209 protein-coding genes (2 of these 209 running past the window's edge) are annotated in these 230686 nt (G+C 58.9%); 65 read left to right on the forward strand and 144 right to left on the reverse strand.

The features are described 5' to 3' along the window. From ACIGEK_RS16100 to ACIGEK_RS16120, 5 genes are all read left to right on the forward strand, one after another. Positions 1 to 550 carry the 3' portion of an N-acetylglutaminylglutamine amidotransferase gene (locus ACIGEK_RS16100; protein ID WP_397494298.1) on the forward strand. It extends 1220 nt beyond the left edge of the window, so 550 of the gene's 1770 nt are visible here — the last part of the coding sequence; its start codon lies off the left edge, out of view; its stop codon occupies positions 548 to 550. Between the two features lie 74 nt (positions 551 to 624). Further along, positions 625 to 2364 carry an N-acetylglutaminylglutamine synthetase gene (gene ngg / locus ACIGEK_RS16105; RefSeq protein ID WP_397494299.1) on the forward strand — a complete coding sequence of 580 codons (1740 nt, stop codon included), beginning with the start codon at positions 625 to 627 and terminating at the stop codon, positions 2362 to 2364. Positions 2365 to 2425: 61 nt separating this feature from the next. Next, positions 2426 to 3616 carry an osmoprotectant NAGGN system M42 family peptidase gene (locus ACIGEK_RS16110; protein WP_397494300.1) on the forward strand — a complete coding sequence of 397 codons (1191 nt, stop codon included), beginning with the start codon at positions 2426 to 2428 and terminating at the stop codon, positions 3614 to 3616. An 80-nt stretch (positions 3617 to 3696) separates the two neighbouring features. Further along, complete coding sequence (locus ACIGEK_RS16115) at positions 3697 to 6450, forward strand: 7TM diverse intracellular signaling domain-containing protein (protein WP_397494301.1); 2754 nt, start codon at positions 3697 to 3699, stop codon at positions 6448 to 6450. Positions 6451 to 6663: 213 nt separating this feature from the next. Then, positions 6664 to 6903 carry a YheU family protein gene (locus tag ACIGEK_RS16120; RefSeq protein WP_397494302.1) on the forward strand — a complete coding sequence of 80 codons (240 nt, stop codon included), beginning with the start codon at positions 6664 to 6666 and terminating at the stop codon, positions 6901 to 6903. A gap of 6 nt (positions 6904 to 6909) precedes the next feature. On the opposite strand, the gene ACIGEK_RS16125 is transcribed toward ACIGEK_RS16120, so the two are convergent. The 31 genes from ACIGEK_RS16125 to mtnA form a co-directional block, all read right to left on the reverse strand. Beyond that, a complete protein-coding gene (locus tag ACIGEK_RS16125) occupies positions 6910 to 7338 on the reverse strand; it encodes a hypothetical protein (protein WP_397494303.1) in 429 nt (142 codons plus the stop codon). Between the two features lie 110 nt (positions 7339 to 7448). Then, the gene (locus ACIGEK_RS16130; protein ID WP_397494304.1) at positions 7449 to 8615 is read right to left on the reverse strand and encodes a CynX/NimT family MFS transporter; all 1167 of its coding nucleotides are present in this window, start codon (positions 8613 to 8615) and stop codon (positions 7449 to 7451) included. A 129-nt stretch (positions 8616 to 8744) separates the two neighbouring features. Further along, positions 8745 to 9551: an SDR family oxidoreductase gene (locus ACIGEK_RS16135; RefSeq protein ID WP_397494305.1), complete on the reverse strand. Its 807-nt coding sequence runs from the start codon at positions 9549 to 9551 to the stop codon at positions 8745 to 8747. A gap of 105 nt (positions 9552 to 9656) precedes the next feature. Then, positions 9657 to 10028, reverse strand: coding sequence for a DUF2784 domain-containing protein (locus tag ACIGEK_RS16140; protein ID WP_397494306.1), 372 nt, complete (start codon positions 10026 to 10028; stop codon positions 9657 to 9659). Positions 10029 to 10143: 115 nt separating this feature from the next. Further along, positions 10144 to 10467, reverse strand: coding sequence for a ComEA family DNA-binding protein (locus ACIGEK_RS16145; RefSeq protein WP_397494307.1), 324 nt, complete (start codon positions 10465 to 10467; stop codon positions 10144 to 10146). Between the two features lie 162 nt (positions 10468 to 10629). Then, positions 10630 to 12570 carry a polysaccharide biosynthesis protein gene (locus tag ACIGEK_RS16150; protein ID WP_397494631.1) on the reverse strand — a complete coding sequence of 647 codons (1941 nt, stop codon included), beginning with the start codon at positions 12568 to 12570 and terminating at the stop codon, positions 10630 to 10632. Between the two features lie 100 nt (positions 12571 to 12670). Next, positions 12671 to 13846: a DegT/DnrJ/EryC1/StrS family aminotransferase gene (locus tag ACIGEK_RS16155; protein ID WP_397494308.1), complete on the reverse strand. Its 1176-nt coding sequence runs from the start codon at positions 13844 to 13846 to the stop codon at positions 12671 to 12673. Between the two features lie 64 nt (positions 13847 to 13910). Further along, entirely contained in the window at positions 13911 to 14528 is a 618-nt protein-coding gene (locus tag ACIGEK_RS16160; protein WP_397494309.1) for an acetyltransferase, read from the reverse strand. Continuing rightward, positions 14525 to 15121, reverse strand: a complete 597-nt coding sequence (locus tag ACIGEK_RS16165) for a sugar transferase (RefSeq protein ID WP_397494632.1) — start codon at positions 15119 to 15121, stop codon at positions 14525 to 14527. Before ACIGEK_RS16165 ends, ACIGEK_RS16160 begins: the two co-directional genes overlap by 4 nt. After that, positions 15121 to 16269 carry a glycosyltransferase family 4 protein gene (locus ACIGEK_RS16170; RefSeq protein ID WP_397494310.1) on the reverse strand — a complete coding sequence of 383 codons (1149 nt, stop codon included), beginning with the start codon at positions 16267 to 16269 and terminating at the stop codon, positions 15121 to 15123. The genes ACIGEK_RS16165 and ACIGEK_RS16170 overlap by 1 nt, the downstream gene beginning before the upstream one ends. Continuing rightward, a complete protein-coding gene (locus ACIGEK_RS16175; RefSeq protein WP_397494311.1) occupies positions 16259 to 17773 on the reverse strand; it encodes a hypothetical protein in 1515 nt (504 codons plus the stop codon). The genes ACIGEK_RS16170 and ACIGEK_RS16175 overlap by 11 nt, the downstream gene beginning before the upstream one ends. A gap of 7 nt (positions 17774 to 17780) precedes the next feature. Next, positions 17781 to 19244, reverse strand: a complete 1464-nt coding sequence (locus tag ACIGEK_RS16180) for an oligosaccharide flippase family protein (protein ID WP_397494312.1) — start codon at positions 19242 to 19244, stop codon at positions 17781 to 17783. Positions 19245 to 19305: 61 nt separating this feature from the next. Further along, complete coding sequence (locus tag ACIGEK_RS16185; RefSeq protein ID WP_397494313.1) at positions 19306 to 20100, reverse strand: methionyl-tRNA formyltransferase; 795 nt, start codon at positions 20098 to 20100, stop codon at positions 19306 to 19308. After that, the gene (locus ACIGEK_RS16190) at positions 20100 to 21089 is read right to left on the reverse strand and encodes a GNAT family N-acetyltransferase (protein WP_397494314.1); all 990 of its coding nucleotides are present in this window, start codon (positions 21087 to 21089) and stop codon (positions 20100 to 20102) included. Before ACIGEK_RS16190 ends, ACIGEK_RS16185 begins: the two co-directional genes overlap by 1 nt. Next, the gene (locus ACIGEK_RS16195; RefSeq protein ID WP_397494315.1) at positions 21086 to 21829 is read right to left on the reverse strand and encodes a hypothetical protein; all 744 of its coding nucleotides are present in this window, start codon (positions 21827 to 21829) and stop codon (positions 21086 to 21088) included. The genes ACIGEK_RS16190 and ACIGEK_RS16195 overlap by 4 nt, the downstream gene beginning before the upstream one ends. Next, the gene (locus ACIGEK_RS16200) at positions 21826 to 22731 is read right to left on the reverse strand and encodes a methionyl-tRNA formyltransferase (RefSeq protein WP_397494316.1); all 906 of its coding nucleotides are present in this window, start codon (positions 22729 to 22731) and stop codon (positions 21826 to 21828) included. The genes ACIGEK_RS16195 and ACIGEK_RS16200 overlap by 4 nt, the downstream gene beginning before the upstream one ends. Beyond that, positions 22728 to 23825, reverse strand: coding sequence for a DegT/DnrJ/EryC1/StrS family aminotransferase (locus ACIGEK_RS16205; RefSeq protein ID WP_397494317.1), 1098 nt, complete (start codon positions 23823 to 23825; stop codon positions 22728 to 22730). Before ACIGEK_RS16205 ends, ACIGEK_RS16200 begins: the two co-directional genes overlap by 4 nt. Further along, on the reverse strand, positions 23822 to 24799 hold the full coding sequence (locus ACIGEK_RS16210) for a dTDP-glucose 4,6-dehydratase (protein ID WP_397494318.1): 978 nt from the start codon (positions 24797 to 24799) through the stop codon (positions 23822 to 23824). The genes ACIGEK_RS16205 and ACIGEK_RS16210 overlap by 4 nt, the downstream gene beginning before the upstream one ends. Beyond that, positions 24796 to 25752: a Gfo/Idh/MocA family protein gene (locus tag ACIGEK_RS16215; RefSeq protein ID WP_397494319.1), complete on the reverse strand. Its 957-nt coding sequence runs from the start codon at positions 25750 to 25752 to the stop codon at positions 24796 to 24798. Before ACIGEK_RS16215 ends, ACIGEK_RS16210 begins: the two co-directional genes overlap by 4 nt. Positions 25753 to 25756: 4 nt before the next feature. After that, a complete protein-coding gene (locus ACIGEK_RS16220; protein ID WP_397494320.1) occupies positions 25757 to 26263 on the reverse strand; it encodes an acyltransferase in 507 nt (168 codons plus the stop codon). Further along, positions 26253 to 27389 carry a DegT/DnrJ/EryC1/StrS family aminotransferase gene (locus ACIGEK_RS16225; RefSeq protein ID WP_397494321.1) on the reverse strand — a complete coding sequence of 379 codons (1137 nt, stop codon included), beginning with the start codon at positions 27387 to 27389 and terminating at the stop codon, positions 26253 to 26255. Before ACIGEK_RS16225 ends, ACIGEK_RS16220 begins: the two co-directional genes overlap by 11 nt. A gap of 184 nt (positions 27390 to 27573) precedes the next feature. Next, positions 27574 to 30279, reverse strand: a complete 2706-nt coding sequence (locus tag ACIGEK_RS16230) for a lipid II flippase MurJ (protein WP_397494322.1) — start codon at positions 30277 to 30279, stop codon at positions 27574 to 27576. Positions 30280 to 31687: 1408 nt separating this feature from the next. Continuing rightward, a complete protein-coding gene (gene ihfB, locus ACIGEK_RS16235; protein ID WP_160085002.1) occupies positions 31688 to 31972 on the reverse strand; it encodes an integration host factor subunit beta in 285 nt (94 codons plus the stop codon). A gap of 154 nt (positions 31973 to 32126) precedes the next feature. After that, positions 32127 to 33812 (reverse strand): 30S ribosomal protein S1, encoded by a 1686-nt coding sequence (rpsA, locus tag ACIGEK_RS16240; RefSeq protein ID WP_160015557.1) that lies wholly within the window; start codon positions 33810 to 33812, stop codon positions 32127 to 32129. Between the two features lie 153 nt (positions 33813 to 33965). After that, positions 33966 to 34652: a (d)CMP kinase gene (gene cmk, locus ACIGEK_RS16245; RefSeq protein WP_397494323.1), complete on the reverse strand. Its 687-nt coding sequence runs from the start codon at positions 34650 to 34652 to the stop codon at positions 33966 to 33968. Further along, complete coding sequence (locus ACIGEK_RS16250; RefSeq protein WP_397494633.1) at positions 34649 to 36874, reverse strand: bifunctional prephenate dehydrogenase/3-phosphoshikimate 1-carboxyvinyltransferase; 2226 nt, start codon at positions 36872 to 36874, stop codon at positions 34649 to 34651. Before ACIGEK_RS16250 ends, cmk begins: the two co-directional genes overlap by 4 nt. Before the next feature lie 26 nt (positions 36875 to 36900). Further along, the gene (gene hisC / locus ACIGEK_RS16255) at positions 36901 to 38007 is read right to left on the reverse strand and encodes a histidinol-phosphate transaminase (RefSeq protein WP_397494324.1); all 1107 of its coding nucleotides are present in this window, start codon (positions 38005 to 38007) and stop codon (positions 36901 to 36903) included. A 91-nt stretch (positions 38008 to 38098) separates the two neighbouring features. After that, positions 38099 to 39193, reverse strand: coding sequence for a prephenate dehydratase (pheA, locus tag ACIGEK_RS16260; protein ID WP_397494325.1), 1095 nt, complete (start codon positions 39191 to 39193; stop codon positions 38099 to 38101). Continuing rightward, complete coding sequence (gene serC / locus ACIGEK_RS16265; protein WP_397494326.1) at positions 39193 to 40278, reverse strand: 3-phosphoserine/phosphohydroxythreonine transaminase; 1086 nt, start codon at positions 40276 to 40278, stop codon at positions 39193 to 39195. The genes pheA and serC overlap by 1 nt, the downstream gene beginning before the upstream one ends. 93 nt (positions 40279 to 40371) lie before the next feature. Further along, positions 40372 to 43140 (reverse strand): DNA gyrase subunit A, encoded by a 2769-nt coding sequence (gene gyrA / locus ACIGEK_RS16270; RefSeq protein WP_397494327.1) that lies wholly within the window; start codon positions 43138 to 43140, stop codon positions 40372 to 40374. A 244-nt stretch (positions 43141 to 43384) separates the two neighbouring features. Then, positions 43385 to 44461 (reverse strand): S-methyl-5-thioribose-1-phosphate isomerase, encoded by a 1077-nt coding sequence (gene mtnA, locus ACIGEK_RS16275; protein ID WP_397494328.1) that lies wholly within the window; start codon positions 44459 to 44461, stop codon positions 43385 to 43387. 148 nt (positions 44462 to 44609) lie between these two features. On the opposite strand from mtnA, the gene ACIGEK_RS16280 reads away from it, so the two are divergent. From ACIGEK_RS16280 to ACIGEK_RS16300, 5 genes are all read left to right on the forward strand, one after another. Further along, positions 44610 to 45929 (forward strand): TRZ/ATZ family hydrolase, encoded by a 1320-nt coding sequence (locus ACIGEK_RS16280; protein WP_397494329.1) that lies wholly within the window; start codon positions 44610 to 44612, stop codon positions 45927 to 45929. 139 nt (positions 45930 to 46068) lie between these two features. Continuing rightward, positions 46069 to 46767 (forward strand): bifunctional 2-polyprenyl-6-hydroxyphenol methylase/3-demethylubiquinol 3-O-methyltransferase UbiG, encoded by a 699-nt coding sequence (gene ubiG, locus ACIGEK_RS16285; protein ID WP_275961333.1) that lies wholly within the window; start codon positions 46069 to 46071, stop codon positions 46765 to 46767. Continuing rightward, on the forward strand, positions 46767 to 47438 hold the full coding sequence (mupP, locus tag ACIGEK_RS16290) for an N-acetylmuramic acid 6-phosphate phosphatase MupP (RefSeq protein ID WP_397494330.1): 672 nt from the start codon (positions 46767 to 46769) through the stop codon (positions 47436 to 47438). Before ubiG ends, mupP begins: the two co-directional genes overlap by 1 nt. A gap of 59 nt (positions 47439 to 47497) precedes the next feature. Continuing rightward, positions 47498 to 48238, forward strand: coding sequence for a YciK family oxidoreductase (locus ACIGEK_RS16295; RefSeq protein WP_397494331.1), 741 nt, complete (start codon positions 47498 to 47500; stop codon positions 48236 to 48238). 216 nt (positions 48239 to 48454) lie between these two features. Further along, a complete protein-coding gene (locus ACIGEK_RS16300; protein ID WP_397494332.1) occupies positions 48455 to 49381 on the forward strand; it encodes a GGDEF domain-containing protein in 927 nt (308 codons plus the stop codon). A 59-nt stretch (positions 49382 to 49440) separates the two neighbouring features. Here the strand turns inward: ACIGEK_RS16300 and rluB are convergent, their stop codons facing one another. The 7 genes from rluB to ACIGEK_RS16335 form a co-directional block, all read right to left on the reverse strand. Continuing rightward, the gene (gene rluB / locus ACIGEK_RS16305) at positions 49441 to 50640 is read right to left on the reverse strand and encodes a 23S rRNA pseudouridine(2605) synthase RluB (protein ID WP_397494333.1); all 1200 of its coding nucleotides are present in this window, start codon (positions 50638 to 50640) and stop codon (positions 49441 to 49443) included. A 121-nt stretch (positions 50641 to 50761) separates the two neighbouring features. Continuing rightward, the gene (locus tag ACIGEK_RS16310) at positions 50762 to 50962 is read right to left on the reverse strand and encodes a DUF1289 domain-containing protein (RefSeq protein ID WP_397494634.1); all 201 of its coding nucleotides are present in this window, start codon (positions 50960 to 50962) and stop codon (positions 50762 to 50764) included. 12 nt (positions 50963 to 50974) lie between these two features. After that, on the reverse strand, positions 50975 to 51766 hold the full coding sequence (gene scpB / locus ACIGEK_RS16315; RefSeq protein WP_397494334.1) for an SMC-Scp complex subunit ScpB: 792 nt from the start codon (positions 51764 to 51766) through the stop codon (positions 50975 to 50977). A gap of 2 nt (positions 51767 to 51768) precedes the next feature. After that, on the reverse strand, positions 51769 to 52467 hold the full coding sequence (locus ACIGEK_RS16320) for a segregation and condensation protein A (RefSeq protein WP_397494635.1): 699 nt from the start codon (positions 52465 to 52467) through the stop codon (positions 51769 to 51771). 161 nt (positions 52468 to 52628) lie between these two features. Next, complete coding sequence (locus tag ACIGEK_RS16325; RefSeq protein ID WP_397494335.1) at positions 52629 to 53843, reverse strand: tryptophan--tRNA ligase; 1215 nt, start codon at positions 53841 to 53843, stop codon at positions 52629 to 52631. Between the two features lie 44 nt (positions 53844 to 53887). Continuing rightward, positions 53888 to 54517 (reverse strand): L-threonylcarbamoyladenylate synthase, encoded by a 630-nt coding sequence (locus ACIGEK_RS16330; protein WP_397494336.1) that lies wholly within the window; start codon positions 54515 to 54517, stop codon positions 53888 to 53890. 13 nt (positions 54518 to 54530) lie between these two features. Next, positions 54531 to 55394, reverse strand: coding sequence for a PHP domain-containing protein (locus ACIGEK_RS16335; RefSeq protein ID WP_397494337.1), 864 nt, complete (start codon positions 55392 to 55394; stop codon positions 54531 to 54533). Positions 55395 to 55546: 152 nt separating this feature from the next. Between ACIGEK_RS16335 and ACIGEK_RS16340 the strand changes: the two genes are divergently transcribed. From ACIGEK_RS16340 to ACIGEK_RS16360, 5 genes are all read left to right on the forward strand, one after another. Then, positions 55547 to 55846 carry a YciI family protein gene (locus tag ACIGEK_RS16340; protein WP_397494338.1) on the forward strand — a complete coding sequence of 100 codons (300 nt, stop codon included), beginning with the start codon at positions 55547 to 55549 and terminating at the stop codon, positions 55844 to 55846. Positions 55847 to 55900: 54 nt separating this feature from the next. Then, complete coding sequence (locus ACIGEK_RS16345) at positions 55901 to 56302, forward strand: translation initiation factor 2 (RefSeq protein ID WP_397494339.1); 402 nt, start codon at positions 55901 to 55903, stop codon at positions 56300 to 56302. Positions 56303 to 56305: 3 nt separating this feature from the next. Then, entirely contained in the window at positions 56306 to 56983 is a 678-nt protein-coding gene (locus ACIGEK_RS16350; RefSeq protein WP_397494340.1) for a response regulator transcription factor, read from the forward strand. A 347-nt stretch (positions 56984 to 57330) separates the two neighbouring features. Further along, on the forward strand, positions 57331 to 57741 hold the full coding sequence (locus ACIGEK_RS16355) for an LTXXQ domain protein (RefSeq protein WP_397494341.1): 411 nt from the start codon (positions 57331 to 57333) through the stop codon (positions 57739 to 57741). An 89-nt stretch (positions 57742 to 57830) separates the two neighbouring features. Continuing rightward, the gene (locus ACIGEK_RS16360; RefSeq protein ID WP_397494342.1) at positions 57831 to 59174 is read left to right on the forward strand and encodes a sensor histidine kinase; all 1344 of its coding nucleotides are present in this window, start codon (positions 57831 to 57833) and stop codon (positions 59172 to 59174) included. Here ACIGEK_RS16360 and ACIGEK_RS16365 read toward each other — a convergent pair. Both ACIGEK_RS16365 and ACIGEK_RS16370 read right to left on the reverse strand, forming a co-directional pair. Then, positions 59140 to 59706, reverse strand: a complete 567-nt coding sequence (locus tag ACIGEK_RS16365; protein ID WP_397494343.1) for a nitroreductase family protein — start codon at positions 59704 to 59706, stop codon at positions 59140 to 59142. The genes ACIGEK_RS16360 and ACIGEK_RS16365 overlap by 35 nt on opposite strands. 68 nt (positions 59707 to 59774) lie before the next feature. Next, entirely contained in the window at positions 59775 to 60146 is a 372-nt protein-coding gene (locus tag ACIGEK_RS16370; RefSeq protein WP_397494344.1) for a YkgJ family cysteine cluster protein, read from the reverse strand. A gap of 152 nt (positions 60147 to 60298) precedes the next feature. Between ACIGEK_RS16370 and ACIGEK_RS16375 the strand changes: the two genes are divergently transcribed. Both ACIGEK_RS16375 and ACIGEK_RS16380 read left to right on the forward strand, forming a co-directional pair. Then, complete coding sequence (locus tag ACIGEK_RS16375; protein WP_397494345.1) at positions 60299 to 61753, forward strand: TrkH family potassium uptake protein; 1455 nt, start codon at positions 60299 to 60301, stop codon at positions 61751 to 61753. An 82-nt stretch (positions 61754 to 61835) separates the two neighbouring features. Further along, positions 61836 to 63290, forward strand: coding sequence for a TrkH family potassium uptake protein (locus tag ACIGEK_RS16380; RefSeq protein WP_397494346.1), 1455 nt, complete (start codon positions 61836 to 61838; stop codon positions 63288 to 63290). A gap of 8 nt (positions 63291 to 63298) precedes the next feature. Here ACIGEK_RS16380 and ACIGEK_RS16385 read toward each other — a convergent pair whose 3' ends face one another. Beyond that, a complete protein-coding gene (locus tag ACIGEK_RS16385) occupies positions 63299 to 64300 on the reverse strand; it encodes an AraC family transcriptional regulator (protein ID WP_397494347.1) in 1002 nt (333 codons plus the stop codon). A 157-nt stretch (positions 64301 to 64457) separates the two neighbouring features. On the opposite strand from ACIGEK_RS16385, the gene ACIGEK_RS16390 reads away from it, so the two are divergent. Together ACIGEK_RS16390 and ACIGEK_RS16395 are read left to right on the forward strand one after the other, a co-directional pair. Beyond that, positions 64458 to 64775, forward strand: a complete 318-nt coding sequence (locus ACIGEK_RS16390; protein ID WP_397494348.1) for an Mpo1-like protein — start codon at positions 64458 to 64460, stop codon at positions 64773 to 64775. A 171-nt stretch (positions 64776 to 64946) separates the two neighbouring features. Continuing rightward, positions 64947 to 66335: an adenylate/guanylate cyclase domain-containing protein gene (locus ACIGEK_RS16395; RefSeq protein WP_397494349.1), complete on the forward strand. Its 1389-nt coding sequence runs from the start codon at positions 64947 to 64949 to the stop codon at positions 66333 to 66335. Here ACIGEK_RS16395 and ACIGEK_RS16400 read toward each other — a convergent pair. Together ACIGEK_RS16400 and ACIGEK_RS16405 are read right to left on the reverse strand one after the other, a co-directional pair. Further along, positions 66328 to 67386: a glycosyltransferase family 4 protein gene (locus ACIGEK_RS16400; RefSeq protein WP_397494350.1), complete on the reverse strand. Its 1059-nt coding sequence runs from the start codon at positions 67384 to 67386 to the stop codon at positions 66328 to 66330. The genes ACIGEK_RS16395 and ACIGEK_RS16400 overlap by 8 nt on opposite strands. Beyond that, a complete protein-coding gene (locus tag ACIGEK_RS16405) occupies positions 67383 to 68201 on the reverse strand; it encodes a UDP-2,3-diacylglucosamine diphosphatase (protein ID WP_397494351.1) in 819 nt (272 codons plus the stop codon). Before ACIGEK_RS16405 ends, ACIGEK_RS16400 begins: the two co-directional genes overlap by 4 nt. 132 nt (positions 68202 to 68333) lie before the next feature. Between ACIGEK_RS16405 and ACIGEK_RS16410 the strand changes: the two genes are divergently transcribed. The 3 genes from ACIGEK_RS16410 (at position 68334) to ACIGEK_RS16420 (ending at position 70374) form a co-directional block, all read left to right on the forward strand. Beyond that, a complete protein-coding gene (locus tag ACIGEK_RS16410; RefSeq protein ID WP_397494352.1) occupies positions 68334 to 69083 on the forward strand; it encodes an AraC family transcriptional regulator in 750 nt (249 codons plus the stop codon). 107 nt (positions 69084 to 69190) lie between these two features. Continuing rightward, positions 69191 to 69526, forward strand: coding sequence for a tRNA-binding protein (locus ACIGEK_RS16415; protein ID WP_397494353.1), 336 nt, complete (start codon positions 69191 to 69193; stop codon positions 69524 to 69526). Next, positions 69523 to 70374: a DMT family transporter gene (locus ACIGEK_RS16420; RefSeq protein ID WP_397494354.1), complete on the forward strand. Its 852-nt coding sequence runs from the start codon at positions 69523 to 69525 to the stop codon at positions 70372 to 70374. The genes ACIGEK_RS16415 and ACIGEK_RS16420 overlap by 4 nt, the downstream gene beginning before the upstream one ends. Here ACIGEK_RS16420 and ACIGEK_RS16425 read toward each other — a convergent pair whose 3' ends face one another. The 7 genes from ACIGEK_RS16425 to recQ all read right to left on the reverse strand — a co-directional run bounded on the left by ACIGEK_RS16425 (position 70375) and on the right by recQ (position 79751). Continuing rightward, positions 70375 to 70662 (reverse strand): SelT/SelW/SelH family protein, encoded by a 288-nt coding sequence (locus tag ACIGEK_RS16425; RefSeq protein WP_397494355.1) that lies wholly within the window; start codon positions 70660 to 70662, stop codon positions 70375 to 70377. 116 nt (positions 70663 to 70778) lie between these two features. Next, complete coding sequence (locus ACIGEK_RS16430) at positions 70779 to 72833, reverse strand: FimV/HubP family polar landmark protein (protein WP_397494356.1); 2055 nt, start codon at positions 72831 to 72833, stop codon at positions 70779 to 70781. Positions 72834 to 73095: 262 nt separating this feature from the next. After that, on the reverse strand, positions 73096 to 74499 hold the full coding sequence (locus ACIGEK_RS16435; protein WP_397494357.1) for a DHA2 family efflux MFS transporter permease subunit: 1404 nt from the start codon (positions 74497 to 74499) through the stop codon (positions 73096 to 73098). After that, on the reverse strand, positions 74499 to 74933 hold the full coding sequence (locus ACIGEK_RS16440; protein ID WP_090248226.1) for a MarR family transcriptional regulator: 435 nt from the start codon (positions 74931 to 74933) through the stop codon (positions 74499 to 74501). Before ACIGEK_RS16440 ends, ACIGEK_RS16435 begins: the two co-directional genes overlap by 1 nt. A gap of 92 nt (positions 74934 to 75025) precedes the next feature. Continuing rightward, positions 75026 to 76042: a DUF2804 domain-containing protein gene (locus ACIGEK_RS16445; protein ID WP_397494358.1), complete on the reverse strand. Its 1017-nt coding sequence runs from the start codon at positions 76040 to 76042 to the stop codon at positions 75026 to 75028. A 320-nt stretch (positions 76043 to 76362) separates the two neighbouring features. Further along, the gene (locus tag ACIGEK_RS16450) at positions 76363 to 77526 is read right to left on the reverse strand and encodes a diguanylate cyclase domain-containing protein (protein ID WP_397494359.1); all 1164 of its coding nucleotides are present in this window, start codon (positions 77524 to 77526) and stop codon (positions 76363 to 76365) included. Between the two features lie 98 nt (positions 77527 to 77624). Further along, positions 77625 to 79751 (reverse strand): DNA helicase RecQ, encoded by a 2127-nt coding sequence (gene recQ / locus ACIGEK_RS16455; protein WP_397494360.1) that lies wholly within the window; start codon positions 79749 to 79751, stop codon positions 77625 to 77627. A gap of 166 nt (positions 79752 to 79917) precedes the next feature. On the opposite strand from recQ, the gene ACIGEK_RS16460 reads away from it, so the two are divergent. The 4 genes from ACIGEK_RS16460 (at position 79918) to lapD (ending at position 83656) form a co-directional block, all read left to right on the forward strand. Then, positions 79918 to 80505 (forward strand): UPF0149 family protein, encoded by a 588-nt coding sequence (locus tag ACIGEK_RS16460; RefSeq protein WP_397494361.1) that lies wholly within the window; start codon positions 79918 to 79920, stop codon positions 80503 to 80505. 9 nt (positions 80506 to 80514) lie between these two features. Continuing rightward, on the forward strand, positions 80515 to 80913 hold the full coding sequence (locus ACIGEK_RS16465; RefSeq protein WP_397494362.1) for a YbaN family protein: 399 nt from the start codon (positions 80515 to 80517) through the stop codon (positions 80911 to 80913). A gap of 91 nt (positions 80914 to 81004) precedes the next feature. After that, complete coding sequence (gene lapG / locus ACIGEK_RS16470) at positions 81005 to 81697, forward strand: cysteine protease LapG (protein WP_397494363.1); 693 nt, start codon at positions 81005 to 81007, stop codon at positions 81695 to 81697. A 9-nt stretch (positions 81698 to 81706) separates the two neighbouring features. Then, entirely contained in the window at positions 81707 to 83656 is a 1950-nt protein-coding gene (lapD, locus tag ACIGEK_RS16475; protein ID WP_397494364.1) for a cyclic di-GMP receptor LapD, read from the forward strand. 79 nt (positions 83657 to 83735) lie between these two features. Here lapD and ACIGEK_RS16480 read toward each other — a convergent pair whose 3' ends face one another. The 34 genes from ACIGEK_RS16480 to flgB form a co-directional block, all read right to left on the reverse strand. After that, positions 83736 to 85142: a sigma-54-dependent transcriptional regulator gene (locus tag ACIGEK_RS16480; protein ID WP_397494365.1), complete on the reverse strand. Its 1407-nt coding sequence runs from the start codon at positions 85140 to 85142 to the stop codon at positions 83736 to 83738. 6 nt (positions 85143 to 85148) lie between these two features. After that, complete coding sequence (locus ACIGEK_RS16485) at positions 85149 to 86357, reverse strand: sensor histidine kinase (protein WP_397494366.1); 1209 nt, start codon at positions 86355 to 86357, stop codon at positions 85149 to 85151. Between the two features lie 185 nt (positions 86358 to 86542). Further along, positions 86543 to 88015 (reverse strand): sigma-54 dependent transcriptional regulator, encoded by a 1473-nt coding sequence (locus ACIGEK_RS16490; RefSeq protein ID WP_397494367.1) that lies wholly within the window; start codon positions 88013 to 88015, stop codon positions 86543 to 86545. A 242-nt stretch (positions 88016 to 88257) separates the two neighbouring features. Next, positions 88258 to 88554, reverse strand: a complete 297-nt coding sequence (gene fliT / locus ACIGEK_RS16495) for a flagellar protein FliT (protein WP_397494368.1) — start codon at positions 88552 to 88554, stop codon at positions 88258 to 88260. Positions 88555 to 88581: 27 nt separating this feature from the next. Then, the gene (gene fliS / locus ACIGEK_RS16500; RefSeq protein WP_397494369.1) at positions 88582 to 88962 is read right to left on the reverse strand and encodes a flagellar export chaperone FliS; all 381 of its coding nucleotides are present in this window, start codon (positions 88960 to 88962) and stop codon (positions 88582 to 88584) included. Positions 88963 to 89034: 72 nt separating this feature from the next. After that, positions 89035 to 89427: a flagellar export chaperone FliS gene (gene fliS / locus ACIGEK_RS16505; protein WP_397494370.1), complete on the reverse strand. Its 393-nt coding sequence runs from the start codon at positions 89425 to 89427 to the stop codon at positions 89035 to 89037. Beyond that, the gene (gene fliD / locus ACIGEK_RS16510; RefSeq protein ID WP_397494371.1) at positions 89427 to 90887 is read right to left on the reverse strand and encodes a flagellar filament capping protein FliD; all 1461 of its coding nucleotides are present in this window, start codon (positions 90885 to 90887) and stop codon (positions 89427 to 89429) included. Before fliD ends, fliS (ACIGEK_RS16505) begins: the two co-directional genes overlap by 1 nt. A 76-nt stretch (positions 90888 to 90963) precedes the next feature. Further along, positions 90964 to 91356, reverse strand: a complete 393-nt coding sequence (locus tag ACIGEK_RS16515; RefSeq protein WP_397494372.1) for a flagellar protein FlaG — start codon at positions 91354 to 91356, stop codon at positions 90964 to 90966. Between the two features lie 72 nt (positions 91357 to 91428). Beyond that, positions 91429 to 92913: a flagellin gene (locus ACIGEK_RS16520; RefSeq protein WP_397494373.1), complete on the reverse strand. Its 1485-nt coding sequence runs from the start codon at positions 92911 to 92913 to the stop codon at positions 91429 to 91431. Positions 92914 to 93204: 291 nt separating this feature from the next. Further along, positions 93205 to 98253, reverse strand: coding sequence for a glycosyltransferase (locus tag ACIGEK_RS16525; RefSeq protein ID WP_397494374.1), 5049 nt, complete (start codon positions 98251 to 98253; stop codon positions 93205 to 93207). A 113-nt stretch (positions 98254 to 98366) separates the two neighbouring features. Then, positions 98367 to 99437, reverse strand: coding sequence for an NAD-dependent epimerase/dehydratase family protein (locus tag ACIGEK_RS16530; RefSeq protein WP_397494375.1), 1071 nt, complete (start codon positions 99435 to 99437; stop codon positions 98367 to 98369). 1 nt (position 99438) lies between these two features. Continuing rightward, on the reverse strand, positions 99439 to 100293 hold the full coding sequence (locus ACIGEK_RS16535) for a class I SAM-dependent methyltransferase (RefSeq protein WP_397494376.1): 855 nt from the start codon (positions 100291 to 100293) through the stop codon (positions 99439 to 99441). A gap of 8 nt (positions 100294 to 100301) precedes the next feature. After that, entirely contained in the window at positions 100302 to 101132 is an 831-nt protein-coding gene (locus ACIGEK_RS16540; protein WP_397494377.1) for an SDR family oxidoreductase, read from the reverse strand. Further along, positions 101125 to 102180: a Gfo/Idh/MocA family protein gene (locus ACIGEK_RS16545; protein WP_397494378.1), complete on the reverse strand. Its 1056-nt coding sequence runs from the start codon at positions 102178 to 102180 to the stop codon at positions 101125 to 101127. Before ACIGEK_RS16545 ends, ACIGEK_RS16540 begins: the two co-directional genes overlap by 8 nt. Continuing rightward, on the reverse strand, positions 102177 to 103058 hold the full coding sequence (locus ACIGEK_RS16550; protein WP_397494379.1) for a sugar phosphate isomerase/epimerase family protein: 882 nt from the start codon (positions 103056 to 103058) through the stop codon (positions 102177 to 102179). Before ACIGEK_RS16550 ends, ACIGEK_RS16545 begins: the two co-directional genes overlap by 4 nt. 2 nt (positions 103059 to 103060) lie before the next feature. After that, entirely contained in the window at positions 103061 to 104851 is a 1791-nt protein-coding gene (locus tag ACIGEK_RS16555) for a thiamine pyrophosphate-binding protein (RefSeq protein ID WP_397494380.1), read from the reverse strand. Between the two features lie 5 nt (positions 104852 to 104856). Next, positions 104857 to 106053 (reverse strand): FkbM family methyltransferase, encoded by a 1197-nt coding sequence (locus ACIGEK_RS16560; protein ID WP_397494381.1) that lies wholly within the window; start codon positions 106051 to 106053, stop codon positions 104857 to 104859. Further along, positions 106046 to 107959, reverse strand: a complete 1914-nt coding sequence (locus ACIGEK_RS16565; protein WP_397494382.1) for an N-acetylneuraminate synthase family protein — start codon at positions 107957 to 107959, stop codon at positions 106046 to 106048. The genes ACIGEK_RS16560 and ACIGEK_RS16565 overlap by 8 nt, the downstream gene beginning before the upstream one ends. Further along, entirely contained in the window at positions 107956 to 109320 is a 1365-nt protein-coding gene (locus ACIGEK_RS16570) for a CBS domain-containing protein (protein ID WP_160085054.1), read from the reverse strand. Before ACIGEK_RS16570 ends, ACIGEK_RS16565 begins: the two co-directional genes overlap by 4 nt. After that, complete coding sequence (locus ACIGEK_RS16575) at positions 109320 to 110012, reverse strand: sugar phosphate nucleotidyltransferase (RefSeq protein ID WP_397494383.1); 693 nt, start codon at positions 110010 to 110012, stop codon at positions 109320 to 109322. The genes ACIGEK_RS16570 and ACIGEK_RS16575 overlap by 1 nt, the downstream gene beginning before the upstream one ends. Next, entirely contained in the window at positions 110012 to 111337 is a 1326-nt protein-coding gene (gene rfbH / locus ACIGEK_RS16580; RefSeq protein ID WP_397494384.1) for a lipopolysaccharide biosynthesis protein RfbH, read from the reverse strand. The genes ACIGEK_RS16575 and rfbH overlap by 1 nt, the downstream gene beginning before the upstream one ends. Next, positions 111334 to 112398, reverse strand: a complete 1065-nt coding sequence (rfbG, locus tag ACIGEK_RS16585) for a CDP-glucose 4,6-dehydratase (RefSeq protein WP_397494385.1) — start codon at positions 112396 to 112398, stop codon at positions 111334 to 111336. The genes rfbH and rfbG overlap by 4 nt, the downstream gene beginning before the upstream one ends. After that, positions 112389 to 113159, reverse strand: a complete 771-nt coding sequence (rfbF, locus tag ACIGEK_RS16590; protein ID WP_397494386.1) for a glucose-1-phosphate cytidylyltransferase — start codon at positions 113157 to 113159, stop codon at positions 112389 to 112391. Before rfbF ends, rfbG begins: the two co-directional genes overlap by 10 nt. A gap of 342 nt (positions 113160 to 113501) precedes the next feature. Next, complete coding sequence (locus ACIGEK_RS16595) at positions 113502 to 115181, reverse strand: flagellar hook-associated protein 3 (RefSeq protein WP_397494387.1); 1680 nt, start codon at positions 115179 to 115181, stop codon at positions 113502 to 113504. 30 nt (positions 115182 to 115211) lie between these two features. Continuing rightward, entirely contained in the window at positions 115212 to 117251 is a 2040-nt protein-coding gene (flgK, locus tag ACIGEK_RS16600) for a flagellar hook-associated protein FlgK (RefSeq protein WP_397494388.1), read from the reverse strand. 6 nt (positions 117252 to 117257) lie between these two features. Then, positions 117258 to 118430, reverse strand: a complete 1173-nt coding sequence (flgJ, locus tag ACIGEK_RS16605) for a flagellar assembly peptidoglycan hydrolase FlgJ (RefSeq protein ID WP_397494389.1) — start codon at positions 118428 to 118430, stop codon at positions 117258 to 117260. 13 nt (positions 118431 to 118443) lie between these two features. After that, on the reverse strand, positions 118444 to 119547 hold the full coding sequence (locus ACIGEK_RS16610) for a flagellar basal body P-ring protein FlgI (RefSeq protein ID WP_397494390.1): 1104 nt from the start codon (positions 119545 to 119547) through the stop codon (positions 118444 to 118446). An 11-nt stretch (positions 119548 to 119558) separates the two neighbouring features. Next, the gene (gene flgH / locus ACIGEK_RS16615; RefSeq protein ID WP_397494391.1) at positions 119559 to 120278 is read right to left on the reverse strand and encodes a flagellar basal body L-ring protein FlgH; all 720 of its coding nucleotides are present in this window, start codon (positions 120276 to 120278) and stop codon (positions 119559 to 119561) included. A 120-nt stretch (positions 120279 to 120398) separates the two neighbouring features. Then, complete coding sequence (gene flgG, locus ACIGEK_RS16620) at positions 120399 to 121184, reverse strand: flagellar basal-body rod protein FlgG (protein ID WP_397494392.1); 786 nt, start codon at positions 121182 to 121184, stop codon at positions 120399 to 120401. Between the two features lie 46 nt (positions 121185 to 121230). Beyond that, a complete protein-coding gene (locus ACIGEK_RS16625; RefSeq protein ID WP_397494393.1) occupies positions 121231 to 121971 on the reverse strand; it encodes a flagellar basal body rod protein FlgF in 741 nt (246 codons plus the stop codon). A gap of 205 nt (positions 121972 to 122176) precedes the next feature. After that, the gene (gene flgE / locus ACIGEK_RS16630; protein ID WP_397494394.1) at positions 122177 to 123493 is read right to left on the reverse strand and encodes a flagellar hook protein FlgE; all 1317 of its coding nucleotides are present in this window, start codon (positions 123491 to 123493) and stop codon (positions 122177 to 122179) included. Between the two features lie 43 nt (positions 123494 to 123536). Beyond that, positions 123537 to 124205 (reverse strand): flagellar hook assembly protein FlgD, encoded by a 669-nt coding sequence (gene flgD / locus ACIGEK_RS16635; RefSeq protein ID WP_397494395.1) that lies wholly within the window; start codon positions 124203 to 124205, stop codon positions 123537 to 123539. Positions 124206 to 124230: 25 nt separating this feature from the next. Then, entirely contained in the window at positions 124231 to 124674 is a 444-nt protein-coding gene (gene flgC, locus ACIGEK_RS16640) for a flagellar basal body rod protein FlgC (RefSeq protein WP_311088761.1), read from the reverse strand. A 15-nt stretch (positions 124675 to 124689) separates the two neighbouring features. After that, positions 124690 to 125097, reverse strand: a complete 408-nt coding sequence (flgB, locus tag ACIGEK_RS16645; RefSeq protein ID WP_397494396.1) for a flagellar basal body rod protein FlgB — start codon at positions 125095 to 125097, stop codon at positions 124690 to 124692. A gap of 383 nt (positions 125098 to 125480) precedes the next feature. On the opposite strand from flgB, the gene ACIGEK_RS16650 reads away from it, so the two are divergent. Both ACIGEK_RS16650 and bfr read left to right on the forward strand, forming a co-directional pair. Continuing rightward, a complete protein-coding gene (locus tag ACIGEK_RS16650; protein WP_397494397.1) occupies positions 125481 to 125699 on the forward strand; it encodes a bacterioferritin-associated ferredoxin in 219 nt (72 codons plus the stop codon). 267 nt (positions 125700 to 125966) lie between these two features. Beyond that, positions 125967 to 126437 carry a bacterioferritin gene (gene bfr, locus ACIGEK_RS16655; RefSeq protein WP_397494398.1) on the forward strand — a complete coding sequence of 157 codons (471 nt, stop codon included), beginning with the start codon at positions 125967 to 125969 and terminating at the stop codon, positions 126435 to 126437. A 71-nt stretch (positions 126438 to 126508) separates the two neighbouring features. Here bfr and grxD read toward each other — a convergent pair whose 3' ends face one another. From grxD to ACIGEK_RS16670, 3 genes are all read right to left on the reverse strand, one after another. Beyond that, positions 126509 to 126835 carry a Grx4 family monothiol glutaredoxin gene (gene grxD, locus ACIGEK_RS16660; RefSeq protein WP_397494399.1) on the reverse strand — a complete coding sequence of 109 codons (327 nt, stop codon included), beginning with the start codon at positions 126833 to 126835 and terminating at the stop codon, positions 126509 to 126511. 122 nt (positions 126836 to 126957) lie between these two features. Continuing rightward, complete coding sequence (locus ACIGEK_RS16665) at positions 126958 to 129066, reverse strand: molybdopterin oxidoreductase family protein (RefSeq protein WP_397494400.1); 2109 nt, start codon at positions 129064 to 129066, stop codon at positions 126958 to 126960. 143 nt (positions 129067 to 129209) lie between these two features. After that, complete coding sequence (locus ACIGEK_RS16670; protein ID WP_397494636.1) at positions 129210 to 129641, reverse strand: hypothetical protein; 432 nt, start codon at positions 129639 to 129641, stop codon at positions 129210 to 129212. 334 nt (positions 129642 to 129975) lie between these two features. Between ACIGEK_RS16670 and argF the strand changes: the two genes are divergently transcribed. Both argF and ACIGEK_RS16680 read left to right on the forward strand, forming a co-directional pair. Beyond that, positions 129976 to 130896: an ornithine carbamoyltransferase gene (argF, locus tag ACIGEK_RS16675; RefSeq protein ID WP_397494401.1), complete on the forward strand. Its 921-nt coding sequence runs from the start codon at positions 129976 to 129978 to the stop codon at positions 130894 to 130896. Then, on the forward strand, positions 130893 to 131999 hold the full coding sequence (locus tag ACIGEK_RS16680) for an ABC transporter ATP-binding protein (RefSeq protein WP_397494402.1): 1107 nt from the start codon (positions 130893 to 130895) through the stop codon (positions 131997 to 131999). The genes argF and ACIGEK_RS16680 overlap by 4 nt, the downstream gene beginning before the upstream one ends. Before the next feature lies 1 nt (position 132000). Here ACIGEK_RS16680 and ACIGEK_RS16685 read toward each other — a convergent pair whose 3' ends face one another. From ACIGEK_RS16685 to ybaK, 4 genes are all read right to left on the reverse strand, one after another. Beyond that, on the reverse strand, positions 132001 to 132801 hold the full coding sequence (locus tag ACIGEK_RS16685) for a PhzF family phenazine biosynthesis protein (RefSeq protein WP_397494403.1): 801 nt from the start codon (positions 132799 to 132801) through the stop codon (positions 132001 to 132003). Positions 132802 to 132935: 134 nt separating this feature from the next. Next, positions 132936 to 133712, reverse strand: coding sequence for a substrate-binding periplasmic protein (locus tag ACIGEK_RS16690; protein WP_397494404.1), 777 nt, complete (start codon positions 133710 to 133712; stop codon positions 132936 to 132938). Positions 133713 to 133756: 44 nt separating this feature from the next. After that, on the reverse strand, positions 133757 to 135244 hold the full coding sequence (gene glpK / locus ACIGEK_RS16695; protein ID WP_397494405.1) for a glycerol kinase GlpK: 1488 nt from the start codon (positions 135242 to 135244) through the stop codon (positions 133757 to 133759). 39 nt (positions 135245 to 135283) lie between these two features. Next, positions 135284 to 135754, reverse strand: coding sequence for a Cys-tRNA(Pro) deacylase (gene ybaK, locus ACIGEK_RS16700; RefSeq protein ID WP_397494406.1), 471 nt, complete (start codon positions 135752 to 135754; stop codon positions 135284 to 135286). A gap of 96 nt (positions 135755 to 135850) precedes the next feature. Between ybaK and ACIGEK_RS16705 the strand changes: the two genes are divergently transcribed. Both ACIGEK_RS16705 and glpD read left to right on the forward strand, forming a co-directional pair. Further along, positions 135851 to 136609 (forward strand): DeoR family transcriptional regulator, encoded by a 759-nt coding sequence (locus tag ACIGEK_RS16705; protein ID WP_397494407.1) that lies wholly within the window; start codon positions 135851 to 135853, stop codon positions 136607 to 136609. A 166-nt stretch (positions 136610 to 136775) separates the two neighbouring features. Beyond that, on the forward strand, positions 136776 to 138317 hold the full coding sequence (glpD, locus tag ACIGEK_RS16710; protein WP_397494408.1) for a glycerol-3-phosphate dehydrogenase: 1542 nt from the start codon (positions 136776 to 136778) through the stop codon (positions 138315 to 138317). A 150-nt stretch (positions 138318 to 138467) separates the two neighbouring features. Here the strand turns inward: glpD and ccoM are convergent, their stop codons facing one another. The 4 genes from ccoM to ACIGEK_RS16730 form a co-directional block, all read right to left on the reverse strand. After that, positions 138468 to 138584, reverse strand: coding sequence for a cytochrome c oxidase subunit CcoM (gene ccoM, locus ACIGEK_RS16715; protein WP_275941110.1), 117 nt, complete (start codon positions 138582 to 138584; stop codon positions 138468 to 138470). 156 nt (positions 138585 to 138740) lie between these two features. Then, positions 138741 to 138902, reverse strand: coding sequence for a hypothetical protein (locus ACIGEK_RS16720; RefSeq protein ID WP_176414062.1), 162 nt, complete (start codon positions 138900 to 138902; stop codon positions 138741 to 138743). Continuing rightward, positions 138899 to 139501, reverse strand: a complete 603-nt coding sequence (locus tag ACIGEK_RS16725) for an alpha-ketoglutarate-dependent dioxygenase AlkB family protein (RefSeq protein WP_397494637.1) — start codon at positions 139499 to 139501, stop codon at positions 138899 to 138901. The genes ACIGEK_RS16720 and ACIGEK_RS16725 overlap by 4 nt, the downstream gene beginning before the upstream one ends. Positions 139502 to 139512: 11 nt before the next feature. After that, positions 139513 to 139812, reverse strand: coding sequence for an aspartate-semialdehyde dehydrogenase (locus tag ACIGEK_RS16730; RefSeq protein ID WP_397494409.1), 300 nt, complete (start codon positions 139810 to 139812; stop codon positions 139513 to 139515). Positions 139813 to 139985: 173 nt separating this feature from the next. Between ACIGEK_RS16730 and rapA the strand changes: the two genes are divergently transcribed. From rapA to ACIGEK_RS16750, 4 genes are all read left to right on the forward strand, one after another. Beyond that, positions 139986 to 142829, forward strand: coding sequence for an RNA polymerase-associated protein RapA (gene rapA, locus ACIGEK_RS16735; protein WP_397494410.1), 2844 nt, complete (start codon positions 139986 to 139988; stop codon positions 142827 to 142829). A 125-nt stretch (positions 142830 to 142954) separates the two neighbouring features. Continuing rightward, positions 142955 to 144802: a CHASE2 domain-containing protein gene (locus ACIGEK_RS16740; protein WP_397494411.1), complete on the forward strand. Its 1848-nt coding sequence runs from the start codon at positions 142955 to 142957 to the stop codon at positions 144800 to 144802. Continuing rightward, on the forward strand, positions 144795 to 145298 hold the full coding sequence (locus ACIGEK_RS16745; RefSeq protein WP_397494412.1) for an SH3 domain-containing protein: 504 nt from the start codon (positions 144795 to 144797) through the stop codon (positions 145296 to 145298). Before ACIGEK_RS16740 ends, ACIGEK_RS16745 begins: the two co-directional genes overlap by 8 nt. 20 nt (positions 145299 to 145318) lie before the next feature. Beyond that, positions 145319 to 146203: a M48 family metalloprotease gene (locus tag ACIGEK_RS16750; RefSeq protein WP_397494413.1), complete on the forward strand. Its 885-nt coding sequence runs from the start codon at positions 145319 to 145321 to the stop codon at positions 146201 to 146203. Positions 146204 to 146307: 104 nt separating this feature from the next. Here ACIGEK_RS16750 and ACIGEK_RS16755 read toward each other — a convergent pair whose 3' ends face one another. Continuing rightward, positions 146308 to 148266, reverse strand: coding sequence for an HD domain-containing phosphohydrolase (locus tag ACIGEK_RS16755; protein ID WP_397494414.1), 1959 nt, complete (start codon positions 148264 to 148266; stop codon positions 146308 to 146310). 98 nt (positions 148267 to 148364) lie between these two features. Further along, a complete protein-coding gene (locus ACIGEK_RS16760; protein WP_397494415.1) occupies positions 148365 to 149696 on the reverse strand; it encodes a spinster family MFS transporter in 1332 nt (443 codons plus the stop codon). A 310-nt stretch (positions 149697 to 150006) separates the two neighbouring features. Between ACIGEK_RS16760 and ACIGEK_RS16765 the strand changes: the two genes are divergently transcribed. Next, entirely contained in the window at positions 150007 to 152205 is a 2199-nt protein-coding gene (locus tag ACIGEK_RS16765) for a hypothetical protein (RefSeq protein WP_397494416.1), read from the forward strand. Between the two features lie 46 nt (positions 152206 to 152251). Here the strand turns inward: ACIGEK_RS16765 and ACIGEK_RS16770 are convergent, their stop codons facing one another. The 4 genes from ACIGEK_RS16770 to ACIGEK_RS16785 all read right to left on the reverse strand — a co-directional run bounded on the left by ACIGEK_RS16770 (position 152252) and on the right by ACIGEK_RS16785 (position 154784). Then, positions 152252 to 153034: a hydroxypyruvate isomerase family protein gene (locus tag ACIGEK_RS16770; protein WP_397494417.1), complete on the reverse strand. Its 783-nt coding sequence runs from the start codon at positions 153032 to 153034 to the stop codon at positions 152252 to 152254. Next, entirely contained in the window at positions 153031 to 153936 is a 906-nt protein-coding gene (locus tag ACIGEK_RS16775; RefSeq protein ID WP_397494418.1) for an NAD(P)-dependent oxidoreductase, read from the reverse strand. Before ACIGEK_RS16775 ends, ACIGEK_RS16770 begins: the two co-directional genes overlap by 4 nt. 86 nt (positions 153937 to 154022) lie before the next feature. Continuing rightward, positions 154023 to 154391 (reverse strand): DUF5064 family protein, encoded by a 369-nt coding sequence (locus ACIGEK_RS16780; protein ID WP_397494419.1) that lies wholly within the window; start codon positions 154389 to 154391, stop codon positions 154023 to 154025. A 75-nt stretch (positions 154392 to 154466) separates the two neighbouring features. After that, the gene (locus ACIGEK_RS16785; RefSeq protein WP_397494420.1) at positions 154467 to 154784 is read right to left on the reverse strand and encodes a DUF2288 domain-containing protein; all 318 of its coding nucleotides are present in this window, start codon (positions 154782 to 154784) and stop codon (positions 154467 to 154469) included. Positions 154785 to 155093: 309 nt separating this feature from the next. Here ACIGEK_RS16785 and ACIGEK_RS16790 point away from each other — a divergent pair, with 309 nt between their 5' ends. From ACIGEK_RS16790 to ACIGEK_RS16840, 11 genes are all read left to right on the forward strand, one after another. Beyond that, entirely contained in the window at positions 155094 to 156215 is a 1122-nt protein-coding gene (locus ACIGEK_RS16790; protein ID WP_397494421.1) for a branched-chain amino acid ABC transporter substrate-binding protein, read from the forward strand. Positions 156216 to 156332: 117 nt separating this feature from the next. Next, the gene (gene livH / locus ACIGEK_RS16795) at positions 156333 to 157256 is read left to right on the forward strand and encodes a high-affinity branched-chain amino acid ABC transporter permease LivH (RefSeq protein WP_397494422.1); all 924 of its coding nucleotides are present in this window, start codon (positions 156333 to 156335) and stop codon (positions 157254 to 157256) included. Beyond that, a complete protein-coding gene (locus ACIGEK_RS16800; RefSeq protein WP_397494423.1) occupies positions 157253 to 158521 on the forward strand; it encodes a high-affinity branched-chain amino acid ABC transporter permease LivM in 1269 nt (422 codons plus the stop codon). The genes livH and ACIGEK_RS16800 overlap by 4 nt, the downstream gene beginning before the upstream one ends. Continuing rightward, entirely contained in the window at positions 158518 to 159285 is a 768-nt protein-coding gene (livG, locus tag ACIGEK_RS16805; RefSeq protein WP_397494424.1) for a high-affinity branched-chain amino acid ABC transporter ATP-binding protein LivG, read from the forward strand. The genes ACIGEK_RS16800 and livG overlap by 4 nt, the downstream gene beginning before the upstream one ends. Continuing rightward, positions 159285 to 159986 (forward strand): ABC transporter ATP-binding protein, encoded by a 702-nt coding sequence (locus tag ACIGEK_RS16810; RefSeq protein WP_397494425.1) that lies wholly within the window; start codon positions 159285 to 159287, stop codon positions 159984 to 159986. The genes livG and ACIGEK_RS16810 overlap by 1 nt, the downstream gene beginning before the upstream one ends. A 208-nt stretch (positions 159987 to 160194) precedes the next feature. Next, positions 160195 to 160905, forward strand: a complete 711-nt coding sequence (locus ACIGEK_RS16815; RefSeq protein WP_397494426.1) for an rRNA pseudouridine synthase — start codon at positions 160195 to 160197, stop codon at positions 160903 to 160905. 51 nt (positions 160906 to 160956) lie between these two features. Next, positions 160957 to 161418 carry a DUF1456 family protein gene (locus ACIGEK_RS16820; RefSeq protein ID WP_397494427.1) on the forward strand — a complete coding sequence of 154 codons (462 nt, stop codon included), beginning with the start codon at positions 160957 to 160959 and terminating at the stop codon, positions 161416 to 161418. Between the two features lie 120 nt (positions 161419 to 161538). After that, entirely contained in the window at positions 161539 to 162309 is a 771-nt protein-coding gene (locus tag ACIGEK_RS16825; protein WP_397494428.1) for an SDR family oxidoreductase, read from the forward strand. Positions 162310 to 162348: 39 nt separating this feature from the next. Then, on the forward strand, positions 162349 to 163044 hold the full coding sequence (gene tsaA / locus ACIGEK_RS16830; protein WP_397494429.1) for a tRNA (N6-threonylcarbamoyladenosine(37)-N6)-methyltransferase TrmO: 696 nt from the start codon (positions 162349 to 162351) through the stop codon (positions 163042 to 163044). 93 nt (positions 163045 to 163137) lie between these two features. Further along, a complete protein-coding gene (locus tag ACIGEK_RS16835) occupies positions 163138 to 163551 on the forward strand; it encodes a VOC family protein (RefSeq protein WP_397494430.1) in 414 nt (137 codons plus the stop codon). Positions 163552 to 163745: 194 nt separating this feature from the next. Next, positions 163746 to 165077 carry a diguanylate cyclase domain-containing protein gene (locus tag ACIGEK_RS16840; protein WP_397494431.1) on the forward strand — a complete coding sequence of 444 codons (1332 nt, stop codon included), beginning with the start codon at positions 163746 to 163748 and terminating at the stop codon, positions 165075 to 165077. Between the two features lie 49 nt (positions 165078 to 165126). Here ACIGEK_RS16840 and fpr read toward each other — a convergent pair whose 3' ends face one another. Next, positions 165127 to 165906, reverse strand: coding sequence for a ferredoxin-NADP reductase (gene fpr / locus ACIGEK_RS16845; RefSeq protein ID WP_397494432.1), 780 nt, complete (start codon positions 165904 to 165906; stop codon positions 165127 to 165129). Between the two features lie 124 nt (positions 165907 to 166030). On the opposite strand from fpr, the gene ACIGEK_RS16850 reads away from it, so the two are divergent. Beyond that, entirely contained in the window at positions 166031 to 166957 is a 927-nt protein-coding gene (locus ACIGEK_RS16850; RefSeq protein WP_275961221.1) for a LysR family transcriptional regulator, read from the forward strand. An 11-nt stretch (positions 166958 to 166968) separates the two neighbouring features. Here the strand turns inward: ACIGEK_RS16850 and ACIGEK_RS16855 are convergent, their stop codons facing one another. Then, complete coding sequence (locus ACIGEK_RS16855) at positions 166969 to 167340, reverse strand: diacylglycerol kinase (protein WP_397494433.1); 372 nt, start codon at positions 167338 to 167340, stop codon at positions 166969 to 166971. 53 nt (positions 167341 to 167393) lie between these two features. Beyond that, positions 167394 to 168044 (reverse strand): response regulator transcription factor ErdR, encoded by a 651-nt coding sequence (gene erdR / locus ACIGEK_RS16860; protein WP_397494434.1) that lies wholly within the window; start codon positions 168042 to 168044, stop codon positions 167394 to 167396. Between the two features lie 199 nt (positions 168045 to 168243). On the opposite strand from erdR, the gene ACIGEK_RS16865 reads away from it, so the two are divergent. Beyond that, entirely contained in the window at positions 168244 to 169146 is a 903-nt protein-coding gene (locus tag ACIGEK_RS16865; RefSeq protein ID WP_397494435.1) for a DMT family transporter, read from the forward strand. A gap of 157 nt (positions 169147 to 169303) precedes the next feature. Here ACIGEK_RS16865 and ACIGEK_RS16870 read toward each other — a convergent pair whose 3' ends face one another. Continuing rightward, positions 169304 to 170014 carry a tRNA-uridine aminocarboxypropyltransferase gene (locus ACIGEK_RS16870; RefSeq protein WP_397494436.1) on the reverse strand — a complete coding sequence of 237 codons (711 nt, stop codon included), beginning with the start codon at positions 170012 to 170014 and terminating at the stop codon, positions 169304 to 169306. 218 nt (positions 170015 to 170232) lie between these two features. On the opposite strand from ACIGEK_RS16870, the gene ACIGEK_RS16875 reads away from it, so the two are divergent. Next, a complete protein-coding gene (locus ACIGEK_RS16875) occupies positions 170233 to 170631 on the forward strand; it encodes a quorum-sensing-regulated virulence factor family protein (RefSeq protein WP_269380511.1) in 399 nt (132 codons plus the stop codon). Between the two features lie 3 nt (positions 170632 to 170634). Here ACIGEK_RS16875 and ACIGEK_RS16880 read toward each other — a convergent pair whose 3' ends face one another. Both ACIGEK_RS16880 and ACIGEK_RS16885 read right to left on the reverse strand, forming a co-directional pair. Then, complete coding sequence (locus ACIGEK_RS16880; RefSeq protein ID WP_397494437.1) at positions 170635 to 170832, reverse strand: hypothetical protein; 198 nt, start codon at positions 170830 to 170832, stop codon at positions 170635 to 170637. A 36-nt stretch (positions 170833 to 170868) separates the two neighbouring features. After that, entirely contained in the window at positions 170869 to 173271 is a 2403-nt protein-coding gene (locus tag ACIGEK_RS16885; RefSeq protein WP_397494438.1) for a xylulose 5-phosphate 3-epimerase, read from the reverse strand. Between the two features lie 129 nt (positions 173272 to 173400). Between ACIGEK_RS16885 and ACIGEK_RS16890 the strand changes: the two genes are divergently transcribed. Further along, positions 173401 to 174804: an MBL fold metallo-hydrolase RNA specificity domain-containing protein gene (locus ACIGEK_RS16890; RefSeq protein ID WP_397494439.1), complete on the forward strand. Its 1404-nt coding sequence runs from the start codon at positions 173401 to 173403 to the stop codon at positions 174802 to 174804. A 132-nt stretch (positions 174805 to 174936) separates the two neighbouring features. Then, positions 174937 to 176016, forward strand: coding sequence for an LOG family protein (locus ACIGEK_RS16895; protein ID WP_397494440.1), 1080 nt, complete (start codon positions 174937 to 174939; stop codon positions 176014 to 176016). 196 nt (positions 176017 to 176212) lie between these two features. Here the strand turns inward: ACIGEK_RS16895 and recX are convergent, their stop codons facing one another. The 3 genes from recX to ACIGEK_RS16910 form a co-directional block, all read right to left on the reverse strand. Continuing rightward, entirely contained in the window at positions 176213 to 176677 is a 465-nt protein-coding gene (gene recX, locus ACIGEK_RS16900; RefSeq protein WP_397494441.1) for a recombination regulator RecX, read from the reverse strand. An 11-nt stretch (positions 176678 to 176688) separates the two neighbouring features. Continuing rightward, complete coding sequence (gene recA / locus ACIGEK_RS16905) at positions 176689 to 177732, reverse strand: recombinase RecA (protein ID WP_397494442.1); 1044 nt, start codon at positions 177730 to 177732, stop codon at positions 176689 to 176691. 90 nt (positions 177733 to 177822) lie between these two features. Then, entirely contained in the window at positions 177823 to 178335 is a 513-nt protein-coding gene (locus ACIGEK_RS16910) for a CinA family protein (protein ID WP_397494443.1), read from the reverse strand. A gap of 78 nt (positions 178336 to 178413) precedes the next feature. Here ACIGEK_RS16910 and mutS point away from each other — a divergent pair, with 78 nt between their 5' ends. Next, a complete protein-coding gene (gene mutS / locus ACIGEK_RS16915; protein ID WP_397494444.1) occupies positions 178414 to 180987 on the forward strand; it encodes a DNA mismatch repair protein MutS in 2574 nt (857 codons plus the stop codon). Between the two features lie 136 nt (positions 180988 to 181123). Continuing rightward, entirely contained in the window at positions 181124 to 181447 is a 324-nt protein-coding gene (fdxA, locus tag ACIGEK_RS16920) for a ferredoxin FdxA (RefSeq protein ID WP_090248347.1), read from the forward strand. A 562-nt stretch (positions 181448 to 182009) separates the two neighbouring features. On the opposite strand, the gene rpoS is transcribed toward fdxA, so the two are convergent. The 9 genes from rpoS to ACIGEK_RS16965 all read right to left on the reverse strand — a co-directional run bounded on the left by rpoS (position 182010) and on the right by ACIGEK_RS16965 (position 190043). Then, a complete protein-coding gene (gene rpoS / locus ACIGEK_RS16925) occupies positions 182010 to 183020 on the reverse strand; it encodes an RNA polymerase sigma factor RpoS (protein ID WP_090248349.1) in 1011 nt (336 codons plus the stop codon). A gap of 104 nt (positions 183021 to 183124) precedes the next feature. After that, the gene (locus ACIGEK_RS16930) at positions 183125 to 183982 is read right to left on the reverse strand and encodes a peptidoglycan DD-metalloendopeptidase family protein (RefSeq protein WP_397494445.1); all 858 of its coding nucleotides are present in this window, start codon (positions 183980 to 183982) and stop codon (positions 183125 to 183127) included. Between the two features lie 56 nt (positions 183983 to 184038). After that, on the reverse strand, positions 184039 to 184977 hold the full coding sequence (locus tag ACIGEK_RS16935; RefSeq protein ID WP_397494446.1) for a DUF368 domain-containing protein: 939 nt from the start codon (positions 184975 to 184977) through the stop codon (positions 184039 to 184041). Between the two features lie 24 nt (positions 184978 to 185001). Beyond that, positions 185002 to 185637: a protein-L-isoaspartate(D-aspartate) O-methyltransferase gene (locus ACIGEK_RS16940; RefSeq protein WP_397494638.1), complete on the reverse strand. Its 636-nt coding sequence runs from the start codon at positions 185635 to 185637 to the stop codon at positions 185002 to 185004. A gap of 41 nt (positions 185638 to 185678) precedes the next feature. Beyond that, the gene (gene surE / locus ACIGEK_RS16945; RefSeq protein ID WP_090383334.1) at positions 185679 to 186428 is read right to left on the reverse strand and encodes a 5'/3'-nucleotidase SurE; all 750 of its coding nucleotides are present in this window, start codon (positions 186426 to 186428) and stop codon (positions 185679 to 185681) included. Further along, the gene (truD, locus tag ACIGEK_RS16950) at positions 186416 to 187474 is read right to left on the reverse strand and encodes a tRNA pseudouridine(13) synthase TruD (RefSeq protein WP_397494447.1); all 1059 of its coding nucleotides are present in this window, start codon (positions 187472 to 187474) and stop codon (positions 186416 to 186418) included. Before truD ends, surE begins: the two co-directional genes overlap by 13 nt. Continuing rightward, positions 187471 to 187944: a 2-C-methyl-D-erythritol 2,4-cyclodiphosphate synthase gene (gene ispF / locus ACIGEK_RS16955; RefSeq protein WP_397494448.1), complete on the reverse strand. Its 474-nt coding sequence runs from the start codon at positions 187942 to 187944 to the stop codon at positions 187471 to 187473. The genes truD and ispF overlap by 4 nt, the downstream gene beginning before the upstream one ends. A 100-nt stretch (positions 187945 to 188044) precedes the next feature. Beyond that, the gene (fghA, locus tag ACIGEK_RS16960) at positions 188045 to 188890 is read right to left on the reverse strand and encodes an S-formylglutathione hydrolase (protein WP_397494449.1); all 846 of its coding nucleotides are present in this window, start codon (positions 188888 to 188890) and stop codon (positions 188045 to 188047) included. Positions 188891 to 188930: 40 nt separating this feature from the next. Further along, positions 188931 to 190043, reverse strand: a complete 1113-nt coding sequence (locus ACIGEK_RS16965; RefSeq protein WP_397494450.1) for an S-(hydroxymethyl)glutathione dehydrogenase/class III alcohol dehydrogenase — start codon at positions 190041 to 190043, stop codon at positions 188931 to 188933. 125 nt (positions 190044 to 190168) lie between these two features. On the opposite strand from ACIGEK_RS16965, the gene ACIGEK_RS16970 reads away from it, so the two are divergent. Continuing rightward, a complete protein-coding gene (locus ACIGEK_RS16970; RefSeq protein WP_397494451.1) occupies positions 190169 to 191056 on the forward strand; it encodes a LysR substrate-binding domain-containing protein in 888 nt (295 codons plus the stop codon). On the opposite strand, the gene ispD is transcribed toward ACIGEK_RS16970, so the two are convergent. The 23 genes from ispD to rpsB all read right to left on the reverse strand — a co-directional run bounded on the left by ispD (position 191053) and on the right by rpsB (position 216784). Then, complete coding sequence (gene ispD / locus ACIGEK_RS16975) at positions 191053 to 191763, reverse strand: 2-C-methyl-D-erythritol 4-phosphate cytidylyltransferase (protein ID WP_397494452.1); 711 nt, start codon at positions 191761 to 191763, stop codon at positions 191053 to 191055. The genes ACIGEK_RS16970 and ispD overlap by 4 nt on opposite strands. Then, a complete protein-coding gene (gene ftsB, locus ACIGEK_RS16980) occupies positions 191760 to 192041 on the reverse strand; it encodes a cell division protein FtsB (RefSeq protein WP_090248365.1) in 282 nt (93 codons plus the stop codon). Before ftsB ends, ispD begins: the two co-directional genes overlap by 4 nt. A gap of 65 nt (positions 192042 to 192106) precedes the next feature. Further along, entirely contained in the window at positions 192107 to 193396 is a 1290-nt protein-coding gene (gene eno / locus ACIGEK_RS16985; protein WP_397494453.1) for a phosphopyruvate hydratase, read from the reverse strand. 145 nt (positions 193397 to 193541) lie between these two features. After that, positions 193542 to 194387, reverse strand: a complete 846-nt coding sequence (kdsA, locus tag ACIGEK_RS16990; RefSeq protein WP_397494454.1) for a 3-deoxy-8-phosphooctulonate synthase — start codon at positions 194385 to 194387, stop codon at positions 193542 to 193544. A gap of 4 nt (positions 194388 to 194391) precedes the next feature. Then, entirely contained in the window at positions 194392 to 196023 is a 1632-nt protein-coding gene (locus ACIGEK_RS16995) for a CTP synthase (protein WP_397494455.1), read from the reverse strand. 168 nt (positions 196024 to 196191) lie between these two features. Next, positions 196192 to 197508 carry a tRNA lysidine(34) synthetase TilS gene (gene tilS, locus ACIGEK_RS17000; RefSeq protein ID WP_397494456.1) on the reverse strand — a complete coding sequence of 439 codons (1317 nt, stop codon included), beginning with the start codon at positions 197506 to 197508 and terminating at the stop codon, positions 196192 to 196194. Between the two features lie 60 nt (positions 197509 to 197568). Next, positions 197569 to 198519, reverse strand: a complete 951-nt coding sequence (locus ACIGEK_RS17005; protein ID WP_397494457.1) for an acetyl-CoA carboxylase carboxyltransferase subunit alpha — start codon at positions 198517 to 198519, stop codon at positions 197569 to 197571. Between the two features lie 168 nt (positions 198520 to 198687). Further along, positions 198688 to 202209: a DNA polymerase III subunit alpha gene (gene dnaE / locus ACIGEK_RS17010; protein ID WP_397494458.1), complete on the reverse strand. Its 3522-nt coding sequence runs from the start codon at positions 202207 to 202209 to the stop codon at positions 198688 to 198690. Positions 202210 to 202320: 111 nt separating this feature from the next. After that, entirely contained in the window at positions 202321 to 202917 is a 597-nt protein-coding gene (gene rnhB, locus ACIGEK_RS17015) for a ribonuclease HII (protein WP_397494459.1), read from the reverse strand. Beyond that, complete coding sequence (gene lpxB / locus ACIGEK_RS17020; protein ID WP_397494460.1) at positions 202917 to 204050, reverse strand: lipid-A-disaccharide synthase; 1134 nt, start codon at positions 204048 to 204050, stop codon at positions 202917 to 202919. The genes rnhB and lpxB overlap by 1 nt, the downstream gene beginning before the upstream one ends. 3 nt (positions 204051 to 204053) lie before the next feature. After that, positions 204054 to 204830 (reverse strand): acyl-ACP--UDP-N-acetylglucosamine O-acyltransferase, encoded by a 777-nt coding sequence (lpxA, locus tag ACIGEK_RS17025; RefSeq protein WP_397494461.1) that lies wholly within the window; start codon positions 204828 to 204830, stop codon positions 204054 to 204056. Beyond that, positions 204827 to 205267, reverse strand: coding sequence for a 3-hydroxyacyl-ACP dehydratase FabZ (fabZ, locus tag ACIGEK_RS17030; RefSeq protein WP_397494462.1), 441 nt, complete (start codon positions 205265 to 205267; stop codon positions 204827 to 204829). The genes lpxA and fabZ overlap by 4 nt, the downstream gene beginning before the upstream one ends. A 48-nt stretch (positions 205268 to 205315) precedes the next feature. Then, on the reverse strand, positions 205316 to 206377 hold the full coding sequence (gene lpxD, locus ACIGEK_RS17035; RefSeq protein ID WP_397494639.1) for a UDP-3-O-(3-hydroxymyristoyl)glucosamine N-acyltransferase: 1062 nt from the start codon (positions 206375 to 206377) through the stop codon (positions 205316 to 205318). Then, a complete protein-coding gene (locus ACIGEK_RS17040; RefSeq protein WP_090248384.1) occupies positions 206377 to 206880 on the reverse strand; it encodes an OmpH family outer membrane protein in 504 nt (167 codons plus the stop codon). The genes lpxD and ACIGEK_RS17040 overlap by 1 nt, the downstream gene beginning before the upstream one ends. Positions 206881 to 206923: 43 nt before the next feature. Further along, entirely contained in the window at positions 206924 to 209272 is a 2349-nt protein-coding gene (gene bamA / locus ACIGEK_RS17045; RefSeq protein WP_397494463.1) for an outer membrane protein assembly factor BamA, read from the reverse strand. Between the two features lie 89 nt (positions 209273 to 209361). Then, positions 209362 to 210714 (reverse strand): sigma E protease regulator RseP, encoded by a 1353-nt coding sequence (rseP, locus tag ACIGEK_RS17050; protein WP_397494464.1) that lies wholly within the window; start codon positions 210712 to 210714, stop codon positions 209362 to 209364. A 21-nt stretch (positions 210715 to 210735) separates the two neighbouring features. Next, on the reverse strand, positions 210736 to 211920 hold the full coding sequence (gene ispC / locus ACIGEK_RS17055) for a 1-deoxy-D-xylulose-5-phosphate reductoisomerase (RefSeq protein WP_397494465.1): 1185 nt from the start codon (positions 211918 to 211920) through the stop codon (positions 210736 to 210738). Further along, complete coding sequence (locus ACIGEK_RS17060; RefSeq protein WP_397494466.1) at positions 211917 to 212732, reverse strand: phosphatidate cytidylyltransferase; 816 nt, start codon at positions 212730 to 212732, stop codon at positions 211917 to 211919. Before ACIGEK_RS17060 ends, ispC begins: the two co-directional genes overlap by 4 nt. After that, positions 212732 to 213487, reverse strand: coding sequence for a polyprenyl diphosphate synthase (gene uppS, locus ACIGEK_RS17065; protein WP_397494467.1), 756 nt, complete (start codon positions 213485 to 213487; stop codon positions 212732 to 212734). The genes ACIGEK_RS17060 and uppS overlap by 1 nt, the downstream gene beginning before the upstream one ends. Positions 213488 to 213503: 16 nt before the next feature. Beyond that, the gene (frr, locus tag ACIGEK_RS17070; protein ID WP_090248391.1) at positions 213504 to 214061 is read right to left on the reverse strand and encodes a ribosome recycling factor; all 558 of its coding nucleotides are present in this window, start codon (positions 214059 to 214061) and stop codon (positions 213504 to 213506) included. Beyond that, complete coding sequence (pyrH, locus tag ACIGEK_RS17075; protein WP_304865977.1) at positions 214051 to 214800, reverse strand: UMP kinase; 750 nt, start codon at positions 214798 to 214800, stop codon at positions 214051 to 214053. Before pyrH ends, frr begins: the two co-directional genes overlap by 11 nt. 190 nt (positions 214801 to 214990) lie before the next feature. Further along, positions 214991 to 215857 carry a translation elongation factor Ts gene (gene tsf, locus ACIGEK_RS17080; protein ID WP_397494468.1) on the reverse strand — a complete coding sequence of 289 codons (867 nt, stop codon included), beginning with the start codon at positions 215855 to 215857 and terminating at the stop codon, positions 214991 to 214993. A gap of 183 nt (positions 215858 to 216040) precedes the next feature. Then, positions 216041 to 216784: a 30S ribosomal protein S2 gene (rpsB, locus tag ACIGEK_RS17085; RefSeq protein WP_397494469.1), complete on the reverse strand. Its 744-nt coding sequence runs from the start codon at positions 216782 to 216784 to the stop codon at positions 216041 to 216043. 286 nt (positions 216785 to 217070) lie between these two features. Here rpsB and map point away from each other — a divergent pair, with 286 nt between their 5' ends. The 7 genes from map to ACIGEK_RS17120 all read left to right on the forward strand — a co-directional run bounded on the left by map (position 217071) and on the right by ACIGEK_RS17120 (position 225067). After that, complete coding sequence (gene map / locus ACIGEK_RS17090; RefSeq protein WP_397494470.1) at positions 217071 to 217853, forward strand: type I methionyl aminopeptidase; 783 nt, start codon at positions 217071 to 217073, stop codon at positions 217851 to 217853. A 42-nt stretch (positions 217854 to 217895) separates the two neighbouring features. Next, positions 217896 to 220598, forward strand: coding sequence for a [protein-PII] uridylyltransferase (locus ACIGEK_RS17095; RefSeq protein ID WP_397494471.1), 2703 nt, complete (start codon positions 217896 to 217898; stop codon positions 220596 to 220598). Between the two features lie 68 nt (positions 220599 to 220666). Next, positions 220667 to 221863, forward strand: a complete 1197-nt coding sequence (dapC, locus tag ACIGEK_RS17100; RefSeq protein WP_397494472.1) for a succinyldiaminopimelate transaminase — start codon at positions 220667 to 220669, stop codon at positions 221861 to 221863. After that, positions 221863 to 222210, forward strand: coding sequence for an ArsC family reductase (locus tag ACIGEK_RS17105; protein ID WP_289239274.1), 348 nt, complete (start codon positions 221863 to 221865; stop codon positions 222208 to 222210). Before dapC ends, ACIGEK_RS17105 begins: the two co-directional genes overlap by 1 nt. 39 nt (positions 222211 to 222249) lie before the next feature. Then, on the forward strand, positions 222250 to 223284 hold the full coding sequence (gene dapD / locus ACIGEK_RS17110; RefSeq protein WP_397494473.1) for a 2,3,4,5-tetrahydropyridine-2,6-dicarboxylate N-succinyltransferase: 1035 nt from the start codon (positions 222250 to 222252) through the stop codon (positions 223282 to 223284). Between the two features lie 167 nt (positions 223285 to 223451). Then, a complete protein-coding gene (locus ACIGEK_RS17115) occupies positions 223452 to 224657 on the forward strand; it encodes an aminotransferase class V-fold PLP-dependent enzyme (RefSeq protein ID WP_397494474.1) in 1206 nt (401 codons plus the stop codon). Further along, the gene (locus tag ACIGEK_RS17120) at positions 224654 to 225067 is read left to right on the forward strand and encodes a SufE family protein (protein WP_397494475.1); all 414 of its coding nucleotides are present in this window, start codon (positions 224654 to 224656) and stop codon (positions 225065 to 225067) included. Before ACIGEK_RS17115 ends, ACIGEK_RS17120 begins: the two co-directional genes overlap by 4 nt. Here ACIGEK_RS17120 and ACIGEK_RS17125 read toward each other — a convergent pair. Then, on the reverse strand, positions 225064 to 225867 hold the full coding sequence (locus ACIGEK_RS17125; protein ID WP_397494476.1) for a substrate-binding periplasmic protein: 804 nt from the start codon (positions 225865 to 225867) through the stop codon (positions 225064 to 225066). The genes ACIGEK_RS17120 and ACIGEK_RS17125 overlap by 4 nt on opposite strands. Before the next feature lie 91 nt (positions 225868 to 225958). Beyond that, positions 225959 to 226774: a tRNA cyclic N6-threonylcarbamoyladenosine(37) synthase TcdA gene (tcdA, locus tag ACIGEK_RS17130; RefSeq protein ID WP_397494477.1), complete on the reverse strand. Its 816-nt coding sequence runs from the start codon at positions 226772 to 226774 to the stop codon at positions 225959 to 225961. A 249-nt stretch (positions 226775 to 227023) separates the two neighbouring features. Between tcdA and ACIGEK_RS17135 the strand changes: the two genes are divergently transcribed. After that, the gene (locus ACIGEK_RS17135; protein WP_397494478.1) at positions 227024 to 229618 is read left to right on the forward strand and encodes a glycosyltransferase; all 2595 of its coding nucleotides are present in this window, start codon (positions 227024 to 227026) and stop codon (positions 229616 to 229618) included. 93 nt (positions 229619 to 229711) lie between these two features. Then, positions 229712 to 230686 carry the 5' portion of a succinyl-diaminopimelate desuccinylase gene (gene dapE, locus ACIGEK_RS17140; RefSeq protein WP_397494479.1) on the forward strand. It continues 180 nt past the right edge of the window, so 975 of the gene's 1155 nt are visible here — the first part of the coding sequence; the start codon lies at positions 229712 to 229714; the stop codon falls past the right edge of the window.

Raw genomic sequence — 230686 nt, forward strand, 5'->3', positions numbered from 1 at the left:
GTACGCTGCCTGTGTGCAGCCTGAGTGGTTGACCGGCGACATGGCCGGCGACTTTGTCCGTGAACATTTCGCTCAGCCCGGCGCCGTGGCCGCAGTGGACAAGGCGCTGCGCCTGGACAGCACGGTGATGCTGGTCGATGACCCGGTCAAACGGGTCGACAACATGACCATGGCCTGGGGCCTTGAGGCGCGCACGCCGTTCCTCGACTACCGCCTGGCCGAGCTCTCGGCGCGCATCCCGGGGCGCTTCAAACTGCCGGATGGCGGCAAGCATGTGCTCAAAGAAGCCGCACGCCAGGTGATCCCCAGCGCCGTGATAGACCGGCCCAAGGGTTACTTCCCGGTGCCTGGCCTCAAGCACCTGGAGGGCGCAACCCTGGGCTGGGTGCGTGACCTGCTGCTCGACCCCAGCCAGGATCGTGGCCTGTTCAACCCGGCCATGCTTGATCGCCTGCTGAGTGACCCGCACGGTCAGCTGACCCCCTTGCGCGGCTCGAAGCTGTGGCAATTGGCAGCGCTGAATCTCTGGTTGAACGAACACAGCCTGTAGAGCGCCGCGGTGGTTGGGCACAGACGCAGCCACCGCAGCATCCGCAACCTGCTCACGGCAAAGGAAAACCGCCAATGCGTGCCACTGCCTTTAATCAACGCCTACTGCGCGGCCAAGCGCCCTCCTATGAGCGCTTGCAAGCGCGCCTGGCCGAGGACCACAACGCCCCGCCCAGCCAACCGCAAGCCGTGCATTGCGGCTGGGGCCGCCTGTTGCTCGGCCACACCTACCCGGACCCTGCCGCCTTGGCCAGCGACCTGCTAACCGAGCAGGCCGGCGAGCGTGATATCGCCCTGTATGTCGCCGCACCGCATCAGGTGTTGGCGCAAGCGCCGCAGCAGCTGTTCCTCGACCCCTCCGACACCCTGCGCCTGTGGTTTACCGACTACCGCCCGGCGCGCCGTGGCTTTCGCGGTTACCGGGTGCGCCGCGCGCAGAATGCCGAGGACTGGCAGGCAATCAACACCCTGTATCAACTGCGCGGCATGTTGCCGATCGACCCTGAAAAACTCACCCCACGCCACCTGGGCGGACCGGTGTATTGGCTGGCCGAGGATGAAGACAGCGGCGCAGTGATTGGCAGCGTTATGGGCCTCAATCACCACAAGGCCTATCAAGACCCAGATCACGGCAGCAGCCTGTGGTGCCTGGCGGTCGACCCACGCTGCAGCCGGCCTGGCGTCGGCGAAGTACTGGTGCGCCACCTGGTTGAACACTTTATGAGCCGCGGCCTGAGCCACCTCGACCTGTCCGTGCTGCATGACAACGGCCAGGCCAAAGGGCTTTACGCCAAGCTGGGCTTTCGTGAACTGCAGACGTTCAGCATCAAGCGCAAAAACGGCATCAATGAAGCGCTGTTCATCGGTCCCGGCCCGCATACACCGATGAACCCTTATGCGCGAATCATCGTCGATGAAGCGCTGCGCCGCGGTATCGAAGTGCAGGTCGACGATGCCGACGCTGGCCTGTTCACCTTGAACCATGGCGGACGGCGCATCCGCTGCCGGGAATCACTGAGCGACTTGACCAGCGCCGTGAGCATGACCCTCTGCCAGGATAAGCGCCTGACCCACCGCGCCTTGGCCCGCGCCGGCTTGCACCTGCCAGCCCAGCGCCTGGCCGGTAGCGCAGAGGACAACGCCGCATTTCTTGCCGAGCACGGCAGCCTGGTGGTCAAACCGGTGGATGGCGAACAAGGCCAGGGCGTGGCGGTGGACCTGCGCACCCCGCTGGATGTGCAGGATGCCATTGAGCGCGCCAGCGCCTTCGACAGCCGCGTCTTGCTGGAAAGTTTTCACCCAGGCTTCGACCTGCGCATTCTGGTGATTGGCTTTGCCGTAGTCGCCGCTGCCATTCGCCGCCCAGCGGAAGTGATCGGCGATGGCCAGCACAGCATCGGCGAGCTGATCGACGCACAGAGCCGTCGCCGGCAGGCTGCCACCGAGGGCGAGAGCCGCATCCCCAAAGACGCCGAAACCCTGCGCACCTTGCATGCCGCAGGCGTCGACTACGACAGCGTGCTACCAGCCGGGCAGCGCCTGGCCGTGCGCAAGACCGCCAATCTGCACACCGGCGGCAGCCTGGAAGACGTCACCGACATCCTCCACCCGGTACTGGCCGATGCCGCAGTAAAAGCCGCCCGCGCTCTGGACATCCCGGTGGTTGGCCTCGACCTGCTGGTACCCGCCGCTGATCAGCCCAAGTACGTGTTTATCGAAGCCAACGAGCGCGCAGGCCTGGCCAACCACCAGCCGCAACCCACGGCAGAGCGCTTTATCGACCTGCTATTTCCCTTGAGCCAGCCACCCAGCTAACCCATTCCCCAGCCCCTCTCCGGCTGCGGCAGAGGGGCGCAATCGCCGTAGAGGAGACTCCATGCAACAACTCCCAGAGCCCGACCTCGTCTATCTGCAGAAGGTGCTGCTGGAAATGCTCGCCATTCCCAGCCCCACCGGCTTTACCGACACCATCGTGCGTTACGTCGCCGAGCGCCTGGAGGAGATCGGCATTCCCTTCGAGATGACCCGGCGCGGTACCATTCGCGGCACCCTCAAAGGCAAGCAAAGCAGCCCGGATCGCGCGGTCTCGGCGCACCTGGACACCATCGGCGCGATCGTCCGCGAACTGCAGGACAACGGCCGCCTGGGCCTAGCTGCAGTGGGCTGCTGGTCGAGCCGTTTTGCCGAAGGCAGCCGCGTCAGCGTGTTTACCGACCAGGGCGTGATTCGCGGCAGCGTGTTGCCGCTGATGGCCTCGGGGCATGCCTTCAACACCGCAGTAGACCAACTGCCGATCAGCTGGGACCACGTCGAGTTGCGCCTGGACGCCTACTGCAGCACCCGTGCCGACTGTGAGTCGCTGGGCATCTCGGTGGGTGATTTCGTCGCCTTCGATCCGCTGCCGGAGTTCACCGAAAGTGGCCATATCAGCGCACGCCACTTGGATGACAAAGCCGGCGTCGCCGCTCTGCTCACCGCACTCAAGGCCATTAAGGAAAGTGGCATCGAGCCGGAAATCGACTGCCACCCGCTGTTCACTATCACCGAGGAAGTCGGCTCCGGAGCTGCCGCAGCACTGCCCTGGGATGTCAGCGAGTTCGTCGGCATCGACATCGCCCCAGTCGCACCGGGCCAGCAATCGAGCGAGCACACCGTCAGCGTGGCGATGCAGGACTCCGGCGGCCCTTATGACTATCACCTGTCGCGCCAGCTGTTGCGTCTGGCCAGCGAAAATGAAATTCCGGTGCGCCGCGACCTGTTTCGCTATTACCACAGCGATGCACAATCGGCCGTCACCGCCGGCCACGATATCCGCACCGCCCTGCTGGCCTTCGGCTGCGATGCCACCCACGGCTATGAACGCACCCATATCGACAGCCTCAACTCCCTCAGCCGCCTACTCGCCGCCTACCTGCTCAGCCCACCGGTATTTGCCAGTGACGCCCAGCCGGCGCAGGGCTCGCTAGAGCGCTTCAGCCATCAACTGGAGCATGACGCGCAGATGGAAAGTGATACCCGCGTGCCTACTGTCGACAGCCTGTTGCGCCCACGCGATCAGGACGCTTGAAGGGCCGCGCGCATCCGGGCAAAGTGACGGCATGACGCGGGCCTCAATCAGGCCTCTAATAAGAATAATGAGGTCGTTGAATGCCTCGGATATGCCTAGCGGTACTGCTGTTCTGGCTGTGCGGGCCGGCCTGGGCGTTGCTGCCTGCCAACCTGGACAGCGCAGACCTGCGCCTGTCGCTAGGCTCATCCATGGCGTACCTGGAAGACCCGCAAGGCGAGCTGAACGTCGAGCAAGTCGGCGCCCTGGCTGATGAACGCTTTACCCCCGTCTTGGGCGAGCACGCCAACCTCGGCAAGAATGATTCGGTCTGGTGGTTCAAGTTACGACTGAACAACAGCCTGGCGCAGAACCTGGCCGGCTACCTGGAGGTCAACTACCCCCTACTCGATCACCTGCAGGTATTTCTGACCAGCGCTGATGGCCAGTGGCAGATGCAGGAAAGCGGCGACCGCTATGCCTTCTCCCAGCGCCCGGTACAGGTGCGCAACTTCTGGTTTCCACTTGAACTGACACCTGGTGAAAGCACGCTCCTGATACGGGTAAAGACCACCAGCACAATCTTTATGCCGCTGTTCTTCAGCACCTACCAGGCCAGCGCCGCCGCCCAGGAAAACCTCATGGGTTTCAATGGCGCGTTCTACGGCGTGCTGTTTGCGATGTTCTGCTACAACCTGTTTCTGTTTATCTCACTGCGCGAATCCGCCTACCTCTGGTACCTGGCCTATAACCTCAACGTCGGCCTGCTGGCGGCCTGCTTCGACGGCATGCTGTTCAAGCTGCTACCCGAGCACGTTGTGTTCCAGTCGGTGAGCATCTACATCCTGATGTACTTGCACTGCCTGACGGCCATTCAGTTCAGCCGTCACTTCCTCCACGCGCCACAGTACTTTCCGCGACTGGATACCGGCCTGCGCCTATTAATGCTGGCCTGCGCCGGCTGCCTGTTGTCGGTACCGTTAATCGGCTTCAACGCATGGAATATCCTCGCCAGCGTCACCGTGTCACTGGTGTCGCTGACCCTGCTGCTCACCGGTCTGTATATCTGGCGCCGCGGTGTACGTTACGGCTCCTACTACACCCTGGCGTGGGCCATTTTGCTATTCGCCTTTATCCAGGCCACCACCGGCTCACTGGGCGTGGAGGTCTTTGGGGTATTCGGCGCCACGGCCGTGAAGATTGGCGTGACCATCGAGCTGATCACCTTGTCCATCGGCCTGGCAGACCGCATCAACCTGCTCAAGGAAGAAGGCTTCCAGTCGCGCCGCGCCGCTGAGCAGGCGGAAATCGAAAACCTGGCCAAGAGCCGCTTTCTGGCCAAGATGAGCCACGAGATCCGCACCCCACTCAACGGCGTGCTGGGCATGCTGCAATTACTCAAGGAGACCCCGCTGGACCGCAGTCAGCGTTTTTATGTCGACACCATTTCCAGCTCTGGCAGCTCGCTGATGGCGGTTATCAACGACATCCTCGACTACGCGCGCATCGAATCCGGCAAGCTCAGCCTGGAACATATCGAGTTCGATCTGGAAGAACTGATTTCCGACACCCTCAGCCTGTTCACCGGACAAGCCCTGGACAAGCGCCTGCGCCTCTACGTCAGCCTGGAAAGTGGTGTACCACGCCGCGCCCAGGGCGACCCAACGCGGCTCAAGCAGGTACTGATGAACCTGCTCAGCAATGCTCTGAAATTCACCGCCGAAGGCCACGTGGCACTGAATGTCTGCCGGCGCAATGATTCTCAGGGCAAGCCACATCTGGTGTTCGCCATCAGCGACAGCGGTATCGGCATCAGTGACAAGGCACTGACTCAGCTATTCGAATCCTTCGCCCAAGGCGACTCCAGCACCACCCGCCGTTACGGCGGCAGCGGCCTGGGTCTGGCAATTAGCAAAGAACTGGTAGAAATGATGGGTGGGCGTATCGAAGTACAGAGCACGCCAGGCCAGGGCACGCGCTTCGCCTTCGACATTCCGCAAGGCGATGACGCCCTACCGGCTGACCCGCTGCACGAACTGCTCAAGGGCCGCACCGCCCTGCTCACCTCCCTCGACGGCCTCGGCCTGGACGCTTTGAGCCGCCTCCTCGGACGCTGGGGCATGCGCACCGAACGCTGCCAGAATCCGGAAACCCTGCTCGGCTACCTGGAGGATTTTGCCGCCCCACCGCTGCTGGTGCTGATGGCGCCCTGGCCGGGCAGTATTCAGCACTGGCTGGACTCACTGCGCCCGCTGCTGCAACCAGGGCAGCGCGTGCTGCTGCTCTGTGCGCCAGAGCAATGTCAGCAACTGCCCAACTCCAATGGGCTGCGCCTGCTCGGCCTGCCGCAACCGCTGGCAATCAATGCGCTGCGCAGCGCGCTGCTGGAGCTCTATGAAGAGCCGCGCGCAGTGGAAATCAAGCCGCTACCGAAAACCCACAGCGACACCGGCAATGCGCCCTGCATCCTGGTGGCTGAAGACAACCCGGTGAATCAGTTAGTGGTGCAGGGTTTTCTGAAAAAGCGCGGCTACAACGTGCGCCTCGTGACCAATGGCCTGGCCGCGCTCAATGAATACCAACGCGACCCGAATGCCACGCAACTGATCCTGATGGACTGCGAAATGCCAGAGATGGATGGCTTCGAAGCTACCCGGCAGATCCGCCGTCTCGAGCGACAGTACAACCTGCCGGCAGTGCCGATCATCGCCCTGACCGCACATATTCTCGATGAACACCGCCAGCACGGTGCGGACTCTGGAATGAATGACTTCCTCGGTAAACCGCTGGACAGCGCCAAGCTGTACAGCACCCTGGAAGCCTATCTGCAGCCGGCCGAACCGCCTGCGCAGTAACGGCACGGCAAACATAGTCAGCCAGGGCTGCGCACGTTAGCAGGCCGTTGAAAAATGTAGGCGAGGCAGGCAAGACAAGGCAAAAACGGTCGAGGAAGCGGAGTGTACGAGTTGTACATGAGCATTCCGACGCCGTTTTTAACGCAGTATTGCCAACGTAGGTAATTTTTCAACGGCCTGCTAGCATCCGCGCTGCGCTCTGGAGGCCTTACCGTGCTGATCCCCTACACCCTGCTTGAAGCTGACACCCTGACCCGCCTTATCGAAGACTTCGTCACCCGCGACGGCACCGACAATGGCGACGAGACCCCGCTGGATACCCGTATTGAACGGGTGCGCCATGCGCTGAGCAAAGGCCAGGCAGTGATTGTCTTCGATGCGGAAAGCCAGCAATGCCAGCTGGCGCTCAAACGCGATGTGCCGAAAGAGTGGCTGGAGGGGCAGGAGGACTAAGGCCTGCTAGCCGCGCAGACCTCCCTCACGCTCCCACGCACAGCGCACGCGCAACTCGCCTTCCTGTGGGCTGTGAAAGCCGCTATCCGACTCCCAGCGAAAGGTGTGCGTACCGTTCAGCTCGGTTTCCAAATGCACCACCGCACTGGCCCAATACAGACGCTTGAGCAGCGCCTCGAACTGCTTGATCCACAGGCTCCACTCATATTCCACTGTGCGGTAGCTAGCGCCGAAGTGGATCACCTGGGTCTGGTACAGGCCGTCACTCGGCTGCTCGCAACAGGCAAACATCTCCCTCCCGAGAAAACTCCAAGCATCGCCCGCCGGCAGCTCATAGAGCACTTGCCGATTGATTTCACGACGCAGACGGCTTTCCGCCGGACTGTCCGACGGCCAGTCACGGATGCAACCATAAACGATGGATTCCGACTCCACGCAGGCACTCCAGCAAATCAAGGCTGCCTTCTATCACAGCCGTCCTGGCCAAGGAAGGAACTGCTGCCAAATAAGCGTCAACGCATCGCCGCAGAGACGCCTAACCGGAGTTAGCGATGCGCGCGCTTCGGTCCGCGGCGCATCATCCAGGCCAGCAGCGTCATCAGCACCGCAAGCCCGGTCAGCACCATAAACGGCAATTGATAGTTACCCGCCAGATCGCGCGCAAGTCCGGTCAATACCGGCGTCAGGCAGGCGATGCTGTAACCCATGCACAGCATCATCGCCGTCCAGCGACTGACCGCCAGTGGCGAGCCCGCCTCGTACAACGGCAATACCAACGACAAGGCAAAAGAGCCGCCCAGGCCAAAGCCAATCGTTACTGCCCACAGTTCAGGCAGAACGGTAGGCTGAAAGGTGATCATCGCCAGACTGATCGACGACAACAGCCCGCAACCCACCAACAGCAGGTAGCGGTTCTTGAAACGCTGCGCCAACCAGGGCAGCAAAAATGAGCTGGGCAACCCCATCAGCATCGATACGCTGAACAGACTATTGCTGTGCATCAGGCTCAAGCCAGCTTCGTGATAACGCGCAACAGCCCAGGTGGCGAGGGCATAAAACAAGCCGGCCTGAATAGCAAAGAACGCGCTGATCAACCAGGCACGCGGCTGCCGCCAGGGCAAGCCCATACCGCCCTCCTCACTCTCGGCTTCGACACGATTCGGCAGACACAGCCAGAGCAGCAACCCGACTAGGGCCGGCAGCGCCCAGATGGCCAGCCCGCAGGCCCAGTCATCGCCCAGCCACTGAGTGGCCGGCACCGTGAGCACTGCACCACCAGCACCACCAACCGCCATGCTCAGCGAATACCAACCCACCACACTGCCCATGCGCCCGGCAAAGTGCCGCTTGATAAAGCCAGATAGCAAAGGCCCGGCAACCGCAATAGCCGCTCCCAGCAGCACCGCACTGCCAATCAAAGTTGCACTGGCATGCCCCACCGCACGCAGCAATAGCGCCACCGCGATCACCGCCATACAGAGGGCAATGGTGCGCTCAAGGCCCAAACGCACGGCCAAACGTGGCGCAAAAGGTGCCAACAAACCCATACACAACACGGGCAACGCAGTGGTAAGGCTGATCAGACTGCGGCTCAAGGCCAGTTCTTCGGCAATCCGCTCGATCAGCGGCGCCAGGGAGGTGATCCCCGGCCGCAAATTGATTGCGGCTAGGATCAGGGCCAGCAACAGCATGGCCGGCGGAAAAGGTTTCACAGTAAATCCATCAGTTTCGCGGCCATGCCGACATGGCCGCAAACCTTAGAGCGCAAGCTCATCGCAGACAAGCCCTGGAAGCGATTAAGTTGACCGATAAATCAACAAACAGACACCAGCAACGCCTTATCACTTGGTGCGTGGCGCACGCATCTTGTCGGCCATGGTGGTCATTTCGTTGTACAGCAACTGCGGGTTTTTCTGCTTCAACGCCCAGGCCATACGACCCTGCTCATGGGGCAGAATCATAAACTCGCCTTTAGCTATTTCCTGATAAATATAATCAGCAATATTCGCAGCACTGATCGGCGAGCTTTCCAGCAACTTGCCAACCTGCGCCTTCATAGCAGGCGTCGGCCCGCGGAAGGAATCCAGCAGGTTGGTCTGGAAGAAAGATGGGCACACCACATGTACGCTGACTTCATGCAGTTTCAATTCGATCAACAGGCTTTCCGACAACGCCACAACGCCGGCCTTGGCCACGTTGTAATTACTCATAGCAGGGCCCTGCATCAAGGCCGCCATGGAAGCGATATTGACGATCTTGCCTTTACTCTTTTCCAGCATTGGCAGGAAGGCCTTGCAACCCTTGACCACGCCCATCAGGTTGATCGCGATCTGCCAGTCCCAATCTTCCAGCGATAGATCACTGAAGAAGCCGCCAGAGGCAACACCGGCATTATTGACGATCACATCGATGCCGCCGAGCTTCTCCTCGCAGGCTTGGGCAAAGGCCGTCAGCTGACTGTAATCACGCACATCGCAGCGCTGAGTGAAACCATCACCGCCCGCCTCACGAACCAATTGCAGGGTTTCAGCCAGGCCCGGCTCGTTGACATCCGACAGCGCCAACTGCCAGCCCTCACGCGCCCAACGCAGGGCAATCTCACGCCCCAAACCCGAACCCGCGCCGGTGATCATCATGCGATTTTGCATAGGAAAGCTGCCTTATGATGCTGTGATTGACGGGGCCAGTGTAGCTGGGGAAATTATCTTGCCTGTACACCATCATCCATCTGAATAATGCGGCCTAAGCTCAACTCACGGCCGCCGCCAGCGCTGCCAAAGCAACACACCATAAATCAGCCCATTAAGCAGCAGAACAAACACCCCCAAGCCAATCTGAATCTGCGGCGTCAACCCAGCCGGATAGATGATCGGCAGCAAATAGTGCTCAACGAAACCACCGTTATACCCCGCCTGCCCCGCCGCCAGACGCAGGCTGTGCTCCAACGGCGTCAGCGGACAGGGCCAGTGCATCAGTTCCACCAACACCCCCCAGAAGGCCGCAGGCAAATGCAGCCAGGCCAACCCGCGCCAACGCCACACCAGTATTCCGCCCAACACCGCAAATAGAATAAACAGTAGATGTACAACTACCACACCATCCGCCGCAACAGCCGCCCAGAACATAAAACTTCCTCAAACCTATTATTTACTGCATACCGCGCAGAGGGCTTAAAAACACCATCCGCAGAAAGCAAAAAGGCCGGTTAATAACCGGCCTAAATTAAAACAACTGAATGCGTCAGTTAATACTCAACTTGCCACGATTCTTCTCCAACGTTGCTTCGCCAATACCCTTGACCTCCAGCAACTCATCCACCGAAGCAAAGTCGCCATGCTCATCACGATAAGCAACAATCGCCTGCGCCTTGACCTCACCAATCCCCAGCAATTCACGTTGCAGGGTGGCTGCGTCAGCCGTATTGAGATTAATCTTACCGACCGGAGCCACTTCAGCTGTTTCAACAACAGGTGCGGGCGGGGTCTGCGTTTCAGCGGCGGAAACCGCCAGGGACATGGAGGCAAGAACAGCGAACAACAGAGACGACAGTTTGGCTTTTAGCATGTAGTGCATCCTTTCGTTAGTTTTCATCGACGTGGGATTTCCTCTCCACGCTCTGAAAACTAGCTGCTGCTATGCACTTGTCAAATAACTCTATGCATCACTGAATAGATCAGCACCAACCTGCAACTCATGCCCCGCGCCACAAGGCCTCACGGCATAACCCTACGGCTCCAGCCGACGCTTCATATGTATCCAGTCAACGATCTCACCTTCCGGCTTGTAACCACTAACCGTCTCACGCAACAACTGCCGCACGCGTTCATAGTCATCACGATCAACAGCCTCCAACAGCTCAGTCAAGCGCACCTTGAACTGCTCCCATGGCAAATGCTCTTCATTGGCGCGCATGATCATCGGATGCTCCGTCGGGCTGACGTTATCACCGATCAACAGCTCCTCGTAGAGCTTCTCGCCAGGGCGCAAGCCAGAAAACTCAATCGCTATATCACCCTGTAAATTTTTCTCGGAGCGAACACTCAAGCCACTCAAATGAATCATTTTCTCGGCCAGCTCGGCAATTTTCACCGGTTGCCCCATATCCAGCACAAATACATCGCCGCCCTGCCCCATGGCCCCAGCCTGAATTACTAGCTGAGCCGCTTCCGGGATGGTCATAAAATAGCGGGTGATATTCGGATGAGTGACCGTAACAGGCCCGCCTTTACGGATCTGCTCATGAAACAACGGGATAACCGAACCTGAAGAGCCTAAAACATTACCGAAACGCACCATAGTGAACCGTGTTTTATTGACCTGGTGAACACCCTCGTCATCCAGCAACACAGGCGCCTGCTCAGCACTCAACGCCTGCAATACCATTTCGGCTAAACGCTTGGTGCTGCCCATCACATTGGTCGGACGCACCGCCTTGTCAGTAGAAATAAGCACAAAATGCTCAACGCCCGCCTTCACTGCCGCTTGAGCGGTGAATGTTGTGCCCAACACATTATTCAGCACACCTTCGGCAATATTGTGCTCAACCATGGGAACGTGCTTGTAGGCCGCCGCGTGATAAACCGTATTGACGCTCCAGGTGCGCATCACATCGAACAGGCGCTCGGGATTTCGGATTGACCCTAAAATCGGCACCAACCGCACAGGCAGCGAATCACGGCGAACACGCTGCTCCAGCTCGCTGTGAATGCTGTACAAGTTGTACTCGCTGTGTTCGAACAGGAGCAGCGTGGTTGGCCCCGTCGACACAATCTGACGGCACAGCTCGGAACCAATCGAACCTCCCGCCCCAGTCACCATTACCACCTGGCCGCGAATACAGCGCTCGAATAACGATGGCTGGGGTGGGACAGAATCACGACCAAGCAGGTCAGCGATGTCGACCTCCTGAACATCTTCGACCTTAACTCGACCGCTGGCCAAGTCCATGAACCCCGGGACACTGCGCACGTGCAGCGGAAATGTTTCAAGCTTTTCTAGAACTTCCCGACGGCGCCCACGCGTCGCCGACGGAATGGCTAAAAGAATCTCTTCGGCCCCGGTATCGTCGATCATCTGTTGGATATGCTTGGGTTTGTAGACACGCATGCCAGAAATCACCCGGTTGGCGATCCCATCGTCATCGTCAATAAAGGCCACAGGGCGCATGGCCCGCCCCATGCGAAGCGCAATGCTCAGCTGATTACCTGCCGCACCGGCACCGTAAATCGCAACTTTTGGCAATACTCCATCACGCGCAATGAACGGCAGCCCCTGGTTCCCCATGTACCAATCCCCTAGAAAATACTGGCGCATAAACAGACGCAGACCACCAATCATGACGATACTGAGCCACCAGTAATTGAAGACTAGCGAACGCGGCACTGTTGTGGGGGCGTCTTGGTACCAATAGACCACTAACGCAAGAAATAGCGCCGAGAGCGTAACGGCCTTGGCAATCGCCACGAGCGCGTTATTACCAAAATAACGCATGACCTCGCGGTACATACCCATGCGCATAAAAAGAGGAATAGAAATAAGTGGAGCAGTTATAAATAGCCAAGTATAGCCATCCCAGGGCATAACCAAGTCATCGACGCCCAGCCGAATGACAAAGGCAAGCCACAGGGCAGCCCAGACTAAACTTACATCCGTGCCAACCTGCAACATGCGTTTGGTTCGCCGCGGTAGTTTCAGCAGCCGCTCACGCAACAGGTCAATAGTCCTCAACACAACAACTCCCTAACTAAGTATCTGCAAACTCTCTGAATCAAACTGTTGCCAATGCCATGACCTGAGCCAGAACATCGCAGGTCTTGTCAATTTCACTCTTCTCAAGCGTAGGGTGAACCAGAAACATCAGACTAGTCTCACCTAGCTCTCTAGCCACAGGCAGCCGCGACTCAGGACGCCAACCGGTATTATCAAAAGCCCTCTCAAGGTAGACCTCCGAACAAGTACCGGAGAAGCAAGGAACCCCGAGCTCAGAAATCTCAGTCTGAATCCGATCTCGGCTCCAATCTGGTTTGAGACGGGATGGGTCGACAAATACATAGCACTTATAAGCAGCATGACGAACATCCTCAGGTATCAGCGGGACACGCAAGCCTGGGAGCAAACTGGCACGAGACCAAATACGACGGGCATTCTCAAGGCGCTGGGCCTGCCAAACCTGCATCCGCTTGAGCTGGATGCGCCCAATGACTGCCTGTACTTCAAGCATTCGCCAATTGGTACCGAAACGCTCGTGCAGCCAGCGAAAGCCTGGGGCATGTCCCCGCTCATAGACCGCTTCCCAGGACTTTCCATGATCCTTGAACGACCACATGCTTGACCAGAGAGCAGCATCGTTGGTGGTGACCATACCTCCTTCACCTCCAGTGGTCATGATCTTGTCCTGGCAGAAGGACCAAGCACCTATGTGCCCGATGGAGCCAACCGGGTGCCCTTTATAGAGGGCACCATGAGCCTGCGCGCAATCCTCTATGACAAACAGGCCAAGGGCATTCGCCAACGCCATGATTGGGTCCATATCGCACGGCCAACCCGCCAGGTGAACACAGATAATCGCCCGGGTACGTGGGGTTAAGACCGCTCTGATCGACTCGGCTGTGATGACCTGAGAGTCGGGGTCCACATCCGCGAACACCGGTATGGCCCGAGCGTTCACTATGGACGACGCAGAGGCCAGGAAGGTTCGCGACGTCACAACAACCTCATCGCCCTCCCCTATACCAAGGGCATTCAGCGCAAGATCTAGCGCCACCGTGCCATTAGCTAGAGCGACTGCATATGTGGTGCCGGACCAGGCTGCGAACTCACGCTCGAAGTTTCGGCACTCCTGTCCTGTCCAGTAATTGACCTTGTTGGATAAAATCACATCCCGAACAGCATTTGCTTCTTCTTCAGTAAAAGAAGGCCAGGGAGAAAACGGCGTGTTAAGCACAAATAAATTCCCAATAAAAACTTTGAAAACTGACTAAAAACCTTGTGTGAAAGGGCACTGGAGACTACATCAACCGGGCAGGAACACCTGCCACTGTCGCGCCATCGACGACGTCTGCCACGACTACCGCACCCGCAGCGACTATCGCCCCTGCCCCGATGCGTATGGATTGCCGTACACAGGAGCCGATACCAATCCAGCTTGCTTCTCCCACCTGCACCCCTCCAGCAATGTGAGCCCCTGGACTGACATGCACAGAAGCATGGAGGACGCAGTCATGATCGACGCTGCAACCTGTATTCAGGATGCAGCCCATGCCAATTCGTGCATAAGCGTTGACCACAGCGCCAGCAAACACAACCGAACCATCCTCAATGGTTGCATAGCGACTTACTGTTGCAGCCGGGTGCAGTAAACAGGTGAAACAAGCTCCGGCAGCCTTCAATATCGCAAGTTTTTCAAGCCGAATACGATTGTCGCCAATCGCGACCAAAACAGCATCAAACTCCGACAGACGCCCAAGCAATTCTGCGGTATTACCCTCTACCGGCCACACCCCGTTTCGCTCTCTTGTCAGCCAAGCATCATCAAAGAACACCACTGATTGCCAGCCACATGCCTCAGCCGTATCGGCCACGACCTTGCCATGGCCGCTGGCACCCAGTATGGCCAGTCGCCTCATTCCTCATGCCCGGTGAACTTCGACATGGTCACCACCCCATCAGCACTGATGCCCTCACGAATGAAGACCTTACGCACAGTCAGTAGCAGGATACGGATATCCAGCCAGAACGACCGGTTGTCGACATACCAGGTATCGAGGTCGAACTTCTGCTTCCAGCTCAGAGTGTTACGCCCATTGATCTGCGCCCAGCCTGTAATCCCCGGTCGTACCGCATGGCGTCGTGACTGCTCGGCGCTGTACAAGGGCAGATACTCCATCAGCAACGGGCGCGGCCCTACCAGGCTCATGTCGCCCTTCAATACGTTCCACAACTCGGGAAGTTCATCCAGGCTGGTCGCGCGGAGCAATCGACCAAAGCGGGTGAGACGGACATGGTCAGGCAATGGATTGCCATCGGCGTCCAGCGCATCGAGCATAGTGCGGAATTTGACCATCATGAATGGCCGCCCGTGCAAACCAGGACGCTGCTGGCGAAACAGAGCAGGCGAACCAAGGTTCACACGCACCAACACATATAGAATCAACAACACCGGCCAGAACAGCAGCAGCGCAAATGCGCTGCAAACGATGTCGAATGCCCGCTTGAGAATCATGCCTTCTCCCCCAGGGCAAACACCCGCGTATAGAAAGCGCTCAGACCGTCCACTATCCGCTCCCGCGAGAAGCGCTGCAAGGCGCGAAGGCGTGCAGCTTGTGCCATTGCTGCACGCAACTCGCCATCATCAAGCAAGCGCCGCAACGCGTCCGCCAACTCGGGCACTCTGCCCGGCGGCACCAGCAGACCGGTGACACAATCCTCTACCGCATCGGTAAGCCCGTAGATTCGGGTAGCCACAGAAGGCACACCAGCAGCCGCAGCCTCCAGCACCGAACTACCGAAGCCTTCGCGATAGCTGGGCAGGCAGAAAATATCCGCAGCCGCCATGTAGGCCTCAGGCTCCCTGGTAAACCCCTGGAAATGCAGACGCTCGCCCAGACCTCCGGCGACCGAGCGGATCTTTTCAACCATCCCGCCCTCATCCGGCCCCACGACCAGCCAGTGCAAGGCAGGAAACCGGTCGTCCAGCGCCAGCATGGCCTCAGCCATCTCGCCCAGGCCCTTGTCGATGTTCAGGCGACCGAGAAAAAGCACCACTACAGCATCCAGGGGGATGCCATGTTCGACACGCACGCGCTCATGCGCATGCGCATCGGGACGAAAACGCTCACCATCCACGCCGCAGATCGAACCATCACCGATGACCTCTACCGCACCGACACGACAAACCCCCTCTGCCAGCAGGAAATCCCGCTGCGACGGGCTGTCCGCCAGTAGATGCGAAGCCGTTGCGGCAATCAACCGATCCGCGCTCTTCAACACGAACCGCCCCAAGCCAGTGCGCGTGACCCATACCTGCCCGGTAAACCAGTGCACCCGCACCCGTACCCCAGCCATCCGCGCCGCGAGCATTCCAAGCAGTCCGGCCTTCGGCGTTACCGAATGCACTGAATCGAAGCGATGACGACGAAAAAGTCGTACCAGCTGGAATAGCGTCTGCAAATCTACAAACGGCGAAATTTCCCGCGCCAATGGCACGCTGAGGTAGGTCACCCGCTCATCCTGCGGAACCGGCTCCGCGCCATAGTTCGATATGACAAAAACGTCGTAGTCGTCGGCAAGACGCTCGATATGCAGACGCAGGAAGGCAGAGACGGCCATGGGGACGGTGGTGATGAAGCAGAGGCACTTACGCGTCATGACGAATCTCTTGCGATGCATTGAACTTGTAAAGACGGTAGTCGCCGAAGGCTTCTACATCTGCTGGCGGCAGGTCTGCACAAAAACGCTCTGGTAAGTAGCCGTCATAAGTCAACATATAACGAACTCGATACTGCTCAAAAATTTTCTGTACCGGTACTCGCAGAATGGGAAATATGGGTTCCAACAAGTGATACCCGTAACCATGCCCTCCGAACAAAACCGGCTTACCTGTTCTATAAGCCACTACATCATGCCAATGCTGCGGAAAACACATAACCGGACCATCGCCAAGAATAGCCAAACGACTGATCGCTTCATCTAGGCCTGAATCAACTTTCATTGTTCTACTTCCACGTAGCGCCCGTAGAAAAGCTATGAGAGCAGAAACACACATCAAAAAACCAATAATAACTGCCGCCCACCAGTACCACGTATCTCCAAGCGCCCCCCAACCTACACCTAGCGCAAGAGCAGCCGGAAAACTACCGTTATAGCCATAGAGATACCCTTGCCCAAGAGACCGAAATACTGGAACCAACGTAGTTAAAAGAGCAAAGCAAAACGTAAGAGCGAGCCAAGAATATATCCAGACTTCATATTCCGAGAACTCATGCCCGTCAACTGACGCAAAAAAACCAACAATCAAAACGATTGGCATCCACGGGTTGAACCCTATGACAAATTGCAGCCTACGAACCCAAGCTTTAAATCCGGATCGATAGAATTTTCCGGGCGTCTCGTAGCCTGCCTCGCCGTACACCGGGGACTCGAGTAACGGATGAACTCCGTTGCCTCGCCAGTTACGACTCCAGAACTTAACCGTATCCCAATGAGCTCGCATAGTGAGACGGTAAAACCCCCCACTCAACAGAAGCGCAGCAATGACACTACCTGGCACTAACAATGCCAACCGCAGGTCTCCAGCCATGCCCGCACCAACCAAAGCAGTAAACCAAAATAGCTGCATAGCCATTTTGTGCGTAATCATTACTAGGCCAGCCAAAAAAAATACAGCCAACCAAAACCATTGCGATATATCTTGTAAAAGCACCGCCCCTACAAGCAACCACATAGCATCTAAAAACAACGCCCCCATACCACGGGGATTGAGTTGCATATTATAAGTAATAAGTAATGGTGTTATCGCGTAAACCACCCCAGAGACTACAACAGCAACAATATCTGCTGTCAGCCACCAAGCCGCCCACACCACAAGCACCATGCGCAGCATATCGATGAATACCGCGAACTGGACACTGAAACGGTCGAACATGGACTCAGGCAGCCGAGCCATCAACCATGGGAAAAAAGGTGGATACCAATGCCCCTCGTCTAAGAGGAATTGCGGCATTTTGACGGGTAAAGAACCGCCTCGACGCAGAGTCTCGATGTAAGCCCTCCAGTACCATTGATCCACTCCCGATCCATGTGGAGAGAGCAACACAGGTGCGAGGCGCATGAAGAGAGCAAGCAAAAATACAAAAACCAATGAGGTCAGCATGAAAATCTCATAACAGTTTATTTTTACACAGCATACGCGCCAACACAGGCATAATGCACCCCAATGAGCCAGGCACCATCGCGGATAACTCTCTAGGTGAAAATAAATTTCCTCGCCGAATAAAAAAAAGCATCAAAAACACGACAACAACAGAGATCAGGGAGCGCAAAACGAGAGTATCCACAGCAACTAAAGCCAATCCTCCAGCATGAGCCAAAAATAGCGACAAAGCTGCTCTACTAATAGGAAGCTTCAAATGCCGATGCTGATCAAGCAAAAATAACCACTGCACTAGCAGAAAGCCTATTACTGCCGCAATAGCAGCCCCCAAAACCCCAAAAATCGGCAACAAGATTAAAGTCAGCGACACATTCACAAGCAATTTTACCCCGAATAAGGCGACATTCGCGGTCAATAGCCGTCCTTGTGCAAAATGTGCCAACCCATAAAGATGCGTAGCTGCAGCGCCTGGTACCGCTGCCAGCAACACCTGCAATAAAATTCGGCTCTGATCAAATGAATGGCCAATAAGCAGAGAAAATACCGCTGGTAGAAAAGCGATAAGTCCTATTGTTGCGATGCCCCAAAGACTCATGATCTGTGGAGCAACACGCTCAATCAACTGAATCTCACCTGCAGAATCCAATTGATCTATTCGGGAGACCAACTGTGGCATTAAAACTGCAACAACCGCAGTAGGAATACCAATCAGAATCAACATATATTGAAATGCAGGGTGATAAAGACCAACCGCTTGACTATCAATAAAGTGACCTATGAGAAGATAGTCGCACCACTCCGACAGATAACCAATCATATAACCAGGCAGCAATGGCAAAGCAAACACAATCGCCACACGCAACTGGCGAACTTCAGGAAGTTGCCAGCCGATAGAAATGCCTTTCAATTCGCGCGAAAGCAGTAGTACCCACGTAGCAAGACCCGAAAAACTTACTGCAACGAGCATCTGCGATGTAGACAATTGCTGCCCAAAGACAGCCGCTAAAGACAGCGCAACCAAAACCCCTATCAACACCAAATCAGCGAGCAAAGGTGACCATGCTAGGCGAAGATATCGCTCCCTTACTTGCTGAAGCCCTTGCACTTCCCCCATTAACCAAAGCGACAATAACAGTGGAAGAACCAACCATAAACTTTCTTGCGGCACGCGTAGATGGGCAGACAACCAATTGGCTGGAGCCAAGAAGATGAAAACCAAGGCCAGCGTACCGGCGACGAGCAACAATGGCCAACGGATGGCCCAAGTCCGTTTCAGTTGCCTGGAAGATTCCCACTCAAGGCGTCCAAAACGCTGCGTGATCGATTGCGACCACAGAACAAACACTTGGTTGAAGAGCATCCCTGCGGCCATAAGCATGGCCCAAACGCCCAGCCCCTCCGGCCCCATTACACGAGCCATCAATGCCGACACGAGCAACCATAACGGGGCACGCACAGCACGTGCCAACATCAATGCAGCCGCAGAGGACAGTTGAAACGGGGTGTCTGCCGAGCTCATTGCAAAAAAAATCTCAAAGAACTTCCGCCACTAACATATCCCCCGTGCATAGCCTGCCTAACAGCTCTCTCTCAACGGGTACTAACCAAACGATCCCGGCAGCACAGGCAACGCTGATCCCTAACTTGTCAATCGCCAAAATACGCCCAGGCTCACCACGCTCCACTGAGTCGACTACCTGCGACGAGGCGAAATGCAGTATCTCCCCTTGTGCAGTACGGCACATTCCACCTGATGTGTAAGGCGGAGCGACCGCACGAATAAGGTCCCGAACCTGCTCGGCACGATCAAACGACATCAGCCAGTTATCCTCGGCATGCCGACGACGGAATGAACTGGCATGTCTCTCGTCTTGAGGATGTGCAACCAAACGGCCCTCGGCCCAATCAAGCAGCGTGCCGGGAAGCCAACTATTGAGTAATTCCGCCCCTCGGCGGAAAGCGTCATTAACGTCCTCCTCAACCTCCAAGGCAAAGGCAGTTTGAGCAAAAACCTCACCAGCATCTATTGCTGCCACTACTCTGTGCAGAGAAAATCCCAACTCGCGCTCGCCATTCAGAATGGCCCATGTAAACGCATGCCTTCCTCTATAACGAGGTAACAAAGAGTTATGCACATTAAGAACGACGCGCTGCCTAGCAATAAAATCCGGCTGCAAAATATACGGCCAATTGATCAGTAACATAATAGCGTCACTGACTTGATCCAGCTCATCGCGAGTATGAATTACGCGAGATATCAACCCAGTCTTATCAACTACCTTGAATAGCTCAGTAGTAGGCTCCAGCGTCGTCAGCAGAGTGATCACTATTCAAGCTCCAGCACATATGTCTCTCTGAACTGCCCTACCGCACCCAGCGTTTCTTTGAAACGAAAAATGGAGTCGTAAGCTTTCATTTGCACCGAGGAAGTCCCTAGATCCATCCAGATATAACCCATCTCCTGTGCATGTTGAAAACCATCGAGCAACAATGCTGATTGCGCCTGGGTCGCCTGATATTGCGGATCCTGACAAAGGTAAAATGTCCCCACTACTCGGCGGTTCTGCACGAAGTAGCAGACACCGGCAACAGGTTTTTCGTCCAGGTAAGCACAGGAAAAGAAAATACTTTCCGGCAACTCGCTCACAAGCCACTGCAACTCTTCAAAGGTATGCGTCGGCTTCATACCATGCTTGGCAAAAGTCACATCAAGAACTTGCCAAAAATGCTCAATAGGTGCACCTCGACGCACCACAACCCCTGACTTACTTGCCTTGCGTGCCCGTCGCTCCCATTCAGACCGATGAGACTCTACCTGAGCGAACTCTGTGAGATTCGGGTCAAGAGGAATGACACTTGATACATCCCGATTCACACAGGCAAATCCTGCCTCCATGAGCGCGAAACGGAATGTTTCAGTGTAAACGCGACTGCACGCACGTAACGGCAACGTCACACGAAACTCCTTGGCACCTGCGCTTGCAACATATGCAACTGCAGCGCCTATCACATCTCTGCAAGCGGATAAACCAAGCGCTTCTCGTAGCGCAGGACCACCATAGCTCGCACCGTATGGCGATAGTGCGCAAAGTTCACCATCACGTTCCACAAGTGCTAACGGCCAAACTCCAATTCGCTTTTGCTTTCGCTGTATAGAAAGAAAGTGCTCAGAATCTGAAAAACGATTTCCGTGATAACGCAAAAAGCGCATTTGATGAAACAGCGTACCGTCGTTGGAGCTCTCAACAAAGTCATCCCAGCCAGTAGCGACAGTATCGCCCTCGCGAACAATCACGCAGTCAGTAACAGTGGTCAATGAAGGGATTCCAGAAGTTCAAGAAGCAACTGACGAGCACCAGAGCCGGCAAACCGCTCTTGCAGCAGTTCATTTGGATGATAATGCAGAGGGCGTGTATGCTCGTAACGCTGCAGATTCTCGGTATTCAGATAGACGTGGATAGGGTGAAAATCGAAAACCATCAGCCCATCTTGGCTCAGCAAGTCATTAATACTAGGAAGGCTCTGCTGCTGACCATAAATGCACATGATGTCGTCTTCCCACGAGTAGGGAACTCGCAGCATGTCGTTCCATAGCAACCAAGGCTTCAGAGTGATTCCTGCAGTCGTCGGGATGAAATGGTTGCAATCGTGGGTCAGGCCCTTGCTGCGGAAGAGATTCAGCAACGTCGAACTCTGTGTCATGTGATGGCTGCGCACGGCAGTTGCCTCGGGCACCAACGCCATCGTCCGCTCTAACACCTCTTCAGCAGAAGCCCCTGCCTGGGTTTGCAGGCTGAAAAGAAAGTTGAAATTAGGGTGTATGCCCAACTCGAACTTAGGATTTGCCCGCAGCCGAGCTAGCAATGGTGTCTCGTGGGTGACAAACCACGTCGCGCAAACATCCGCCTGTTCTACCAAATCAATGCAGTCAGCTAGCACTTCATCATGTGCCCAGTCGATATCGAAGGTAAGAAATACCTTGTCTTCCCAGGAGCTTGGATCATTCATATCGATATGCGAAATCGTGGAGAATGACCTAGAGCGAGCGGCCGTCATATGAGCCTCGTTTTCAAAGACTTGAGAACCTGCGGTGCTGAAGCTTCTGCCGCGCCGTCCAGCGAAACAATGAGTAGCCGCACTGCGCCATCTCCGCACGCTACTACAACCCACTCGGCCGAAACCTCAACCACGCTACCGGGAGCTCCATAGAAACGCCTGGGTTCGCGCGCGCAACTCCATACTCGAAGAACCCCGCCTCCTTGTACCTGCGTGTATGCACCAGGATAGGGGTGAGTCTGGGCGCGTATAAAGTCGTGCACTCGTTCAGCAGATGCACGCCAGTCGATGAGGCCATCTTCCGGGCGTCTTAGTCCGCAATAGGACGCCTCGTCGTTTATCTGCGGATAGAGCTTCGCAACACCACCTACAATTTCCGGGATATGTCTTGCTGATATCTCAAGCATAAGCCGGTTTGCCTTGCCCAAGGCATCGCCAATGGTTTCGTCAGGCCCCAACTCGACGCTAGCCTGCCCAACCAGTAACCCTTCATCCATTCCCTCACTGAAACGGAAAAAGCTCACTCCTATCGCAGGTTCACCATTAATGATCTGCCACACCAGAGGGGCGTTGCCGCGATATTTGGGGAGGGAAGAATAATGAAAGCCATAGAAGTGGCAAGGGCCATCCACCGGAATGATCTGGTACCAGCCATGCACAAACGCTAGCCGCGCCTGGTAATGATCCAACCAGTGCAACGTGTCGGCTCGTGTTGCAACCACCTGGAGCGGCACACTATAACGCTCAGCCAGCGAACGAAACCCTGGCAACGCAGAACGCGCATCTTGAGAGTCGTCGGGGCAAATGATCGCGGCAAGATCGCCGTGCAACATCTGGCAGATGGCCTCGCACAACAAAAATCCCGCCGCCTTACTACCCATGAACACTACAGCGTCGGTCACTCAGCATTGCTCCGACGCAAGATCGCAGAACAAACGCGCTCCACATCCACCCCTTGGTAACACGGCAGGGTGATGGTTTCTTCCTGCAAACGAGCAGCGTTGGGCTGCACATCTGCATAACGCTGACGGTAATAGGTCGTCCCACTCAAACAGTAGGTACCTATGGTCGTTTCAATGCCATCTTCACGCAAACCACGGATCAACCCATCACGGTTCATACCTGTCGGCACGCGAAACACCAGAGATTGCACGTTATGCACGACGTCGGCGTTGCGGACCTGCGGTACGAACCCGGCATCCTCCAGAAGACCGACGTAAGCTGCACGCACTTCGTTGCGTTCAGCGACAATCGCATCCAGCTTGCGCAACTGTACGCGTCCCATCAACGCCTGCGGCTCGGAAAGACGGTAGTTGTAGCCTTGCTCGATGAAGTCCAGCCCATAGCCCGACATGCCGCTGGCTCCGTGGTTGAGTTTCACGTCAAACCAGGTAGACCACGCATCGTTGTTGGTGGTGATCGCACCACCTTCACCAGTGGTTAACAGTTTGCGTGGATGAAAGCTGAAGCAGGTCAGATCAGCTATATTTCCTATTTTTACACCGTCCTCACTGCTGCCGATAGCGCAAGCAGCGTCCTCGATAAGAGGCACACCGTATTCTTTGCAGATTGCCGCGATTTCATGCATTCCGCTTGGATTACCAAAGGCATCGACTGCGATAACCGCTTTGGTTTTTTGACTAATGCGAGCACGCAACGCACTTGGCAGCATGTTGTAGGTGTCGAGCGAAACATCGACGAAAATCGGACGCGCACCCAAGTCCTCTACGACATTGGCGGTAGCCGGGAACGAGAAGTCCGAGACAATAACTTCATCGCCTGGCTCCACGCCTATCAATTTCAGACAAACGCTCAAAGCCGTGGTGGCAGAAGTCGCCAAATGAGCGTACTTCGCACCAGTGTAAGCGCAAATTTCCTTGCGAAAGGCCTCTACATGCTGGCCGCGCGTGAACATCCCCGAGTCGAATATCTCACGCATTTCAGCCTCGACCTCGTCGAAGCTTATGTAAGGCCTCATCAGGCGAATCTGGCTCATGCGTGCGCACCAATTTGGGCGGTGTACCAAGCCAAGGTATCCGCCAGGCCCTTGTCGAACGGCGTAAGCGAGTACTGGATCAACCCCTTCACCTTCTCGTTGCTGGCGTTATGCGACAACACGTCGGAATGACGCGCAGGCTTACGCTCGATCTCGCCGCTGTAGCCGTAATGGGCACAAATGAGTGGAATCAACTCGTTGATTGATATCTGGTTGTCTGTGGAGATGTTAACCGTTTCGCCGGACGGCAGAACGTCATGCAGCTTGACCACGGCATCCACGGTGTCGTGGACGTAGATGAAATCGCGGCTCTGGGTGCCCTCGCCATGTATCTCCGGAGTGCCGCCGGTAAGCAGGCGCACGGCGGTAATCGGAATCACCCCGGCCAGCATGCCCTTATGGTTTTGGCGCGGTCCGTAGTTGTTGAACGGGCGTACGATGTAAGCATCAACGCCGAACATGCGCACATAACTCTCCACCGCCATGTCTGCTGAGGCCTTGCCGGCAGCGTAGGTGGTAGTCGGGTTACGCGGATGAGCTTCGTCCATCGGCTCGTACACCGCAGAGCCATAGACCTCGGAGGTGGAAAAGTGGCACAGGGTCGTGAACAGGCCGCGACGCTGCAATTCGAGCAGGTTCAGTACCACCTTGACGTTGGTGTCAAACGCATTGGCCGGATTGAGGAAAGAGTAGTTCAGCGCCTTGGTCGCGCAGTTGAACACTAGGTCGATAGCATGATTGGCAAAGATGTATTCCAGGCTGGTGCTCAGCTCGGCATCGTCGCGATAGAGGGTCACCCTGCCACTGGGCAAGGCCGCGGCGAGGTTGTCCTCTGAACCAACGAAGAGGTTGTCGATGACGACCACATGTGCGGCGCCTTCGGCCAAGAGCCTATCGACCAGATGGCTACCGATGAAGCCGGCACCACCGGTAACCAGAATGCCCTTACCCGCAAAACCTTCACGAATCGTCATGCCTGCACCGCCGCCTGAATTTGTGCACATATCTTCATTGCATCGACGCCAGCGTCAACACCGGGGACCAACCCGGCAGCAGGCTGGCGACAGCTCGCCATGAACGCCTGCAGCTCAGTCAGCAAGGCTTCCTGAGGCGGAACCGCAACAGTTTCCTGTATGGCAGAAACCGCATAGGGCAAACTGCCGCTTTCGCGAGATTCGGACTGGCGGTTAATCAAGATTTCTTTACGCAACAGATCGCAGTCGACAAACATATCGACACAAGTGCCCTCGATCTGACGAATCTTCTTATCCGTCACGCGGCTAGCCTGGATGCGTGAGAACTGGCCGTTCTCGTGAGTAATCAGCGCTGAGGCGAAGTCGATCATGCTGCCATGGGCAAAACCGTGCGCTGCCACTGACAGGGCTGGGCCATTTAAGTAGAGCGCCAGATCAATGTCGTGAATCATCAGGTCAGTGACCACGTCCACGTCGGTAATGCGTGAACTCACCTTGTTGGTACGGGTGAAGTCGAGACTGATAACCCGCTCGGTCTTGTCCAGAACCATCTTGAGTGCCTGCACTGCCGGGTTAAAGCGCTCGATGAAACCGACCTGGATATTTAGGCCCTTCTCCCTGGCGAAGGCAGCAACCTCACGCGCCTCATCCAGAGTGGCAGCCAGCGGCTTCTCGACGAAGATGTTCTTAATATGGACAGCCGCTAGGCGAATGTAATCCGCGTGGGTCACGGTTGGCGTGCAGATCACCACGGCATCGACTCCGGCCAGCAGCGGCGTGGGATCGACCACGCCGGGGATGCCATGTGCTTCACCTGCCTTCGCGGCGACCTCGGCATTGGCATCCGCTACGAATGCCAGCTCGAAACCCTTGAGCATCGACAGTACGCGCAAGTGATTGCGCCCCATGTTGCCAAGGCCAATCAGGCCTACCTTGAGCACTTGTTCTTGCATGTCGTCAAACGTCTCCAGAAACGCGGTTACCTTCACGGTCTATACGGGCCACCGCGCGTGCGGGGTTGCCCATGACCAGGGTATAGGGCGGGACATCCTTGGTCACCACACTGCCGGCAGCGACCATGGCATATTCGCCAATGGTGATGCCGCAGACGATAGTGGCGTTAGCACCGATGCTCACGCCGTTGTCGATGTGTGTAGGTGTGACCTTCCACTCGGTGTTGAAGGCCCGCGGCACCTTGTCGTTGGTAAAGCAGGCGCTGGGACCGACAAACACATCATCGCCGATCTCCACACCGTTATAGACCGAGACGCTGTTCTGGATCTTGCAGCGACTGCCGATCTTCACCGCGTGGTCGACATAGACGTCTTTGGAAAGGATGCAGCCCTCGCCAATCACCACGTTCTCGCGAATCTGCACATTGATCCAAACCTTGGTACCGGCGCCGATGCTCGCCTTGTCGGATACGTTGGCAGTCGGATGAATATAGATGTCATCAGCAGGCATGTTCGCCTCCGAGCGTGGCGCCGACCACATCGACCACACGCTGCAGTTCAGCCTCGGTCATGTACGGGAATAGCGGCAAGTTAAGTACTGAGGCACACAGCTGCTCGCCGACCTGGCCGCCAAAATGACCTTTCAGGTAAGCGGCTGCGCCCGGCTGACTGGACATGACGCTCGGATATATATTACCGAAACCGATGCCCTCAGCCTTAAGCCGTGCCTCGAGCCCAGCCTTAACCTCAGGATCGGAGACCAGGCAGACGTTGCAGTAGCCGTTTTCCTCATATCCGGCTGGAGCGCTCATCAACTGAATTCCGGTGGCCGGCAGGTGCTTGCGGTAGAAGGCCACCGCCTCGCGGCGCGAAGCAACGCGTGCCTCGATGCGATCCAGAGAGAGATTGAGGAAAGCCGCCTGCAAGGAATCTAGGCGCGAATTCCAACCTACGTCGCCGTAACCGTAGTGGGCAGTACGACCATGATTGCCGAGTCGACGCACTTTGTCAGCCAGCTCGGCGTCGTCGGTGAATACCGCACCACCGTCACCTGCGGCACCCAGCACCTTGGCCGGGTAGAAGGAGGTGGTGGAAATATGTGCACCCTTGTAAATGGGCTCGCCCTGGTAACGCGCGCCAAAAGACTGGGCGCCATCCTCCACCAGCACCACGCCATGCTCGCGACACAGGTTGCGTAAATCGACCAAGCGGGCGCTACCCCAGCCATAGAGATGTGCGACCACTGCAGCCTTGGGCTTGGCTTCGCGGATGGCCTGCTCGAAGGCCTTGAAGCACACGCCACCGTCACACAGATCAGCATCGATCGTGATCGGCTTGGCGCCGACGTTCACCACCGCCTCGAAGGTCGCCCAGAAAGTGACGTTGGGCACCAACACCACATCACCTTCAGCAACACCTACAGCGCGTAAAGCCAGTTGCAAGGCGTCTGTGCCGTTGGCGCAACTCACCGCGTGCGCTACCTGTAGCTCTAGCTGCAAACGGGATTCAAGTGTGGACACCTCCACGCCGCCGATAAACTGGGCGTTGAGGGTCATGGCCTGGAGTTTCCCCATTAGCGCTTCATGGAAACCTGGTTCCAGGCGTTTGAGGTCGATAAAGGGAACGTTGATTTTCAATCTCCTTGTGAAAGCTGCCCGAAAAATTACGCAACCTTACCAGTAACATGATGCCGTCGCTAGGATTGCGCCTACGAGGCAACTCAACACAACGCAAGCTGCCCAACTCAAGCAAGCCATTGATACTCCAAGGTATTCTTATCCTGGAGCGGCTCTCACACCTACCGGCTGACGCCGATTACGGTCAATTTGACGCTTCTGATAAACGCTGACGTGACAGCATCCGCAACTGGAGCATCAGCAGAAGCATAGCGCTCAGGAAAACCACACCGCCTGTCGGCCAACTGCGAAAGTGGATAGCCGTAGCCAGACCGACAAGCACAACCCAGGTAGCAAACAACATCAGGATGTCGAGCGCAGCGAGATGCGACTGCGCTCGCGTCATCCCAATCACGACCAGCGTTGCCACAAGACTGGATAGCGTCCAGGCCAGCGCAAGGCCGACGAGCCCCATAACTGGCATCAGAAAAATATTCAGCACCACATTGGCAAGTAAGCCAACCAAAGCCGCAGCCACTGCCTTGAGCGAAACAGCAGAAACAGCGCACAGCTTAAATAACAGAATTGCCGACAAAGCAAAGGGCAACTGCAACGCACCAAACTTGAGTATCCCAACCAACCGCTGAGCCGCCAAGGGGTCATCAAGAGAACTTGAAGCGGCGTAAACAACGGGCTCAGCGAATACGAAAACAGCTGCGATTGCTATCGCGCTACCCCAACTTCCTAGCACCAGAGAAACAAACAAATCGTCTCTCACCCGAGCCTTCAATCCCAGCGCCACAACCTTGCTCATATAGGGCACGAAGACCGCCGTCATCAGAGCGGCGCCCAGTAGAGAAGATATCTGCACCAGCTTGCTGCCCAGGGCCCAGATAGAAAGCGTACCAACACCAATCTGGCCAGCGAACCAATAGTTCATCGGCACTGCAGCCCCGGTGAGAAGAGCACACAGCACAAGCCATTTGCAGTTACCCAGCATGCGATCCTCGTCACGCAACACGCTCAGAGAGCCGGGAAGCAGGCTGAACCCGTAACGCTTGAGAAACAACGCCAGCAAAAGCAAATTGGCTAACTGACCTACTGCCATACCCGTCATCGCAGCACTGATGACTCCCCTCTCGCCCGCAAAAAGGACAAACCCCACAACCACCAGTGGCACCAACAGCTGTGCAAACGCAGCCATAACCGGCCGCCCATGCGAATTCAAAATACTGTTGCCTACGACTATCACACCGGAAAAAATCAGCAGCAAAAGAGCAACCGGGAACAACTGCATCGTCAGGCGAACATCCCCTTCGGGGGAAAAAACCGAGAAGATATTCCTTGCGAATAGCAGCAGGAATGCACCCACCAGCATGAATAGCAACAGAGTGAAGGATGTTGTACCCGCCAATAGCCGCTGAATCTGCAGACGATCAGAAAGACGGGATATCCGAGTAGACAAAGCGTCACCCAGTGGCATGGATAGAAGACCGGTGAAAAAAGTGGGTAGCATAATTGCCAGGTAGTAACTGTCCAGCGAAGCACCGAAACCAACGCGATCAATAAGCAGCAAATCACGGACCAGCAAGCCCAAAAAACCCACTAGCGAAACAAGCATGACCAGCACCCCCGTCCCAGCGGCGCGGGATGCGCTGGGTGCAGCGAGCAACGACTCGGCAGCAACGGAGGAACCTGTCGCATCCGTCCTAGGAGCCCCGAAACGCGAAATCATCCGATCAGAAAACATGGCCCAACCACAGGCACCTGCGAGCAAGAACACGAACCACTGACCGTAACGCACCCGATGCAGGGTACCCATGTTGGGACTAACAAAGGTGTTGACCACCAACACCACTCCCGCAACCACAAGACAAACGAGTAAAGGCCTGCTCATTCGATAACGCAGAATAAACAGGACGCCAGGGAAGAAGATATAGAACATCAGGGTCTCAAGCGCGCCGATAACTCTTGGCAGAGAGAGCTTTTCCACCCAAAAGTCCGGGAAAGGAGCAAACAACCCAACTACTAGCGCCCTAGGGAGGTAGGCAAGAACTTGCTCGGCACTCTGAAGCTTGATATCTCCATCCACGATAGAGCCAGCTTCGACAGAATTACCGTAGTTAACAAAGTGAGTACGCACCGCAGACACCTTCTTCAAAAGGGAGTCTAAGTGGGTGGGCAAATAATCTGACTGCTGCCATTGCCAGTCGCCTAGAAAATTGCCTTCCGCATCACGCATATCCTGATCGATCAAAGCATTGTTTGACGGAATCACAGTCATTAGGAGCAAGCCGAGACAGATCAGCCAGAAAACTCTACCCCCCCCAAAAAAAATCCTTTTCTTTCGCCATACCAAAGACACCAAAAACAAGCACATAAACGCACAGAAAAAAGCCACCCAGTAGATGAGCACCAAGTGCGGGCGCATGATCGCAACCAAACCAAGACCGAGCAAAAACAAAATCGAATTCAGCAGTAGGCGCCACCACCCCAAAGAATCGAGACATTTCAAAAAGGCCAGCAAGGCAAGCAGAAAGCCTGCAATTGCAAAGGAATCTTTATGATTCTGGCCAAACCAGACCAGTGCCGATGGAAAAACAAGGAAGAAGAAGCCAGCAACGAGTCCAGCGTACACCCCCCCTCGAGAGGGAAGGACCTGCAAAGCGATGAGCAGAACCAATACAGCCCCCATAGCGTGAAAGGCTGAAGTCAAGGGTAAAAAAAATGCTGGTTCCGGCCCCAGAAAGGCGTATACCCCAGCGAGAAGCCCCACGTTCCCTGTAGCGGAACCCGATGGCATCAGACGCCACTCACCCCACCCAAGCGCCCGAATGCGCTCGGCCATAGCAACCGCAGTGTCATGGAAGTAGATTGCATCGTCTCGCATCAGACCGTGACCTGCATGCATACCCGGCATCATAGGTAACACTAGCTTCTGTAGGACCAAACCAACCGCAATCGAATAAATAAAACAAACCACCCAAACCCAAAATACCGCTCGCCCGGAAACCAAGGAACCCCCTCAACCAATAGAACCAACACAAAAATTAATAACACAGATTATTTGCTTTCGGAACACCCTACAAAAACCACAAGACATAAATTTCAAGATGAACTTAATTAACAAAATAACCATAGCAATGTAAAACAACAGAACCACAAAAAAATATTTTTTAAATCACGAAACCACACTCAACTCCAACTAAAAGCAAAGACAAGCAACCCATAAAAACCCGGAAAATCGAATCCTTAAAAAAAGAAAAAACAACCACCATAAAACCACCCCCAACCAGAAGAAATAATACTAGCCATAACAAAACCACCCAAGCCTTAAAATCATAAAACACACTTACAACGAACCAAGCTTCACACTCACACACCTTCAAAAACTCAGGAAACTACTAAATCAGCAAAGAACGCGCTTAAAACTGCAACGATTACACTGACACATGCAAGCCGCAATTTGATCCCCGCTTCTCCACAGAAAATCCGTGTTCCGGTCGGATATTTTCGAACTACCACCAAGAAAACAATCACTCTTCTTATCCACACCGCACGACAGGACAACTGCCCGCTATATTCACTTGAGACGAAATGAAATAGCACTGCACAGCAACTTCCACAGATCGACCTCTCAACCCACAGCACTGAATCAGCCGACATCGGCCTGACAACATGCGAAGTGCACACGATGTCACCCTCCGCTGGGCAGAACATTGGTGCAATGGGCAACGCTACCACTGGAATACATAACGCTATAGAAGAGCACAATAACCGTGCACCCCGCCCAAACAGACCTGATTGCTATCACTGAAAAGCACGTTACGAAATACGAAGGGACCGCCGTTCTTCAGCCACTAACAGAACCCTACCTATTAGAAACCCAGCATAAGAGTTCGACTGACTTGACCTATATGCGCAAGCATAGCAATAAGCGACTCGATTACAACCAGAGCAAGTACGATGGCGTAACACACCACCCGAGGGTGAAGTTTCTACACCTAAAACAAGCAGCAATAAACCAAAGACCGCCAGCGTCATTCATAAGCAATTGAAAGTAAAAATACTAACGCCTGACACGACGCCGTGATAAAAGCAGAGAGAGGGGGAATGGCTATTGACAATTCCATTAAATCCGAGCGCTTTCGCCCATGCCCGAACAACAAAAAAAGCAAAAATTAGCAACGCATACTAGCAACTTAAGAAGCCGTATTATGCCATAACACTAACGCGAAGCCAGACCAACACGACAAGGGCAGCAATATAAAAATGGCCACCAGAACCACAAAAACCTCACTACGACGCCTCAGGCTTCGTCACTCATCTTCATTGACTCGGTCCCGCAACTCTTTCCCGGGCTTGAAATGCGGCACAAATTTCCCATCCAGCGTGACGGAGTCACCAGTCTTAGGGTTACGACCCACGCGCGGTGCACGGTAGTGTAGCGAGAAGCTGCCAAAGCCGCGGATCTCGATACGATCCCCAGTAGACAACGCCTGCGACATTTGCTCAAGCATGGTCTTGATCGCTAACTCGACATCCTTTGACGAGAGCTGCCCCTGATGGGTGACGATGCGCTCGATCAACTCCGACTTGGTCATGGTTTTCCCTTCTTTTTCAAGCGGCTAGATCACTAGATAGACAGGTTTTAGCACGCCTCGCCAGATTTGAACAGCCTATAAAACAACACCTTAGCAATTTTCAGGCACAAAAAAGGGCGACCGAAGTCGCCCTTTTTCTCTGGATTAACCGAACTTAGTTCTGTTTTTCCATTTGCGCGCGGAGCAGATCACCTAAGGTGGTCGGACCAGCAGTTTCGACTTCCTGCTTGCGCATTTCTTTGATGGCTTCTTTTTCGTCTTCAACGTCTTTCGACTTGACCGACAAGCTGATTACGCGGCTCTTACGGTCAACGCTGATGATCTTGGCCTCAACTTCTTCGCCTTCTTTCAGTACGTTGCGCGCGTCTTCAACGCGGTCACGGCTGATTTCGGAGGCTTTCAGAGTGGCTTCGATGCCATCGGCCAGGGTGATGATCGCGCCCTTGGCGTCAACTTCTTTAACGATGCCGCGCACGATGGTGCCTTTATCGTTAACAGCAACGTAGTCGGAGAACGGATCTTCTTCCAGCTGCTTGATGCCGAGGGAAATGCGCTCACGCTCCGGATCAACGGAGAGGATAACGGTTTCCAGCTCGTCGCCCTTCTTGAAGCGGCGTACAGCTTCTTCGCCTACTTCGTTCCAGGAGATGTCGGACAGGTGAACGAGGCCGTCGATGCCGCCATCCAGACCAATGAAGATACCGAAATCGGTGATCGACTTGATGGTGCCGGAGATCTTGTCGCCCTTGTTGAACTGACCGGAGAAATCTTCCCACGGGTTAGTTTTGCACTGCTTGATACCCAGGGAGATACGACGACGCTCTTCGTCGATATCCAGAACCATAACTTCCACTTCGTCGCCGACGTTAACGACTTTCGAAGGATGGATGTTCTTGTTGGTCCAATCCATTTCGGATACGTGCACCAGGCCTTCCACGCCTTCTTCCAGCTCTGCGAAGCAGCCGTAGTCGGTCAGGTTGGTTACGCGCGCAGTAACACGGGTGTCCTGCGGGTAACGCGCCTTGATGGCAACCCATGGATCTTCGCCCAGCTGCTTGAGGCCGAGGGAAACACGGTTACGCTCGCGATCGTACTTGAGGATCTTGACGTCGATTTCATCGCCAACGTTGACGATTTCCGACGGATGCTTGATACGCTTCCAAGCCATGTCGGTGATGTGCAGCAGGCCGTCGACGCCACCCAGATCCACGAACGCGCCGTAGTCGGTGAGGTTCTTGACGATACCTTTGACTTGCTGACCTTCCTGCAGGGATTCCAGCAGAGCTTCGCGCTCGGCGCTGTTCTCGGCTTCCAGCACGCTGCGGCGGGAAACGACAACGTTGTTGCGCTTCTGGTCCAGCTTGATGACTTTGAACTCGAGTTCTTTGCCTTCCAGGTGAGTGGTATCACGCACCGGACGGACATCGACCAAGGAACCTGGGAGGAACGCACGGATGCCGTTAACGTCGACAGTGAAGCCGCCCTTAACCTTACCGTTGATAACGCCCGTAACCACTTCCTCAGCGGCGAAAGCTGCTTCCAGAACGATCCAGCACTCGGCACGCTTGGCTTTTTCGCGGGACAGCTTGGTTTCACCAAAGCCATCTTCAACCGCGTCCAGGGCAACGTGAACTTCGTCACCGACCTTGATGGTCAGCTCGCCAGCGTCGTTGTGGAACTGCTCCAGCGGGATGAGGCCTTCGGACTTCAAACCAGCGTGGACGGTTACCCAACCAGCTTGGTAATCGATGTCGACGATGATAGCGGTGATGATCGAGCCAGCCTGAAGGTTCAGGGTTTTTAGGCTTTCTTCAAACAGTTCAGCAAAGCTTTCGCTCATTTTAATTCCTGTTGATTCAGGGCGGGGAATCCGCCCAAACCACACTCCAGACAATGTGGGTACGTTTATATAAAAAGAAGCAATCGGGTCGAGGACTGGGTTCCCGAAAGCTTCCTTGGCGAGCTGGTCAGCTTAAAGCAGCTGTAGCTCTGGTCATCCAGCGAGGTCGCGATTGGCGACTTCACTGAGAATTCGTTCAAGCACTTGTTCGATGGAGAGTTCAGTGGAATCCAGCTGGATCGCATCGGCTGCCGGCTTGAGCGGCGCTACTGTACGCTGGGTATCGCGCTCGTCGCGCGCCTGAATCTCATCAAGAAGACTCGCGAGATTAACATCATCGCCCTTGGCCTTCAACTGCAAGTAGCGGCGACGGGCACGCTCCTCGGCACTGGCGGTGAGGAAAACCTTCAACGGCGCATCGGGAAATACCACCGTACCCATGTCGCGACCATCGGCGACCAGACCCGGCATTTCCTGAAATGCCTGCTGACGCTGCAACAGCGCTTCACGCACGGCAGACAGCGAAGCCACCTGCGAAGCACCGGCGCCAACCTGCTCGTTGCGGATCAGGTCAGTGACCTCTTCGCCTTCAAGAATGATGCGCTGACCATGACCATCACCCGCAGCGATGAACTGCACATCCAGATGTGCGGCGAGCAGCTTCATGGCTTCTTCATTGGTCAGATCAACACCGTGATTGCCGGCAGCAAACGCCAGCAGACGGTAAAGCGCCCCCGAATCAAGCAGGTTCCAACCCAGCTGTTTGGCCAGCAGGCCGGCAATGGTGCCCTTGCCCGAGCCGCTTGGCCCGTCGATGGTGATAACCGGTGCGACGATCATGCCTTGCCCTCCTCGGCCACACGGATGCCAACCTGAGCCGACAGCGCGAGGAAGTTGGGGAACGAAGTGGCGACGTTGGCACAATCATGAATGCGGATCGGCGCAGTGGCGCGCAGCGATGCAACGCTGAACGACATGGCGATGCGGTGATCGCCATGCGCCCAGACTTCGCCACCACCGATGCTGCCACCTTCGATGATGATGCCATCGGGCGTTGGCTCGGCCTTGACGCCCAGAGCAATCAAGCCATCAGCCATCACCTGAATCCGGTCGGATTCCTTGACCCGTAGCTCTTCGGCGCCACGCAGCACGGTGCGCCCTTCAGCCACAGCCGCAGCGACGAACAGTACCGGGAACTCATCAATAGCCAAAGGCACCAGATCTTCCGGGATATCGATACCTTTCAGCTTGGCACTGCGCACACGGATATCAGCCACGGTTTCGCCGCCCACCTCACGCTGATTTTCCAGGGTAATGTCGCCGCCCATCAGCTTGAGGATATCGATGACGCCGGTACGGGTCGGGTTGATGCCAACGTGCTCAAGTACCAATTCCGAGTCTTCGGCAATACTGCCGGCGACCAGGAAGAATGCCGCCGAGGAAATATCCGCCGGCACCTCGATATGGGTCGCGCTAAGTTTGTGACCCGACTCGACGCTCGCCGTGCTGCCCTCCACCGTTACCGGGTAACCGAAGCCGCGCAGCATACGCTCAGTGTGGTCACGGGTTGGCGCCGGCTCAGTCACCGAGGTACGGCCAGCAGCGTAGAGACCCGCCAGCAGCAGGCAGGACTTGACCTGAGCACTGGCCATCGGCATTTCGTAGTCCATCCCGGTCAGGCGCTGGCCACCCTTGATCATCAGCGGCGGACGACCTTCCGGGGCAGTTTCAATCACCGCGCCCATCTCGCGCAGCGGCTTGGCCACGCGATTCATCGGCCGCTTGGACAGCGAGGCATCACCGGTCAGCGTGGTGTCGAACGACTGAGCCGCCAACAAACCAGAAAGCAGACGCATCGAGGTGCCGGAGTTGCCCATGTACAGCGGACCAGCGGGCGCCTTCAGACCATTCAGGCCAACCCCGTGAATGGTCACGCGACCATGATGCGGGCCTTCGATGACCACGCCCATGTCGCGGAACGCCTGCAGAGTTGCCAGGGCATCTTCACCTTCCAGGAAGCCCTCGACGTGCGTAGTGCCTTCAGCCAAGGAGCCAAGCATGATCGAGCGGTGGGAGATGGACTTGTCGCCCGGTACACGAATACGCCCGGAGAGTTTGCCACCAGGATTAGCCAGAAAAACCAGATCATTCGAATGCATAGCGTCCACATAGGCCCTGCGGGCCAGAATTTTGCCGAAATGCTCACGGGCCACGCGGGCGCGGGTGAATACGCCCAGCAATTGATGCCCATCCCCAGCGTCGACCGCGTCGCGCAAGGCGTCGAGGTCGTCGCGAAATACATCCAGCGTACGCAGCACCGCCTCGCGATTGGCGAGAAAGATGTCGTGCCACATCACCGGATCACTACCGGCGATCCGCGTGAAATCGCGGAAGCCGCCAGCGGCGTAACGAAATATCTCCAGGTTCTCACTGCGCTTGGCCAATGAGTCGACCAGGGTAAAAGCCAGCAAATGCGGCAGATGACTGGTCGCAGCCAGCACCTGATCGTGATGCTCGACCTCCATATGCTCAACATCCGCACCCAGCTCGCGCCACAGGGCGTCGACCAATGCCAGAGCCGCATCATCACTCTGCTCGCAGGGCGTAAGGATGACCTTATGGCGGCGGAACAACTGTGCATTAGACGCCTCCACCCCGCTCTGCTCAGAGCCGGCAATTGGATGCCCAGGCACAAAGCGCACTGCCTTGCCGGTAAAGGCCAGGCGCGCCGCGCGCACCACACTGCCTTTGGCACTACCCACATCAGTTAGCACCGCAGTACCCAGATCAAGCTTGGCCAGCTCGCTCAGTAGCTTCTCCATGGCAAGGATAGGTACCGCCAACTGGATCACGTCAGCACCGTGACAGGCGGCAAGCAGATCAACTTCGCAGCGATCAACTACACCCAACTCAACGGCCAACCGACGCGACTCCGAGTCGAGATCGACCCCGATCACTTCGCGAAACAGGTGTCGTTCACGTAAACCCTTGGCAAAGGAGCCGCCAATCAAGCCCAGGCCGACAACCACCAGGCGGCCGAGCTTAGGGGCGGCAGGTTGCATCTGAGTGACAGCAGGTTTGGCTTCACTCACGCGCTCAGCACCTTGGCAAGGGCGTCGAGGAAGCGCGCGTTTTCGGCAGGCAGACCAATCGACACCCGCAGGAAATTTGGCATGCCATAACCGGCCACGGGGCGCACGATCACGCCGGCACGCAGCAGTGCCTGGTTAATCGCGGCGGTATCACGGCCAAAGTCCACGGCGATAAAATTGCCTTTCGAGGGTATCCAGCTCAGACCCAACTCGCGCAGGCCAGCTTCCAGCTGCGCCATGCCGGCATCATTGAGCTGACGGCTTTGCGCCAGGTAATCGGCATCATCCAGTGCCGCACAGGCCGCGGCCAGGGCGAGGCTGTTGACATTGAATGGCTGGCGTACACGGTTGAGCACATCGGCGATCTGCGCCGAACTGAGCGCATAACCAACGCGCAGCGCCGCCAGGCCATAGGCCTTGGAGAACGTGCGCGAGACCAGCAGGTTGTCATAGCGCGCCAGGTACTTGAGGCCGTCCGGCAGCTCATCACCTTCGGCGAACTCGATATAAGCCTCATCCAGTACCACCAGCACATTGCCGGGTACGCGAGCGAGAAAACGCTCCAGCGCGTCGGGGCCGAACCAGGTGCCTGTCGGGTTGTTCGGATTGGCGATAAACACCACGCGGGTGTGTTCATCGATGGCCGCCAGCATGGCTTCCAGGTCGTGACCGTAGTCCTTGGCCGGCACCACTTTGCCCTGAGCACCTACGGCCTGGGTCGAGATGGGGTAAACGGCAAAGGCGTACTGGCTAAACACAGCGTTCAGACCAGGGGCCAGATAAGCGCGGGCGACCAGATCGAGAATGTCGTTGGAGCCATTGCCCAGCGTAACCTGATTGAGTTGCACGCCGCAGCGCGCAGCCAGGCGACTTTTCAGCTCGAAGCCATTGCCATCGGGGTAACGGGTCAGTTCGGCCAACTCGCTGCGAATCGCTTCCAACGCCTTGGGGCTTGGGCCTAGCGGATTCTCGTTGCTGGCCAGCTTGACGATGCTGGCCGGATCCAGATCCAGCTCACGGGCCAGCTCATCCACCGGCTTACCCGGCACATAGGGCGACAGCTGCTGTACGCCTGGCTGGGCCAAGGCGAGGAAATCGGTCATAGCAAAGCCTCACGCTTAAAGCCGCAAGCCTCAAGTACAGCCCGGCGTCGATGCGCGTGTAGCTTGAGACCTGAGGCGTGCCGCAGCAGTTTTAAAGTACCGCTTTCGGGTAGGAGCCCAGCACCTTGAGCGCCACGGCTTCCTGATTGATCTTTTCCAGCACGTCCTTGATCAGCGGATCGCGGTGGTGACCAACGAAGTCGATAAAGAACACGTAGGTCCACTTGCCGCTGCGCGACGGGCGGGTTTCGATGCGAGTCAGGTCGATACCGTTGTTGTGGAACGGCACCAGCAGTTCATGCAGTGCACCCGGCTTGTTGCGCATGGAGACGATGACCGAGGTCTTGTCGTCGCCAGTCGGTGGTACTTCCTGGCTGCCGATGATCAAGAAGCGCGTGGAGTTGTCCGGACGGTCTTCGATCTTCTCCGCCAGCTTGGTCAGGCCGTACAGGCTGGCGGCCATATCGCCGGCAATCGCCGCACTGTTCCACTCGCTTTTCACCCGCTTGGCTGCATCGGCGTTGCTCGATACTGCCACGCGCTCAACATTCGGGTAGTGCGCATCCAGCCACTTGCGGCACTGGGCCAGGGACTGAGCGTGGGAATAGATGCGGGTGATCTTGTCAGTCTTGGTGGTTTCACCGACCAGCAGGTGATGGTGAATGCGCAGCTCAACTTCGCCGCAGATGACCATGTCGTGTTCGAGGAAGCTGTCGAGGGTGTGGTTGATCGCGCCTTCAGTGGAGTTTTCCACCGGCACCACGCCGAAGTTCACCGCACCAGCGGCCACCTCACGGAACACCTCATCGATAGCCGCCATCGGCACGCTGATCACCGCGTGACCGAAATGCTTCATCGCTGCCGCCTGGGAGAACGTGCCTTCCGGGCCGAGGTACGCAACCTTTAGCGGGTTTTCCAGCGCCAAGCAGGAGGACATGATTTCGCGAAACAACCGCGCCATTTCCTCATTGCCCAGCGGACCCTGGTTGCGCTCCATGATGCGTTTAAGCACCTGAGCCTCGCGCTCCGGGCGATAGAACACTGGCTTCTCGCCTTCCGGCAGGGCCTTCATCTTCACCCGCGCGACTTCTTCAGCGCAGCTAGCACGATCACTGATCAGCTCGAGAATTCTCTCATCAAGGTTATCGATGCGCAGACGCAAGGCCTGTAATTCCTGTTCGGACATTAGCCGTGCTCCTTCTCGAATTCCGCCATATAGGCCACCAGCGCTTCAACGGCATCCAAGCCCACGGCGTTATAGATGGAAGCACGCATGCCGCCGACCGAACGGTGGCCTTTCAGGTTGAGCAAGCCACGTGCATCGGCACCGGCAAGGAACGGTTTATCCAGTTTCTCGTCGGCCAGGCGGAACGGCACGTTCATCCAAGAGCGGGCATTCACAGCAATCGGGTTGCTGTAGAAATCACTGGTATCAATGGCTTTGTACAGCAGGTCTTTCTTGGCGCGGTTGATCCGCTCCATGGCGGCCACCCCGCCCTGCTCTTTCAGCCACTCGAACACCAGGCCGGACAGGTACCAGGAGAAGGTCGCCGGGGTGTTGTACATCGAGCCGTTATCGGCCGCGATCTTGTAATTGAGCATGGTCGGGCAGACGCTGCGGGCACGGCCGAGCAGGTCCTCACGAACGATGGTCACCACTAGGCCGCTGGGGCCGATGTTCTTCTGCGCGCCGGCGTAGATCAGGCCGAACTTCGACACATCGATCGGCCGCGAAAGGATGTCGGAAGACATATCCGCCACCAGCGGCACGTCACCGACTTCGGGAATCCAGTCGAACTGCAGACCGCCGATGGTTTCGTTGCTGGCGTAGTGCAGGTAGGCGGCGCCTTTCGACAGCTGCCACTCGTTCTGCCCAGGAATGGCGAAATAGTCGTAAGCCTTGGCGCTGGCGGCGACATTGATGTTGCCGTAGCGGCTGGCTTCTTCGATGCTTTTCTTCGACCAGATACCGGTGTCGATATAGTCGGCAACGCCGTCTTCGGGCAGCAGATTGAGCGGGATTTCAGCGAACTGCTGGCTGGCCCCGCCCTGCAGGAACAGCACCTTGTAGTCGGAAGGAATTTCCATCAGGTCGCGCAGATCCTGCTCGGCCTTTTCCGCGATGGCGGTGTACTCATCGCTGCGATGGCTCATCTCCATCACCGACAGGCCTTTACCCTGCCAATCGAGGAGCTCCGCCTGGGCGCGTTGCAGAACAGCTTCAGGAAGCGCGGCCGGGCCGGCGCAGAAGTTAAAGGCTCGCTTGCTCACATCCACTCTCGCTCAAAAATGGTGGGCGGGCTGGCATTGCCACCAGCCGCCAAATCCTACGCCGTCAGGGGCGAGCGCACTCACCCCGACAGATCACTCTTCGCTGATCGGGCTTTCGTCAGCGGTAGCATCGGGTGCATCAACTGCATCCTCGACTACGCCTTCAACACCCTCTTCGCCTTCCAGCAGCTCTTCGTCGTCTTCCGCCGAAGGCTCCTGCACCCGCTCAAGGCCGACCAGGGTTTCATCCTTAGCCAGCTTGATCAGGGTCACGCCCTGGGTGTTACGGCCGAGGCTGGAGACTTCGCTGACACGGGTACGTACCAGGGTGCCCTGATCAGAAATCAGCATGATTTCCTCGCCTTCAAGCACCTGCACAGCGCCGACCAGCTTGCCGTTACGCTCGTTGCTGACCATGGCGATCACGCCCTGGCCGCCACGACCGCGACGTGGGAACTCAGCCATAGCGGTGCGCTTGCCGTAGCCACGCTCGGAGGCGGTGAGAATCTGCGCTTCAGCTTCAGGAATCAGCATGGAGATGATTTCCTGGCCTTCCGGCAGACGCATACCACGCACGCCGCGAGCGGTACGGCCCATGGTGCGTACTTTGCTTTCTTTAAAGCGAATAACCTTACCGCCGTCGGAGAACATCATCACTTCGCACGCACCATTGGTGATGGCGGCGGAGATGAGGGTGTCATCTTCGTCCAGCTTGAGGGCGATCAGGCCCGAGCTGCGTGGACGGCTGAACTGCACCAGCGGAGTTTTCTTCACCGTGCCTTTGGCCGTGGCCATAAAGATGTAGGCACCGGTCGGTTCATCCGGGGTTTCGTCGTCCGCTTCATCGCCTTCGGCCAGGTCTTCGACTTCCTCAACCTCAACCACTACACCTTCGATATCGTCCTGCTCGTCGCCTTCCGGCGCCTGCTGTCGCAGGGCTTCCAGGTCGACCTGAAGCATCGCGGTGATGCGCTCCCCCTCACCCAGCGGTAACAGGTTGACCAGCGGACGACCACGGGCGGCACGGGAGGCTTCAGGGATTTCGTAGGTTTTCAGCCAGTACACCTTGCCCTTGCTGGAGAACAGCAACAGGGTGGCATGGCTATTGGCGACCAGCAGATGCTCGATGTAGTCCTCATCCTTGATCCCGGTTGCCGATTTACCTTTACCGCCACGACGCTGCGCCTGGTAGGCGGTCAACGGTTGCGACTTGGCATAACCGGTGTGAGAGATGGTGACCACACGCTCTTCTTCGGTGATCAGGTCGGCCAGGCTCAGGTCCAGACGATTGTCGAGAATCTCGGTGCGGCGCTTGTCGCCAAACTCGGTCTTGACCGCTTCCAGCTCCTCGCGGATCACTTCCATCAGGCGCGTAGCGCTGGTGAGGATGCGGATCAGCTCGCCGATCTGGGTGAGAATTTCCTGGTATTCAGCCAGCAGTTTTTCATGCTCAAGACCGGTCAGGCGGTGCAGACGCAACTCAAGGATGGCCTGGGCCTGTTCCGGCGAGAGGAAATACTTGCCGTCACGCAGACCGTATTGCGGATCGAGATCGTCCGGACGGCAGGCATCGGCACCGGCGCGCTCAACCATGGTTTCCACAGCGCTGGATTCCCAAGGCGTGGCAATCAGCGCCAGCTTGGCTTCAGCCGGGGTCGGCGATGCTTTGATCAGGGCGATGACAGGGTCGATGTTGGACAGAGCAACTGCCTGACCTTCAAGGATATGGCCACGTTCACGGGCCTTGCGCAGCTCGAATACGGTGCGGCGGGTGACCACTTCACGGCGGTGCAGAATAAAGGCTTCGAGCATGTCCTTGAGATTCAGGACTTTCGGCTGGCCGTCGATCAACGCCACTACGTTGATGCCAAACACGCACTGCATCTGGGTCTGGGCGTAGAGGTTGTTGAGCACCACTTCTGGCACTTCACCGCGACGCAGCTCGATCACGATGCGCATGCCGTCCTTGTCGGACTCATCGCGCAGCTCAGTAATGCCTTCGAGCTTCTTCTCTTTAACCAGCTCGGCGATCTTCTCGATCAGGCGCGCCTTGTTTAGCTGATACGGCAGCTCGCTAACGATGATCTGCTGACGGCCACCGACCTTATCGATGTCTTCGATAATCGCCCGGGCACGCATATAGATGCGGCCACGGCCGGTGCGGTAAGCCTCGATGATGCCGGCGCGACCGTTGATGATCGCCGCAGTCGGGAAGTCAGGACCGGGGATGTACTGCATCAACTCATCGACAGTCAGCTCGCCGTTGTCGATCAGCGCCAGACAACCATTGATCACTTCTGTGAGGTTGTGCGGCGGAATATTGGTGGCCATGCCCACGGCGATACCGCTGGAGCCGTTGACCAACAAGTTGGGCACCTTAGTCGGCATAACCGCCGGGATCATCTCGGTGCCGTCGTAGTTCGGCACCCAATCCACGGTTTCTTTGTGCAGGTCAGCCAGCAGCTCATGGGCCAGCTTGGTCATGCGCACTTCGGTGTATCGCATGGCGGCCGCGTTATCGCCGTCCACCGAGCCAAAGTTACCCTGGCCGTCGACCAGCAGGTAGCGCAGCGAGAATGGCTGCGCCATCCGTACGATGGTGTCGTACACCGCCGTATCACCGTGCGGGTGATACTTACCGATTACGTCACCGACCACACGGGCGGACTTCTTGTATGCCTTGTTCCAGTCGTTGCCCAGCTCACTCATGGCAAACAGCACACGGCGGTGCACGGGCTTCAAGCCATCACGTGCATCCGGCAGTGCGCGCCCCACGATTACGCTCATCGCGTAATCGAGGTAGGACTGCTTGAGTTCGTCTTCAATATTGACCGGGAGGATTTCTTTGGCCAGTTCGCCCATGAGTAGCCTTGTTCCTTTTTCTGGTGAAACTCCGCGCCGCTCGTCCTGAGTGGTGTGGAGCCTGTCGCCGAGCCTTGAGGCTCATAGCGACTCACGACAAATCAATAAGTTATGCCATGTATCTGCGCAGGTAAGAGGCCCATAACGAGCACCCCCGAAAACCGCCGGAGCTTACCACAATCACCGCGGCGCACCTATCCCCAGCAGCAGCCTGCCGACCAGCCATGCGTACTCGTTGAAAAACTCAATGCAGACGCTTGCGGCACATCAACTGCGCCATTTTTTCCGCATCAGGACGATCAACCACACCCTTCTCGGTGACGATAAAGTCGATCAGGTCCGCCGGGGTCACATCGAACACCGGGTTAAGCGCCTCTATCCCGCCAGCAATGCGCTTGCCGCCCAGCTCCAGCAGCTCATCAGGGGCGCGTTCTTCCAGCACGATGTCGTCACCGTGCTCCATGGCCATATCAATGGTTGAGCTGGGCGCAACCACCATAAAGCGCACACCGTGGTGCATGGCATTCACCGCCAGCTGATAGGTGCCGATCTTGTTGGCCACATCACCGTTTGCGGCAATGCGGTCCGCCCCGACGATGACCCAGGTGATGCCGCGGGTTTTCATCAGGTGCGCCGCCGCAGAATCGACATTCACTGTCACGGGAATACCATCCGCTGCCAGCTCCCAGGCCGTCAGGCGCGAACCCTGCAGCCAAGGGCGGGTTTCATCGGCGTACACCCGCTCAAGCAAACCATCATGGAAGGCCGCACGAATCACCCCCAGCGCCGTACCGAAGCCGCCAGTCGCCAAAGCGCCGGCATTGCAGTGGGTCAGCAAGTTCTGCTGATTGCCTTGGTGCTTGCGGATCAGATCGACGCCCAGCTGGGCCATGGTCAGGTTGGCTTCGCGATCGCTTTGATGAATGCCAATGGCTTCGGCCTCCAGCAGCACCAGCGGATCGTCATGGCTTTTCAGCCGCCGCAGCCGATCGCGCATGCGATCAAGCGCCCAGAACAGATTGACCGCTGTCGGCCGCGAAGCAGCCAACAGGTCAAAGTCTGCCTCCAGCAACGTGCGCCAGTCGCCGCCCGCCTGCAGACGAGCCCGCACAGCCAACACAATTGCATAAGCCGCGCTGATGCCGATGGCCGGCGCACCGCGCACCACCATACTGCGAATCGCCTCGGCGACATCCGCCGCCGAGTGGTAGCTCAGCCAGGTTTCCTCGAAAGGCAGCGCGCGCTGATCGAGCAGGTGCAGAGCGCCGTCACGCCACTCAATGGCCCTGACCTTCTCTGCCGCTAGCAATTGCTCGCGCATGACACACCTCCGCCGGAAAAAGCCGACCATTATACGCACACCGCCTAGCGCATCGCGCCAACAGCCCAGCACATAAAGCGCGTGCAGCTTCAAGCCTAGGGCGTTCCCCTATAAACTCGCCATTTTACTGACTGCCGGAAGCCTCCCCATGCCACAAGCCCCACTCGACCTACTGCTGCTGCCCACCTGGCTGGTCCCGGTCGAGCCTGCTGGCGTGGTGCTGCTGGAGCATGGCCTGGGTATTCGTGACGGACGCATCGCGCTGATCGCCCCGCGCGCCGAAGCTCTCAAGCACGGCGCCTTGCAGGTTCTTGAGCTACCCGGCCGCTTACTGACACCGGGACTGGTGAATGCCCACGGGCACGCGGCGATGACCTTGTTTCGCGGCCTGGCCGATGACTTGCCGCTGATGACATGGCTGGAGCAGCACATCTGGCCGGCCGAGGCCAAGTGGGTCAACGAGCAGTTTGTTCAGGACGGCACCGAGCTAGCCATCGCCGAACAGCTCAAGGGCGGCATCACCTGCTTCTCCGACATGTACTTCTTCCCGGAAACCGCCAGCCAGGTGGTGCACAACAGCGGTATCCGCGCACAGATCACCATTCCGGTGCTGGATTTCCCGATTCCTGGCGCCCGCGACGCTGACGAGGCGCTGCGCAAAGGCCTGACGCTGCTCGACGATCTCAAACACCACCCGCGCCTGAGCGTGGCTTTTGGCCCGCATGCACCCTATACGGTGAGCGACGACAAGCTGGAAAACATCCGCATGCTCGCCGAAGAGCTGGACGCCGGCATCCACATGCACGTGCACGAAACCGCTTTTGAAGTGCAGCAGAGCGTGGAGCAGCGCGGCGAACGGCCACTGGCCCGGCTGGCGCGCCTCGACCTGCTCGGCCCGCGCTTCCAGGCTGTGCACATGACCCAGATAAATGATGAAGACCTGGCCCTGCTGGTGGAAAGTAACAGCAGCGTGATCCACTGCCCGGAATCCAACCTCAAGCTGGCCTGCGGCTTCTGCCCCGTGGAAAAGCTCTGGCAGGCCGGAGTCAACGTAGCCATCGGCACCGATGGCGCAGCCAGCAATAACGATCTCGACCTGCTCGGCGAAACCCGCACCGCTGCCCTGCTGGCCAAAGCCGTAGCGGGTTCGGCAACGGCACTAAACGCCCATAACGCGCTACGCATGGCCACGCTGAACGGCGCACGCGCTTTGGGCCTGGACGAGCAGATCGGCTCACTGGAACTGGGCAAGGCTGCCGATATAGCCGTGTTCAACCTCTCCGGCCTGGCCCAGCAACCGGTCTATGACCCGGTTTCGCAACTGATCTATGCCGGCGGCCGCGCATGCATCGAACACCTATGGGTTGGCGGCAAGCAACTGCTGGACGCCGGTCAACTGACACGCCTGGACGAACAACGGATCATCGCCAACGCCCGCGCCTGGGGGGCGAAAATCGCCGGGAAATAGCTGCAAGCCCAGAAAATGTGGGCACTGCGACAAACTGACATACATTGGTCGCACAACAGGCGTCCAATCCACCCGGCGAAACTGGCACCATGAGCACCTTGCGCTCTCACTCTCGCCGCAGCCTGATTCAGGGATTTATATGAGCAACGTCGACCACGCTGAAATCGCCAAATTCGAAGCCCTCGCCCACCGCTGGTGGGACCGCGAAAGCGAATTCAAGCCGCTGCATGACATCAATCCGCTGCGCGTCAACTGGATCGACGAGCGTGTCGGCCTGGCCGGCAAGAAGGTACTGGACGTCGGCTGCGGCGGCGGCATCCTCAGCGAATCCATGGCCCAGCGCGGCGCCAGCGTGACCGGTATCGACATGGGTGAAGCACCGCTGGCCGTGGCCCAACTGCATCAGCTGGAATCCGGCGTCAGCGTTGAGTACCGGCAGATCACCGCCGAAGCCCTGGCTGAAGAAATGCCTGAGCAGTTTGATGTGGTTACCTGCCTGGAAATGCTCGAGCACGTACCCGACCCAGCCTCGGTGATCCGCGCTTGCTACCGCATGGTCAAGCCTGGCGGTCAGGTGTTCTTCTCCACCATCAACCGCAACCCCAAGGCGTACCTGTTCGCCATCATCGGCGCCGAATACCTGATGCGCCTGCTGCCGCGCGGCACCCATGACTTCAAGAAATTTATTCGTCCGTCCGAGCTGGGCGCCTGGAGCCGCGAGGCGGGCCTTGAGGTCAAGGACATCATCGGCCTGACCTACAACCCGCTGAGCAAACGCTACAAGCTGGAAGCCGATGTCGACGTCAACTACATGATCCAGACACTCAAGGAGGCCTAATGCGCTTGCGCGCGGTTTTATTCGATATGGACGGCACCCTGCTCGACAGCGCGCCGGACTTTGTCGCCATCAGCCAGACCATGCGCACCGAGCGCGGCCTGCCGCCGATTAGCGACAAGCTGATTCGTGATCAGGTCTCCGGCGGTGCGCGAGCCATGGTCGCCGCCAACTTCGCTATGAACCCTGAGGATGAAGGCTTCGAAGCCCTGCGCCTGGAGTTTCTCGAGCGCTATCAGAGCCACTGCGCGGTACTTACCCGCCCCTTCGACGGCATGCATGAGCTGCTCGAAGATATCGAACAGGCCAAACTGATCTGGGGGGTGGCGACCAATAAACCGGTGCGCTATGCCGAGCCGATCATGCAGCAACTCGGCCTGGCACAGCGCTCGGCGGTGCTGGTCTGCCCGGATCACGTCAGCCGCAGCAAGCCCGATCCAGAAATGATCCTGCTGGCCTGCGCGAAGATGGGCGTAGAGCCCGCTGCCACTCTGTTTATCGGCGATGACGAGCGCGATATCGAAGCCGGCCGCGCCGCCGGCTGCAAGACCGCCGCCGTCACCTACGGTTATATCCACCCGCAGGACAACCCACGCAACTGGGGCGCGGATGTAGTGGTGGACCATCCGCTGGAACTGCGCGCTGTGCTCGAACGAGCCCTGTGCAGCTGCTGAAGACTGCTTACCGGACGCGCATCGGCGCCACCCGTTTTTGAATTAATGAGGCTCTACCCATGCATGACTATTCCGCCCGCCCTGAACTGCTCAAGGGCCGCGTGATTCTGGTGACCGGTGCCGGCCGCGGCATTGGCGCCACTGCCGCCAAGACCTTTGCCGCCCACGGCGCAACGGTGCTGCTGCTGGGCAAGACCGAAGAAAATCTCAGCCGCGTGTATGACGCCATCGAAGCTGCCGGCCACCCGCAAGCGGCGGTGATCCCGTTCAACCTGGAAACCGCCCTGCCGCACCAGTACGACGAGCTGGCGGCGATGATTGAAGCGGAGTTCGGCAAACTCGACGGCCTGTTGCACAACGCCTCGATCATTGGCCCACGTACACCGCTAGAGCAGCTGTCCGGCGACAATTTCATGCGCGTCATGCAGATCAACGTCAACGCCATGTTTATGCTCACCAGCACTCTGCTGCCGTTGCTCAAGCTCTCGACAGACGCCTCGGTGGTATTTACCTCCAGCAGCGTTGGCCGCAAGGGCCGTGCTTATTGGGGCGCCTACGCAGTATCGAAGTTTGCCACCGAAGGCCTGATGCAGGTTCTGGCTGACGAAATCGACGGTATCTCCAGCGTGCGCGCCAACAGCGTCAACCCGGGGGCCACCCGTACCGATATGCGCGCCCAGGCCTACCCGGGCGAAAACCCGGCCAACAACCCACTGCCGGACGCCATCATGCCGGTCTATCTGTACCTGATGGGACCAGACAGCACGGGCGTCAACGGCCAGGCATTTGACGCGCAGTAAGTTACTGCTGCCGCCGCCGGTTTTCCGGCGGCAGGCCGATCAGCTGGCATCAAATTGCCAGCAGCCCCGCCAGTTAACCGGCAAAGCCTTGCCGCATGACCGCCTACAGAAATACTAAACCAATGAATTAAAAGCACTTTTTAAGTGATTTTGAGATTGGCACGGAATTCGCTCTAGCCCAGTTATCGTCGCGTACTGCGCTAGAGGTAGAGCTTCATGGCCCCGCACAACCAGTCCAACACCATCGATTTCGACGCTGCCAAGTTGCAGCGTCTCGGCTATGCCGGTCGTCTGCAGAAAAACCTCAAGCCGGTCAGCCTGGCGCAATTACGTCAACAGCTGAGCCTGCGCCTGCAGACCTCACTGGAAGCCGAACGCATTCTCGAGCTGTTCTACAGCGAAGTGCAGCGCCTGGTACCGCTCAGCGCCCTCAGCTATCAACTAGCCTCCTGCGACCTGCGCCTGGAACTGGGCGAGCGCGGCAACCACTCGGCCGGCTATCGTTTGAATCACGATGGCGAGTTCCTCGGTGAACTGACATTCCGCCGCAACCAACGCTTCAGTGAGGATGAACTGGGCCAGCTCGAATCGCTGCTCGCTAGCCTGCTGTTTCCGCTGCGCAACGCCCTGCTCTACCGCGCAGCCGTGCAAAGCGCACTGCGCGACCCGCTGACCGAAACCGGCAACCGCATCGCCATGCAGCAAACGCTCAAGCGCGAAGTTGACATTGCTCGGCGCACCCTGCAGCCGCTGTCGGTGCTGATGGTGGATATTGATCACTTCAAACGCATCAACGACAGCCACGGCCATCTGGTCGGCGATCAGGCGCTGAAGGCAGTCGCCACCGCGCTGAAAGACAGCCTGCGTAACGTCGACATGGTGTTTCGCTTCGGCGGTGAAGAGTTCATGGTGCTGCTCTCCAACACCAACCGCGAAGCCGCCTCAATGGTCGGTGAACGCCTGCGCATGGCCGTTCTCGGCATCCAGTACCTGGTGGAAAATCGCGCCATCGAACTGTCGGTCAGCCTCGGCTGCGCCACCCTGCTGCCCGGCGAATCCATGGAAAGCCTGCTGCGCCGCGCCGACAACGCGCTGTACGTATCCAAGCGCGACGGTCGTAATCGTCTGTCGATGGCGGGCTAAACTCTCGGCAAATAAAAAGGCGACCCTAGGGTCGCCTTTTTCATGTCCACATTGCCGGATTACTCCGGTTTAGGACCACGGCCAAAGCCTGGACGCTGACCTTCGCGGGTCGGCTGGCTACGGCGCTTGACCGGCGCACCTGCCGGCTTGCGCGATGAACGATCAGTCAGCTCAACGCCTGGACGCTGCGCACCCGGTTTGGCCGGACGCTTCTTGTTGACATCACTCGGACGCTCAGCAACCGGCGTGCCCTTGCCTTGATCGACACGCGGCGCACGTGGATTACGTACCGGACGCTCGCCACGCTCAGCACCTTCACCACGCGCAGGACGCGAACGACCCTGATCACTGCCCGCTGCCGGGCCGCCGCCATGGGCTGGACGCAAAGTCCGCTCCGGACGCGCGGCGCGGCCAACCGGCTTGGCCGATTTACGCTGCAGACGGTCGATCTTGTCGCGGGCTTTTTCCTTCATATCCGGCAAGGCAACCGGTTTGAGGCCGACTTCCTCGCTGAGAATATCCACTTCGCGCTGGCTCATTTCGCGCCAGCGGCCCATGGTCAGGTCCGAAGTGATAAACACCGGGCCGAAACGCACGCGCTTCAGACGGCTGACCACCAGACCCTGGGATTCCCACAGACGGCGCACTTCGCGGTTACGGCCTTCCATCACCACGCAGTGATACCAGTGGTTGAAGCCCACGCCGCCCGGCGCGACCTTGATATCGGTGAACTTGGCCGGACCGTCTTCGAGCATCACGCCAGCTTTCAGGCGCTCGATCATCTCTTCGTCGACTTCGCCACGCACACGCACGGCGTACTCGCGGTCCATCTGGAAGGACGGGTGCATCAGGCGGTTGGCCAGCTCACCGTCAGTGGTGAACATCAGCAAACCAGTGGTGTTGATGTCGAGGCGACCGATATTGATCCAGCGGCCATCTTTCGGCCGTGGCAGACGGTCGAACACGGTCGGACGGCCTTCCGGGTCGTCACGGGTGCAGATCTCGCCTTCGGGTTTGTTGTAGATGATCACGCGGCGCACGCTTTCAGCGGCTTCTTCGCGGCGGATCACCTTGCCATCAACGGCAATCGCATCGTGCAGGTCGACGCGCACGCCAAGGCTGGCAACGGCACCGTTGACCTTGACGCGGCCAGCGGTAATCCAGGCTTCGATTTCACGGCGTGAAGCCAGGCCCATGCGCGCCATGACTTTCTGCAGCTTTTCGCCTGCGGGGCTGTATTCTTCGATTTCTTCACTCATCTGGGCACCTCCCGGTGTTTTCTTTAGTGATTGGACGACTCGAGTCGTCGAAGGGCCGCGGAGCATACGCGAAACGCGGCGCTTGCGCACGGATTGAGGCTAGCCGGCTGATCGGTGGCCGTCAGCCTTTGCGCCGACCGATGGTCGCCAAACTCAGCAAACGCATATTCGCCTCGGCCAGCACGGCGCGCCGAGCAGACTTGTCGAGCTTCTTCCAGCCTTTGATCTCGGCCTTGCTGCGCCCGCAACCCAGGCAGATATCGCGCTCGAACTTACACAAGTTGATGCAGGGATCTTTCACTGCACTAACGCCCTCACTGATACGCCCAGCGCTTCAGTCAGACAGCTGCTCTTTATCCAGGGTTTCGTGCGGCTCATCGGCATCCTCAAGCTCATCGTCCTGCTCGGGCAAATCGTCGAAGTCGGTCTTCAGACCCTGCTCCATCGAGTCGAGTTCAGCTAGCAGGCTGCTGAAGCTGGTTTCCTCATTGACCTCCACCGCTGGCTCATCGGCCAGGGCCAGATCGGCACGTGCCTGCAGACTTTGCGGCGCTTCTAGGTCATCTTCGAAGGCCAGCACCGGCTCCGGTTCCAGCTCACGCAGGGCGGCAAGCGGCGGTAGTTCGTCGAGACTTTTCAGGTTGAAGTGGTCGAGAAAGGCTTTAGTGGTAGCAAACATTGCCGGCTTGCCCGGCACATCACGGTAACCAACCACGCGAATCCACTCGCGCTCCAGCAGGGTTTTGACGATATGACTGTTGACCGCCACTCCGCGTACATCTTCGATTTCGCCACGGGTAATCGGCTGGCGGTAGGCGATCAAAGCCAGGGTTTCCAGCATGGCGCGCGAATAGCGCTGCGGGCGCTCCTCCCACAGTCGGCCAACCCAAGGGGCATATTTTTCGCGCACTTGCAGACGGTAGCCTGACGCCACTTCGACCAGCTCAAAAGCACGTCCTTCACAGGACTTGCCCAGGTGCGCCAGGGCCTTTTTGAACACCGCCGGTTCGGGGCGCTCGGCTTCTTCGAAAAGCTCGAACAGACGTTCCAGAGATTGCGGCTTGCCAGATGCCAGCAGAAAGGCTTCGAGCAGGCTGGCCAGCTCGCGAGGTTCGTTAAGGTTCATGCTTATTCAGCCCGCGCACGCACATGTATTGGCCCGAAAGCCTCATTTTGCACCAGTTCAACCAGGGATTCCTTGATCAACTCGAGCACTGCCATAAAGGTCACCACCACGCCGAGCTTGCCCTCTTCAGCGCTGAACAGGCTGACAAAGGGCACAAACGCGCCGCCCTTGAGGCGTTCGAGCACTTCGCTCATGCGCTCGCGGGTCGACAATGCTTCACGGGTAACCTGGTGGCTTTCAAACATATCGGCGCGGCGCAGCACTTCGGCCATCGACAGCAGCACTTCTTCCAGACTGACATCCGGCAGCAGCTTGCGCGCCCGCGCTTCGGGGGCATCCAGGCGCGGCACGGTAACGTCACGGCCGACCCGACTGAGGCCATCAATGCCCTCCGCTGCGGCCTTGTAACGCTCGTATTCTTGCAGGCGACGGATCAGTTCGGCTCGCGGGTCGTCTTCCTCAGCTTCCGCCTCATTGGAGCGCGGCAACAACATGCGCGACTTGATCTCGGCGAGCATGGCCGCCATCACCAGGTACTCGGCAGCCAGCTCCAGACGCACCGACTGCATCAGTTCGACATAGCCCATGTACTGACGGGTAATTTCCGCCACCGGGATATCCAGCACGTCGATGTTCTGCTTGCGAATCAGGTACAGCAACAGGTCCAACGGGCCTTCAAAGGCTTCGAGAAACACCTCCAGGGCATCCGGCGGGATGTACAGATCCAGCGGCATTTCGGTGACCGCCTGACCATAGACCAGGGCAAATGGCAGCTCTTGCAGGGCATTGGCCTGATCCTGGGGATGGCTATCGGGGAGTTCCTGGGCTGGCACGCTGGACATGGTCACTCTCGAAAGTAGGTTCAGCGGTAATTCAAACCAAGGGCCAAGCGCACTTCGCTAAGGGTTTCCCGTGCTTCGGAGCGTGCCTTGTCAGCGCCATCGGCAAGAATCTGCCGCACCAGATCGGGATTATCCTGGTAGTCAGCCGCACGTGCCTGCAACGGTTGCAACTCCTGCTGCAGCGCTTCGACCAAGGGGGCTTTGCATTCCAGACAGCCAATACCGGCGCTGCGACAGCCTTGCTGCGCCCAGTCGCAGGTTTCATTGCTGGAATACAGCTGATGCAGCGACCACACCGGGCAATTTTCCGGGCTGCCTGGGTCATCGCGATGCACCCGCGCCGGGTCGGTCGGCATACGGCGGATCTTTTCTTCGATCGTTGTGGCGCTGTCACGCAGGAAAATCGCGTTGTTATTGGACTTGGACATCTTGCTACCGTCGAGCCCGAGCAGCTTGGGCGACTCGCCGAGCATGGCCTGCGGCTCGACCAGCAGAATTTTGCCGCCACCTTCCAGATAACCGTAGAGGCGTTCCTTATCACCCAAAGTGATGCTCTGCTGGTCCTTGAGCAGTGCCCGCGCCGTTTCCAGTGCTTCTGCGTCGCCCTGTTCTTGATAGGCCTTACGCAGATTGTTGTAGAGGGTTGCGGTTTTCTTGCCCAGCTTGATGATCGCCGCCTCGGCCTTTTCCTCAAAGCCTGGCTCGCGGCCATACAAATGGTTGAAGCGCCGCGCCACATCCCGCGCAAACTCGATATGCGCGAGCTGGTCACTACCCACCGGCACCACGCCGGCGCGGTACAGCAGAATGTCCGCCGCCTGGAGCAAGGGGTAACCGAGAAAGCCGAAGGTACTCAGATCCTTGCCGTGCAACTGCTCCTGCTGCTCTTTATAAGACGGCACTCGCTCCAACCAGCTGAGCGGGCAGATCATCGACAGCAGCAGGTGCAGTTCCGCGTGTTCAGGGACTTGCGACTGGATAAACAGCGTCGCCGAACTGGGGCTGACGCCGGCCGCCAGCCAGTCTACGGCCATGTCCATGACCCGCTGAGACAAGGGGCCGACATCGTCGTAATCAGTGGTTAGCGCATGTAAGTCGACGATGCAGAAGAAGCATTCATAGGTGTGTTGCAGCTTCACCCAGTTCTTCAGCACCCCCTGGTAATGCCCTAGATGCAGCAGACCACTCGGGCGCATGCCAGATAGCACGCGGCGTTCAGCGTCAACAAGACTCAAAACGGATTACCTGAAAACTCAAAGGAAAGCGATTATAGCCAGGATCAGATGTCATTCGTAAAAGGCGACGGATCACCGCAACCTACTCGAAACACCTCAGGCTCATCATTAAGCAAGCTGACCACGGTGGAGGCTTCCAGCCCACCGAAGCCACCGTCGATGATCAGATCAACCTGATGCTCAAGGATCTGGCGCATCTCGTAAGGGTCGCTCATCGGTAGCGTCTCACCCGGCAGAATCAGGCTAACGCTCATCAGCGGCTCATCCAGCTCAGCCAGCAAGGCCATGGCGATCGGATGGCTGGGCACACGCAGACCGATGGTGCGGCGCTTGGCATGCAGCACCATGCGCGGCACTTCACGGGTGGCGTTGAGAATAAAGGTGTAAGGCCCAGGGGTATGGCTTTTGAGCAAGCGGAAAGCGCCGGTATCAACCTTGGCAAAGGTGCTGAGCTGCGACAGGTCGCGACATACCAGGGTGAAATTGTGCTTATCGTCCAACTGACGCATGCGGCGAATGCGCTCCACCGCGTTCTTGTCGCCTAAATGGCAACCCACGGCGTAGGAGGAATCGGTCGGATAGATCACCACCCCACCGTTACGGATAATCTCCACGGCCTGTTTGATCAGGCGCGCCTGTGGGTTTTCCGGATGAATCTGGAAGAATTGGCTCACGCTTGGATCCTGGTCAAATTGCAGTAGGCTGTTGGACATGCTGAAACCGTGCCCACAGGGGCGGTAGATCCTCGGGCACTGGGCGATAGACGCCTAGCTCAGACCACTGACCGGGCGCGTGAAAATCACTGCCTGCGGTGACGAACATGCCGAACTCCCGCGCCAGAATCGCCAGACTGCCGACCTGTTCGGCTGGCTGCATACCGTTGACCACTTCCAGCGAATGCCCACCAGCACCGACAAAATCGGCGATCAACTTGCGTCGTTTACTGCGAGTAAAGTCGTACTGCCAGGGATGCGCCAGGCTGACCCAGGCACCCGCACGGCGCAGGGTATCCACCGCCTGGGCCAGCTCAGGCCAGTGTTGTTTGACATCGCCCAGCTTGCCCGAGCCGAGCCACTTGCGAAACGCTTCGGCGCGGTCTTTGACATAACCGCTGCGCACCAGAAAGTCCGCAAAGTGCGGACGCGCCGGGGCGTTGCCGCTGTCGCCCAATTCCTGCTGCATGGCCCGCGCGCCTTCCAGAGCACCCGGCATACCTTTAGCATCCAGGCGTTTGCTGATTTCCGCGGCGCGCAACCAGCGGCCCTCGTGCAGTTCGGCAATCGCCTGCTGCAAGGTCGGTGCATCGCGGTTGAAGGCGTAGCCCAATACGTGAATAGTCGCACCGCCCCAGGTGCAGGACAGTTCGATGCCATTGACCAATTGCATGCCCAGCGCTTGCGCTGCGGCGCCGGCCTCATCAAGGCCATCGAGGGTGTCGTGATCGGTCAGCGCCAGCAAACGCACACCGCGCTCAAACGCCCGCGCCACCACCACAGCCGGCGCAAGTGCGCCATCTGAAGCGGTACTGTGGCAATGCAAATCAACATCCATAAGGGGCGCTTTCCGAGTCATTTATGTTTGTTATTATGCCGGCAGATGTGGATTCTTGCTGGCTTGCGCCAATATTTCCTCGACTTTGCCTGAACAGGCTGCTTTTCTCCCCTGGCAGCGGCCTGCGCCGATGACCTTACTTAAGGATTGAAATGCTGTACGCGATCATTGCCACCGATGTGGAAAACTCCCTAGAAAGCCGCCTGAATGCCCGCCCGGCGCACCTTGCACGCCTGGAGCAACTGAAAACTGAAGGCCGCTTGATCCTCGCCGGCCCGCACCCGGCCGTCGACAGCAATGATCCAGGCCCGGCAGGCTTTTCCGGCAGCCTGATCGTCGCGGAATTCGAATCGCTGCTGGCCGCGCAACAATGGGCCGATGCCGACCCCTACCGCGCCGCCGGCGTGTATGCCTCGGTGCTGGTAAAACCCTTCAAACTGGTCTTGCCTTAAGCTAATCCCTTCGCTGAATAACCCATAACAACAATTACAAAGGTAGGAGTTCCGATGCGTCCAGGCCCGCTGTTTCTGCTCTTGACCCTGTGCTTACCGGCCGTCACCCAGGCCGAAGAAAGTCCACCACAGTCATTGGCAGAAGCCACTACGGAGCAGACGCAGATCGATGAACTGGAGCAGCGCCTGGCGCTCAGCGAAGAACAGCGCGAAGCCCTCAGCGCTGAACTGCAAAGCAGTAGCAACGAACGCGATACCGTCCAACTGCAACGCCTGCGCCAGGAAAACCAGCGTCTCAAACTAGACCTGAAAAAAGCCCAGGCCAGCGCTCCAAAGCCACTGATCAGCGAGCAGCAGATGTGGTTTGCCACAGGCGCTGGAGCTGGTTTGCTCGGGGTGATCATCGGTGCCCTACTGCGCCGTGGTCGCCGCTCACGCAGCGAATGGCTCAACTGACCCATGAGTGATCTGCTGTTAATCGACGACGACGTCGAACTCTGCGAACTGCTGACCAGCTGGCTGACCCAGGAGGGTTTCCAGGTTAGCGCTTGCCATGACGGCCACAGCGCCCGTAACGCCCTCACCAAGCACAGCCCCGATGCGGTGGTGCTGGACGTGATGTTGCCCGATGGCAGCGGCCTGGAGCTGCTCAAGCAATTGCGCAGCGATCACCCGGAACTGCCGGTGCTGATGCTCTCTGCCCGAGGCGAACCGTTGGACAGGATTCTCGGCCTGGAGCTGGGGGCCGATGATTATTTGGCCAAACCTTGCGATCCCCGTGAACTCACCGCACGCCTGCGCGCCGTCTTACGCCGCAGCCTGCCGGCAACGCCCAGCAGCCCGCTCGACCTCGGCGACCTGCATTACAGTCAGGCGCGCGGCACCGTGACCCTGGGCGAACAGGAAGTGCTGCTGACACTTTCAGAAAGCCGCATTCTCGAAGCTCTGCTGCAACAGCCTGGCGAGCCGGTGGATAAACAGGAACTGGCGCAACTGGCCTTGGGCCGCAAGCTGACCCTATATGACCGCAGCCTTGATATGCACGTCAGCAACCTGCGCAAAAAGCTCGGGCCACATGCAGACGGCCGCCAACGCATTCTGGCGTTACGTAGCCGCGGCTATTACTACAGCGTTTAAAACCTGCTGCGCGTCGGCCCTGCTGCGTTAAAAACCGGCTCGGCAAGCCGCTTGCGGCTAACGCGCTTTAGCGCGACCCGAAGGGCGAGTGAAACGAGTAATGCTCATTTACAGCAGTAAACTCGCGTGCGAGCCCAGTCCGCGTCCTCGCCGCTTTGACCAGCCGGAGGCTGTTACTACGTAGCGCCTTGCAGGACTCTAGCTCGCGAGGTTTTGCACAGTTTTTAAGTTAATCAGTTCAGCCGCGCTCTTTACCTAAGCTTTACCTTGCCCTGACGGCCCTTGACCTTGACCGCCCTAGACTGGGCTCATCCGGTGTTTACCGGTTTCAGACAAGGAGACACACCATGCGCAAGACCCTTACTGCAGTACTGCTCGCTCTGACCCTGCCGACCCTGGCTATGGCCATGCCCGAAGGCGGCCCACAGTACGGCGGCGGCGAGCACGGCTCCCGCATGTTCAAAGAGCTCGACCTGAGCAAAGAGCAGCAGCGCGAAATCCGCAAGCTAATGGGCGAGCAGATGAAAGGCCGCCATGACATCACCAAGCGCTACCTGGACAAACTGCCAGCTGCCGAACAGAAAGCCATGCAGGACGAATTGAAGGCCGCCAAAGACAAACAGCACAGCGCCATCCGCGCCCTGCTCAAACCCGAACAGCAGAAAGCCTTCGACGAGCATCAGAAAAAGATGGAAGAGCGCCGCGCCGAGCACCAGGCATTTAAAGCCTGGCAGGCAGACCAGGCGAAAAAGAATTAACCCAAGCACCGTTGCCTAACGCCCATCAGGCTTTACAGCCTGATGGGCGTTAGCATTTCCACTACAGCCATTACTAATAAGGAGCCACCGTGCGGTCACTGTTCTGGCGCATCTTTGCCAGTTTCTGGCTGGCTATTGCCCTAGTTGCCGGGCTGTCCATGTTGCTTGGGCGCATGCTCAATCAGGACGCCTGGCTGCTTAGCCAGCACCCGGGCATGGAACACCTCGCCGAGACGTGGACCCAACGCTACGAAGAACAAGGCCCACGCGCAGCCCAAGCCCTGCTGGAACAGCGCAAACGCACCTTTCGCGTTGATGTACAGGTGCTCGATGACAGTGGTCAACCGGTAGTAAAAGGGACATTCCCACCGCGTGCAGCAGCCTTTGAGGCGCGCCATCGCAATGAAAAACGCCTGCCCTGGCGCCGCCTGAGTGTCGATTACACAAGCCCGTACAGCGGCGAAACCTATCTGTTTATCTACCGCATCCCGAATCCCGAAGTCGCCGCCTGGCAGCGTGAAAGCCTGCTGATGCCGCTGAGCGCGCTGGGTATCGCCATGCTGGTGCTGACCCTGTTCAGCCTCTGGCTGACGCTCTCCATCACCCGCCCGCTGAATCGCCTACGCGGCGCCGTGCACGACCTAGGGCAAACCGCTTACCAGCAGAACAGCCTGGCCAAATTGGCCGAACGGCGTGATGAGCTCGGCGTTCTGGCGGCCGACTTCAACCGCATGGGCGAACGCGTACAGGGCCTGATCAGCAGCCAGCGCCAGCTGCTGCGGGATGTGTCCCATGAGTTACGTTCACCACTGGCACGCTTGCGCATAGCCTTGGCGCTGACCGAGCGCGCCGATGCTGCCGAGCGGGAAAAATACTGGCCACGCCTGAGCCAGGAGTGCGACCGCCTGGAAGCGCTGATCAGTGAAATCCTCGCCCTCGCTCGCCTCGACGCTGAACCAGGCGCGGCGCAACTGATCAATGTGAACGAGCTGCTGCACAAATTGCAGGAAGACGCGCAACTCGATGCACCAGAACAACAAATCAATATTCAGCTGGAAAGCGACCTACCGTTCAACGGCTGGCCGGATATGCTGCAACGCGCGTTGGACAACCTGCTACGCAACGCCCTGCGCTTCAACCCGGCAGGCCAGGTCATCGAACTGGTGGCCAGCAAAAGCGCCGAGCACCTGTGCCTAAGCGTGCGTGACCACGGCCCTGGCGTTGCGCCTGAGCTGCTGGCACGCCTTGGCGAACCCTTCTACCGTGCCCCAGGCCAGACCAGCAGCGGTCACGGCCTGGGATTGGCCATCGCCCGCCGTGCCGCCGAGCGACATAGCGGCCAGCTGGAACTGAGCAATCATGCCCAAGGCGGCTTTATCGCCACCTTGCGCCTGCCGCTTACTCCGCCGAATCAGGCGCTGGCCAGGCCCTGACAAAGTCACTGACCTGCACCTGTGGCACCGCACGCAGTTCGCGCTCTGGGGTGCCTAGGTAAAGGTAGGCAATAACCTGCTCATCCGCGCTCAGCCCCAGGCCGGCAGCGACCTGAGGGTTGTACGCCATATCACCGGTGCGCCAGACCGCACCAATGCCCTGGGCATGGGCAGCCAGCAGAATGCCGTGAGCGGCGCAGCCTGCCGCCAATACTTGCTCCTGCTCCGGCACCTTCAAGCCAGCCTGCACACGAGCGATCACCAGCACCAGTAGCGGCGCACGCAACGGCATGGCACGTGCCTTGGTCATCGCCTCAGGGCTGGCGTCGACAGGTAATGCAGCGGCAAACAGTTCGCCCAGTCGAACCAAGCCCTCACCTTCCACCGTAAGAAAGCGCCAGGGCCGCAGCTGGCCATGATCCGGCGCGCGCAAAGCGGCGCGAAACAAGAGCTCACGCTGAGCGGCATTGGGTGCCGGCGCAATCAGGCGCGGGGCGGAAACACGGTTTAACAACGCATCAAGAGCATCCATCAGCCACCTCGGCAATTGAAACAGGTGGCCATTCTAGTGCCTGCGCTGCGCGATGGGGTAACCCCGACTCAGGCCACCCGCTCCGGTGAAACGCTCGGCGTAACAGGCGGCATCAACGGCGGCAAGCCGTGTGCGCTGCGCGCCGCATCGCAATGCGGGTTGTGCTCACCGTTGACCCAGGAGGCCTCAAACTCGCGACAGGTGCTGGAGCGCTCTTGATAGAGTGTGCAACGCACACCCTGGCCAACCTCACCTAGCAGGGCTGTACATCGCGTAGGTTTGCTTTCCGTGCCGCGCATGGCGACCCGGTGCGGGGTGATCAGCACCACCTGATCGTCCGGCATCAAACCACCGGCCGATTGGCACTCACCCCAGAAAAATGACACACGAAAATGCGCGCAGCAGGCGCCACAGCTTAGACAAGGATTACTATCGGACATGATTTGGCGGGCTCAGAAACCGGCAAGGGCCGGCACCTGGCGGCTATTCTATGCTGCGCCAAGCGCTTGTAAAGCGCGCATTACGGCTGCTGTACAGCGGCTGCAGCGCGCGTAGAATAACGCCCCTTTGCCCCAGAGCCCGAGCCGACCCCATGTCATTGCCGACACTGCGCATCATCGCTTTTATTCTCGGCATCTTCCTGATCACTCTGGCCGTCAGCATGCTGATCCCCATGCTGACGCTGCTGCTGTATTCGCGCACCGACGACCTCAACGCTTTTCTCTGGTCGAGCCTGGCAACGGCCGCTGCGGGCATTGCCATGGTCATCCCCGGACGACCCAAGGATGCGCAGCTGCGCCCGCGCGACATGTACCTGCTGACCACCGGCAGTTGGTTGGTGGTGTGTATCTTTGCCGCCCTGCCGATGGTGTTGATTCACCATATCAGCTACACAGATGCCTTCTTCGAGACCATGTCCGGTGTAACGACTACCGGCTCAACTGTACTTTCAGGCCTGGACCACGCCTCCCCTGGCCTGCTGATCTGGCGCTCAATGCTGCAATGGCTAGGCGGCATCGGTTTTATCGGCATGGCGGTGGCGATTCTGCCGCTGCTGCGGGTCGGCGGCATGCGCCTGTTCCAGACCGAATCCTCGGACTGGGGCGAGAAGGTCATGCCGCGCTCGCACATGGCCGCCAAATACATCCTGTTTATCTACCTGAGCCTGACCCTGATCGGCTTTCTCAGCTTTTGGCTGGCGGGCATGACACCCTTCGATGCGCTCAATCATGCGATGACCTCGATCTCCACCGGCGGCTACTCCACCTCGGACTCATCCCTGGCCAACTGGAGCCAACCGGCCGTGCACTGGGTGGCGGTGGTGCTGATGATCTTCGGCGGCCTGCCCTTTACCCTGTATGTCGCCACCCTGCGCGGCAACCGCAAGGCGCTGTTCAAGGACCATCAGGTACGCGGCTTTCTCGGCTTTCTGCTTGTCACCTGGCTGGTGTTCGGCACCTGGCTATGGCTGCACTCGGATAACAGCTGGCTGGATGCGTTTCGCATCGTCGCAGTGAATGTCACCTCGGTGGTCACCACCACCGGCTTCGCCCTGGGCGATTACACCACCTGGGGCAGTTTCGCCATACTGCTGTTCTTCTACCTGACCTTTGTCGGCGGCTGCTCAGGCTCCACCTCCGGCGGCCTGAAGATCTTTCGCTTCCAAGTGGCCTATGTGCTGCTACGGGCCAACCTGCAGCAACTGGTGCACCCGCGCGCAGTAATCAAACAGCAGTACAACAACCACAACCTCGATGAGGAGATTGTCCGCTCGCTGATCACCTTTTCGTTTTTCTTCACCATCACCATCGGCGTGATCGCCCTGGGCCTGACCCTGCTTGGCCTGGACTGGGTAACCGCGCTGACAGGCGCAGCGACGGCGGTGTGTAACGTGGGGCCGGGACTGGGGCCGATCATAGGCCCGGCAGGCAACTTCTCCAGCCTGCCAGATGCCGCCAAGTGGCTGCTGACCATCGGCATGCTGCTTGGCCGCCTGGAAATTCTCACCGTGCTGGTACTGGTAACTCGGGCATTCTGGCGGCATTAAAAACGTACCGATCGGGCGATTAGCTAGCAAGCCCGGTTACACCCCCTAGACTCTTGCTATTAATCGAACGGAACCCGCTTAGATGGCTTGGCCGACCCTACGGATCATCGCGTTTATCAATGGCATCTTCCTTCTGACCCTGGCAATCAGCATGGCCGTGCCCATGCTGACCCTGGTGTTGTTTGCGCGGCCTGACGAACTCAACGCTTTTCTCTGGTCCAGCCTCATCACCTTTATCGCCGGCATCGCGATGATTGCCCAAGGCCGGCCCAAGGATGTGCAGCTGCGCCCACGTGACATGTACCTACTGACGGTCTCAAGCTGGGTACTGGTGGGCCTTTTCGCCGCCCTGCCCTTCATGTTCTCCCAACACTTGGGCGTTACCGATGCCGTCTTCGAGAGCATGTCCGGTATCACAGCCACCGGGGCGACCGTACTCTCTGGGCTAGACAGCATGTCGCCAGGGATTCTGATCTGGCGCTCGTTGCTGCACTGGCTCGGCGGGATCGGTTTTATCGCCATGGCCGTGGCGATTCTGCCGATGCTGCGTATCGGGGGGATGCGCCTATTCCAGACCGAATCTTCGGACCGTTCCGAAAAAATCATGCCGCGCTCGCACATGGTCGCCAAATACATGATCGCAGCCTACCTGAGTATCAGCATACTCGGCTGCCTGGCGCTCTGGGCTGCGGGTATGGGGCTGTTCGATGCCATCAACCACACCATGTCGGCCATCGCCACCGGCGGTTTTTCTACCTCGGACCAATCGGTTGGCAAATGGTCCGAGCCGGCGGTGCACTGGGTCACCATCGTGCTAATGATTCTTGGCAGCGTGCCGTTTGTGCTTTATGCCTCAATGCTGCGCGGCAACTACAAGGCGTTGATCCGCGACCAGCAGGTACGCGGCTTTCTCGGTATTTTGCTAAGTACCTGGCTGCTGCTTGGCACCTGGTATTACCTGAGCACCGAACTGCACTGGCTTGAAGCCATTCGCCATGTGGCGTTTAACACCACCTCGATCATGACCACCACCGGCTTTGCCCTAGGTGATTACACGCTGTGGGGCGGCTTTGCCGGCATGCTGTTCTTCTACCTGGGGTTTATCGGCGGCTGCTCGGGCTCAACCGCAGGGGGGCTGAAGATTTTCCGTTTCCAGGTCGCCTACGTGCTGCTCAGGGCCAACCTGATGCAGCTGATCCATCCACGCGCGGTGATCAAGCAGCAATACAACCGCCACCACCTGGATGAAGACATCGTCCGCTCGATTCTGACCTTCTCGTTCTTCTTCACGATCACCATCGCCGTGCTGGCGCTGGGCCTGACGCTTTGCGGCCTGGATTGGATCACCGCACTCAGCGGCGCAGCCAGTACCGTCTCCGGCGTTGGCCCCGGCATGGGCCCGATCATCGGCCCGGCAGGTAACTTCTCCAGTCTGCCGGACACCGCCAAATGGCTGCTGACCTTCGGCATGCTGCTAGGACGCCTGGAAATTCTCACCGTGCTGGTGCTAATGCTGCCGGCCTTCTGGCGACACTAAGTACGTTTTTACATCCGCGCACGGTACTCACCTGGGGTGGTGTCAAACCAGCGGCGGAAGGCGCGGAAGAAGTTGCTCGGGTCGGAAAAGCCCAGCAGGTAGGAAATTTCCAGCAAGGTCAGATTCGCCTGGCCCAGATACTGGCCGGCCAGCTCGCGACGCGTGTCGTCGAGTAGATGCTGATAGCTGGTGCCTTCGTCCTGCAAACGCCGCTGCAAAGTGCGCTCGGACAGCAACAGCGCTTGTGCCACAGCCTCACGCTTAGGCTCGCCCTGGGGCAGCATCCGGCATAACACCTGACGCACCTGATGGGTCACCCGCGTACCGGAAAACCGCGCCAGGTAATCGCCGGCAAAACGATCATGCAGCTGCGCCAGCGCCTCGTTGGCCGATGGTAGCGGGGCATCCAGATCGGCACGCTCAAATAGCAAGGCATAGTGCTCGGCGTTGAATTTCAACGGGCACTGGAACACCTCTTCATAAGGCGCCAGATCCTCCGGAGCCGGCCCCATCAGACTGACCAGGCGCGGGCGCAACGGTTTGCCGGTCAGCCAGCGGCAGAATGCCAGGGAGTGCGCCAGCGAGGCTTCGGCGCTTTGGCGGGCCGAGGGCAGGCGATCACCATGAATCGCCAGGAGCATTTCATAGCCCTCGGCAGTGGGATGAAAACTGAGGTCGGCGCCCTCGCCGATAATCCGTTGATAACGCACCAGGCGGGCAAAACCTTCCTGCAGGTTGCGGCTGCTCATCACCGCATAGCCCACCACATTGAAGGAGGATGGCCGCAGAATCTTTGCCATATTCAGGCCGATGGCCGGATTTCCAGAGGCCTCCACAGCGAGGTGCCAGAGGCGGGTCATGGCATCTTGGGCAAAGCGCGCATCGGAGTCGTTCAAGGCTGCATAGTCGAGCCCCAGCTGGGCAAACAGACTGCGGCAATCAACCCCGCCAAGCTCCAGGGCCGCGACAATCCCCGAGGCCCAGCTGGATGAAGTGGTACGTTCGCTCATGACGTGTTCTGTTCTTATTAGGGAGTCTGGAGGGCGACAGAAGGATACTAAACTGGCACCTAATGTCAGTGGCCCAGCGCGTCAGTCGACCTAGACTGCAAGCAAGCCGCTTCAGCCGCAAGCCTGGTGGCGCTCAAAAGAATAAGAGGAGGCCCCGATGAGCACTGAAACCCACGAACGCTTCAACAGCTTCGCCGAGTTCTACCCCTATTACCTGCAGGAGCACAGCAACGCCACCTGCCGCCGTCTGCACTATGTTGGCAGCCTGTTGGTGCTCTGCGTGCTGGGCTATGCCCTGGGCACTCAGCAGTGGCTGTGGCTGCTGGCCATACCGCTGACTGGCTACGGCTTTGCCTGGGTCGGCCACTTCGTCTTCGAAAAGAACCGCCCTGCCACCTTCGATTACCCGTTCTACTCGCTGATGGGCGACTGGGTGATGCTCAAAGATGCCTTTACTGGGCGCATCAAGTTTTAACAGCCCACCTCAAGCGACCGCTGGCACAGGCGGCGCTGCCGTTCGGCTGCCGCGCTTGGCGGTTACGGTGGGCTTGGTTATGATCCTTGGCTTATTTTGCGCAGCCGGCACGGTGCGCCACCCAGGCACCCAACAGAGGTGCCAGACGAGCAGCAGGGACTGTCCCATCGGATGAATGTCAAAAGCGCCCCCCGCATTACCGCACTACCGGCACCGCCGCTGCGTGAGTACTACTCCCGTGTCCTGGCCTATATCGCCATCGCGGCCAGTATTGCCGCCGGCACCTACACCCAGCATTTCGGTTACGACATTCTCTGGATGGTACCCTACGCCCTGCTCTATCCACACTTGGCGCACCATCTGAGCCTGCGTTTCAAGCGCGAGCATCCGCAACGCACCACCCTCAGCCTGCTGTTTATTGACGCCCTGCATTGTGGCGGCGCCATCGCGCTGCTGGGTTTATCCGTTGTGCCATCCCTGATGGCCCTGCTAACGATGGCCTTCAGCGCACTGGTCATAGGTGGTCTGCGCTACCTAGGGCTGGCATCTCTGATCGCCCTGAGCAGCGCAGTCTTTACCGTTGCCATCGCTGGCGTCACAGCGAACATCCATACGCCTGCATTAGTGGCACTGGTCAGTATCGGCTTTACCACCCTGTATATCTGCATCACCGCCTACTTCGTACACCAGCAGGGCCTGCGTCTGAGCCAGGTGCGCAACGAGATCACCCGCGAGCAGGAAAAGGCTGCACGGCTGGCGCGCAACCTGGCCAAGTACCTATCGCCGCAAGTGTGGGAGTCGATCTTCACCGGCAAGAAAAGCGTGCGTCTGGAAACCCAGCGCAAGAAACTCACGGTATTTTTCTCCGACATCAAGGGCTTTACCGAGCTAGCCGAGGAACTGGAAGCCGAAGCCCTGACCGACCTGCTCAACACCTACCTCAACGAAATGTCAAAAATCTGCCTGAAATACGGCGGCACTATCGACAAATTCGTCGGCGACTGCGTGATGGTGTTCTTTGGCGACCCGAGCAGCAAAGGCGCAAAGAAAGATGCGGTGAATGCCGTGTCCATGGCCATCGCCATGCGCAAGCATATGAAAGTGCTACGCCAGCAGTGGCGCGCCCAGGGCATCACCAAACCACTGGAAATCCGCATGGGCTTGAACACCGGTTATTGCACGGTGGGCAACTTCGGCGCCGATACGCGCATGGACTACACCATCATCGGCCGCGATGTGAACCTTGCCAGCCGCTTGGAAAGCGCCGCTGAGTCCGGTGAGATCCTGATTTCCCACGAGACCTATTCGCTGATCAAGGACGTGATCATGTGTCGCGACAAGGGCCAGATCAACGTCAAGGGTTTTACCCGACCGGTACAGATCTATCAGGTGGTGGATTTCCGTCGTGACCTGGGCGCCACGTCCAGCTATGTCGAGCACGAGCTGCCAGGCTTTTCCATGTACCTGGACACCAACGGCATCCAGAACTTCGACAAGGAAAAGGTCATCCAGGCCCTTAGTCAGGCAGCCGATAAGCTGCGTGACAAGGTGATCATGTAAGCGCCTGATCACGCCCTACTGCATGTAAGCCCTGCCCAGCTGGCATGCACAGCTCACCGTCCAGCAACGGCTGCTGCGCCAGAAATTCCAGCGCCGAAGCACGCCAGGATTGCCGCGCCGCCAACTCGGCGCAACGCGCGCGATCCAGGCCCAAGGCCGCCATACAGGCCGCGCGCAAGTCCTCATGCATGACTCCGCTAACACCCGCCTGCAACACATCCAGCGGCCCACTGACCGGAAACGCCGCAACCGGTGTGCCGCAGGCCAAAGCCTCAAGCATCACCAAGCCATAGGTATCGGTGCGCGAGGGAAATACCAGCACGCTGGCGCTCTGAAAGGCTTTGGCCAGGGCCTGACCATGCTGATAGCCGAGAAAGCGCACTTGCGGATAAGCCGCCTGCAACGCCTCACGCTGCGGGCCATCGCCAACCACATGCTTCTCTCCCGGCAGATCAAGGGCGAGAAACGCTTCGATATTTTTCTCCGGGGCAATCCGCCCGACATACAGAAATATCGGCCCTGCCTGGCTTGACGAGGTTAGCGCAGGGCGAAATAGCCGTGTATCGACACCCTTGCGCCAGAGCACCAGGCGCTTGAAACCCCAGCCGGCGAACTCGTCGCGCATGCGCTCGGTGGTCACCAGCACCGCCTGGCTTGAGCGATGAAACGCGCGTAGAAAGGCATAGCCCCAGCGCAGCGGCACACGGGGCCAACGCGTATGTACATATTCGGGAAAGCGCGTATGAATCGCGCTGGAAAAAGCCAGGCCGCGTGTACTCAGCCAACGCCTGGCCGCCCAACCCAGTGGGCCTTCGGTGGCCAGGTGCACGCAGTCCGGCTGAAATGCACGAATCGCTGGCCCTACCCGCCAGAGGTTCCACACCAATGGAATTTCCCGGTAGCTGGGGCAAGGCACCGCACGAAAATCCGCCGGTGACAGCAGTTTGACCTGATGGCCGAGGCCACGTAGCTCGCTGATCAACGCCTGCAAACTGGTAACTACACCATTGACCTGCGGTGACCAGGCGTCGGAGACGATCAGAATCCTCACAGGGCCGGCTCGGCAGCGGCTACTGGCGCCGCCTGCAGCTGACGCGCCTGATCATCGGCCAGGCGATACAACTCGATACTGCCATCCAGATGCTCGATCAACGCCGTGCAGGACTCCACCCAGTCGCCGCAATTCATGTACTCGACATCACCCATCGGGCGGATTTCGGCATGATGAATATGCCCGCAAATAACGCCATTGAAGCCACGCTTGGCGCACTCATGGACGATGGCTTCTTCAAAGTCGCTGATGAAGTTCACCGCTGTCTTGACCTTGTGCTTGAGGTACGCCGACAGCGACCAATAGCCGTAGCCATAGCGGCTACGCCAATAATTCAACCAGCGGTTGAGGGTCAGGGTGAACTCGTAAGCCGAGTCGCCAAGAAAGGCCAGCCAGCGGTGATAGCGTGTAATCACGTCAAACTGATCACCGTGAATCACCAACAGCCGCCGGCCATCAGCAGTGAGGTGCTCCGCCTCGTCGACCAGCTGGATATTGCCGAGCATCAGGCTGGAGTAGCGACGCAAAAATTCATCATGGTTGCCGGTGACGTAGATCACCTCGGTGCCGCGCTTGCTCATGGTCAGCAGGCGGCGGATCACATTGCTGTGCGACTGCGGCCAGTACACCCCGCTACGCAGCTTCCAGCCGTCGATGATGTCGCCGACCAGGTAGATCTTGTCGGTCTGATAGCGTTTGAGAAACGCTGCCAGGTGTTCGGCCTGACAATCCCGAGTGCCCAGGTGCACGTCGGAAATCCACAGGGTACGGACGCGTTGCTTGCGGCTGGGCTTGGCGAGCTGGGCACTGGTCATGGACGACCTCCGGCTGGGTTTGCTCGAGTCTGCGCAGACGTGGTGAAAAGTGCATGACAGGCGAATGGCAGTTCAATGACAGCGCACCAGCCAGATCTACAGGTAGACTTAGCGCCTGAAAAGGAGCCCGCCATGTCCTCGCTGCTTTCGCTGCGTCATTACAGCCATGAACTGCTCAGCCACAGTCACGACCACGCGCAGCTGGTGTTTGGCCTGAGCGGCTTGCTGGAGTTCGAAATTGCCGGGCATGGCAGCCAGGTGAAACGCCAAACACTGGCCGTGGTGCCCAGTGATGCGCAACACGCCTGCGGTAGCAAAGATGGCAGCCACTGCCTGGTGCTCGACGTTCCCGCAGACAGCTGGCTGCAGCAACAGCTGGGGCGGCATCTGGATGCCACGCGCCGCCTGCTGGAAAAACCCGCTGCCGTCAGCCTCAACCCGGCGCAAAGCCAACTGGTCAGCTGGTTGGCAGCCAGCCCGATCAATGACCCGGTGATTGCCCAACAAGGCGCAGCCCTGCTCTTGGCCAGCCTGGCCAATGGCGACAGTCCGGCCCCTACCGGCAGCATGCTACCGCTGACGGCACTGGATGCGCACATCGACCAACATGCCGCGCACCCCTTACAGGTTGCTGATCTGGCGCGCGTGGCCGGCCTGTCGGCGGCGCGTTTTCACGCCCGCTTTCTCGATGAGACCGGGCAAACACCGATGGACTATGTGCGCAGCCGCCGTCTGCAGTTGGCGCGTCAGTTGCTGCAGGGCAGTAACCTGGCGATTGGTGAGATCGCCGCACGGGTTGGCTACAGTTCACAAAGTGCCTTTAGCGCCGCCCTATCGCGGCATCTCGGCGTGACACCTCGGCAACTGCGCCGCACTGATTAATTCACGGGCTCCAGCGACAAGAGCCTGGCGACAAAACCCGCGATTCCTGAGACAGACAAGGGCACAGATAGGCACCTAGACTGCCCGGCAGAATCGAGGAGTCGCCTATGCAAAACATCGAATGGCAGGATTTCGAAAAGGTGGAGCTGCGCGTCGGCACCATTCGCGCAGCCCGTCCCAATGAAAAAGCCGTAAAACCCGCCTACGTGCTGGAAGTGGATCTCGGCGAACTGGGCATCAAAACCTCCAGCGCCCAGCTCACCGCCCACTACAGTTGCGAGCAGCTACTCGGCCGCCAGGTGCTGTGCGTGTGCAATTTCGCCGTCAAACGCATCGCCGGTGTGCGCTCCGAAGTTTTGGTGACGGGTGTGTATGACGCCGACAACCGCGTGGTACTGGCCGGCTTCGACAAACCGCTACCGAACGGCGCGCGCCTGGCATGAATCAACGTAATGCGCTGTGGGCGATCCATCTGGGCGCCCTGCTGTTTGGTCTATCCGGCATATTCGGCAAGCTGGCCAACACCACCCCGCAGATGATCTCAGCCGGCCGCGCCGTGTTCGCCGTCGCGGCCTTGCTGCTGTTCGCCAAGCTAGTCAGCAACGCGCGCCTGGTCCGCCTCGGCTTGCGCCAGACCAGCCTACTGGCCCTCGGCGGCGTGTTGCTTGGCGGTCACTGGTGGAGTTTTTTCGAGTCTGTGCATATCTCCGGCGTAGCCATCGCCACCCTCGGCTTTGCCAGCTTTCCGGCGTTTACCGTATTGCTTGAGGGCTTGCTGTTCCGCGAGCGCACGCGGCCGGTCGAGTACGCCATGGTGGTACTGGTGTGCCTGGGCCTGGTGTTGGTCACCCCAGATTTCGACCTGAGTAGCCAGGCCACCAGCGGCCTGCTCTGGGCGGTGTTGTCCGGCCTGCTGTTCGCCCTGCTGTCGCTGCTCAACCGCGCCAGCACCCGCGGCATCGAGCCCGTCCAGGCGGCGCTGTACCAGAACCTCACCGTACTGCTGGTGTTTATCCCTTTGGCCTGGCCGACACTGCCCAGCGTGCAGGCACAGGATTGGCTGTGGATGGCCATGCTTGGGATCTTCTGCACGGGCCTGGCGCATAGCCTGTTCGTCGCCAGCCTGCGGGTACTCAAGGCACGCACCACGGCGGTGATTTTCGCCCTGGAGCCGATCTATGGGATTGCCTTCGCCTGGCTGCTTTTCAGCGAAGTGCCGACGTTTCGCATGCTCGCCGGCGGCCTGCTGATTGTTAGCGCAATCTTTCTTTCGGCACGGATAGCCAAGTGATTAACCCGTGCGGTCGTTATGGCCCAGATCCCGAGCAGGGTCGATCTGATCACGCAAGCGCTGCTTGAGCACCTTGGCCTCGGGGAAACCGCCATCAAGCTTGCGCTCCCAAATCTGCGCGCCATCACAGGTAACGCGAAATACGCCGCCAGTGCCAGGTTCCAGGCAAACTCTGGACAGATCGTCGGTAAAGGTCGACAGCAGCTCCTGAGCGAGCCAGGCAGCGCGCAGTAACCACTGACATTGCGTGCAATAGGTGATGACCACTTCGGCTTTCGGGCTGGACATTGGCAGGCTCGCGACGGATGAAAAATCGATGATAACGCGCAGCGGCCTTACCTGGTGCACCCAGAAAAACGCCCGTGGACCAGAGGCACGCGGGCGTTGAGCAACAGCACCATGTATTAGGCGATTTTTGCCAGCAGCTGACGCGCCTCCTGCTTCTGCTCTTCATCACCCTCTTTGATCACTTCATTGAGGATCTGGCAGGCACTGTCCAGGCTGCCCTGCTCGATATAGGCCAGGGCCATGTTCAGCTTGGACAGGTTTTCGCGGTTGCCGGCCAGCTCATCAAAGTCATCCAGTAGTTCCACGTCGAGCACGTCACCGCCCCAGCCATCGCTGGAATCTTCCACCAGCATCGACTCGGCAAACGGGCTGCGCGCATCACGGCTGCCTGACAGCTCGAAGATATCCGAAGTCTTGCGTTTGGCCGCAGTACTGTTATCGGCCTTGTCCGCCACTTTTTTCTGCGCAGCAGGAGCAAAGGGGCTGACCAGATCCCAGTCGGCATCCAGCGACATATCGTCCAGATTGAGCTGGCCGTCATTGGCGGCCTTATCTAGCGGCTGCGCCTCGACTTCATCCAGTTCCAGCACCACGTCGTCCAGCAGGCTGGACGGCGGCGCGCTGAACAGCTCGGCATGCCGCGCCTTCAATTCATCGATCCGCGCCGGGGTAAAGCCGGAAGCCCGCACTAATGCTTCATGAGCGACAAAGCCCTGGACATCGCCCAGCAAGGCCAACACTTCCAGCAGACGGAAACCGATATCACTGCGCTGCGGCTGTGCGTCCCAAGCCTTGCGCAAGGTACTGGCGGCCTCACTCAGGCGACCGTAAGCGATATACACGTTGGCACTTTGCAGCGCATCTTCACCTGCTGAAGGCCATACCGGTCCGCCACGCGGCGCCTCGCGCACGCTCAGAGCCACTGCGGCTGCCGGTGCGACTGCTGCTATAGCTGGTGCAACTGGCGCCGCAGGCATGCTCGGGGTCAACGCAGCCGCAGCTGGAACAGGCGCTGGCTCAACGGGTTTTCTGCTGCGCCAGAATAGGCCCGCCACGCCCGCCAGCAACAGCGCCAGCAGACCGGCGATAATCGCCAACCAGTTGCTGCCTGATTCGGCTGTAACCGCCGCGGGTGCCGCAACCAGCGCAGGCACAGGCGCTGCAGTTGTTTCGGTTCTCGCTTGGCGCGCGGCCAACTCGGCCTGCAGGCCAGCAATCTGCTGATCCCGAGCGTCCATCTGCTCCTGCAACTGCTGCACCTGCAAGCCCAGCTGCGCCAGGCTCTGTTGCAATTGCAAGGTTTCGCTAATCTGGCTGGCCAGCTCCTGCTCAACGCGGGCCTGCTCTTGAATCAGCAGCTCAGCCGGCGGATCAACCGGCAGTTGAGCACCAGGATCGACCACAGTCTCTGGCAATGCCGATGCCGCGACAGATGTTTCGACTACTGCAGGCAAGGCACTGGCGAGGCTATCGGGCAAGAGCAATTGCGCCCCGGCACGCAGGCGATTGATATCGCCATTGATAAAGGCCTGCGGATTAAGCGCATGGATATCGCTCATCAGCGCCTGGGGTGTAACCTGCCCGGCATCAGCAGCCAGACTTGTGGCTATCTTCCACAAGCTGTCGCCGCTGACCACGTTGTAGCGATTACCCTGCTGCGCGGCGGGCATTACTGCCGAGCGCACAGGCGCGGTAGTGGCTTCGCGAGACGTAGCCGCTACGACAGCTGGCGCGGCAGATGCTGAAGGTGCGGCCAGGCTGCGATAAGCGGCAGAGCTGGGCGGATCGAGCAGCACGGTGTACTCGCGGTACAACTGACCATTAGGCCGTACCACTTCGACAATAAAGTTCAGGTAAGGCTCGCGCACGGGCTGAGTCGACACCACGCGAATCACGCTCTTGCCGCCACGCAACAGCGGGGTAAAACGCAGGTCACTGAAGAAGTACAGGCGGTCAACGCCGGAACGGCTGAACACTTCGGCGGGCGCCAGGCGCACGCGCATGTCGGCGTCGGTCAGATCGCCTACATCAAACAATTCAATTTCGGCATCCAGCGGCTGACTAAGCGCCGAATGCAGGGTGATTTCGCCCAGGCCAAGTGCTGGAACCAGCCCAGAATAGAGGGCTGAGCTGGACGCCAGACCAATCAGTAATTGACGAACCTTTGCCATAAAAACGCTCCCGGTGAATCCGCCCCTGCGCCCTCGCCACTTCACGTCCACGACGTGCGCTTCCAGCGCTTGCGAGAGTATAGAAGACGGCAAATGTTGCCTTGGGAAGTACGCTCCGTGTTTAACCCGGCTGGTGCATGGCAATAATTACGGCGCACTGAATAGACAAATACCAAACGCCGCTCGGCAAAAAGCCATCACAGGTGCAAGCATAGGCTCACAGTCAAGAAAATGACAACTCCATCACACTAACACTGAGCTGTCAGCGCCTTGTCGATTTGACGCCCCAGGCCGCCAACACCGTAACCGCGAACACCCCGGCCACCAGCCAGAAACTTTGCTTGAAGGCGAGCATCTCCGCGAAGTGATCGCCGCCTTCAGCGCTGTGTCGCCACTCCAGAAAGAAGGTCAGCAGATTAACCCCAAATGCGCCGCCTAGCTGACGGACGAAGGTAATAGCCCCCGCGCCCTGAGCCAATTCTTCGGAGCTGAGGATATCCAGTGAACCGGTACTCAAGGCCGGCAGCAATACACCCAGGCCAATGCGCCCGACGCAGGCCCAGAAACACAGCTGGATAAACGAGGCGCCCTGATCGACCCAGGCCAGCCCCGCCGCCGACAGCGCAAAGATCAGCAGGCCGGCACTCAGCAGCACGGCGGCAGACAGCCGATCACTGAGCCAGCCGCCGAGAAAGGATGCCATGCCCATCAACAGCCCAGCCGGCAGCAGCAGCAGACCCGAGCGCCCGGCGCTAAAGCCTTCAACGGTCTGCAGGTACAGCGGGATCAGGTAAGTCGAGCCATACAGGCCCAGGCCAAGGGTCAGGGCGACCCAGCTGGCACTGCGAAACCCGGAATGCCGCCACAGCGCCAGGGGCAGCAGCGGCTGAGCGGAGCGGCGGCTGCGCAGCATAAACGCCACTCCCGCCAGCAGCGCCAGGCAACCCGGCAACCAGACCCTCGGCGTCGTCCAGGCAAAACGCTGCGCTTCGGCCAGAAAACCCAGCGCGGCAAATATCGCCACACACAGACAGGCAAATGCCTGGATATCTAAACGTGGCGTGCTGCGCTCACGCTCACTGGGCAGCAACCATTGCCCCGCGAGCATGGCCAGCAAGCACATCGGCAGCGGCATCCAGAAGATCGACGGCCAGCCGAAATGATCGACCAGGTAACCACCGATCCCCGGCCCCAGCGATGGCGCCAACATCACACCCAGGCCATAGATGCCCAGCGCCATGCCGCGCCCACCGTCGGCGAATACACGAAAGATCAGCACCATAGCCAACGGCTGCACGATTCCCGCACACAGCCCCTGCACAATGCGCAGGGCAATCAGCTGCCAGGCGGCGTGAGCCACCAGCGCCAACAGTGAACTGAGGATAAACAGCAGCAGGCCGAATTGCGCCGTACGCCTCGCGCCGAAGCGCGCCTGAGCCCAGGCGGCCAACAGCAGGCCAGCGGTCATGGCCGCGAGAAATCCATTGGACAACCACTGCGCCAGCGGCCGGCCGATGGCGAAATCCGCCATGATCGCCGGCAGGGCGACATTGATACTGGTGGAGGCCAACACCATGGCCATGCTGCCGACCATCAGCAACGCCAGCAGCCACTGCGGATATCGCGGACCGAAGCGTTGCTGCAAGCTCTGCAGGTCGTCACGCATCAGCGTTTTTCCAGGTTACTCAACACCTGGGCATGGACCTTCTGGCAGCGGCGCAATTCGTCTTCATCGATGCCGGCGAACACTTCCTGGCGCAGTTGTGCGGAGATCGCTTCGATCTTTTCAATCAACGGGCGAGCCTGTGGGCTGAGGGCAATCTTCTTCGCGCGACGGTCTTCCGGCACCGCCTGGCGGCTGACCAGACCCTGAGCTTCCAGGCTGTCGAGCAGGCGCGCCAGAGTCGGCCCTTCAACGCCGACGCTCTGCGCCAACTCGCGCTGGGTCGGTAATTCGGCAAAGCGCCCCAGGTGCAACAGCACCAGCCAACGGGCTTGCGATAGCCCAAGACCGACCAGGCGGCGATCCAGTTCGGCGCGCCAGGCGCGGGAGAGTTGGGCAACTTGCATGGCAAAACGGTGTTGATCGGTATGCGACATGGACAACGGCTCTTAACTATAAAAAACTAATTATTAGCCAGCTAACCATAACCCTTATAACGAGGCAAGCCTGCAGAAGGTCTACAACCGTTTCACCACTTTACATACTGATCTTCAACAAAGCCCCAGAGGTTGTCGATACGCACTTCGGGGCGGCCAATCGGGCGCAGCACGCCGCTGAACTGACCGAATATCTGTTTGAAGTTGCTCGCCAGAAGCCCCACGTTCAGCCGTTCTTTATGCAGACCACGCCCCTCGAAACGCAGGTCTACCTGGCCGTCAAACGAGTTGATCAACCAGGGCTGCAAGGGTTGATCGCGATCAAAGGCAAAACGCACGGTATCGACCTTGAGCAGCTCGCCATCCAGCCAGAAACAGTTCTCGGTAAAGCTACTTTCATTGACCCCGCAAGACAGGTTCAACCCCACCCGCTGTTCACCTGCCAGGCCAGACAGACAGGCCCAGTTCCAGTGGGTTTCAGGGCGCATATAACCAGCCGACCAATCGTGATGAGCAAACGCACCGATCTGCGCCAGGTCGAAATCCCCCAGCGCGCTGCGCACCTGCCCCGTGCAGCGCACCCCCGCCACCTTCTGCGCATAGACCCAGCCATTGACCGCAGTCGGCGTGTTGATGCACATCGGCTGAAAAGCAGGCTCTGCCTCGGAGAAGCAGGCGTCGATCCGTGTGCCGTCGTCCAGCTCTACCAACAGGCGTTTTTCCCGCGAGGCAGCACTGTTCTCCAGGCGCAGCAGATTGCCGCCGCTGCGCAACTCGCACATACCCTGATCGGGAGTCTGAGAAAACTGGCTGCCAAAGCCCAGCGGCAGCTTGAACTGGCGCTCAATCATGCGCCCGCTGGCCGGGTGGAACAGATAGACAAAACCCACACCCAGCAGACTGAGGTTGGCCAGCGCGCAGCCGCCAATCAGCTCATCGCTGATCAGGCCGAAATACTGAAACTGATGGAAGCGCCGCCATTTGGCCAACGCGCCCAGCTTGCGGCCCATGGGTGAACGGAAATCAAAATCGCGGTAATTGATCAGCCCCGGCGCGGCGGGAAAGATGCCGTAATGCGGCTGGCCGTTGGCCTGGATCAGTCGGTCCATCGGAGCAATCACTCAAGGAAAAAACCTCAGCGATGCTAGCACCGCGACTTCGCTGCAGGCATTCACCACAGGCGCCAAGCGCAGCGGCAAAATCGGCCACCCCTTCTTTAGAATCTGCTTACGATCTCCCGAGCTAGAGTCCTGCAAGGCAAAACGGGGGAGGAAGCGGACTGGGCTCACACACGAATGTACTTTTGTACATGAGTATCACTCGTTTCACTCGCCCTTCGGGCCGCGCTAAAGCGCGTTAGCCACAAGTAGCTTGCCGAGCCGGTTTTTAACGCAGCAGGGCCGACGCGCAGCAGACCGTAAACAGATTTTCAGGCCACCACCTGATTACGGCCAAACGCCTTGGCCTCGTACAGAGCGCGATCCGCATGCTCGTAGAGCTGCGCCAACGCACCACCTGCGGCAGGTTGGATACAGGAAATACCAATCGACATGGTCAGCATGCTCGCCGTATCCGAGCCGGCATGTTCGATATTCAAGGTTTGCAGCGTCTGGCGTAGCGCTTCACCGTGGTGCCGCGCTTCGGCTTCGCCAATATCGTAGAGCAGCACGGCAAACTCTTCGCCGCCCAGGCGTACGGCCATGTCCAGCGGGCGCCGCGCCGCGTCCTGCAGCAGGCTACCAATACGCTGCAACACGTTATCGCCGGCCTGGTGGCCGTAGTGATCGTTGTAGGCCTTGAAGTGATCAACATCGCAGAGCAGCAACGCCAAGCTGCGATGTTCACGCTGAGCCTGACGCCAGAGGCGCTCAAACTGGCGGTTGAAGCTGCGCCTGTTGTGCAAGCCAGTCAGACTGTCGTGATCGGCCAATACGCGCATCAGCCGGCTGATCAGAAAATGCTCGCGCGATTTGAACTCCAGTAGGTAACACCCCACCGCGCCCATCAGATTACCGAACAGCAGAAACAGGGTGTTATTGATCAGCCGAGGCACCGGCAAGCTGGCCACCAGCAGCTCGACGCAGACGTAGACCAGCAGCACCAGCAAAGAGCAACACAACGCTTCGATCAGCCGTAAGCCAGCGAGAAAGTATGCGGCCATGCAGACCAGCAACAGCCCCTCATAGGGGTAGCTAGGATCAACACGATGGGCAATGCCCACCACAAAAGACGCCGCTGCTCCCAGCGCCAACAGGCAGACCAAAGTCAACGGTTGCAGTAGATAAATATGCTTGCGCTGAATCAGCAGCCCGCCGAATAGGCACAGCAAGACTAAAACGGCAAGACGGATGGCCAGCATCCACCACACCTCGGGCGCTTTGATCAGGACGAAATCGAACGCGGCAAAGGCCAGCCACACCAGAATGCCCACGACCAGAGCAATGCGTTTGAGTTCGAAGGTGTCGTCACGCACATAATTGCGATACTCCTGCTCCAACGGCCGGGAGAAACGCAATAGACGAAAGCCCAAGGCGAGCTGATCGGCGTAGGGGCTGGGGCGAACATCGTCTAGCCAGGCATGGGAAAGCGACACCGGAACCTCTGCAGCTGGATGGCTGAAAACACCTTAGCCGCTCGTACCGGGGGCCACAAGCCGAACCATCCGCGGGAACAACAGCCCCGCGTGGCGTGTTAGGCCTCGAATTCCGCCTGCAAGGCCGCTCGCACGCAATGCAGGATGCCCAGTTCAACGCGCCCGGCAAACTGCTCACTGATGGCTGCTACTGGTGGTAATTCACCCTCACCATCGAGAAAAGCATCCTGAATCTCGCCGAGCAATGCCTCGGGTACATCCAGCGCCTGCTCCAGGGACAGCTGCTGACGGCCGATGGCTTCGGCCAGCAAGCCGTAGACATTCTTCTCGCTGCAACTCAGCTGACTGGCGATCTGCGCCGGAGTCATGCCGGCACGTGCCAGGCTGACCAATTCATGACGCAGGTCGACCACCGCACGTGGCGCTTCATCATCCGCACCGAGCACGGCCAGGAAGGCCTCGCCATAACGCTCCAGCTTGCGCGCACCGACGCCACTGACTCGCGCCATTTCGGCCAGGGTGCTGGGCTTGCTGCGCAGCATCTCCAGCAAGGTGGCATCCGGGAAGATCACATAAGGCGGCACGCCATGCTCTTCCGCCAGTTTGCGCCGCAACGCGCGCAGCGCTTCCCACTGGCCACGCTCCTCGCCACGTACCAATTGGCTGGCCGCGCTACTGGAAGCCTTGGCGCTTTGCTGCGGTTTCAGATCACGGCGCAGCTGCAGGCTGACCTCGCCCTTGAGCAAAGGCCGGCAACTGTCAGCGAGCCGTAACCCGCCAAAACCTTCGAGGTCGACATCGGCCAAGCCGCGCGCCACTAACTGGCGAAACAAGGAACGCCATTCACCTTCAGCCAGCGCCTTACCAATGCCGAACACCGCCAGGTGTTGATGACCGACACCGCGAATTTTCTCGTTATCGCGGCCGAGCAGCACGTCAACCAGGTGCCCCACGCCATAACGCTGACCCGTGCGATAGACCGCCGACAGTGCCTGCCGCGCCGGCTCTGTGGCATCCCAGGTCTGCACGCCATCGATGCAGTTGTCGCAGTGTCCGCAGGGCTGCGGCATGTCTTCGTCGAAGTAGGCCAACAGGGCCTGACGCCGGCAGCGGGTTTCCTCGCACAGCGCCAGCATGGCATCGAGCTTGTGCTGCTCGACGCGCTTATGCCGCTCGTCACCCTCGGAGTTGTTGAGCATCTGCTTGAGGAAAATTACATCCTGCAGGCCGTAGGCCATCCAGGCATCCGCCGGTAAACCGTCGCGGCCAGCGCGACCGGTTTCCTGGTAATAGGCTTCCAGAGATTTCGGCAGATCAAGATGGGCGACAAAGCGCACGTTGGGTTTGTCGATGCCCATACCGAAAGCAATGGTCGCCACCATGATCAAACCTTCCTCATTGAGAAAGCGCTTCTGGTGGTAGGCACGCAGCTCATTGGCCAAGCCCGCGTGATACGGCAACGCCGGGAAGCCCTGCTCGGAGAGGAATGAGGCAACCTCCTCGACCTTCTTGCGCGACAGGCAGTAGACGATACCGGCGTCACCCTTGCGCGCCGCGAGGAAGTTCAGCAGCTGCTTGCGCGGCTGCTCCTTGGGCACGATGCGATAAAAGATATTCGATCGATCGAAGCTCGACAGAAAGCGCTCGGCATTTTGCAGGTGCAGACGCTGAACAATTTCCTCGCGGGTACGCATATCCGCCGTGGCAGTCAGAGCGATGCGCGGCACGTTGGGGAACAACTCGGCGAGTTGGCCTAGCTGCAGGTATTCCGGGCGGAAATCATGCCCCCACTGCGATACGCAATGCGCTTCATCGATGGCGAACAGGGCAATGTCGAGGTTCTGCAGAAAGCTCAGCATGCGCGGCTGCACCAGCCGCTCAGGGGCCAGGTAAAGCATCTTGATCTCGCCGCGCTTGATCCGTTCGGCAATCTCACGCTGCTCATCGGCGTTCAGCGTGGAGTTCAGCGCTGCAGCCGCCACACCCAGCTCGTCGAGGGTCGCAACCTGATCGTCCATCAGCGCGATCAGCGGTGAAACCACCACCGCCAGGCCTTCACGCAGCAGGGCCGGCACCTGAAAGCACAGCGACTTACCGCCACCGGTGGGCATCAACACCAGGGCATCGCCGCCACTGGCCACGCGCTCGATAATCGCACCCTGACGGCCACGGAAGCTGTCGTAGCCGAATACGTCTTTGAGGATGCGTTGCGCGTGCTCGAGCATGAAGGGTCTCCGAAACAAGCCGCGCATTATACGCAAGTGCCGCTTGGGCACGTGCAGGCATGCTGGAGTTTGATCCGATTTTCGCCACCCGTGGCCTGCGGCTATGGCCGCTATGGCCGCTCTAGACTAGAATCCAGCCTCGTTTACTCCTTCAAGGTAGCCCCCGATGTCCTTCGCCGAGCAACTCTCCCGCCTGCAAGCCTTCCTCGATGCCGATGAGCTGCATGAAGAGGCACTGGACTACATCGCCGCCCATGGCTACCTGACCGCCCTATCGATCTGCCCAGAGCAGGTACCGGAGCGCGAATGGATTGACGCGCTGTTCTCCGAGCCACCGCACTACCGCAGCGACGCCGAACGCGAAGAGATCGAAGCTACCCTGATTCAGCTGCAAAGCCATATCGCCCGCCAGTTGGCCAGTGACGATGAACCCGACGTACCGTGCGAACTGGACCTGGGCGAAGAGCCGGACGATTCCGACCTGCGCGGCTGGTGCATCGGCTTTATGGAAGGGGTGTTCCTGCGCGAAGCGGTATGGTTCGACGACGCCGAAGATGAAGTCAGCGAGCTATTATTGCCAATCATGGTCGGCTCCGGCCTGTTCGACGAGCAACCTGAATTCGCCGAAATCGCCCGTGACCGCGACCTGGTTGACAGCATGGTCGAACAGATCCCCGAGCTGCTGACCGCCCTGTTCCTGCTGTGCAATGCACCGGAAGAAAAGCCGGCCCTCCTGAAACCACGTCACCACTAAGCACGCGCCATGGCGCGTGAGATTCAGGAGCAGCGCAACCCCGCCATTCGCTACGCTCTGCTGGCCATCGGCTGGCTGAGTGTGGCGCTGGGGGTAATCGGTATATTTCTCCCCGTATTACCCACTACACCGTTCCTGCTGCTGGCTGCCGCGTGTTTTATGCGCAGCTCAAAGCGTTTCTACCTGTGGCTGGTCAATCACCGCCAGCTTGGCCCGTGGATTGTCGACTACCTCGAAGGCCAGGGCATTCCGCTCAAGGGCAAAATCTACTCCATCGGCCTAATGTGGCTGAGCATCGGTCTGTCGTGCTACCTGGTGCCGCTGTTCTGGGCCAGGGCTTTTATGCTGACCAGCGCGGTACTGGTTAGCCTGTACATCCTTAGACAGAAAACCCTGGTCAAACCCTAAGCACCACACCAGCCGACATTCGGTATATTCAGCGCGGCAAAAATCAGCGGCAACACCTAGACTTTCCCAATCTCCGGCCGAGGCGCGGTACATGCCACCCCGTCAGCTCACTCAAGGATGGTTCAAGCGCCTCAACCGAGCGTTGCTGGGCGGCTGCATCCTGCTGATCGGTCTGGCCAGCGCCCTGGCCAACTGGGATTTCGGCGTCATCCTGAAAAATGCCGAAAGCCGCTACGGCAACCTCGGCGCAGCCAAGCAGCGCATCCAGGCCTGGGAAGCGCAGATCAAGGCCAGCACCGACAGCAGCGAAAGAGACAAACTCACCGAGGTCAACCGCTTCTTCAATCGGCAGATCCGCTTTGTTGACGATATCCAGTTGTGGAAGCAGAACGACTACTGGGCCACCCCCATCGAGATGTTGGTCAAGGGCGCCGGCGACTGCGAAGACTATTCCATCGCCAAATACTTCACCCTGCGCCGCCTTGGCATCCCCAGCGACAAGCTACGCATCACTTACGTCAAGGCGCTCAATTACAACCAGGCGCATATGGTCCTGACCTACTACGCCAGCCCCGGTGCCGAACCATTGGTACTGGACAACCTGATCAACGAAATAAAACCCGCCTCACAGCGCAAAGACCTGCTGCCGGTCTACGCATTCAATGCCGAAGGGCTCTATCTAGCAGGCTCCAATAGCAAAAAGAGCGACTCCAAGAAGCTCTCGCGCTGGCAGGACATCTTGAAAAAAATGCGCACGGAGGGCTTCGCCATCGGCGAAGGCTAGGAGGAACCTATGTCTCTACTCAAGCAGCTATTTCTCGCCATCTGCCTGTTCCTGGTGGTGGCCTTTACCGGCAGTTTTATTGCCGGCGTGGAAAGCTCACGCGAGCAACTGCTCAGCCAGCTGCGCTCGCATGCTCAGGACGCCGCAACCGCACTCGGACTGTCGATGACGCCACATGTGGATGACCCTGCAATGATCGAGTTGATGGTCAGCTCGATCTTCGACAGCGGTTACTTCACCAGCATCCGCGTGCTGCGCATCCCCAATGATGAAGTGATTGTCGAACGGCGCAACGACGACGCCATTACAGAAACCGTACCGGCCTGGTTTAGCGAGCTGGTTGACCTGCAACCCCAAGGCGGCGATGCACTGATCATGCGTGGTTGGGAACAGGCCGCACGGGTCGAGGTGCTCAGCAACCCGCAATTCGCCTTGGCCAAACTCTGGGACAGCGCCATCGGCAGCCTGATCTGGCTACTGCTCTGCGGTCTGGTTAGCGCCGTGCTCGGCGGCTGGCTGCTGCGCACCCAACTGCGCCCACTGGACAACATGGTGCAGCAAGCTCAGGCCATCACTCGCCGCGAATTCCTCACCCTGCCCAAGGTGCCACGTACACCCGAGCTCAAACGCGTCGTCACCGCCATGAACCAAATGGTGGAAAAGCTGAAAACGCTGTTCGCTGAAGAAGCCGCCCGCAGCGAGAAACTGCGTGAGGAAGCCTATCAGGACAGCATCACCGGTCTGGCGAATCGCCGCCTTTTCGACATCCGCCTGGCCCATCAGCTGGCGATCAACGAGCAGAATGCCGAAGGCTACCTGATTTTATTGCGCGTCAATGACCTCGGCGGCCTCAACCAGCGCCTCGGCGGCCAGCAGACCGACGCGCTGATTGCCGCCATTGGCGAGCTGCTCAAACGCCTGCTTAACCAGACCAACCGTTCGGACTGGCTGGCCTCACGTAGCCGCGGCGGCGAGTTCAGCCTGCTGGCTCCCGGCATTGGCAGTGAAGAAGCCGACCTGCTCGCCGGCGAGCTATTCACCGGCCTGGAAAGCCTGCGCCAGACCGGCGCCAGTGACTGCACCCCGGTTGCCCACATGGGCATTGCCGCCTTCCGCACGGGCGAAGAACCCAGCCAGGTCATCGGCCGCGCCGATCAGGCCCTGGCGCAAGCGCAGAACGACCCAAGCCGCCACTGGGTACGCCTGGACGACTACAACGCGCAACCGACTCAGGGCCTGCACGACTGGCGTACCTGGATCGACGACGCGCTGAACAAGCGCAAGCTGCAGCTGTATTTCCAGCCAGTCACACAGTGCGCAGATCGCAATCAGCTGCTGCATCACAAGGTCCTGGCACGCCTGCTTGACCCGCAAGGTGAAGCCATTGCTGCCGGCCGCTTCCTGCCGTGGATCGAGCGCCTCGGCTGGACCGCGCGCTTTGACCTGGCCATGCTCGAACACAGCCTGGCGCACCTGAGCCAGCATGCTGCGCCACTGGCCCTCAGCCTATCGGCAGCGACCCTGCGTGATAGCGAAACCCTCAAGCGTATCTTCGACATCCTCAGGCAACACCCGCAGCAGGCCAGCCTGCTGACCTTGGAAGTGGACGAGCGTCACCTGCCACCGGCGGCCGAGTTGGAAGCGCTTAGCCAGGGCATCCGCGACACCGGCTTCAACCTGGGCCTGCAGCACTTCGGCGGGCGCTTCAGCCTGATCGGCAACCTCACCCACCTGGGCCTGGCCTACCTGAAACTCGATGGCACCTATATCCGCGCCATTGACCAGGAAAGCGACAAACGTATGTTTATCGAAGCGGTATTCCGCGCCACCAACAGCATCGATCTGCCATTAATTGCCGAGATGGTGGAAACCGAAGGCGAGCTGGCGGTGCTCAAAGAGCTGGGGCTCTACGGCGCAATGGGCCGCCTGCTAGGTGCGCCAGAACCCTGGAAAGACTGATCCACCAAGGCAAACGGGGTAGTCCGCTTTACGGCCTACCCCGTTTAAATACAGCGCTTAGTTACCAGCAAACAGCGGCTCAGCTGGCAAACAGATAACCTTCCACATCCATCCCTGCATCACGCATCTGCGCCAGCTTATAGCGCAAGGTCCGCGGACTGATGCCCAGGCGTTCTGCGGCTTCCTTACGGCGACCACGCTCAGCGCGCAGGGTATCAATAATCATCTGAAACTCATGCCGGCGCAGATCATCGCCCAAGGCACCCGCTTCTGCCGGCGAGGCGTCTTGCGGCGCAGGTGCGCTATTGACCACCACCGCCAACAGCGGCTGTGCGGACGGCGTAACCGCCGAACCAATCGGTGCCAGCAGGCAAAGATCCTGCGGCTGAATCAGGCCACCCTGCTGCAGGATCAACGCGCGCTGAATAGCGTTATCCAACTCGCGCACATTGCCCGGCCAGCTATGGCTCATCAGGCTCATCTGCGCCTGAGGGGAAAGCCGAATCGGCGCGTGGTTCATTTTCTTCACGTACTTGGCCAGCAGCCGCTCAGCCAGCGGCACGATGTCCGCAGGACGCTCACGCAGTGGCTGCCAGGCTAGTGGAAATACCGACAGGCGATAGTAGAGGTCTTCACGGAAGCGCCCCGCCGCCACCTCTGCAGCCAAGTCGCGGTTACTGGTGGCCAGTACGCGGATGTCCAGAGTGATCGGCTTACGCGCGCCAACCCGTTCCACCTCACGCTCCTGCAGCACGCGCAACAGCTTGGCCTGCAAGCCCAACGGCATTTCAGAAATCTCGTCGAGCAGAATGGTGCCACCCTCGGCCAGTTCGAACTTGCCCGGAGCACTGGCAATCGCCCCGGTAAATGCGCCCTTCTCATGGCCGAACAGCGTGGCTTCGAGCATGTTGTCCGGAATCGCTGCGCAGTTAATGGCGATAAAGGGTTTACTGCCGCGTGGCGACTGCTGGTGGATAAAGCGCGCCAGCACCTCTTTACCGGTACCGGATTCGCCCGTGATCAGCACAGTGGAATCGCTCTGCGCCACCCGCGTGGCCAAAGCCAGCAGTTGCACACTGGCGGGCTCTTCAGCGACTGGCCCGTCCTGTTCGCTGGCAGACACACGGCCCAACGCATGCCGATCCACCAGCGTCAGCAGAGCTTTCGGCTCGAATGGTTTGACCAGATAATCCGCCGCGCCTTGGCGCATGGCATCCACCGCCCGCTCGACCGCGCCAAAGGCGGTCATCAGCAACACCGGCAGTTGCGGCTGACGCTGGCGAATCTGCGCGAGCAACTGATGGCCATCCATGCCGGGCATGTTCACGTCACTGACCACCAGGCCAAAAGGCTCTTCGGCAATCGCCAACAGCGCCGTCTCAGCACAATCCACTGCGCGGTAATCATGCCCACCCAGCGCCAGGGTATCGGCCAGTGCCTCGCGCAATGCGCGGTCATCTTCGACCAATAGAATTTTGCTCGCCATGGATGGTTACTCCTGAATCAAAGGGTGCGTAGCACCAAGCAGAGGCAAGGTGAGAATGGCGCACGTGCCACGCCCCGGCCGCGAACGCAGTTGCACATCGCCCTGATGGGCACGCGCCACTGCCTTGACCACGGCCAGGCCAAGCCCGGTGCCGGTGGTTTTGGTGGTAAAGAAGGGTTCACCGAGGCGCGCCAGCGTCGCGCTGTCGATGCCTGGGCCGTTATCGCTGATGCACAGACGCAGCGTTTCACCACGCTGATACAGATGAATCTTCAACCGCGCTTCACGGCCGCCGGCCTGAATCGCGTTCTCGATCAGATTGAGCACCGTGCCAACCAGGGTGTCACGGTTGCACAACAACTCGCCCGCACGGCTGTCGCACTGCCAGCGCACCTGCATGTCGAGCACATGCGGTTCGGCGGCGCTGCGCAGCGCATCGAACAATGCCTTGGGCGCCAAACGATCCGGCAGCGGCAGCTCGCCACGGGCGAAGATCAGCATGTCACGGACCTGGTGTTCCAGTTCATGCAGGCGTTCTTTCAGGCGTCCAGCAAAGCGCTGCTGCTGTTCAACCGGCAACACTTGCTCAGTCAGATGACTGGCGTAGAGCAAAGCGGCGGAAAGCGGTGTCCGAATCTGGTGGGCCAAGGACGCCACCATACGGCCCAAGGCAGACAAGCGTTCGTGGCGGGACAGTTGATCCTGTAAGCGTCGGGTTTCTGTCAGGTCGGTCAACAACACCAACTGACCAGGTTCCGCGTGCAAAGAACGGGTGGCAATCGACAGACGCCGGCCATCCTTCAGGGAGATTTCGTGGCCATCATCCTCGCGCGGAGCGAAGTTGCGCGCGATGACCTGGCGCCAGAGCATGCCTACCAGGGGCTGACCGAGCAGATTACGCGCCACCGGATTGGCCTCGCGCACCACGCCCTGACCATCGATCACGATCACCCCACCGGGTAGCAGATCCAGCAAGCTCTGCAGGCGATGAGCCAGACGCTCTTTCTCGGCCAACTCCTGCATGCGCTGCGCACTGACCAGCGCCAACTGGCCCTTGAGCTCGGTCACTCGCGCCTCGAGCATGCTGTAGCTGGTACTGAGCTGAGTCGACATCTGGTTGAACAAGGCAAAGGCCTGTTCGAGTCCGGCACGGCTGGCCTGCTCCACGGGAGCAGGCGCTTCGGATTCTTCAGGGCGTTGGGCGTTAGCGTTCATGGTTCTCTCTCGCGCTGCGAGCCGTCATAAGACAGTCAGTTGCAAGAGAGATAGCAATACCCGTGCCTGAAAAAATATCCTTTTAAATCAAAGCTGTAAAAAACAAAGCCGAAGGTTGCGTCAAACCTTCGGCTTTATTGGATGGACAAACGCCAAGTCACTGACGACTGCCAGGCAAAGCAGACTCAGTCGTCCAGACCCTCATCATCACGTCGGCTCATGCCGTACTTGCGCATCTTCTCGACCAAGGTGGTACGGCGAATGCGTAAGCGCTCAGCGGCACGCGCGACCACGCCACTGGCATCATCAAGCGCCTGCTGAATCAAGCCCTGCTCAAGGTTGCCCAGGTAATCCTTCAGGTCCAGGCCTTCCGGCGGCAACATGGCCATCGAATCCACACCCGGCAGCCCAGCCAGGATGGTGGCGCGCTCATCCAACTCATCGCGCAGAGTCGCCACCATGCTCTCGTCTTCATCGTCGACATGGCGGAATTTCTTCGGCAGCTCGCCCACGCCAATAACACCGTAGGGATGCATGATCGCCATGCGCTCGACCAAGTTGGCCAGTTCGCGCACGTTACCCGCCCAGTCATGCCGGCATAAAGACATGATGGCCGCCGAGTTAAAACGGATAGAGCCGCGCTTCTCGAACTCCATACGCGAGATCAGCTCATTCATCAGCAGCGGAATATCCTCGATGCGCTCACGCAGCGGGGCCATTTCAATCGGAAATACGTTCAGCCGGTAGTACAGATCCTCACGGAAACTGCCATCTTCGATCATTTGCTCAAGATTCTTGTGCGTGGCAGCAATGATCCGCACATCAGCATTCTGAGTCTTGTTACTGCCCACCCGCTCAAACGTACGCTCCTGCAATACGCGCAGCAGCTTCACCTGCATTGGCAGCGGCATATCACCAATTTCATCGAGAAACAGCGTACCGCCATTGGCCAACTCGAAACGTCCGGCACGGCTGGTAATAGCACCGGTAAACGCGCCCTTCTCATGGCCGAACAGCTCGCTCTCAAGAAGCTCGGCAGGGATCGCACCGCAATTGACCGGAACAAAAGGACCTTCACGACGTTTGGAGTGGTAATGCAGGTTGCGCGCGACCACTTCCTTACCCGTACCCGATTCGCCAAGGATCAGCACGCTAGCCTCGGTATCGGCCACCTGCTGCATCATCTGCCGTACTTGCTGAATAGCTCGGCTGGTGCCAACTAGGCTGCGGAACAGATTGGTCTCGCGCTGCCGACCGCGCTCACGCGCCTGATCGTACATTTCGCGATAAACCTGAGCCCGATGCAGCGAGTCGAGCAACTTGTTGTAACTCAACGGCATTTCTAGCGTCGCTAGCACGCTACGGCGTTGCTCTTCCGGCCACTCCGCGGCGACCTGGTCGTTAATCAGCAACGTTGGTAGAAACTCGTCCCAGGCCGCCAAGTGCTTGAGCATTTCCAGCACGCCGCCTTTGGCTTTCACGTCGCCAAGCAACACGCTGAGCACTTCGCGACTAGAAGCCAAGTCCGCGACACACTGCTGCCAATTCTGGCTGTCACACGCCAGGTGGTCTTCACCCAAAAAATTCAAAATGACCGTCAAATCACGACGGCGCTCGCTGTTATCGTCAATCAGAAGAATTTTGGTTTCACGCCACATAATTTATTTACTGATCCTGGAGTGAAAAACGCGCCCGCCGCCCAATAACAACTCGACTCAGCGCCGGCAATTGGCCAGTAGTAAAGTCAATTTTTTGTTAATAGTCAATTTTATGGCGTGCTTTAAATTGTGTCCGACAAGCAGACTAAGCAGCTGTTTAACAAAGAAGGGGAAAGATCGGGGTAGAACGTAGACATATACCAGAAGGTCGATACCGGACAGCATCGACCGAAAACAGCTAATCAGCCAAACAACTGATAGACCTTGGCGCCTTGTTGCGACTGATTCAGCTGTAAAAGCTCATGAGCCAAGCGCTCTTGTTCGGCCTGGCAAACGCTAACCAGCTCGCGATAAAGATCCAGCAACTCCTGCATACGTGCACGTAGCGTTTCTTCATCGCTGGCGGACTCGACCATGGCTTCGTCAACGGCCAGGCGGCACTGCAAATCCAGCTCGCCAATGGCAGCCCAGTCCTGAGTAGCCAATGCGGCACGCAACGCGCTGCCGGTTTCTTCTAGACGCTGCACGGATGAACTCATAAACAATTCCTCAGGCGGGAAACAGCATCACTCGGCGATCGCATCCCAGCCAGCTTTTACATTACGCAACAGGCCTGCCACTTCATCCAGCGGCGCTATTTCATTCTGTACATTGGCATCAACCAAACGTGTAGCCATGTATTCGTAAAGGCTGTCCAGATTGGCAGCCACTTCACCGCCCTGCTCCAAATTGAGGCCTTCGCGCAGGCCACCGATGATACCGATGGCTTTACTGATCAACTCGCCCTTGAGTGCAACTTGATTACGCTCCATGGCTCCGCGAGCTTGAGCCAAACGAGTCAGCCCACCTTCCATCAACATCTGGATCAATCGATGCGGGCTGGCTTCAACAGCCTGAACCTGGGTATTGACGGTTTGATACTGCTTGAGGGCCGCCATCGCGTTCATCGTTGTTCTCGCTGTTCTGTTTGCTGGATACCTTGTGTATCGGCGCTACAGAACAAAGCTTTAGCAACGAAATCAGTTTCCTACAGCCGGTTCAACCTCTGATCCGATGGCATCCCAGGCACTTTTGATCTGCTCAAGCAGCGCCTGGACCTCATCCAGAGTACGCGGCGTACTGTCGAGTGCGACGCCTGCTAGGCGACGGGTCATATAGTCGTATAGCGAATCTAGGTTCTCGGCAATCTCACCGCCCAACCCCTTATCCAAACTAGCCTGCAATACACCCAAAATAGTAATGGTGCTACCAACGGCCATGCCGCGAATCTCGGCATCCCCCTCAACCTGGGCATGCTTGGCCAACATCACTCGCTGTAGCGCCCCTTCAAGCAGTAACTGGACTGTACGATAAGGCGAAACATCGTGACTGGTGTTGACCTGCTTGTAGGTATCAATCGGTTTCTTGCTCATTAGTTATCCTTTTTCACAAAGCCTGGCAGGCTAGCGAGCTGGTTAGCTAGGCTCTCACTGGTTTTTTGCAGGCGAGAAACCAAGGAATCCATGGCGTTGTACTGGGCATAGAGTCGATTCTGCAAACTTTCAACACGCTTATTCAGGGAAGTGCGCTGCTCATCAACACTCACCTTGGTTGCCTGAAGCGCGTCAGTACGCTGCTTGAGTACGCCAGTGGTCCCTACGTAAGCACCCACAGACTTAGACAGACGGCCCATCAGACCGTTATCACCGGCTAAGTAACCTGCGACCTGATCAAAATTACCATCTAGGGCCTTGGTTAACTTAGTGTCATCAAGCTTGAGCTTCCCATCCTTTTCAGTGGTTATACCTAGATCAGCAAGCGCGCGCACTCCACCTTCACCGGTCATCTTCACCATTTCGTTACGCAAACTGGATAACACGCTGCGTATGGAGGAGTCACCAAGCAAGGGGCCCGTTACCGGGTTACCACCATCAACCGGAACAACTGCAGTCAGCTGAGAAGTCGTGCCGATCAACGCATTGTATGCATCGACGAATTTCTGCAGATTAGTCTTCACACCACCCTTATCGACACCCACCGTGACGCTGAGGGTTTTACCATCCGTTAGATCTGTAGCGCTTTGCGCTGTAACCAGATCAAGCGTCACCCCTTCCAGAGCATCAGTAATTCGGTTGCTGTCGCGCACCAAGTCCAGACCATCAATAGATATCTTGGACGACTGGGCCTTGGTAATAACACCACCAGCCCCCGTGGTAGAACTAGGCGGAACGAAGGCATCAGCATTGCCAGGGTCAACAGTAGGGGAAAACGCCTGGGACGTTAGTGAGTTATCGCCAGCGGTGACATTATCTTCATTAGCTACGATCTGAATGTCGTTGCCTGCACCACTTTTAGTGGAACTCAATACCAGTCGCGAGCCAGAGTCATCAGAAATGATGGTTGCACTAACACCACTAGTCTTTCCGGCCTCATTGATCGCATCACGCATACCAGCCAGGGTGTTGTTGCTCGCAGTGATATCAACATCAAAGCTCGAACTACCGCCTGAAATAGTTAGCGTACCGCTGTTGAATGTAGCGGCATTGCCACCCGCGACCGACTGCAAAGCAATCTTGCTACTGGTCGCCAGCTGCTTAACCTGAACGCTGTAATTACCTGCAGGCGCAGTGCTGGCAGCAGTGACTTTAAGGGTGCTTGTACTAGAAGAACTCGCCGTTCGCGACTCAAATAGCGAAGCCTTGTTCAGCGAATCGACGGCGGTCTTGAAGGTATTAAGCGCGCTAGTTAGCGAGCCCATTGCCGAGATGCGCGCAACTGTGGTCTTCTCGAGACGGTCCAGCTGATTGGTTTTCGGTGCCTTTTCGGCATTAACCAACGCTGTCACGATTTCGTCGATTTTGATTCCTGAGCCAATGCCCGTAATCCCGACCATGCTTCACCTCGCCAAAATAATGACTGCAACACGCTAGATAAGCGTTAACAGTCAAAAGCTGTGCCAACCTACCTGGCTAGGCCTCAGCTTTGAATAACAAACTACGAACCTCCGAAAGATTTTCTGCTAGTTGCAGCGCTTCTTCAGAAGGGATTTGCCGAATCACATCGCCCGAGCCGGCATCAGTGACCTTGACCACTACGCGCCCACTCCCCTCTTCGAGGGAGAAGTTCAGGCTACGGCGAACCGATTGGACAAAGTCCTGGATCGTGGCCACAGCCGCTTCGACGTCTTCACGGGAAGCTGGAGTGCCACTCTCAGCATTTTCGACTGAAGCCGTCGCACTGCTCTCCGATGACTTACGCTCAACAGCGCCAGCCACAACCTTTGCAGCTGAATCCGGTGCACGCTCTGCTTTCGAGGCAGCAGCGACAGGTGTAGACGTAACTTGAATAGAACTAATGTCCATAACTTTCTCCTCAGAATGAGGGAACGGGGAGAAGAGCTAAGCCCTTCCCCCCGTAGTCTAGCGCCTTTACCCTTAGCCGAGCAGGCTGAGTACAGCCTGTGGCAGCTGGTTAGCCTGGGCTAAGATCGCAGTACCGGCCTGCTGCAGGATCTGATTCTTGGTCAGTTCCGAAGTTTCAGCAGCGAAGTCAGTATCACGGATCCGGCTACGAGCGGCAGAGGAGTTCTCGGAGATGTTTTGCAGGTTCGAGATAGTGTTCTCGAAACGGTTTTGAACAGCACCGAGCTGGGCACGCTGGCTATCGATATTGGAGATCGCACCGTTGATGATACCCAGAGCATCCTGTGCACCTGTTGCGGTACTGATATCGATGGTATTGACCGCATCCAACTCACTGAAACCGTCAGTACCCAAGCCGCCAGTCAGACCATTAACGCTGAAAGCATCAGCTGCTTCGAGCTGAACTTGGCCGTCTGCACGCGCACCACCACCCGCAACGATAGTTGCAGCAGTACCTACATCAGTTTCACCATCAAAGCTCTTCGTGGTCAGAGTCGCACCGCCCGAGCCTGCATAGTTGCTGATGCTGATTGCATCACCGCGAGAGCTAACAAGCTCAATGGTGCTACCTTTGGAGACCGCAGAAATACCAGTCTTACCCGTTTCGCGGTTAATTGCATCTGCCAAGGAAGACAGATCGCTCAAATCACTAACCACGGCAGAGACAGACGATGAGTCAGTTGCAAGTGACTTACTGGTCAAGCCCGACAGATCGAAGGAAACGGTCCCGGAAGCAGTGATGCCACCCAAAGTTGCAACGGTACGAGCATTCGCCGTCACACCCGTTTCATCGCTCTTGGCGTTAATAGCACGAGCTACTTCACTGGCAGAACCACTAGCGGCACCAGCAATGGCCACGTCGCCATCAGACAGCTTAGAGTTGATGTTGAAGGAAGAACTACCGTACGCACTACCCGATGTGGCACTGAACGCAGCCCCCGAAGCAGTAGCTGCAGCACCTGCGCCATCAGTAGTGAAACGGTTGATACCAATACGGTCAGTAGCAGCAGAGCCGATCGAAACACTGATAGTTTCGTAGGCGTTAGCGCCAACCTGGAAGCTTTGCGAACCGAAGGAACCGTCGAGGATCTTACGACCACCGAAGCTGGTGGTTTCAGAGATGCGGTTCAGTTCTTGTTGCAACTGCGACACTTCGCCTTGCAGAGCTGCACGCTCAGTCGCACCGTTGGAACCGTTAGCCGATTGCAGGGCCAGGTCACGGATACGCTGCAGAATACCAGTCGACTGCTGCAGCGCACCTTCAGCGGTTTGCGCCAGGGAGATGCCGTCGTTGGAGTTACGGGTCGCAACGTTCAGACCGTTGATCTGGCTGGTCAGACGGTTGGAAATCTGCAAGCCGGCGGCGTCATCCTTGGCACTGTTGATGCGAAAGCCAGTGGACAGGCGCTGCAGCGAAGTGTCCAGGCCTTTGGATGAGCTGTTGAGGTTACGCTGAGTGTTGAGTGACGCTACGTTTGTGTTGACTGTAAGGGCCATGGTGTTTGCCTCCAAAGGACCGTGCTACTGAGTTTGTCTGAGCCTGCGAGCTTCGGGCCTGCTTTGCTCAGACGCCCCATAAAGTTCGCATTCGATCTTTATATCGGCGGCCTTAAGAACAGCTTTAGCAACTCGTTCTATTTTTTTTTCCGCATATAGAACAATTACTTAAGCGGCAAACCCGAGAAAAATTTGGTATCTGCCGACATCCCGACGGAAAATACCGATTTTTTTCACACACCAAAACAGCTTTCTTAATGCATCACACAAACCGACAGCATGTTGTCGGCATCAATCGGGCAACCATGAGACTCTCCAAGCCTCAATATTTGCCCCATCCAGCATCCAGCCATCCTGTACCTGACGACGCAGCTCATCGCCCATCCTGGCACTCGCCTCCAGATCACTGATGTGCATACGAATGGCGTCGACCCAATCCTTGAAACGGTTTTTCACCCGAGTTACCGGCAATGCGCCCTGGTAGCACACCAAGTCACTGCAAACTACCGGGAAACCACACGCGCCGTACTCAAGAAGACGCAAGTTGCTTTTGCATTCGTTGAACAAGTTCTGCTCGACTGGTGCCAAAGCCAGATCCAGATCCAGCCGGGCCAATGCGGCTGGGTACAGATCAATTGCAACGCCGGCATGCAACTCCTGTACATAAGGACGAATTCGGTCCGGGCACATCCCCATAAACACCCATTCGACCTCGCCTGCCAGCTCCTTGACCACATCAGCGATCAACTCAAGATCACCGGTATGACTGACACCACCCGCCCAGCCAACGCGAGGTTTCCTGCCGCGTTGCCGCTTGGATGAGAGGCCGCTCCACCAATCCACCGGCAAGCGGTTCTCAACCACCCGAATGTCCCCATGCAAACCGGCAAAGGCCTCAGCCAACGGCGCAGTGGATACCGTGAAGCGATCAACAAAGCTCAGCCCCTTGCGCAGCGACTTAAGTATGTCTTTTGGCATCTGCGGACGATGCACGCTTTTGAGTGGCAGGTTGGGCAGGTAATCGTCCAACTCATAAATGGTGAAAGCGCGCGAGAACTTCTTGATCCGCCGCATCGCATCCAGCCGCTCATCACCTATTTGTCGTTGCAACACAATCACGTCAGGATCAAGACGTTCCAGATCCGGCACCTGCAACAGCCCAATAGACATCATGCCATCGACCATTCCGTACTCTTTAAGCGCCGAGAACGGTTTGATCACACGGTAGTTACCGCAGCCAAAGGGGTCCGCCGGATGCGCCAGTATCACTGGCAGCGGGCGCCAGCTCAGTGGACGCCAGGTCAAACCGGCGTCAGTTTCTAAATCAAAACCGCGCCCGCTGAGCGCCAGATTACGGTTGTAAGCAGGATCACGTGCAATATCGGGCAGGTGACGCTCATAGAGAGCATCCTGCTCAGCCACGTCAGGCTCTCGGTATACATGGTCATGCATTAACACCGCATGAGCAGCCCATACGGTCAGGTAACCCGCTGAACGCACCCGAAGGCAGAAATCGACATCACGGTAGGCACTCAGCGTTGTATCCAACCCGCCGACTTGATGATAGATCTCAGCGCGGACCATCAGACAGGCATCGCTGACGGCGCTGTAGTTCTGATCGACCTGCAGGCGCTGTAGGTAGCCAGCGCTGTCCATTGCTTCACCGGCAAAAGCACGACCTGCAGGACCGCGCAGCCCGAGCAGCAAGCCCGCTTGATCAATACGCCCATCACCGCTCAGCAGTTTGCCGCCAACGACACCGACTTCAGGACGCTGCGCGTGATTGAGCAATTCATCCAGCCAGCCGTCGCTCACCGCGACCGCCTCACCAGACAACAACAGCAAGTACTCGCTTTGAGCTGCCAGGGCTGCCTGATGCTGGGCCTGGGTAATATCCGCAGCTGCAACAACCCGGAGCCGGGCGTCTGCCAGATCAGCAATACCCTGCAGCCACACCTGAGTATCCGCATCCATCGCTTGATGGGCGCCGAACAGGATCTCGTAATGCCCGTAGCGGGTTTTCTCGAGCACACTGTCCAGGCAACGCTGTAGACAGACAAGGGACGTGTCGACCGCAATAATGATCGACACCAGCGGTGTATTCGAATGGCCGTAATCAATGCGATAACGCGCAGGCAACCCCGGAACAACCCGAGCCTGATAGCCACGCTGAGCCAGATGACGCTCAATAACGCGCCGCTCATCCGGGTTGTCCCGAAGCGCAGGTGCATCCGTGATCAGCAGTGGTTCATCGACATGCCCGAGACCAACCAACCCTTCCTGCTCGATGAGCCGGGTCAACAGTTCGAACTCAAATGCCTCAGGGAACTCGGCGTCGAATCCACCGGCAGCGAGGAACAGATCTCGGCGATACAGCCAATGACGCGCAATGACCAGCGGGAAACTGAGCAGCAGATCGAGGTTGAACCCTGGCAGAAAGGCGCCACCCAGGCTGCCATCAGGCAAGCGCTGCAATTGGTCACCATAAATTGCACGGCACTCCGGGTTTGCCGCCAACTCAAGCCCAGCGACCATCAGTCCACTGGGGGTGAACTCATCGCCGGCGTGGGCCAGCATGAACCAAGCAAAATCGCTCTCATTCACTACGCGGTTAATCTGGGACGCCAGGGTTTCATCGCTCAGTCGAACGAAATGCAACTTATCCGCCGCAGAGGTTTTCGGTACATCAGCGCTACTGGTCAGCACCACGATCTTCAGGGTGGCATACAGGCAGCGCTCGCCGATCAGGCTCTTTAGGGTTTGCATCAAGGGCGGCGATTGTCCTTCAAGATCAAGCACGATGATGCCGATTAGCGGGCCGCCATTTTGATCCTGGAGGTATTCATTAATCAGGCGATTTTCCGTCTCGGTCGGAATACGCTCCGCTAGCCAACGCTGCAGAGTAGGTATTTTGGAGCGTACTTCCACCGATACGCCCAGACGCTGCAGCATATCCCCACGTTCATGCGTCAATACCTCACTGTCCGAGCCGGGGTAACGCTGATACAGCAGTTGATAAAGCGCCGGGAAGTTCTTCCGCTCCCGGCCCAGCATGTGATCGTCACTAGTGCTCTGCTCACGCGTGTGAACTTCACTGGTCACAACCGGCACATGAACAAAGGGGTAGCGCGTGGCCAGACGCAGGAGCATGTCCCAGTCCTCGAACGCGGCGAGGCTGGTGTCGAACTCGCCTACGGTCGCCAGCATCTGCCGTGGATGCGCCCAGGTATTGACCGGAATGTAGTTCTGCACAAACAAGCGGTCGCGATCGAACACCTCATGCTTGAACGGCTGGCCACGAGCCAATTCGATGCGCTGCCCGTCTTCAAGCTTTTCGTTGACGTACTCAACGCCGGTATAAATGACACTGCCCGGATGCTGCTCGAAGGCCTCGGCCAGCACCGCCAGGTGATTGGGTAAGTAGATGTCGTCGTCGTCGAGGTAGACGATGTAACGCCCACGCGCCAGTGCCAGCCCCGCATTACGGGCAGCCGACAGGCCCTGATTGCGCCCCTGACGGATATAGGTGATGGGGAAGTCGTAGACCGCCAGCAGGTGCTCAACCGGCTCCCCATTATCGTTGATCAGGATGACTTCAAAATCGCGCAGGGTCTGGCTGCCGACACTGGCCAAGGCGTCCTTGAGCAGATCGGGGCGGTTGTAGGTGGTGAGGATGATGGAGAACAGAGCGCGCTCGCCAAACGCGGCCAGTGCTTCGAGCCGCACACACAGAGACTGCAAGCGCGTACCCAACGGCGAATGCTTTTCATTGGGGTACTGGCCAAGCCGTCCGCGAAGATGCGCCGCGACATCCAGTTCTCGCCCGCTTAACTGACGTTCGGCGCCGCGCTCGAACACACCCTCGACAATGAGAATGTGGTCTTCGAGTGGAGCGGTGGAGGCATAAAACTCCGTGGAATGTTGTTCAGAGTGGACACGATACCCAACACCCGGAATATGAGTGAATATAAAATCCGGGTTACGCTCCGCTAGCTGTACGGCCATATCCCAGTCACCGGCTCCCTTCAGCCTGGGATTCCAAGACCAGCCTGACAACAACGCCTGACGCCTAATGATGGTGGCAGAAGGCGTGATGTAGTTGTCGTATACCAATAAATCAGCGACTTCGTTTCGGTCACCCACATAATCCGTGAGCCGGTGCCCCGGATGGCGTGGCGAAGCCAATGGTGCGCCCTGGTCGTCGATGTAATTTACAGGCGCGTAGCCAAGCGCAGACTCAGGGTGTTCCTGCAACAACGGCAACAATCGAAGAAAATGACCGCTGAGCAATATGTCATCGGCCATGAGTACTGTCATGAATTGCCCGGTCGCAATACGCATCCCATTGAGTACATTGTGACTCGGGCCAATATTCCGACGGTTGCGCATGAAGCGAACTCGCGGATCAGTCGCAAAAGACTTCATCACCTCGGATGTCTCATCTGAGGAGGCGTTATCCAGTACCAGAACCTCTAGAGACTGGACGCCCTGAGACAAAACCGAAGCGACGGTCTGCCCAACGAAACGTCCATAGCTGTATGAGGGGATGATGACACTGATCAATGGAGTGTCTCCCCTGACCTGAATCGCATCAGCGGCAACAGCCGCCGTCAGAGCATTGATCCAGGCGTCAATGGAGTATGGATAGCTATCCGAACTCGCCCAAAAGTGCCGCATCGCCTCCACCATCGCCCGATAATTCTCAGGCGCCATGGTGTCTAGAAACAACTCAAGCGTATCGCGATCAGGAAAGCGCCTGCCGTCCACATAGCTGTTTTCCGGGATCCAGGCAGGCACCGGCCAGTCCGCCACGTGCACAGGCACCATGCCATTACGCAAACAATCCAGCCAACAATCGGACAGCCAGCCCGAGACGCGCTCAGCGCCCTCGCAATAGGCGAAATGCGCTTTGCTGACATCATCTATGCCCTCTCGGCCATAAACGGCTACCTGCTCGGTAGCGAATGGACGCGACGCGGGCTGCTCACCCATCTCAATAGACGGGTTCAGACAAATCTGGCGCTCGTCGCTGAGGGGGTTGCAGCCCGGCATGAAGATGCGTGCAAAGTGGTGCTCATAAACTGCTTCACAGCGCTGTCCGGCATCCAGCAACAACAGGTAACGACGTAGCGGCGACTCGAAACAGACTTTCGGTTCAGATTCACGCGTGAGCACGACCTGTAACAAAGCGTCGAAGCCCTGTGTATCAACGGCCTGCAAAGGCTCGAACAACAAACCATTGGCATCGCCGTATTCGCGCAATTGCGACCAAGGCAATAGCTCACTGAGCCTCTGCCAGTCTTTTTCGTTGAGCAGGAATATCCGCTGTGGATCACCCACTGAGCTACCTGCGACGCCAATCCGCCAAGGCGCCCCAGGACACCGTCCGCCTGCTATGCCTGCCCACTCCATTACGCTTACCTCTTCATATCCCTGCCATCCGGCAAGGCTTATCAATCTACGGTCGATTCACCATAACCATGGGCTCGAGCCCATGCAGCCATGCTGTCTATGGACGCATCCAACGACGTCCACACGTCTAATCCCAGACCACGTGCTCGACTGACATCAGGCACGTAGAACGATCGTCCGCAAGTGTCAGCATTGCCCAGAATCTTTATCGGCTTGTCTGGCGCGATTCTGGCCACCACACGCCTTGCCAGGTCAGCGATGCTGATGGCCTGGTCGGAACCCACGTTATAGACCTGCCCTGACTGGCCGCGCAGCAATAGAACCAATAGCCAGCAAGCCAAGTCGGCTCCATGCAGGTAGCTACGCACGGCCTGCCCAGCAGACTTCAGAACAATTGCATCGGCACACAATGCATCGCGGACAAAATTGCCGATTGCAAAGTGCCCATCGAGCGGCAGCCCCGGACCAGAAAATGCGAAACAACGTGCCATGACTACATCAAGTCCATGATCCTTTGCATAAATCGCTCCCAGTACTTCCTGGGCACGCTTGGCCTCGCCATAGGCACTACTGACGCATGAACTTTCACAAGCCCCCGAATAGTCCTCGCCCACTAGCTGAAAAGCAGACATGACACCGTACTGGGCGCCTGAACCAATGAGTAGAATGCGATCCACGCCACTTTGCGCCCCCAGCTCAAGCACCCTCCGTGCCCCGCCGATGATGCTATCGAAAAGTTCCAAGGGGCGTGCATGCGCCGCAGCGGAAGTATCAGCTGCGGCATGCAAGATCATATCCGGCGCTCTTTGCATGGGTATATGCAGGTCACGCACGTCCCCCTGCTCCCAGTGCAGCCAAGGTAAGTCGCGAAAATACGGCTGCAGTGCGAGAAAGCTCGACGGATTGCGCGACAACGCTGAGACATCGACCCGTATCCCCTGCCCATTGAGCTGCGCCAGGAGAGCCAATAACCACCGCCCAAAGAACCCGGTGGCGCCGGTGAGCAGCAAGTGTTTACCGTCTAACGCCTCGTGCAGACCGAGAGTTTCAGGAATGTTTTGCAGATCAGCACGGATCTGTGCAGAATCAGGTGAAAAGGCTAACTCTTGCATTTCAGGCGCGCCTCGCCAGTACACCGATCACCTGGCTTTGCCGCCACCCCAGCTCCACCGTCAGCAAATGGCTATCGACCAGTACCAATTCCGCACTCTCGAGCAGGCAATGCAAAGCCTGTGGGGTGAAGAAATTGATATGTTCATGCCAATGACGTTTGAGAGCGGCAAGGCCCAGGCTACCTGGATGCTCACGTACGAGAGCTTCATACGGCACTTCCAGATAAACCAGTGTCTGTTCATCCAACGCGGGAAGAATCTGCTTGATCAAGGCCAATGGAAACGGTACGTGCTCCAGTACCTGACTGCAGACGACCAAGTCGTAACACCCTGCAGCGAGTTGCGAAGCGCTTATCCGTTCAACACCCGGCATGAGCTCTACCGAAGAAATATCGTGAACATATAACGCGCTGCTCTGCTGAAGAAAGGGCGTGTTCGACCCACTACCGCCGCCCCAGTCAAGCACGATTGGGCGCTCGGGCAAGTGCGGAGCCAGCCATGACTCGACATCACCGATGTAAGCCTCACGTTGATGATAGTGGCTGGCAATAACGGCATAACCCGGCTCGTAATGATCACGTTGGCGGGTATACGCCTCGTCCCGATAGCCATGGTATAGAGCCGCCATTTGCTCATCGGTAAAGCGATAATCGAGAAACAACACTCCGCAATGCTGGCACTGTAAAGAGTTGCATAGGGTATAGGCCATGCCCGGTCGTAAATCGCGCAAGCCCCACTCCTCGGTTATCTCCACGGGCTCGTGACCAAAAACCCGGTGCGCGACGAAGGGCATCAACACCGCTGGCGAACGCTGCAGCTGATTGCCACCACAGCAAATGCAATGCCGGGCGATCAACTCGCAACTCACCATGTGCTACGTCCTCCATCCATAACCAGATTGGCGCCGTTCATGTAGGTGGACGCATCGGAGCAGAGGAAGGCGATGGCGCCCCGGTACTCGTCGGCCTCGGCCATGCGGCCCAGCGGGATCAGTTGCGTCAGTTTGCTGACGAATACATCGTTCTGCCCGGCGTAGACGCCGCCGGGCGAGAGCGCATTGCAACGCACGCCCTGCTCGCACCAGTAGGTGGCCAGGTACTTAGTCAGGCCGATCAGGCCATGCTTGACCACCGAGTATGTAACCGGTTTGACCGGCTGCTGCTCGGCCTCACGCCCCTCGATCCGGTACAGCCTTTGGTCAGGCGCAATCACACCCAAGTCTGAAGCGATATTGACGATCACCCCACGCCCCTGCCGCGCCATCTGCGCGCCAAAGATCTTGGCGCAGTTGAAGGCACCGCCTAGGCCAACGTTGAGATCAAGTTGCCATTGCTCCCAGGGAAAGTGCTCCAGACGGGAGAAGTCCTTGTCACCGGCGCGCTCCACCTTGGGGTTGCGCGCGGCATTGTTGATCAGGATGTCCACCCGGCCATGCTCGGCCAAGAGTTGCTGCCCAACGGCCTCGAGTGCCTGCAGGTCGGTGATGTCGACCACGTAGGTCGGGACCAGGCAGCCGGTTTCCTCGGCCAGCCTGGCAGCGTTAGTGGACAGGGCTTCGGCGTTGATATCCAGCAGCACCGGGATGCCGCCAAGCCCGGCGATGGTCACGGCATGCTGGTACCCCAGCAGGCCGGCGCCACCCGTGATGATGGCCACACGACCGTCCAGACGGAACAGGCTTTCAACGCTAGCCATGCACGTTCACCTCGCTCAGCGCCACTTCCCTGCCCTCCTTCAGCGAACGCAAGGCCGCCAATGCCAGACGCAGGCTCTGCAGGCCATCGTGCAAGCTCACCTGCGGCGTGGCCAAGCCGTTCACGCAATCGAGGAAATGTCTGGCCTGAGCCAGGAACATGTCGTTGCGCACGAAACCGGGGAAGTCGTTTTCCTCACTCAACTCGCCCTCGGCGCCATAAACGCGCAAGCGGTTGGCCAGCAGATTAATCTCAGCATAGCCAGCGTCGCCGACGATCTTGAAGCAGCGTACCGGCGGTCGTTGCAGGTAATCCTGATGCAACAGGATGGGGAAGCTGCCCATGGCGCTGTCGCAGCGCATCAGTGACGAGGCGGTGTCCTCGACGTCGATCTCCAGGTGGCTGAGCTGGCCGCCATGGGTGACGATGCTGCGCGGCAGGCCGAAGAACCAGTAGATCAGGTCCATTTCGTGAATCTGCGACAGAACCACACCGCCGCCCTGATCGGCGCGCGCAGCGTACATCTGCCGGTAGTCCTCATAGCGGTGCCAGTTGGGCAGGTACTCGCCGATTTCCGAACGCACACTCAGCAGACGGCCGAAGAAACCGCTTTCGAGCAACGCCTTGAGGCGCTGTAAACCGGGATGGAAGCGGAAGTTGTAGCCAACATGGAATGGCAGGCGGCGCTGCTCCACCTCGGCCAGCAACTGGTCGATGCCGGCAAGATCGCTGGCCAGCGGTTTTTCCATGAACACCGGCACCCCCGCTCGCACGCACTCGAGCGCCACCGGAACATGCAGCGAATTAGGGTTGCAGATGAAGGCGGCAGCCGGCTTTTCGGCCAGCGCCTCGGCCAGGTCGTGATGCACGACGATGGCATAGTCGCGTTCGAGGTCGGCGCCTTCGTCGACGGTCAGGTTGTCGCGCAGCTTGATGCGCTGACCACGCACGCGATAGGCATGCACCTGCAGCTCATCACCGAGCAGTTGACGCAGGTTGCGCAAGTGGCGCTGGCCGATGCCACCCAAGCCACAGAACAGAATCTTCACGATGTCTTTCTCTCGTTGAGGGCTGTACCGCGCAGCCAGTCGGCCGCCAGCGCTGCCATGCTGGCGAGCCAGCGCGGTTCGTCACCGGCCTCGCCACGGGCAACCTGCAGGACGAAGTCGCCACGGTAGTCGTACTGAATCAGTTGCTCGCGCAAGCTGGGAAAGTCGGTATCGCCCTGCCCCAACGGCACGGTCGTGGCGCCCAGGTGGCGATCCTTGATGTGCACGCTGCCAACACGCGCGCCATAGGCGGCAAATTCGTCCTCCGGGCGATAGCCCAGCGACGCGCTGTTGCCAGCATCGTAGTTGACCTTGACCAGTGGGTGATCGAGCAGGTCGAGCAGCTCGCGAAACGCCTGCGGCCCCAGATCGGTTTCCAAGTGCAGTTCGACGCCATGGCGCTCGGCCTGCTGCAACACCTGGCGCAGGTTGGCCACCACCTGATCGCGCTCGCTCTCGTCACGAATGCGCGAGGCGTCGACGAAAGGCAATACTACGCGGCCCACGCCCATCTCCGGGCAGATGCTCAGCAGCCACTGCAGACGTTCGAGCAGCTCGGCGTTCTCCGCCTGACTGCAACGCAGCAGCGGACGATCCATGAAATAGTCGGCGCAGATCGACACCACGGCGACGCCGTGTTGGGCCAGCAGGCCACGCAGCTCCTTACGCCCTTCGGCTGTCTCCAGCGGGTTGGCGCCCTCGCCGAACAGGTCATAGATCCACTCGATGCCGCGCAGGCCGATCTCGGCGGCGCGAGTGATTTCTACGCGCCAGCCCTGACGCGGGAAGGACTGGAAACGCCCCGCCTCCGGCGCGCCCAGACGGCCCTGCATAGTGTAAAGACCGGCGTCGGCGTATTGGCTCAGGTAATCGCTCATCTTCAGTCGTCCACCAACGGAATCAGCATGTTGGCGCGCAACTCGTCGCGTTCCAAGAAGGGGAAGAGGTCTTCCAACGGGCTGGAAACCATGGCGCCGTTCTGGCCGATCTTCGAGGTGATGCGCGGGCCGATGGCTTGGTCGGACTCGACCATCACCTCGCACAGTACCGGGCCTTCCAGCGCCAGAGCCTGGTCAATGGCCTGACGCAGGTCGGACTTGCCATCGATACGACGCACCGGCAGACCAAAGGCTGCAGCCAGAGCGGAAATGTCCGGCAGGGTCAGCCCAGAATCCGGGTCGCAACCGATGGTCTGCTTGAAGTAGCCACCTTGCGAAGCGCGGATCGAGGCATAACCGTTGTTGTTGAGCACAAAGTATTTGATCGGCAGACGCAGGCGGCGCACCACTTCCAGCTCCTGGATGTTCATCACGAAACCGCCGTCGCCATCCACCGAGATGGTGCGTCTACTGCCGCTGCCCAGGCAGCCGCCTATGGAGGCCGGCAGGCCATAGCCCATCGAGCCCAGCCCACCAGTCGCCACCGCGCGCTGACCGCGCTTGAGGCGCACCGACAGCCAGAAGGTGTCCAATGCGGCACCGGAACTGCCGGGGATAATCTGATCGCCCTCGGCCATGGCCTCGGACAGGGTTTCGCTGAACACGTAGGTGTTCACGTAGTCGCTCGGTTTGCGGTACTCGGGCAGCACCACCGGGTAGGCGGCCTTCCAGGCCTGGCAGCGCTCGCGCCAGCTCTGGCAATTCAACGCCTGCGAACCGTTGGCGGCAAGAAGTTGCTGCATAAACACGCGCGCATCGCAGACGAAGCGCTCGTCAGGCATGTTGCCCAGTTTGGCGATTTCCGCCGGATCGATGTCCACCACCACGATCTCGGCCTGACGCGCGAAGTGGCTGCGATTGAAGCCGGTAATGGAAAAATCCATGCGGCAACCGATGGCCAATACCAGGTCGGCGTTCTGCACGCTGAAATTGGCACCACGCTGCGCCACAGTGCCACAGCGGCCGACGTAAAGCGGGTGTTCGTATTCGAGCAAATCCGCGCCGATCCAAGTGGTCAGCGTCGGCAATCCCAGCGTCTCGATCAGCTCGCGCATGGCGATTTCGCCGCCGGCAGCGTGCACGCCATTGCCCACCAGCAGCACAGGGCGCTTGGCCTGACGCAGGCGTTGCACCAGTCGGTGCACGGCGACTTCGTCCAGCAGTGGCGACTGTTCATCCGCTTCAGGGGTAAAGCCGACCAACTGCTCCGGCGCGATCTCGGTAGCCTGCACATCCAGCGGCACATCGAGCCATACCGGGCCCTTGCGCCCGCTGAGCATCAAGTGCAGCGCCTTCTCCAGCTCATAGCGCACCCGCAGCGGATCGAGCAGGCACACCGCATACTTGGTCAGTGGCGTGATCACACTGACGATATCCAGCTCCTGGGTGCCGAGCTGACGCAGGCCGCTGTCACCCTTGAGGTCGGCACGCTTGACCTGGCCAGAGACGAACAGCGCCGGGGTCGACTCGAACCAGGCACCAGCCAGGCCGGTCATGGCGTTGGTCGCGCCGGGGCCGGAAGTGACCAGGCAGGCACCGAATTTACCGCTGGTACGCGCATAGCCTTCGGCGGCGATCGCGGCGCCCTGCTCGTGGAGCATGCTCACGGCAGTCAGCCGTGGTTGACGCAGCAAGGCGTTGTTGAGGTGCATAGCCCCGCCACCCGGCAGGAAGAACACATGCCCGACGGCCTGGTTGGCGATGAATTCGAAGATGTAATCGGCAACGCGCATGGGAATTACTCGGCAGCGGAATGCAGGGGAAGTCGGTTATGGGGAACGGCATAGAGCACCAGATCCCAGCCCTCGGCCAGATGCGGGCCAAGACGGAAGTGGTAGCCAGGTTGATAGGCGTGAAGTTGCAGCAAGATCGTCCATAGGTGGTTCTGCTCGTGGTAGACGCACACCGCAATCAGCGGCTGTCCCTCACTGATCAGCTTGCGTCCCCCTTCGAGACATTGCGGCTCGAAACCTTCGATATCGATTTTGATGAATGTGGGCGGTACGATGCGTCCGCAAAGCGTATCCAGTGTGGTCACCGTGACCCGCTCGCTACCACTGCCCACGCGCGCGGCCGGACCGCCCTGAGCCTCGATCAGCACCTCGCCACAAGCATCGCCTACCGCCATTTGGTGAGCATGAAAACTGCCGTGCCCTTGCAGACGCTGCAAAGTCTTGACCAGTGCCTGGTAGTTGCTCGACGAAGGCTCAAACGAGTGAATTTCGCGAAAGGGGCGACCACTTTCCAGATAGCCCAACACCGAGTCACCGTTGAAGGCACCGATGTCGTACACCACCTCGTCGACGTTCTCGTTGCTGAAATAGCGGTCGAAATAGATCGACTGTGGCGCAGCTGGCGGTAATAGGTCGTAATCGAGAAATAGCCGCCATTCGACGTGATCGATAAACAACTGTCGTGACTCATCGTCCCCCAGCAGACCAAATGCCGTACGAATGCGCTCGGCATCGGCCAGCACCATCTCTGGCAAATCCAGGGAGTAATGCGGCAGGAAGCTTTGCGGGTAACGCCAGGCCAGATGGCCGAACAGAGCGATGCGCTCGAACCCTAGAGCGCGTAGCGGGTCCAGTCGGTCGACCATACGGTCGCTCGCCTCGCCACACCAGATAGTTGCGATTACACCTGGCAGTGGCCCCTGCCATTGCTGGGCCAGCGCTGCTGGTGCGAACACCGGCACCTGCTCGATCTGCGTCCCCCACAGCACGGGGTTGTTGTCGATAAAGGCCTCTGGCTTGACGCCCATTGCCTGCAGTACGGCCAACGCCTTGCGCCCCAGGTTGCCGGCGCCGAACAGGATGAATGGCTGATCCAGCCCGCCCAGCAAGCGATCCAGGGCTTGCGTCTGGCGCTCACGCACTTCATCGAGTGGCTCGGCCAGCAAACGATCAAGGCGCTGAATAAATGTTTCGCTATACATGGCTGCTGCCTCGCAATGATTGCAGGTAACGCAAAGCCGACCAGAATCCTGCGCCATGATCCTTGTGCCCCTGCCAAACCTCGGGAATGAAGCTGACCTGCGGGTGCTGGCGAATCTGCGCCCAGGTCGCCGGCCAGTCGATGTCGCCGGTGCCCATCAGTACGCCCTCACCGTTGGTTCCTTTGGCATCGGCCACGTGCAGGTGCGCGGAATGCGGCAGCAACAGGGCCAGCGCTTGCTGGAAGTCGAGGCCGAAGTGGAAACAGGTCATCTGCAGGTGCGACAGGTCCAGACACAGGCGCAGACCATGGTCACGCGCCTGAGCGGCCAGTTCCTCGGGCATCATGAAGATGTTCTGATGACGCTGGCCGCCGAAGTGCCAGGGGAACGGCGCCATGTTCTGCGGGATCAGCTCAGTGCCAGCGAAATCCACCTGGCGGCAGGCCTCGTGGAAGCGCTCGTAGAGTTCCGGGCGCATGGCCAGCGGGCGCGGCTCGTCAGCGGAAAAACCACCGATGTTGGCCACGATCAAACGCGCATCTGCATTGGGGAAGAATTCGCCGATTTCCAGCGTGGCGTCCACCACCCGCTGCAGATTGTCGATCGAACGCTGGCGATACGCCGGATCATCCGACGCCAGATCCAGCAGCTCGCTGTTCTCGAACAACTCCGGCGCGTGCACCACCAGGCGCGAACAGTCGACCTCGGCGAGAAACGGCTGCGGCTTGAGGCTGAGGTCGCGGTAGGACAGGTGAAACTCGAACAGGTCCGGGCTGATCCGCCGACGGTAATCTCGGAAGTCGTGATAGCGCACCGGCACACCCCAGCGAATCGGCAGGTCGAACGCCAGCCGCTGCTCCTGAGCCTGCTCGTTCAGGTCGCTATCGAAGAGAAAATCCCCCAGAGCGATATCTCGCCCGGCCGGCTTGCCCAGCAGCTCCGGCAAACGATACGGCGGCAGACCCTGGCCAGGGCTGGCGATGCGCAGCATCGACGCCTCCATGACCGTGCCACGGGCGATGTCGCATGCAGCGATCACGCTCTTGCCGAGATTCTCGCGATTGAGCAACTCGCCCTGGCTGGCATGGCGACCCGGGCCTTGCCAGGGCAATGCCAGTTCCAGCTGACGGATGCCGTCGACCAGTTGGCGAAACTCGCTCGGCTCCAGGCTGGCGAGGTGATCCGGCCCTTCCATCCCCCTATCCAGGGTGATGTGCCGCTCCACCAGCTTGGCGCCCAGGGCAACTGCGCCGAGGGTAATGCCGATGCCACGCTCATGGCCGGAGTAGCCAACCAGATCATGCAGTTCCTGCAGCCGGCGTAAGTAGCCAAGCTGGATATCGGACTCGGGGGCAGGATAGGCGCTGTTGCAATGCAGCAGCGCGAATGGCGTACCAAGCGCATTCAACTGTTCAATGGCCCGAACGATTTCGTGCTCAAAGGACATGCCGGTGGACAGAATCAGGGGCTTGCCCAGGCTTGCAGCCTTGGCAATCAGGTAGGGATTGCACAGATCAGCCGAGGCGATCTTCAGGGCGGCGACATCAAAATCCGCCAACACATCGACACTGGGCTCATCCCAGGGTGTGCACAGGTAAATAATGCCCTTCTGTTTACAGTACTCACGTACCTCACGATGCTCTTCGACGCTCAGCTCAACCTTGTCCAGCAGGTCCTGGATGTACTCCACGCCGAGGTCTTCGGCCCTCGAGCCATCAGCCTTGCGCCGGTACAGCGCCTCACGGTTGCGCAGCTGGAACTTGACGCAGTCGGCCCCTGCATCGAGCGCTGCATCCACCAGTCGTTTGGCCAGCACCAGCGAACCATTGTGATTGTTTCCGGCCTCGGCAATCACAAAGACGCGCTCGCCGCCCAGCGCAATACCGTCAAGAAAAATAGGAGTCATTGGATTTTTGTTCGCCATGAGGTTACGCCGCTGGATTCAAAGCGGAAGTTCTGGGTCTGACAGCCCAGTGCACGCACTGCATGCACAACCCGCTGCCGATACTGTGGCTGTACGTAGAACAGAAAGAAGCCTCCACCACCCGCGCCAAGCAACTTGCCGCCCAATGCTCCGGCCGCAAGCGCCGCGGCATAGATCGCATCCAGACGACCATGGCTGATCGCAGAGGAGAAGCGCTTCTTCAACTGCCAGGCTTCATCGAGGCACAGGCCGAAATCACGCAGCTCGCCACGCATCAGGTAACGGTGCATACGTCGACATAGCGCCACACTGGCGCTGAGCAGCTCAGTTTGTGACGACTCGGCCTCTATCTCTTCACGTTGCAGCTCATGCAAACGCCCCGAGTCATGGGAAATACCGGTGTCACACAGCACCAGGCATGACTCCAGCTCATTGCGGATAGCTTCTTCCAAGCGAATCGGGTGAACCAGGTTGCGCTGGTTTTCAAACTCAATCAGGTTGAAGCCACCAAAAGCTGAGGCGTACTGATCCTGCCAACCACCGGCAATGCCGAAGCACAGGCGCTCGGCCTGGAAAGCGAGTTCGGCAATCTCATAAGTGTTCCAACGATCCTGGCGCAACTCATTGAACGCCGCGATGCTGGCGATGGTGGCCGCAGAAGACCCACCCAGCCCAGACCCCACTGGAAAGTCTGAACGCAGGTACAGGTCAAAACCGTACTTGGGCTTGATCACCGAAACGATGGTTGCCAGCAAGCTCTTCTCTGCAGTCGACAGCAGTGCTGGCAGCGAATTGAAGTGTTCTTCACGCCCCAGATCTTCGGAAAAAATATGGATCTGCCTATCGTCACGGGGGACCAAGGTTGCGTGAGCGTAGAGCCCCACGGTGCAGCTGAGCACAGCAGCTGGGTGGTCGATAAAAAAGTAGGTCAGATCAGCACCGCCGCCACAAAAACTCATCCGCACCGGAGCACGCGCACGTGCCAGTACAGGCACCTCTGCGCTGGCAGCCATCTGGCGGGTGTAGACCTCGACAAGGCGCCCTTCGGCATCCAGACCTGGTAAAGCGTTATGCCCTAGATCGAACGCTTTCAACAAATCTTCACGCGGGGTGGTAATCGACACGCTACGAAACTCGCGGTTCATACAGGCTGTGACGGGCTGATCGGTCAAGCCACCCTGCAACAGGTAACGGCGTACATCGCCATTGGTCACAACACCGAGCAGACGCATATCCGCGGCGACGACAAAGGCGATCTGCAGATTCCCGGACTCGATGCATTTGATGGCATCAAGAATCGTCTGCTGCATGTCGATCGTGAGTTCCTTGACCAGCACGCTCATCAGACGGCACTCCCGCGCAATTTAGACTTGAACGCATCCAGAGAATCAGGGGTACCTATGTCCACGAACGCTCCGCTGTACTCACATACATACAGCCTGTGCTGACGCATAAGTGACGGCAGTAGGTCATGCTCCATAGAACAACCTGTGACAGGCATATTCTCTAGCGCGCCAGCCGTAAAACCATAGACGCCAGCATTGATCAAACCAGGTCCCGCCTGACCTTTTTCCTCGAAGCCAAGTACTTCGCCCAGCGCAGAGCAATCCAAACTGCCATAGCGCGAGCGATCCTCGACCTGCACGCCGACCAGAACGTCTCGCTCGCTGCCCAGCGCAAGGCGATACGCGCAGGGTTCAAGGAAAGTGTCCGCGTTAAGCACCAGATAACGCCCATCAGGCGGCACTTGAAGTAAGGCGTTCAGCACAGCACCACCGGTGCCCAGCGGGGTTTCCTCGATCACCAACTGCAACAGCAAACCAGACTCTGCCTCTAACGAGGGCAACAATGCGGCCAGTTGATCAGCACGATAATGCGCGCAGAGCACACCGCGACTGACACCGGCCTCACGCAATTGCGCCAGCACCAGAGCCAGGAATGGACGACCGTGAATATCCACCACGGCCTTCTGCGTGTCGTTGATCACACTGCGCAGGCGGGTGCCAAAGCCACCGCAGAGGATATAGGCATTCATCAGCCCGCCCTCAAGCCGAAGAAAGTCTCTAGACAACGCGCAGCGTGCTCCAAATGTTCCTCGCCAAGCCCCGGCCACACACCGATCCAGAAAGTGTCGTGCATCACTTTATCGGTTACCGACAACTCACCTGAGACCCTGAAATTGCGGCCTTTCATATAGGGCTGACGCACCAGGTTACCGGCAAACAGCAGCCGTGTACCGACACCTTGCGCATCCAGATATCGCAGCAACTCAACCCGACGGATCCCGCAACCATCACGCAAGGTCATGGGGTAGCCAAACCAGGAAGGGTCACTACCAGGCGTGGCCTGCGGCAGCATTAGAAAATCCTGACAGCCGGCCAGGCGATCACTGAGCCAGGTAAAATTGCGCTTGCGGGCAACGATGAAGTCATCAACGCGGTCCATCTGCGCCAACGCACAGGCAGCCTGGATATCGGTGATCTTCAGGTTGTAGCCCAAGTGTGAGTAGGTGTACTTGTGGTCATAACCCTCTGGTAGATCGCCCAACTGCCAGCAAAACCGCTTGCCACAGGTGTTGTCCTCACCTGGCGCGCAATAGCAATCACGCCCCCAGTCACGAAAGGATTCGATAATGCGTTTAAGCGCCGGGTTGTTGGTAAATACAGCACCGCCCTCACCCATGGTGATGTGGTGAGCCGGATAAAAACTGAGGGTACCGATATCGCCGAACGTACCGACCATATGCCCTTGATAGGTCGACCCCAGTGCATCGCAGCAGTCCTCGATCAACCACAGGCCGTACTTATCACACAGGGCGCGAACCACGCTCAGATCGAAGGGATTACCCAGCGTGTGGGCCAACATGATGGCCTTGGTTTTCGGGCTGATTGCCGCCTCGATCTTCGCCGGATCGATGTTGTAGGTCGGCAATTCAACATCCACAAAAACCGGCACCGCACCGAACTGCAGGATGGGGTTGACGGTAGTCGGAAAGCCAGCCGCTACACCGATCACTTCGTCACCGGGCTTGATCGCCCGCTCACCGAGACGCGGCGAGGTCAATGCGGAAAATGCCAACAGGTTGGCTGATGAACCTGAGTTGGTGGTGAGAACGCAACGGCGTCCAAGGTACTTGGCTAGACGCTTCTCGAACGCTTCATTGAAGCGCCCGGTAGTCAGCCACCCATCGAGCACAGCCTCGGTCATCGACTGCAACTCACCCGCACCAATCACTTTTCCCGATGGCGGCACCGAACTCTGCCCCACCACAAATGGCTTAGGCGCCATCTGCAGTTCAGCATAGCGTCCGACCAACTCGGCAATCTGTTGGCGCAGCTGTTGCGCGGTGCTGTCACTCATTGAATTTCGCCTTGGTGAGCCGCGATCTGTTCGCAGGTAACGCATGCCATGTCACGCCCGTTTTGCCAGGCCAACTGCCAGTCCAGTGTATGCTTCAGCGTCGTATCCAGTGACCAACGCGGCGCCCATCCCAGCGACTGTCTTGCCTTGCTGGAGTCCAGCGCCAGTAACCCCGCCTCATGCGGCTGGGCATCGGCAGAGGCAGACCAGCGAGCCTCACCCGGCCAGAGCTCCGCAAGACGCCCAACGACTGCCTCCACTGTCGCGAGCCCGGCACTGTCTGGTCCAAAATTCCAAGCAGCAGCATGACGTTCAGGATCAGTCAGCAGTCCTTGCGCCAGTTGTAAATACCCCATTAATGGATCAAGCACGTGCTGCCAAGGACGAGTCGCATGGGGGTAGCGCAAAATCACTTCTCGACCTTGCTGCCAAGCGCTGAAGATATCGGGGATCAAGCGCTCCGGAGACCAGTCACCACCACCCAGTACATTGCCCGCACGAGCAGTTGCCAAGGCAACACCTGAGGCCCTGAGGAAGGAGTCGCGGTAACTGGCGCACAGCACTTCAACACATGCCTTGCTGCTGCTATACGGATCAAAACCTCCGAGAGCATCTTGCTCCCGATAAGGCCATGGCCACTCGCGATTCTCGTAGCATTTGTCAGTGGTCACCACCACAACAGCGCGTACAAAATCAGTAGAACGAATGGCCTCCAGCAGGTTGAGCGTACCCATGACATTGGTGGCATAAGTCTCTGCTGGCGCTCGGTAGGATTCACGTACCAAGGGTTGCGCAGCCAAGTGCAGAACCAGTTCAGGCTGAAACTCCAGCAACGCATCACTCAACCTGGCGGCATCACGAATATCCGCAAACTCACCCGTGATCTTCTGATCCAGTTGCGCCACCTGCCACAGCGACGGTGTGGTAGCCGCGGGCAAGGCAAAGCCACGCAGATCAGCCCCGAGCTGACGCAACCACAGCGCCAGCCAGCCACCCTTGAAGCCGGTATGCCCAGTCAGCAGGACTTTACGCCCTCTCCAGAAGTCCGGGCTCACCGCCATAGCTGCCACTCCGCTTCACCGCTTTTCCAGCGTTCTTCCAGCAGCACCCGATCACGCAAAGTGTCCATTGGCTGCCAAAAGCCAAGGTGCAGATGGCTCATCAACTGCCCTTCGCTGGCCAGCGCACGCATGGGCTCAAACTCCCAGGTCGTGGCGTCATCCTCGATATAGTCGATGACCGCCGGTTCCAGTACAAAAAAACCGCCGTTTATCCAACCACCATCACCCAGTGGCTTCTCCTGAAACCCACTGACCACCTGCCCTTGGACATCAAGTGCACCGTAGCGACCTGGTGGCTGTACTGCGGTAACAGTGGCCAATTTGCCATGCTGTTTGTGGAAATCGATTAGGGCGGGAATGTCGATGTCAGAGACGCCATCCCCATAGGTAAAGCAGAAGGTTTCATCACCCAGATAATCACGTACGCGTTTAAGACGCCCACCAGTACCGGTGGCCTCGCCAGTATCAACCAGCGTCACACGCCAGGGTTCAGCATGACGTTGATGGATGTGCATACGGTTTTCGCCCATGTCAAAAGTGACATCCGACATGTGCAGGAAGTAGTTGGCAAAATATTCCTTGATTACATAGCCCTTGTAGCCCAGGCAAATAACGAAATCATTGATGCCATAGTGGGAATAGATTTTCATGATGTGCCAAATAATCGGCTTGCCACCAATTTCGATCATGGGCTTTGGCTTGAGATGGGACTCCTCACTGATACGAGTGCCCAAACCACCGGCCAAAATCACTGCCTTCATATGTCAAACCTCAAACAGGGCATCAATGAGAAATACCTGCAGGCCAAAATCCGAGCCGTATTGGAAATTGCCAATAAAACAGCACATTACCCACTCTACTACCGATTAAGCAAAACCTTGGCCAACTATGGTTGATTGAGCAGCAGTAAAGCCCCAGTCAGGTGAAGACATCCGACTAGCATCTTTCAACTGAATATTCCGATATAGTCTAAATAGATACTTTCACCATTCGACAGAAACGCGAAACCCCAGCAAGCTGGGGTTTCATATCAAGCAATAAATTCAGTAACCGCTCATCCATTCGGGCACTACGACCGATTGGACGGCGGCACTCAAGGAGCGTTAGCGCAACTGATTGAACAGATTCAGCCCCGCGATCTTCACATAACTCTGCTGCGCTGCCTCAAGGACGATGGTCTGAAACGACAACCGTGAAAGCGCTTCGGCGTAATCCAGTTCGCGCAAGTCGGCTTGTACCGACTTGTTGACCAAGGTGACGTCTTCGTTATCGACTTCGGTGGTCTCGATCAGGTTCATCCGAGCACCAATTTCCGTCTGCACTTCCAGCACCTTGCCCATTCCACTGTCCAGGTTGGTCAGGGCTATTGCCACCTCGTTACGCACACCGAGGTTACCAGCCGGCGATGTCGGTGATGACTCCAGAGACTGTCGCAGCCGGCTGATGGTGTTGAGAATGCTGCGCTGCTCCTGAAACTGTGGCTGTACGCCGAACTCGTCACCACCAGCAACCGCCGCAGGGGCCGACAGGGTGAAATCGGCACCAAATACGCTGAAGGTTGCCGGATAAGGCCCCGTCACCGTGCCGGTGGCGAGTACCGGACTACCCGGCCCAACCGGCTGGGAGTAAACCTCGTAGTTGGTGTCGTCGGTAAAGCGCAGGACAACCCCGGAAGTTGGAAACTGGCTGTCAAAGGTTGCCTGGTTGCTAATGCCTGCAGGAGCAACAATCGCGGCCGAATTGTTGGTTGATGAGCGGTTAACGGCAAAGTCCGTCGGCGCCGATTGCAGGGTGAAGCTATGGGTATTGATGCCCGGGGTTCCCGCTGTGGCGGTATCAGCCAACAGGTTGTCCAGATCCAGTTCGTTGTCTCCAGGCTGCAACACCACATCCAACTGGAAACGCATGCCACGAAAGTTGATGGTATTGCCGCCACTGACCAAGGGGTCGATCAAACCACCACCCGGTACTTCAGACGTAACGTCAGCACCGGCGTTGTCATAGATGCGAAATTCGGTGCCGCTGACAAACGCCAGCGAATACGGCTCGCCTGCGCGAAAATTGCTGTTGAACGCCTGATTGTCCTGCACCAGACCAGGCGACATAAATACGCGCTGGTCTGCCGCTGGAAGCGCCGGAATGTTTGTAGCCGGTAACGGCGGTGTCGGTAAGGCGGGGTTATTGACACCCAGCGCATTGATAATCCGATTGGCATTGCTTACATCTTCAAACAACCGCTTGCCGTTATCGTTGATCGCCACATTGCTTGAGCCGGCGACCTGCAGGCTGCGCTGCCCCTCGTCACCTTGATAGGAATAGGTTCCATCTGGGTTGCGCAAAAAAGGTTCAGTTTTACCGAGAAAACCACTGAACAGGTACTCACCGCGAGCGTTGCGACTGTTCATCAGGTTAAGCAACTCACCTTCACGCTCACTCAACTCTTTGGCAATCGATTTACGGTCATCAGCTGACAGGGCGCCACCACCAGCCTGCACCGCCAGTTCGCGGATGCGCTGCAATACGTTGACCACCGAGGTGATGGTGGTTTCTTCCTGAGTCAGGCTGTTCTTCGCGGCGGTGAGATTTTCCTTGTATTGGCCCAGTATCGCCTGCTGCTGTTCGAGCTGTAGCAGACGCACCGATGCTACCGGATCATCAGCCGGGGTAAGAATACGGTTACCACTGCTGATCTGCTCCTGGGTGCGGATCAGGTTGGAATAGTTGCGCCCAAGGCCACTGACACCGTTATTGAAGGCCTGGATCGAAGAGATGCGCATAACCATAAAACTAACCTCGAAGTTCTAGACGGCGCGTCAGAACGTGTTAATCAGTGTATCGAACAGGCTGCGGGCAACTTGAATGATCTGCGCCGACGCCTGGTAGTACTGCTCGAACTGAATCAATTTGGCCGCTTCTTCATCCAGATTGACCGCCGAAATCGAATCACGGTTATCGGTGGCCTGCTTGAGAATAGCGCCGGTAGCCTCGCCATCGACCCGCGCCTGACTGGTCAGGGTGCCAACCCGCTCTACTAGATCGCCATAGGCATCGGTGAAGCTTGAACCAGTGGTCGCCGGCGCTAATGGGTTGATACCAATAGTCGTACGGTTTTGCAGATCGATCAGCTTCAAGGCGTTGCGGTTATCAGACACCCCATTGGTGTTGAAAGAAACCGAAAAATTATCGCCACCCTGCGGCCGGCCACTGATGGTCACCTCATAATCGAAGGGTACCGGCACCGCAGGTGGACCGGCTGTCGCAGGCACGGTGATGGTCAGGGTGTTGTTTTGCCCAGGCACGATCACCCCAGTATCGATCACGTTGCCGTTAACATCGACGACGTCATAGCCCTGAGTCGCCCCACCGCCAGCGCCCATGACAATCCGCAGCGGCGGCGCATTGCGCAGACTGGTTTCTAGATCGGCTTGCGCCACCGGATCATAGATGTCGATTTCAGTCAGCAGGGTTGGCTGACTGATCACCCCGGTGCCGATATTCGCCGGGCTGGTTTGCGATTTCAGCGGTGCGGCAAAGGCCAGCTCTTCAGGGCGTTTCATGTCCGCTCGGATGGACTCGCCCGCATTGCGCGTCGGCATTACCCGGAAGCGGTCCCCGGCGGCAAAGGTGCCACTGGCAACATTCAGCGAGATGCCGTCGAATTCCGCCGCGGGCACCACGGTAATGTCGAATGGGCCAAAGCTGGTGCCGTCACTGACTCGTCGTACGGTGTAATCCGTGGCGTTGGTGAACTCCACCTCATAATCGCTGGTGGTCAGCTGCGTGGTGTCTTCGATCAGCACATTGAGGTTGGCCGTAGTATCGCTGTTACCGACACGTGCCAAACTGCGCTGGCCAATTAGCAGCGGATCATTTAGCTCGCGAAACAGGCCATTGCCGAACTGACCATTGAGGTCCAGGCCCTGTCCCAGCTGGCGGTTGACCTGATCGGTAATCGACAGTGCCAAGCGGCCAACCGAGTTCAACGTAGTATCCAGCACATCTTCGCGGTAGCGGATCAGCCCGCCCATCTCGCCACCGGTAATCAGCGAAGTAATGCCCTGGCGCGAGTTACCGCTGACAAACTGTACCTCACTGCGCAGCGGGTCGGACAACCCCGGCACCACCTCCAGACGCGAGGCCTGGCTACCCACCACCAAAGGCTGGCCTGAGCCGACAAACAGGTTGTAGCTGTTGTCATCCTGCGCCACCACTGTCACACCAATAAAGGTCGACAGTTTGCGTACTGCTTCTTCGCGGGCGTCGAGCAGATCATTGGGCTGCTGGCCGTTGGATGCAGCAATCGCAATGGCATCGTTGTAACCGGCAATCGAGCCGGCTAGCTGGTTGACCTGGTCGGTCACCGCCGAGAGCTGCTTGTTGATAAAGGCGTTCTGCTCGTACAAGCGGTCGTACACGGTATTGAAGCGCTTGGCCAAGCCCTCAGCTTCGGACAATGCCAGTTGCCGTGCAGGAATATTGGCGGGGTCTTCGGCAGCGGTTTGCAGCGCAGCGAAAACCTTCTGCAGCCCAGGATTGACACCAGTAGTACTGCCGGCCAGTAATGAGTCGAGCTGATTGATCTGCCCCAAGTAACTCTGCGTATCACTGTTGAGCGCCGTGCTACTGCGCACTTGGGTATTGAGAAACTCGTTGTAGATGCGCCGCACATCGACCAGCGTGGTGCCCGAGCCGATATAGCCGGCACCACTAAACTGCGGAATGCGCGTGGCCTGGATCGTCTCCTGGCGCGAGAACCCCGGTGTATTGACGTTGGTGATGTTATGGCCAGTAACTGCCAGCGAAGTCTTGTTCGCCGACAGTCCGGACAGACCAATATTAAGTAAGTCAGCCATCTTTCATCATCCGTTAGTGGACGGCGTACTGACTGCCGCGACTGTTTGATAGGTCTGCATCTGCCGTGCTATCTGGGCAATCTTGCGGGCGTACTGCGGATCCGTTGCGTAGCCGGCTTTCTGCAACTCACGGGCAAACTGTTCAGGCTTGTCGGTGGTGGCGAGGGCTTTTTCGTAACGGCCATTGCCCTGCAGGAAGCTCACGTAGTCTTCAAAGCTGTGGGCGTAAGACTCATAGGCGCGGAACGAGGCTGCCTCCTTGACCGCTTTGCCACCCTTGAATTCAGTGGTCAGTACTCGTGCCGAGTCGCCTTCCCAGGTGTTATGAGTCTTGATGCCGAACAGGTTATGGCTGCTGGTGCCGTCCTGCTGACGAATAATCGATTTACCCCAACCGGTTTCCAGCGCGGCTTGGGCAACCAGGTAACGTGGATCGACGCCAATTTTTTCGGCGGCCTTCTCGGCCATCGGCAGCATCGCGGTAATAAACTCATCTTTCGAACCAAATGCGGCTTTACCTGGCGCCAATGGCGGCTGGGCAATCCGTCGACCGGTGATCGCGTCCATACCGTTCAAGCCCAGCGCAGTGTCTGCAGGTGCGGCAAAGGCCTTGGCGGGAATCCAGTCGTTCTGCGCCAATGGCTGGCCATCGGCGGCAGTGGCCGATGGCACGATACCGGCCAGCAGTCGATCAGTAAGCTTGCCCGGCAGGGCCAGACGCCGCTGATTGAGCAATGACGTATCGTCACGCGCGCTGTCGACCTTGGCCAGTGGTTTGCTCGGTGCATTCGGCACCGGCTCGTTCACTTGGGCGAACGGATTAGGTCGGCTATCCGCCTGCTTCATCTTCGACATTTGCCGCACCAGCACGTCGGCCAGACCGATACCGTTCTGGTGATTGGACAGCGTTACCGATAGCTGCTGGTCGTACATGTCCTGGTAGGTTTTGCTCTCATTGCTGTTCATGAAGTTACCTTCACCGAACGCTTCGTTAGCCGAGCGCATCGCCTTGAGCATTTCATTGAGAAACAGCGACTCGAATTCCTGAGCCACCTTCTTGATGTTCTTTTCGCTGTCGCCACCGACCTTGAACTGGTTAAGGCGGTTGAGATCGTTATAGGCACCACTGTCGACGGTGCTGGTGCCGCCGAGCAAACCGGCTGAAAGGCGAGAGTCCATAGCGTGCGCTCCCTTAAATCACGATCAGGTCAGCCTGCAGAGCGCCGGCTTGCTTCAGCGCCTCCAGGATGGCCATAAGGTCGGAAGGCGAAGCGCCTACCTGATTCACCGCGCGGACGATTTCATCCAGCGTGGTCCCGGGACCGAATTTGAACATCGGTTTGGCGACTTCATCGGCATTCACCTTGGAACGCGGCACTACAGCGGTCTGCCCACCGGACAGTGCTTCCGGCTGGCTGACAATCGGGTCTTCGGTGATGGTCACGGTCAGGCTGCCGTGGGTCACTGCAGCAGGCTGCACCCGCACGTTCTGACCAATCACGATGGTGCCGGTGCGCGAGTTAATGATGACCTTGGCCACAGCCTGGCCGATCTCGACTTCGAGGTTTTCCAGAATCGACAGGTAGTCCACCCGCTGACCTGGATCGAGCGGCGCGCTAACCCGAATCGAGCCGCCATCGACGGCCTGCGCTACGCCAGGGCCAAGCAGCTCGTTGATATGGTCGACGATATTCTTCGCCGTGGTGAAATCCGGACGATTGAGATTGAGCGTAAGCGTGTTGCCCTGATCGAAACCGCTTGGCACTGGCCGCTCAACCGTTGCACCGCCGGGAATGCGGCCTGCCGACGGTACGTTGACGGTGATACGCGAACCGTCGCCGCCCTCTGCGTCAAAACCGCCAACCACCAGGTTGCCCTGGGCGATCGCGTAGACATTACCGTCGATGCCTTTCAGCGGCGTCATCAGCAGGCTACCGCCACGCAGGCTCTTGGCATTACCGATGGAGGACACGGTGATATCGATGGTCTGCCCAGGCTTGGCGAATGCCGGCAAGTCGGCATGGATCGACACGGCTGCAACGTTCTTCAGCTGCACGTTGCCGCCCTGCGGCACCTTGATGCCGAACTGCGCCATCATGTTGTTGAAGGTCTGCACGGTAAACGGCGTCTGGGTGGTCTGGTCGCCACTGCCATTAAGCCCCACCACCAGGCCGTAGCCGATCAACTGGTTGCTGCGTACGCCCTGGATGCTAGCCAGATCCTTGAGCCGTTCGGCCTGGGCAACAGAGGCCAGCAACAGGGCGACAGCGGTAATCAGGTATTTGCTAAGCGTCATGTTGGCCATCCTCAGAACGGCCACATTGGGCTAAGAAAGAAACGACTCATCCAACCCGGTTGACTGGCATCGGCAAACGCACCAGTACCCGAGTAGGTGATGCGCGCATCGGCAATCCGGGTTGAGGACACAGTGTTGTCGGTGGCGATGTCATCAGAGCGCACCAGGCCAGCAATCCGTACCAGTTCATCGCCGGTATTCAGAGTCATCCACTTTTCCCCGCGCACCAGCAAAATGCCGTTGGGCATGACTTCGGCAACCGAAACGGTAATCGAGCCGGTCAGACTGTTGCTCTGCCCGGCAGCACCAGAGCCATCCGCTGAGCGGGTGGCATCGAAGCTGGCATCCAGGCCCAGGGTGTCATTGGTCAAGCCCAGAGCGCTAAGGCCAGCCAGGGGATTTTTCGGGGCCGCAGTCATACCGAACAGGTTAGGCACGCCAAGGCTGGCAGAGCTGTCTTTGCTGATTTTGCTGTTGTTGTTCTTGCTGGCCTGAGTGCGCTCATTCAGGGTGATGGTGATAATGTCGCCCACGCGATATGCCTTGCGGTCACCGAACAGACCATTCTCGAAACCGGCCTGATAAATCGAGCCGTTGTTCTGCGCTGCTGGCAACGGGGTGCGCGGCATCACCGGAGCGTAATAGGGATCATCCGACTTAGGTGCGGGAGCCATGCAGCCGCTCAAAGCCAGAGGGCCAAGCAGTGCACTAATGATTATCAGCCGGTTCATATCTACTACCTCATGCGTGCCTGGGGTGGCGTGCAACGTAAGCCACCAGTGCCAGTTCAAGCGATTCCTTGCTGTATCCAAAGCCTGGTCAGACGCTACGCGACTAGCCGGCCCTACCTATCAAAGATTCTGTGAAATAAAGCCGAGCATCTGGTCAGCGGTGGAAATGACCTTGGAGTTCATTTCGTAAGCACGCTGAGTAGTGATCATGTTCACCAGCTCCTCGACCACGCTCACGTTGGAGTTTTCCAGGGTGTTCTGCAGCGTGGTGCCCAGGCCGTTCAAACCAGGAGTGCCTACCTGCGGCGCGCCGCTGGAGGCGGTCTCCAGAAACAGATTGTTACCGATCGCTTCCAGACCCGCCGGGTTGATAAAGTCGGCGGTCTGCAGGTTGCCAACAATCTGTGGCTGCGGGTTGCCGGCAGTAGTCACCGACACTGTGCCGTCTTCGCCCACGGTAAAGGTGCGAACTTCGTTGGGCAGTACGATGGCGGGCTCCAAGGCATAACCGTTGGAAGTCACCACCTGGCCATCGGAGTTGAGGTGAAAGCTACCGTCGCGGCTATAGGACACCGTGCCATCGGGCAGCAGCACCTGGAAGAAACCACGGCCATTGATTGCCATATCCAGCGGCTGCTCGGTGGTTTGCAGGCTACCGGCAGTGAAGATCTTCTGCGTACCCACCACCCGCACACCGGTACCCAGTTGCAAACCGGAAGGCAATTGACTGTCCTGACTGGACTGGCCGCCAGGCTGACGACGAATCTGATACAGCAAGTCCTCGAACTCGGCGCGATCACGCTTGAAGCCCGTGGTCGAAACGTTGGCCAAGTTGTTGGAAATGGTGGTCAGGTTCATATCCTGAGCGGTAAGACCCGTCTTACTGACCCACAGTGCCGGAAGCATATCGATTCTCCTCGGGCGTCGTTTTAACGACGCCGCGTGCTGATAATTAGGTCATCTGCAAGACGCGCGCCATGGCCGCCGAATTGTCTTCGGCGGTGCGCATCATCTTCACTTGCAGTTCGAATTGGCGGGACAGCGAGAGGATCGCGGTCATCTCTTCCACGGCGTTGACGTTGCTCGACTCGAGGAAGCCCGAGGTGATCTCCATATTGGCATCAGCCAGGACCGGGCCTTGGCCCTTGAAGCGGATCAATCCATCGGTGCCCTTCTCCATCTGCTTGGGATCAGGATTGACCAGCTTTAAACGATCCACCTCGGCCAGTACGTTCGGCGCCTCGCCCAAGGCACGGATACTGATGGTGCCATCCTTGCCAATTTCGATTTTCTGCTCTGGCGGCACCGCAATCGGCCCGGCGTTGCCCATCACCGGCAAGCCATTGCCGGTACGCAGCACGCCCAAGGAGTCAACATTCAAACTGGCGGTGCGCACGTAGGCTTCACTGCCATCAGGTGCCTGCACAGCCAACCAGCCCTTGCCGCCAACGGCCACATCCAGATCGCGACCGGTTTCCTGCAGGGAGCCTGGGGTGAAGTCAGTACCCGGGCGCTCGCTCATGGCATAGACCCGCGACGGATAACTGTCACCGAAGATCGGCATGGAGCGTGCCTGCTCAAAATCGCGACGGAAACCATTGGTGGTGATGTTTGCCAGGTTGTTGGCATGGGCACGCTGGGCCAGTGTGTTCTGGTGGGCCCCAGTCATGGAAACGTACAGCATCTTGTCCATGGTTATTCTCCGAGTGGGCTTGCCGCCCCGCTGCTCTATACAAGCTACAAAGCAATGGCTGTGCCAGTACTCAAAAAACAACAATAAGCATTTGATAAATATGAATTTAAAAAAACAAAAAGGCTCCAAATGGAGCCTTCTAAATACCAGCGCGGCGTACTTTTGCCGCCCGCGACAGGCACTTGCCTGCCGCAGGCAACACTTATCAACGCAGGTTGATAATGGTCTGAGTTACCGCACTTTCGGTTTCAATGGTCTTGGCGTTGGCCTGGTAGTTGCGCTGCGCCACGATCAGGTTGACCAACTGATCCGACAGCTCGACGTTAGAGTCTTCCAGGGCACCAGACTGCAGCGCACCCAGGGTACCGCTGCGCGGCGTACCGACCACCGGCTCACCAGACTCGAAGGACTGCACCCAGGCGGTCTTACCCACAGGCGTCAAGCCCTGGACGTTGGCGAAGTTAGCCAGAATCACTTGCCCCTGAACCTTGGATTGACCATTGGTGTAGCGGGCAAAGATTACCCCGGTGTCATCAATTTCCAACCCCGCCAATTGGCCAGTGGTGTAACCATCCTGACTGACCCGATTAACCGCAAAGTTACTGGCAAACTGCGTTGAAGGACGCACATCAATAGCCACACCTGCGGGGCTGGCAGTAGCGCCGTTACTACTCCATACAGGAGGGATAGCATTATCCGGCGCGGCCGGCACCCAGGTGGTCAGGTTGATAACACCATTGGCATCTACAGCAAAACCGGTCGGCGTTGAGGCGATCAACGCAGGAATATCCAACTGCCCGGCAGTAGTGAACTGTAGATCCACAGAGGAAGGCGTGGTCAGCGTCGGGTCATCCGGGTTGCGCCCGTCGATTAGCACATTCATCTGCCAGGTATTGGGCCCAGTCTTGAGGAAATACTGGGTGAATACGTGGGAGTTGCCCTGGGTGTCGTAAATATTGGTCGAAGTCGACGAGTTATAGGTCGTGGGATCCGACGGATTGAACGGCACGGTAGTCGGCACGCTATTAGTCGAGTTGAGGTTGAATACCTGCTCAAGACTCTCAGTTGCCCGAGGCTCTTGACTGGCCGTCTCGATACGTAAATCGTTAACGATGCCATTCTGTAAATTACCACTGGCATCCACCGCATAGCCCTGCAGGCGATAACCAAAGTTATTCACCATAAAGCCGTCACGGTCGGTGCCGAAGTAACCGGCACGGGTGTAGCTCACTTCACCATTGTTGCTGGTCTGAAAAAAGCCGTTGCCGTTGATCGCCAGGTCCAGGGCGTTCTGCGTGTAATTGATATTGCCCTGATTAAATAGCTGCGACACATCACCGAGCAGCACACCACTGCCCTGCGGATTCGAACCAGAGCCCAACACAGACGCCGCATAAACATCGGCAAACTCGGCGCGCGACTGCTTGAAACCGGCAGTACCGGCGTTGGCGATGTTGTTACCGGTCACGTTAAGGTCACTGGTCGCGGCACGTAGGCCGCTAAGACCGATATTAAAACCCATGGAAGACTCCTTTGCCGGACAGCCGGCGGCTAAAACCTGTTAGTTACTGACCGATCACCTGGACTTGCGACATTGGCACGCTGCCGAGTCCCGCCAGGTTCAACATCAACTCTTTGCCGCCCAAGGTCACACTGTCGACGTTGGCCGGCAGCATGGTGTAAAGCCCCTTGGTGCCGTCGGCGTATGTAGCCTGCGCCTCAAACTTATAAGTGCCGGGCGGCAACAGATTGCCGCCGGCATCTTTTCCATCCCAAATAAAGCTGACATTGCCGGCCGCCTGCTCTCCCAGGTTGATCCGACTGACCGCAGAGCCGGCCTTGTCATAGATGTTGACGTAGACGTTGCTGCTGCTGGCAGGCAGCACCAGGCTGGCCTTAAAGCTCTCACTGGTATCGACCACCGCCTTGTCGCTCGGAATGATCACCTTGCGGCCCACCAACGAGGACGCCTGCAGCGCCTGGGACGACTGATAACCGGTGAGCAGCGAACCCATGCTGGTATTCAACTTCTCGATCCCTTCAACCTGGCTGAACTGCGCCAGCTGGGCGATAAACTCACCGTTCCCTTGCGGCTCCAGCGGGTTCTGGTTATTCAACTGGGCCACCAACAAGTTAAGAAACTCATTCTTACCCAGGTCCTTATTCGTCTTGGTCTCGTTCTTGATCTGGTATTGATCCAGCGCCGAACCACTGACATCGCCAACAGTACTCATGGGGTTGCACTCCTTTTCCGTTGGCTTACTGACCGAGGGTCAATACGCGCTGCATCATCTGCTTGGCGGTATTCATCATTTCAGTGTTGGTTTGAAAGGCTCGACTGGCAGAAATCATGTCGGCCATTTCCTCCACCACATTGACATTGGGGTAATACACATAGCCGCCGGCATCGGCTGCTGGATGGTTAGGTTCGTAACGCGGCATCAGGCTGCTCTGATCCTCAACCACACCCAGCACCTGCACGCCCACACCTGCCTCATCCTGCTCGGCAAACAGCGAGCCGCGATCGCCGTTCTGGGCTGACTGGAACATGGTGGCGAACACCGGGTGGCGCGCGCGGTAGGTTTGATCGATGCTCGAGGAAACGGTCTCAGCATTGGCGATATTGCTGGCAATGGTGTTCAGACGAGTGCTCTGGGCGCTCATCCCGGTTCCGGCAATGTTGAAAACACTGGCTAGTGACATGGCATCAGGCTCCTGTTATTCGCCGCGCAGGGCGTTGACCAGCCCTTTGAACTTGCTATTGAGAAAGGTAAAGCTGGCCTGGAACTGCACCGAGTTTTCTGCGTAATTGGACTGCTCGATCTGCAGGTCAACGGTGTTCTGATCAATCGAAGGATGGAACGGGGTGCGATACGCCAGGTCGGCCTCACCGGCACTCACGCCATCGGCTGAAATATGCTTGCTATCAGTACGATTCAGGCTGACCGGACCACGCTGGCTCTTCGCACTTTGCTCCGCCAGCACAGTGGCGAACTGCAAATCACGCGCCTTGTAATGCGGCGTGTCGGCGTTGGCGATGTTGTTGGCCAACACATCGGCACGCTGAGCGCGAAAGCCCAGTGCCTGTTCATGTATGCCGAGTGCCCGATCGAAACTGATGCTCATGGTCAGAAACCTTTGCCGGTTGGTGTTACTACTTTCCGTGCAAGACCATAAGCAATGCCTGTGCCATATTATTTTTTACTTATTTATCAACAGCTTGATTGATAAAAACCACAACATAAGCGGCAAAGCGGCAAGCTCTTTCCGCCTATGGGCAAGCAAGCGGCAAGCGGGTTTTGCCTCATTGCAACTCACGCGGCAAATTTCAGCGCAAAGCTGCGTGACCATCACCGCTCAGGGTGGGCAGCGGCTCCCCCCCCGCTGCGAGGCCCTGGCCGCCACCGTCCGTCAGACGATTCGCAATCAACCATATACAGTTTTGACAAGCATTCTCATTAACATTAGTATCCTTCGCATTAGCCACTGCCCTGCCACGAGCCTTAATCATGTACGTGTGTCTCTGCGAAGGTATTACTGACGGTCAGATCCGCGAAGCCATCTACGAGGGCTGCTGCAGCTACCGTGACGTGCGCGCCACCCTCGGTGTTGCCAGCCAATGCGGCAAGTGCGCCTGCCTGGCCAAGCAAGTGGTACGCGAAACATTGAGCGACGTGCAGAGCAGTCAGGCCGCAATGGCCTACCCGGCTAACTTTGTTGCCGCCTAAATTTAGCGATATAAAAAACCGGACCTAGCGTCCGGTTTTTTATGGGCGACCATCCATGCGGCCGTCCTGCGAGCCGTCGCTATGTAACGTTAAAAATGTCTTCACGCCATTTTTATAGCTTAAATTCAATACCTTAGCGCCAAAGTGCAGAACTTAAGCATTCGTATTCATATTAATTTTAACTTTAAATTCAAATACTTAGGTTTGACAGTCGAAAATCATCGGCCCAGAATTTGAGGCCAACTCCCCTTGCAAGGCAGCGCAGACATGAAAGGCGACAAGAAGGTCATCCAGCATCTGAACAAGATCCTCGGTAACGAGCTGGTCGCAATCAACCAGTACTTCCTGCACGCACGCATGTATGAGGACTGGGGCCTGAAGAAGCTGGGCGAGCACGAGTATCACGAGTCCATCGACGAGATGAAGCATGCGGACAAACTGATCAAGCGCATCCTCTTCCTCGAAGGTCTGCCCAACCTGCAAGATCTCGGCAAGATCCTGATCGGTGAAAACACCAAGGAAATGCTCGAGTGCGACCTAAAGATCGAACACAAGGCGCACATCGACCTGAAAGCTGCGATTGCCTACTGCGAAAGCATCGGTGACTACGCCAGCCGCGAACTGCTCGAAGAAATCCTCTGTTCCGAGGAAGATCACATCGACTGGCTGGAAACTCAGCTAAGCCTGATCGATGCCGTAGGCCTGCAGAACTACCTGCAGTCGCAAATGGACGAGTAAACGCCGAAACGCTGACGCCCTAAACAATAAACCCCGCACTTGGCGGGGTTTATTGTTTCTACAGTTACTGATTAAGCATCAGCTTTCTGCACAGCGTCCTTGATCAGGGTCTGCAGCTCACCCTTATCGAACATTTCCGCGAGGATGTCGCTGCCGCCGACCAACTCACCACCGACCCACAGCTGCGGGAAGGTTGGCCAGTTGGCGTATTTAGGCAGATTGGCGCGAATTTCCGGGTTCTGCAGGATGTCGACGTAGGCGAATTTCTCGCCACAGGCCATCACAACCTGCGAAGCTTTGGAGGAAAAGCCGCACTGCGGAGCGTTCGGCGAGCCTTTCATGTACAGCAGAACGGTATTTTTAGCGATCTGCTCTTTGATGGTTTCGATGATATCCATTGGGCACCTCAGGACTTAACTTCCCGACTCACGGGTCGGCACGGTAGCGGGGCATTGTAGCGAAAAGCCGAGCGCAATGCTCGGCCTTCCCTGCCACTTTCCTTGTGCCAAATATCAGTTGGTCAAGCGGCCTCAACCTGCACCGGAACACCGTTCAACGCGGCATTGCCGGACAAGGCATCAAGTTGCCGCTCATCAGTCAGGTCATTGGCACTGGCGCCTGGCTGCTCGCTTGCGATGCTCATCTGCACGCCAGGCCGGGCGTGCCCCCAACCGTGCGGCAGGCTGACAACACCGGCCATCATGTCTTCACTGGCGGCCACTTCCACCTCAATGACACCGACCCGCGAACGCACGCGCACTAATTGGCCATCGCTCAGCCCGCGCTGACTCAGATCCGCCGGGTGCATCAGCAGCTGATGGCGCGGCTTGCCTTTAACCAGGCGGTGGTAGTTGTGCATCCAGGAGTTATTGCTGCGCAAATGGCGTCGACCGATCAGCAGCAGCTCGTCCGCCTTGGCTGTAGGCTGCGCAGCAAAGCGTTGCAGATCAGCCATGATCACCGCCGGCGCAGCCTGGATCTGCTTATTAGCTGTTTTCAGGCGATTGGCCAAATTGGGCTTGAGCGCGCCCAGGTCGAGGCCATGCGGATGCTCACGCAGCGCAGCCAACGACAGCTTATGTTCCGACTTATCGCCGTAGCTACCAAAGCGCAGGCCCATGTCGATCATCTGCTCAGGCGCCATGGTCGGCTTGAGTTCCACGCCAGTCTTGGCAGCAAAGGCCTTGGCCAGGCCGACGAAAATTTCCCAGTCATGCAGCGCGCCGGCAGGCTTAGCCAGTACCGCCTCGTTGAAGCGGGTGACGTTGCGCACCGCAAACATATTGAAGGTTGTGTCGTAGTGATCGTGCTCCAACGGCCCGGTCGGCGGCAGGATCAGATCGGCATAGCGGGTGGTTTCATTAATGTAGAAGTCGATGCTGAGCATAAACTCCAGACCATCCAGCGCCTGCTCCAGCTGCCGACCGTTGGGGGTGGACAGCACCGGGTTGCCCGCCACCGTGACCAGCGCCCGCACCTGCCCTTCACCCTGGCTGAGCATTTCCTCGGCCAGGGCCGACACCGGTAATTCGCCGCCGTATTCCGGCAAGCCGGAGACGCGGCTCTGCCAGCGATTGAAATGCCCGCCAGACGTCGAGGCCACTAGGTCCACGGCCGGCTCGGTGCAGAGCACGCCGCCGACGCGATCAAGATTGCCGGTGACCAGGTTGATCAACTGCACCAGCCACTGACACAACGTGCCGAAAGCCTGAGTCGACACGCCCATCCGGCCATAACAAACAGCCGACTCGGCAGCGGCAAAGTCTCGCGCCAACTGGCGAATCGTCTGCGCTGGCACGCCGCAGCGGACGCTCATTGCTTCGGCGGTAAAGCCGGCAATCGCCTGACGCACCTCCTCCAACCCATCGACGACCAGATAACTGGCGCGGCCAAGGTTTTCATCGAACAAAGTATTGAGCAGGCCGAACAGCAGCGCAGCGTCCTGCCCCGGGCGGACAAACACATGCTGATCGGCAATCGCGGCGGTTTCGCTACGACGTGGATCGACCACCACCAGCTTGCCGCCGCGTTTCTGGATGGCCTTCAGGCGCTTCTCCACATCCGGCACGGTCATGATGCTGCCGTTGGAAGCCAGCGGGTTGCCGCCGAGAATCAACATAAAGTCAGTGTGGTCGATATCCGGAATCGGTATCAGCAGGCCATGGCCGTACATCAGGTGGCTGGTCAGGTGATGCGGCAGCTGGTCGACCGACGTGGCGGAATAGCGGTTACGGGTTTTCAGCAGACCGAGGAAGTAGTTGCTGTGGGTCATCAGGCCATAGTTGTGCACGCTCGGGTTGCCTTGATAGACCGCCACGGCGTTCTGCCCATGTCTTGCCTGGATAACACTCAGGCGTTCGGCTACCAGCTCAAAAGCTTCATCCCAGTCAATTGCCTGCCATTCATTGCCAACGCGGCGAATGGGCTGGCGCAGACGGTCGGGATCACTCTGGATATCCTGCAGGGCCACTGCCTTGGGACAGATATGACCACGGCTGAAGCTGTCCTGGGCATCGCCCTTGATCGAGCGAATCAGTACATTGCCGTCAGACTGTGTTTCGGTTTCGATGCTAAGGCCGCAAATAGCCTCGCAGAGATGACATGCACGGTGATGAAGGGACTTGCTCATGGCCTGGCCTCTTGTTCTGATTCGAGACGACCAGTCGGGTCGCCAGAATTGAACTATGGTGCCAGCCATGAAAGGACACCAGTAGGCTTTGTTCTATGAATCGGCAGGCATCATGCCCACCGATTCATCACAGCATCGAGACCTTAACGGATCGAAGTGATAGTGCCTTTGTTGCCAGTCACTTTGACGTTAACAGTCTTGTATACGAAGTAGTCCTGCACGTTTACTTCGTAACGCGGGGCAACGATCACGTCAGCACCCGATGCTTTGACAGCCTTGTAGGCTGCTGCGGATTTAGCGGAAGCAACCGGATCAAGACCCAGTGCAAAACCACCTTCACCGCCACCGTAAGTTACGCCGTCAGCAAACTGAGTATCGCCACCCAGCTTTAATACGCTGAACAGGATGTTTACCGAAGACTCACCGGTGATGGTTTCGCCGACTTTCACATCTGCTTTCAAACCAGTTTTAACTGCGCCGCCCAGCGGCAGAGTTGGTTGGCTGACGTTCTGGCTGGCACAGCCAGTCAGCAGGGCAAAAGCGGAGATAGCGGCGATAGATGCAAAATGTTTCATTCGAATGAAACTCCGTTTCATAACGTTCCATGGATACCCCATTGCGGGGCAATGCATTGCCTCGAAAAGGCGCGGGCATCCTAAGTAATGGATATATCGAACTCAACCGCAGATGTCGTTTTTATGACATCTCTCACAGTGATCTAGGCTCAGGCTTACAAAACAGTTAAAGCCGGTGTATTCGCGAGTAGTTTGCGCCTGCTCGTCATTTCCTTATAAGATCGCGCCTTCCCCGTTTCGTCGCATAGTGCGGCCCCCCAGCCGTAGGTTCTGCCGTTTCTTCTATTTAATTAGGCCATTGAACCTGCGCCCAGCTGTCAAAAGGTAGTTAACGATGAGCGCAAGACACTTTCTCTCGCTGATGGATTGCACACCGGACGAACTGGTGAGTCTGATCCGCCGCGGCATGGAGCTGAAGGACTTGCGTAACCGCGACGTACTGTTCGAGCCGCTGAAGAATCGCGTACTGGGCATGATCTTCGAGAAGGCTTCGACCCGTACCCGGCTGTCGTTCGAAGCCGGCATGATCCAGCTCGGCGGCCAGGCCATCTTCCTTTCGCCGCGTGACACCCAGCTGGGCCGTGGCGAGCCGATTGGCGACGCGGCCATCGTCATGTCGCGCATGCTCGATGCGGTGATGATCCGCACCTTCGCCCACAGCACCCTGACCGAATTTGCCGCCAACTCCCGCGTACCGGTGATCAACGGCCTGTCCGACGACCTGCACCCCTGCCAGCTGCTGGCCGACATGCAGACTTACCAGGAACAGCGCGGCAGCATCAAGGGCAAGACCGTGGCCTGGATCGGCGATGGCAACAATATGTGCAACTCTTATATAGAAGCGGCCATGCAGTTTGACTTCCAGCTGCGCGTCGCCTGCCCTGAGGGCTATGAGCCGAACGCCAAGTTCCTTGCAGCTGCAGGCGAGCGTGTACAGATTCTGCGTGACCCGCTTGCCGCCGTAGCTGGCGCCCATCTGGTGAGCACCGATGTGTGGGCCTCCATGGGCCAGGAAGACGAAGCCGCCGAGCGCCTGAAGCTGTTCCAGCCCTACCAGGTCAACCGTGCCCTGCTCGATGCCGCCGCAGAAAACGTGCTGTTCCTGCACTGCCTGCCCGCCCACCGTGGCGAAGAAATCAGCGAGGATCTGCTCGACGACCCGCGCTCGGCAGCCTGGGATCAAGCCGAAAACCGCCTGCATGTACAGAAGGCGCTGCTCGAATTTCTGGTTGAGCCGGCGTACCACCACGCATGAGCCAAGCCCTGCTGAACCTGCACGAACTAAGCTGCGGCTACCCTGGGCACAAGGTGGTGCAGAACCTCAATCTGCACCTCAATGCCGGCGATATCGGCTGCCTGCTCGGCCCTTCGGGCTGTGGCAAGACCACAACACTGCGCGCGATTGCCGGTTTCGAGCCGGTGCTGGAAGGCGAAATTCAGCTGGCCGACCAAGTTATCTCCAAGGCTGGTTTTACCCTGGCCCCGGAGAAACGCCGGATCGGCATGGTGTTCCAGGATTACGCGCTGTTCCCGCACCTAAGCGTGGCCGAGAACATCGGCTTCGGCATCCGTAAGCAGCCCAACTGTGAGCGTGTTACACAGGAACTGATGGAGTTGGTCAAACTTGGCCACCTGGGCAAGCGCTACCCGCACGAGCTGTCCGGCGGCCAACAGCAGCGCGTAGCCCTGGCCCGCGCTCTGGCCCCGGAACCGCAACTGCTGCTGCTTGATGAGCCGTTTTCTAATCTGGATGGAGAGCTGCGTCGGCGTCTCAGCCATGAAGTGCGCGACATCCTCAAGGCGCGCGGCACCAGCGCGATTCTGGTCACCCACGACCAGGAAGAAGCCTTTGCCGTCAGCGACCACGTCGGCGTGTTCAAGGAAGGCAAGCTGGAGCAGTGGGACACCCCATTCAACCTTTACCATGAGCCGCTGACGCCGTTTGTCGCGAGCTTTATCGGCCAAGGCTATTTTATTCGCGGCCAGCTGCTCAGCCCTGACTCGGTGCAAACCGAACTGGGCCTGATTCGCGGCAACCGTGCCTACACCTGGCCAACCGGCAGCGCCGTCGACGTGCTACTGCGCCCGGACGATATCGTTTATGACCCAGACAGCCCGCAAAAGGCCCTGATCGTCGGCAAGACCTTCCTCGGCGCGGCGACTCTCTACCGCCTGCAGCTGCCCACTGGCAGCCAGCTGGAGTCAATCTTCCCCAGCCACGCCGACCACCTGCCAGGCCAACAGGTCGGCATTCGCGTCGCTGCCGACCATCTGGTGGTATTTCCCGCTCCAGGCAGCATCGCCGCCCAGGTCAATCTGGGTGAGTCGGGCGTACGCCGCTACAGCAGCGACAGCTGACTCACGCCAGCAATAGCCGGCCACTGGCAATCAATAGCGCCTGACCGGCGATCTTCACCCGCTCACCAGCCAGCTCGCAGTGCAACTCGCCGCCACGCGCCGAACACTGCAGGGCACTCAGCCGGGACTTGTCCAAACGCTGCGCCCAGTAGGGCGTCAGGATGCAATGAGTCGAGCCGGTCACCGGGTCTTCATCGATACCAATGGAAGGGGCGAAGTAGCGCGAGACGAAATCGTGCTCAGCCCCAGGCGCACTGATCAGCAAGCCCAGCCCCGGCAAGCGGGCCACGGCGGCCAGATCAGGCTGATAAGCCCGCACTGCAGCCTCGTTCGGCAGAATCGCCAGCAGCTCCTGAATCGTCTGCCCTTCATACAGCGCCAACACGCTTTCTACCGAAAGGCCCAACGCCTGCTCAACTTCTGCGCGCAAGTCACACGACTGCGCGCGGCGCACAGGGAAATCCAGCACCAGTTTGTTGCCTGCGCGGCTAACCCGCAGCGCGCCGGACAAACAGGTGAAATCCAGCACATCACCCGGTTCGCCATACACCTCAAACAGCACATGGGCACTGGCCAAGGTGGCGTGACCGCATAGCGGCACCTCCGCCGTCGGGGTAAACCAACGGATATGCCAGACCGCGCCTTCCTTCACCACAAAGGCGGTTTCCGCCAGATTGTGCTCAGCGGCAATCTGCTGCATCAGCGTATCTTCAAGCCAGCTGCCCAAGCGGTAGACCATCGCCGGGTTGCCGGTAAACGGCTGCGTGGCAAAGGCATCGACCTGGTGAAATTCAAGCTGCATGGGGCTAACTCCGGACTCATCGTGCGTTGAAGCATGCCGAAAACACGCCCGGCACGCCCACTACAGCGACGGCCAATTACAGCCATACAGCTTGCTGTCGTGGCCCTGGCTGTGGCAGCACAGCGCGCAGACTGTCAGGGTGACTGAACTCCGTAGGCTGCCAGCAAGGCCTGCAGACGGCCGTTGGCGCGATAGCGCTGCACGCCCTGCTCGAACAATGCGAGGTAGCGGGGGCTGGACTCTAACGCTGGGGAGAACGCCAGGTAGATCGGCACATCTGGAGTGCGGCACCCGGCCTCACGCAAGCCTCCTGCCTGGCCCTGACTGGCCAGCATGGCCTGCATCACCCAGGCGTTTTCCAGCACCACATCCACCCGACCATGCATCAGCTTGCCGATGTTCAAGGTCAGCGCGGTATCACCGGCGGCGATCTGGATGCGTTCACTGTCGCCGTGATGCAGGGCGATATAGGTATTCAGCTCATCGCCGTAGCTGTAGTCATTGATCACCCCAAGGCGCTGCCCCGCGAGCGATGCGGTGCCGGTAAAGCGCCAGGTGGAGTCCGGCAGGGTAAAAAAGCAGTTGCGTGACGACGCCACGGGCGTGGCGCCAAAGAGAAAGTCCGGAGCATCTTCAACGCCCGCACCGATAGCAGCATTCAATTGCCCGCGGCGCACCTGTTGCAATGTGCGCGCCCAGTTCAGCGCCTGGTACTGCACCTCGATACCGGATTCGGCAAAGATCTCCCGCGCCAACTCAACGAAAATGCCCGGCCGCTCAGAACCTGGCTGGCAATTCACTGGGCACCAGATATCCCCAGCAATCACCAGCGTTTCTGCCCGCGCCCAGCCGACAGAACCCAGCAGCGCGAGTAACACTCCACGAGCGACCAGCTGACGGCATATCGACATGCAGGGCTCCAAGACCAATAAGGTTGCAGGGAGTTTTACCACCCTCAGCCTTCGCTGCGCACCCTTTTCACCGCATCCAACCAACCGTCATAGAGTTTGCTGCGGTGGCTATCAGCCATGCGCGGGTCGAATCGCTGCTGACGATGCCAATGCCGGGCGATGCTCGCCAAATCCTTGTATAGCCCGGCTTGCAGGCCGGCCAGATAGGCCACGCCGAGCGCTGTGGTTTCCGTGACTTCCGGACGTTCCACCGGCACCCCGAGGATGTCGGCAAGAAACTGCATGACCCAGTTATTCTCCACCATGCCGCCATCCACCCGCAGCGCACTCGGTTCGGCCGCGCCGTCCTGACGCATGGCTTCAAGCAAATCGCGAGTCTGATAGCACACCGACTGTAGGCCAGCGGTGACGATTTCCTTGATCCCGGTATCGCGGGTCAGACCAAAGATTGCGCCGCGGGCTTTCGGGTCCCAGTACGGTGCCCCAAGGCCGGTAAACGCTGGCACTAGGTACACGCCGCAGGCATCGCCGGTCTGCTCGGCCATGGCCTCGGTATCACGGGCATGGCTGATCAGCTTGATACCGTCGCGCAGCCACTGCACAGCTGCGCCGGCGACGAAAATACTGCCTTCCACCGCATAGGTGACCTGGCCATTAAGACGATAACCGACCGTGGTAAGTAGACGGTTTTTCGAGGTCACCGGCGTACTGCCAGTGTTCTGGATCATAAAACAGCCAGTGCCGTAGGTACTCTTGACCATGCCGGGTTCGAAGCACGCCTGGCCGATCAGCGCTGCCTGCTGATCACCGGCCATGCCCAGTACCGGGATGGCCGCACCGAGCAGATTGGCCTCGGTGCTGCCGAAATCAGCAGCGCAATCAAGCACCTCCGGCAACAGGCTGGCGGGAATCTCAAACAGCTTGAGCAATTCCTCGTCCCACTGCTGGGTATGGATATTGAACAACAAGGTGCGCGAGGCGTTGCTGGCGTCAGTTTTATGCGACTTGCCGCCGGTCAGGCGCCACAGCAGGAACGAGTCCACAGTGCCAAAACGCAGTTCACCGCGCTCGGCACGCTCGCGGGCGCCGGGCACTTTATGCAGAATCCAGCGCAGCTTGGTTGCCGAGAAATACGGATCGATCAAGAGCCCGGTCTTGGCAGCGACAGCGGATTCATGCCCGGCTTCTTTTAGCTCGGCGCAGTAGTCGGCGGTGCGCCGGTCCTGCCAGACAATCGCCGGATGGATCGGCGTACCGGTTTGCGCATCCCACACCAGGGTGGTTTCACGCTGATTGGTAATACCGATAGCGGCTACATCGCTGGCACTCAGGCCGCTCTGTTTGAGCGCCTCACGGCAGACTTTGAGGGTGCTTAGCCACAGCTCTTCACCATCATGTTCAACCCAACCATCCTGAGGAAAATACTGCTTGAACTCCTGCTGCGCCCGCGCCACGGGCAAACCCTGGGCGCTGAAAACAATCGCCCGGCTGCTGGTGGTGCCCTGGTCGATGGCAAGCAGGTAATGAGACATGCAGATTTCCTTGTTTTTATAAGTTTAAAAGTTGAACGACTAACCGCGACCGATAGGTGCAAATAACGCTTGGGTCAGTTCCGCCAGTAAGCCTGCGGTGAGCTGTACTTCCAGACCGCGCCGTCCGGCACTGACATAGATGTTGGGGAACCGCTGCGCCGACTCATCGATAAAGGTGCGCAGGCGTTTCTTCTGCCCCAATGGGCTGATACCGCCGAGCAGGTAACCAGTGGCCCGCTGTGCTGCGGCTGGGTCAGCCATATCCGCTTTCTTCACCCCAGCAGAATGAGCCAGGGCTTTCAGATCAAGCGTGCCGGCTACCGGCACCACCGCGACCAATAGCTCACCCTTCTCACTGGCGGCCAGCAGCGTCTTGAAAACCTGAGCAGGCTCAAGATTGAGCTTTTCCGCCGCTTCCAGGCCATAGGAAGCCGCCTTGGGGTCATGGTGATAACTGTGTACTTGGTGCACAGCCTTGGCTTTTTTCAGCAGATCGATGGCAGGGGTCATGTTCGAATGTGAAAACAATCTGACAAAGTTGGCGTACCTTAGCCCAAATTGGCCGCGACGACAGCCTATAATGGCGCGCACTTTCAAGGAGTTTTCATGACCCTGCCGCCCCGCCAACACGACATTCTCGAACTTGCCCGCGAGCGCGGCTATGTCAGCATCGACGAGTTGGCCCAGGCGTTTGCCGTCACCCCGCAGACCATACGGCGCGACATCAATCAGCTCGCTGAACAAGGCTTACTGCGCCGCACCCACGGCGGTGCCGCCAGTGAAAGCTCGAGCACGCAGAACACCGCCTACAGCATGCGCGCCGGACTGATGCGCGATGAGAAGCAACGCATCGCCGCTGCAATTGCCGCACAGATTCCCAACCACGCCTCACTGTTTATCAATATTGGCACCACCACCGAAGCGATTGCCCGCGAACTGCTCGGCCACAAGGGCCTGAAGATCATCACCAATAACCTGCACGTGGCCGCCCAGCTCAGTGCCAAGGCCGACTTCGAAGTGCTGCTGGCTGGCGGCACAGTCCGCAGCGACGGCGGCGTGGTCGGTCAGGCGGCGGTGGATTTTATCCAGCAGTTCAAGGTCGACTTCGCTCTGGTCGGCATTAGCGGGATTGATGAAGACGGCAGCCTGCTCGACTTCGATTACCAGGAAGTGCGGGTCTCTCAGGCCATCATCAGCAATGCGCGCCAGGTATTTCTGGCCGTCGACTCCAGCAAGTTCGGCCGAAATGCGGTGGTTCGCCTGGGCTCGATTGCCCTGGTTGATCGCCTGTTTACTGACGCCGCACCCTCGGCGGCAATCAACCGCCTGCTGGCCGAACACAAGGTGCAGCTCGACCTGGTGTAAGCACTTCATTGCACGGCCTGGTCTCTGCGCAGCCCACACTCCCCTGACGAAATCCGACGACCACTGGGCACGAAAGCGTATTTCGGGGTGGCGAAGCCATGGTTATTCGACTAGCATATTTTCGAAAGTGAACATTCAAAGTTCAATACTGACTTTCGGTGCCGCCATGTCTACTCGCCCTGCCAGCAACACCCCACTCGCTGAAGTCTATGACCTTGCCGTAATTGGCGGCGGTATCAACGGTGTCGGGATCGCCGCCGACGCAGCCGGGCGCGGTTTATCGGTGTTCCTTTGCGAAAAGGACGACCTGGCGCAACACACCTCATCGGCCAGCAGCAAGCTGATCCATGGCGGCCTACGTTACCTGGAGCACTACGAATTTCGCTTGGTGCGCGAGGCTCTAGCCGAGCGTGAAGTGCTACTGAGCAAAGCCCCGCATATAGTCAAACCCATGCGCTTTATCCTGCCGCACCGCCCGCACCTGCGGCCGGCCTGGATGATCCGCGCCGGGCTGTTTCTCTACGACCACCTGGGCAAGCGCGAGAAGCTCGCGGGCTCGCGCAGCCTGCGTTTCGGCGCAGGGAGCCCACTGCAAGCCGAGATCAGCCGCGGTTTCGAATATTCCGACTGCTGGGTCGATGACGCCCGACTGGTGGTGCTCAATGCCATGGCTGCGCGTGAACAAGGCGCCCATGTACACAGCCGCACCCGCTGTGTCAGCGCACGGCGTAGCAAGGGCTTATGGCATATCCATCTGGAGCGCAGCGACGGCAGCTTGTTCTCGATTCGCGCCCGCGCCCTGATCAACGCCGCCGGGCCTTGGGTAGCGCGTTTTATCCGCGAGGACTTGAAGCAGGAGTCGCCCTATGGCATCCGCCTGATCCAGGGCAGCCACATCGTCGTGCCGCAACTGTTCGAAGGCGAACAGGCTTACATCCTGCAGAACGAAGACCGCCGTATCGTCTTCGCCATCCCCTACCAAGAGCGCTTCACCCTGATTGGCACGACAGACCGGGAATACCAGGGCGACCCAGCCAAGGTAGCGATCAGCGACGAAGAAACCGACTACCTGCTGAATGTGGTCAACGCTCACTTCAAAAAGCAGATTCAGCGCAGCGACATCCTGCACACCTACGCTGGCGTGCGACCGCTGTGTGACGATGAATCGGATGATCCGTCGGCAGTCACCCGCGACTACACCCTGTCGCTGTCCGGCAATCCTGGCGAGGCACCACTGCTCTCGGTGTTTGGCGGCAAACTCACCACCTACCGCAAGCTGGCCGAGTCGGCGCTGGCGCAACTGGCGCCCTTCTTCCCCCAAATGGGTCCAAGCTGGACCGCCAGCAGCCTGTTGCCTGGCGCAGAGCAACTGGACAGCCAGAGCGCGCTGATTGAAGCGCTGTGCGCACGCTTTGGCTGGCTGCCCACCTCACTGGCGCGGCGCTGGGCCAGCAGCTACGGCAGTCGCAGCTGGGTGATGCTCAAGGGCGTCAACAACCTCAGCGACCTGGGCGAACACTTGGGCGGTGGCTTGTACACCCGCGAAGTCGACTACCTGTGCCAGGAAGAATGGGCCATACAGGCTGACGATATTCTCTGGCGGCGCAGCAAGCTCGGCCTGTTCACCACCCCAGCGCAGCAAGCCAAACTCAACAGCTACCTGCGCATCGAATCACCGCGCAGCCCGGAAGATGCTCACGCGGCGTAAATCCCCCTCATAAATCCAGGCCATAAAATGGTCGGGATTTATTTCAACATCGCCTAGCGACGGCCCGCAGGATGGCCGCCATGGATGGCAGGCCATAAAAAAAGGCGACCGAAGTCGCCCAAATTGCCTTGCGTGCCCCTTACAGCAGAATCAGCCTTGCTTGCGCTTGTGCGAATCCTGCCAGATGAAATAACCGACACCGGCGAAGAAGGCGACCATCAGACCGACGGTGCCGATACCGGCGAGAACTACGACATCGATAAACATGGTTGCCTCCTGCTATGAAGCCTGTGTGGGTATGGCTTCACGTTAACAGGGGCTGCAGGGGCGCTATTGATCCAGATCAACAACCGGCGAGCGCTGGCCGGATGAGGCAGTGCTTAGCTGATCCAGATCAACAAATCAGCCTAGCGCGTGCCTGCCTCAGGATTTTTTCGGTTTGCCCTTGGGCTTTTTCTTGCCTTTAGGCAGCGGCAAAGCCTGCTCAAAGGCATCGCGCATTTCATTGAGTTTCTTGTCACGCAGGTCGTGGATGCGTTTGTCGCGCTCAGCCGCGAAATCAATCAGTTTGTCGTCTTTGCTCATGGGCTTGGCTTGATCAAACGAAAAGTCAGGTTCAGACGTGGCGCGCAGGGTCTGCGCGTCTTCGCCACTTGGTGTTGCCAATAATGCTGGGTTGGGCCGCGCATGACCAGCAGCGAACCATGCTGCAGCGGCAACGAGTGCTCGATGCGGCTCTGCCCTTTACGGCGCAGATCGAAGCGTCGGGTGCCTCCCAGGTTCAGCGAGGCGATCAGCGGATTAGCACCCAGCTCGGTTTCATCATCACTGTGCCAGCCCATGGAGTCCTGGCCATCCCGGTAATAGTTGAGCAATACACCATTCAGTGACTGCCCCACAGCGCGCTCCACCTGCGCGCGAATCTGCGCCAGTAGCGCTGTCCAAGGCAGCGGTTGGTGAGATAACCCTGAGTAGCGATAACTGGCCTCAGCATCGCCATACCAAGCCACCAAGCGCGGCACCGACAGTTGCCGCCCGTAAATCTGCACTTGCGGCTGCTGCCAGGGCGTTTGCGCGCTCAATTCGGCCAGCCAGTGATCGGCAGTCGCTATATCCAGCCACTGTGCATGTAGCTGCAAGTCAGCATCAGGCAACTGCAAAGGGCTGTCGGCAAATAGATCCACTGATAAATCACTCAAACTTCTACATCCACCCACAGCCCCTGCCGGGGCAACTCGCCCACCTCCGCTTCATCTGCCTCGGCCACTTCGCCTTCGGCCAATTCTTCCGGGGTGTAACCATGACGGCGCTGTCGGCGGCGCTGCTCTTCACGCAGCAGCATCTCGGCTTCCTGCGGGTGACGCTTGTCCAGGCTCACGCCACTTTCCTTGGAGCTTTCGGCTGTGGCAGTAACCGGCGGGATTTCCGGGCGTGGTTTGACCACGTCCTGCTGGACGGTTACCGGAACCAGGCTGTGAGGAATCGGCGGCAGCATTTATTAGCCCTCCTTTGGTCAGACTGTCGGCCAGCCAAGCCGCGACTTGAGCCTCGCCTCGCTACACTTTTGATCCATCTAAATACACAAAGTGCCCGATGCGCTGCAATGCGCCTTTGGCCACGGCCCGACGCTGCGTTAACATAGTCGGCTTTTTCACGCGGGAGACAAGCATGGCGCAGTATGAACCGGGGCAACGCTGGATCAGTGACAGCGAAGCGGAGCTGGGGCTGGGAACCGTTCTGATGCAGGACGGCCGTATGCTCACCGTGCTCTACCCGGCCACCGGCGAAACTCGCCAGTATGCCCTGCGCAATGCGCCGTTGACCCGTGTGCGCTTCTCGCCGGGCGATGAAATCACCCATTTCGAAGGCTGGAAGCTGACCGTACAGGAAGTCGACGACGTCGACGGCCTGCTGGTCTATCACGGCCTCAATGCACAGCACGAAAGCGTCACCCTGCCGGAAACCCAGCTGTCGAACTTTATCCAGTTCCGCCTGGCCAGTGATCGCCTGTTTGCCGGGCAGATTGACCCGCTGCCTTGGTTTGCCCTGCGCTACCACACCCTGGATTACACCAGCCGCCAGTTGCAATCCACGCTCTGGGGGCTTGGCGGCGTACGCGCGCAACCGATTGCCCACCAGCTGCACATTGCCCGCGAAGTTGCCGACCGCATCGCCCCGCGCGTATTGTTGGCAGACGAAGTGGGCCTGGGTAAAACCATCGAAGCCGGCCTGGTGATCCATCGTCAGCTGCTCTCCGGGCGCGCCAACCGCGTACTGATCCTGGTGCCGGAAAACCTCCAGCACCAGTGGCTGGTCGAAATGCGCCGACGCTTCAACCTGGATGTCGCGCTGTTTGATGAAGAGCGCTTTATCGAAAGCGACGCCAGCAATCCGTTCGAAGACTGCCAGCTTGCGCTGGTAGCGCTGGAATGGCTGTGCGAAGACGAAAAGGCCCAGGACGCGCTGTTTGCCGCCGGCTGGGACCTGCTGGTGGTCGACGAAGCGCACCACCTGGTTTGGCACCCGGAAAACGCCAGCGCCGAATATGCGCTGGTTGAGCAACTGGCCGAAGTCATCCCAGGCGTACTGCTGCTGACCGCGACCCCAGAGCAACTCGGCCAGGACAGCCACTTCGCCCGCCTGCGGCTGCTCGACCCGAACCGCTTTCACGACCTGGCCGCCTTCCGCGCCGAAAGCGAGCATTACAAGCCGATTGCCGAAGCCGTGCAGGAGCTGCTGGATAAAGGCAGCCTGTCCGCCGCGGCACACAAAACCATCCATGATTTCCTCGGCGACAGCGGCGAAGAGCTGCTGAACGCCGTCAACAACGGCGACAACGAAGCCTCGGCGCGCCTGGTGCGCGAACTGCTCGACCGCCATGGCACAGGCCGCCTGCTGTTCCGCAACACTCGCGCAGCGGTGCAAGGCTTCCCTGATCGCGAACTACACCCCTACCCGCTGGCCAGCCCAGACGAGTACATGGAGCTGCCCATCGGCGAGCACGCAGACCTCTACCCGGAAGTCAGCTACCAGGCGCAACCCGATGTCGACGAAGAACAGCGCTGGTGGAAGTTCGATCCGCGCGTTGAGTGGCTGATCGACACCCTGAAGATGCTCAAGAAGTTCAAGGTACTGGTGATCTGCGCTCACGCCGAAACCGCCATGGACCTGGAAGACGCGCTGCGCGTGCGCAAAGGCATCCCAGCTACCGTGTTCCACGAAGGCATGAGCATCCTTGAGCGTGACCGCGCAGCAGCCTACTTCGCCGATGAAGAGTTCGGCGCCCAGGTGCTGATTTGCTCGGAAATCGGCTCGGAAGGTCGCAACTTCCAGTTCGCCCACCACTTAGTACTGTTCGACCTGCCGGCCCACCCGGACCTGCTCGAACAGCGTATCGGCCGTCTCGACCGTATTGGTCAGAAGCACCGCATCCAGCTGCACGTGCCGTACCTGGAAAACAGCCCGCAAGAGCGCCTGTTCCAGTGGTATCACCAGGCGCTGAACGCCTTCCTCGCTACCTGCCCGACCGGCAACGCCCTGCAACACCAGTTCGGCAGCCGCCTGCTGCCAATGCTGGAAAGCGGCGACGATGGCGAATGGCAAGCGCTGGTCGACGAAGCCTGTGCCGAGCGCATTCGCCTAGAAGGCGAGCTGCACGCCGGTCGCGACCGCCTGCTGGAGCTCAACTCCGGCGGTGCTGGCGAAGGCGAGGCATTGGTTGAAGCGATTCTTGAGCAGGATGACCAGTTCGCCCTGCCGATCTATATGGAGCAGCTGTTCGACGCCTTTGGCATCGACAGCGAAGACCATTCCGACAACGCCCTGATCCTGCGCCCTAGCGAGAAGATGCTGGATGCCAGCTTCCCCCTGGGCGACGACGAAGGCGTGACCATCACCTATGACCGCGACTTGGCCCTGGCCCGTGAAGACATGCAGTTCCTCACCTGGGAACACCCCATGGTGCAAGGTGGCATGGACCTGGTGCGCTCCGGCTCGATGGGCAACACCGGCGTCGCGCTGATCAAGAACAAGGCGCTGAAACCTGGCACCGTCCTCCTTGAACTGCTCTACGTCAGTGAAGTGGTAGCCCCGCGCGCGCTGCAACTCGGTCGCTACCTGCCGCCGATCGCCCTGCGCTGCCTGCTCGATGCCAATGGCAATGACCTAGCCGCCAAGGTTTCGTTCGAGAAGCTCAATGAGCAGTTGGAAACCGTGCCGCGCGCCAGCGCCAACAAGTTCGTCCAGGCCCAGCGCGACAGCCTCAACCCGCTGATCAACGCCGGCGAAAGCAAGGTTGCACCACGCCATAGCGAGCGCGTCGACGAAGCCAAGCGCCGTCTGGCGGCCGAAACCGATGAAGAGCTGGCCCGCCTGATCGCCTTGCAAGCGGTCAACCCGAGCGTACGTGACAACGAGCTCAACGCCCTGCGCCAGCAGCGTGAGCAAGGCCTGGCCATGCTCGACAAGGCAGCGTTGCGACTTGAGGCCATCCGCGTACTGGTTGCTGGCTAAAAGGCTGCTGCGCGTCGGCCCTGCTGCGTTAAAAACAGGCTCTGCCGGGTCTACCTGAGTAACTGCCTGCGGGCTGCTAGAGTCAGAAGCAATACTTCTGTCACTCCAGCTCACAGGAGCTTTCTGTGCCTGCACGCGCCGCCTCGCACCGGTTTCGCCATAGCCTCGGCGGGCTCTGCCTGCTGGCGCTGCTTCTACTTCCCCTGCTGCATCTTTGGCCAGCGTTGAACGGGCTGAATAATGCCCACCTTGACTGGCTGATCCGCCAGCGCGCCGCCGAACAGACAGCCGACCCACGCCTGCTGCTCATCGATATCGACGACCTGAGTCTGCAAGTGCTGGCCGGTGAAGCCGGCAAATGGCCATGGCCGCGCTCGCTGCACGGCGAACTGCTGGAATACCTGCTCAGCCAACAGCCCAAGGCGGTGGCCTTCGACATCCTGTTCAGTGAGCCCGACCAGTTCAATCCGGACGCCGACAGCTACTTTGCCGAAGTGCTGCAGCGCAGCGCCAACACCTACCTCGCAGCCCTGGTTCAACAAGCCGATGAAAGCAGCCAGCTACCACTGCTGCGCAACTATCCTGCTTCCACCTGGCAAGCACCGGGCCAACGCGGCAGCGAGGATCAGCGCGGCTTGCTACTACTCCCCAACGCCGTCCCCAGCGAACTGTGGCGCCTGGGCAGTATCAATTTTCGCCCCGACAGTGACGGCATCGGCCGCCGCTATGAGCTGTACCGCAGCTTTGCCGATTGGCACTTGCCCAGCCTGCCTGCGCGCATCGTGCATGACCTGACCGGCAATTTGCCGCAGCAACAGAGCCTACTGCTGGACTGGCCCGGCACCAGCCGCCTGCCTTACCCACGCCTACCCTACGCCGCCGTGTTGGCGGCGGCGCGCAATCAGGGCGAGCCGCTGGCAGCCGAACTATTTAAAGACCGCATCATCGTTATCGGCACCACCGCCGCTGGCCTGCACGACCTGCGTCCCACCCCGCTGGACACCCTCTATCCGGCGCCATTTATCCTGATGACGGCCATCGACAACCTGCTCAACAACAGCCAGTTGCGTGAAGCGGACAGCTGGCTGGAGTTGCTCGGCCCGCTGCTGCTGTTACTCGGCCTGAGCACTCTGCTGCTACGCGAACAGCTACCGGCAGCCTTTGCTCTGTGCCTGTTAGGCAGCCTGGCAGTGTTTGCCGGCAGCTACTGGCTGGCCTTGCAGGGCCTGCTGCTCGGTGTACTACCGGGGCTGATTTGCCTGTGGCTGCTACTGGCCGCTGCGCTAGCGCTGCTCTACCTGCGTCGACGCCAGCAATTGCAGGACACCATTCGCCTGTTCAGCCGCTTTATGGACCCTGTAGTAGTCAACCAACTGGTGGCCCGCGATGACCCGGAAGCCTTGCTGGCGAGCAAGGAGTGCCAGCTGACCGTGCTGTTTTCCGATATCCGCAGCTTTACCACCCTCTCCGAGCAGCACACACCGAGCGAAATCGTGCACCTGCTCGAGGGCTATTTCAGCAGTCAGGTGGAGGTGCTGTTCAAACACCAGGCGACCCTCGACAAGTTTATCGGCGACGCCATCATGGCCTTCTGGGGCGCGCCGCTGGATAACCCTCAGCAGGCCAACCAAGCCATCCTCGCCGCCATGGAAATGCTGGAAAACCTCGACACCTTTCGCCGCGACTACAACTGCCCGGATTTCGACATCGGTATCGGCCTGCACACGGGACCAGCGGTCGTCGGCTTGGTCGGCGCAAAGCAGCGCTATGACTACACTGCAATAGGCGACACGGTGAACCTAGCCAGCCGCATCGAAGGGCTGACCAAGGGCCGCGCCCACCTGCTGATTTCTGCCGCCACCCGTGAGGCTTGCACGCTCGATCTGGACTTCGTACCCCAAGGCGAACACCAGGTAAAAGGCCGCGCCGAAGCCGTAATGCTCTACGAACCGCGAAGGAGACATGATGAATAAAAGCCTCTGCAGTGCCCTTGCGGCGCTGATATTCAGCTTCTACGGCTTCTCGGTACTGGCTGAGGTACGCCAGGCGCATACCCTGCAGGACAGCGCACTGCACGCCGAGCCCAGCGCCTCGGCGGCCAGTGTTGGCCAGGTCGGCAAAGAGTCCCAAGTAGTAGTCCTGGAACGCCAGGGCGGTTGGTATCAGGTGGAGACTTCCAGCGGTCAGCGCGGCTGGCTGCCACTGCTCAGGCTACGCTTTGCCAAGGATGCGCAAGCCAGCCGCAGCAATAATCTGGGCAGCCTGCTCAAGCTCGGCAATCAGGCCTCCCCCGCAAGCGGCGTAGCCACCGGGATTCGTGGCATCAGCGACGAAGAATTGCGCAGCGGCAGTGCCAACACCTCGGCCAGCGTGCAGAGCCTGGATGCTTTCGCCGCCAGCCCGAGTGAGGCGCGCAGCTTCGCCCAGCAAGGCGGTCTGCGCAGCCAAAACCTGCCCTACGCCCGCTAACACGCCGCGAGGAGAGCGTCATGCAAACAGCCACATTACTCAAGTGCGTCAGCCTGCTCGGCCTGATTGTTAGCCTCAGCGCCTGCCAGGGTTTAGAAGGCATGCAGATTCAAGGCGTCGATCTGGGCAAACTGGCCAGCGCTGGCCAGCACCTGACCAACATGGGCCAGAAAAGCGTCGATGAAGAGCGGGTGATCGGGCAGAACACCGCCACCATCCTGCTGAGCAAAGCTGCAGTGCTGAACAATCCGCCGCTGCAGGCCTACGTCAACCGCGTCGGCCTATGGGTCGCCCAGCATAGCGAGCGCCCCGACCTGCCCTGGCGCTTCGTCGTGCTCGACAGCCCGCAGGTGGCCGCCTACGCCGCACCCGGCGGTTACGTGTTTATCACCAGCGGCATGCTCACCCGGATGAACAGCGAAGCCGAACTGGCCGGCGTACTCGCCCATGAAGTGGCGCATGTGGTGCAACAGCATCACCTCAAGGCGATTCAACAGCAAGCACAAACCGGCCTGCTCACCGACCTCGCCACCCTTGCGGTACAAGCAGGAGCGGCCAGCAAAGGCGGCAGCCAGGCGGGCGAATTGACCGATCGTTTTAGCCGCAGCGTTAGCGACCTCTACAGCCGCGGCCTGGACCGTGGCGATGAGTATGAAGCCGACGCCATGGGCGCAGTAATCGCCACCCGTGCCGGCTATGACGCCTACGGCCTGGCAGGCGTGCTACAGACATTGGGCACCACCCGGCAGAACGATGCGGCGCTAACCAGTTTTCTCAAGGTGCACCCAGGCATCGACGACCGCCTGCAACGCCTGCAGCCGGTCTATCTGTATATCGACAAGAACGCCAGTGGCCCGAGCCAAGGCCTAGATGCCCGCTATCAGCAGGCACTTAGAAGCAAGTGATAGCGGCAGACAGCCATTTCAAAGCCTGTTTTGGATCTCGCGAGCTAAAGCGAGCCTGTTTTTAACGCAGTATCGCCGACGCGCAGCAGATCCAAGGCAGGTTCTCAGTGGGTGTGGGGATGTTCGCGGGTACAGGACGGCTCGTAATCACACACATGATGGCTGAACGGTGACGTGGTGTGCGAACCCGGCGCCCCCGTCACCTGGAAGCAGCGGCTGGCAATAAACAGCTGCACCAGCTCGGCATCGAGTAAACCGCTTTGCGCCTCACTCTTGAGGATATCCAGCGCACGCTCTAGTGGCATCGCCGGCTTGTAGGGGCGATCAGCCGCCGTCAAGGCATCGTAGATATCGCAGATGGTCATGATCCGCGAAGCGCAGGGAATCGCATCGCCAATCAAGCCTTTGGGGTAACCGCTGCCATCGAGTTTCTCATGGTGCGCGCCAGCGATATGCGGTACGCCCTGTAGATCGGGGGTCCAGGGAATCAGGCTGAGAAACTGCTGGGTATGCACTACATGCCGCTCGATTTCTTCGCGCTCAGCCAGGGTCAGGCTGCCCTTGCGCACCGCCAGAGCACTGAACTCGCCCTCGCTAAGCAGGCTGACTAGGCAATTGCCGGGCGCCTTGACCAACTCGCCCTGCACCTCCTGCAAGTGCTGGAAATCCCCCTCACTGAGCATGCTCGGCTCGTTGGCCTGAATGATGTTGCTCAGGTAGCGTTCCAGGCGCTCGCACTCATAGGCCAGCTCGGCCTCCAATTGCAGGCGCCGCTCATCGCTCAAACCGCCCTGATGGCGGTAGGCATGCAGCATCTTGCGCAGGGTCTGGTTGTGCAGATTTTCTTGAGCCAGGGCCACGCGATAACGTAGGTTTTCCAGCACCGGCTCAGGCAATTTCTTGGCTTTGACCAACACGTGCTCGCGCACGCCTACCTTACCAAAGTCATGCAACAAGGCCGCGTAGCGCAGCTCGCGTAAGCCATCGACGCTCAGCGCCTGCTCGCGCAACCGGGCTTCCGGAGCATGGGGCAACTGGTTGGCTAGGGTCAGGCACAGCTCGGCCACGCGGAAAGAATGGCCACTGGTGGTGGGATCGCGCTGTTCAATGGCAAACACCGAGGCCTGAACAAAGCCGTCGAAAAGCCGACTGATGTCATCCAGCAACTGGCGATTCTCAATGGCCACCGCCGCCTGACTGGCCAGCGCACGCAGTGATACAGCGGTTTCTTCGTCGAAGGCAATCAGCTCCGGCTCAAGCTGCTCGCTGCCTTTGCGCTGGCGATTGATAAATTCCAGCACACCGACCACTTCATGGCGATGGTTGCGCATGGGGATCGCCAGGATCGACATGGTGCGATAGCCCATCTGCAGGTCAAAGGAGCGGTTGAAGCGATACGGCGCATCGGCAGCAATCGCGTACACGTCCTCAATATTCAACTCGGTGCTGGTCAGCGCCACATAGCCGGCAATCGAGGCCTTGCTCAGCGGCATGCGCTGGTCCTGAAAGCTGTTCTGGCTGAGCGTGCCATTCTGCGTCAGCTTGAAGATCAGCTGCGCCGGCGCATCCGGGCGGCGGCTGACCAAAAACAGCGAGGCAGCATCGCTGTTGGACAAACGCCGCCCCTCGATCAGGATCTTTTCCAGCAGACGGTCAAGGTCACGCTCGGCCGATAGCGCCAGGCCCACGTCCACCAACTTGCTCAGGTCATCATGCTTGCCCGCCAGGGCGGCAGCCAGTTGTTCGGTCTGATGACGCAGGCTGTACTGCTCACCGGCAAAACGCAGCAGCGCCGCCAGTTCCTCGACACTGGCGTGGGGCGGCAAGGGTAAGACGCCAGGCTGGTCCATGCAGCCCACCAAAATCGCGCCACAATCCAGCCAGTCAGCCAACGGCCTGAGCGCCAGCAGCCGCTCATCAAGCAGCACCAGCGCCAGCTCATCCGGCAATGGGACAGACGCATCAATCGGCTGAAAGCTCAGCGGGCACTGGGCCAGGAAGTCGTGCAAGGGGTGTTCGCCAAGCGCATTGCTGTGGCCCAGCACAAGGCGGGTAGTGCCCATGATGGTTGTCCTCAGTCGCAGTTGCGTAGAGCAGTGCGACTGAGTATTGCACAGGATTTAGCGGCTGCCCGGCCGTCCGGCAGCGCCCGATAAGCCAATTAGCTGGCGGGTTGCAACTGCATGCCCTGCTGCATCTTGGCGGCATCGACGACGAAACAGCGCGAGGCTTGCAGCAGCGCGACCATGGTCAAAAACAAGGCCACGGGAATCAGGTACATGGCATTGTGCAGGCCGACAGCTTTGAAGGTCTCGTTCATTTCACTGGCCCCGGCGGCAAGCATCGCCGCATGGGAATAGTGATCCGACAGCATACCCACCGCCAATGGGCCAAGGCCGCCGCCGAGCAGGTAGAGGCCGGCGAAGAACAGTGCCATGGCCGTGGCGCGCAGGCGTGGCTCGATCACATCCTGAATCGCGGTGTAGACGCAGGTATAGAAGTTGTAGGCAAACAGCCAGCCAATGCTGAACAGCGCCACGAACACGGCGATTTCGACCCGTCCAGCCATCAGGGCATAGCCCGTGGCCACGGAGGCAATCAACATGCTCAGTGCGGCAAACAGCAAGCGGCCGCTCTGCCAGCGCTGGTGAATCTTGTCCGCCAGCCAACCGCCCAAGGTCAGGCCGACCAGACCAGTCAACCCGACGATTACCCCGGTGGCCATCGCCGCCTGCTCCAACGGCATCAGGAAGTAGCGTTGCAGCATCGGCACCATGAACGAGTTACAGGCATAGGTGGCGAAGTTGAAGGCCAGGCCGGCCAGCATCAACCACCAGAAGGTGCGAATCGCCAGCACCTTGCGCAGGGGTTTCTCCACCGGCGTGGTGCGCGACTGCACCAGCTCGGCCGCGCCGCGCTTGGGCTCTTTGATAAAGAACATAAACAGCGCCAGGATTACCCCCGGCACCGCCGCAATAAAGAACGGCGCACGCCAGCTGTCGAAGGCCTTGACCATTGCACCAATGGTGAAGAACGCCAGCAGCAAGCCAATCGGTAGGCCCAGCATAAAGATGCCCATCGCCCGCGCACGTTTGTGCGCAGGAAACAGATCGCCAATCAGCGAATTGGCCGCCGGCGCATAGCTGGCCTCGCCAATGCCGACGCCCATGCGAATCAGCAGGAAGCTCCAGAAGTTCCAAGCCAGGCCATTGACCGCAGTCAGCCCGCTCCAGACTGCCAGCCCCCAGCCCATGATCTTGCGACGTGCACCGGTATCGGCCATACGCCCCAGCGGAATGCCAGCAATCGCATAGACGATGGTGAACGCGGTGCCAATCAAGCCCAGCTGCAGGTCGCTGAGGTCCCATTCCATGCGGATCGGTTCGATGATGATCGCCGGGATGGTGCGGTCAAAGAAGTTGAAAAGATTGGCGAGAAAAAGCAGGAACAAAATGCGCCAGGCATTCGTCGCTTGCAGGGACTGCTGCTGCATGGGATCCATCTCTATTTGTTGTTATCAAAGCAGGTCGGTGGCACTTGGCCAGCCGCCGCATCCAGCATGTGCAGGCGCAATCTAGAGCCTTGCGTCTATGCTGTCTGTGACTATTTGTTGTGTGTATGCCGGGTAATGGGCGCTTGGGCAAGCACCCAGGTCACAAAGCGCATCGGAAAAACTCCGGATATGCCTCAGTAAAACCGGGTGAAACAGCGAGATTTTTCATTTTTCATGCTACAAACAAGCTTGTTGAGTGACATGTGGCCATTTGCCTCTCCACCCTCGTTAGCCGCCGGACTGTCTCTAAATGAAAACAAAAAAAGACGCTGTGACCACCCCCGCGACCGAAGCCACACTGGCTGACCTGGCTGATACCCTACTCGCCCCGCTCGAGCGCCCCTCCCCGCTAAAGCCCCCCATGCGGCTGGATAGCAGCGGCGAGCAGTACATGTATTTCACCGAGCGCGACATTGATCGCATCCTCGACAACCTCGACGGCCTGCGCAGCCTGGTGTTCCCCCCAGCCCCGCAGGATGACGACAGCGAGCGACGGGTGCAGCACTTCCCCTCTGTTTGCCTGATCGGCCTTGGCCGCTGCGGCTCGAACATCGCTCTGGATGTCGCATCCCTGGTCTACAACGCCCGGCAGTTCTACCTGAGCGAATTCAACAACGAAGAAAAGGCCGTGGCCGAGCAGGATTTCCGCCCCACCCGCTGGATTCGCAGCAACCTGCTGCGCGCGCCGAGCAAAGACAGCAAACCGGTATTCCTGATCGAGCCACTAGTGATGCTTGGCGATCTGGATAAGGACATCGAGGGCCGCATCCGCTTCTCGCGCAAGGGCGAAACCAGCGGCTTCCTCAGCGACTACAGCAAGATGAAGATCATGGACCTCTCCGAGGTGCATGCCGGTGGTGCCGGTAACGCGCCGATCCTCGGCCAATACCTGGCCAAGATCATCCTCAACAAGGACACCCAGCGTTTCACCAATGAAGACTGGAAGTTTATTCACAGCTACCTGATCGACTCCTGCGGCATCAAAGCCAACCAGTCGCGCCTGTACTTCTATATTTTCAGCGCTGGCGGCGGCACCGGATCGGGCATGGCTTCGGAGTTCGGCCTGGCCCAGCAATTCGCCTACATGAGCAAGACCTTCGATACCAAGAACTTCGACGAAAGCCCGGAAAACCGCGATCACAGCTTCGTCTTCGAGCCGATCTTCACCAGCGGCATCTGCATCCTGCCGAACATCTCCGACCAGCGCAGCGAGATGTCCGAGGCCCTGCATATCAACGCCGGCCGCCTGCTGTGCAAGTACCTCGCCGAGGAGTGGGACTTTTCCTACAATTTCGACAATGAAGAGAACAGCGAAGAAAGCGTGATGCGCCGCATCCGCCCATGGAACGCCATGATGCTGATCTCCAACGACATCATGCGTTACGCCGAAGAAAGCGATGACGGCAATATCCAGAACATCGACGTCAACGCCATGGAGCGTCACGCCAACCAGTACATCTCGCAGCAGATCTTCAACATACTCACCGCCCAGGCAGTGACTACCGACTACGACCAGAACTACTTCCGCCGCGCCGGCATCGACATTGGCGAAACCATCCGCCTGGACGCCAACGACCTGTTTATGAGCTTGGCCGGCCCGGTGGCCGTGGCCTACGCCGAATCAGTGGTGCCGGAACAGAGCGCTGCCGCGCTGGACAAGTTCCGCGTGCTGGACAAGGAGCCGTCGCGACTGAATATCGATGATCTGTTCTTCCGCTCCATCGACTTGCCGCACTTCAACAAGGTGACCCAGGCCATCGAAGGCATCAGCCTGTTGCCCATCGAGTCCAAGCGTTACCGCGAAGCGCTGGATGAGTACAAGAAGTCCGACTACAACGCCGCCAAACTCAGCGACCTGCATTTCTTCAAGAACTGCTCCTCGGTGGTGTCGATTGTCTCGCTGCCGAAAGACTACAAGCTGTCCTATATGGACCTGAACCGGCTCAAGACCCACCTCAACAGCCTGTTCCCCAACACCACGCTGAAGCGCTATGCGCTGGTGATCGGCGCCTCGGCCAACCTGTCGCTGACCACCCTGATAGCCAAGAGCCCGTGCCTGTCGGATGACTTCCTGACGCTGATTGTGGCCTTTATCAAGCGTTGCTTCGCCCGCGACCCGCACCGCTTCGATGAAAGCCTGGACAACGCCATTCTCGAGTTCATCATGAGCGACGAGTTTGACGAAGTACGGGTCGACGCCATGCTCAACGAGTTTGAGAACCCGGCGAAGATCCTCGACACCAACTGGTACGCGATCAAGCCGATGTACGAGAAGAAGTACCGCGAGCTGATCCACGATCAGGACAAGTTCGTCTCGATCAACGACATCCGCCTGTCACGCGACAGCGTGAAAAAGGCGATCAAGTACCTGCGCGAGATCTACCGCCACCGCATCGGCAAGACCCGGGTTATCTCGCTCAACAAGTACAATGAGGACAAACCCGAGTAAGCCACTGCCGCCTGCAACCCGAGCAGTCGGGTTGCAGGCGGACGCCTCAGGTCGCTCGCCACTCACTCAACCAACCCAGGCTGGCCTGGGTGCCCGCCGCTCCCGGCCAATACTCGGCCGCCAGCCAGCCCTGATACCCACCATCACGCAAAGCCTTGAGCAACGGCGCGAACTGCAATTCCCCACTGCCCGGAGCACCGCGCCCCGGGTAATCGGCAAACTGCACATGGCCAATACGCCCGGCCAACAAAGTGATACCGGCCTGTATATCCAGCACCTGCCGCGCCATATGGTAGAGGTCGTACTGCACAGCCAGATTGGGATGAGCCACGGCTTTGAGCAGCGCATCCAATTGTTCCGGGGTATTGATCAGAAAGTCCGGCATATCCAGCGGGTTGATCGCCTCCACCACCACACCAATACCCAATAACTGAAAGGCTTCGGCGGTCTTGTGCAGGTTGTCGACTAAGCAAGCCAGCGCCTGTTCAGGCTCAACACCTTCGGCTTGGCGTCCAGGCAGTACGTTGACCAGCGCCGGCCGCACCATCGCGGCGTAGCTCAAGGCCTGCTGCAACGCGGCATCAAACTCAGTCTGTCGCGCGGGCACAGCGGCCAAACCTGGTCCGCCGCTCATCAGGTCACCGGCGGGCAGGTTGATCAGGCGCAGCGGCATGTCGGCAGCCTGTAACGCCTCTTTCAGGCGAACGGCCGGCAGTTCATAGGGAAACTGAATTTCCACGCCATCAAAGCCCGCAGCGGCGGCGGCCACTACTCGCTCGATCAGCGGCAGTTCGGTAAACAGCAGCGACAGGTTGGCTGCGATCTTCATGGCTGTGACCCTTGATGCTGTGGCTTCCGGTACATCTGCACCAGGGTGGCCGGATCATGCTCAAGATTGCCCTGGCTGCCGTGCTGGCGCATCAACTGCGCGGCCAGACCACTGAGTGGCGTGGCCGAGCCGACTTGTTGCGACAACTTGACCGCCGTATCGAGATCCTTGAGCAGGGTGCGCACATGCCATTTGACCGGCTCAAACTGACTCTCGGCCATCTGCGGCGCGAGAATCTGCAGCGGTTTGGAATCGGCAAAGCCGCCGGCCAACGCCGGAGCGATCAGGCTGGCATCGACCCCGGCCTGCTCGGCCAGGGCGACCACTTCGGCAATCACCAAGGCGTTACAGGCGACGATCATCTGATTGCACACCTTAGTCACCTGGCCGGCGCCGACATCGCCCATGCGCGTCAGGCGTTGCCCCAGGTGCGCGAGGATCGGCCGCACCCGCTCGATGTCCTCAACCCGGCCACCGGCCATGATCGCCAACGTGCCGTTGGCCGCACCTGGTGTGCCGCCGGAAACCGGCGCATCGACCCAGTGCATGCCACATCGAGCCTGCAACTCAGCAGCCATCTCACGGGTGGCCGCTGGCTCCAGGCTGGAAAAATCCACCAGCAGTTGTCCGGGCTTGGCCGTTTCCACAATGCCGCCGGGGCCGAATACCACCTCGCGCACCACCTCAGTGTTGGCCAGGCAAAGCATCACGATATCGGCCTGAGCACAAAGCTGCGCCGGGCTCGCCATAACCTGCGCGCCTAGCGCCTGCAGCGGCGCGCACTTATCGAAGGAACGGTTCCACACGCTCAGCGGATAGCCGGCGGCCAACAAGCGCTGGGTCATAGGCAGCCCCATCAGGCCAACACCAGCAAATGCCAAAGTAGGAAGGGAGGTGGACATAGGCAGACTCCGACTCATTGATGGCCGCCATCTTAACCGAACGGCGCCAGAGCCTGCCCCGCCTTGCCGGCGCCCAAATAAAAGGCCTACAGGCCGTCTTTTTCCAGGTGATCAAGATTGACCGGTTCGCCGCTATGCGCACCGAGCTTGGCGCGAATATCTTCGAACATGAGGTCGTATTCGGCGTGGCTGCGCATGATCAGGCTGCTGTTGGTAGGTAGCCCATGCTTGTGGGCCAGGCGTGTGGCCACGCTGGCGAAGTTGTAGGCAGTGTCGCGGTGCAGCTCGAAGACTTCCTCAAACGCCTTGCCATCCACCTGACCCTGCATACGCATATGCAACATCGGGCCTTCGGCCGGGTCCTGACGTACTTCGTAATGGAGGTCGACGCTGAACAGCGGTTCCTCGGCCGAGGCCAAAGTATTAGCGCGATGCAAATGTCCGGGTTCAAACATGCTGGCAGCTCCTGCAATCAGTCCGTGGTGCTGCCAGCATAGTTACTCAGGATGACCCAAGGTGCACGCGCCAGATCAGTGCAGCGGCGCGCGCTCACTGCGTTCCTGCGCCAGCACCCAGGGCGCCACTACCACCGCCCACAGCTCTGGATCGCGGTTTAGCAGGTCTTCGGCGCGGCTGTCGTCAGCCTTGCTCAAGGTACCTGCTGCCAGCCAGGCGGCGACTTTATCCTTATCATTCTGCGCCACGGCCTGCGCCACCTCGATCAGATCTTGAGTGCCGTCGACCAGCAGCAAGGCGCCACGGGCGAAGAAAGGTTGCAGCTCCTGCCAGGTAATAGCTGCAGTTTCACCAAGCAGCTTGGCATAGAGGGTGCTAGGTTGTTCTGTCATGGATTGCCCTGTCATAGATGGCCGCTTTTTTAATCGGCCGCCATGATAGCGTCGACCAGCCCGCTGGCAAATTCGCAACACTGTTCGCGACGTTGCCAGCAGCGATCAAGACACGCCGTTTTTCTATACGTTTATTGCATTAAAGCGACACCCCAGGGTTTTGCCCCCAGCAAGCCGCTTTTCAAGCCGCAAAGCCGCGCTCTACACTGCACCGGTACAGTTGCCGGGGGGATGGCCGGGGAAACAACCCGGTTCTGCAGCTTTGGCCGCCAGAACTACAACAATCAAAACCAATAAGAGTGGAGCACTATGAACAAGGCTACTAAGCAGATTTCCAAACTGTTTGCCGCCATGGCCATGGCTGGCGTTGCCAGCTACTCGGTAGCGGCTGACACCATCAAAATTGGCCTGGCAGGCCCAGTCACCGGCGCCGTCGCGCAATACGGTGAAATGCAGTTCATCGGTGCCAAAATGGCTATCGAGCAGATCAACAAGGCCGGCGGGGTGAACGGCGCAATGCTCGAAGGCGTGGTGTATGACGATGCCTGCGATCCGAAACAAGCGGTTGCTGTTGCCAACAAGATCGTCAACGACGAAGTTAAATTCGTGGTTGGCCACCTCTGCTCCAGCTCCACTCAGCCAGCGTCCGACATTTACGAAGACGAAGGCATCCTGATGGTCACTGCGGCTTCCACCAGCCCGGACATCACCGCTCGTGGCTACGAGCTGGTATTCCGCACCATCGGTCTGGACAGCCTGCAAGGCCCAACCGCCGGTAACTTCATCGCTGACCACGTCAAGCCGAAAGCTGTTGCCGTGATCCACGACAAGCAGCAGTACGGTGAAGGCATCGCTACCGCGGTCAAGCAGACCCTGGAAAGCAAAGGCACCAAGGTTGTTCTGTTCGAAGGCATCAACGCCGGCGACAAGGACTTCTCCGCAATGATCGCCAAGCTCAAGCAAGCCGGAGTGGACTTCATCTACTACGGTGGCTACCACCCAGAGCTGGGCCTGCTGCTGCGTCAGTCGGCTGAGAAAGGTCTGAGCGCCAAGTTCATGGGCCCTGAAGGCGTAGGCAACAAGGAAATCTCGGCCATTGCTGGCCCGGCTTCCGAAGGCCTGCTGGTGACCCTGCCGAAGTCGTTCGACCAGGATCCACGCAACCAGGCGCTGGTTGATGCATTCAAAGCCAAAAATGAAGACTCCAGCGGCCCATTCGTGTTCCCGGCTTACGCCGCGGTACAAGTCATCGCTGAAGGCATCACCAAGGCTGGCGGTACCGATACCGCTAAAGTGGCCGCAGCCCTGCGCGCCAACAGCTTCGACACCCCGACTGGCAGCCTGTCCTTCGACGAGAAGGGCGATCTGAAAGACTTCAGCTTCGTGGTTTACGAATGGCACCAGGACGGTACCAAAACCGAAGCCAAGTAAGCTCTTCGCCTGAACCCAAAACCCACTGCTTCGGCAGTGGGTTTTGTTTATTAGAAGAATTCCGGTTGCATGCTGCGCCATAAGCGCTGCCTTGCGTGACAACCCAGGAGTTAGGCAATGCCTGATCTTTATCACTACCTGCAACAGCTGGTTAACGGTCTGACCGTTGGCAGCACCTATGCCTTGATCGCCATCGGCTACACCATGGTTTACGGCATTATCGGCATGATCAACTTCGCCCACGGCGAGGTTTACATGATTGGCTCGTACGTAGCCTTCATCGTGGTCGCCGGCCTGGCCATGTACGGCCTGGACAGTTTACCCATCGTGATGATTGCGGCCTTTGCCGCCAGCATCATTGTCGCCAGTGCCTATGGCTACAGCATCGAACGAGTCGCCTACCGCCCGCTGCGCGGCGGCAACCGTCTGATCCCACTGATTTCCGCCATCGGCATGTCGATCTTCCTGCAAAACCAGGTACTGCTGGCACAGGACTCCAAAGACAAGTCGATTCCCAACCTGCTACCGGGCAACTTCGTGTTTGGCGAAAGCACCATGAATGGCGTGGTGATTTCCTATATGCAGGTGCTGATTTTCGTCGTCACCTTCTTTGTCATGGTCGGCCTGACGCTGTTTATCTCTCGCTCACGCCTGGGCCGCGCCTGCCGCGCCTGTGCTGAAGACCTGAAAATGGCCAACCTACTGGGCATCAACACCAACAACATCATTGCCCTGACCTTCGTTATCGGCGCCTCTCTGGCGGCCGTAGCGGCCGTGCTGCTGGGCATGCAATACGGTGTGATCAACCCGCACCTGGGCTTCCTCGCCGGGATCAAGGCTTTCACCGCTGCAGTTCTGGGCGGTATCGGCAGTATCCCCGGAGCAGTGCTTGGCGGCCTGTTGTTAGGCGTGGCCGAAGCCTTTGGCGCCGATATCTTCGGCGACCAATATAAGGATGTGGTGGCGTTCAGCCTGCTGGTACTGGTGTTGCTGTTCCGCCCGACGGGCATTCTCGGCCGTCCGGAGGTTGAAAAAGTATGAACACCTCCATCACTAAAAATCTCAAGACTGCGATCTTCAGCGCCCTGCTAGTGCTCGCCGTGGCCTACCCGGTTATCGGCCTGAAGCTCTCTACTGTCGGCATCAAGCTCGAAGTGCAAGGCGCCAGCCCGGCCGTTCTGTGGACGATTTTCGGCTGTTCGATTGCCATGTTCTTCTGGCAACTGTTCCGTAACCACCTGAGCGCCGCCTGGAGCCATGCGCCCAAGCTGCCAAGCATGCCGGGCAAAGCCAGCGAGTTCCTCACCCTGCCTTCGACCCAGCGCTGGATCGTTCTCGGCCTGATCGTCGTTGCTCTGGCATGGCCGTTCTTCGGCTCGCGCGGTGCGGTGGATATCGCCACACTGATCCTGATCTACGTGATGCTCGGCCTCGGCCTAAACATCGTGGTCGGCCTGGCCGGCCTGCTCGATCTGGGCTACGTGGCTTTCTACGCCGTGGGCGCCTACAGCTACGCGCTGCTGTCGTTCTACTTCGGCCTGAGCTTCTGGATCTGCCTGCCGATTGCCGGCCTGATGGCGGCGTCCTTCGGCTTTATCCTGGGCTTCCCGGTGCTGCGTCTGCGCGGCGATTACCTGGCCATCGTCACCCTGGGTTTTGGCGAGATCATCCGCATCATGCTGAACAACATGACCTGGCTGACCGGTGGCCCCAACGGCATCGGCTCGATTCCCAAGCCAACGTTGTTCGGCCTGTCGTTCGACCGCAAGGCCGCCGAAGGCATGCAGACCTTCCACGAATACTTCGGGGTGGCCTACAACTCGATCAACAAGGTGATCTTCCTTTACCTGATTGCTCTGCTGCTGGTGTTGCTGACCCTGTTCGTGATCAACCGCCTGCTGCGCATGCCAATCGGCCGTGCGTGGGAAGCCCTGCGTGAAGACGAAATCGCCTGCCGCGCCCTGGGCATGAACCCAACCGCGATCAAGCTCTCAGCTTTCACCATCGGCGCCTGCTTCGCCGGTTTCGCCGGTAGCTTCTTTGCCGCGCGCCAAGGCTTGGTCAGCCCGCAGTCCTTCACCTTTATCGAGTCGGCGATCATCCTCGCCATCGTCGTTTTGGGCGGCATGGGCTCGCAGCTCGGCATTATCCTGGCGGCCATCGTGATGATTCTGCTGCCGGAACTGGCACGCGAATTCAACGAATACCGCATGCTGATGTTCGGCGCCCTGATGGTATTGATGATGATCTGGCGTCCGCAGGGTCTGCTGCCCATGCAACGCCCGCACCTGGAGCTGAAGCAATGAGCCGCCCGATCCTAGAAGTAAGCGGCCTGTCCATGCGCTTTGGCGGCCTGCTGGCCGTCAACGGGGTCAGCCTGCAGGTTAACGAAAAACAAGTGGTATCAATGATCGGCCCGAACGGTGCCGGCAAGACCACCGTATTCAACTGCCTGACCGGTTTCTACCAGCCTACCAGCGGTAATATTCGCCTCAATGGTGAACAGATCGAAGGCCTGCCCGGCCACAAGATCGCTCGCAAAGGCGTGGTGCGCACGTTCCAGAACGTACGTCTGTTCAAGGACATGACGGCGGTCGAGAACCTGCTGGTGGCCCAACATCGCCACCTCAACACCAACTACCTGGCGGGCCTGCTGAAGACTCCCGCGTTTCGCAAAAGCGAACGTGAAGCCATGGAGTTCGCTGCGTACTGGCTAGACCAGGTCAACCTGACCGAGTTTGCCAACCGCACAGCCGGCACCTTGGCCTACGGTCAGCAGCGTCGCCTGGAAATCGCCCGTTGCATGATGACCCGCCCGAGCATTCTGATGCTCGACGAGCCAGCCGCAGGCCTCAACCCACGGGAAACCGACGATCTCAAGGCGCTGATCCGTGTGCTGCGCGATGAGCACAATGTCACCGTGTTGCTGATTGAGCACGACATGAAGCTGGTCATGAGCATTTCCGACCACATCTATGTGATCAACCAGGGCACGCCCCTGGCGGACGGTACGCCGGAGCAGATCCGCGCCAACCCGGACGTGATCAAAGCCTACCTGGGGGAAGCGTGATGCTGTATTTCGAGAACGTTTCCACCTTCTACGGGAAGATCCAGGCGCTACATGACGTCAACGTCGAAGTCCGTCAGGGTGAGATCGTCACCTTGATCGGTGCCAACGGCGCCGGCAAGTCGACGCTGCTGATGACCCTCTGCGGTTCGCCCCAGGCGAGCAGCGGCAGCATCCGCTACCAGGGTGAAGAGCTGATCGGCCAAGAAACTCCGAACATCATGCGCAAGAGCATTGCCGTGGTACCGGAAGGCCGTCGGGTGTTCTCCCGCCTGACCGTGGAAGAAAACCTGGTGATGGGCGGTTTCTTCGGCAGCAAGGCCGACAATCAGGAGCAACTGGATAAGGTCCTGCACCTGTTCCCGCGCTTGAAGGAACGCTTTGCCCAGCGCGCCGGCACCATGTCCGGCGGTGAGCAGCAGATGCTCGCCATCGGCCGTGCGCTGATGAGCAAGCCCAAGCTGCTGCTGCTCGACGAGCCGTCGCTGGGTCTGGCACCGATCATCATCCAGCAGATCTTCGACATCATCGAACAGCTACGCAAGGACGGTGTAACGGTGTTCCTGGTCGAGCAGAATGCCAACCAGGCACTCAAACTGGCCGACCGCGGCTATGTGCTGGAGAACGGCCGGATCGTTATGCAGGGCAGCGGGCACGACCTGCTGAACGATCCTAAGGTGCGTGACGCCTACCTCGGCGGCTAGGCATCCTAGGTGAGGAAAACCGCTCTTCGGAGCGGTTTTTTTATGCACTTGGCAAAGCTGCACTCGATGGGTTGTCACCCATCCTACGACCGTAATCCTGAGCTCGCTTCCGACAGACGCTTTTATCGCAGCCGTTCGCCCGATGTTCCGCGCACGAGGGGCCTGTCCGGTTACAATGGCGGCCCTTTTTTTGCCGATGACTGCTTTTATGACCGAACCCATTCGCCTGTCCAAACGCCTGATCGAAGTGATTGGCTGTTCACGCCGCGAGGCCGAACTCTATATCGAAGGCGGCTGGGTTACGGTGGATGGTGTGGTAGTCGAAGAGCCGCAGTTCAAGGTCGCCGATCAGCGCGTGGAACTGCTGCCAAACGCCCTGCTGGCTCCGGTCGAGCCGGTCACCCTGCTGCTCAATGTGCCCAATGGTCACAACGCGGAACGCGCAGCGGAAGGCATCAGCTCAACCAGCCACTGGCCGGAAGACGGCTCGGGCATTCGTCCGCTGAAAGGTCATTTCGCCCGACTTATTTCCTGCACTCCCCTGCAAGCTGGCGCCGATGGCTTGCACGTGTTGACCCAGGACTGGCGCATCGAGCGTAAGCTCAAGGAAGACCTGAGCAAACTGGAGCAGGAGTATGTGGTCGAAGTCGTCGGCACCTTGAGCGCCAGCCAGCTCAAACGCCTGGCTCACGGTCTAACCTTCAACGGTGTGGCCCTGCCCCCCTGCAAGGTCAGCTGGCAGAACGAAACCCGCCTGCGCTTTGCATTGAAAAACCCGCTACCTGGGCAGATCGTGTTTATGTGCAACAGTGTCGACCTCAAGGTGCTGGGCATGAAGCGCATCCGCATCGGTGGCGTGCCGATGGCCAAGGTCCCTGCGGGCCAGTGGCGCTATCTGGCAGGCAAAGAACGCTTCTAACTATTTTTTCAGCGGCTGCTCTCAGGCATCCGCCCTCTTCAGGATCTATCAATGCTTAACAACGACGTACTGCGCAGCCTGCGCTACACCCTCGACATCAGCGACGCGCATATGGTCAAAATCATCCAGCTCAGCGGCAAGCAGGTCGAACTCGACGACCTCGCAGCAATGCTGAAGAAGGACGACGAAGAAGGCTATACGCCTTGCGACGACGAGCTAATGGCGCATTTTCTCGACGGCCTGGTGTACTTCAAGCGCGGCAAAGACGAAAGCCGCCCGGCCCAGCCGTTAGAACTGCCGATCACCAACAACATGGTGCTGAAGAAACTGCGCGTGGCCTTCGAGCTGAAGGAAGACGACATGCACACAATCATGCAGAGCGTCGACTGCCCGGTATCCAAACCCGAAATGAGCGCGCTGTTCCGCAAATTCGGCCACAGCAACTACCGCACCTGCGGCGATCAGTTTTTGCGCAACTTCCTCAAGGGCCTGACTCTGCGCGTTCGCGGCTAAGACTGCGCCGCCTCGCTGCCACGCCTGCCAGCATGGCAGCGTATTTCCACCGGCAATAGTGCCTGCCGCGCAGCGGGCAGACGATTAGGGTAGTGGCATTCATCCCAACAAGGATCTGCCATGCACCCTTACTTCTCCCTGCAAGGCCGCACTGCCCTGGTTACCGGCGGCACCCGCGGTATCGGCAAGATGATTGCCAAAGCCTTTGTTGAAGCCGGCGCCACGGTGTACGTCTGCGCCCGTGACGGCGAAGCCTGCGCGCAAACCGCTGCCGAACTGTCAGCCTTTGGTACATGCCACGGCCTCGCCGCCAACCTGGCCAGCGAAGAAGGCGTGCAGGTGCTTGCAGAGCAATTGGCCGGCAAGATCGACAGCCTGGATATTCTGGTCAACAACGCCGGCACCACCTGGGGCGCACCGTTGGAAAGTTACCCGGCCAAGGGCTGGGAAAAGGTCATGCAGCTCAACGTGACCTCGGTGTTCAGCTGCATCCAGCAGTTGCTGCCGCTGCTGCGCAAGGCCGGCAGTGCGGCTAGCCCTGCACGGGTGATCAATATCGGCTCGGTTGCCGGCATCACTTCCCACGGCGAAGACGCTTACGCCTACGGCCCGAGCAAGGCGGCGCTGCATCAGCTGTCGCGCATGCTCGCTCGCGAGCTGGTCGGTCAACATATCAACGTCAACGTGATTGCGCCGGGGCGCTTCCCGAGCAAGATGACCCAGTTCATCGCCCAGGACGAACACGCCATGGCCGAAGACTGCGCACTGATCCCAATGCAGCGCTGGGGCCGTGAAGAAGAAATGGCCGCCCTGGCGATCAGCCTGGCGAGCACCGCCGGGGCCTATATGACCGGCGCGATCATCCCCATCGACGGCGGTTTTCACCTCTAGTCAGGTACTATGGCGGCGTTTTCATTCGATCACGCCGCCATGCCCTACTCCGTTTCACCCATCGGTTTTGTCCGCTCCTGCTTCAAGGAGAAGTTCGCCATTCCCCGTCAGCCGCAACTGGCCCCGGCGGCCCGTGGCATATTGGAGCTGGTCGCGCCCTTCGATAACGGCGATGCCGTGCAGGGGCTGGAGCAGGTCAGCCATGTCTGGCTGCTGTTTCTGTTTCACCAGGCGCTGGAAGACAAACCGCGTCTCAAGGTGCGTCCGCCGCGCCTGGGCGGTAATCAGTCGGTCGGCGTATTCAGCACTCGCGCCACCCACCGACCCAATGGCATCGGCCAGTCGGTGGTCAAACTGGATAAAGTCGAAGCCGGCAAGCTGTGGCTGTCTGGTATCGACCTGCTCGACGGCACCCCGGTGCTGGATATCAAACCCTACGTGCCCTATGCCGACAGCGTTGTCGGTGCCTATAACCGCATCGCCGACAGTGCACCGGCATTGATCGAAGTCAGCTGGCAGAACAGCGCACTGATCCAGGCCCACGAGCACGGGCAGCGCCTGAGTGAACCTCTGGTTGAGTTGATCGAGCAATGCCTGGCCCAGGACCCGCGCCCGGCCTACCAGCAACCCAGCCCTGAACGCCGCTATGGCGTACGCTTCTGGGATGTCGACGTACATTGGCATTACCCGCAGCCTGGCAGCATCTGCGTGCTGGAAGTTGTGCCCGCTAACTGATCTAGTTCGCGCCACTTCGTTCGCGCGGATAGGCTGACTAGCTATTTTGTCTTATATTTACCAGATAAATGTATACAAAATAGGATGCTCACCATGCTCGAACGCCCTGGTCGCCTCAATGGCTTGCGCCATATCGCCCTGCTGGTCCACAACCTGGAAGCCTGCGAACGCTTCTACGTGGACATTCTCGGCATGCAGGTACTGCACCGCGCCAATCCAGACTTGGTCTACCTGACCTGCGGCAACGACAACCTGTCGCTGGGCCGCGCCAGTGTGCCCAGCAGTGGCGAGCAGGCGGTGGACCATTACGGGTTTATCGTCGACAGCATCGATGAGCTGCACGCCTGGTACGCCTACTTCAAGGCTCAGGGCGTGACTTTGCTCGACCGACCCTTTGCCCATGGTGACGGTGCGCACAGCTTCCATCTGCTCGACCCCGCCGGCAACAAGGTGCAGCCGATCTACCATCCGGCCGTTTCCGGGCAGCGCTTCAGTAGCGCGCAATAACCGGCAGTACGCCGTCCCCGCAGCGTTCTACACTGAGCAGACGTCCATCAGCAGCGCTCGGCGGAGTTCTGCAGGCGGCAAACAGGCGTTCACTGTAGGGCGCCTTGCGGGTATGGTGGGTGCAAGGGCCATACTGCCAAATCGCCAGTAAGCGGCCCGATGAGCCGTCATCAACATCAACACACTGTGAACGTATGAAAGCCAGCACCTACGCACCGAGCGAAAACCTTGTCGATCTGCTGCTCGACGCCATCTGTGTGGTCGACAAACGCGGGCGCTTCGTTTTTGTCAGCGCCGCCTGCCAGCGCATTTTCGGTTACGGCGCAGACGAGATGATTGGCCAGGTGATGATCGACATGGTGCATCCTGAAGACCGCGCCAAAACCCTACAGGCCGCTAAGGAAGTGATGTCCGGTGCACACAAACCGCACTTCGAGAACCGCTACCTGCGCAAGGATGGCAGCACCGTACACATTCTCTGGTCCGCACGCTGGTCTGAAGACGACGAGGTGCGTATCGCCGTCGCCCATGACATCACCGAGCGCAAGCGAAGCGAAGCCCTGCAGAACGCGCTGTACGGCATCTCCGAAGCTGCCCATTCAGCCAAGGACCTGCTCGGGCTGTTTCAGCAGGTACACCAGATCGTTGGCGAACTGTTGCCGACCATCAGTTTCTCCGTGGCGCTGTACGATGAGCAGAACGACGAACTGAGTTTCCCCTACCCCGCCGAACAACCGCCCGCAACAGCTGCTGATACAGCACTGAACGCCACCACCTTAAGTGCGCAGGTGATTCGGAGCGGCAACACCCTGCTGCTACCCAACGCCTGCCAAACGCAGACCGACGCGTCACACAGCTGGCTGGGTGTACCGCTGCGCTCACATCGCGGGATCATTGGCGCGCTCCTGGTGAGCAGCGCATCCACCCGCTACAGCGAGCGCGAGCAGGAGTTGCTGCAATTTGTCTCGACCCAGGTAGCCACAGCCATTGAGCGACAGCAGATGCTTAGCCGCCTGCAGTTTATGGCGCAGTACGATCAGCTCACCCAGCTGCCCAACCGCGAACTGCTGCGCGACCGCCTGCACACGGCGTTGGCCCGCGCGCGCCGCGAAAAATCGCAGGTGGCACTGCTGTTTCTCGATCTGGACAAGTTCAAGCAGGTCAACGACAGCCTCGGCCATGCAGCAGGCGATCAACTGCTGCAAGGCGTCGCCCAGCGTATCCAGCTGTGCCTGCGCGAGGCCGATACGGTGGCGCGCTTTGCCGGCGACGAATTCGTCGTGCTGCTGGAGGACTTTCACTCAGCCGACCACGCCAGCGTGGTGGCCGAGAAAATCCGCCAGAGCCTCAATCATCCCTTCGAGCTGTGCGGGCAGAGCCAGACCATCCTGCCGAGCATTGGCATCGCCCTATATCCGCAGCACGCCCAGGATGAACAACAACTGCTGCACCACGCCGACAACGCCATGTACCGGGCCAAACAGAAAGGCGGCAACCGCGCGCACAGCGCCCTTGAACTTGAATAAGCGCGCATAAAAAAGCCCGCCAATTGGCGGGCTTTTTATTACGGCAGGCTTACTTCTCGACGAAGGCGCGCTCGATCAGGTAATCGCCCGGCTCACGCATGCGCGGTGAGATTTTCAGGCCGAACTCGTTGAGCACTTCGCTGGTTTCATCAAGCATGCTCGGGCTACCGCAGATCATCGCGCGGTCGTCCTGTGGGTTGATCGGTGGCAGGCCGATGTCCTGGAACAGTTTGCCGCTGCGCATCAGGTCGGTCAGACGGCCCTGGTTTTCGAATGGTTCACGGGTCACCGTCGGGTAGTAGATCAGCTTGTCCTTCAGCGCCTCGCCGAAGAATTCATTCTTCGGCAGGTGCTCGGTGATGAATTCACGGTAGGCCACTTCGTTCACATAGCGCACGCCGTGAACCAGAATCACCTTCTCAAAGCGCTCATAGGTTTCCGGGTCCTGAATCACACTCATAAACGGCGCCAGGCCAGTGCCGGTGCTGAGCAGGTACAGGTGCTTGCCAGGATTGAGATCATCGAGTACCAGGGTGCCGGTGGGCTTCTTGCTGATGATCACCTCGTCACCTTCCTTGAGGTGCTGCAACTGCGAGGTCAGCGGGCCATCCGGCACCTTGATGCTGAAAAACTCCAAATGCTCTTCCCAGTTCGGACTGGCGATCGAATAGGCGCGCATCAGTGGACGGCCGGTTTCCTGCTGCAGGCCGATCATCACAAATTGGCCATTCTCGAAGCGCAGACCCGGATCACGGGTGCACTTGAAGCTGAACAGCGTGTCGTTCCAGTGATGAACGCTGAGAATGCGCTCGGAGTTAAGGTTGCTCATGTGCCGGGGGCTCCGAAGAATGGACTATCGCCTGCGCACCTGTGCGCAATTGCACGGCATTGTAATGAGCGGCAGAATATCTGTTAACTTGATTATCAAGATATAGGTTATCGGTTATATAGATATGCGTTTTACCCTCAGACAACTGCAAGTCTTCGTCGCCGTGGCCCAGCATGAAAGCGTGTCACGCGCCGCTGATTCCCTGGCCCTATCGCAATCGGCCACCAGTACCTCACTTAGCGAACTGGAGCGTCAATCCGACTGCCAGTTGTTCGACCGCGCCGGTAAACGCCTGTGCCTTAACGCCCTTGGCCTGCAGTTGTTGCCGCAAGCGGTGGCGCTGCTCGATCAGGCCAAGGAAATCGAACGCCTGCTGGGTGGCAAGAGTGGCTACGGCTCGCTGAATGTCGGCGCCACCCTGACCGTCGGCAACTACCTGGCCACCCTGCTGATAGGCAGCTTTATGCAGCGCCACCCGGAATGCCGGGTCAAGCTGCAAGTACATAACACCGCCTACGTGGTGCAGCAGATTGCCCACTACGAGCTGGATATGGGCATGATCGAAGGTGACTGCCAGCACCCGGATATTGAGGTGCAGCCTTGGGTTGAAGACGAACTGGTGGTGTTCTGCGCGCCTCAACATGCGCTAGCGCAGCGTGGTGAGGCGAGCCTGGAAGAGCTGACGCGCGAGGCGTGGATTCTGCGCGAGCAAGGCTCCGGCACACGCCTGACCTTCGACCAGGCCATGCGTCACCACCCCAGCAGCCTGAATATCCGCCTGGAGCTGGAGCACACCGAGGCGATCAAACGTGCGGTGGAGTCAGGCCTGGGAATTGGCTGCATTTCCCGCCTGGCGCTGCGCGATGCGTTTCGCCGCGGCAGCCTGGTGGCGGTGGAAACCCCCGAACTGGATCTACGCCGGCAGTTTTACTTTATCTGGCACAAACAGAAGTACCAGACCGCCGCCATGCGTGAATTTATCGAACTGTGCCGCGCCCTGACTGCGGGCGTAACGCGCAGCGATCAGATTGTCCTGCCGACCATAGCCTGAGAACGGCAGAGTCAACCGAGCAGGATAATTGCCCACACCAGAGCAATCAGACTAAGGGCGGTGAACTGGGCTGCGCTGCCCATATCCTTGGCATTCTTCGACAGCGGGTGCAGCTCCAGCGAGATGCGGTCGATGGCTGCCTCCACTGCCGAGTTGAGCAACTCGACGATCAGCGCCAACAGACACACCGCGACCATCAAGGCGCGCTCGACGCGGCTGACATCCAGGTAGAAGGCCAAAGGCACCAGCACCAGGTTGATCAGCAGTAATTGGCGAAAGGCGGCTTCACCGGTAAAGGCGGCGCGCAGGCCGGCCAACGAATAACCGGTGGCATTGAGAATACGTTTAAAACCGGTCTGGCCTTTGAATGGCGACATCATCACAACCACATGCGAGAAAGCCCGGCAGGCTACGCCAAGCCCGGGATAAAAGCACTTCAGTTAGACGGAATCGATTCCAGTTGCTGCAACAGCAGCGCCGCCTGCGTGCGAGTACGCACTCCGAGTTTGCGGAAAATCGCCGTGACATGGGCCTTTACAGTTGCCTCCGACACGCTCAGCTCATAAGCAATCTGCTTATTCAGCAAACCGTCGCAGACCATGGTCAGCACGCGAAACTGCTGCGGCGTCAAGCTGGCCAGGCCAGCGCTGGCAGCCTTGGCTTCAGCCGACAGGGCAATCGCCTCCTGAGTCTGCTGCGGCCACCAGACCTCGCCATCAAGCACCAGGCGTACCGCCTGCTGGATGGTTTCCAGCGGGCTGGATTTAGGGATAAAGCCACTGGCACCGAACTCCCGCGAACGCGCGACGATGGACGGCTCTTCCTGAGCGGAGATCATCACTACCGGAATATGCGGGTACTGCCCACGCAGCAGCACCAGACCAGAGAAGCCATAGGCGCCGGGCATATTGAGGTCGAGCAGAACCAGATCCCAATCAGTCTTCTGCGCCAGGCAGGTTTCCAGCTCGGCAATGCTGGCCGCTTCGACCAGCCGTACATCCGGCCCTAATCCCAGGGTCAACGCCTGTTGCAAGGCACTGCGAAACAGGGGGTGATCATCAGCAATAAGGATTTCAAAAACGGCCATGGTGAATCCTGTTTTTGTTATGTGGATACCCGCCAGGGGTACTGTCCAGGGCACGGTGAACAGTGCGCGCAGGCCGCGGGGTTGCCGCGCAACCAAGCCTGAAAACGCAGAAAAGCGACCAAGCATGCCCAGCACTGACGGGGTGGTCAAGCACGACGCTTTGCGGCACAGTTCGCAGCTTTGCCGACGAGAGCCTGAAATGCGAAGCCACGCCCTGCGCGCCGACCTGTTAATGCTGCTGACTGCAATGATCTGGGGCTCGGCGTTTGTCGCCCAGCGCCTGGGCATGGACTCCATCGGCCCGTTTCTCTACACCGGCCTACGCTTTGGCCTGGCGGCGCTGATTCTGCTGCCAGTGCTGCGCTTGCTGGAAGGTCGCAGCAGCAGCAGCGCGACAGTCGCACCACTGAACCGCCAGTTGCTGCGTGGCGGTGTGCTGATGGGCCTTGCACTGGCTCTGGGGATCAACCTGCAGCAGGTTGGCCTGTTATTTACCAGCGTAACCAATTCCGGTTTTATCACCGGGCTGTATGTGATCATCGTGCCGTTGCTAGGCCTGTTTATCGGCCACAAGACCGGCCTGGGCATCTGGCTGGGTGCCAGCCTGGCGGTGGTCGGCATGTTCCTGCTCAGCGTGGGCGAGGGCTTTACCGTGGCCTCCGGCGATTGGCTGCAACTGGCTGGGGCTTTCGTCTGGGGTGTGCATGTGCTGCTGGTGGGTTTCTTTGCCGGCCGCCATGATCCGCTGCGTCTGGCCCTGGTGCAATTCATCACCTGCGCGGTGATCAGCCTGGTGCTGGCGGTGATCTTCGAGGAAATCCAGCTGCAATCGATCATCGCCGCCGGACCGGCGATTCTTTACGGCGGCATCTTCGGTGTAGCTATCGGCTTTACCTTGCAGGTGGTGGCGCAGAAAGACGCCATCGCCTCCCACGCCGCTATCATCCTCTCGCTTGAGGCGGTATTTGCCGCCATCGCCGGAGCCTGGCTGCTCGGTGAATCACTGGAGCTGCGCGGCTACTTCGGCTGTGCGCTGATGTTTGCCGGCATGCTGTTGGCGCAGTTGTGGCCAAAGAAACTGGCCGAAAAGCAGGTCGTTTAAAACCCTAGGCGATTCCGCCGAGACAAGGCGCTACGAAGTAACAGCCGAAGGCTGGTCAAACAGCCAAGGACGCGAATGTAAATGAGCATCCGAGCCGCCGCGTCCCGGCCTGCTTTCAGCGCCGTATCGGTAACGCAGGTGGTTTTTCAACGACCGGCTAAAGAAACTCGCGCAGACGGTCATGCAGCGGATCATCCAGCGGCACCGCGCGCGGCGCCTTGGCAGCCAGGTAGTGCTGACTGAAAACATCCAGATAGGCATTCAAGCCATCGGCCGCGCGCTGGTCGCCGGCCAGCTCCAGACAAAGAGCAGCGACTTCGGCGGTGCAGAAATGATCGTCGCGTTTCGAGCGACGCAGCTTGTAGCGTGACAGCTGCTCGGCTTGCAGGCTGAGCACCGGCAGGCTGTCGAGGTAGGGGCTTTTGCGAAACATCTTGCGCGCTTCGTTCCAGGTGGCATCCAGCAGCACAAACAACGGCCGTTTACCCGCTGCTGGCTGTACCTCACTGACCACACGCTCGGCGGCAACATATTCGCCTGGAAACACCAGATAAGGCTGCCACTGCGGATCGCGCAGCAGCGCTGGCAACTCGGCATCCACAGCAACCCGTGACCAACCAAATGCTGAGGTATCGGCCAGCACATCGGCAATCAACCAGCCGGTGTTGCTCGGCTTGAGCGCCTCGACATCGTGCATCAGCAGGCACACCGCAGACGTTGCGGCAATACGCGGGCGCCAGGCACACAGGCAGTGAGTTATGACCAGACGGCAATCATCACAACGCACCGAGCGACTGCCACGGGCAAGAAAAGGTTTGGCACTGCGGGCAATCCGCGCAGCCCGCAAACGCGCGACAGCGTGGCTCATCAGGCGGGCACCTGACAGATAAGACGAAGCAGCATGGGGCATCCAGGGGTCAACAGGCGCGGCAGTCTATCAAAGCCCGCAGCGGCTTATTCAACCGTGCGTCTTGCGCCACCTGCCGTGAGAACTGCGTATGTGCCGGCAGGCGAGTAAGATAGCCAGCACTGAACCTCTGCTCGGCGTTGCCGGTCAGAAGGTCCAAATCGACTTTGGAGAACCCCATGCTGCGTTTGACCAGCCTGACCCTGGCCTTGAGCCTGCCCCTGTTTGCCCATGCTGCGACCCTGAAAGACTTTGAACTGAGCAAGACCTTGGAGAAAGTCGCGCGCGAAAGCAGCGTGGGCACACCACGGGCGATCAACGAAGACATTCTCGATCAGGGCTACACCGTTGACGGCAGTGAGCTGGTCAACCACCTAAGCGTACGCAGCGAGCATGCAGCGCAGATGCGCGGCAACCCGGACGTGGTCCGCGCACAACTGGCCAACAGCGTGTGCCGCAATGCCGGTTATCGCCAGTTGCTCGCACGCGGCGCCGCGCTGCGTTATGAATTCAGCGAATACAAGAGCAACCGCCCGGTGACCACCGAGCGGTTCAGCAAAGCGGATTGCGGCCTATAAGCCTCAACGACCACCCTGCTGCGCGCGCTGCTCATCATCGGCGCGCAGATCCGCCAACAAGGCGTGCATATAACGCGAACGCCGCGCCGCACCGTCAAGCCGCTGCAAACACTCTTCTTCCAGGCTTATCTGGTTATTGCGCGCGGCCTGCTGCAGCAGGCGGTACAAATCCACATCAAGATCCAAGGTCAACTTAGGCATACCTGCCCCTCCTTTTCCCGCACCCACTGGCCTGCGCTAACGCAGACAGTGTGGTTCTCCCCGCCCTTGCACAGCTGCTTGCTCCTCGGCACTGAGCAAATCGCCAAGCGGCTTTTCCAGCAACGCGGCAGCGGCCTCCAGCACATGCGCCCAGCTCGCCTGATTGGCGAACAACATGCCGGCTTCATCCAGGGTGCCACCTCGATTACGGTAGCCCAGCACCCGGCTGTGACGAGCGTCACCCAGCAGCGGCCACAGATGCCCACGGGCGACTTCCGGACGCGTATGGGTCAGCAGCACGCGCCGTACGCTGGCAGCCGGGAATAACCGTTCAACCCGCTCGGCATCGACAATCACCGCCTGTTCCCAGGTATCGCGGGCCGCACGAAAACGCCCCGGCTCTTGCAAGTAAACCAGACGCCAGGCACATCCGGCCGCGCTCAGACGAACGGCCGCGCGCTGCATTTCTGCCAACTGATAACTGCCGGTGGCGATCAGCAGCAAAGGCTGCTCACCCACATGTTCGGCCAGCACAACGGCGCCATCCTGCGCCAGCTGCTCGGCCTGTTCGCGGGTGAATACGCAAGGCCGCTCACGCTTGGCAATTACCATGCAGGCGATCTGACCGCGCGCCTGGTAGATGCCTGGCAGCAGCGCCAATACCGAGTTGTGATCGGCTGGAAACACCACCCGCACCATGTCGCTCATCTCACCGAGCAATGCCTCACAGAAGGTGGTGTCCTGGTGCGATTGCTGATTCTTGCCGTTTTCCCAGGTGTGCGATGTAGCCACCAGCGGCCAGCCGAGCCAGCCTGCCGGGCGCCCGGACTCTTTCTGCTGACGGGCAAAGATGACCCGCTGGCGCACTGCGCCGAGCATCTTCACGCAGAAGGCCTCGTAGCTCGCCACCAAATTCAGGCCACCCTGGTTGGCCAGGCAGGCGGAGACCACGGCCTCCTCGTTGAGCGCAGTGATAATGGCGCCATCCAGCGCTTCCAGCTCGCTCTCCGGCGCGGTCACCCGATGCTTGAGTGCCTTGAGCACACCGCCCAAGCGATTGCTGGCCAGCTCATCGGGGTTACCGACACGCGGACGCAACTGCGGATTAGCCTGCACCAGATCGACAAAAAAGCGATCCAGGGCCAGCATCGGCGAACAGGCGCTTTCCTGATACTGCAATGCGGGCAATTGCGGCAGCGCTGGGTGACGCAGCGCCTGCGGGTTATCGCGTTCCAGCGCGCGGGAACCTCGATCCGCAAACAGCGTGCAGGCTGCGCGCAACTCATCCGGGGCGACCCAAAGCTGCGCCGCATAATGATTGAACAGCTCACGGGCGCCGCTATCGGTATGCGGATTGGCCGGCAATGGCAGGTTATGCGCCGCATTGCTGCCAGCGCCATAGAAGCCGAAACCCTTGAGCGTTTCAGCAATGCCGTAGGGCATCGGTAGCGGATAGTTCAACACGCCATCGTGCAGTTCCTGCACACGCCGGCCCAGGCGCTGCTCCATATCCCACAATGCGCAGACAAAGGCCGCCGGGTCGCGGCCATCAAAACTCACCGGATCAAAACCGCAATGACGCAGGTGCTCGCGAAAATTCTCCAGCCCGGCGGGCGTCGCCAGTTCGGTACGCTGCTCGATGCGCCGGCCGTTGGCGATCATCAATGGCAACGCCACGCCACAGTCCTCGGCACGCCACCAGCGCGGCATCCAGTCACTGCCGCGCTGCTCCTCGGCCGCGCCATCGGAGAGAAACGCCACCAGCTTCTCGCCGGGTAACGGTAGATGGGCATATTGCAGCTCGGCAAAGCCCAGGTATCCGCCCTCGGCAATCCCACCCGCGGTGTGCGGGTTGACGTGGCTGCCCAGCGGCGCGCTGACCTGGCCGGCGGCGTTCTGCACATAGCTATAGAAGTCCGCCACCAGCTGGCTCATCCCCGCCTCGTCACAGGGGTAACGCTCGGCCTGCTCCGGATGCTGATTGGCTGTCAGCATATTGAGCGCCTCGATGGCCGCCACGCAGTGGCCCTGGCCCATCAGCCAGCCACGGGTTTCGCCGGTCAGGTTATTCAACGCCAGATAACCGGCGTAGGCCGGCACCATATTCAGCGCGCCGCCGGTATGCCCTTCGGGCGACGCCTTGAAGTCCTCTGCAGCCAACGCCACACCATCGAGGCGCACGCGCTGGGCATAGGTCATATGTACCACCAGCCACAGCCCGGCAGCTGTCAGCCGATCCAGCGCATAAAAGTGACGGTAGACACTCGGCAGATCCGCCTGCACACCCGCCTGCACCAGTTGATGGGCCATACGGTAGACCGCTGCACAGGTCTGCGGACTATGCTGCAAAGGACCATAACCACGCTGCCAGGCGGCAAAGGTTGGCTCATGGCGGGCATGCTCGGCCAACTCGCTGGCGCTGGGAAATAACTGGGTCATATGCGGCTCCGATAGTTTTAGTCAGCTTAGAGCGCGAGATACAGGCAGATGCTGACCTGTATCAAAACCCCCGGTTACCTGATGGGACAGCCTTAAGCGCCACCCATTCAACGTGTTCAAGGATTAGCCATGGCCCTGCTCAACTTCCTCGGCGCAATTCAACAAGTCACCGGTTCCTGTTACTTGATCGAAAGCCGTGACGGCGCACGGGTGTTACTCGACTGCGGTATGCGCCAGGGCCGTCGCGAAGAGGAAGACGGCAACCGCGCACCGTTTGCCTTTGACCCACGCAGCCTGGATGCCGTGGTGATTTCCCACGCGCACATCGACCACACGGGCCTGCTACCGAAACTCACGGCCTCCGGCTATCGCGGGCCAATATTTGCCACCGATGCAACCTGTGAACTGATGGAGTTGATGCTGCTCGACGCCGCGTTTCTCCAGGAGAAAGACGCCGAGTGGGAAAACAAATGGCGCGCGCGGACGGGCAAGACGCCAATCATCCCGCTATATACCACCGCCGACGCTGAACAGGCGCTGAGCCAACGCCGGCCGATGATTTATGGCGAAAGTCGCGAAGTGGCCAAGGGCGTGCAGGTCACCTTTCACGATGCCGGACATATCCTCGGCTCGGCGATTGTCGAAATCGAAGTGCAGGACCATCACCTGACCCGCCGCCTGGTGTTCTCCGGCGACCTGGGCAATACCTGCTCGCCGCTCATGCATGATCCGGCCATCCTCAAGCGAGCCGATGTGGTGCTACTCGAGTCCACCTATGGCGACCGCGATCACCGCTGCAGTGAGGACACCCTGGACGAACTGGTGGAGATTCTGCAGCAGGCCCATCGCGACGGCGGCAACGTGCTGATCCCCTCATTTGCCGTGGGCCGCACCCAGGACCTGATCTACTACCTGGGACGCTTCTATCAGGAAGGCCGCCTGCCGCAACAGGCGGTGTTTCTCGACAGCCCTATGGCGATACGCGCCAATGCCATCTATTCGCGTTTCCAGGACCAGTTTGCCGCCGAAGATCGCGCGGCGTTGGCGGCCAAAAAGGTCAAGCGTATCGAAGACTGGCTACCGATCCTACGCTGCACGCCGAGCCCGGAAGAGTCTATGGCGATAAACCGGATACAGAGCGGCGCAATCATCATCGCCGGTAGCGGTATGTGTACCGGCGGGCGCATCGTTCACCACTTCAAACACAACCTCTGGCGCGAGAATTGCCACCTGATCTTTCCCGGATTCCAGGCCAAGGGCACCCTGGGGCGCAATATCGTCGACGGCGCCGAGAATGTGAAAATCCTCCACCAGCGCATCGCGGTAAAAGCCAAGGTACACACCCTCGGCGGCTTCTCCGCGCACGCCGGGCAATCGCAGCTGCTCGACTGGGTCAGCCACTTCGAGCACCACCCCGAGCTGTACCTGGTGCATGGCGAGCTGGAGAAGATGCAGGCCCTGCAACTGGCCTTGCGCGAGCGTCTGAACTGGATCGCCAACATCCCTGAACCAGGCGAGCAAATCGCCCTCTGATGCAGTCCTGGCATGGGCTGTCGGTTGTCACGCATGGGCATGCGTCACACAAACCGGCAGCCAACAGCCATACTCAGGACAAGGCCGACACGGCACTAAGCTGCTCGGCCGGCAACCAGAAGGAGAAGTTGTATGCCCTATGAATCGGACGATTTTCTGTCCCGGCATTTTCAGACCAGTGGCGTCGACCTGACCACCCGAGTGGAAGAACTGGGCATCCTCGCCGCACCGCCCGACAGCCCCAACACCAAGCTCTACCAGGCCATGCTCGGCACGGTTGTGCGCATGGCGCAGGCCGACCGCAACCGCTGGGACGCCAAGATCATGCTGCAGACTATGCGCGAAATGGAACATGCCTTCAGCACGCTGGAACAGTTCAAACGACGGCGAAAAGTGACCGTATTCGGCTCGGCGCGAACCCCGGCTAACCACCCGGTTTACAGTCTGGCCCGTGACCTGGGCGCGACCCTAGCCAAACACAATCTGATGGTCATTACCGGAGCCGGTGGCGGCATCATGGCGGCCGCCCACGAAGGTGCCGGCCTGGAAAACAGCCTGGGTTTCAACATCACCCTGCCCTTTGAGCAAGGCGCCAATGCCACCGTGCAAGGCAGCAACAACCTGCTCTCATTCCACTTCTTCTTTTTGCGCAAACTATTCTTCGTCAAGGAAGCCGACGGCCTCGTGCTCTGCCCGGGTGGTTTCGGCACCCTAGACGAAGCGCTGGAAGTGCTGACCCTGATCCAGACCGGGAAAAGCCCACTGGTACCGGTGGTGCTACTCGACCAGCCTGGCGGCACCTTCTGGACCAGCGCCCTGACATTTCTGCAGGAGCAGCTGCAGGACAACGGCTATATCTTGCCCAGCGATATGCGCCTGATGCGCCTGGTGCACAGCGCCGAAGAGGCAGCTGAGGAAATCGCCCAGTTTTACCGCAACTACCACTCCAGCCGCTGGCTCAAGGAGAGCTACGTGGTTCGTCTCAACCATGCGCTGAACGAGGTGGCCATGCGGCAGTTGAACGATGAGTTCCGCGACCTGTGCACTCACGGCGACTTCCAGCAGCAAGTACGCTGCGACTCCGAGCAGGACGAGCCAGAGCTATGCCATATGATGCGCCTGGCCTTCGCCTTTAACGGCCGCAACCACGGCCGTTTGCGCGAATTGCTCGACCTGATCAATCAGCCACACAACTGGGCGGAAAACGCCTGATCTATCGCCCGGCCGATAGCCTGCGTGCAGGCTATCGGTAATCGCGGCTCAGCCGGCTAACAGGAAAGATCAGCCACACGGACTTCAGTCCAGAAAGCATTTGCCTCCAGTACTGCAGCAGCATCGACTTGTGGAAGTAGCGAATGGGGAAAACGGAGGACTGATAGAGACGAACCGAGCAACAATCAGCTGCGACCTAATCGTCCAATGCACCGCGTAGCAACCGCCCAATCAGCTCAGGCGGATAACCCCGATAACTGAGAAAGCGCCCCTGCTGAGCACGCTCACGGGTATCACGGGGTAGCTCACCGGCAAACTTGCGTTGCCAGGTATCCTGCAGATGTTCACGCCAGTCGATACCGCTGTCGCGCAAAGCCTGTTCGACATCGCCGCGAGCCAGGCCACGCTGGATCAGCTCTTCACGAATACGCAACGGCCCATAGCCGGAACGCGCGCGGTAGCTAACAAAGGCTTCCAGATAACGCGCCTCAGACAGCAAGCCTTCGTCTGCCAAACGATCGAGAGCGGCTTCGATCAACTCATCCGCCGCCCCACGACTGCGCAACTTACGGGTCAACTCGACCCGGCCATGTTCGCGCCGCGCCAGCAGATCCATGGCCGCCCGCCGCACTGCGACGGGATTATCCAGAGCAACGGACATAAGCAGACAAATCAGGCGTCGGCGTCAGCCAGATCATCGGCCGTGGAGTTGGCCTTGACCGCCGGGCTGACCACCAGCAACTTCTCGCGGATCAACCCTTCAACGGTGCGTGCCACTTCCGGGTTGTCTTCCAGGTACTTAGCAGAGTTGGCTTTGCCCTGACCGATCTTGCTGCCCTGATAGCTGTACCAGGCACCGGATTTCTCCAGTAGACCGAGCTGTACGCCAAGGTCAATGATTTCGCCGTTACGGTAGATGCCCTTGCCGTAAAGAATCTGGAATTCAGCCTGACGGAACGGCGGCGCCACCTTGTTTTTCACTACCTTAACGCGGGTTTCGCTGCCGACCACTTCATCGCCTTCCTTCACCGCGCCGGTACGGCGGATGTCCAAGCGAACCGAAGCATAGAATTTCAGTGCGTTGCCACCGGTAGTGGTTTCCGGGCTGCCGAACATCACGCCGATCTTCATACGGATCTGGTTGATGAAAATCACCAGGCAGTTGGCATTTTTGATGTTGCCGGTGATCTTACGCAGCGCCTGGCTCATCAGGCGGGCCTGCAGACCTACGTGCATATCGCCCATTTCACCTTCGATTTCCGCCTTCGGCACCAGGGCCGCTACGGAGTCGATCACGATCACGTCGATGGCGTTGGAGCGCACCAGCATGTCGGTGATTTCCAGGGCCTGCTCGCCGGTATCCGGCTGCGACACCAGCAGGTCGTCAACGTTTACACCGAGCTTGCCGGCGTACTCTGGATCGAGCGCATGCTCAGCATCGACGAAAGCGCAGGTGGCGCCGAGCTTTTGTGCTTCAGCGATCACCGACAGGGTCAGGGTGGTTTTACCGGAAGACTCAGGGCCGTAGATTTCAACGATACGGCCTTTTGGCAGACCGCCAATGCCCAGCGCGATGTCCAGCCCCAGCGAGCCGGTGGAGATGGCCGGGATCGCCTGACGATCATGATCGCCCATGCGCATCACCGCGCCCTTGCCGAATTGCTTTTCAATCTGGCCCAGGGCTGCCGCCAAGGCGCGCTTCTTATTCTCGTCCATTTAAGTCCTCACGTAATCAAGAAGGGCCAGCTAGCGGCCACCAACAACTGTATAAGTAGACAGTATTATTCCACAGGGCAAGTCGCCCGCCTACCCCGCGTTTGGATTTTCTTGCGCAAGCAGGCGCAACAGCCCAGCCAGTGCGGCCTCGACCGTTTGTCGGCGAACTTCGCTGCGATCCCCGGCAAACTGCCGGCGCACACTAAATAGCTGCGCACCATCACCCCAAGCCAACCAAACCGTACCTACCGGCTTCTCCTGCGAACCACCATCCGGCCCGGCAACACCGCTGACTGCCACCGCAAAACGCGCGCAACTATTGGCCTGCGCCCCCCGCACCATGGCCTCGACCACTTCCTGACTAACCGCGCCAACAGTGGCGAACAGCGCCTCAGGCACGCTCAGCTGCTTAGTCTTTTGCCTGTTGGAGTAAGTGACATAACCGGCTTCAAACCAGGCCGAGCTGCCAGGAACCCGGGTAATCGCCTCGGCAATGCCGCCACCGGTGCAGGATTCGGCGGTCGTCACCTGGGCCTTGGCGGCAATCAGTTGCGCGCCCAGTTCGGCAGCCAATTGGGTCAGGGAATATTCATTAGCAGTCATCTGCACTCCGGGGTTAAAGCCAGCCAGGCCGATACCGTACACTAGGCGCTTTTGCGATTCAGCCGGACAGTTAAAACGATGAGCCAAAGCGACCTCAGTTCTCACACGCCGATGATGCAGCAGTACTGGAAGCTGAAAAATCAGCACCCGGAACAGCTGATGTTTTACCGCATGGGCGACTTCTACGAGATTTTCTACGAGGACGCGAAAAAGGCCGCCAAACTGCTGGATATCACCCTGACCGCACGCGGCCAGTCCGCCGGTCAGGCGATTCCTATGTGCGGGATTCCCTACCACTCGCTGGAGGGTTACCTGGCCAAGCTGGTCAAGCTCGGCGAGTCGGTGGTGATCTGCGAGCAGGTCGGCGACCCAGCCACCAGCAAAGGCCCGGTGGAACGCCAGGTGGTGCGCATCATCACCCCGGGCACCGTCAGCGACGAGGCGCTGCTCGATGAACGCCGTGACAACCTACTGGCGGCGGTGCTGGGTGACGAGCGCCTGTTCGGCCTGGCCGTGCTGGATATCACCAGCGGCCGCTTCAGCGTGCTGGAGATCAAGGGCTGGGAGAACTTGCTGGCCGAACTGGAACGATTGAATCCAGTTGAACTGCTGATTCCTGATGACTGGCCACAAGGCCTGCCAGCCGAGAAGCGTCGTGGTGCAAAACGTCGCGCGCCTTGGGACTTCGAACGCGACACTGCACACAAAAGTCTGTGTCAGCAATTCGCTACCCAGGATCTGAAAGGCTTCGGCTGCGAGAACCTGACTTTGGCCATCGGCGCGGCTGGCTGTTTGCTCGCTTACGCCAAAGAAACCCAACGCACAGCCCTGCCGCACCTGCGCAGCCTGCGTCACGAACGCCTGGACGACACGGTAATTCTCGACGGCGCCAGCCGCCGCAATCTGGAGTTGGATATCAACCTCGCCGGCGGCCGCGAGAACACCCTGCAGTCAGTGGTTGACCGTTGTCAGACCGCTATGGGTAGCCGTTTGCTCAGCCGCTGGCTGAACCGCCCATTGCGTGACCAGGCCATTCTGGAAGCGCGCCAGGAATCGATTGCCTGCCTGCTGGAACGCTACCGGTTCGAAACCTTGCAGCCGCAGCTCAAGGAAATCGGCGACCTGGAACGTATCCTCGCCCGCATCGGTCTGCGTAATGCTCGCCCGCGGGACCTGGCGCGCCTGCGCGACGCCCTGGCCGCATTGCCCACGCTGCAGATGGTCATGACCAATCTGGAAGCGCCCCACCTAGCTGATCTTGCGGGCGTAGTCAGCACCTACCCGGAGCTAGCCGAACTACTGGCTTTGGCGATTATCGACAACCCGCCGGCGGTGATCCGCGATGGCGGCGTGCTGAAAACCGGCTACGACGCCGAGCTGGACGAGCTGCAATCGCTCAGCGAAAACGCCGGCCAGTACCTGATGGACCTGGAGACCCGCGAGAAGGCCCGCACCGGCCTGGCCAACCTCAAGGTCGGCTACAACCGCGTGCACGGCTACTTTATCGAGCTGCCAAGCAAGCAGGCCGAATCGGCCCCGGCCGACTACATCCGCCGGCAGACCCTGAAAGGCGCTGAGCGCTTTATCACTCCCGAGCTGAAAGAGTTCGAAGACAAAGCGCTATCGGCCAAGAGCCGCGCTCTGGCCCGGGAGAAGATGCTTTATGAAGAGCTACTGGAGCGCCTGATCGGCCACCTCGGCCCACTGCAGGACAGCGCTGCGGCCCTGTCCGAGCTGGATGTACTGAGCAATCTGGCTGAGCGCGCGCTGAATCTGGATCTGAATCGCCCACGCTTTGTTGACGAGCCTTGCATGCGCATCGACCAGGGGCGTCACCCGGTGGTCGAGCAGGTACTGACCACACCGTTTGTGGCCAACGACCTGAGCCTGGACGATGACACGCGCATGCTGATCATCACCGGGCCGAACATGGGTGGTAAGTCCACTTACATGCGCCAGACCGCACTGATTGTGCTGCTCGCGCATATCGGCAGTTTCGTGCCTGCAAAAAGCTGTGAGTTGTCTCTGGTTGATCGCATCTTCACCCGTATCGGCTCCAGCGACGACCTGGCTGGTGGCCGCTCGACCTTTATGGTGGAGATGAGCGAGACCGCCAATATTCTGCATAACGCAACAGAACGCAGCCTGGTGCTGATGGATGAAGTAGGCCGCGGTACCAGCACCTTTGACGGCCTGTCACTGGCCTGGGCGGCTGCCGAGCAACTGGCCAAGCTGCGCGCCTACACCCTGTTCGCTACCCACTATTTCGAGCTGACCGTGCTACCGGAAAGCCAGCCAATCGTAGCCAACGTGCACCTCAACGCCACCGAGCATAATGAGCGCATCGTGTTCCTCCACCACGTGCTGCCTGGCCCTGCCAGCCAGAGCTACGGCCTGGCTGTGGCACAACTGGCGGGTGTGCCGAACGAGGTGATCCTGCGCGCCCGCGAGCACCTGGCACGGCTGGAAACCACCAGTCTGCCCCACGAACTGCCACCGACGCAGCTTGGTCAGACCGCAGCACCGATGCAGAGCGACATGTTCGCCAGCCTGCCGCACCCACTGCAGGAGGAATTACGCAAGATCAACCCGGATGATCTGACTCCGCGTAAAGCGCTGGAACTGTTATATACATGGAAGACACGCTTCTAACGTTATTGCGCGCAAACTGTTAGAATCGCGCGCATTTTTATGACTGCCCGACTTAAAGCCTGAGCCGTGGCCATTACCTAGCCTGCTGAAACCCACATAGAATGGGGCAGGCTGGCGCCCGAGGAGAGAATCAGACATGACCTTCGTCGTTACCGACAACTGCGTCAAATGCAAATACACCGACTGCGTAGAAGTTTGCCCGGTGGACTGCTTCTACGAAGGCCCGAACTTCCTGGTGATCCACCCGGACGAGTGCATCGATTGCGCACTCTGCGAGCCTGAGTGCCCTGCACAAGCCATCTTCTCCGAAGATGAGGTGCCGGAAGATCAGCAGGAATACATCGAACTTAACGCTGATCTGGCCGAAGTCTGGCCAAATATCACCGAGAAGAAAGAGTCCCTGCCTGACGCAGAAGAGTGGGATGGCGTGAAGGACAAGCTGCAGTATCTGGAGCGCTAGTACCTAGCTTCACAGACTGCACAAAAACCCGCCTTGCGCGGGTTTTTCCTTTTCTGCGAGCCATAACTCTCTGGAACAAGACCTACAGAGCGCCCGATCAATAACAGGTACATAAAACGCGGACAAAAAAAGGGGCGACTCGCGTCGCCCACTCTTTTGTCCCTAGTCCCTGTATTTCCCAGCTCATCATCCTGATGAATCGCGTCTTGCGATGTCCTGACTGTCTTCCTGACAACCTGTGCTTGTCCCTGAGCACAGGTGTAATACTAGCGATTTCCTCCCTCCTAACAAGCGCTGAGAACTCCACCCACGTGGTGTTTAGCCATATCCGAAAAAATAAAATTACCTTTAAAAACAATAAGTTGAAATAGTTAAGAGCACTTCTCCGGTTGCCTTTTCCACCAATGGCTTACGCACCCTGTAAGCAATCACTTACATGAGCACTCACAAAAACCGCCAGGCGTAAGTTCTGATGAACAAAATGCTTACTAGAGAGTGGCTGCCATGAAACTCAGGTACAAAAAACCCGGCCAAGGCCGGGTTGAGTGTTAATGCATCAAGCTCACTGAAACAGTGAGTCGCTCGACAAACCATTCTTTTCCAGAATTTCCCGCAGACGCTTAAGGGCTTCGACCTGAATCTGTCGAACGCGCTCACGGGTCAGGCCGATTTCCTGGCCAACCTCTTCCAGGGTGCAGCTTTCATGGCCGCGCAGACCGAAGCGGCGAATCACCACCTCACGCTGCTTGTCGGTCAGCTCAGATAACCACTGATCGATGCTCTGCGACAGGTCATCATCCTGCAGCAACTCGCAGGGGTCCGTCGGACGATCATCGGTCAGGGTATCAAGCAGGGTTTTGTCCGAGTCCTGACCCAGTGAGACGTCAACCGAGGAAACACGCTCATTCAGGCCGAGCATGCGTTTGACTTCGCCCACCGGTTTTTCCAGCAGGTTGGCAATTTCTTCTGCAGAAGGCTCATGGTCGAGCTTCTGGGTCAATTCGCGAGCTGCACGCAGGTAGACGTTGAGCTCTTTAACCACATGAATCGGTAAGCGAATTGTACGGGTCTGATTCATGATCGCCCGTTCGATGGTCTGGCGGATCCACCAGGTGGCATAGGTCGAAAAACGGAAACCGCGCTCGGGATCGAATTTCTCTACCGCACGGATCAAACCGAGGTTGCCCTCTTCAATCAGATCCAGCAGAGACAAACCACGATTGACGTAACGGCGAGCGATCTTCACCACCAGGCGCAAGTTACTTTCAATCATGCGCTTGCGGCCGGCAGGGTCGCCCTTCTGCGCCAGGCGCGCAAAGAACACTTCTTCTTCAGGGGTCAGTAGAGGGGAAAAGCCGATTTCGTTGAGGTACAGCTGAGTGGCGTCGAGCGCGCGGGTGTAATCGATATATTTATGCTGCTTGCTGCTAGCGGTGGAAGCTTTTGCTTTGCTGCGGGAAAGTGGCGGTTGCGCTTCTTCGTCTGAATCATCGTCAAGGACGATAGCAGGCTCCATCAGGAGCACTTCATCATCGACGTCAAACTCCGGCGCTTCTTTTTTATTGAGAGCCATTTTTGTTATTCCTTGCTGAGTTCAACAGCAAGCCCTAGCGCGACCAAGTCCCTGGTACACCAAAGCCTGTCCCTCCCACGTGATGGAGACAGGCTAGCGCTAGATCAACGTCGCGGCAGGTATTGCAGTGGATCGACAGGTTTACCTTGGCGGCGCACTTCAAAGTGAAGTTTCACCCGGTCGGTTCCTGTGGAACCCATTTCGGCAATTTTCTGCCCGGCTTTGACCTGTTGCCCCTCCTGCACCAACAACCTGCGGTTGTGACCGTAGGCGCTTACGTAGGTATCGCTATGTTTGATGATCACTAATTCGCCGTAGCCCCGTAAACCACTCCCGGCGTAGACCACTGAACCATCAGACGCAGCTAAAACAGGCTGGCCCAATTCCCCGGCGATATCAATGCCTTTATTCAAACTGCCGTTTGAGGAAAAACGCCCAATAACCGCCCCATTGGAAGGCCATAACCAACCCGATGCAGAGCGCTGGGTTGGCGGTAGCGAGGTGACGCTTGGGGTGGTTTTCACTGGCGCTGGCGGCTGGGTTTGCACTGGCCGAGTCTGAATGGGTGTAGTCGGCCGACCGGGCGACGTGACAACTACAGGAGCCTTCGCTACCACAGGCGGGCGACTGGCAGGCTGTCCATCAAAGCGAATGATCTGGCCAACGCGGATCAGATAAGGCGGCGCAATGCCGTTACGCGCGGCAAGCGCCTTCCAATCCCAGCCGAAGCGAAAAGCAATCGAGTACAGCGTATCGCCACGTTGCACCTGGTACTGGCCACTGCGGACCGGCTGTCGTTGCGGCGCCTGACTGGCCCCACCGCCATGGCTGCGATCAACCACTTTTACCCCACCCGGCGGCGGGCTCGCGCAGGCACTAAGCAAGGCACCGAGGACAAGGCCACTCAACAGGGTACGAGCACTGCTGGCGCGAATCGGCAATTGAATGGCTGTGAAACTCACCTGCATCTCCCTCGGGTAAAACTGCTTACATCTTGCTGGCATGCATTGTGCCGCAATTATGGGCGATCACCAGCGCTTTGCGGGTTACGTCCAGCCAGCCATTCGAGGCCCAGTACCAACAAGATACCGGCGAGTGCCAAGGCAATTGCCAGCAACAGCTGTGGGTCCTGGCCGCTGATTTCGGCGAACTGCGCGGGCCAGAGATTGGCTTGCAGCAGCGGCACCTGCTCACCATGGCTATCAGTGCGCCAGGTCAGAGTTTCCTTCCAAGGCCAGATCTTATTCAGCGAGCCAACCATCAGCCCGGTCAGAAACGCCAGGGTCAGGTCACGCCAGCGCGCCAGCAGCCAACGCAGAATCCCAGCGAAACTGACAAGACCAACCAGGCAACCGCTGGCAAAAATCAGTAATACAGTGATATCCAGCCCCTTCACCGCCGTCAGCACAAAGCTGTACAAGCCCAGCAGAACCAGAATAAAACTGCCGGAAACACCTGGCAGAATCATTGCGCAGATAGCGATGGCACCTGCAAAGAACAGGCTCAGGGGGTCATGCCCCAACTGCAGCGGCGAGGCCACGGTAATCCAGTAGGCGAATGCCGCCCCCAACCCCAGACTGACAATCCGCGTCCAGTTCCAGTGTTTGATCTCGCGCACGACCAAGTGAGTGGAAACCAGGATCAAGCCAAAGAAAAATGACCACACGGGGATCGGCTGCTCGACCAGCAGGTAGGTAATCAACCGCGCAAGGCTGAGCACGCTGGTCATGACGCCCAGCAGCAACACCAATAAAAAGGTCGCATTGGCGGCCTTCCAAGCCTCGACAATCCGCCCCCGCAGCAACAGCCCAAGGGCCACCGGCACACTGGCAATCGAGCGCAGCAACTCGTCATAGATACCGCTAATAAATGCCACAGTGCCACCCGACACGCCGGGCACGACGTCGGCAGCGCCCATGGCAATGCCTTTGGCGTAGAGCAGGAAATACTTCTTCATGGGTTCATCCGTAAACAATCGAAATCAGGCCAGGGGCCCGTTGAGCAAGGGCACAAAACGCACTGCATCCAGCACATGCCGAGAGAAACCGTCGTCCTCACGGACGATCAGTAGCAACTCCTGCACATCCCCAGCGCCGACCGGAATCACCAGGCGCCCGCCCGGAGCCAGCTGGTCGAGCAAGGCCTGTGGCACATTGGCCGCCGCCGCAGTAACGATGATGCCGTTATATGGGCCCAGGGCATTCCAGCCTTCCCAACCGTCACCCCAGCGAAACACCACATTGCGCAGATTGAGCTGAACCAGGCGTTCCTTGGCTTTTTCCTGCAGGTTCTGGATCCGCTCAACACTGAATACGCGCTCGACCAGCTGCGCCAAAATCGCGGTCTGGTAACCCGAGCCCGTACCGATTTCCAGCACCTTGTCCAAGGGTCCAGCGGCTAATAGCAGCTCGCTCATGCGCGCCACCATATAAGGCTGCGAGATGGTCTGGTTGTTGCCAATCGGCAGCGCGGTGTCTTCGTAAGCACGGTGGGCCAGCGCCTCATCGACAAACAGATGACGCGGCGTACGGCGGATGGCTTCCAGCACATGAGCGTTGGACAGGCCTTCCTCGTACAGCCGCTGAATCAGCCGCTCGCGGGTACGCTGCGAGGTCATGCCAATACCGCGATGCTGCAACTCATCCTGTTCACGGCGGATCACAGCAGCCCCTCCAACCAGGGTTGCAGGCTATTGAAACCGTCGGCAAAGGTGCGATCCAGCTGCAGCGGGGTGACCGAGACATAGCCCTGCATCACCGCATGGAAATCCGTACCGGGGCCACCGTCTTCCGCATCACCGGCCACCGAGATCCAGTAGCCCTCTTTACCGCGCGGGTTGACCACCTTGACCGGCGCAGCAGCGCGGGCGCGATGACCCAGGCGGGTCAGCTGAATGCCGCGGATATGCTCCAGCGGCAGATTGGGAATATTTACGTTAAGTACGGTGCGCGGCGGCAGGTCAAGCTGCTCGTGGGCTTCCACCAGCTTGCGGGCGAAATAGGCGGCAGTCGGCAGGTTGTCCGGCAAACGCGAGAGCAGGGAAAAGGCAAACGCCGGCCGGGCAAGAAAGCGCCCCTCAAGGGCCGCGGCCACGGTGCCGGAATACAGCACGTCGTCGCCCAGATTGGCGCCCAAATTAATGCCTGAGACCACCAGGTCAGCTACCTGCGGCAACAGACCATTGAGGCCCAGATGCACACAATCGGTCGGCGTGCCATTGAGGCTGATATAGCCATTGGGCAACGTGGTCGGGTGCAAGGGCCGGTCGAGGGTCAGCGAGCTGCTCGCGCCGCTCTTGTCCTGATCGGGGGCAATTACCGTGCACTCGGCATAATCAGCCAGCGCCGCATGCAGCGCAGCAAGGCCTGGCGCAGCAACGCCGTCATCGTTGGAAATCAGAATACGCATGGGTTGTCCGTCTGCCCTGCAGGCAACAGATCGACGAGCTCACGCACCAAGACGGTGGCGAAGCATCCAGCCGGCAGGACGAATTCCAGTTGCAGAATGTCAGACTCTGGATAATGCCACGACAGGCCGCCAATGGGGAGGCGCAGGATACGCCGTTCGTGTGTCATGTCCGCTTCTGCCAACCAGTCGACCAGAACGCTTTCGCGTGCGGCCAGATCCTGCTCCAGCGCCTGCGCCACGCCTCCAGCGGTAGAGACACCTGCCCCCCACAACGGCCCCGTAGGATGCAGATCGAGAATCGCCAGGCGCGGATCACTGCACTCGGCCTCGCCAGCAGCAAAGAAGCTACGGCTATCGGTAAAGGCCAGCAGATCGCCGAGCAGCGCTTGATTCCAAGTGCCGGCGGCGACCCGCTCGGCCAACACCTGATTGAACAGATAGCTGCGCGCCGCCGAGAGTACTCGCGAGCGCACATTGCGCTTCTCCGGCAGGCTCTTGTTCGTCGCAAAATGCCGGGCATGGGCGACATTGCCGCCCTCGAAGCCGAAGCGCTGCAAGCCGTAATAGTTGGGAATGCCCTGAGCGGCGATCTGCGTCAGGCGTTGATCCAACGCGTCGCGATCCGCAGCCAGCTGGGTCAAGCGCAGGGTAAAGCCATTGGCCGCATGGGCACCGCGCTGCAACTTACGGGTATGACGCACCTGCTTAAGGATTTTCAGGCTGGCATCTTCGGCGGCGCTCAGGTCGGGATCGAGCTTGCCCGGTAGGTGCAGACTGAACCACTGCCGGGTCAGGGCCTGACGATCCTTGAGCCCCGCATAGCTGATCAGCCTTAGCGGCACGCCGGCGGCGCGGGCAATACGTTTGGCGGCTTCTTCAGTATTCAGCTCGCGCTTTTCCACCCATAACCAAAGGTGCTCACCCTCGCCCGCCAGGGGAATATCCAGCACCTCATCGACCTGAAAGTCCTCCGCCACGGCCTTGAGTACCGCCGTACCGCAAGGCTCGCCATAGGCGCGTGGGCCCAGCAATTCGAGTTCGTTCATCGAGCGACCAACAGCGCGACGGCATGCACGGCAATGCCTTCTTCACGCCCGGTAAAGCCGAGTTTCTCGGTGGTGGTGGCTTTGACGTTGACCTGATCCAGGCTCACCAGCAGGTCTTCGGCAATCCGCGCGCGCATGGTCTCGATATGCGGGGCCATTTTCGGCGCCTGAGCGACGATGGTGGCGTCGACATTGCCGACCTGCCAGCCTTTACCGTGAATCAGGCCGAGCACATGGCGCAGCAACACACGGCTGTCCGCGCCCTTGAAGGTCGGATCGGTATCGGGAAAGTGTTTGCCGATATCGCCCAGCGCGGCCGCGCCGAGCAAGGCATCGCTCAAGGCATGCAGCAGCACGTCGCCATCGGAATGGGCCAGCAGGCCGAATTTATGGGGAATCTGCACGCCGCCCAGGGTGATGAAGTCGCCCTCACCGAAACGGTGCACATCGTAGCCGTGGCCAATACGCATAAAAAACAACGCCCTGAAAAAGTCAGGGCGTGATTCTAACTGAAAGCTGCCTATAGGAGCCGGCTAGCTGGCGAGCCGAACGTCGTCCGCCAGCGCAGGTTCAGCTCAGCAGCGACTTGGCATGATGACGCAGGTGGTCATCGATAAAGCTGGCGATAAAGTAGTAGCTGTGGTCGTAGCCCGGCTGCAGGCGCAGAGTCAGCGGATGGCCAGCGGCCTGCGCCGCAGCCTTGAGGGCATCCGGCTTAAGCTGGTTTTCCAGGAAATCATCACGATCGCCCTGATCCACCAGAATCGGCAGTTTCTCCGTCGCCTCGGCAAGCAAGGCGCAGGCATCCCATTCGCGCCAGCGCGAGCGCTCGTCGCCCAGGTAGCGCGAAAACGCCTTTTCGCCCCAGGGACAGTTGCTCGGATTGCTGATCGGCGCAAAGGCCGACAGCGACTGATAGCGCCCCGGGTTGCGCAACGCACAGACCAACGCACCATGCCCGCCCATGGAGTGGCCGCTGATGCCGCGCTTGTCGGATACCGGGAAATTCGCCTCGATCAGCGCCGGCAGTTCCTGCACCACATAGTCGTACATGCGGTAATGCCGCGCCCAGGGTTCCTGGGTGGCGTTCAGGTAAAAGCCCGCCCCGAGGCCGAAGTCCCAAGCTTTGTCCGGATCATCCGGTACATCGGCGCCGCGCGGGCTGGTATCCGGCGCGACGATGATCATCCCCAGCTCGGCCGCCAACTTATGTGCGCCGGCCTTCTGCATAAAGTTCTCATCGGTGCAGGTCAGTCCACTCAGCCAATACAGCACCGGCAGTTTGCCGCCCTGCTCGGCCTGTGGAGGCAGGTACACGGCAAACACCATATCGCAGCCCAGCACCGCCGAGCGATGGCGGTAGCGTTTATGCCAGCCACCGGCACTCTTCTGGCAGGAAATATTTTCCAAGGTCATGAGGCCTCCAGTGGGCGGCCGTGACAGCCGCCCAGCGTGATCAGAAGTGGATAACGGTGCGGATGCTCTTGCCTTCATGCATCAGGTCAAAGGCCTTGTTGATGTCTTCGAGCGGCATGTTGTGGGTGATAAAAGTATCCAGCGGGATTTCGCCCTTCTGCGCCTTTTCCACATAGCTCGGCAGTTCGGTACGGCCTTTAACGCCGCCGAACGCCGAACCGCGCCAGACGCGCCCAGTCACCAGCTGAAACGGACGGGTACTGATTTCCTGGCCGGCACCGGCCACACCGATAATCACCGATTCACCCCAGCCCTTGTGCGCGCATTCCAGCGCAGCGCGCATCAGTTGCACATTGCCGACGCATTCGAAGGAATAATCCACACCGCCGTCGGTCATCTCGACGATGACCTCCTGAATCGGCTTGGCGAAATCTTTCGGGTTAACGAAATCGGTCGCGCCCAGCTCACGGGCCACCTCGAACTTGGCTGGGTTAATATCGATGGCGATGATGCGCGAAGCCTTGGCCATCTTCGCGCCGATAATCGCAGCCAGGCCGATGCCGCCGAGGCCGAAGATCGCCACAGTGGCGCCCTCTTCCACCTTGGCGGTGTTGAGCACGGCACCGATGCCCGTGGTCACGCCACAGCCGAGCAGGCAAACCTTTTCCAGCGGCGCATCCTTGGGAATCACCGCCAGGGAGACTTCCGGCAGCACGGTGTATTCGGAAAACGTCGAGCAGCCCATGTAGTGATAAATCGGCTCGCCGTTGTAGCTGAAGCGACTGGTGCCATCGGGCATAAGGCCCTTGCCCTGGGTCGCACGCACCGAGCTGCACAGGTTGGTCTTGCCGGATTTGCAGAATTTGCAGGCGCGGCATTCGGCGGTGTACAGCGGTATCACGTGGTCGCCGACTTGCACCGAGGTCACGCCCTCACCGATGGCCTCGACGATACCGCCGCCTTCATGGCCGAGAATCGCCGGGAACACACCTTCGGAATCCTCACCGGACAGGGTGTAGGCATCGGTGTGACACACGCCAGTGGCGACAATGCGCACCAGCACTTCCCCGGCCTTGGGCGGCGCTACGTCGACTTCGACGATTTGCAGCGGCTGATTGGGGGCAAAGGCTACGGCAGCACGGGACTTGATCATGATCGCTCTCCAGCGGACTCAACAGTGGCGCAGAGTGTAGATCAGTGATTCAGATAAATAATCCGCCAAAAAACAAAACATTCTTGCTATACAGGGACAATCAACCCGTACCAAGGACATCCACCATGAATCGCTGGGAAGGCCTCGACGAGTTTGTTGCCGTGGCTGAATGCGGCCAGTTCACCGCTGCCGCCGAACGCATGAGTCTGTCATCCTCCCAGGTCAGCCGGCAGATCGCCCGCCTGGAAGAGCGCCTGCAAACCCGCCTGTTCTATCGCAGCACCCGCCGCGTGGCACTGACCGAAGCGGGACAAACCTTTCTGCAGCACTGCCAGCGCCTGCAGGATGCCCGTGAGGAAGCCCTGCGCGCCGTGGGCGATCTGGGCAGCGAGCCCAAAGGCCTGCTACGCATGACCTGCGCAGTGGCTTACGGTGAACGCTTTATCGTGCCGCTGGTCACTGATTTTATGGTGCAGCACCCGCAACTGCGGGTGGACATCGAACTGAGCAACCACACCATCGACCTGCTGCATGATGGCCTCGACCTGGCCATCCGCCTGGGTCGCCTGCAAGACTCACGCCTGGTCGCCACGCGCCTAGCACCCCGGCAGATGTACCTGTGCGCCGCCCCCGCTTACCTGCAACGCTACGGCCGGCCGCATTCGCTGTCAGAACTGGCGCGGCACAACTGCCTGATCGGCAGTTCGGATCTCTGGAGCTTTCAGGCCAACGGCCGCGATTCAAGCCTGCGTGTGCAGGGTAACTGGCGCTGCAACAGTGGCCAGGCGGTGCTCGAAGCGGCGCTGCGCGGCATTGGCCTGTGTCAGCTACCGGATTACTACGTGCTGGAGCATTTGCGCAGCGGCGCGCTGGTCTCCCTGCTAGACAACCAGCAGCCGCCGGACACTGCCGTGTGGGCGCTGTACCCCCAGCAACGCCACCTGTCGCCGAAGGTGCGGCAGTTGGTGGAGTTTCTTAAACAGGGGTTGGCGCAGCGCAGCGAGTATCGCTAGTTTTTCAGGTGCCAAAGGCTGGCCAAGCTGCGTAAATCTTCAGGACGCGTGACCTTGAGGTTATCCGAACGGCCTTCGATCAGACGCGGCGCCTGTCCGGACCACTCGATAGCTGAGGCTTCGTCGGTAATCGCCACACCGGCAATCAGCGCATCGGCCAGCGCACGCTGCAATTCGCCTAGACGGAACATCTGCGGGGTAAAGGCCTGCCAGATGATCGAACGATCCACCGTCATCTGTACCCGGCCATCGGCGCCAACACGCTTGAGCGTATCGCGCGCCGGCACGGCCAATAAGCCGCCCACCGGGTCATCAGCTAATTCGCTGAGTAGCAGATCAAGGTCGCTGCGCGCGAGGTTAGGTCGCGCCGCATCGTGGACCAGTACCCAATCCTGCTCCTGGGCACCCAGTTCACTCAAACGCAGCAAACCATTGAGCACCGAATCAGCGCGCTCGGCACCGCCATCTGCGCGCTGGATGCGTGGATCATGGGCGCAGCTCAAGGCCGGCCAGTAGGGATCATCCGTCGCCAGACTGACCACCATCGCACGCAGCTGCGGATGCTCGAGAAAGCACGCCAGGGTGTGTTCGATAATGCTTTTGCCGGCCAGTTGCAGGTACTGCTTGGGCCGGTCGGCGCGCATCCGGCTGCCAATACCGGCAGCTGGCAGCAACGCCCAGAAAGGGGGTAATGCAGAGGTATTCATTCAGCCAACTGATAGAGGGTTTCACCCTCTTTAAGCATGCCCAGCTCATGCCGCGCGCGCTCTTCGACGGTTTCCATCCCGCTTTTCAACTCCAGAACCTCGGCTTCGAGAATCCGGTTACGCTCTTGCAACTGCTGGTTTTCCCCCTGTTGATCGGCGATCTGCTGCTGCAACTGGGCCACCTGCGCCAGACTGCCATCGCCGACCCACAGGCGATATTGCAGACCCGCCAGCACGGCAATCAGCACGATAAAAACCCAGTAAAAATTATTGCGCATAGCGTAAAAAGCTTCCGAACGAAAAAGGGGCGACTCGCGCCGCCCCTCTTTTACCATGCCTGGGTTCAACCACGGAACTCGGCGCGGCCTTTGTAGGGTGCCTTGCCTGCCAGTTGCTCTTCGATACGCAGCAATTGGTTGTACTTGGACACACGGTCCGAGCGGCACAGCGAACCAGTTTTGATCTGGCCTGCAGCAGTACCAACAGCCAGATCGGCGATGGTGCTGTCTTCGGTTTCACCCGAGCGGTGCGAGATCACGGCGGTGTAACCGGCGGCCTTGGCCATCTGGATGGCTTCCAGGGTCTCGGTCAGGGTGCCAATCTGGTTGAACTTGATCAGGATCGAGTTGCCGATCGACTCGTCGATGCCGCGCTTGAGGATCTTGGTGTTGGTCACAAACAGGTCGTCGCCAACCAGCTGCACTTTCTTGCCGATCTTGTCGGTCAGGACTTTCCAGCCAGCCCAGTCGGACTCATCCATGCCGTCTTCGATGGAGATAATCGGGTAACGCTCGGACAGACCGGCCAGGTAATCGGCGAAACCTTCGGCATTGAAGACTTTGCCTTCGCCATCCAGATCGTACTTACCGTCCTTGAAGAACTCGCTGGAAGCGCAGTCCAGCGCCAGGGTGACGTCGTCGCCCAGGGTATAACCGGCATTAGCAACAGCTTCGGCGATAGCAGCCAGGGCGTCTTCGTTGGACGCCAGGTTCGGCGCGAAGCCGCCTTCGTCACCCACCGAGGTGCTCAGGCCACGGGCCTTCAGCACAGCTTTAAGGTGGTGGAAAATCTCGGTGCCCATACGCAGCGCATCGGAAAAGGTCTTGGCGCCAACCGGCTGAACCATGAACTCCTGAATATCGACGTTGTTATCGGCGTGCTCGCCGCCGTTGATGATGTTCATCATCGGTACCGGCATCGAGTAAACACCCGGAGTGCCGTTCAAGTCGGCGATGTGCGCGTACAACGGCACGCCCTTGGCCTGAGCGGCAGCCTTGGCAGCGGCCAGGGACACAGCGAGGATGGCGTTGGCACCCAGGGTGGCTTTGTTCTCGGTACCGTCGAGAGCAATCATCGCCAGGTCGAGGGCTTTCTGGTCAGTGGCATCTTTGCCCAACAGCAGATCGCGGATCGGGCCATTGATATTGGCCACGGCCTTCAGCACGCCCTTGCCCAGGTAACGGCTCTTGTCGCCATCACGCAATTCCAGCGCTTCACGCGAACCGGTGGAGGCACCGGACGGCGCACAGGCGCTGCCGATGATGCCGCCATCGAGAATTACATCGGCTTCCACAGTTGGGTTACCACGGGAATCGAGAACCTCACGGCCTTTGATGTCGACGATCTTTGCCATTGCGTGTAGCACTCCAAAAAATTGACGAAAAGGGTAGTACCGAGTTGCACACTCATTGCACGCCAAGGGTTAGCCCAGCGCACAACATGTACCGACTATTTAGTCAGATTGTATACAAACGGCACTTTACCGGAGATTTGCCGTTTCAGGCAGTCTCAATCGGCGCAAAACTCTTGATCAAATCATCCAGTTGCTTGAGCTGGGTGAGGAACGGCTCCAACTTGTCCAAGCGCAGGGCGCAAGGGCCGTCGCATTTGGCATTGTCCGGGTCCGGATGGGCCTCGAGGAACAGACCGGCCAGGCCCTGGCTCATGCCCGCCTTGGCCAGGTCGGTGACCTGAGCGCGGCGACCACCAGCGGAATCGGCGCGGCCACCCGGCATTTGCAGAGCGTGAGTCACGTCGAAGAACACCGGGTAATTCATCTGCTTCATGATGCCGAAGCCGAGCATGTCGACCACCAGGTTGTTGTAGCCGAAGCTGGAGCCGCGCTCGCAGAGAATCAGCTGGTCATTGCCCGCCTCTTCGCACTTGGCCAGGATGTGTTTCATCTCCTGGGGCGCGAGGAACTGGGCTTTCTTGATATTGATCACCGCGCCGGTCTTGGCCATAGCCACGACCAGATCGGTTTGCCGCGAAAGAAACGCCGGCAACTGGATAATGTCACAGACCGCAGCCACTGGAGCTGCTTGCTCAGGCTCATGAACGTCGGTGATTACCGGCACACCGAAGGTCTTTTTGATTTCCTCGAAGACCTTCATGCCCTCTTCCAGGCCTGGGCCACGGAACGAGGTCACGGACGAGCGGTTGGCCTTGTCGAAGCTGGCCTTGAACACGTAGGGAATGCCGAGTTTCTCGGTAACCCGCACATACTCTTCACAAGCACGCATGGCCAGGTCGCGGGATTCGATTACGTTGATCCCACCGAACAGCACGAACGGCTTGTCGTTGGCGATTTCGATAGCGCCAACCTTGATGATTTTCTGCGTCATATTCCTAGGCCTTCTTGGCTTTCTGCGTCAGCGCGGCAGTCACAAAGCCACTGAACAGCGGATGACCATCACGCGGCGTGGAAGTGAACTCGGGGTGGAACTGGCACGCGACGAACCATGGATGATCCGGTGCTTCTACCACTTCAACCAGCGCGCCATCGCCGGAGCGACCAGTAATCTTGAGGCCAGCTTCAATCAGCTGCGGCAACAGGTTGTTGTTCACTTCATAACGATGACGATGACGCTCAACGATTACATCTTGGCCGTAGCAGTCACGGACATTGGAACCGGCCATCAGCTGACAATCCTGCGCACCCAGACGCATGGTGCCGCCAAGATCGGAAACGTCTGTACGCTGTTCGGTTACACCGGTTGCGTCCTGCCATTCGGTAATTAGACCGACCACTGGATGAGTGCTTACGGTGTCGAATTCGGTGGAATTGGCATCAGTCCAGCCCAACACATTGCGGGCGAACTCGATAACCGCGACCTGCATACCGAGGCAGATACCCAGGTAGGGAATCTTGTTCTCACGGGCGTATTGCACAGTCTTGATCTTGCCTTCCACGCCGCGCAGACCGAAGCCGCCCGGAACCAGAATGGCATCTACACCTTCAAGCAGCGCGGTGCCTTTGTTCTCGATGTCTTCGGAGTCGATATAGCGCAGGTTGACCTTGGTGCGGTTCTGGATGCCAGCATGACTCATCGCCTCGATCAGCGATTTGTAGGCGTCCAGCAGCTCCATGTACTTGCCGACCATGGCGATGGTGACTTCGTGCTCCGGGTTGAGTTTGGCATCAACCACACGATCCCACTCGGACAGATCAGCACCGTTACATTCCAAGCCGAAGCGCTCGACGACAAAATCATCCAGACCCTGGGCATGCAACACACCTGGAATCTTGTAAATGGTGTCGACGTCTTCCAGAGAAATCACCGCACGTTCTTCAACGTTGGTGAACAGCGCGATCTTACGGCGCGAGGAGATATCAATCGGATGGTCGGAACGGCAGATCAGCACGTCAGGCTGCAGGCCAATGGAACGCAGCTCTTTCACCGAATGCTGAGTCGGCTTGGTCTTGGTTTCGCCAGCGGTGGCGATATACGGCACCAGAGTCAGGTGCATCAGCATAGCGCGTTTGGCGCCTACCTCCACACGCAGCTGGCGGATGGCCTCGAGGAACGGCTGCGACTCGATGTCACCCACCGTGCCGCCGATTTCAACCATGGCCACGTCAGCGTCGCCAGCACCCTTGATGATGCGGCGCTTGATCTCGTCCGTGATGTGCGGGATGACCTGAATGGTCGCGCCCAGGTAATCACCACGGCGCTCGCGGCGCAGCACGTCTTCGTAGACGCGACCAGTGGTGAAGTTGTTGTTCTGGGTCATGGTGGTGCGGATAAACCGCTCATAGTGGCCCAGGTCGAGGTCGGTCTCAGCGCCGTCGTGGGTGACGAACACCTCACCGTGCTGGAACGGGCTCATGGTGCCCGGATCGACGTTGATATAGGGATCCAGCTTGAGCATGGTGACCTTCAGGCCCCGCGCCTCCAGGATAGCCGCCAATGAAGCCGAGGCGATGCCTTTCCCCAATGAAGAAACAACACCACCCGTGACGAATATGTAGCGCGTCATGAAAAACCCTAGAAGTCTGCGTTTAAGCGGTCAGTGCCGCCGGGGAAAGCGAAGGAATGCCGAAGCGACCAATTGCAATACACCGCAATTAGCTAGCCCTGCCGATTCCCAAAGGGAGTCAACAAAAGCTGTAGTAAGACGGGAGCGTAGTCTACCGGAAAGGGCTTATCAGCTCAAACCTTGATCATTCGTCGGTGGCTGCCAATGCAATTGCCAGCTGCCATCAACGGCGCCCTGCATACTTGGCAGGTTGGCGACTGCCACAACCTGGTTATCCAGACGCAGCAGCGGCAGGCGATTTCGCACAAAAGCTGGCACGCGCAATTCATTGAACAAGCGTTTGAGATCGCGGTGCCCGCGCCCAGGCAGCAGTATCTGATCGCCAGCCTGGCGATAGCCCAACTGCCAGTTACCCGCAGGCAGCTGGCCGTCAATTCGCACAGAGCCATTAACCGGCAACAGCACATGCTGATTACCTTGAACCGTTACATTGACCGACACCGGCGAGCACAGCCAGTCACCCGCCAACCACCACAGACGCTCATCACCGCGGCGCAACTCCCCCGCTGCCAGCTTCCAGACGGGTACAGCATCCTGCGCAGCATCGCGCAGCGCCTGCCAGCCGGCCCAGTGCTCGCTGTCAGGCATCGCCGTTAGCGGTCGCAGCCAATAACGCAGAGCGTTACGCTGACGCGGCTCACTCAAACTGCGTAGCACAGGTAGTGCCAGAACCGGCAATGGCAACCAGGCAAACTCACCAAACACTTCGGCGGCAGCCACATCTTGCTGTGCCAACTCATCGAGTAACTGCGCAGCCTCACTCAAGTGCGCAGCGCTGCGTGCCATATTGGTGGCGGCCTGCGGCCAGCGGCCAAGCAACGCAGGCAAGACCTGGCGACGCAGATAATTACGTGAGAAGCGCTCATCAGCATTTGACGGATCGTCGACCCAGGACAACTTGTGCTCACGGGCATAAGCCAACAGCTCATCGCGCGAGCAGTTAAGCAGCGGCCGAACCAGCTGCCCTGCCCCCAACGCTCGACTCACCGGCATGGCTGACAAACCCTGCACGCCGGCACCGCGCAACAGACGAAACAATAGAGTCTCTGCTTGATCATCGCGATGCTGCGCGGTCAGCAATAGTTCATCTGCGCCGAGACGACCCGTAAAGGCCGCATAACGAGCATCGCGCGCCGCCTGCTCAAGACTGGCGCCTGGGGCAACGCGCACAAACTCAACCTGCAGCGGCACGGACAATGCCGCGCACAGCGCACGACAATGCGCCGGCCAGTTATCGGCAGAGGCTTGCAAACCGTGATGGACATGGATAGCGGAAAGAGGCGGCAATGCCTCACGTTGCGCGAGGCTGGCCAGCAGGTGCAACAACACCGTGGAGTCCAGCCCGCCGGACAGGGCCACACACCAGCCAGGGGCACTACGCCAGGGCTGGAGGGCATCACGCAAACGAATATGCACAGGAGTCATCGGCCAAGCTTAAAACAACAACGGGCCCGAAGGCCCGTTGTATGCGCGACCGCCGAGCAATCAGGCAATCCCGTAGCTCATCAGACGCTCATAACGACGCTTGAGCAGCGCGTCGGTATCGAAAGCCTTGAGCATGTCCAATTGCATACGCAGCGCCTGACGTACTGACTCAGCAGCAGCAGCTGGATCGCTGTGTGCGCCACCGAGTGGCTCACCGATCACCTGATCAACAATGCCCAGGCCTTTCAGGCGCTCGGCAGTAATGCCCATGGCTTCGGCGGCATCCGGGGCCTTTTCTGCGGTTTTCCACAGAATCGAGGCGCAGCCTTCCGGCGAGATCACCGAGTAGGTGGAGTACTGCAGCATATTTAACTGATCGCACACACCAATCGCCAGTGCGCCACCGGAACCACCTTCACCAATGACGGTGGCGATGATCGGGGTTTTCAGACGCGCCATAACACGCAGGTTCCAGGCAATGGCTTCGCTCTGGTTGCGCTCTTCGGCGTCGATACCTGGGTAGGCACCTGGGGTGTCGATAAAGGTCAGGATCGGCATCTTGAAGCGCTCAGCCATTTCCATCAGGCGGCACGCCTTGCGGTAGCCCTCCGGGCGCGGCATACCGAAGTTGCGGCGCACTTTTTCGCGGATCTCACGGCCTTTCTGGTGCCCGATGACCATCACCGGCTCACCGTCCAGGCGGGCAACACCGCCCACCAGGGCCGCGTCGTCGGAGAAGTGGCGATCACCATGCAGCTCATCGAACTCGGTGAAGATGTGCTGCAGATAATCCAGGGTGTAAGGACGGCGTGGGTGGCGCGCCAGCTGGGCGATCTGCCAGCTGCTTAGGTTGCCGAAAATAGTTTCGGTCAGCGAGCTGCTTTTATCCTGCAGGCGGGCGATTTCATCGTTGATGTTCAACGAGTTGTCGTTACCGACCAGGCGAAGCTCTTCGATCTTGGCTTGCAGGTCGGCGATCGGCTGTTCGAAATCGAGAAAATTCGGGTTCATAGTCATCCGTCTTGCGTCGACGGCCAAGTGGCCGGGAGCTGTATCCGTTATCGCGCCCTACCTTATAGCAGCAGGCGCATTCAGGTCGACACCCGGCTCTGTACGAAAGCCTTCAATACAGAACTTACCGGGTATCACGACCGACCGGCGAAGCCTAAGCCTCGCAAATCAGCGGTAGTGCAAAAAGACGTTGTCGCGGCCGAACTGGTCACGCAATGCCTGAATCAGACTGTCAGCCGGCTCGATACGCCAGCCTTCGCCAAACTGCAATTGCGCCTTGGCGTCGCTGCCGCTGTAGTCAACGGTGATCGGACACGCGCCACGATGGCGGCCGCACAAGTCAGCCAGCCAGCGCAGCCGATCACCCTGCAGGGCGCTGCTGGCAAGCTTCAGACGCAGGCTGTCGGCCAGACCGGTGCGCGCCTCTTCCAGGCTCATCACCCGTTTGGCACGCAAGCGCAGGCCGCCGGAGAAGTCGTCGTTGCTCACCTCGCCCTCCACTACCACCAGGGCATCGGTCTGCAATAGGGCTTGAGCACTGTTGAACGCTTCGGCAAACAAGGAGGCCTCAATCCGTCCGGAACGATCATCGAGGGTGATAAAGCCCATCTTGTCGCCCTTCTTGTTCTTCATCACCCGCAGGGCGACCACCAGCCCAGCAATCGTCTGATCACCACGCGCGGCTTTCAGATCGACGATGCGCTGGCGAGCAAAACGCCGCACTTCACCTTCATACTCATCAATCGGGTGGCCGGTCAGGTATAGGCCCAGGGTATCTTTTTCGCCCTTGAGGCGCTCTTTCAACGTCAGTTCGCGAGCACGCAGATGATTGAGATAGACATCCGCCTCGGCATCGGCAAATACCCCACCGAACAGGTCCATGTGCCCACTCTCTGCACTGCGCGCAGTCTGTTCGGCGGCCTGCACAGCCTCCTCCATCGCACCCAGCAATACCGCGCGATTGCGGTCGATATTGGCCTTGTAGGCTTTCAGCTCTTCATGGAAGTGCGGCCCCAGGCGATCCAGCGCACCGCTGCGAATCAGCGCTTCGAGGGTGCGCTTGTTGATGCGTTTGAGGTCGACCCGCGAGCAGAAATCGAATAGGTCCTTGAACGGTCCTGCCTGACGCGCCTCGACGATGGCCTCCACCGGCCCCTCGCCGACGCCCTTGATCGCGCCCAGGCCATAGACAATCCAGCCCTCGTTATTAACTGTAAATTTGAACTCGGAGATGTTCACATCCGGCGCATCGAGGCGCAGCTTCATGCTGCGGCACTCCTCGATCAGGGTGACTACCTTGTCGGTGTTGTGCATATCCGCCGACAACACCGCCGCCATAAAGGCCGCCGAGTGGTGAGCTTTAAGCCAAGCGGTCTGATACGAGAGCAAGCCATAAGCAGCGGAGTGAGATTTGTTGAAGCCGTAGCCCGCGAATTTCTCTACCAGATCGAAGATGTTGCCCGCCAGGTTCGCATCGATACCGTTGTTAGCGCAGCCTTCGATAAAGCCGCCGCGTTGTTTGGCCATCTCCTCGGGTTTTTTCTTACCCATGGCGCGACGCAGCATGTCCGCACCACCCAAGGTGTAGCCGGCCATAACCTGGGCAATCTGCATCACCTGTTCCTGGTACAGGATGATGCCGTAGGTCGGCTTGAGCACCGGCTCCAGACCCGCGTACTGGTAGTCCTGATGCGGGTAGGAAATCGGTTCGCGACCGTGCTTACGGTTGATAAAGTCATCCACCATGCCCGACTGCAACGGCCCCGGACGGAACAGAGCCACCAGAGCGATCATGTCTTCCAGGCAGTCTGGCTTGAGCTTCTTGATCAGCTCCTTCATACCGCGCGATTCAAGCTGGAACACCGCAGTGGTCTCGGCTTTCTGCAGCATGCTGAACGTAGGCTTGTCGTCCAGCGGAATAAAGTCGATGTTCAGATCAGGCAGGCCCTGCTTGGCCTGCTCGCGGTTGATGGTTTCCATCGCCCACTTGATGATGGTCAGGGTGCGCAGACCGAGGAAGTCGAACTTCACCAGCCCGGCGGATTCCACGTCGTCTTTGTCGAACTGGGTGACCAGGCCACCACCCTCGTCATCGCAGGCAATCGGCGAGAAGTCGGTGAGTTTGGTCGGCGCAATCACCACGCCACCAGCGTGCTTGCCGGTACCGCGACAGATGCCTTCGAGCTTGAGCGACATTTCCCAGATTTCCCGGGCGTCTTCATCTACTTTGAGGAAGTCGCGCAGCGGCTCCTCCATTTCGTAGGCCTTTTCCAGGGTCATACCGACTTCGAAGGGAATCATCTTCGACAGACGGTCAGCCAGCCCGTAGGACTTACCCTGGGCCCGCGCCACGTCACGCACCACCGCCTTGGCTGCCATGGTGCCGAAGGTGATGATCTGGCTCACAGCGTTGCGGCCGTATTTCTCGGCCACGTAGTCGATTACTCGGTCGCGACCGTCCATGCAGAAGTCGACGTCGAAGTCGGGCATGGAGACCCGTTCCGGGTTGAGGAAACGTTCGAACAGCAGGTCATAGGCCAGCGGATCAAGGTCGGTGATCTTCTGCACATAGGCCACCAGTGAACCGGCACCCGACCCACGGCCAGGGCCCACCGGCACACCGTTGTTTTTCGCCCACTTGATAAAGTCCATTACGATCAGGAAGTAACCGGGAAAACCCATCTGGATGATGATATCCAGCTCGAAATTCAACCGATCGATATAGACCTGACGCTTCTCTTCGTAATTCGGAGTGGTGTCCTTCGGCCACAGCACCGCCAGACGCTCTTCCAGGCCCTCGAACGAAACCTGGCGAAAGTATTCGTCCATGGTCAGGCCGGCCGGCACGGGGAAATCTGGCAGGAAGTACTTGCCCAGTTGCACCTCGATATTGCAGCGCTTGGCAATCTCGATGGTGTTTTCCAGCGCCTCGGGCAAATCACTGAACAGCTCGGCCATTTCCTCCGGGCTTTTTAGGTACTGCTGATCGGAGTAGGTGCGCAGACGGCGCGGGTCGTCCAGGCTACGGCCTTCGCCGATGCACACACGGGTTTCATGGGCGGCGAAGTCGTCCTGCTTGATAAAGCGCACATCGTTGGTCGCGACCAGCGGCGCGCCGACCTTGTCGGCCAGGGCGACGGCGGCGTGCAGATGCTCTTCATCATTAACCCGGTTGGTGCGCTGTACTTCCAGGTAGAAGCGCTCGGGGAACGCTGCCATCCACTCGCGCAGAACAGCTTCGGCCTGCGCCTGCTCGCCATCAAGCAAGGCATGGCCGACTTCGCCTTCCTTTGCACCGGATAAGGCAATCAGGCCTTCGGACGCTTGTTTAACCCAGTCGCGCTGGATGATGACCAGATCATTGCTCTGCCCTTCGCTCCAGCCGCGCGAGACCAGCTCGGTGAGGTTGCGATAACCCTTGGCATTCATCGCCAGCAGAGTCATGCGGCTCAGCGGACCATCTTCATCGGCACTGGCCAGCCAGATATCAGCGCCGCAGATCGGCTTGATGCCACCGCCCATGGCTGCCTTATAGAACTTCACCAATGAGCACATATTGCTCATGTCAGTGACCGCAACTGCCGGCATCCCGGTTGCCGCCACCGATTTGATCAGTGGCTTGACCCGCACTAGCCCGTCGACCAGGGAAAACTCGGTGTGCAAACGCAGGTGGACGAACGAAGCGGTCATGGCAGTCCTATACAAAACACAAAAACGACAAGGCAGGGATTGTACAACCGCAGCAGCGCGCGACAAGCGCTACCGGGCAGAGGATAACGAGGGAATGTTTTGAGCGTTGTATCAGTCGCCCAATAACGCACGTACCGGACCAAAGGAGCGCCGGTGAATCGGTGTAGGCCCAAGGCGCCGTAGTGCTTCAAGGTGTGCCGGCGTGGGATAGCCTTTGTGCCCGGCGATTCCGTAGCCGGGGTATTGCTGATCAAGCAGCTGCATCTCGCGGTCACGACTGACCTTGGCCAGGATCGACGCCGCAGCAATCGCCGGCACCTGACTATCGCCCTTGACCACAGCGGCACTGGGCACCTGCAGTTTCGGACAGCGATTACCATCAATCAGCGCCAGTTTGGGCGTGACACTCAAGCCCTCGACCGCGCGCTGCATAGCCAGCATGGTGGCCTGGAGAATATTCAGCTGGTCGATTTCCTCGACCTCGGCCCGGGCAATACACCAAGCCAGGGCTTTTTCACAAATCTCGTCGAAGAGTTTTTCCCGACGCACCTCGGTCAGTTTTTTCGAATCGTTCAGGCCGAGAATCGGTCGCGCCGGATCAAGGATCACCGCCGCCGTCACCACTGCGCCGCAGAGCGGGCCACGGCCGACTTCATCAACACCGGCCACCAGCTCCTGCACCAGGGTGAAATCCAGCCCGAGTTGCATCAGCCGCGCCCTGTCAGTTGCAGCACAGCCTGGGCGGCCTGTACCGAGGCATCACGCCGCAGCGCGCGGTGAATCACATCAAAGCCTTCCGTCTGCACCTCGCCACCATCAAGCAGTGGCGCCAGTAAGTGGGCCAGCGCTTCAGGCGTAGCGGCGTCCTGAATCATTTCCGGCACCAACAAACGCTCGGCCAGCAGATTCGGCAGGGAGATATAGGCACTGGTAACCAGGCGCTTGAGGATGCGATAGGTCAATGGCGCCACCTTGTACGCCACCACCATCGGCCGCTTGTATAGCAGCGCCTCAAGGGTCGCCGTACCGGAGGCAATCAATACTGCATCGCACGCCGCCAGCGCTTCGTGGGAGCGACCATTGAGCAAGGTCAACGGCAGATCGCGGCCCACGAGCATCTGCTCAAGCTGCGCACGGCGCTCGGGGCTGGAACAGGGCAAGACAAACTGGATGCCGGGGCGCAAGGTTCGCAAACGCACGGCGGCATCGAGAAACAGACTGCCCAGGCGCGACACTTCGCCGCCACGGCTGCCCGGCATCAAGGCCACCACTGGCTGATCCTGCGCCAGGCTCAGCGTCTCACGTGCTGCGGCGCGATCCGCCTGCTGCGGGATGGTATCGGCCAGCGGGTGACCGACAAAACGCACCGGTACTTGATGATCCTGATAGAACTGCGCTTCGAACGGAAACAGAGTCAGCATCAAGTCGCAAGCATCGCGAATCTTCAGCACGCGTTTCTGCCGCCAAGCCCACACGGACGGGCTGACGTAATGCACGGTCTTGATACCCGCCTGACGCAATTTGAGCTCAAGAGTCAGGTTGAAATCCGGCGCATCAATGCCGATAAACACGTCCGGCTTGGCCTCGATCAGGCTGCTGATCAGCCGCTTGCGCCGTGACAGAAGCTCAGGCAGACGACCCAGCACCTCGACCAGGCCCATCACCGAGAGACGTTCCATCGGGAAATAGGAGTTCAGTCCCTGAGCCTGCATGAGCGGACCACCGACACCGATAAATTCGATCTGTGGGTACTGGGCTTTAAGGGCCTGCATCAGGCCCGCACCGAGAATATCGCCAGACGCCTCGCCGGCGACCAGCGCGACACGCATCAGGTCAGTCATAAATTATCGGGTAATGCCGCGGCTAGAAGCCTGAATGGAATCGCGGAAGATCGCGACTTCGGGAAACTCTGCGGACGACTCGGCCAGCTCAGTCATCGCCTGCTCAACCGTAAGCCCCTGGCGATAGACAATCTTGTAGGCACGACGCAAGGCCGCGATCGCCTCGGCGCTAAAACCACGGCGACGCATGCCCTCGAAGTTCATGCTGCGCGCTTCGGCCGGGTTGCCAAACACGGTGACAAATGCCGGTACGTCCTTGCCAATCGCCGTGCCCATACCGGAAAAGCTGTGCGCACCGATACGACAGAACTGATGGACCAGGGTGTAGCCGGAGAGAATCGCCCAGTCATCGACCCACACATGCCCGGCCAACGCGGTGTTGTTGACCAGGATGCAATGGTTACCAATCACGCTGTCATGGCCGATGTGGGCATAGGCCATGATCAGGTTGTGATCACCCAGGGTGGTTTCGCTGCGATCCTGTACGGTACCGCGATGAATGGTGACCCCCTCGCGGATCACGTTGTGATCGCCAATTACCAGACGAGTCGCCTCGCCCTGGTACTTGAGATCGGGAGTGTCTTCACCCACCGAGGAAAACTGATAGATGCGGTTGTGTTTACCGATCCGGGTCGGCCCCTTGAGGATCACATGGGGGCCGATCACTGTACCCTCACCAATTTCTACATCAGCCCCGACTATCGACCAAGGGCCGACGACGACGTCGTCAGCCAACTTGGCGCTGGGGTCGATGATGGCGCGAGGGTCAATCAAACTCATAGCTTGCGTTCCGCACAGATGATTTCTGCCGAGCAGACTTCCTTGCCGTCGACGCTGGCCTTGCACTCGAACTTCCAGATGCTGCGCTTGCTGCTCAGGTAACGGGCTTCGAGGATCAGTTGATCACCGGGCACTACTGGCTGGCGAAAGCGTAGCTTGTCGGAGCCGACAAAGTAATACAGGGTGCCATCGGATGGCTTCAGATCCATCATCTTGAAGCCAAGAATACCGGCCGCCTGGGCCATGGCTTCGATGATCAACACTCCCGGCATGATCGGGTGCTCAGGAAAATGCCCGTTGAAGAACGGCTCATTGATGCTGACATTCTTGTAGGCACGAATGCGCTTGCCTTCAATATGCAGCTCAGCGACCCGGTCCACCAAAAGGAACGGATAGCGGTGCGGCAAGTATTCGCGAATCTGGTTGATGTCCATCATGTGCAGAGAAGCCTGTAAGAGAAAAAAGAGAAGCCGGTAAATACCGGATCAGGCATCAGATGAGGTATCAGCAGCTGGGGTCACGGCGGCCAGCTGCTTTTCCAACTGTTGCAGGCGTCGCGCCATATCATCCAACTGACGAATCCGTGCCGCGCTCTTGCGCCACTCAGCCGCTGGCTGCATGGCGGTACCCGAGGAATAGGAGCCAGGCTCGGTGATCGAACGGGTGACCATGGTCATACCGGTGACGAACACGTTGTCGCACACCTCGATATGCCCAACCATGCCAACGCCGCCAGCAATCATGCAGTTCTTACCAATCTTTGTGCTGCCGGAAATCCCCGCACAACCGGCCATGGCCGTGTTGTCGCCGATCTGCACGTTGTGCGCGATCATGATCTGGTTATCCAGTTTGACCCCATTGCCAATCAACGTATCTGACAACGCGCCACGGTCAACGGTGGTATTGGCACCGATCTCGACGTCATCACCAATGGTCACCCCACCGATCTGCGCGATTTTCTGCCAAACGCCTTTCTCGTTGGCGAAGCCGAAGCCCTCGCCGCCGATCACTGCACCGGACTGAATAACCACACGCTTACCGATGCGTACGTCGTGATACAGCGTTACTCGCGGAGCGAGCCAGCCGCCCTCACCGATCACCGAGCGCGCACCGACAACGCACTGCGCTCCGACGGTTACACCTGCAGCGATTTGCGCGCCACTTTCGATAACCGCATAGGCGCCAATGCTCGCACTCGCATCGACCTGCGCATCCGCAGCCACCACGGCGGTGGAATGCACGCCAGGCAAGGCCCGAGGCTTACGGTCAAATAAATGGGAAAGCTCGGCATACGCCAGGTAAGGGTTAGCAACGACCAAGGCATTGCCGGCATAGCCTTCAGCATCAGCAGCGGTCAACAGCACCGCACCAGCCTGGCAGCCCGAGAGAAACTTGCGGTATTGCGCATTGGCAAGAAAGCTCAGCTGATCAGCGCCGGCTTCCTGCAAGGTAGCCAAGCCGCTGATCGGCTTGTCCGTGGCACCATGCAAGGTGGCGCCCAGACGCTCGGCCAACTGGCCAAGGGTATAAACCGTTGCACTCATGATCAGCGCAGCTGATTCATGCGCTCGATAACCTGGCGGGTGATGTCGAACTGAGGTTTGACATCAATCACCGCGCCGCGCTCCAGCACTAGGTCGAAGTTACCAGTCTTGATCACTTCTTCCACAGCCTTGTCCAGGTTGGGCTTGAGCTTCTTCAGCATTTCACGATCCGCCACAGCCTTGGACTCGTTCAATTCCTTGGACTGGAACTGGAAGTCACGGGCTTTTTGCTTGAACTCAAGCTCCAGGCGCTCACGCTCAGCGGTCTGCATTTTTTCACCGTCTTTGACCAGACGATCCTGAATGCGCTTGGCGTCGCTTTCCAGGGTTTTCAGCTTGTTCAGCTGCGGGCCGAATTTCTTCTCGGCATCAACGGCGTAACGTTTAGCAGCATCAGACTCCAGCAAGGCCATTTGATAGTTCAATACCGCAACTTTCATCTCGGCAAACGCCGGGGTTGCCAGCAGGGCAACGCTTAACAAAACCAGTTGAGTCAACTTACGCACGGTGCAACTCCTGCAAAACTGTTGGTGTTCAAAAATCTGACGCTTAGAACGTCTGACCGAGAGAGAACTGGAAAATCTGCGTGTCAGCATCATCCGGTTTGATGATCGGCATAGCCAAACTAAAGCTCAACGGACCCAATGCGGTGATCCAGGTCAAGCCAACACCCACCGAGCTGGCCAAGTTGCCAGGATCGATACTGCTGCAATCTGCTTGAGAATTACCGCAATTGGTGTCGAAGACATTACCCACGTCCCAAAACAGTGCAGTACGCAGGGAACGCTGATCTTTTACGAACGGCATGGGGAACAGGAGCTCAGCACCACCTTGGATAAGGACGTTACCACCGAACGGAAGCGGATCTTGATCTGGATCGAAGGCTGTACCAGGGTTAGTCCCCCGGCTCGGCGTGCTACGTGGCCCAAGACTGCTGTCTTTGAAACCACGTACGGAGTTGAAACCACCCGCGTAGTAATGCTCATAGAACGGCAGATCTGAAGTAGAACCATAGCTTTCGCCGTAACCCAGCTGGGTATGCAGACGCAAGGTATAGGTGTCGTTCAGAGGCTTGAAGATCTGGCCACGGTAATCCACCTTGAAGAACGACAGGTCACTGCCCGGCACTGTGGTTTCAAATACCAGGCTTTGCGAGTGACCGCGGTTAGCCAGCACACCACGATTCAGAGTCGATTCAGACCAGCCAATCGACGCTTTGAGGTTCAGGTAGCTGTCACCCTCGGCCTCGATAAAGTTGAAAATTTCATCAACGGTATACAAACCGGTACCGATGCTGTCGTTCTGGATGGTCAAACCATAAGTTAGACGCGAGGTATCGCTGATTGGATAACCAATGCTGGCGCCCGCACCGTAGCTGTCCACCGAGTAACTGGATACATCAGTATTCAGTTCGTCGTAATCGGTTTCACGGAAGAAGGCGTTGTAACCCAGACTGACGCCATCAGGCGTCCAGTAGGGGTCAACAAAGCCAAAGTTGTAGCTGCTCTGGTACTCACTACGGGTCAAGCCGACGCTGACCTTGTTACCAGTACCCAGGAAGTTGTTCTGGGTAATCGAGCCACCGAGAATTAGGCCGGCGTTCTGCGCAAAACCGACGCTGGCAGTGATGGAGCCGGAAGCCTGCTCTTCAACGCTGTAGTTGACGTCAACCTGATCGTCAGTACCCGGCACCTGTGGGGTTTCGACGTTGACTTCCTTGAAGTAGCCGAGACGTTCCAGACGGGTCTTGGACTGGTCAATCAGGTAGGTCGAAGCCCAGCCACCTTCCATCTGACGCATTTCACGGCGCAACACTTCGTCTTCCGACTTGGTGTTACCGCGGAAGTTGATGCGGTTGACGTAAGCACGCTTACCCGGATCGACCACAAAGGTAATCGACACAGTGCCATCATCATGGGCTTCTGGCACGCCGTTGACGTTGGCGAAGGTATAGCCCTCGTTACCCAGGCGGCGAGTGATCAGCTCGGAAGTGGTGGTCATCACTTTGCGCGAGAATACCTGGCCTTCCTGAACTAGCAGCAAAGCACGGACTTCTTCTTCCGGCACCTTCAGTTCACCGCTGAGCTTGACATCACGAACGGTAAATTTCTCACCTTCGTCGACGTTGACCGTGACATAGACGTGCTTCTTGTCGGGGGTGATAGATACCTGAGTGGAGCTGATATCCATGTTGATATAGCCGCGATCCAGGTAATAGGAACGCAGACGCTCCAAGTCGCCAGAGAGTTTCTCACGGGCGTACTTGTCATCATTTTTGAAGAACGACAGCCAGTTGGTGGTCTTCAGCTCGAACAGGTCGATCAGGTCTTCATCGGAAAAGACCGAGTTGCCCACCACGTTGATGTGCTGAATGGCAGCGACCGAACCTTCATTGATATTGATCTTCAGTGCCACGCGGTTACGCGGCTGCGGAATCACTTCGGCTTCAATTTCTGCGGAGTAACGGCCCTGAGCAACGTACTGGCGCTGCAGCTCGTTGCGCACGCCCTCCAGAGTAGCCCGCTGGAAAATTTCACCTTCAGCCAGGCCCGACTGATTCAGGCCTTTAAGCAGGTCTTCGCTACTGATGGCCTTGTTGCCGTCAATTTCGATACTGGAGATAGATGGGCGTTCAACCACGGTGACAACCAGCACATCGCCATCGCGACCGAGCTGAATGTCCTGGAAGAAACCGGTTTTAAACAGTTCGCGGGTAGCTTCAACCAGCGACCGGTCATCAGCTTGCGCGCCCACATTCAGGGGCAAGGCACCGAATACGCTGCCAGCGGAAACGCGCTGCAGACCGGTAACCCGGATATCGGAGATGGTGAAGGACTCGGCGTGAACTTCGGTGATCATCAGTGCGGCAAGCACCGCAGGTAGCAGCAGACGTTTCATGAAGTCCTTTCTTATTCCAACTGACAATAAAAAATCTGCCGCTTAGTGCGACACGTCTTGTACGTACCGAGAGCGTAATTCAGTAGCGGCTACAGGCGACCCAAGTCGTTTACCAGGGCCAGCAACATGACCCCGATGACCAAACTGATGCCAATCTGCATCCCCCAACCCTGTATCCGTTCCGACAGCGGGCGACCACGCACCCACTCGACCAGATAAAAAAGCAGATGCCCCCCATCCAGCACGGGGATAGGCAACAAATTAAGAACCCCCAGGCTAATACTTAAATAGGCGAGAAATTTAAGAAAATCACTCAAACCTGACTCAGCAGAAGCGCCCGCCACTTTAGCAATGGTTATCGGCCCGCTCAAGTTTTTTACCGAGAGCTCGCCAAACAGCATTTTCTTCAGGGAATTAAGGGTTAGAACGCTCATTGTCCAGGTGTTTTTGGCACCTTCAGCGATGGCTTCTAACGGGCCATAGCTGACTTCGCGCAGCATCTCAGGCGGCCATTCGCCACCCGCTACGCCAGCACCCAGATAGCCACTGAGGGCCTCACCCTCACCGCGCGCGGCCAGAGTCAGCGGCACATCCAGCTGCTGACCTTGACGTTCTACCAGTAGGCTGATTTTTTTACCCGGCAAGCCGCGGACCTGATCAACCAGTTGCTGCCAATTAGCCAAAGGCTGGCCGTCGAGCGCCAGCAAACGATCGCCAACTTGCAAGCCTGCCGCAAATGCCGGTCCTTCAGGATCAAGCTGCGCCAGCACTGGCTGCAACACCGGACGCCAAGGGCGAATACCCAACGAGGAAATGGGGTCTGGCTCATCGGCACCGCGCAGCCAGTTATCCAGCACGACCTGCCGCGGACTATCGACCGACGAACCCGGCTCACGCACCGCCAGCTCCAGACGACCACTTTCACCCAACCGACTGACCAGCTGCAGATTCACCGCAGCCCAGCCCGTAGTGGGCTCGCCATCAATCGCGACAATTTCCTGCCCGACCTGCAAACCAGCCACATCAGCCAGACTGCCCGGCTCGACCGCACCAATAACCGGGCGCACCTGCTGGCTGCCCAGCATCGCTACAACCCAGAAGAACAGCAGCGCAAGCAGGAAATTTGCCACCGGACCAGCCGCCACAATGGCAATACGCTGCTGGACCGACTTGCGATTGAACGATTGATCGAGCAACTCCGGAGGTACATCACCTTCGCGCTCATCGAGCATTTTCACGTAGCCACCCAGCGGGATGGCGGCCACTACAAATTCGGTTCCCTGACGGTCATGCCAACGCAACAACGGGCTGCCAAAGCCGACGGAAAACCGCAGCACCTTGACGCCACAACGGCGGGCGACCCAGAAGTGCCCATATTCGTGGATGGTTACCAGCACCCCAAGTGCAACCAGGGTGCCGACCAACATATAAAGCGCACTCATCAAACTTCTCCGCGTCGGCGATCAGCGCCGACTCAGCCATTGTTCGGCAAGATGACGGGCCCGGCCATCAGCAGCCAGCACCGTATCCAAGCTCTCAACCGCCAGGGCGGGCTCAGTGTGCAGAACGTCTTCGATGATACTCGCGATCTCGGGAAAGCGGATGCGCCGCTCAAGAAACGCGGCAACTGCCACTTCATTGGCCGCATTGAGCATCGCCGGCGCAGTTCCGCCAGCTTGCGCCGCCTCACGCGCTAGACGCAGACAAGGGAAGCGCTGTTCGTCCGGCGCCTGGAAGTCCAGCCGAGCAATGGCAAACAGGTCCAGCGGCGCGACACCTGAGTCGATTCGCTCCGGCCAAGCCAGGGCGTGACTGATCGGCGTGCGCATATCTGGATTACCCAACTGGGCCAGCACCGAACCGTCGACATAATCGACCAGCGAATGGATCACGCTCTGCGGATGCACCACCACATCAATCTGCGCTGGCGTGGCGTCAAACAACCAGCAGGCCTCGATCAGCTCCAGGCCTTTGTTCATCATGCTCGCCGAGTCGACCGATATCTTGCGCCCCATCGACCAGTTGGGATGCGCGCACGCCTGCCCGGGAGTGACCGCATGCAGCTGCTCCAGTGGCATTTCGCGGAAGGGACCACCAGAAGCGGTCAGCAGAATGCGCCGCACGCCAACATGCTGTAGGCCACGGGCGTAGTCAACCGGCAGACACTGAAAAATCGCATTGTGCTCACTGTCGATCGGCAAAAGCACAGCGCCGCTTTTACGCACAGCCTGCATAAACAGTGCGCCCGACATTACCAGGGCTTCTTTGTTGGCCAGCAGCACCTTCTTGCCGGCCTCGACCGCCGCCAGGGTCGGCGGCAAGCCAGCGGCACCAACGATGGCCGCCATCACCGCATCCACTTCAGGATGCGCTGCCACTTCACACAGCCCCTCGGGGCCATGCAGCACTTGAGTGGCCAAACCGGCAGCACGTAAGCCTTCCTGCAGGTGGCGAGCTTGCAAAGCCTGCGGCACCACAGCAAAGCGCGGGCGGTAGATCATGCACAGCGCTTCCAGCTCAGTCATGCGACTGAAACCGGACAACGCGAATACTTGATAGCGTTCAGGGTGGCGAGCGATGACATCGAGGGTGCTCAGACCGATCGAGCCGGTCGCACCCAGCACGGTAATCTGCTGCAAGTGACTCACAGAGCGCCCCAACCCGCCAGCCACAGCAACGCGGCAAACACCGGGATCGCCGCCGTCAGGCTGTCGATACGATCAAGCACGCCGCCATGGCCCGGCAGCAGATTGCTGCTGTCCTTAACCCCGGATTGGCGCTTGAACATACTTTCGGTCAGATCGCCGACCACTGAGATCAACACCACCACGGCAGTACCGACCAAGCCCAGCAGCAGGCTGGCAAACGACCAGTCACGGCAGATCGCCACGCCAACGCAGATCAGCAGTGTCGCCAGCAGGCCACCAAACACCCCTTCCCAGCTTTTACCGGGACTGACCTGCGGAGCCAGCTTGCGCTTGCCGAAGCGCCGGCCGGCGAAATAGGCGCCGATATCCGCGCCCCACACCAACACCATCACCGCCAGAATCAGCCAGTTTGCTTCAGGCCACTGCTTGAACAGCACCAAGCCCTGCCAGGCCGGCAGCAGAATCAGCAAACCGATCAGTAATCTGACTGGAGCCCGCGCCCAGTAACGGCTGCTGGCTGGATAACCCAAGACCAGAAAGGTCGCCACGCCCCACCAGACAACCCCAAGCAACAACACCCAAGGCGCCAAGGCGGGCAGCAAATACAAACCGAACAACAGCGCGGCCACCAGCGCGGCGTAGGCCACGCGCTGCACCTGCGCAGTAAAACCTGCCAGACGCGCCCATTCCCAAGCACCCAGACTGACCACAGCGCCGATAAACAGCGCAAACAGCGCGCCATCAAGCAGAAAGAAGCCACCCAGGGCGAATGGCAACAGCACCAGCGCGGTGATAATTCGTTGTTTGAGCATCAGCTACGGGCCTCAGCAGCCACCTGATCGCTGGTTTTCCCAAAGCGACGCTGGCGACTAGCAAAATCGGCCAAGGCTTTGCGCATGGCGTCGTGTTTGAAATCCGGCCAAAACAGGTCGGAGAAATACAGCTCGGTGTAGGCCAGCTGCCAGAGCAGGAAATTACTGATGCGGTGTTCGCCACCGGTGCGGATGCACAGGTCCGGCAGCGGCAAATCGCCGGTTACCAGGCAGCTCTGCAGCAACTCGGGGGTGATGTCCTCGGCGCGCAAATGGCCGCCTTGAACTTCACGGGCCAAGCGCTGGGCAGCCTGGGCGATGTCCCACTGGCCGCCGTAATTGGCCGCCACTTGCAAAACAAAGCGCTTGTCGCCGGCAGTCTGCGCCTCAGCCTCACGCATCGCGGCCTGCAGCTCAGGGTGAAAGCGCGAACGATCACCAATAATGCGCAGGCTGATGTCATTGGCATCGAGTTTCTTCGCTTCGCGGCGCAGCGCACTGAGGAACAACTCCATCAGTGCACTAACCTCTTCAGCCGGGCGCTGCCAGTTTTCACTGGAGAAAGCGAACAGCGTCAGCACCTCGACACCCGCCTCGGCGCACACCTCGATCACTGCACGCACCGCATCGACACCGGCTTTATGGCCGGCCACGCCGGGCAGCAGACGCCTCTTCGCCCAGCGGTTGTTACCGTCCATGATGATCGCCACATGCCGCGGCACAGCGAACAGACTACCGTCTTTGGTCTTTTCCATGACGATGTCCTGGCCGTTAAACGGCCATCAGATCCGCTTCTTTCTGCTTCACTGCGACTTCGATTTCCGCCACGAACTTGTCCGTCAGCTTCTGGATTTCGTCGGCGGCACGGCGCTCTTCGTCTTCGCTGATTTCCTTTTCTTTGACCAGGTCTTTCAACTGACTCAAGGCATCACGACGGATATTGCGCACGGCTACGCGGCCATCTTCAGCCGCATCACGCGCCTGCTTGGTGAAGCCCTTGCGGGTTTCTTCGGTCAGCGCTGGCATGGAGATCAGCAGTAGCTCACCCAGATTGGTCGGGTTGAAGCCCAGACCGGAGCTCTGGATCGCCTTATCGACAGCCGCCAGCATGTTGCGCTCGAAGGCGACAACCTGAAGGGTGCGGGCGTCCTTGACGGTGACGTTAGCGACCTGGTTCAGCGGGGTGTCAGAGCCGTAGTAAGGCACCATCACGCCACCGAGGATGCTTGGGTGGGCCTGACCAGTGCGGATTCGGCTGAAGGCGTGAACCAGCGATTCCAGGCTCTTCTGCATGCGTACCTGGGCGTCTTTCTTGATCTCATTGATCATGTTTATCTTCCTCAATCAGAGTGCCTTCAGCGCCGCCGACTACAACGTTCAGCAGGGCGCCAGGCTTATTCATGTTGAAAACACGCAGCGGCATATTATGGTCGCGGCACAGACAGATGGCCGTCAGGTCCATTACGCCCAGCTTGCGGTCGAGTACCTCATCGTAGGTCAGGCGCTCGAACTTCTCGGCATGCGGGTCTTTGAATGGATCGGCAGTGTACACACCATCCACCTTGGTCGCTTTGAGCACCACGTCAGCATCGATTTCGATAGCGCGCAGACAAGCGGCCGAGTCGGTGGTAAAGAACGGATTACCAGTGCCAGCGGCGAAAATCACCACCTCACCGGTTTTCAGATGACGTAGCGCTTTGCGCCGATCGTAGTGATCGGTCACGCCAACCATGGAGATGGCCGACATAACGATTGCCGGGATATTCGAACGTTCCAGCGCGTCGCGCATGGCCAAAGCGTTCATCACGGTAGCCAGCATGCCCATGTGGTCGCCGGTTACCCGATCCATACCCGCCGCGCTCAGCGCTGCGCCACGGAACAGGTTGCCACCACCGATCACCAAACCGACCTGTACGCCAATACCGACCAACTGGCCGACTTCCAGCGCCATACGATCAAGCACCTTGGGATCGATGCCGAAATCTTCCGACCCCATCAGGGCCTCGCCGCTAAGTTTGAGCAGAATGCGCTTGTAGCGCGGTTGACGACCACTCATCTGCTGAGCCATTGCGAGTCTCTCCTGCGGCGTTTGAATTCTGTGCAAACCTTCGGTTCGCTTTTATCGAGCGCTTCGACAGCGCCCCGAGTCATTGGTGCCAAAGCGCCAACCACCCCACAGCTTAGCTGTGCCCTCAATTTGACAAAGAGGCCGCGCGCGTTAGCGGGCAGCCTCTTCGGGGCAACAGCGGTTAGCCGTCTTACTGCTTGCTGGCAGCAGCTACTTGCGCAGCAACTTCTTCAGCAAAGTTGTCGACCGGCTTCTCGATGCCTTCGCCAACCTTGAAGTAGGTGAAGGAAACGATTTCAGCACCGGCTTTCTTGGCCAGAGCACCGACCTTGATTTCCGGATCCTTAACGAAGGCTTGCTCAACCAGGCTGGCTTCAGCAAGGAACTTCTGGATACGACCAGCAACCATCTTCTCGACGATTTCGGCCGGCTTGCCCTTGATCTTGTCTTCGTTGAGGCTGACGAACACGGCTTTCTCGCGCTCGATGGCTTCAGCGGAAACTTCCGAAGGCAGCAGGAATTCAGGGTTGCTTGCAGCTACGTGCATGGCGATGTCTTTGGCCAGGTCGATGGTGCCGCCCTTGAGCACAACCACAACACCGATCTTGTTGCCGTGCAGGTAAGAACCCAGAACGTCACCTTCAATACGCGCCAGACGACGGATATTGACGTTCTCGCCGCACTTGGCAACCAGAGCCAGACGGGCTTCTTCTTGAGCAGCGATCAGCGGCTCAACTTCAGACAGCTTGTCAGCGAAGGCTTTCTCGACACTGGCAGCAACGAAGCTCTTGAAATCGTCCTGCAGAGCCAGGAAGTCGGTCTGCGAGTTAACTTCGAGAATAACGGCAGTCTTGCCATCTTCCTTGATGCTGATGGCGCCTTCGGCGGCCACGTTGCCAGCTTTCTTGGCAGCTTTGATCGCGCCGGAAGCACGCATGTCGTCGATGGCTTTTTCGATGTCGCCGCCAGCCTTGGTCAAGGCCTTCTTGCAATCCATCATGCCTTCGCCAGTACGCTCACGCAGTTCTTTAACCAACGCTGCAGTAATTTCTGCCATTTCAAAATCCTCTGGATAGGTTGTTAACCATTCCACCCGCCAAAAACGGGCGCTCAATTCGTAACGCACTGCCGACAATGATCAGAAACGATTGCAACTGCACGTCGGCGATGGTTTTAAAGGTGGCAAAAAGGGGGCCAAGCCCCCTTTTTGCGAACTAAGCAAACGCTAAGCGCGTTTTACTTAGCCTTCAGCAGCTTCTACAGCCGGGGCTTGCTCGACGAATTCGTCAGTGCCGCCGTTAGCGTTGGTGCGACCACGGATTACCGAGTCAGCCATTGCACCCATGTACAGCTGAATGGCGCGAATGGCGTCATCGTTGCCTGGGATGATGTAGTCAACGCCTTCCGGGCTGCTGTTGGTATCGACGATGCCGATAACTGGGATACCCAGCTTGTTGGCTTCGGTGATAGCAATGCGCTCGTGGTCAACGTCGATCACGAACAGAGCGTCTGGCAGACCGCCCATGTCCTTGATACCACCCAGGCTGCGATCCAGTTTTTCCAGATCACGGGTGCGCATCAGGGCTTCTTTCTTGGTCAGCTTGGTGAAAGTACCGTCCTGAGACTGAACTTCCAGATCACGCAGACGCTTGATCGAGGCGCGGATGGTTTTGTAGTTGGTCAGCATGCCGCCCAACCAGCGATGATCGACGTACGGCGAACCGCAACGTGCTGCTTCTTCAGCAACGATCTTGCCAGCAGAACGCTTGGTGCCCACGAACAGAATCTTGTTTTTGCCCGAAGCCAGCTTCTCAACGAAGGACAGCGCTTCGTTGAACATTGGCAGGGTTTTTTCAAGGTTGATGATGTGGATCTTGTTGCGCGCGCCGAAAATGTATTTGCCCATTTTCGGGTTCCAGTAACGGGTCTGGTGACCGAAGTGCACACCGGCCTTCAGCATATCGCGCATATTGACTTGGGACATGATAGTTCCTTGATAAGTCGGGTTAGGCCTCCACGTATCCCGATCTCCAACCCGGCGAACTTGTCGCAAGGCACCCAGGAAACCGTGTCGATACGTGTGTGGGTTTAAGCTTTAGGGCACACAGCCCGTAAAGCGGCGCGTTTTATACCATAAAAGTCGGGGGCAAGCTACTCGCAGACAGCAACATATGCAGCCGACTCAGCTGCGGGTTTTTACGTGACGCTTATGACCGGCGACTTGTAGCTGTTAAGATGACGCCCTTTCTGTTCGCGTTCGAGAGCCGCACATGACCGTCACCATCAAAACGCCCGACGAAATCGAGAAAATGCGCATAGCCGGTCGCCTGGCTGCCGAAGTTCTGGAAATGATTGGCGAGCACGTCAAGCCCGGCGTCACCACCGAAGCGCTCGACCGTATTTGCCATGACTATATTGTCAACGTACAACAGGCCATCCCCGCGCCGCTCAATTACAAAGGTTTCCCCAAGTCGATCTGCACTTCGGTCAACCACGTGGTCTGCCACGGGATCCCGAATGACAAGCCACTGAAAGAAGGTGACGTGATCAACATCGATATCACCGTGATCAAAGATGGCTACCACGGCGATACCAGCAAGATGTTTATGGTCGGCAAAGTGCCAGAGTGGGCCGAACGCCTGGCCAAGATCACCCAGGAGTGCATGTATAAAGGTATCGAGCTGGTCAAACCCGGCACGCGCCTGGGCGATATCGGCGAAGTAATCCAGAAGCACGCCGAGAAGAACGGCTTCTCTGTGGTGCGCGAATACTGCGGCCACGGCATTGGTGCGGTGTTCCATGAAGAGCCGCAAGTGCTGCACTACGGCCGCGCCGGCACCGGCATGGAGCTGAAAGAAGGCATGACCTTCACCATTGAGCCGATGATCAACCAGGGCCGCGCGGAAACCCGCACCCTGGGTGACGGCTGGACCGCGATTACCAAGGACCGCAAGCTCTCAGCCCAGTGGGAGCACACCATTCTAGTGACCGCTGATGGCTACGAAATCTTCACCCTGCGCAGTGATGACACCATCGCCCGCACATCGGCCTGAGCCTCTCGCTGAGTCTGCTGTATAGATAGAAGGAAGGCCGCAATGCCGCAGGTAGATCCCGAGCTGTTCGACCGCGGCCAGTTCCAGGCGGAACTGGCCCTCAAGGCCAGCCCTATTGCGGCATTCAAGAAGGCCATCCGCCACGCCCGTGAAGTACTCGACGGGCGCTTTACCAGCGGCCGTGACGTACGTCGCCTGGTCGAGGACCGCGCCTGGTTTGTCGACCAGATCCTGCGCGAAGCCTGGGACCGTCTGTCCTGGAGTGAAGACGCCGATATCGCTCTGCTCGCCGTCGGCGGCTATGGCCGTGGCGAGCTGCACCCCTTCTCCGACATCGACCTGCTGATCCTCCTCGACAACGCCGACCACGAGACCTTCCGCGAGCCCATCGAGCGCTTCCTTACCCTGCTCTGGGACATCGGCCTGGAAGTCGGGCAAAGCGTGCGCAGCGTTGACGAGTGCGCCGAAGAGGCGCGCGCCGATCTGACAGTTATCACCAACTTGATGGAAAGCCGCACCATCGCCGGCCCCGAGCGCCTGCGCCAGCGCATGCAGGCGGTCACCAGCACCGAGCAGATGTGGCCGAGCAAGCAGTTCTTCCTGGCCAAACACAAAGAACAGCGCGCCCGTCACGGCAAATACAACGACACCGAATACAACCTGGAGCCTAACGTCAAAGGCTCACCTGGCGGCCTGCGCGATATCCAGACCATTCTTTGGGTCGCGCGCCGGCATTTCGGCACGCTGAACCTGCACGCCATGGTCGGCCAGGGCTTTTTGTTGGAAAGCGAATACGCCCTGCTCGCCTCCAGCCAGGAATTCCTCTGGAAGGTGCGTTACGCCCTGCATATGCTCGCCGGCCGCGCCGAAGACCGCCTGCTGTTCGATCACCAAAGCCGGGTTGCCGCCCTGCTCGGCTATGAAGACAGCGACAGCAAGCGTGCCATCGAACGCTTTATGCAGAAGTACTACCGCGTGGTGATGGCGATTGCCGAGCTCAGCGACCTGATCGTCCAGCACTTTGAAGAGCAGATCCTCAACGCTGGCGAAATCGGCCAGGCCACGCCGCTTAACAGTCGTTTCCTGCTGCGTGATGGCTATATCGAAGTCGCGCACCCCAATGTGTTCAAACGTACGCCGTTCGCCATCATGGAAATCTTCGTGCTGATGGCGCAGCACCCGGATATCAAAGGCGTGTGCGCCAACAGCATTCGCCTGCTGCGCGAACACCGTCACCTGATCGACGACGATTTCCGCCGCGACATCCGCAACACCAGTCTGTTTGTCGAGCTATTCAAAAGCCCGCAAGGCATTCACCGCAACCTGCGGCGGATGAACCGTTACGGCATCCTCGGCCTGTATCTGCCGGAGTTCGGCCATATCGTCGGACAGATGCAGCACGACCTGTTCCACATCTATACGGTCGATGCGCACACGCTGAACCTGATCAAGCACCTGCGTAAGTTCAAGTGGACCGAGCTCGCGGAAAAATTCCCCCTGGCCAGCAAGCTGATCGACAAGCTGCCCAAGCCCGAGCTGATCTACATGGCCGGGCTGTACCACGACATCGGCAAAGGCCGTGGCGGCGACCATTCGGAACTCGGCGCAGTGGATGCCGAAGCCTTCTGCGTGCGCCACCAGCTGCCCAACTGGGACTCCAAGTTGATCGTCTGGCTGGTGCAGCACCACCTGGTAATGTCCACCACCGCACAGCGCAAAGACTTGTCTGACCCGCAGGTAATTTTCGATTTCGCCCGCCTGGTCGGCGACCAGACCCGCCTGGATTACCTCTATGTGCTGACCGTGGCCGACATCAACGCCACCAACCCCAGCTTGTGGAACTCCTGGCGCGCCAGCCTGCTGCGCCAGCTGTATACCGAGACCAAGCGTGCACTGCGCCGCGGCCTGGAAAACCCGCTGGACCGCGAAGAGCAGATTCGCCTGACCCAAATTGCTGCGCTGGACATCCTGGTGCGCGGCGGCACCGACCCAGATGACGCCGAGCAACTCTGGTCGCAACTGGGTGACGACTACTTCCTGCGCCACACGGCATCTGACGTGGCCTGGCACAGCGAAGCGATCCTGCAGCACGCCAACAACAGCGATCCGCTGGTGCTGATCAAGGAAACCACTCAACGCGAGTTCGAGGGCGGCACGCAGATATTCATCTACGCCCAGGATCAGCACGACTTCTTCGCCGTGACCGTGGCCGCTATGGCCCAGCTCAACCTGAACATCCATGACGCGCGGATTCTCACCTCCACCAGCCAGTTCACCCTCGATACCTACATCGTGCTCGAAGGCGAAGGCGGCTCGATTGGCGAGAACCCGGCGCGAATCAAAGAGATTCGCCAGGGCCTAATCGACACCCTGAAAAATCCAGACGACTACCCGAACATCATTCAGCGCCGCGTACCGCGCCAGCTCAAGCACTTTGCTTTTGCGCCGCAGGTAACCATCCATAACGATGCACACCGACCAGTGACCATCCTCGAAGTCACTGCCCCCGACCGTCCCGGCTTGCTGGCACGGATCGGGCGAATCTTCCTCGACTTCGACCTGTCGCTGCAGAACGCCAAGATCGCCACACTGGGCGAGCGGGTGGAAGACGTGTTCTTCGTCACCGATGCGCATAACCAGCCGCTGTCCGACCCCGAGCTGTGCATGCGCCTGCAGGAAACCATGGTTGCGCAACTGTCCGATGCGCCAGGCACGCAGGCCGAACCAAGCCGAATCGTTATTTAAAGCCCCTTATTACCCTTGAGCCGCCCACCATCCTCGATGCGGGCGCTGGCAGACCTCAGGAAGCAACAATGAACGACGCGTTAAACCAGCTGCAGCCCTACCCGTTTGAAAAGCTCCGCGCACTGCTAGGCAGCGTGCAGGTAACCGCTGGCAAAAGCCCGATTGCCCTGTCGATTGGTGAGCCCAAGCACCGTTCGCCGGAGTTTGTCGCCGAGGCGTTGCGCGCTAACCTTGATCAGCTTGCGGTCTACCCGACCACCCTGGGCATCCCGGCCCTGCGGGAAGCCATCGCCAACTGGTGCGGCCAACGCTTTGGTCTGCCGGCCGGCGTGCTTGACCCAGCGCGCCATGTGCTGCCGGTCAATGGCACCCGCGAAGCACTGTTCGCCTTTACCCAGGCCGTGGTCAAACGCGATGTCGATGGCCTGGTCGTCAGCCCCAATCCCTTCTATCAGATCTACGAAGGCGCAGCTTTCCTCGCCGGCGCGCAGCCGCACTACCTGCCCTGTTTGGAAGAGCACGGCTTCAATCCGGATTTCGACGCCGTCAGCGATGAAATCTGGCAGCGTTGTCAGATTCTTTTCCTCTGCTCGCCGGGCAACCCGACTGGCGCACTGATTCCGCTACTGACGCTGAAGAGGCTGATCGCCCTGGCCGACAAGTTCGATTTCGTGATCACTGCGGATGAGTGTTACAGCGAACTGTATTTTGATGAAGGCAACCCGCCGGCCGGCCTGCTGAGCGCCTGCGCCGAACTGGGCCGTAGTGATTTCAAACGCTGCGTGGTGTTCCACAGTCTGTCCAAGCGCTCCAACCTGCCAGGCCTGCGCTCGGGCTTTGTCGCTGGCGACGCCGACATTCTGAAATCATTCCTGCTGTACCGTACCTACCACGGCTGCGCCATGCCGGTACAAACCCAGCTGGCCAGCATTGCCGCCTGGAACGACGAAGCCCACGTCAAAGCCAACCGCGATCTATATCGCGAGAAGTTTGACGCGGTGCTGGCAATTCTCGATGGCGTACTGGATGTACAGCGCCCGGATGGCGGCTTTTACCTGTGGGCAAAAACCCCGATAGACGATGAAACATTTACCCGCGAGCTGTTTGCCCGCGAGCATGTCACTGTGGTACCCGGCTCGTACCTGTCGCGCGCAGTGGACGGCCACAACCCAGGCGCAGGCCGCGTGCGCATGGCCCTGGTCGCACCGCTGGCCGAGTGTGTGGCAGCAGCCGAACGTATCCGCGATTTTGTGAAGAGCCTCTGATGAGTAAGACCCTGTTTGGCATAAAAGCCTGCGACACCATGAAAAAAGCCCGCACCTGGCTCGACGAGCACGGGGTAAGCTACGCCTTTCATGATTACAAAGCCTGCGGCATTGACCGTGGCAACCTGGAAAAGTGGTGCAATGAGCATGGTTGGGAAACCATCCTGAACCGTGCAGGCACCACCTTCCGCAAGCTGGACGAGGCGCAGAAAAGCGACCTCGATCAGCACAAGGCGATCGAACTGATGCTCGCCCAACCGTCGATGATCAAACGCCCGGTGCTGGATCTCGGCAACAAGACCCTGGTTGGCTTCAAAGCCGACCGTTATGCCGCCGAACTGGTTTGAACCCGTCGGCCCACACGAATTTGCGGTAAGGAAAACAGCATGAGCACAACCCTCTTCAGCCTGGCTTTCGGCGTTGGCACCCAGAACCGTCAGAGCAACTGGCTGGAAGTCTTCTACGCCCAGCCACTGCTCAACCCGGCCAGTGAACTGGTCGCCAAAGTAATCGAGAAAATCGATTACCAGGGCGGCAACCACGCCATCATGATTAGCAACAACCAGGCCGGTGACCTGGCCGAAGCCTTGAAAAATGTCGATGCCGCACAATCTGCCCTGCTCACGCGCCTGGCCGAGAGTCAGAAGCCGCTGGTAGTCACTCTGATCGCCGAAGACAGCGTACTGACCAGCACCCCTGAGGCCTACCTCAAGCTGCACCTGCTGTCGCATCGCCTGGTTAAGCCGCACGGTTTGAACCTCACGGGGATCTTCCCACTACTGCCCAACGTGGCCTGGACCAGCCAGGGTGCAATCGACCTTCTGGAGCTGGCCGAGCGCCAACTGGAAGCCCGCCTGAAGGGCGAGCTGCTGGAAGTGTTCTCGGTGGACAAGTTCCCGAAAATGACCGACTACGTGGTACCGGCTGGCGTGCGTATTGCTGACAGCGCCCGTATCCGTCTGGGCGCCTATGTGGGCGAAGGCACCACCGTGATGCACGAAGGCTTCGTTAACTTCAATGCCGGTACCGCCGGCCCAGGCATGATCGAAGGCCGCGTGTCTGCGGGCGTATTCGTCGGCAAGGGCTCGGACCTCGGCGGCGGCTGCTCGACCATGGGCACCCTGTCCGGTGGCGGCAATATCGTGATTTCCGTCGGCGAAGGCTGCCTGATCGGCGCCAATGCCGGTATCGGCATTCCGCTGGGCGATCGCAACACCGTGGAATCCGGCCTGTACATCACCGCAGGTACCAAGGTGGCGCTGCTCGATTCGGACAACCAACTGGTCAAGGTACTCAAAGCCCGTGACCTGGCGGGTCAGCCGGACCTGCTGTTCCGCCGTAACTCGCAAACCGGTGCCGTGGAGTGCAAAACCCACAAATCGGCTATCGAGTTGAACGAAGCCCTGCACGCGCACAACTAAAAAGTTGGTTTAGCGCGGCTGCGCTCGCCCATACTGCGTTGCACTAAGGCTCGAACGCTCATTTACACCAGTGAACTCCGCGTCCTCGCCTTATTGCGCCTTGCCTGGGCTTCGCTCGCAACGCGCTAAACCCAACTTTTAGTCGCCAGATAATCTCTGGAAAATCCATGTCACTGACTTCCCCCTGGCGCGCTGACTTCCCTGGTATCCAGGCCCTTGCGGCCGAAGGCCAGAACTATCTGGACAGCGCCGCCACTGCGCAAAAACCCCAGACCATGCTCGATGCCCTGCTCGGATATTACGCCGGTGGCGCAGCCAATGTGCATCGCGCTCAGCATCTACCGGGCGAGCGCGCCACCCGCGCCTTCGAAGCCACCCGGGAAAAGGCTGCACGCTGGCTTAATGCGCCCGCTGCGCAGCAGATCCTCTTTACCCGCAGCGCCACCGAGGCGTTCAACCTGCTGGCTTATGGCCTGGAACAGCAGTTTCAGCCGGGCGATGAAATCGTCATTAGCGCCCTAGAACATCACGCCAACCTATTGCCCTGGCAACAACTGGCGCTGCGTCGGCAGCTCAAGCTGGTGGTGCTGCCGCTGGATAACCACGGCCTGATCGATCTTGCGCACGCCGCTCAGCTGATAGGCCCGCGCACTCGCCTGCTGGCGGTCAGTCAGTTGTCCAACGTGCTTGGTTGCTGGCAGCCGCTGGAGCCGTTACTGGCCCTTGCACAGGCGCAGGGCGCGCTGACCCTGGTCGATGGCAGCCAAGGTGTGGTACATGGCCGCCAGGATATGCAAGCGCTGGGCTGCGATTTCTATATCTGCTCCAGTCACAAGCTCTATGGCCCGGACGGTGTAGGCCTGCTCTATGGCCGCCCGCAGGCCCTGGAACAGCTGGCGCATTGGCAGTTTGGCGGCGAGATGCTGCTGCACACCGACTACTACAACGCCAGCTTTCGCCCTGCGCCATTAGGCTTTGAGGCCGGTACGCCGCCAATTGCCTCGGTGATCGCCTTAGGCGCCAGTCTGGATTACCTGAGCAACCTCGACGCCAATGCCGTCAGCAGCCATGAAGCGGCCCTGCATAGCCAGCTGATCACTGGGCTGCAGCAGCGCCAGGGCCTGAGCTTGCTCGGCACACCGACTGTCGCCTTGGCCAGCTTTGTGGTCGGGGGGGTGCACCACGCTGACCTTGCTCACCTGCTGACCGAACAAGGCATCGCCGTGCGCGCCGGCCATCACTGCGCCATGCCGCTGCTGCAGGGCCTAGGCCTGAGCGGAGCGATTCGCGTGTCTCTGGGGTTGTATAACGACGCCAGTGACCTGCAGCGTTTTTTCAACGCACTGGATCAGGCCCTGGAGCTGTTGCAGTGAACCTACCCGCCAGCGCCCAGACTGCGCTGCAAGCCTTTAGCGCCTGCCCCAGCTGGGAACAGCGCGCACGCTTGTTAATGCAATGGGGCGACCAGCTTGCCCCGCTCAGCGACGACGAACGTTGTGAAGCCAACCGAGTACAGGGTTGTGAAAGTCAGGTGTGGCTAGTGGGCGAGTGCAACGGCGCACACTGGCAGTTTCGCGCCAGCAGTGATGCACGCCTGTTGCGTGGCCTGCTTGCGCTGCTGCTGGCACGGGTCAATGGCCTGGCACAGACCGAACTGGCACAGCTGGATCTGCCGGACTGGTTTACCCAGCTTGGCCTCGCCCGCCACCTGTCGCCCTCACGCAGCAATGGCCTGCAGGCTGTGCTGACGCGGATGCAGCAAGTGCTGGATGCAGGCGATTAAGGTGCCGCGCGCCACTGATCGGCATTCCCGGAATACAAGGCCTGCTGCAAACGCTCCAACTCACCGCTCTCGGCCAAGCGGCGCAAACCGGCATTGAATACCTTACGCAACTGATCGGCCTGGGCATCACCTTTGCGAAACAACAGGTGCAGCGGTTCGGTATTCAATACACGCGGATGATAGGTGATTGCAGCCCGCGCTTCGGGGGTAAACATCCGCCGCAGCATGGCATAGCCCACCGCCCGATCCTGCGGATGAAAATCCACGCGCCCCAACTCCAGCAGGCGAAAGCCGGTGTCTTCCTTGCCGCTTTGCTGCACCTGCAACTGCCCGCCCTGCACCGCCGCATCGAACTGCGGACCATAGGAGTAACCAAGGGTGGTGGCGATGCTGAACGCCTTGAGGTCTTCGATACGCGCCCAGTTCAACTGCCGGTCGGTACGCTGAAACAGCACAATTTCGCCCTGCACCACGGGATCACTGCATTCACTGATGCGACGCCGCGAGGCTGAACAGGAATACGGCATTACCGCATCCAGACCGCCCTGCTCGAGCATCAGCAGGTTGCGGTCCCAGGGGTAATAGACGAACTCGACCTGATAACCCGCCGCCTTGAAGATGTCGCGCACCAGCCGCGACAAGGCGCCGCCATCCTCGCGCTGCTGATCGACATAGGGCACCCAGTCACCGGTGCCAATCCGCACAACCGGGTGAGCCTGAACACTCAGACAGGCAAAAAACGCTGCAAACAGCAGTGCAAATCGCGGGATATGACGCAACACATGACGCAGCAGGGACAACACAGCACACCTCAATAACGCGAGAAACAGCAAATCCCTGCTGAACAGCGACCGTAACCAGTCGTTTTTACAGATTAGTCAACACGCGCGGCTATGCATCAGGCGAGCGCGACCGCTCCGCCGGTCGGCGCGTACCGGCGACCAATTTATCGACGATGCGCGCCGCGGCGACCATGCCGAACGTCGCGGTCACCATCATCACCGCGCCAAAACCGCCGGCGCAGTCGAGCTTGACCCCTTCGCCGACAAAGCCCTTGTACTGACACACCGTGCCATCGGGTTTGGGATAGCGCAGCTGCTCGCTGGAGTACACGCACGGCACGCTGTAATTACGCCCCGGAGTACGCGAGAAACCATAATCGCGGCGCAGGGTGGAGCGCACCTTTGAGGCCAGCGGATCGTTCCAGGTTTTGTTCAGGTCACCGACCTGAATCTGCGTCGGGTCAATCTGCCCACCCGCACCGCCGGTGGTAATCACCTGAATCTTGCGCCGCTTGCACCAGGAAATCAGCGCGGCCTTGGCGTTGACGCTGTCGATGCAGTCGATCACCGCATCGAGCTGCTCTGTGATGTACTCGGCCATGGTCTCGCGGGTGACGAAATCCGCCACTGCATGTACTACGCAGCCCGGATTGATTGCACGAATGCGCGCGGCCATCACCTCGACCTTGGGCTGGCCGACTGTGCTGTCCAGCGCATGCAGCTGGCGGTTACTGTTGCTGACACAGACATCATCCAGGTCGAACAAGGAAATCTCGCCCACCCCGGAGCGTGCCAGCGCCTCAGCCGCCCAGGAACCCACACCGCCAATGCCGACCACCGCCACATGCGCAGCCGCCAGCCGCTCGGCGCCCTGACGACCATACAGGCGGGCGATCCCGGCAAAGCGTTGTTCATCCACAGGCATTCTTCTCTCTCGCAAGCCACAAGCGGCGCGCATTATAGGTAGCTGGCGAGCTGCACCCAAGCATTGTCTTGGTCGCGACCTCGTTAACCGATGAACAGCAGTAGCACATAGCCACTAGCGGAACCTTCAAGGCCGTCTATCGTCCTATCAATATGCCGCCCCACCCCGCTATACAGCCCAATGGCGGCGGCGTAGCATGCGCCACCCGACGCTCGTCGCTTTTTTGCCCCTTCGCTGGACCTGCTCCCTATGCCTTCGCGTAAGTTTGGACTGAACCTGGTCATGTTCCTGGCAATTGCCGCCGTGTTTACCGGTATCTGGGCGCTGTACAACCGCCCGTTAACGGCGCCGGACTGGCCGGAACAGATCTCTGGGTATTCCTTCTCGCCCTTCCGCGCCGGGCAGAACCCGCAACAGGACACTTATCCCAGCGATGAGCAGATGCGTGCCGACCTGGAACTGCTGAGCACGCAGACCGACAACATCCGCACCTACTCGGTAGACGGCCCACTGGGCACTATCCCCTTGCTGGCCGAAGAGTTCGGCCTGCGCGTGACCCTGGGCATCTGGATCAGCCCGGACCTGGAACGCAACGAACGGGAAATCACCAAGGCCATCGAAATTGCCAACAATTCACGCAGCGTGGTGCGCGTGGTGGTCGGCAACGAAGCGCTGTTCCGCAGTGAAGTGACGCCAGAGAACCTGATTGCCTATATCGACCGCGTGCGCGCGGCGGTCAAGGTGCCGGTAACCACCTCCGAGCAATGGCACATCTGGCAGGAATACCCGGAACTGGCGCAGCACACCGACCTGATCGCGGCCCACGTGCTGCCCTACTGGGAATTCGTGCCGATGGAGGATGCCACCGACTTCGTCCTCGAACGCGCCAAGGACCTGAAAAAACTCTTTCCGAAAAAACCTCTGCTGCTCTCCGAAGTCGGCTGGCCGAGCAACGGCCGCATGCGCGGCGGCGCCGATGCCTCACAAGCCGATCAGGCGATCTACCTGCGCACCCTGGTCAATGCGCTGAACGCCAAGGGCTATAACTACTTCGTGATCGAAGCCTTCGACCAACCGTGGAAGGCCAGCGATGAAGGCTCGGTCGGTGCTTACTGGGGCGTCTACAACCTCGACCGCCAGGCCAAGTTCGCCTTCGAAGGGCCGGTAGTGGCGATTCCGCAGTGGCGTTTGCTGGCTATCGGCTCCGTGGTACTGGCATTGCTCAGCCTGGCGCTGATGCTGATCGACGGCAGCGCCCTGCGCCAGCGCGGCCGTACGTTCCTGACCATTGTTGCCTTCGCCGGCGGCTCGGCCCTGGTGTGGATCGGCTACGACTACAGCCAGCAATACAGCACCTGGTTCAGCACCCTGGTCGGCCTGCTGCTGGGTATCGGTGCCTTCGGCGTATTTATCGTGCTGCTCACCGAAGCCCATGAACTGGCCGAAACAGCCTGGACCCGCGCGCGCCGCCGGCCCTTCCAGCCAGTCGTCGCCGACAACGCCTACCGACCCAAGGTGTCAGTCCACGTACCCTGCTACAACGAGCCACCGGAGATGGTCAAACAGACCCTCGACGCCCTGGCCGCGCTGGATTACCCGGATTACGAAGTCATCATCATCGACAACAATACCAAGGACCCGGCCGTGTGGGAGCCGGTAGAGGCCTACTGCAAAGTACTGGGCCCGCGTTTCCGCTTCTTCCACGTCGCACCGATTGCCGGCTTCAAGGGCGGCGCGCTGAACTACATCCTGCCGCACACCGCAGCGGATGCCGAAGTGGTGGCGGTGATCGACGCCGATTACTGCGTCGACAAGAACTGGCTCAAATACATGGTGCCGCACTTCAGTGACCCGCAGATCGCTGTGGTGCAGTCGCCGCAGGATTACCGCGACGGCAACGAAAACATCTTCAAGAAGCTTTGCTACGCCGAATACAAGGGCTTCTTCCATATCGGCATGGTCACCCGCAACGACCGCAACGCGATCATCCAGCATGGCACCATGACCATGATCCGCCGCACCGTGATGGACGAGTTAAAGTGGGCCGACTGGACCATCTGTGAAGATGCCGAGCTGGGCCTGCGGGTGTTCGAGAAAGGCTACTCCGCCGCCTATGCCAACCAGAGCTTCGGCCAGGGGCTGATGCCGGACACCTTTATCGACTACAAGAAGCAGCGCTTTCGCTGGGCCTACGGCGCCATTCAGATCATGAAGGGCCACGCGCGCAGCCTGTTCCTCGGCAAGAACTCCGAACTGAAAACCGGCCAGCGCTACCACTTCGTCGCGGGTTGGCTGCCATGGATCGCCGATGGCCTGAATATCTTCTTCACCGCCGGCGCGCTGCTCTGGTCGGCGGCGATGATCATCGTGCCGCAGCGGGTCGACCCGCCACTGATGATCTTCGCCATCCCGCCACTGGCGCTGTTCTTCTTCAAGCTGGGCAAGATCCTGTTCCTCTACCGCAAGGCCATGGGCGTCGATCTGGTGCGTTCATTCCAAGCGGCTCTGGCAGGCCTCGCGCTGTCGCACACGATTGCCAAGGCGGTGCTCTACGGCACCTTTACCAAGACCATCCCGTTCTTCCGAACACCGAAGATGGCCAGCAACCACGGCATCTTGGTGGCCCTGGCAGAGGCGCGTGAAGAAGTCTTTATCATGCTGCTGCTGTGGGGTTCGGCCATCGGTATCAGCGTCGTTCAGGGCCTGCCCAGCGCCGACGTAAAGTTCTGGGTGGCCATGCTCCTGGTGCAGTCGTTGCCCTACCTGGCAGCGCTGATCATGGCTCTGCTGTCGTCGTTGCCGGCGCCGCAGGCAAGTCCGCAGGAAACTGTCGCTGCCGGCTGATCAGAGGCGGGCTTGAATGCCAGACGGCGGCCAATGGCCGCCGTTTTGCTTTAAGATGGCGGCCTTTCCGCTTGATGCCGCCTTGGAGCCGCAATGACCGCCAACGCCACGCCCCTCTCTCCGACGCTGGAGCTTGCCTGCGAGCTGATTCGTCGCCCGTCCGTTACGCCGCTCGATGAAGGCTGCCAGGAACAGATGACGCGCCGCCTTGCCGCCTGCGGTTTCACTATCGAGCCGATGCGGATCGAGGAAGTGGACAACTTCTGGGCCAGCCACGGTAGCCAAGAGGGCCCCGTACTGTGCTTTGCCGGACACACCGATGTGGTGCCAACCGGCCCGGTACAGAAGTGGCAGCATCAGCCATTCAATGCCCTGATCGACGAAGACGGCATGCTCTGTGGCCGTGGCGCGGCGGACATGAAAGGCAGCCTGGCGTCGATGATCATCGCCGTTGAACGCTTTGTCGCCGAATACCCGGACCATAAGGGCCGTATCGCCTTTCTGATCACCAGCGACGAAGAAGGCCCGGCGCACAACGGCACCAAGGCCGTGGTTGAACGCCTGCGCGCACGTAATGAACGCCTGGACTGGTGCATCGTTGGCGAGCCGTCGAGTACCACCCTGGTTGGTGACGTGGTGAAAAACGGCCGCCGTGGCTCGCTCGGTTGCACCCTCACTGTGCGCGGCAAGCAAGGCCACGTGGCCTACCCGCACCTGGCCCGTAACCCGATTCACCTGGCTGCACCCGCGCTGGCCGAACTGGCTGCCGAACACTGGGACGAAGGCAATGCGTTCTTCCCGCCGACCAGCTTCCAGGTATCCAATCTGAATGCTGGCACCGGGGCGACCAACGTGATCCCTGGTGAACTGACGGCGATCTTCAACTTTCGCTTCTCCACCGAATCCACAGTGGAAGGCTTGCAGCAGCGGGTTGTAGCGATTCTCGACAAACACGGCCTGGACTATCACCTGGACTGGGCGTTGTCGGGCATGCCATTTCTCACCGAACCCGGCGCCCTGCTTGACGGCGTTGCCGCCAGCATCAAAGCAGTAACCGGCCGTGACACC

Source organism: Pseudomonas sp. NPDC079086 (assembly GCF_044542155.1).
Lineage (GTDB): Bacteria > Pseudomonadota > Gammaproteobacteria > Pseudomonadales > Pseudomonadaceae > Aquipseudomonas.

Bases quoted from the DNA above. Each gene is read 5' to 3' on its own strand.
- ACIGEK_RS16345 (WP_397494339.1), top strand. From the start codon at position 55,901: ATGCGTCCAGGCCCGCTGTTTCTGCTCTTGACCCTGTGCTTACCGGCC.
- ACIGEK_RS16490 (WP_397494367.1), bottom strand. From the start codon at position 88,015: ATGTGGCGTGAAACCAAAATTCTTCTGATTGACGATAACAGCGAGCGC.
- ACIGEK_RS16670 (WP_397494636.1), bottom strand. From the start codon at position 129,641: ATGAAACATTTTGCATCTATCGCCGCTATCTCCGCTTTTGCCCTGCTG.
- ACIGEK_RS16870 (WP_397494436.1), bottom strand. From the start codon at position 170,014: ATGAGCCACGCTGTCGCGCGTTTGCGGGCTGCGCGGATTGCCCGCAGT.
- ACIGEK_RS16175 (WP_397494311.1), bottom strand. From the start codon at position 17,773: ATGCTGACCTCATTGGTTTTTGTATTTTTGCTTGCTCTCTTCATGCGC.
- kdsA (WP_397494454.1), bottom strand. From the start codon at position 194,387: ATGACGCAGAAAATCATCAAGGTTGGCGCTATCGAAATCGCCAACGAC.
- dnaE (WP_397494458.1), bottom strand. From the start codon at position 202,209: ATGACCGCTTCGTTCGTCCACCTGCGTTTGCACACCGAGTTTTCCCTG.
- ACIGEK_RS16815 (WP_397494426.1), top strand. From the start codon at position 160,195: ATGACCGAACCCATTCGCCTGTCCAAACGCCTGATCGAAGTGATTGGC.
- ACIGEK_RS16115 (WP_397494301.1), top strand. From the start codon at position 3,697: ATGCCTCGGATATGCCTAGCGGTACTGCTGTTCTGGCTGTGCGGGCCG.
- fdxA (WP_090248347.1), top strand. From the start codon at position 181,124: ATGACCTTCGTCGTTACCGACAACTGCGTCAAATGCAAATACACCGAC.
- ACIGEK_RS16395 (WP_397494349.1), top strand. From the start codon at position 64,947: ATGAATGTCAAAAGCGCCCCCCGCATTACCGCACTACCGGCACCGCCG.
- ACIGEK_RS16460 (WP_397494361.1), top strand. From the start codon at position 79,918: ATGTCCTTCGCCGAGCAACTCTCCCGCCTGCAAGCCTTCCTCGATGCC.
- ACIGEK_RS16550 (WP_397494379.1), bottom strand. From the start codon at position 103,058: ATGAGCGATTACCTGAGCCAATACGCCGACGCCGGTCTTTACACTATG.
- argF (WP_397494401.1), top strand. From the start codon at position 129,976: ATGAGCGCAAGACACTTTCTCTCGCTGATGGATTGCACACCGGACGAA.
- fliD (WP_397494371.1), bottom strand. From the start codon at position 90,887: ATGGTCGGGATTACGGGCATTGGCTCAGGAATCAAAATCGACGAAATC.
- fpr (WP_397494432.1), bottom strand. From the start codon at position 165,906: ATGAGCAACCTTAACTCCGAGCGCATTCTCAGCGTTCATCACTGGAAC.
- ACIGEK_RS16160 (WP_397494309.1), bottom strand. From the start codon at position 14,528: ATGAGGCGACTGGCCATACTGGGTGCCAGCGGCCATGGCAAGGTCGTG.
- ACIGEK_RS17005 (WP_397494457.1), bottom strand. From the start codon at position 198,519: ATGAACCCGAATTTTCTCGATTTCGAACAGCCGATCGCCGACCTGCAA.
- tsaA (WP_397494429.1), top strand. From the start codon at position 162,349: ATGCCCTACTCCGTTTCACCCATCGGTTTTGTCCGCTCCTGCTTCAAG.
- ACIGEK_RS16595 (WP_397494387.1), bottom strand. From the start codon at position 115,181: ATGGTTATGCGCATCTCTTCGATCCAGGCCTTCAATAACGGTGTCAGT.
- ACIGEK_RS16150 (WP_397494631.1), bottom strand. From the start codon at position 12,570: ATGTTGCAGGTTGGCACGGATGTAAGTTTAGTCTGGGCTGCCCTGTGG.
- ACIGEK_RS16445 (WP_397494358.1), bottom strand. From the start codon at position 76,042: ATGGACCGACTGATCCAGGCCAACGGCCAGCCGCATTACGGCATCTTT.
- bfr (WP_397494398.1), top strand. From the start codon at position 125,967: ATGAAAGGCGACAAGAAGGTCATCCAGCATCTGAACAAGATCCTCGGT.
- tsf (WP_397494468.1), bottom strand. From the start codon at position 215,857: ATGGCAGAAATTACTGCAGCGTTGGTTAAAGAACTGCGTGAGCGTACT.
- ACIGEK_RS16765 (WP_397494416.1), top strand. From the start codon at position 150,007: ATGAAAACAAAAAAAGACGCTGTGACCACCCCCGCGACCGAAGCCACA.
- rpsA (WP_160015557.1), bottom strand. From the start codon at position 33,812: ATGAGCGAAAGCTTTGCTGAACTGTTTGAAGAAAGCCTAAAAACCCTG.
- flgH (WP_397494391.1), bottom strand. From the start codon at position 120,278: ATGAACCGGCTGATAATCATTAGTGCACTGCTTGGCCCTCTGGCTTTG.
- glpK (WP_397494405.1), bottom strand. From the start codon at position 135,244: ATGTCTCATTACCTGCTTGCCATCGACCAGGGCACCACCAGCAGCCGG.
- ACIGEK_RS16890 (WP_397494439.1), top strand. From the start codon at position 173,401: ATGGCCCTGCTCAACTTCCTCGGCGCAATTCAACAAGTCACCGGTTCC.
- flgK (WP_397494388.1), bottom strand. From the start codon at position 117,251: ATGGCTGACTTACTTAATATTGGTCTGTCCGGACTGTCGGCGAACAAG.
- ACIGEK_RS16520 (WP_397494373.1), bottom strand. From the start codon at position 92,913: ATGGCCCTTACAGTCAACACAAACGTAGCGTCACTCAACACTCAGCGT.
- ACIGEK_RS17135 (WP_397494478.1), top strand. From the start codon at position 227,024: ATGCCTTCGCGTAAGTTTGGACTGAACCTGGTCATGTTCCTGGCAATT.
- ACIGEK_RS16790 (WP_397494421.1), top strand. From the start codon at position 155,094: ATGAACAAGGCTACTAAGCAGATTTCCAAACTGTTTGCCGCCATGGCC.
- truD (WP_397494447.1), bottom strand. From the start codon at position 187,474: ATGAACGAACTCGAATTGCTGGGCCCACGCGCCTATGGCGAGCCTTGC.
- rapA (WP_397494410.1), top strand. From the start codon at position 139,986: ATGGCGCAGTATGAACCGGGGCAACGCTGGATCAGTGACAGCGAAGCG.
- ACIGEK_RS16110 (WP_397494300.1), top strand. From the start codon at position 2,426: ATGCAACAACTCCCAGAGCCCGACCTCGTCTATCTGCAGAAGGTGCTG.
- ACIGEK_RS16180 (WP_397494312.1), bottom strand. From the start codon at position 19,244: ATGTTGGCACGTGCTGTGCGTGCCCCGTTATGGTTGCTCGTGTCGGCA.
- ACIGEK_RS16745 (WP_397494412.1), top strand. From the start codon at position 144,795: ATGAATAAAAGCCTCTGCAGTGCCCTTGCGGCGCTGATATTCAGCTTC.
- flgB (WP_397494396.1), bottom strand. From the start codon at position 125,097: ATGAGCATCAGTTTCGATCGGGCACTCGGCATACATGAACAGGCACTG.
- flgG (WP_397494392.1), bottom strand. From the start codon at position 121,184: ATGCTTCCGGCACTGTGGGTCAGTAAGACGGGTCTTACCGCTCAGGAT.
- ACIGEK_RS16485 (WP_397494366.1), bottom strand. From the start codon at position 86,357: ATGAACGCTAACGCCCAACGCCCTGAAGAATCCGAAGCGCCTGCTCCC.
- cmk (WP_397494323.1), bottom strand. From the start codon at position 34,652: ATGATCGTCGCACCGGTTATCACCATCGACGGGCCAAGCGGCTCGGGC.
- ACIGEK_RS16825 (WP_397494428.1), top strand. From the start codon at position 161,539: ATGCACCCTTACTTCTCCCTGCAAGGCCGCACTGCCCTGGTTACCGGC.
- ACIGEK_RS16410 (WP_397494352.1), top strand. From the start codon at position 68,334: ATGTCCTCGCTGCTTTCGCTGCGTCATTACAGCCATGAACTGCTCAGC.
- ACIGEK_RS17060 (WP_397494466.1), bottom strand. From the start codon at position 212,732: ATGCTCAAACAACGAATTATCACCGCGCTGGTGCTGTTGCCATTCGCC.
- erdR (WP_397494434.1), bottom strand. From the start codon at position 168,044: ATGGCCGTTTTTGAAATCCTTATTGCTGATGATCACCCCCTGTTTCGC.
- ACIGEK_RS16350 (WP_397494340.1), top strand. From the start codon at position 56,306: ATGAGTGATCTGCTGTTAATCGACGACGACGTCGAACTCTGCGAACTG.
- dapC (WP_397494472.1), top strand. From the start codon at position 220,667: ATGAACGACGCGTTAAACCAGCTGCAGCCCTACCCGTTTGAAAAGCTC.
- ACIGEK_RS16365 (WP_397494343.1), bottom strand. From the start codon at position 59,706: ATGGATGCTCTTGATGCGTTGTTAAACCGTGTTTCCGCCCCGCGCCTG.
- frr (WP_090248391.1), bottom strand. From the start codon at position 214,061: ATGATCAATGAGATCAAGAAAGACGCCCAGGTACGCATGCAGAAGAGC.
- glpD (WP_397494408.1), top strand. From the start codon at position 136,776: ATGTCTACTCGCCCTGCCAGCAACACCCCACTCGCTGAAGTCTATGAC.
- tcdA (WP_397494477.1), bottom strand. From the start codon at position 226,774: ATGCCTGTGGATGAACAACGCTTTGCCGGGATCGCCCGCCTGTATGGT.
- mtnA (WP_397494328.1), bottom strand. From the start codon at position 44,461: ATGCGCGAGCAATTGCTAGCGGCAGAGAAGGTCAGGGCCATTGAGTGG.
- recX (WP_397494441.1), bottom strand. From the start codon at position 176,677: ATGTCCGTTGCTCTGGATAATCCCGTCGCAGTGCGGCGGGCGGCCATG.
- flgE (WP_397494394.1), bottom strand. From the start codon at position 123,493: ATGGGTTTTAATATCGGTCTTAGCGGCCTACGTGCCGCGACCAGTGAC.
- ACIGEK_RS16440 (WP_090248226.1), bottom strand. From the start codon at position 74,933: ATGTCGCATACCGATCAACACCGTTTTGCCATGCAAGTTGCCCAACTC.
- ftsB (WP_090248365.1), bottom strand. From the start codon at position 192,041: ATGCGCAATAATTTTTACTGGGTTTTTATCGTGCTGATTGCCGTGCTG.
- mutS (WP_397494444.1), top strand. From the start codon at position 178,414: ATGAGCCAAAGCGACCTCAGTTCTCACACGCCGATGATGCAGCAGTAC.
- ACIGEK_RS16650 (WP_397494397.1), top strand. From the start codon at position 125,481: ATGTACGTGTGTCTCTGCGAAGGTATTACTGACGGTCAGATCCGCGAA.
- ACIGEK_RS16205 (WP_397494317.1), bottom strand. From the start codon at position 23,825: ATGAGCCAGATTCGCCTGATGAGGCCTTACATAAGCTTCGACGAGGTC.
- ACIGEK_RS16140 (WP_397494306.1), bottom strand. From the start codon at position 10,028: ATGTTCTGGGCGGCTGTTGCGGCGGATGGTGTGGTAGTTGTACATCTA.
- ACIGEK_RS16430 (WP_397494356.1), bottom strand. From the start codon at position 72,833: ATGGCAAAGGTTCGTCAATTACTGATTGGTCTGGCGTCCAGCTCAGCC.
- ACIGEK_RS16770 (WP_397494417.1), bottom strand. From the start codon at position 153,034: ATGAAGATCGCAGCCAACCTGTCGCTGCTGTTTACCGAACTGCCGCTG.
- ACIGEK_RS16300 (WP_397494332.1), top strand. From the start codon at position 48,455: ATGGCCCCGCACAACCAGTCCAACACCATCGATTTCGACGCTGCCAAG.
- fliS (WP_397494370.1), bottom strand. From the start codon at position 89,427: ATGAGCAAGAAACCGATTGATACCTACAAGCAGGTCAACACCAGTCAC.
- ACIGEK_RS16540 (WP_397494377.1), bottom strand. From the start codon at position 101,132: ATGGCTAGCGTTGAAAGCCTGTTCCGTCTGGACGGTCGTGTGGCCATC.
- ACIGEK_RS16405 (WP_397494351.1), bottom strand. From the start codon at position 68,201: ATGACCAGTGCCCAGCTCGCCAAGCCCAGCCGCAAGCAACGCGTCCGT.
- ACIGEK_RS16665 (WP_397494400.1), bottom strand. From the start codon at position 129,066: ATGAGCAAGTCCCTTCATCACCGTGCATGTCATCTCTGCGAGGCTATT.
- rpoS (WP_090248349.1), bottom strand. From the start codon at position 183,020: ATGGCTCTCAATAAAAAAGAAGCGCCGGAGTTTGACGTCGATGATGAA.
- lpxA (WP_397494461.1), bottom strand. From the start codon at position 204,830: ATGAGTTTGATTGACCCTCGCGCCATCATCGACCCCAGCGCCAAGTTG.
- ACIGEK_RS16840 (WP_397494431.1), top strand. From the start codon at position 163,746: ATGAAAGCCAGCACCTACGCACCGAGCGAAAACCTTGTCGATCTGCTG.
- ACIGEK_RS16625 (WP_397494393.1), bottom strand. From the start codon at position 121,971: ATGGACAAGATGCTGTACGTTTCCATGACTGGGGCCCACCAGAACACA.
- ACIGEK_RS16755 (WP_397494414.1), bottom strand. From the start codon at position 148,266: ATGGGCACTACCCGCCTTGTGCTGGGCCACAGCAATGCGCTTGGCGAA.
- ngg (WP_397494299.1), top strand. From the start codon at position 625: ATGCGTGCCACTGCCTTTAATCAACGCCTACTGCGCGGCCAAGCGCCC.
- ACIGEK_RS16940 (WP_397494638.1), bottom strand. From the start codon at position 185,637: ATGACCTCGCAGCGTACCCGCGAGCGGCTGATTCAGCGGCTGTACGAG.
- ccoM (WP_275941110.1), bottom strand. From the start codon at position 138,584: ATGTTTATCGATGTCGTAGTTCTCGCCGGTATCGGCACCGTCGGTCTG.
- rfbH (WP_397494384.1), bottom strand. From the start codon at position 111,337: ATGAGTGACAGCACCGCGCAACAGCTGCGCCAACAGATTGCCGAGTTG.
- ACIGEK_RS16885 (WP_397494438.1), bottom strand. From the start codon at position 173,271: ATGACCCAGTTATTTCCCAGCGCCAGCGAGTTGGCCGAGCATGCCCGC.
- ACIGEK_RS16435 (WP_397494357.1), bottom strand. From the start codon at position 74,499: ATGCGTGACGACCTGCAGAGCTTGCAGCAACGCTTCGGTCCGCGATAT.
- ACIGEK_RS16425 (WP_397494355.1), bottom strand. From the start codon at position 70,662: ATGTCCAGCCCGAAAGCCGAAGTGGTCATCACCTATTGCACGCAATGT.
- ACIGEK_RS16935 (WP_397494446.1), bottom strand. From the start codon at position 184,977: ATGAAGAAGTATTTCCTGCTCTACGCCAAAGGCATTGCCATGGGCGCT.
- recA (WP_397494442.1), bottom strand. From the start codon at position 177,732: ATGGACGAGAATAAGAAGCGCGCCTTGGCGGCAGCCCTGGGCCAGATT.
- ACIGEK_RS16195 (WP_397494315.1), bottom strand. From the start codon at position 21,829: ATGACGGCCGCTCGCTCTAGGTCATTCTCCACGATTTCGCATATCGAT.
- ACIGEK_RS17115 (WP_397494474.1), top strand. From the start codon at position 223,452: ATGTCACTGACTTCCCCCTGGCGCGCTGACTTCCCTGGTATCCAGGCC.
- eno (WP_397494453.1), bottom strand. From the start codon at position 193,396: ATGGCAAAGATCGTCGACATCAAAGGCCGTGAGGTTCTCGATTCCCGT.
- rseP (WP_397494464.1), bottom strand. From the start codon at position 210,714: ATGAGTGCGCTTTATATGTTGGTCGGCACCCTGGTTGCACTTGGGGTG.
- lapD (WP_397494364.1), top strand. From the start codon at position 81,707: ATGTCTCTACTCAAGCAGCTATTTCTCGCCATCTGCCTGTTCCTGGTG.
- ACIGEK_RS16895 (WP_397494440.1), top strand. From the start codon at position 174,937: ATGCCCTATGAATCGGACGATTTTCTGTCCCGGCATTTTCAGACCAGT.
- ACIGEK_RS16865 (WP_397494435.1), top strand. From the start codon at position 168,244: ATGCGAAGCCACGCCCTGCGCGCCGACCTGTTAATGCTGCTGACTGCA.
- ACIGEK_RS16610 (WP_397494390.1), bottom strand. From the start codon at position 119,547: ATGACGCTTAGCAAATACCTGATTACCGCTGTCGCCCTGTTGCTGGCC.
- ACIGEK_RS16785 (WP_397494420.1), bottom strand. From the start codon at position 154,784: ATGACAGAACAACCTAGCACCCTCTATGCCAAGCTGCTTGGTGAAACT.
- livG (WP_397494424.1), top strand. From the start codon at position 158,518: ATGAGCCGCCCGATCCTAGAAGTAAGCGGCCTGTCCATGCGCTTTGGC.
- ACIGEK_RS16415 (WP_397494353.1), top strand. From the start codon at position 69,191: ATGCAAAACATCGAATGGCAGGATTTCGAAAAGGTGGAGCTGCGCGTC.
- ACIGEK_RS16965 (WP_397494450.1), bottom strand. From the start codon at position 190,043: ATGATCAAGTCCCGTGCTGCCGTAGCCTTTGCCCCCAATCAGCCGCTG.
- ACIGEK_RS16720 (WP_176414062.1), bottom strand. From the start codon at position 138,902: ATGAGCAAAGACGACAAACTGATTGATTTCGCGGCTGAGCGCGACAAA.
- ACIGEK_RS16555 (WP_397494380.1), bottom strand. From the start codon at position 104,851: ATGCGCGTTGCCGATTACATCTTCGAATTCATCGCCAACCAGGCCGTC.
- hisC (WP_397494324.1), bottom strand. From the start codon at position 38,007: ATGACCGATTTCCTCGCCTTGGCCCAGCCAGGCGTACAGCAGCTGTCG.
- ACIGEK_RS16465 (WP_397494362.1), top strand. From the start codon at position 80,515: ATGGCGCGTGAGATTCAGGAGCAGCGCAACCCCGCCATTCGCTACGCT.
- ACIGEK_RS16775 (WP_397494418.1), bottom strand. From the start codon at position 153,936: ATGTCCACCTCCCTTCCTACTTTGGCATTTGCTGGTGTTGGCCTGATG.
- ispD (WP_397494452.1), bottom strand. From the start codon at position 191,763: ATGAATACCTCTGCATTACCCCCTTTCTGGGCGTTGCTGCCAGCTGCC.
- ubiG (WP_275961333.1), top strand. From the start codon at position 46,069: ATGAGCAACGTCGACCACGCTGAAATCGCCAAATTCGAAGCCCTCGCC.
- ACIGEK_RS16690 (WP_397494404.1), bottom strand. From the start codon at position 133,712: ATGTCGATATGCCGTCAGCTGGTCGCTCGTGGAGTGTTACTCGCGCTG.
- ACIGEK_RS16530 (WP_397494375.1), bottom strand. From the start codon at position 99,437: ATGCAAGAGTTAGCCTTTTCACCTGATTCTGCACAGATCCGTGCTGAT.
- ACIGEK_RS16295 (WP_397494331.1), top strand. From the start codon at position 47,498: ATGCATGACTATTCCGCCCGCCCTGAACTGCTCAAGGGCCGCGTGATT.
- ACIGEK_RS16800 (WP_397494423.1), top strand. From the start codon at position 157,253: ATGAACACCTCCATCACTAAAAATCTCAAGACTGCGATCTTCAGCGCC.
- ACIGEK_RS16355 (WP_397494341.1), top strand. From the start codon at position 57,331: ATGCGCAAGACCCTTACTGCAGTACTGCTCGCTCTGACCCTGCCGACC.
- ACIGEK_RS16515 (WP_397494372.1), bottom strand. From the start codon at position 91,356: ATGGACATTAGTTCTATTCAAGTTACGTCTACACCTGTCGCTGCTGCC.
- pheA (WP_397494325.1), bottom strand. From the start codon at position 39,193: ATGTCCGAACAGGAATTACAGGCCTTGCGTCTGCGCATCGATAACCTT.
- fliT (WP_397494368.1), bottom strand. From the start codon at position 88,554: ATGAGTTCATCCGTGCAGCGTCTAGAAGAAACCGGCAGCGCGTTGCGT.
- ACIGEK_RS16835 (WP_397494430.1), top strand. From the start codon at position 163,138: ATGCTCGAACGCCCTGGTCGCCTCAATGGCTTGCGCCATATCGCCCTG.
- ACIGEK_RS16820 (WP_397494427.1), top strand. From the start codon at position 160,957: ATGCTTAACAACGACGTACTGCGCAGCCTGCGCTACACCCTCGACATC.
- ACIGEK_RS16340 (WP_397494338.1), top strand. From the start codon at position 55,547: ATGCTGTACGCGATCATTGCCACCGATGTGGAAAACTCCCTAGAAAGC.
- rfbF (WP_397494386.1), bottom strand. From the start codon at position 113,159: ATGAAGGCAGTGATTTTGGCCGGTGGTTTGGGCACTCGTATCAGTGAG.
- ACIGEK_RS16575 (WP_397494383.1), bottom strand. From the start codon at position 110,012: ATGAATGCCTATATCCTCTGCGGTGGCTTTGGCACCCGCCTGCGCAGT.
- ACIGEK_RS16875 (WP_269380511.1), top strand. From the start codon at position 170,233: ATGCTGCGTTTGACCAGCCTGACCCTGGCCTTGAGCCTGCCCCTGTTT.
- ACIGEK_RS16705 (WP_397494407.1), top strand. From the start codon at position 135,851: ATGACCCTGCCGCCCCGCCAACACGACATTCTCGAACTTGCCCGCGAG.
- ACIGEK_RS16420 (WP_397494354.1), top strand. From the start codon at position 69,523: ATGAATCAACGTAATGCGCTGTGGGCGATCCATCTGGGCGCCCTGCTG.
- ACIGEK_RS16730 (WP_397494409.1), bottom strand. From the start codon at position 139,812: ATGCTGCCGCCGATTCCTCACAGCCTGGTTCCGGTAACCGTCCAGCAG.
- lpxB (WP_397494460.1), bottom strand. From the start codon at position 204,050: ATGACTGACCTGATGCGTGTCGCGCTGGTCGCCGGCGAGGCGTCTGGC.
- ACIGEK_RS16680 (WP_397494402.1), top strand. From the start codon at position 130,893: ATGAGCCAAGCCCTGCTGAACCTGCACGAACTAAGCTGCGGCTACCCT.
- ACIGEK_RS16565 (WP_397494382.1), bottom strand. From the start codon at position 107,959: ATGACTCCTATTTTTCTTGACGGTATTGCGCTGGGCGGCGAGCGCGTC.
- pyrH (WP_304865977.1), bottom strand. From the start codon at position 214,800: ATGGCTCAGCAGATGAGTGGTCGTCAACCGCGCTACAAGCGCATTCTG.
- fliS (WP_397494369.1), bottom strand. From the start codon at position 88,962: ATGAACGCGATGGCGGCCCTCAAGCAGTATCAAACCGTCAATACCCAG.
- ACIGEK_RS16390 (WP_397494348.1), top strand. From the start codon at position 64,458: ATGAGCACTGAAACCCACGAACGCTTCAACAGCTTCGCCGAGTTCTAC.
- ACIGEK_RS16880 (WP_397494437.1), bottom strand. From the start codon at position 170,832: ATGCCTAAGTTGACCTTGGATCTTGATGTGGATTTGTACCGCCTGCTG.
- ACIGEK_RS16910 (WP_397494443.1), bottom strand. From the start codon at position 178,335: ATGACTGCTAATGAATATTCCCTGACCCAATTGGCTGCCGAACTGGGC.
- ACIGEK_RS17105 (WP_289239274.1), top strand. From the start codon at position 221,863: ATGAGTAAGACCCTGTTTGGCATAAAAGCCTGCGACACCATGAAAAAA.
- flgD (WP_397494395.1), bottom strand. From the start codon at position 124,205: ATGAGTACTGTTGGCGATGTCAGTGGTTCGGCGCTGGATCAATACCAG.
- rnhB (WP_397494459.1), bottom strand. From the start codon at position 202,917: ATGCAACTCGGGCTGGATTTCACCCTGGTGCAGGAGCTGGTGGCCGGT.
- ACIGEK_RS16145 (WP_397494307.1), bottom strand. From the start codon at position 10,467: ATGCTAAAAGCCAAACTGTCGTCTCTGTTGTTCGCTGTTCTTGCCTCC.
- uppS (WP_397494467.1), bottom strand. From the start codon at position 213,487: ATGGAAAAGACCAAAGACGGTAGTCTGTTCGCTGTGCCGCGGCATGTG.
- ACIGEK_RS16570 (WP_160085054.1), bottom strand. From the start codon at position 109,320: ATGAGCGTGCTGGTCAAGGAACTCACGATCGACATGCAGCAGACGATT.
- ACIGEK_RS16250 (WP_397494633.1), bottom strand. From the start codon at position 36,874: ATGCAACCTGCCGCCCCTAAGCTCGGCCGCCTGGTGGTTGTCGGCCTG.
- ACIGEK_RS16280 (WP_397494329.1), top strand. From the start codon at position 44,610: ATGCCACAAGCCCCACTCGACCTACTGCTGCTGCCCACCTGGCTGGTC.
- ACIGEK_RS16970 (WP_397494451.1), top strand. From the start codon at position 190,169: ATGAATCGCTGGGAAGGCCTCGACGAGTTTGTTGCCGTGGCTGAATGC.
- grxD (WP_397494399.1), bottom strand. From the start codon at position 126,835: ATGGATATCATCGAAACCATCAAAGAGCAGATCGCTAAAAATACCGTT.
- ispF (WP_397494448.1), bottom strand. From the start codon at position 187,944: ATGCGTATTGGCCACGGCTACGATGTGCACCGTTTCGGTGAGGGCGAC.
- rfbG (WP_397494385.1), bottom strand. From the start codon at position 112,398: ATGGCGGTGAGCCCGGACTTCTGGAGAGGGCGTAAAGTCCTGCTGACT.
- scpB (WP_397494334.1), bottom strand. From the start codon at position 51,766: ATGAACCTTAACGAACCTCGCGAGCTGGCCAGCCTGCTCGAAGCCTTT.
- ACIGEK_RS16750 (WP_397494413.1), top strand. From the start codon at position 145,319: ATGCAAACAGCCACATTACTCAAGTGCGTCAGCCTGCTCGGCCTGATT.
- ACIGEK_RS16760 (WP_397494415.1), bottom strand. From the start codon at position 149,696: ATGCAGCAGCAGTCCCTGCAAGCGACGAATGCCTGGCGCATTTTGTTC.
- rpsB (WP_397494469.1), bottom strand. From the start codon at position 216,784: ATGTCCCAAGTCAATATGCGCGATATGCTGAAGGCCGGTGTGCACTTC.
- ACIGEK_RS16215 (WP_397494319.1), bottom strand. From the start codon at position 25,752: ATGCAAGAACAAGTGCTCAAGGTAGGCCTGATTGGCCTTGGCAACATG.
- gyrA (WP_397494327.1), bottom strand. From the start codon at position 43,140: ATGGGCGAACTGGCCAAAGAAATCCTCCCGGTCAATATTGAAGACGAA.
- ACIGEK_RS16560 (WP_397494381.1), bottom strand. From the start codon at position 106,053: ATGTATAGCGAAACATTTATTCAGCGCCTTGATCGTTTGCTGGCCGAG.
- lapG (WP_397494363.1), top strand. From the start codon at position 81,005: ATGCCACCCCGTCAGCTCACTCAAGGATGGTTCAAGCGCCTCAACCGA.
- ihfB (WP_160085002.1), bottom strand. From the start codon at position 31,972: ATGACCAAGTCGGAGTTGATCGAGCGCATCGTCACCCATCAGGGGCAG.
- map (WP_397494470.1), top strand. From the start codon at position 217,071: ATGACCGTCACCATCAAAACGCCCGACGAAATCGAGAAAATGCGCATA.
- tilS (WP_397494456.1), bottom strand. From the start codon at position 197,508: ATGACTCCTGTGCATATTCGTTTGCGTGATGCCCTCCAGCCCTGGCGT.
- ACIGEK_RS16685 (WP_397494403.1), bottom strand. From the start codon at position 132,801: ATGCAGCTTGAATTTCACCAGGTCGATGCCTTTGCCACGCAGCCGTTT.
- ACIGEK_RS16810 (WP_397494425.1), top strand. From the start codon at position 159,285: ATGCTGTATTTCGAGAACGTTTCCACCTTCTACGGGAAGATCCAGGCG.
- mupP (WP_397494330.1), top strand. From the start codon at position 46,767: ATGCGCTTGCGCGCGGTTTTATTCGATATGGACGGCACCCTGCTCGAC.
- ACIGEK_RS16995 (WP_397494455.1), bottom strand. From the start codon at position 196,023: ATGACGCGCTACATATTCGTCACGGGTGGTGTTGTTTCTTCATTGGGG.
- flgJ (WP_397494389.1), bottom strand. From the start codon at position 118,430: ATGGACTCTCGCCTTTCAGCCGGTTTGCTCGGCGGCACCAGCACCGTC.
- livH (WP_397494422.1), top strand. From the start codon at position 156,333: ATGCCTGATCTTTATCACTACCTGCAACAGCTGGTTAACGGTCTGACC.
- rluB (WP_397494333.1), bottom strand. From the start codon at position 50,640: ATGAGTGAAGAAATCGAAGAATACAGCCCCGCAGGCGAAAAGCTGCAG.
- fabZ (WP_397494462.1), bottom strand. From the start codon at position 205,267: ATGATGGACATCAACCAGATTCGCGAATACTTGCCGCACCGCTATCCG.
- fghA (WP_397494449.1), bottom strand. From the start codon at position 188,890: ATGACCTTGGAAAATATTTCCTGCCAGAAGAGTGCCGGTGGCTGGCAT.
- surE (WP_090383334.1), bottom strand. From the start codon at position 186,428: ATGCGTATTCTGATTTCCAACGATGACGGCGTTGCTGCGCCAGGCCTT.
- ACIGEK_RS16385 (WP_397494347.1), bottom strand. From the start codon at position 64,300: ATGAGCGAACGTACCACTTCATCCAGCTGGGCCTCGGGGATTGTCGCG.
- bamA (WP_397494463.1), bottom strand. From the start codon at position 209,272: ATGAAACGTCTGCTGCTACCTGCGGTGCTTGCCGCACTGATGATCACC.
- flgC (WP_311088761.1), bottom strand. From the start codon at position 124,674: ATGTCACTAGCCAGTGTTTTCAACATTGCCGGAACCGGGATGAGCGCC.
- ACIGEK_RS16170 (WP_397494310.1), bottom strand. From the start codon at position 16,269: ATGACGCGTAAGTGCCTCTGCTTCATCACCACCGTCCCCATGGCCGTC.
- recQ (WP_397494360.1), bottom strand. From the start codon at position 79,751: ATGCTCGAGCACGCGCAACGCATCCTCAAAGACGTATTCGGCTACGAC.
- ACIGEK_RS16220 (WP_397494320.1), bottom strand. From the start codon at position 26,263: ATGCCTGCTGATGACATCTATATTCATCCGACTGCCAACGTATCCGAC.
- ACIGEK_RS16335 (WP_397494337.1), bottom strand. From the start codon at position 55,394: ATGGATGTTGATTTGCATTGCCACAGTACCGCTTCAGATGGCGCACTT.
- ACIGEK_RS16375 (WP_397494345.1), top strand. From the start codon at position 60,299: ATGTCATTGCCGACACTGCGCATCATCGCTTTTATTCTCGGCATCTTC.
- ACIGEK_RS16850 (WP_275961221.1), top strand. From the start codon at position 166,031: ATGCGTTTTACCCTCAGACAACTGCAAGTCTTCGTCGCCGTGGCCCAG.
- ybaK (WP_397494406.1), bottom strand. From the start codon at position 135,754: ATGACCCCTGCCATCGATCTGCTGAAAAAAGCCAAGGCTGTGCACCAA.
- ACIGEK_RS16230 (WP_397494322.1), bottom strand. From the start codon at position 30,279: ATGCATGCAGGTCACGGTCTGATGCGAGACGATGCAATCTACTTCCAT.
- ACIGEK_RS16135 (WP_397494305.1), bottom strand. From the start codon at position 9,551: ATGCAAAATCGCATGATGATCACCGGCGCGGGTTCGGGTTTGGGGCGT.
- ACIGEK_RS16780 (WP_397494419.1), bottom strand. From the start codon at position 154,391: ATGTTTGAACCCGGACATTTGCATCGCGCTAATACTTTGGCCTCGGCC.
- ACIGEK_RS16380 (WP_397494346.1), top strand. From the start codon at position 61,836: ATGGCTTGGCCGACCCTACGGATCATCGCGTTTATCAATGGCATCTTC.
- ACIGEK_RS16480 (WP_397494365.1), bottom strand. From the start codon at position 85,142: ATGGCGAGCAAAATTCTATTGGTCGAAGATGACCGCGCATTGCGCGAG.
- ACIGEK_RS16210 (WP_397494318.1), bottom strand. From the start codon at position 24,799: ATGACGATTCGTGAAGGTTTTGCGGGTAAGGGCATTCTGGTTACCGGT.
- ACIGEK_RS16370 (WP_397494344.1), bottom strand. From the start codon at position 60,146: ATGTCCGATAGTAATCCTTGTCTAAGCTGTGGCGCCTGCTGCGCGCAT.
- ACIGEK_RS17095 (WP_397494471.1), top strand. From the start codon at position 217,896: ATGCCGCAGGTAGATCCCGAGCTGTTCGACCGCGGCCAGTTCCAGGCG.
- dapD (WP_397494473.1), top strand. From the start codon at position 222,250: ATGAGCACAACCCTCTTCAGCCTGGCTTTCGGCGTTGGCACCCAGAAC.